This is a genomic window from Methylocaldum szegediense, assembly GCF_949769195.1.
GTDB classification, from domain to species: Bacteria; Pseudomonadota; Gammaproteobacteria; order Methylococcales; family Methylococcaceae; genus Methylocaldum; species Methylocaldum szegediense.
On record NZ_OX458333.1, the window covers coordinates 4,599,534 to 4,830,219 of the forward strand.

Genomic DNA, 230,686 nt, shown 5'->3' on the forward strand with positions numbered 1-230,686 from the left:
TGAGCCTTTCGGCAATTCATCCGCATTGCCGGCCTATTTCTGCGCGAAGCTGGCGCGCGACCACGGCGTAGAGCGTTTGTTGGGCGGCGATGGCGGCGACGAACTATTCGCCGGTAATGAACGATATGCCAAGCAACTCCTGTTCGAACGTTATTGGAAAGTCCCCGCTCCGTTTCGAAAGGCACTCGAATCTGGGCTGAACCGAGTGCCACCAGCCTTACAGCTAGGTTTCGTTCGAAAAGCGGGAAGGTATATCGAGCAAGCTGCCACGCCGTTGCCGGATCGACTGCAGGACTACAACTTTCTGCATCGCCACGACGTGCGTGACATCTTTCATCCGGATCTGTTAGCCGTAGTCGATACGAGCGCGCCTCTGGCGGTCCAACGAGCGTATTACCACAGGCCAAACGGGGCCTCTTCGCTCAACCGGATGCTTTATCTGGATTGGAAAATCACACTGCACGACAACGACTTGGTAAAGGTCAACCGGATGTGCGAATTGGCCGGGGTGGATGTCGCCTATCCCATGCTGGACGATGCCGTGATCGAGCTGTCTTGCCAGATTCCATCCAATGCCAAGCTGAAAGCCAATCAGCTGCGATGGTTCTACAAGAGGGCGATGCGGGGATTTCTGCCGGCCCGGATCATCGACAAATCGAAGCACGGCTTCGGTCTGCCTTTCGGCATCTGGCTGCAGAATCATGCCGCGCTCAAAGCGCTGGCCTACGGTAGCATCGAGCAGCTCAAAGGGCGCGGCTATTTCCGCACAGAATTTCTGGACCACGCGATCGCTATGCACCAGTCGGTTCACGCCGCTTACTACGGTGAATTGATCTGGATATTGATGATGCTGGAACTTTGGTTTCAGAGTCATGGCATCCGTTAATCCTTCGATCGAAAACGCGGCGCTTGCCCTCTTGAAGGCGGTAGGCGGTTTCATGTGCGGCTTCGGCCGACGGCGCAAGCTCGCCATCCTGATTTACCATCGCGTGTTGAGCGAGCCCGATTTCATGCGCCCTGACGAGATCGATGTTTTTACTTTCGCCTGGCAAATGGAACTCCTGGCGCGTTATTTCAACGTGATGCCATTGGCGGATGCCGTGGATCGCCTGCAGCGCGGTGATTTGCCGCCGCGAGCGGCATGCATAACCTTCGATGACGGTTACGCGGATAACGCAACCGTAGCGCTGCCGATTCTTAAGAGATGGAACCTTCCGGCGACTTTTTTTATCGCGGCGGGATTCCTCGACGGTGGGCGCATGTGGAACGATACCGTGCTGGAAACGGTTCGCAGGTTGGACGGTGAACGTCTGGATCTTTCGCAAATAGGGCAGGGTGTGCATGCAATCGGAACGCCCGAAGAGAAGTCCCGGACGGGGTATCGATTATTAAATCGCCTCAAGCACTTGCCGCCTCGCCAGCGGGCGGAGTACGTCGATTATATTGCTTCACGGGTTGACGGATTGCCGGACGATTTGATGATGTCGTCCGCGCAGGTCAAAGCCCTGCATGCGGACGGCATGGAGATAGGCGGACACACGATGAGCCATCCGATTTTGGCCAATTTGTCCGAAGATGAAGCCCGCAAAGAGATCGCCGAGGGCAAGGACAAGCTCGAAGCGATCATCAAAGAGCGGATTCGCTTTTTTGCCTATCCGAACGGCAAGCCAGTAAAGGATTACAAGCCGGAGCAGGTTGGAATGGTTAGAGACCTGGGGTTTCAGGCGGCGGTCTCTACCACTTGGGGCGTCGCATGTAACCGAAGCGATATTTTACAGTTGCCGAGATTTACGCCCTGGGATCGTTCGCCGACAAAGTTCATGGCCAGGCTGGTCGCCAATTTCTCTCGAGCCGCTTAAACGATGTCGGAAAGAGAGGCTGAACCATCTCGTCCAGGGGAAACTCTGTTGCGCGTTGGTCTAGTGGGACCGCTGCCGCCTCCATCCGGCGGTATGGCGAATCAGACTCGGCAACTCATGGAATTGCTCAGGTCACGCGGCATCGATGTCATCCTCGTGCAGACGAATGAGCCCTATCGTCCGGCATGGGTGGGGAAATTTAGAGGTATTCGAGCCATCCCGCGCCTGATCGCTTACATCGCCAAACTCCGACGTGTAGCGACGCAGGTCGACGTGCTGCACATCATGGCGAACTCGGGATGGTCATGGCATTTGTTCGCCGCTCCCGCCTTGTGGACGGCGTGGTTTTATAAAGTTCCGGCGGTACTCAATTATCGGGGAGGAGAGGCCGAGCGTTTCTTCAGCCGCTCATTTCGCTTGGTGAGACCGAGTCTCGAGAAGGCGAGCCTGATAGTCGTTCCGTCCGGATTTTTGAAAGCAGTATTCGGGCGTTTTGGTGTCGATACGACTATAGTGCCGAACATCGTCAATCTCAGGCGTTTCGGGCCGAGATCCGAACTGTCTGCAATCGATCCATCAAGGCCACACATCGTCGTTGCGAGGAATCTAGAACCGATCTACGGGCTTACGACTGCAATCCGTGCTTTTGCGTTGTTGCTTCAGGAAAAGCCGGAAGCGCGGCTTTCCATCGCGGGTTCGGGGCCACAGCGGCGGGTACTGGAAGACTTGGCATCGCAGTTGGGGATCAGTGAAAACGTGACCTTCACTGGGCGGTTGAGTCCGGAGGAGATGGCCGATCTATACCGAAAGTGCGATGTCATGCTGAATCCAAGCACGGTCGACAACATGCCTAATTCGGTTCTGGAAGCCTTGGCTGCCGGCTTGCCAGTAGTAAGCACCAATGTCGGCGGAGTGCCTTACATCGTCGAGAATAAAAAAACAGCCATGCTGGTCGACCCCGAAGATCCAACCGCGATGGCGGAAAGCTTGCTACGTGTGATATCGGATGCTTCTTTGTATCGCACGTTAGCTGAAAATGGCCTTGCGCATGTCGCCAAGTTCGACGTCGACGCAATCCTCCCCCTATGGATTGACATTTACCGAGTACTAGCGAAACCGAAAATCTGTTCCATACACACGTGATAACAGGAAAAATTATCAGGAAGCCCCACAACGGCCCTTTTACTCAAGGAAACAAGGGGTCAAGTTATTTTAAATAAGTCCTCTAAGAGAATGATCTTTTCGATGGGGAATTAATCAGATCTTCAATAATTGACGGTTAATAGTTAAATACCGTCGAACTTTAAAATCAATAATGAGGGCGGAATGGTGGATCCGAAAAAACTGATCATTTTAGTGGGCATGCCGCGGTCCGGGACAACGTGGATCGGAAAACTATTCGACAGCCATCCTGATGTTTTGTATTTGCACGAACCGGATTCAATCCGCCCTTTGAATAATATATTACCTTTACTGCCAGACAAGGATTATGATGCCAACGTAACTGGCGAACTGAACGAGTATTTGGACGGAATTCTTACCGCCTGTCCCATCCAATGTTGCGCAAAGTTGCCGATTTTTCCAAAGCACTATAGGAAACGAACCGAAAATCTTTTATTTAAGGGTAGAATATACCTAAACAAACTGGGCGAGTCGCTACTCGGGCGTATCCGACAGATAGACGTTAGTTCCGCCGTTAATTCCGATACGCGTATCGTTTGGAAATCTATTGAATCCTTGGGGAGAGTCGGCAGCTTTATTGAAGGATTAAAGGGTTGTAAGGCGATTGTCATACTGCGCCATCCTTGCGGATATGTCGCCTCAGTACTGCGCGGAGAAGCCAACCGTAATTTTTCCGATTCGTGCCCATCCGCCGAAGACTGGGATTTATTTGAGCTCTTGTTGAACTCAGCGCAAGCCCGGGCACTCGGGCTCACGATGGACGACCTGCGGCGGTTGCCGCCGGAAGCGCGGCTTACGTGGAAATGGATCGTTTTCAACGAAAAAGCACTTTCCTTTCTCGAAATTGAGGATCGGCTTACTGTCGTGAAATACGAAGATCTCTGTGAATCCCCCGATGTTACCTGCCGTTTACTCTTTGAGTGGGCAGGCTTGTCGTGGAATCCACAGACAGAAGCGTTTCTCTCCGGCACGATTTCAAAGCATGATGACGGTTTTTACAGCGTATATCGGAATCCATCACTGGCAGCCAGGAAATGGACAGAAGAGCTTTCTGACACTCAAGTGAAAAATGTATTTAGTATGCTCGAAAAGTCGAGGTTATCGGAATATTACCGGGCTTAAAGCGATCGTAACAGGTGATGGTATGCTGATCAATTTAGCGGAGAAAGCGTTATGATTAAAAACCGGCGCTCGCTTGCGTGCCTCGAAGATTAATGAGTGGAACTTTATTTAATGAATACCTGCGAATCGGCCGTCGACTATTGGGGATCGGCCGACCGGCACTACGATACGGCTTGTGGCTTGCATCATACGGGCATCGAGACCATTGCCCGCCTTGAAAACGCAGACGGAGTTGTCGAGACTCTGCGGCACTTCCTAGATCGAATGCGGAGTAGAACTCGATTAGTACTAATAGAAATCGTGGCAGCCTCTGATCGTCCCAACCTGACAGGACAACTGTCGGCACTGCTTAAACAGATCTCTTTCCCATGACTGTTATTCGCCGAGCACTCATCATCTCGTTCGTCGAACGCTATGGCTTGGTAGCATTAGCTCTGGTTTCCAATATTCTGGTCGCGCGTCTATTAACACCCGCCGAAATTGGCCTTTACTCGGTTTCGTTGGCCATCATCAGTATCGGCCAGGTAGTTCGTGATTTTGGTATCGGGAGTTACCTGATACAGGAAAAAAATCTCACTGAGGCGCATATTAGAACTGCTTTTGGGATATCTCTGACCATTGGTTTCGGGCTTTTTGGAATATTTCACATAGGGGCGCCACATATAAGCCGGTTTTACAATAATGAGGATATGAGCGAGCTTATTAAGCTCATTTCGTTGAACTTTCTGCTCCTACCGTTCTGCTCCATTTCTGTGTCATTGCTACGCAGGGAAATGCAGTTCGGTCGTCTAATGTTCGTTAATTTGACCGGTGGTGTTGTCGGCTTCATTGTAACAATATACTCTGCTTTGACCGGCCATGGTGCCGAAAGCCCTGCTTTTGGTGCCATCGCATCGAATGTTTCGATAGGCATAACTTCCTGGCTGGCGCGTAAGGCTCATAAAATGTTGCTGCCGGGTTTTTCAGAGTGGCGGAGCATCGCCAGGTTCGGCGGGCAAAGCAGCTTGGCCGCAATAGTCACCTCTATAGCGATGGATATTAACGATCTCGTTGTCGGAAAAGTGATGGATTTCACCTCGGTGGCTATAATGAGCCGAGCACAAGGACTGATGAACCTATTTCATCGCGACACAATGCTTGCCATCCGCAACGTAGCTTTTCCGGCTTTCGCCAAAGCTTATCGAGAAGGGGAGAATCTGGAAGAACGCTACATTAAGAGTGTCGCCGCGGTAACTGCGGTGGCTTGGCCGTTTTACGGATTCATTGCACTTTATCCACTTGAGATATTACGAGTGATGTTTGGCCCGCAATGGGATGCCGCAGCTGAGCTAGTGCCTATATTTTCTTTGGCCGGCGCTATTGCGTCTACATTTACTTTGATTCCCAGTGTGGTCTTAGCTACCGGACGGGTAGCGATTACCACAAGAATGGAATTAATACTTCAACCGGTTCGCGCGGGCCTAATTATCAGCGCAGCAATTTTTTATAAAACGGTTTGGGCTTGTGCAATCGGGTTTCTAATTGCTTTTTCTTTGGCTGTTCCGTTGTTTTATTATTTTAAAGCCAAATGTATTCGAAATAACTTTAAAAGCTTATTAAAAGAACTTTGGTTAAGCGCTAAAATAACTACCTTCTGTCTGGCATTGCCCGCTGGTTTAGATTATTACTTAACTAACAAGGGGTTTCAATTGGCCAATTTTTGGCATTTATTTAGCCTTGGGTGTTTAACTGGATTCATGTGGCTAATTGCATTATTCCTTTTCAAACACCCATTGACTGCAGCTCTTTCATTTCAGAAAACTGCAGCTAAAAATCCGTTTTCAGCCTGAAGATTTGCATGGAATCCTTATTCATATACCTAAATCTATCAATAATTGCCCTGCTTCTATTTATCTTTTCAATAGTGGCGCTATGTTTTTATAAGGTACGTAAGATACATCTTGCGTCTTACCAGATCGTAAGTGATCTTGCAAAGATCAGGCGCGAAACCGATTCTCTTTTCAACCAAATACAGGCTTTGTTAGCATTGGAGCGAAAATTAGGATTACCCGAAGCGCTTCCGCCAATGCGCGGATGGGCGGGGTCTCCGGATTTTTTGCTCAACGTTGCTAATGAAATTTTGGTTCGAAAGCCCAAAATTATTATGGAATGCAGTTCTGGAGTATCCACAATTGTTGCTGCTCGTTGCGCGCAAATAAACGGAATTGGCCATGTATATAGTCTTGAACATGATCCAGAATACTCGAATGCCACGCGAAAGCTTCTGGCGCAATACGGGCTCTCAGATTGGGCAACAGTATTAGATGCGCCACTTGTAACCAAGGTTACAGCAACTCCTTGGTATGATGAAGAAGTCATACCTCAATCTTTAAAGGCTATTGAAATACTAATTATCGATGGTCCTCCATCCTCAATCGCACCATTGGCCAGATATCCAGCCTTACCCAGGTTAAGAGAGCGGATGGCGGTCAACAGTTTGATAATTGCTGATGATACGTTTCGTCCTGATGAACAGGAAATGCTAAGGCGCTGGCAAGTGGAATTCCCTGAATTCCGACAGAGACAAGTATATTCCGAAAAAGGTTGCACATTGCTTGAAAGGGATAACACGCACAAAATAAGCCAGGAATAATCATATGGGTCAGATGCCAATTACATCAAAACCGGATGGGCTCTCGGTAAAATCCTAAAATAAAGAAGTATGAAAAATCTCCTGATTAGCGATGAAGGTCAGCACAGGCCTGCGTCGTCGACCACTAGAGTCCTTAGACTAGGGGCATCGATCACAAGAGAGGGGTTACATGCCTATAAACCGGGCGCAAATTCAAAAGGGTTTGCTGTGGGCCGGGTTTCTGACGCAATGCGACCGTGAAGCGCAGTGTGAAGTGGTGCTGGAGGCCCTGAGTTGGCCGGATGGTTTCCGCTGCCTGGGCTGTGGCGGCGCGCGGCACACGGTGTTCGAACGAGCCGGGTGAAGCTACTTGGCGATGTGGATACTGCCGAAATCAAACGACGCTAACCGGCGGAACGATCTTCCAAGCGGCCAACCTGGTGTTGACCACCTGGTTTCTGGCCCTGTATCTCTTGATCCAGGCCAACATCAATTTCTCAGCCCTAGAATTGATGTGCGATCTCGGGGTGTGTTATCGCACCGCCTGGCTGGCAAAGCATGATCCAGGGGACGGCGGAGCGGGAAGCGGATCGGCAACGGACCGTGCGGGTCGGGATCGATGATGCTTACTTAGGCGGTGAACGGTCGGGGAAACGGGAGCATGGCTCCGAAAACACGGTCGCCTTTGTAAGGGCAGTGCAAACCACAGACGACGGACGTCCGTTGTTTGTGCGCATCGATCCCCTATGGTTCACCCAGCGGGTGTTCGCGGACTGGGCCCAACGCGCCTTGGCCCCGTCGACCTACGCTCTCACCGATGGCCTGAACGGATTTCGGAGGCTGCACCAGGTCGTCGCTGGCCATCAACGCCTGATCCTGGGCTCTGGGCGGCAGTCGGCACAGTGCCCGGCGTTTCATTGGGGCGACACGCTGTTGAGCAACCTGAAGATCGCCCTTTCCGGCGCCTATCACGCGATCAAATCTGACAATTACGCTAAGCGGTATCCGGTCGAGTTCCAATACCGCTGCAATCGGCGTTTCAATCTCAAAACCTCGCTTGAACGGCTGGCGCGCTGCGGTGTTCCCTCAACATTGACCCAAGTGGCAAATTCGCTTGGCTGAAGTTCATCGCGAGTCAGGAAAAATCTTCCTTATGAATTATGTCGCCGAAAAGAATCGGAGAATGATTGGAAACACCAACATAATCTAGATCATAGTAAACAGAGATTCAACGTATTCGCCACCTTTTGGCTCGCCAGTTAGGTCTATCTGAATTCAAGTTTATGGAAAAGCGAGTAAAATTCTCTGATCTGACTAGACCTATTATCGAGACCGAAGCTTTATAAAACAGAACAGGTCGTAGCTGTCGAGAACTATTCTTAGAACCCACTCAAGATATTATTTAAAAAATCATGCTGCTAACAGTTTGCGTCTAGCTGAGCGGATAAAGTGTTGCGATGTAAGTGAGATAATAATGAATAGCGTTCAGTTTGATCTTGCATGCGATGGGGCAAGTCCTGCGTTATGATTTTGATCCAAGCCAGGATTACAAGACACTAAAGCGGAGTCGAGTTAGCCGGGGGCTATCGGCGCTGATATCGTTTGTGGAGACGGTTAGAATCCGGAAAATTTCATGGCGTAGTTCAAACAGTGGAAGAGATGGGGAGCCAGGAAAGTATTAGGTGAACTTTTTCTACTTTGATATTAGGGCCCATCAATACAGTTTTAGTCGTGACTAGTCCCCAAAGTTTGTTAGTTTTTTAGTATATCAATACTTTTACGACAAGAAGGATGCAAAATCAATCATGAATATTAGTGTCATAATTCCCAGCTTCCGTTCAGGAGGCTACTTATTGGAAGCCGTGCAGTCTGTACTTAATCAGCGTGGCGATTTTGAGTTGCAAGAGATAATTGTTGTTGATGATGACAGTGATGACTCTGAGACTCATGACGCATATAAAAAGCTAATCTCAGAACCGAGAGTTAAATTAATAAAGAACCAAGAAAAAAAAGGATCGGCAGGAGCTCGCAATACTGGTATTCTTCACTCGACAGGGGAGTGGATCGCGTTCCTAGATGCAGATGATATATTACTTGAGAACAGCATCAGTTATCGAGTAGATTTAATTAATAAATATAAAGATATAGAGTGGTGTGGAGGTGACTTTATACAATTTGACGAAAACATGAATTATAATGCCGCAGCCTATTTCGAGTCAAAATTAGATCATTATCCGTTCTTGCAATCCTCATATTACTCAGAACAAAAATATATAGTCTTTGACAAACCCATAGAGGTATTCCTACAACAGGCCCCGGCTACCACAGGAACGATAATGGCGCGGAAAGAGTCCATTATCAGAGCTGGGCTATTTGATACCGATCTTTTAATGCAACAAGACATACATTTATTCTTACGTCTCGCATTAAAATGTAAATATGGGTTTATCGGAAAACCATTACTCGCTAAGAGGGAACATAAAAACAATACTACGTCCGATCCTGCCATCACACTCGAATGGCGATTGAAGGCCTATCGAAAGCTTATCTCCGATCCAGAATTTGCTAAGTACAAAGAAAAATTGCGCAACCAAATATTCAACATATCTACCGATCTTTGCTATTTAAATAGAAAAGCACATTCCTTTAACAGGGCGTTGACGTGTTCCATACAATCAATTCGCTCTAAACCTACATCCACAAAAGGTTGGAAAAACATGGTAGCGAGCATATTACGCATTTCATAGTTCAAAGTAACGTTAATTGACGACAGATATTTTTAAAGGCGACAGATTAAGAACGATTGGTCGAGGTTACCTGATTTCTGAAGCAGGATGATCGGTTAGAAAATTATTCCTGCAATCGGATGACTTAAAAGAGTGAAAAGTCGATCCTCACCATTTTTCTAAGAGCGGGTATGGGCCGTGTAGGTTTCCCGTTTGCTTGTTTTATAACGAAGAAAATATTATTGTCTCTAGGGGTTGCTTGCTGATATCGTAATACGCTTCGTCGTCGAATGGAGGATTAAGATTCAGGTCTCGGCATAAAGCTAAAATTCCGTGGATATCGCGCGTTGATAGCTTCTCTTCGAGAACCTAATTAACACATTTGCTTAACGACCTAATTTAAAAATTTTTGATTCGAAGAAGGATTTTACGCTGTCGGGGATGGCTCAGAAAGTACTTTTTGCCCAATTATTTATGGCATTTTCGGGATATTAAATAAGGTGTGTGGTTCGCAATTTTGTTGATGGGAATCGCTCCGCGCCGTCCACTGAAGTGCGTATCAAGCTTGGGAAGGGATTAGGTATTCCGAATGATAAGGTGCCAACCGCTTTGATTGGACGTTAAACAGATGGATCTATTCGAAGTATTTAAGTTTCGGAGATAATATGGTCCTAGAGACCCATATGGCCGGGTATCTTTTTTTCCTAATGGTGACTTTCACCAAATAATCTTGCTAGTCCTGAATAAGAAGCAGGTAAGAATTAGATACGACTTGTAGGTTTTCGTACTGGCGGAGAGTCGGTATTTGCAGTCACGGATAGCAGTGTTGTACTGAGTGATTCCATTTCGCGGTCAGAATGATCACAATATGAGCTGTTTGTGTAGATGTGAACGGCTATGGGTAGACCGGTAAGTGGAAGGACGGAGATTGCGCAGACGAAAGCCGTTTTGGAGACGGCCTGGAACGGTCCTGAGTCGAAGATGGCGCAAGCGGTGGTCTTACCCTTAGAACTCGGCTTGACTCTACGGCAAACCGCTGCCGTAATCGGCGTTTCACGCGGTCGGGTGTGTCGATTGCGGCGGCGGTTTGAGCGCATGGTCCAGGGTGAACAAAGCCTAAAACACTAGAGACACGGACCGGCTCCATAACCCCGGACGCCGGAAAAAGCAAGAGCCTTGTCGTATCTGTGAAGAAGCGAGGGTGGGGTTCCACCCGTGCTTGAATGCGACAAGGCCTTTAGCTATGTTGGCCGAAAGGCCACACCGATGTGGCTGTGGATCGCCTTCTCTTCGCACGCTCGCCGAATCGTGGCCTACGCTTTGGGCGACCGCACGGAAACCACGGCCCGCCAAGGGGGGATCGAGTTCCGGCCTGCTATCGTGAGGCCGAGGTTTACACCGCTGGCGGGGAACCCTATAGTGCTACGACTCCTGTGAATCAACATCGGCCTGGCCGGAGATCGGCGGGTCGAACGTTAGAGCAAGGGCTTACGCCAACGCCTGGCGCGCTATACCTGAAAAACCTTGGTCTTTTCCAAATCGATCCAGATGCATGAAGCCTGAATAAGGCTCTTTCTCCACCACTACAATCTCGATCACGTCATTCTCTAATTAATCACTAGCATGAAATTTAGGAAAGAAGAATGGTGGATTTTTTTATAATAAGATTTTTTAGTTGTACAAATCTGATATCAAAATTGTAGAGAAATAGAAACGATGCGCGTAGCCGTCCTTTCTTATCCCATGCTATTTCAAACGCAAGGGGGGCTTCAAAATCAGATAATCGAAACGATTGCAGCTTTACAACGGCGTGGGATAAAGGCGGAGTTGATCAACCCGAACACGCAAAAGCTGACAGATTTTGATTTGGTTCACCTGTTTTCTGCAATTAATGGTAATCATCGCATCGCGGAATATGCGAAGGCCTTCGGTCTACCCGTTGTGACTTCACCGTTAATCCAACCACATTGGACTCGAGGCATGGGACGCTGGGCGCGCCTACTGGAGAGTTTGGTTGGTAAGACAACGAATTGGAACATCAAAACTGAGTATCGAATGATCGAATCTTGCTTAAGGAATTCGGATTGTGTAATTGCTCTTGGAGAAACGGAGCGTCAATGTATTATTGAGGCATTCGGCATATCGGGTGATCTGGTAAGAGTTATTCCGAATGGGATACCGGAGCGTTTTTTTAATGCGTCTCCGAATTTAGCAATCGAAATGTTAAAGGCGTCAGAACCTTTTATCCTAAACGTGGCGGCAATCAATCCATATAAGAATCAACTGACCTTGACTCGTGCGATAGCCAGCACGGGAATGAAATTGGTGTTGGTGGGAGATTGTCTGCCTTTTCAACAATCTTATTTAGAAAAAATTTTGGCTTATGAACACGTGACGTATATTGGAAAGCTCGATTATGATGCTCCACTATTGGCTTCACTTTATGCCGCAGCGAGTGTTTTTTGCCTGCCTAGCTTGTCGGAAGTTATGCCTTTGAGTGCTCTTGAAGCTTTAGCGGCAGGCACCCCAGTAGTTTTGACAGAGAATCACTGTATGAACTTGGAGGGGTTCGGAGCTATGGTGAAAGAAGTACCCCCAAACAATGAGCAGGCGATACGCGATGCGATCTCGGCGCTACTCCGTCAAGGCTCCGATGGTAAGGTTAGGAGTGCTCTAGCCAAAACATATACGTGGGAGGCTGTAGGGGAATCGATTTATAAGTGCTATAAAGACGTTCTTGCCCGTGTGTAGAAATCCATCTCGAGCAATCAATTGCAAGGAGGAAAAGTCCAATATTTTATCAGTGTACCAAATGCCTGATAAAGTATAAGTTGATCGAAATAATGAGGAAGCTAAAAGCGGATCGTCAACCGGCCGGGCGCGTCGAAATCGATGGTGCCTACCTGAGCGGTGAATCGTCTGGGAAGCCGGAGCGTTGCTCCGAAAAGAGATTCGCCGTTGTGATGGCGGTGCAAAGTTGAGCAACCTGAAGACGCCCTTTCCGGTACCTCTCACGTGTTCAAATTTGAGAAATAGGCTAAGCGGTATCGGGCGGAGTTCGAATACCGAGTTCAATTGGTGTTTCAATTTTTAATCCTTGCGTTGACGGCTGGTGTGAGCAGCAGTGTTCACTCAATATCAGCCGATGTGGGGAATTCGCTTGGTTGAAGTTTATCGCCAATCGGTTGGGCATTTCTGTATGAGCCGCGCAAAGAGGACATCTGCGAACAAGAGGTAGGTAACTTGCAGAGATATTCGCACCGGTTGCACCGATGGTGAGCCAAGCTATACTGGAGCTATTTCGGCGAACATGCACGTCATTGATAAGATAGGCAGGGGCCGGAAAAAATTTTTCGCATCGAGCACTTGGTCCGAAATACGATGTGCTTTTCGAGATCTGAGTTGTTTCACGGTATAGTGATTGACCCTTCAGTAATCGCTACTGCTTTCAACTAATAATTCTGCGGTCAATATTCTGTTCATGAGGGGGATTTCTAGGTGTCATGGTGTAATGAGGGCTGTGGCGGATTATTGATTGCCGACCGCACGGCCGGCAGATGCGGAGCAATATCTGCTAGAAATCCTTTTGGCCCATGCTCGGCTGGGTGCTGGAGGGCGTATATCTACACAGGAGGCGGTGGCGACTAGTAATATGAGAGATATTGTTATTCTGACCGTCGTTATTGTCGGACTTTTTTGGACATTGAAAAAGTCCTATATCGGAGTGCTGATATGGGCATGGATAAGTTATATGAATCCTCATCGTTTAGCTTGGGGGTTTGCTTACAATTTCCCATTTGCCCAGTTGACGGCACTTGTTACTATACCGGCAGCGTTGGCTGATAAGGAAAAGAGGTTTCCGCGATCTCCTATAATTGTATGGATCTTCGTGTTGTTGGTGTGGATGGCTATAACGACATTTTTCGCTTTTTTCCCTGATAGTGCTTTCGTGGAATATAAGCGAACGCTCAAGATTCAGGTTATGAACCTGATTACAGGTTTGGTTATAGTAGATCGTAAGAAAATAAATGCCCTTTTGGGAGTTATTGCCGCGTCGTTGGCATATTATGGGGTCAAGGGAGGTATATTTACTATCTTAACTGGAGGAAAGTTAAGGGTATGGGGCCCCGAAGGATCTTTTATAGAAGGAAATAATGAACTGGCTCTTGCTACCCTAATGGTGCTGCCGATCGTCGGATATTTTCTCAGTATAACGAAAGCGATCCATCTAAAGCTTGGACTTTTTGTCGTTATGGCGTTGATGGCTGTATCGGCGATGGGCTCACAGTCACGAGGAGCTCTAGTTGCGGCTCTGGCTATGCTAATAATGTATTGGTGGCGTAGTCGCTCAAAGGTTTTAACAGGTACCATAGGTGCTATCCTGGCAGTAGGAATATACTTTTTTATGCCAGAAAGTTGGCATGAGCGCATGGCTACCGTAAAAACCTATCAGCAGGATAGTTCGGCGATGGGAAGAATAAATGCGTGGACGCTCGCTTTTAACCTGGCTTGCGACCGAGTAACAGGTGGAGGATTCAACCACTGGTCGCCATTGACCTTCGCACTTTATGCCCCTAACCCAGAAGACGTCCATGATGCGCATAGCATCTATTTCGAGATGCTGGGAGAGCACGGTTTCATCGGGTTGGCGATCTTTCTGTTGATTGGATGGTTAAGTTTTAGAAATGCTGCATGGGTTATGAAGAAAACAAAGGGAATTCAAGAATTAGAGTGGGCTAATATGCTCGCTAGAATGCTTCAGGCGACATTGGTTGCATATGCAACGGGAGGAGCTTTCCTAGGGTTGGCATATTTCGATTTGTATTGGAATGTTGTGATGGTCCTCATAGTCTTGAGGAAAATTGTTGAGGATTCTTTGTCGATTACTGAAAAGGAAACAAGTAAAATTGCGACTTCCCAGGTTAAGCCGCGTAGTTTTGTAGTCAAGCCGATTAGATAACTATGGTGATTCGAATTTTACCTTGTCTAGGCGGCATGGATTAAGAAATTTTATTGACTAATCGCCTATGAACGTCGACCTGACGGTTCGAAGAGTAATGCAACTTGTTGTGCGATGGACAGGAATTTGCTTTTCGGTTCTTGGCGCTATCGGGTTTTTAATCTTTGGTCTTCTGTATTTTAAATATCATTCGGAGTCCGAGACGATAAAGCAAATTGCGAAGTATGTTACGGATGGGCTCGACGATGCTCCGGGAGAGCGGCTAATCCGTTTGACTCACTGGGTTTATAGTAATAAAGGTTTCGCTAAGAACAGAGAGTACTTTCTGTTTTCAAAGCTCGGGCCGACCCCAATTCAAGTTCTGGAGAAAGGGGGGGATTGCGCTGATAAGTCGCGCTTATTGGCGTCGATGTTGTATCAGCTAGATATTCCGAATACGTTGGTGATGCTATATGATGAGGAAAATGGAAAGCCGACACATACCGTAGTTGAGGTGCGATTACCGGACTTTAGGGCAGTTGCGGATCCGGTCTATGACATCGTTTATACTACATCACATGGACAGTTTTTGGGGTTGGATGAGCTTAGAAGAAATAATCAACTTTTCCTTGACAGACTGCAAGTCCTTGTTGAGGAAAGAGGTGAAAAGTCCAAGGTCGCCTTTTACAAGAAAGGGACGGAAAGTTATCAGTGGCCAAGAACGATAAACTGGGAAAGCAAATGGATAACATCGCAGATTGGGCGATTGCTCGCTGTATTTGTGGATGAACCTCAGTTGATTTCGAGACCGCGATTCCTGGAAGAGCCGGTACTGCTAATGTCGCTTATATCGTTGAGTATCTCGATTGTAATGGTAATGACCGGGGCTGGTTTATATTGGTCGAGTATTAAGATCTTTCGCCACAAAAATACAGGCACATAACTCCGATATAATTGAAAAACAGGCTCTACGAGTTTGGCAAGATAGCTAGTCCGTCCATTTTCCAAGATGTTTGAGCTTGGTTTTCAAGCCGGGAAGCGGATAGCCATTCTGGTAGGCGATTTTAGCATGGGATAATGCCTCGTCCGGGCGTTTGAGTTCAACAAGGAGTAACCCTATGTTGTAATTGAGCTCGGGATCCTGTGGCTTAATTTTTAAGGCCTTTTGGTATTGAGCCAAGGCGTGCTCTTTGAGTCCACGTTTATGGAGGTATATTCCGTAAAGTATGTATACATTGACATCGTTTGGAGCGAAGTTAATAGCGCGCTGAAAATAGCACTCAGGAGGGGGGATATCTGAATGACGTTGGTTGTAGATGTGCTTTTGCAACTGAAACGTCATCATGGCGTTGAGTGCTCTATGGTGATTTGGGAAGGCTCGCAGCGTATAGTCTAGATCGAGCGCAATGGAGCCGGAAGCGCCCTTGCGTAAGTGCTCGACATCGGATGTGAAGTGGTAGTGTTCGACTATCCCGAGATGTTTTCGGTCGGTTGGGCTCGTATAATCGAATGGGCCGTAACCTTGGCCTTTACCTTGGCATACGGTCTTATTTAGGGTTTCTCCAACCCAAGGTGCACTGGCAGAAAAAGAGGCCTCGGAAAAGGCAGAAAGTGCTAGGATGCAAACTAGGCGATGAGCGTTTTTTCGAAGCATAGCGCGTTGTGTTTGTGATCTGGAGAATTTCATTAGAAACATTGGCTTTTTGAGGATGTTTGTATTGTGGCACTAAATAGTCGTTTCCAAAAGAACCCTTGGGGATGTGAATGTCGGTAAGGAATCGCTGGTTTAAGTTAGAGGATGCAATTTCGGAAATTGGCGATGATTGGGAACGCGCTGTACGAGAGAAATCTGGTGATCCGACGGCATTTCCATGGTGGATCAAGAGCGTTGCTCAGGCTCGTAATCAGCTTGAGCAGCTGAAAATTTACGTTGAATGGGAGAAGAAGAAACTAAAGACGATCATTCCATTCCTTAGTTCGGTCGAGCATTGGTACGGCGTGCCGATACGCGTACTCGAGCCCGCCGGAAATTTGGTTTCGTATCATCAGAACTTGCTGATAGACGGAGACGAGGTGGAGACGCTAGGGAGAGTGTTGTCACAAGCGAGTTTATCGAAGTGGGATGTATTACGCATTAAGAACGTCGTTGACAACGGCCGGACGTATGAAATTTTGACGCATTTGGCCAAGGCTAAAGGGCGGATTTTACGTTTTCTTCGTGGAGATTCCTCGCCTTATTTGCCGATCTCGTCGGATTGGGAGAGTTTTCTGCTAAAACGGAGTGCCAGCTTTAGGTACCGCTTGGGTCGAAAGGCGCGCAACATCGGAAAAACCGGCGCGGAAATGCGGTGGTTTAAAGATGCGTCGGAAACCAGTGAGTTTCTTGCTCATATGCTGACAATTGAATCAGCCAGTCGAAAAGTTGCTGCCGGTATGGCGGTTTCGCATAGGCCTATGGAGCAACGCTACTACGAATTGTTGTTGCCGGAACTCGCTGATCGGGGCATGTTACGAGCTAACGTTCTGTTTTTGGGTGAACGGCCAATTGCCTACAGCTTATGTTACGAATTTGAAAAGCGCTGGGGACAATTGAAGACATCTTTTGATGATCAATATGCAGAGATATCGCCGGGTACTTATGTGGTTGACGCTGCAATTCAACAAGCTTTCACGGAGGGCGCTATCGAGTTTGACTTTTTAGGCGACGTGATGCCCCATAAGCTGGAATGGACAAAGCAAATGCGTGTTCACTGGACCATTGAGATGTATGGCCACACGGTAATCGGAAATTTGATGGGATATTTAAAAAAATATTGTATTGATACGCTTCGCCGGCACTTGCGGGTGGGATCGACTAACGCAAGCACGGTTGTTCAATCTCTACCTCAGAGAGGGTGAAGTATCCGCTAGGTCGATTGCATCACAAGCGTTGGCTAGACAGTTGAGCTGTATGCAATGCCGTTGAGTTTTAAGGTGTCTTGCAGGGATGTTTTAGGTTTAGACCTAGTGTAGATTTGGTCTTGGGGCGTCTTGATCGGGCTGTGTGAGTGTCAGGATCCTAGCATAGAGCTTACATGGGACTGCGGATAGGGCTGGGGAAGAATCGCTGGATGAGCCAGCAGGACAGCCACGAATTCAGGGAGTTCATGACAGGGGGCACTAGGGGTAACAGCGTTGGAGCTTGCCTTCGGCCAGGGGGCGGAGGCGGAACAGGCGACGGGGGGGAGGCAACTGGGTAAACGATAAGAATCCAGAAGGCGGGAAAGCCATGATACAAGGTGAGGATGTCATCGCTGGCTAGGTCCGGGAGCGATTGTGCAGGAGGACGCGCTCGGCATCTTCTTAATCGCCACTGCTTTAAACTAAATTGAGCCACCACCAAGAGGTCATCGAGCAAGGATTGGAAGCTTCTATTGATTAATCCTTTGTTTTCGGATAGTTACGCTACATGGTAAACCACAAGGTTCTTAACGGCATTTGAGCGGTATATGGGTGGCATTGAACTCAGGTGGCGTAATTTGTTGTTTAGTTGGCGGTAGTTCGGTTTCTTAATTTAGATAATTGTTTTTTGAAAGGCTATCGTCACTCGTTGGGAATTCAATACAGCAAGATAGTTTTTATGTCTACTGCACAACACATAATTGATCTGCTAACGCAGGTACTTCAACTTGGGGAAAGAGGGAGTCGGTTGACGTCGGATTCTCGTCTTCTCGGTGAATTGCCGGAGTTTGATTCGATGGCCGTGGTTTCGGTGCTAACCGCACTCGAAGAGTCTTACGGCTTTGTTGTCGACGATGACGAAGTCGAAGCATCTGTCTTTGAATCCGTGGCGAGCCTGGCGGAATTCGTCGAGCAAAAATTAAGATCTCGTACATGACTCGATCTGATCGCTGCGAGCCGCGTCCGTTTTTTCTCCCAATCGCGGCTGGAAAGCTGTTTTGTTTGTACTTTCCAGGCAATGAAGACGCATACAAAGGGCATGCAGTTGTGCATGTTCCGGCCTTTGCAGAGGAGATGAACAAGGCGCGCCGAATGGTCGCTTTGCAGGCGAGGGCTTTGGCCGAAAGGGGTATTAGTGTTCTAACGGTGGATTTATTCGGTACCGGAGATAGTGATGGAGATACTTTAGACGCTCGCTGGTCGCAGTGGTTGCAGGATATGGAAGCCGCAATCGCTTGGTTGCGGGGTAAGCAGGTGAAAGATATCAGTCTCTGGGCGCTACGGGCGGGAGCTCTTTTAGCACTCGATTTCCTGCATTATTCGGACAAGGAATTTAAGAGTTTGCTGCTTTGGCAACCAATATTGAAAGGTGAGATTTTTCTCACGCAATTTCTTCGCTTACGTGTGGCAGCTGGCATGATGACCGGAAAACGAGAGACGGTCAGAGGCTTGCGTGATCGATTTGCGGAAGGTGAATCCCTAGAGATCGCTGGATACGAACTGCATCCGGAGTGGGTGCGTGAAATCGAGAAATTGGATTTTGAGACGACGGTAACTGGCAGCCTGCAAAAATTGGGCGTATTCGAAATTAGTTCGACGCTTAAAGAACAGCCTACTCCAGCCAATCAGCAGTTTTTGTCGATTTGGGCCAGCGCCGGCATTAATACTCATTATGAGGCGATAGTGGGCGAACCTTTCTGGAGTACTCAGGAAATCACTAGTGTTCCTGAACTTATTCAGCTTAGCAGCACGTTTTTCGAATGCTAGAGCCTGGCTTTTTTGAAAAACCAATGGTCATTGAGTGTGCCGGCCAAGCACTCGTGGGGATTCTTCACTCCGCGCCCACGGTCAATCGCCGAGGCGTGGTGATTGTAGTAGGTGGGCCGCAGTACCGCGTTGGAAGCCATAGGCAATTCGTTTTGCTGGCACGTTATCTTGCACGTCACGGCTTTTCGGTGCTCCGTTTCGATTATAGAGGGATGGGAGATTCCGGAGGTGAACAGCGGACATTCGAAAACATCGGCGAGGATATTGCCAGTGCAATCGAGGCTTTTGTCCATGCTCAGCCAGAACTACGTGAAATCGTGATTTGGGGATTGTGCGACGCGGCGTCTGCAGCGTTATTTTACGCTCATCGAGATGAGCGAGTGAAAGGACTCGTTCTTTTGAATCCGTGGGTTCACACTGAGCAGAGTGAAGCGAAGGTCTATTTGAAGCGCTATTATCGACAGCGACTTTTAAGTGCCGATTTATGGCGCAAGGTTGCCAAGGGCGATTTCGATTTCCAGCAATCCCTTTCCTCGTTGACAGCGTTCGCATCCAAGGCGCTGTTGAGTTCGGCTAGGAAGCAAAATCCAATCGCTTCAAAAGCAGACGGGCATTTTATGGAAAAATTGCCTTTGCCCGAACGGATGCGGGTTGGTCTGGAAAGATTCTCCGGTCGGGTACTTTTGATTTTAAGTGGACGTGATTTGACGGCAGACCAATTTCGGGACCTTGTTTCGCGAGACGCGGACTGGCAACAACTGCTGAGCCATCCGCGGATTTCCCGTCGCGAGCTACCTGAAGCCGATCATACGTTTTCCACTCGTGAATGGCGTGATCAGGCTGCTTCCTGGACACTGGAGTGGCTAAACTCATGGTGAACAGATCGGTTTTGATGGTCGCCTACCACTATCCGCCCGTTCGTGTGAGCAGCGGAGTGCAACGGACGTTGAAATTTTCCCAGTACTTGCCCGAATTCAATTGGAAACCGATTGTACTTACCGTCAATCCTTCGGCTTATGAGCTATCTAGCCCGGATCAATTACACGAGATCAGGTCCGATATTGTGGTCGCCCGTGCTTTCGCTCTGGACACGGCAAAGCACCTGGCGATTCTACGGCGCTATCCGGAAGTGCTCGCACTGCCTGATCGTTGGGTAACCTGGGTGATCGGAGGGGTATTAACGGGTTTACGTTTAATCTGGCGCTACCGTCCGTCCGTTCTGTGGTCCACGTATCCTATTGCAACCGCACATTTAATCGGTCTGATTCTGCACCGCATTACGGGTATACCGTGGGTGGCTGATTTTCGTGACTCGATGACCGAACCCGACTATCCCAGAGAACCAAGACGGTGGAGGGTTTTTCGGTGGATCGAAGCTAAGACTTTGCGTCATAGTTCTCGTGCGATATTTACTACACCCGGAGCGGTTCGGATGTATGCCGAACGGTATCCCGAGTTTGCCGAGAAGCTGGCTATGATTCCGAACGGGTATGATGAAGAGAACTTCGTTCGTGCCGAGGCTCGCGCGAAATCGGTAGCGCAGCCGGGCGGGCAGCGGGCACTGAGATTAGTCCACAGTGGCGTCATATATCCGTCGGAGCGAGACCCACGTGACTTTTTTGCCGCCGTTGGAAAACTGAAAAAACAATCCGGTTTGACGGATAGCGATGTTCAGATTGTTCTACGAGCGACGGGGCATGACGATTATTTGCGGGGCTTGCTTCAACAATACGATATTGAAGATTTGGTTTTTCTAAAACCGCCTATTGGATACGAAGAAGCCTTGGTCGAGATGTTAGAGTCTGACGGTTTATTGTTATTTCAGGGAGCGAATTGTAATCATCAGATTCCCGCAAAAATTTACGAGTACCTAAGGGCGAATAAACCGATTTTGGCGCTGACGGATAAAGGGGGGGATACCGCGCGGGTGCTCCGCGAAGCGGAGGTGGAGTTTATTGCGCCATTGGATAATCAAGTCGAAATTGCCGAAACTCTGCCACGATTCCTTGACGCCGTTCGCAACGGCACAGTTCCGAGAATTCGTCCGGATATAATTCGCAAATTTGAAAGGCGTTCCGGTGCACAGCAATTAGCGGAACTGTTTGAAGTAACAGTCTAAGGTGCCAGGTCCCGTGCGATTATGCAGAGTCGGTATTTGGCGACGGCTTCCTGACCTGCGTCAAACCTTCCGCGGGCGACCGTGACGTCGCTCGCATCTGCGCCGGATATGTCATCGGTCGCCGCCTGGTTTCGCTCGTCGGGCCCCAACGGATAGCACGTTGTAATGGCTCAACGGCCGCTTCGAGGAGGTCGTGCAAACTTATCTCGATGGCACGGCGGATTTGGAACCCACCTTGCACCGCTATGCCTTCCAGACAACCACCTCCATTCCTCAACGGTACTTGTGTCATCTCACCCGAGTCTCCCTCTATCAGGATAGATGTCGCATCAGATAGATTGGTTTCTTACAGAGGTAAAAGGGCGTACCTCGACCTCTATAGCCGCAAGATCGTGGGCTTCGAAGTGTACGAACGGGAATCGGCCGAACTTTGTGAACCGCACTAATAGAACAGCCGCGATTTTTCAGTTTTCTGAATCCGTCTAAGCTGTCACCTTCCGTTTCTACGAGGATGTGTTTAACTAAACTAAGACCTCGGTAGCGACAGGCTGACTGAGAAATAGACTTGGGCTTGCCGTATAGCCGTAGGCGCCGGATTGATAGACCACCACCAAATCTCCGATATCGGCCCGCGCCAGATCCATCCGATCGCCGAGAATATCCAGAGGCGTGCATAGCGGACCGACAACGCTCGCTTCCTCTCTTTCCGTGCCTTGGACTTTATTGCCAATGACCACCGGGTAATTCTTTCGAATGACTTGACCGAAATTTCCGGAGGCGGCGAGATGGTGATGGAGTCCTCCGTCGGTTACGAGAAAGACCTGGCCGCGGGAAACCTTTCGGTCGATTACTCGGCAAACGTACAAGCCGGCTTCGCCGACTATATACCGGCCCAACTCGATCACCACGGTAGCATTCGGTAGGTAAGGCCGAATGTCTTCGAGACGCTCCGATAGTTGCTCCCCGATCGGTGCGATATCGAGACGCTGTTCGCCCGGGAAATAAGGAATGCCAAACCCGCCGCCGATGTTCAAAACACGGATTGGAGAAGGGCAGTGGTCAGCCAGACGCAGGGCGAGCTCGACGCTCTTTTTTTGGGCCTCGATGATGGCTTCCGATCGCAAATTCTGAGACCCACTGAAAATGTGGAAGCCGTGAAAATCCAGCTCATAATCGCGTATACGCCGCAACAGGGTCGGCACCTGCTCTTCGTCGACCCCGAACTGTTTGGGACCGCCACCCATTTTCATGCCCGAAGATTTGAGTTCGAACGCTGGATTGATGCGGATCGCGACTCGGGCGGGATAGCCGAGGCGTTCCGATTGCCGGGCGATCACATCCAACTCGTGAGCCGATTCCACGTTGATCAGAATTCCCGCTGCGATCGCGGAGGACAGCTCTTCGGCGCGTTTGCCGGGACCTGCCATGCTAATGTGCTCGGGCGGCATGGGCGTGTCGAGCGCGACTTTCATCTCGCCTGCGGAAGCCACATCAAAGCCGTCCACGAGACCCGCTAGATGTTGCACGACCGCTGGCATCGGGTTGGCCTTCATCGCGTAATGGAGGTGGATTTCCTTGGGAAGAAACTTGCGCAAATGTTCGACGCGTTCCGTAATGAGCCGGCGGTCGTAGACGTAAAACGGCGTTCGTCCGACGCGCTCGGCCAAACGCGTCAACCTCATGCCGCCCACGACCAGGCAGTCATCTTCAACTGGAAATTGGGTCAAGGGAGCGTGGCGGGGAAGTTCCTTATTCATGAACACCTTCTTGGTAGAGGTAGGCGAACTGCGAAGCGAGTCGTTTTCTATCGATTTTGCCGTTCGGGTTTCGCGGCAATTCAGGCAAAACCTGGATCGACACCGGCACCATGAAATTCGGGAGCCGCTGGCGGCAAGCGTTGATCAGGTCCTCGGTCTTGACCTCGGAGTAGCTGGCAGAAACGACGGCAACGATGGCTTGGCCTAGCATCGGATGAGGTACGCCGATCGCGGCCGCTTCCGAAACGAGTCCGGTCGAGTAGATGACTTCTTCGATTTCGGTCGGGCTGACCCGGTAACCCGAAGTCTTGATCATGTCGTCCTTGCGCCCGACGAAATAAAGATAACCTTCCTCGTCCATGGTTACGGTATCGCCGGACCAGACGGCGATTTCCGGTATGGGGAGTTCGTGTGGTCTTCCCGGTGCGGGCCGGAAACGTTCGGCGGTTTTCTCAGGATCATTCCAATAGCCCAAAGCGACCAACGACCCTCTATGCACCAATTCGCCGGGTTCGTGCGGTGCGCAGGGTGTACCGTCCTCGCGTACGACCATGATTTCGGCGTTGGGAATCGCCTTGCCCATCGAGTCCGGGCGGCGATCGATCTGGTCGGGCGGAAGGTAAGTGGAGCGGAACGCCTCGGTCAGACCGTACATCAGGAAAAACTTGGCGTTTGGCGCGTTGTTACGGATGCGCTCCAGGGTCGCTTTCGGCATTTTCCCACCAGAATTGGTCATGTAGCGCAAATGTTCATCGATGCTCGCCGGCCATTGCTGTTGTGCCAACTGGGCCCAAAGAGGTGGAACCGCCGCGAGTCCCGTGATGCGATAGCGCGTCAGAGCCGTGATGACGTCCTTGGGTACGAGGTAATCCATCAACACGCAGCAGGCGCCTTTGAGCAGCGCCGTGGTTAGTTGGTTTAGCCCGTAGTCGAAGCTGAAAGGCAAAACGGCAAGAAGGCGGTCGTCGGGGACGATATCCAAATACTGGGCGACACTCTTGGCGCCGGTGACGATGTTTCGGTGCGACAGCACAACACCCTTGGGTTTACCGGTGCTGCCGGAAGTATAGAGAATGGCGGCCATATCGGTGTCGATGACGGAGGGCGTCGGGGCGGATGTTTCCAATTGCGACAAATCCGCCCAGCTCATGACCTGAATTCCGGGAATCTCGGGGAAAGATTCCGTCATATCGGTCAAGACCACGGTATGCAAATCGGTACAGGTCGCGAGCGCGCTCATCAAACCCATGAAACGGCTTTGAGAGGTAATTAGAATCCTGACATTGCAGTCCCGCAGAATATGGGCAACCTGCTCGGCCTTGAGCACGGGATTGACGGGTACGAATACTGCACCAGCCTGAGAAATGGCCAAATAGCTCGTGACCGTTTCGATCTGTTTGGGAAGGTAGACCGCGACACGCTGCTGACGCGAAAGTCCAATGGCCGATAACGATCGAGCCAATTTCGACACCATGGCGTCCAGTTCGCCGAAGCAGAGGCTGGCGTCGTGGATCTGTATCGCGGTGCTGTAAGGTGTTTTTTCGGCTGTCCTCGTCAGTAACTCATGAACTAATACAGGCATGGCTTATTCTTGTGATTGATTAAGATTTGCCGGCGCATAAGTCGACGGGCGCCTGGAAAACTTGGATAACTATACTATAACTTCCGAGGTACAATTATCGTCCATCATGCCAGCATCACTAGCCTGGCCAGGCACCCACAAGGCGAGCGATCGTATCGGTACCGCAATCGATGCCAATACGGCAGTACATCGGACCGTATGCCCGCATTGCTTTAACCAGCGGTGAATTCGGTTCAGAACTTTGAGTTGACGACTTAGCCGTTACTTAAAACGGGCCGCGGCTCGGTGGCAGCGCGAATAAGCGCCATCTGCGAATGGATGATGGTGCTCCTCGTACAACAGCACGTCAACGCCAGGAACAGCTGTCGACTCCAGGGGAGTATCCTCTCCTTGCGTTAATTTAGTGCGCAGGCGAGCTTGACGATATCGGATGAACTCAGCGGCGCTTTGGCAGGTGCCCGAAAAGCTCTTGGTTTCCCGGATTAAGCAAAAGTTTCCGCGGAGTATCGGATTTCACTCATGAGTCATACTCCGCAAGAACCGCCGTACCGGACGTTCAGTATGTGGGTTACGCACCAGAACGCCTATACCGAACGCTCCGAGATAGAACAGCATAGACAGTCGCGCGGTATCCATCGTGCTGCCGAATAATCCGACAGTAAGAAACCCTATCAGTGAGCCGGCCAGCAACGCGGCTTCAAGATCTCCCTTCAACAAGACCGGCCACAGGTTTATTCCGGCGCCGACCAACAATAGGGCAAAGGCCGCCAATCCCAATACGCCTTGCGCGAAGTACATCTCCACCACTTGTTGGTCAATGTGCCAAGATTCCTTCTGATCACTTACGAGTAACCATCGTGCGATCCCTTCGTCGAATTCTCCGTTAGCCACTAGCTCGCGTCCGTCTTTCGTTTTGAGGCTGACGGCGTCCACGTCCAGCATGTGAGCTGACTTGTTGTGCAGGGACAGCTTTACCGAGCGGTGAGGCCAGTTACCGCCCGCGCCGAGTTTTCCCGAGTTCACCTCGACAGTGACCGTGTTCCATGATCCATCGGACGAGTGTGAGCGCAACTCCGCCCCGCCACATTCGAAGGAATAAAGTAGCGCCTTTTCACAAAGTGGAGTTCCGAGAGTGCCTTCACCTTCAGGCTGGCGAATTCGTGCAGACAGTAGGTAACGTTCGCCGGGTTCAACATCGACAATCTGGTCGAGGAAAACCGTCTCGCCGGCACCGAGACGCAGGAAAGAATTGTCGCCCTCGCGCATGACGGTGAAAGTACCTGGTACTTTGGCCGTTTCCGCTCCCAGCGCGTAGAGAATGGGATATTGCCCGAAGCCCATTCCAATTAGTGTTGTTATCGGTCCGTCATCCATTAAACCCAGAGCGCGCTCCCAATGCGCTTCCCGAGTAGAGAGATCCTCCGAGATGCGTGCCAGCCGAGATTGAGCGAATCCGCCGGAAAGTACGGGAACAGCGGCGGCGATCGACGCCGTCAAAAGTCCGGCGAGCGCCAGCCAGCGATGGATCGGAAATTCCTTCGGCCGTCGCAGGATGCTCCACAGGATCGGCACCAATCCTGCGATGAGGCCGGCGTAGCCGCCGCGCGAGAAAGTCACCAGCATGGCATAGCTGGCGCATGCGGCGTAGGCGAGGCCGAGTAGTTTCAGTAGCCAGTGGCGTGCCGTGAGTACGGAAACGACAAGCGCTGGAAAAGCGAAGGCAATGAAGGCTTCAATGTAGGCGCCACCCGTGTTCATGCTGGCGAAGGTCCCAGTTACGCGAAACACATTTTCGAAATCTCTGAGCCCGACGTATATGTGACGTTCCCATAAAACGGCCAGCGTAACCGCTGCCAAGCCGGTGACCAAACCGTTTCTCATCAGGCGGAGGGCTGCTCCACAATTCTCCTCGGGCACGCGTCGCATCAGAGGTACGAACAACAGCGCCCACAAGAGTCCTTTGCCGACCAACCAAGCGGTGAGTGGTGAATGAGAACTGTCCAAGATGGTGCCTTCATTGTCCAAAAGTGGCCACAAACCGCGCGCACTTGAAAGCAACCAGCTTAGCCACAAGAGCGCTGCGGCCCATGACACACTTCGGTTCGGCCAAGGCCGCGGCTTTATCCCATAAGTTCGCAGATAGATTACGGCGATGGTAACGAGCACGGTCAGGTCGAACTCGTCCAGCATCAAACGGCCGGTCCAAGGGCTTAAATCGAGCGCCGGTAAAAGAGCGGGAATTACGAACAGCCATCCGCCGGGGTGGCGCCACAACCACACCGCGTAACCGACCAATGCGGCGACCAGCCACGGCATGCCGGCTGAATAAAATAGAATGCCGACAACAGCAGCCAATGCTGCGGCCAAAGCGATGAACACGCCAAAAGGGTGTGGTGCACTATACGTAGGCATCGGTGTTTTTGAATGTTGTGCCGAGGGGTGCTCTTGGACTCGTTCGGGGCTCGGCCGCGTGGTCCGTTCTCGGCCACCGGTCAAGATTGCTCCGACCCAATGGGCCAGTGCGTAGGCCGCTGCCGCGCTCGCTGCGGCAATCAGCAGATTAGTGAAATCCGGATGCTTGGGCGGAACCAAAAGCTTGCCGAATTCGACGGGCAACGCCAGCGCGGCGGCGAACAACGACGCTTGCAGCACCCCTGGTTTTTCGGTTCCGCTCCCATGAGTGCGCCTTGCCCAGATAGCAAGCCCAATCGGGGCGTACATGCCCGCCTGGGCGAGTAGGCTCACCAACGCAGCCTGTTCGGTCGTGTAATAGTGATAATAAAAAGGAATGAACCGGACATCAGCCAGACGAGCGACAGCATCGCCGAGGGGCAGCCAGGCGGACGAGAACCAGCCGCTGACGGCAAGCAGTGCTAGTAGATATGGAACCGCAGCGAAGGGGATGATCGTTTTAATGATCCAAGCCAAGGCTACGGGGCCATACCGGCGGAGGAGTCGGCCGATCGCTGCGCCCACCACCAGTCCCACTCCGCGCCACAGCACCGATAGCCCTTGGCTCACACCTGATGCGAGCAGTAACTGAAACGGTTCCAGGATGAGGCCTAGTACCGCGCCTATCAGGAAGATACGGCGAAACCGCAAGACAGGAGCGGCGAGAGCGATGAAAGTCCCAAGCGGAGCGATGGCGAGAATCTCGCTGACCTGGCGCGCCGTGCAACGCAGCCAGCCGCTGCAGTTACCGGCGATTAGCCACCCCCAATTGTCCGAATTCAATTTCCATTCGAGTTCTCGGGCCGAGAGCACGAAATCGTAGGGAAACATGGACAGCAGGAGATACAGCACCGAGTAGGCGATGATCGCCGCATATAAGGACGAGCGTCCGCCTTCGGCGAAGGCGTCCAACAAGCGCACGATGCGCCATCGTCCCAGACTGAAAAGGGCAATGCCGCCGATCGAGCCCAGTGTCTCGGCCAAGAGATCGTTCAAGGAGACCGTGCGCGGCGCGAAGAATATCTGGATGAACTCCACCGCAATCGCGACCGCGATGCAGAACGCGAAGACCGCTAGCGTGGTTAGATGACGCAGTGCTGCGGTCGAGCGCATGCCGACGGCCGAGGCGCAGCCCAGGAATGCCAAAGGTACATAAAGCACGATGTTGGCTATCCAGTCGGCTCTTGATTCGATCCCGAGGTCCAGATATCTGATCGCGGCGAATTGTTCGAGCGCTTCATCGAACGAGTAGTCGCGGAACTCGAAAGGTACCAGGCTCCCATAGACAACGAATACGAGGTAGGCCAAGAACCCGAAGAAGGCATTACGGCGATCGGCTGTCAGCATATCTATCGGTCGGATATCAACTTCGTCGCGGAGGTGGAAGAGACTTTCTGGTGGTATTTTTTTAACGGCGACAGCCAAACCGTACGCCGCATTTCGGATTAATTCAATCGAAAAAGCAGAAGTTTTCGATTTCGCCCACTGTATTGGTGCAACTCCGCGACCGTAAGGAATTGTCACGCCGAAGTTTTGCAATGAGAATCAGCTGATGAAGCCTAAAGGAAGCTTTGGTCATGCCCTTCGGCAAACCTGTCGAACAGCATGAACGCAACCGACTTGTTCGGAGCTTCGTTAAGCAGCGCCTATTGGATCGTGATAGGGAACGACATGACGAACACTCATACTACCTGGACACCGCAACGCCTGGCTGAATGGGAACGAACCCGCGCCAGGGGAAAGCGCCACTTCATCTGGACCCATGGAGTCTTGAAATGGGGCGGCTTCATGTTCGTTTTTTCGACCGTGGTTTTTCAACATCAGGTTTTCGGCGATATCTTCAGTACTCAGGGTAATCTTCCGTTTCGCCTGCTGTTGGGGGCTTCGGTCTGGACCTTTGTGGGCTATCTCTACGGCCGGTCGAGATGGGCTCGTAACGAGCAGGAATACGCGAAACTAAAGGCATCCCGGAACAATGGCACGTTCGTTCCATAATGCCCGTGCACCGAGGCTTATAGATCGGGCAAGGCGCAGTCGGGTGTGAGCTGGCCATTGGTCGCTGAGTTCAAGGCGTGCGGTAGCCCAGCGGAACGGACTGCGACGATCGTGGATCGGGAATCGCTTGCTGATCGAACCTGAGAGGTATTCGTTCCGAGCGTCCTTAAGTCAAATGCCCGCCATGCCCGGCGGTTCCAGGATCCAGTAGGTAATGCGGTCCGACCGGCTTACAGCCGCCTTCGACCGGGTCGTCCGCGAGCAGCATTGGCGTGTCCAGGTCGACCCACTGAAACCCTCCGAGCCCTGCCGCGAAATGCGCGCTGAAACCCATCGCCAAGTGCGTTTCGACCATGCCGCCGATCATCAGAGCGACGCCGCCGGCGCGGGCGATAGCGGCGATGTCAAGCGCTTGAACCACGCCGCACTTGGCCAGTTTTATGTTGATGACCTGGGCGAGGCGATGCGTCACGATGCGGAGAGCGTCTTCCGGCGTGCGGCAAGATTCGCCGGCGGCTACCGGCATGCCCGCTTCTCGCGCCAGTTTTCCGAGACCGTCCCAGTCTTCTCGGGCCACGGGTTGTTCAAGCAGGTTCGGCTCGATGCCGGCCTGCCGAAGTTCCCGGAGCAGAATCAGAACCTCTTCGGCCGTGTAGCCGGCATTGGCGTCCAGGATTAAACGGCACCCGGGATGGCCGCGTTTTATGGCAAGGAGCCGCGCGATGTCGTCGGAGCGGTCCAGGCCGATTTTCACCTTGAGGATTTCGAAGCCTTCTTCACGGTATCGGCGGGCGAGGGCTTCCGCTTCGTCGGCAGCGCAAATCGGTATGGTGATGTCGGTCGCCAACCGATTCTGAAATCCGCCGAAAAAATGGAATAGAGGAATCCCGCAACTGTGGGCCAGCGCGTCCATCGAGGCCATTTCGATTCCGGCCCGGACCGAGGGGAGACCCGGGATCCGTTCCAGGAGTTCCGCCGCGATTCGCCGCCATTCGCCCGCTGCTTGTCCCACCAAGCTGGAGGCTTCCCGGGTCAGCGCGTCGAATGCCGTGGCTTGATCCTCGGCCGTCACCGGGGGCAGTGTCGGTGTTTCACCCCAACCCACCGCGCCATCGGAGAGCGTGATCTGCACCGCAAGATTGCGGACATGATCGAGTCTCGACGAGGCAATCGTAAACGGCGCGATCAGCGGCACGTCCAGCTTATGGATCTCGATTCGCCTGATCTCAAGATTTGCGGATTTCATCGACAAACCTAATCGCCATTTAACAGTGCTTGACACGCTTCGGGCATTGGGGGTTTCGGCGGTGCCGGCTTGGCCGGGCCAGGCGGGTGTTTCTGGAACCACCAGGACAAGCTGGAATCGCAGCCATCGCCCGGTGGAACCGGGTCCTGCCGGATGCATTCGGGGCTGTCCGACGGACATACTAGGCGTACATGGAAATGGTCGTCGTGGCCGAACCACGGGCGAATCTTTTGTAACCAGCTGCGATCGCCTTGAACGGTTCGACAAAGTTCGCGCTTGATATGTGCGTTCACGAAGATCCGGTCGACCTCGGGGATGGTTGCCGCCAGCTTCAACAATCGTTCGTGCTGTCTGCTCCAAAGCCGACGATTGAGGCCGTTTCCAGCGCGGTTCAAGAGACTCGGGGCGGGAATGTTGGCACGCCATCGGTCGGCGTTCCTAAAGAGTCCCGGGTCGAGGTTGAACCAGATATCGGCGTCCAGCCCTGTCTGATGGCTGCGATGGCCGAAGGGCATGGGGCCTCCTCGGGCTTGGGAGAGATCGCCGACCTGGATCACGCCGATGGCTTCGTGGGCTCGCGCGCCTAGGGTGCGGATCGTGCGGATCAACGAGGGGTGGCCGAAGTAGCGTTTGCGTTCCAGATGCATGACCAGATAGCCGTCGCCTTCGGTTGGGAGTTCGGCCGCCCCAGCTATGCAGCCGTTGGTGGTTTGGCCTATCACACGCGGCGGACCGGCGGTCGGGCCGGGGACGGCTGCCCAGGGATTGGCGAGTAGTGCGGTCGGAAAGCCGAGAAAAATCAGTGCTCGTCGAATCGAACGCATGGTGACCCTGTTGAGAGCGTGCACCGGACAGGTCTATTCGTTGCCGGGGTTTTTCACGACGCCGGGGTCCTGCGGATTCAGCGATTTCGGGTTTTCACCCAGAGGGAACCGGCGCTTAGCGTTGATGATCCAGCCTTTGGCCTTGGCGACTTTGACGTCGCGTATTTCATCCTCCAGGAGCAAACGCTGACGTTCCAAGACGAGGAGTTCGATTTCCCGCTTGAGGTGGTTTTCTATGTCGTCGAAAGCTTTGGCTCGGCGCGTTTTCTCGCTGAGCTCGGCTTCGAGCTCCATCTGTTTCAACTGGCTTTCATGGCGAATCCGCGCCTCGCGAAGGCGCAGCTCGGCGTCGTAACGCTCGGCCGTCCGGGTTTCTTCCGCAGTGATCTCGGCGCGATCGTGCTCGGCCTCTTGATTCCGCAGTGCCTCGCGCAATTCGGCTTCGCGTCGCATCAACTCGAGCATCCGCTCCTCGTGTTCCAGCCGAAGCTTGCGTTCGGTGGTTTCGCGGTCGTATTGCTCTCTCGCCAGGCTTTCGCTCAGTTGACGGCGGCGTCGGATCAGTTCGAGATAGATGCCGTTGTGTTTGGAGTCGATGGTGTCCGCATGCTTTTCGATATTTTCGAGATCGGCGAACTCAGTTCGTATCGTGCATCGCGCACGGCATTGAATGTTGTGCGTCACTAGTAGTTCGTTGACGGCGTTCTCGATACGGCGCTCCATGCGAGCAGGATCATCGTCGAGTTGGTTCCGCTCCAGCCGTCTCAGCTCCGTTTCAGCCGCGTCCTGCACCAGCGTCCGATAGTTAGCTTTGATATAGGCGCCGAGGTTTTCGATGTGCTCAAAGTTTTCACAGGCATACTTCACGGTCGGTTGAAACCGGATCGCCAGTTCCGCCTCGATGGTGCAAAGAGCACCGAGTTTTAACGGTTCTAAGGTGATTTGCCAATCCTCGATCTTCAGTTCATATACGCGGTGGTAGAAACGCCGGACGAAGCGTTTGGGACGGGGAAACACGCGGCGATAAGGGCCGAGAACCGACACGACGACGCGGCGCTCGCCTTCGAAACCCGCTTCCCAATACGAGTCGGGGTCGGGGGGACTGTTCTCAAACATAACCTTTCCTCGCTAGCAACTCGGTGAGCTCACTCTCGTTGGCCGGCGTCTTTGGAGATTCGGTAGCGTAATCGGACTTGAGGCGCTCGGCGATGATCGGGTAGAGATTCGGCGCGAATTCCACCGATTTATCGCCGACCTTCCGAAGATAACCGCGGTTCAATAGAAAGGCTACTGAAAACATCCGCGACCAGTCGGAATAGCGGCGCGCGCGTTCCAGTTCGGTTTTCTCGATGCTGAACTCCAATTCGTCATTCGCATTGATGGTAAATTCGCTGAACTGCCGTATGCCGTAGTAGGCCAGATCCTTCTCCTCCTCGGTGAGCGGGCCAGGGGCGGTGGTTTCCAGACGATAGGACAGGAACAGGATGAAGAAATCCACCATGCCCGCCAATGCCAGGGTAAACCAGGATATGTTCTTCCACATCGCGAAGGACGGCGTAAGGCCGAGGGAAAATTCGGCGTAGGAGCCGAACCGGGGCGCTTCGACAGGTGGGGCACCATAGGCCGATGCTAGGATTTCCGCTTCGCCCTGCAGATTCTGAACGCTCCGGACCAACCGTTCGTAAACTTCGGAATTGTTTACACGAAGCGAGAATTCCCGGAGGGCCTCCCGAACCTCGGACAAGCGTTTCTCGAGGCCCGAAGCGGCATTCTCCAGCTTTTGCAGTTTGTTTTGTTCGTCTTGCAGAATCTCGTTGTAATAGTTCCAGACCTTGCCCTTACCGATCTGGCCTTGCATCCCGGGATGGGTGCCGAGATAAGCCCGATTGGCATCCTCCGCGGCGTGCTCGACACGTTTTTGCTGTGCGGCCGTAAGCTGGCTTTTGAGTGCGACCACGCTCTCGATGTAGCGGTTCGCGTCACGGACCATGTTGGTCTGTCGTTCGAGCTGAATGACATCGCGCTGAGAAAATTCGTAGAACCTGAAATAGGCGAACGATATCGATACCGTCAAGGCTACGAGCAGGGACAGCACCACGCTGAGATAGCGCACGAGATTGGCGCGCCAGTGCATGCTGGCCAATTCAAGGGTGCAAATCACGATCATCGATTGCACGGCGATCGTCATGATCAGCGCGATCCATTGGGGAATGAAATAGCTAAGGCCGTGCCAAGTGTTGTAACCCTCGGCAACGCTCAGCGCGAGGACGATGGGGATCGACAACACCCGCAGCAGGCCGACGAAAGTGCTCTGAATGGCGTTCAGCAATTGACCGATGTGCCAGGTGGTTGTCGTCATGGGTTGTTATTATCGACGTTGCGGCTTTGCCGCTCCGATTTTATCGAGCGCCGACCGTTGAGCAATTGTCCCGGTTTTGGCGTCGAAGCGGTAAGGGTAGTCGGGGCACTCGAGTTTCCGGCTTATCCTAGTGTCTGATTCATGCGTTTGTGAAGATATTGTTATGGGCATGTTCTGGATTGGGATAGTGCTGGTGGTCGGCATTATTCTCGGTAATCTCATGATTTTGCTGCGGACCGCGAAAAAGCCCAAAATCCCCGATTCGGTGAAGTCAAAGCCTTATAAGGATGATGAGGATTGGTGACTACTCTCAGGATGGGCAAAGGCCGACAGGCCTGCCCATCTCTCCGGTCTCGGTGGACACAGGCCGTGCTCAGTTCGCACGATTCATAAGTCTCGCTCCCGCTCTTACGGGGTGCGTCACTCGCCGATGATTTTCACCAAAACCCGCTTTCTGCGGCGGCCGTCGAACTCGCCGTAAAAAATTTGTTCCCAGGGGCCGAAGTCGAGTTTTCCATCCGTGATCGCCACGACGACTTCGCGGCCCATGACCTGCCTTTTCAAATGAGCGTCGCCGTTGTCTTCGCCGGTACGGTTGTGGAGGTATCGGCTGATCGGTTCGTGGGGCGCGAGATTTTCGAGCCAGCTCTCGAAATCCCGGTGCAGCCCGGATTCATCGTCATTGATGAAGACCGAGGCGGTGATGTGCATGGCATTGACCAAAACAAGCCCCTCCCGTACCCCGCTTTCCCGGAGACACGCCTGTACCTGCGGCGTGATGTTGATAAAGGCGATCCGGCTCGGGGTCTCGAACCAAAGTTCCTTACGATAGCTCTTCATATCTCAGGTTCTCCTGTCGTCAGCGTAGTTTTAAAAGACAAATCGACGCGCGGCCGTAACGGCGAATAGTGCGATAGATCGGAGTGCTTCTCAAGCGGGGACTCTCCATTGCGAAGAAAAATGGTGGCAGACAGGCTGGTGTCAGAAAATTTTACATTTTGAAGGCAGGGTGATGTCGCCATCGCTTCTGCGCTAAACACATTAGGGATCAACAAGATACGGTAGGTCACTTAAGTCTTGAACCAGGGCTGGCCGCTCACGCTATCTCGGAAAATCGGGGTTTCTGGCGGTGCCGCCAAAAGCCTCCCGTTGCATCGCATTTACAGAAACGAACGCCGTGCAATTTCGAAAAAATTCGAAAAAACAATGACATGATGGTTTGGTACAAAAATTGTTGGATATATGGCGGCGTTTGGGAGAACGCTCCGGGTTAGAGCTGGAGTTCAACCCGGCAACCAATCTTGACCATAAGGAGACATGCGATGATGAACTTTGAAAAAACCTTGTTGGCGGCTGGTATCAGCCTGGCGTTAGGTTTCTCGACGGGGGCATGGGCTGAGGTCGTAATCGACCCCGATGACGACAGCTTCAATGTAGGGGTGGACGCGAGCAGCGAAGCAGAGGCGGAGGCCGATAGCTCTGCCGCTGCGAATAACGGGGGCATAGCCAATGCCGGCGAGGCCGAGGCTGAAGAGGAAGCCGCCGCAGCTGCAGCCAACAGGAGCCAGGCATATGCCGGCGAGGCGGAGGCTGAGGAGGAAAACTCCGCTGCCGCGACCACCTGGGGCACGGCCTATGCCGGCGAAGCCGAGGCTGAGGAAGAGGGTTCCGCTGCCGCGAACAACGGTGGCTACGCCTTTGCCGACAGCAGCGAGAATAGCAGTGCTTCGGCCCGGGGTGGGGATGCCTTCAGCGCCATTAACGGCGGCGAGATCGAGTACAGCTCTGCTTCCGCCTTTGGCGGCGATGCTCTGAATGCTCAGAACGGCAGCGAAATCGATCAGGCGGTGGAAAACGAAAATAGTGACGGAAGCGTGGCCGTTCGCGAGGGCAACGTCAATTACAGCAGCTTCGAGTCCGAGCTAGAGAACGAGCTCGCAGGTAATGTGGTAACTATTGCCCCTGTCAATACCAACACCGAAGAGTTTGGCGACGCGAATCTGACGCTGTCCAACAACGTCATCGGCTCAGCTAACGGAAGCGCCGGTATCATTCAACTGCAGCAGAACCTGGCCGGCATTTCCTCGGTGAACCAAAACGTCAATGTCTTGGGTACTGTGGTGGTTGCGAACGCTCCCACGGTTGCTCCTTGAAATTGACGAGTTGATGGAATAGGCAATTGGAGTACCGGTGGGTGTTTCGGCACCCACCGGTCCAGTCCGAGGTAAAGCTCAACAGGGAAATTGAGGTGGAAAGGATGAAAAAAGGATTGGTCGGAAGCCTATATTTTCTCGTCAGTTGTTTTTGGTCGGTTGGCCATGCAGTCGGTTTCGACGACGAAGTGGAATTTGGCGCAGGCGGGTATGCGGCGGTCGAAAGTGCCAGCTTGGCCGAGGAGCGTGCCCGTGAAGGCGTGGATGATTTGGCGTTCGCCCGCGGCGCTTTCAAGGCGACGATGCACGGCAACACGTCATATACCAGCGACATCACGACATACAACAGCATCGACGGCAGCTCGTTCACCGATGCCAGTGGAATCATATCGGTGATTCAGAACACCGGAAACAATGTCATCATCCAGAATCTCACGGACGTCAACGTCACCATCAATCCATGAACGGACGCAGCGGTCTTTTTCGGCTGACTTCTTTGTTCGCTGTGTGTCTTGCAGGCGCGGCGCCGTGCAGTCATGCTGGCGCCGTGCAGTTTTCCGACGGCGTGGTGGGGCCCGGATTTTTTGACATCAAGGTAACGAGTTTCGCCGAAAGACGGTTCAAGACGATCCTCAAGCAGCAGTACGATTTCAGTTGCGGTTCGGCCGCGCTGGCGAGCTTACTGTCGTTTCATTACGAGGATATGGTCGGCGAATTGGACGTTTTCGCCGATATGTGGGAGCACGGTGATCAGCAGAAAATAAAACAGCAAGGATTTTCGTTGTTGGACATGAAGCGATACCTCGAGCGCCGAGGGTACAAGGCTGACGGCTATAAGATCGGCCTGAAGGAGCTGATTCAAGCGAAGGTGCCGGCAATTACGATCATCAATAACAAGGGATACATGCATTTCGTCATCGTAAAAGGTGCGAATGACAATGAGGTGCTGGTCGGAGATCCGGCTTTGGGTTTGAAGAGGATGGATCGTCAGACATTCACCGAATTATGGGAAAACCGAATTCTTTTCATTATCCGAAATAAAAAGAATATTGCCGGAAAGTACTTCAATAACGCTGAAGAATGGAGTTTGAGTCCGAAAGCTCCGCTGGGCGTAGCGGTCGATAACGGTAGTCTAGCCTCCTTCAATTTGTTGCAACCAGGACGATATGACTTTTAAAAACAAGGAGTAATATTCATGATGTTGGCCAAGAATGTTCAAGGATCGAAGAGGTTCAGAAGCAATCCGATGGTTTTGACGGTCATCGTTCTTCTCTTGACCTCTCACGCAGCAAGCCTCTGCGCCGCGGCTGGCCAAGGAAGCATAGACTCGTTTTCCGGCTGGGCAGCAGCTGCCGATACCGAGTTGGATGAATTGCGCGGCGGATTTACGTTGGACAACGGAATGGTCGTTGATTTATCCTTCGCCACGTCGGTGTTCGTCAATGGACAAGAGCGGTTTTCCGACCGGTTCGTTTTGCCCAACGATTTTTCCATAGACCAGCTGCGCGGAGCGGTCGTCAGCAACGGGCCCAATAATTACGTGATGTCGGATGCCGCCATGAATAATATGACAGTTATTCAGAATACTCTGGATAACCAACTCATAACCATGATGAGATCCATTGATATAACGATTTCGAATATAAAGAATATGACCGGATTCGGGGAGCCGGGCTTCGGATTTGCTCCCTAAGGATATTTGAAAAACATGATTTGCTTGCGAGGAGACTTTAGCGCGTAGAAGTTTTTCGATAACTGGGACTATAGTCCTGTCTTGTACTCTCAAAGGGAAGGGAACGCAGATGGAACTAACAGCTGGGATTTCTAGGATAGAAAGGATTTTTCCGGCCAGTCAGGCCAGAGGAGATGTCAGGGATCTGATTCTGCTCCAGCCAGGGTGGGCCGATGCGCTCGGACTGGCGAAGGGACTTGCGGAAAAGGGCTGGAGAGCCCACATCTCGATGGATACTCAGGAAGCCATACGATGCCTCCGATCGAACCATTTCTATGTCGGCATTGCGTTGCTGGATGCAAACTTCAGCGAGGAAATGCAAAGCCAGCTTTCGGAGGTCATCAGTGAAAGCGGCTTCACGGAATGGATCGCGATCGTCGATCCTGGAAGCCTGACCTCCATAGAACATGCGGCTTTCTTGAGTACTTTCTTTTTCGACTTCCATACCACTCCCGTTGATATCCGTAGACTGACGTATTCGCTCGGGCACGCTTACGGCGCGGCCAAACTCAACGAGGCCAGTCGCGGCGAATTTCGTCTGTCGGTCAACCAGCGGTTCGGGTTGATCGGCTCGAGCAAGGCGATGTCTCAGGTCTATGACAGTATTCAGAAAATCAGCCGAAGCGACGAGCCAGTCATCATCACGGGCGAAACCGGAACGGGGAAGGAGCTGATTGCACGCGCGATCCATGGTTTGTCGTCCAGGGCGGAAAAACCGTTCATCCCTGTGAGCTGTGGAGCGATTCCCGAAACTCTGGTGCAGAGCGAGTTTTTTGGACACAACAAAGGGGCATTTACCGGCGCCGTCGAAGAGAGGATAGGGCATTTTGAAGCCGCGGAGGGCGGTACGGTATACCTGGACGAAATCGAAAATCTCTCCCCACTCGGACAGGTATCGCTGCTGAGATTTTTGCAGGAGAAAGAGCTGACGCCGCTGGGCTCAAAAAAACCGCGCACGGTAGACGTAAGAATCATCGCTTCCGCCGGTCCCAATCTCACCGAGGCGGTGGCAGCAGGCGTTATTCGCGAAGACTTGTTCTACCGGCTCAATGTCTTGCATATCGACGTTCCGCCGCTAAGAGAGCGCGACACCGACGCGGCCGAGATCGCGGAGTATTTCGTCGATCGCTTTAACCAGGGGAAGCGACGGAACGCGAAGCGCCTTTCAAAGAAAGCGATTTCGGCCATTCTCGAATATTCGTGGCCGGGTAACGTGCGCGAATTGATGGGCTGTGTGAATCGCGCCGCCGTTCTTTCGACCGGACGCCTGATTACGGAAGGCGATCTCGGACTATCGCGCCCGGTGAGATTCAGCGGGAGAACGCTGAGGGAGGTAAAGGCTCAGGCGGTCGAACAAGCGGTGATGTCCGCACTGGCGGAGTCCAAGAGCATCACCAGCGCGGCACGCCGCCTCGGCGTTTCCCGAGTGACCCTATATCGTTTGATGGAAAAGCATTCCATCACGGTTCCGGGAGCCGAGCATGCCGCCGGATAAGTCGTCTCCGGTGTCTGGGGCGTTACTGAGCGATTTTCGAAAGGTACTGGATGGGGCAGGCAAGCGAGATCCTCCAATCGCACATATGCCTGTCCCGAGTCCGGACGATGGGCCGCCCAAAGGGTGGCGGGTTGTACGCGGGCTATCTGTCAAGTCCCGCAAGATCGTAAACCTTCTTTCGAAAAAGATGAGGATGGGACAGTTGCCAGTTTTTGAGAGCCTGGATCGGGGTGAGATGGCGTAAGGCCTTTTGGGGAATGTGATGATTGTACAGCTCGACATAGCGGTGCAGGGTGGTGTCCAGATCGGCGGTTGAATCGAAGTGATGGGTTTGCAACACCTCCTCGATGCGGCCATTGAAGCGTTCCACCAGGCCATTCGTTTGGGGCCGGCCCGGCGGAATCAGGCGATGTTCGATGCCTTGTTCAGTACAGAGGCGGTCAAACTCATGCGTCCCCGAGGGCTGCCGAGTTCGGGTCAGGAAACGGTCGGTAAACTCCGAGCCGTTGTCGGTCAGGCATTTCTGGATGCGGAAAGGCGCGGCCTGAATCACCGCTTTGAGGAAGTCCTTTGCGCTTAAGGCGGAGCGGTTGGGCTTGAGGGCGACATAGACCCAGCGGGTGGCGCGGTCGATGGCGACGAACAGGTATCGGCGGGGTTCGCCGTCGATGGCGGGCAAGTACTTAACATCCAGGTGAAGGAAGCCGGGCTCATAGGCCTTGAAGGGTTTGACCTTCGCCTTCTCTGTAGGCGGAAGCAGGGTCTTGAGGGACGCCACCCCGTGGCGGCGCAGGCAGCGGTCTAGCCCGGAACGGGACACGGCGGGATTGAGAAATTCCCGGGTCACGGCCAGGAGATCATCCAAGGGGAGGAGCAGAGCTTGGCGGAGGTAGACCACGATGGCTTCCTGGGCGGGCGTGAGCGTGGTTCTGAGGGTGTGGGGCCGGTGTGAGGCATCTTCGACCGAGGAGCGGTGTTTCCACTTGCGGACGGTCGTTCGGCTAATGCCATGCTTTTGGGCCAAGGCGCGCTCGCTCAACGTGGACGCTTGAATGGCCTGCCGAACGGCCGGGGTGGTACGGGCGTTCTTATGAAGACGAATCGGCATGGAGAGAAACCTCACTTGGACGAACCGAATATCTCCTGGAGAAGGCTCCGGGCTTCGAACAGAGCATAACTCCTTCTCGGTAAATAATCACACGAGACGCGACAGCTATCGTTCGAAAACCGTAAAAAATGGTAAGGGGAGTATAGAAATCAAAGCTCCGGAACGGTATGGCAATGCCAATAAGCTAGGTTGGTTTGGAAGAATTAAATAATTCTGAATCGATAAAGTATCGCGAGTTAATTGAAATTATATTTCGGGTTGTTTTACCCGATAATCTTTATTTTGTGCCTCAAGGATAAATTTAAAATTTTAGCCCTTGGGGGATTTTTATTTATGCTATGCCTAAAACTTCCCATTGCTTGTTTTTAATTGGAAAAAAACAAGCATCGTAAGGCATCAATAGTTTTTAAATACCCTTTCTGAATTCGCTTGCAAAACTGATAAAAATAAAGTACGGTTTGTTACGTCACAAGAATAAGACATGGACCCAGGGAGGGTACGTCGTTGTGCTTGCGAGTCATTTGCCCTATTTTGGGTGTATTTCTAGGATCGGTTTGCTTCGCGGCCGAGATTACCGATCTAAAATACGGAGAGTCGGCGGACGCCTTTAGGCTCGAGATTTCGGCTTCGGACCATATCTCCGTGCAAGCCTCGGTCTTGGATGGACCAAACCGCTTGGTCATTAAATTTCCCGGCAGTCGAATCAGCGGAACGCTTCCCCAACCGCCCCGGGACCATCCGTTGTTTTCTCAGGTGAAGAGCGAATCGCAAGGCGACAACGGTTCGTTGATTGTCGACCTAAAACAACCCTCAACATTCACCCAGTCTTGGGAGCCGGTCTCTTATGGCAACTCGCCCACGCTCCGAGTCGATTTCCCCAAGTTTCCGCTAGCGGAGCGCGCCGGCCGAGCGCCGGGCGGCAAGAGCGCGGGCAAAGCGAGAGCCGTTCTTGTATCTTCGGGGAAATCGGTCGTGAACCAAAAGGCCGACGCCAGCGAGATCGAGCGGTTGCGTCGCGCCTTGGCCGAGCAGCAACGGACCTTGGACCTTCAGCGGAAGGCATTTGAGGAGCAGCAGCGTAAACTTCAGGCGCTACAAAAACAGCTCGACCGTCTAGCCGGTGGTACGCCCGTTGAAAAGACTGCTGTGGATCAGAATGCACCGAAGGAAAAGCCGGCTAAGGTGCGGACAGCAGATTCCGTCAAGGTCGCCGACAATCAACAGCGTTCTGCGCCCAAGGGGCCGGTCGGACAGGCTCCGGAACCGGTGGAGAAGCCGAAGCCGCCAGAATTGCCCAGGATTTCCGAGACCGTGGGTGGCGTGTTGACGCCGAAACGCCATCTGACTCTTGAGCCGTCCCTAGAATACGATTACGCGAGCAACAATCGGGTCTTTCTGGACGCGTTCACGTTCGTCCCAGCCATCGCGATCGGATTGATTGACCTTAGGCAAATCCACCGGCATACGTTCATCAGCGCGATCACCGGACGCTACGGCGTCACCGATCGCCTCGAAATCAGCGCCCGTGTTCCTTTCCTTTATAGAGAGGACACCCAACGCTCGAGAGCGGTCTCGATCGGCGCCGGAGTCGACGAGACTTTCAATGCCGATGGTTCCGGTTTGGGCGACATCGAGTTTACGGCGCGCTATCAGTTAAACAGCGGCGCTGGCGGTTGGCCGATTTTCGTGGCCAATCTCGCGACTACCCTTCCGACCGGAAAAAGTCCCTACGACGTCAAATATGTGTTGGCACAAGGCGTGCCGGGCGCGCGCTTCCCGACCGAACTTCCGACCGGCTCCGGTTACTTTAGCGTGCAACCGAGTATTACAGCTCTCTATCCGACCGATCCGGCCGTGTTTTACGCAAACCTGAATTACGGTTTTAACGCTGAGACTGACGAGAATGTCGGAACGGTCGACCCGGGTGATTCGATAGGGGCGAGTTTCGGGTTGGGATTCAGCATCAACGAGCGCTCGTCCTTCAGTATCGGGTATTCGCACAAGCATGTATTCGATACCGAAGTGGACGGACGAAACGTTCCCGGATCCAGCTTGGATATCGGCGAGTTTCTCTTGGGGTATTCCTTCAAACTCACGCGAGACACCAGCCTGAATCTCTCGGTGAGTCTCGGGGCTACCGAAGACGCACAGGACGTCAAGGTAATCCTGCGAGTGCCGATGTCCTTTACACCTTTCGACTGATGGACACTTCGAAACTCGCTTAGGCAGCTATAAACGATGGGGCACCCAAACCTCGTACTAAGCACCTCGCCTTTTTCGAACCACCCCGATTTTCAGCGGATCGTCGGCAGAAGATTGCCGATTGGCCGCTTGATCTTTATAGAATGGTTCAGCGGTTAGTATCCGTGTGCTCTGATGAAAAAGATCGAACCTTATGTCGGAATCCATAACGACCGTTACGGCGGTATGACGGACATAGGCCGCATCATTCGGGATGCCTGGGCGTTCGGTTTGATTCCGGAATCCGAAACCTGTGCCGGCTGGTACCTGGCGCGCATCGAGGAGCTATGGGAAAAAGTTCAGGAAATCTGGGACCACTATGGTTGTTCGGTGCAGAACTTTCCCGAGGAGCTTCGTCGGCGATATCTGCGCACCCAGGACGAGGCTATCGCTCGGGCGAAAGCTTTGGGCTGGGACCCGGATCGCGAACTGGAAGACGAATAGTGGGAAAGGAGCCAATCGGGTGAGGCCACTTTGAGTGCGCCAGGTCCGCGAGCCGGAGTTTGTCGCCTGGAACGGCTATACAGGCTGAAAAAATAGGGCGTCCGAAGACGCCCTTTTACAGACAGACAAGGAAGGCGGTCAATCAAAGATGGTAGGCGGTTTCGCCATGTTCGGTCGTATCGAGCCCCTGGCGTTCGACCTCTTCGGCAACCCGTAGCCCGATCAGCAGGTCGACGATCTTGTAGGCTATGAAGGAAACCACCCCGGACCAGATGATGACGGTTCCTACCCCCCAGGCCTGGCTGATGAGTTGAGCTGTCATATCGTATTCGGCGAGCGCATCGGCGACGTAATCGTACACCCCGGCTCCACCCAGCGCGGGAGAAGCAAATATGCCAGTACCCAGGGCACCGATGATGCCACCGATGCCGTGTACGCCGAACACGTCGAGCGAGTCGTCGTAGCCCAGGATGTTTTTCAGGCTGGTGACTGCCCAGAAGCAGACTGCTCCGGCCAGCAGGCCGAGAACGATGCTGCCCATGGGGCCGACGAACCCGCAGGCCGGGGTGATGGCCACGAGCCCGGCGATCGCCCCTGAAGCGGCTCCTAACATGCTGGGTTTGCCTTTGAACACCCACTCGGTCGCCATCCAGCCGAGGGTTGCCGCTGCGGTCGCGAGCAAGGTGTTGACGACCACCAAGGCGGTAACGCCGTTGGCTTCCAAGTTGGAACCGGCATTGAAACCGAACCAGCCCACCCAGAGCAGGGATGCACCAATCATGGTCATCGTGACGCTATGAGGTGCAATGAATTCCTTCTTGTAGCCGACGCGTTTGCCGATCATAAGGCAGCCGATCAGCCCGGCGATACCGGCGTTGATGTGCACCACGGTGCCGCCAGCAAAATCTAGCGCGCCTTTCTGGAAGAGAAAACCAGCCGTTGCATCGGCGGCTTCGGCTGCCGCGGCATCCGTATACGCGTCAGGGCCAGCCCAATACCAGACCATATGAGCCATAGGCAGGTAAGCGAAGGTAAACCACAGCACCATGAACAACAGCACCGCGGAGAACTTCACGCGCTCGGCGAAGGAGCCGACGATCAGGGCGGGGGTGATACCCGCGAACGTGGCCTGGAATGCGATATAGGCATATTCCGGAATGTAAACGCCTTTGGTGAACGTTCCGGCGAGCGATTCCGGCGTGACCCCTTTCAGGAACGCCTTACTGAATCCGCCGAAGAAGGCGTTTCCTTCGGTGAATGCGATGCTGTAGCCGTATATCGCCCATAGCAACGCCATCAGCGAAAAAATCACAAACACTTGCATGAGTACGGACAAGGTGTTCTTGGCGCGCACCATGCCACTATAGAACAACGCCAATCCGGGAATCGTCATCAAGATGACCAGGATGGTCGCGACCGTTATCCATGCGACGTCACCTTTGTCGGGGGTTGCGGCTTCCTCTGCCGACGCAAGCCCCGCGAAGCACAGCGACATGAATAGGAACAGGGCGATCAGGATTCGTTTCATGTTGTTTTTTCTCCGTGGATGTTATAGGGCTTCCGCTCCGGTTTCGCCGGTACGAATGCGAATGACTTGCTCGAGGTCGAGCACGAAAATCTTGCCGTCACCGATTTTTCCGGTATTAGCCGTCTTGGCGATGGCATCGAGCACGGCGTCCAGTTGCTCGTCCGTTACCGCGACTTCGAGCTTGACCTTGGGCAGGAAGTCGACGACGTATTCGGCGCCGCGGTACAACTCGGTGTGTCCTTTTTGACGGCCGAATCCTTTCACCTCGGTAACGGTGATGCCGGAGATGCCAACATCGGACAGAGCCTCGCGGACATCATCCAACTTGAATGGTTTTAGAATCGCGGTCACAAATTTCATGTGAGAGTTCTCCTATTGAATGTGCGGACGCCGCCTTCGGTTAGGGGACGAGTCGGCGAAGCGCAGCTCGGTTTTGAGGCGTTCGATGACCTGGAAGCAGTACCTGTGCCAAGCGCCGCATCACCCGGATCACAAGGCAGAAAGTGACGTTGTCAAGACAGCAGGCGAAAAAAATGCACCATCACAGAGCATTAGAATCGGCGTGCACTCCGACGGTGCATGGGGCAGGGCGGTCGTTGCGCTGGACGCTCGCCGCATCACTCGGCTATTCTTTTTTGCATGTTTGATAAAGCCACCCTAAACGATCTCGCCCGGCGCCTGGCCGAAGCGGTACCGACCAACCTCTTCATGTTGCAGGAAGATTTGGAAAAGAACTTCCGGGCGATACTTCAAGCCTCTTTCGCCAAGATGAATCTGGTCAGCCGGGAGGAATTCGAAGTGCAGACCGCCGTTCTCGCGCGAACGCGGGAGCGGTTGGAACGGTTGGAAGCTCAGGTCGCCGAGCTGGAAAAGCAGATCGCCAGCCGCTAATCGGGACGGACGAGGCGTTCATGTCCCTGGCCGTCGTTTTCACTCGGGGCAGGCAAGGCATCGAGGCGCCGCTGGTCACCGTCGAGGTACATATTTCCAACGGTCTGCCCAGCCTATCCATCGTCGGCCTTCCGGAAACCGCGGTAAAAGAAAGCAAGGATCGGGTGCGAGGCGCGCTGCTGAACTGCCAGTTCGAATTTCCGCTCCAGCGTATCACCGTGAACATGGCGCCTGCCGACATTCCCAAGGAAGGCGGCCGCTTCGATTTGGCCATTGGACTGGGCATCCTGGCGGCGTCGGGGCAGATCAGGAGCGAAGCGCTTCGGGACATCGAATGCGTCGGCGAGCTTTCCTTAAGCGGTGATCTCCGCCCCATCAGCGGCGTATTGCCGGTCGCAATTCAGGCCAAGCAGGCGGGACGCGCCCTAATCGTTCCCGCGGAGAACGCGGGCGAGGCGGTTTTGGCCGAAGGCGCGAAAATCCTCCCGGCGCGCCATCTGCTCGAAGTTTGCGCGCATTTGAACGGGCAACAGTCGATTCCGTTCGAACCTTCCGAGGCATCCGCTGCTGTTCCGGAGGATCTGCCCGATTTCGCCGACGTGCACGGCCATTTTCACGCCAAGCGGGCTTTGGAAGTCGCCGCCGCCGGTAGGCATAACATCATTATGCTGGGACCGCCCGGGACCGGTAAGTCGATGCTGGCAGCCCGGCTTCCGAGCATCCTCCCGCCCTTGACTGACGAAGAGGCCCTGGAAAGCGCAGCGATCGCATCGGTCAGCGATCTGCCTTTCGATCCGCGGCGCTGGCGTATCCCGCCGTTTCGCGCACCGCACCATACCGCCTCAGCCCCGGCTTTGGTCGGCGGCGGCGGCAACCCCAAGCCGGGCGAAATTTCCCTGGCGCACAATGGCGTGCTTTTTCTCGACGAACTGCCCGAATTCGATCGTAAGGTGTTAGAGGTCTTGAGAGAACCCTTGGAAACCGGGGCCATCACGATTTCCCGCGTCGCGCGCCAGGTCGATTTCCCAGCCCGGTTCCAGCTCGTCGCCGCCATGAACCCGTGCCCCTGCGGCTATCTGGGTGATGCCTCGGGACGCTGTCGTTGCACGGCGGAACAGGTGCAGCGTTATCGCTCCCGGATTTCCGGGCCCTTGCTCGACCGGATCGACATTCACGTCGAAGTGCCGCGGGTTTCCCAAGACGTGCTGCGCAATGGGACACCCGGCGGTGAACAGACGAGCGCCGACATCCGTCGCCGCGTGCTCGCAGCTCGGGAAATCGCCCGGCAGCGGACCGGTAAACCGAATGCCTTCATGACTCCACAAGAAATCAAGCGATATTGCCGGCTGAGCGACGAGGGGCACCGATTGCTCGAGCAGGCCACGGAAAAACTCGGACTGTCCCATCGTGCCTATCACCGTATCCTGAAGCTCGCGCGCACCATTGCCGATCTTGCCGGCGAGGAGGACATCGCCGTTTCGCATCTCAGCGAAGCGATCGGGTTCCGGCGTCTGGACCGCGTTCCGACGGGCCTCTGATGGCAGCTCAACTGAATCCGCAGCAGCTCGCTGCCGTGACCACTTTGGACTGTCCTTTGCTCGTGCTTGCCGGGGCGGGCAGCGGTAAGACGCGGGTGATCACCGAGAAGATCGCCTATCTGGTCAAACAGGGCACGCCGGCGCGCCACATCGCCGCCGTTACCTTCACCAATAAGGCGGCGCGCGAGATGAAAAGCCGTGTCGGCAAACTCCTTTCCGATAAGGAGTTGCGCGGACTTACGGTATCCACCTTTCATTCGTTGGGCCTCGAAATCGTGCGCGAGGAACACGGCGCACTGGGCTTCAAGAAGAACATTTCCATCTTCGACGAACACGATCGTTTGGCCCTGGTCAAGGAACTCATCAAACATGGTTCGGGCCACTGGGATATCGACAAGGTGGAAAGCTATGTCCAGCGTATCGGGCGCTGGAAGAATCTGTTCGTGACGCCCGAGCGGGCGATCGCGCAAGAGCAGGGCGATGGGTACCCGGTCGCCCTGCTTTATGCCGAATATGTCCGCCACATGAAGTCCTACAACGCCGTGGACTTCGACGACCTGATCCTGCTTCCGGTTCTGCTGTTCCACGAACATGCCGAGATCCTCGACAAATGGCGGAACCGGATACGCTATTTACTGGTAGACGAATACCAGGACACCAACTTAACCCAATACGAATTGGTCAAGCTGCTGACCGGCAAGCTGGGGCGTTTTACCGTGGTTGGCGACGACGACCAGTCGATTTACGCCTGGCGCGGTGCGCAGCCGGAAAACCTGGCTCAGCTGCAGCGCGACTTTCCGCGGCTCAAGGTCATCAAACTGGAGCAGAATTACCGCTCGACCGGCAGGATTCTGAAGGTCGCCAACAAGCTCATCGCCAACAACCCGCACGTGTTCGAGAAGAAGCTGTGGAGCGCGCTCGGATACGGCGATCCGCTACGCGTGCTCACCCACAAGGACGAGATCGCGGAAGCGCGCCAAATCGCCTCCGATCTCTTGCATCATAAATTTCGTCACGGCACGCGTTTTTCGGATTACGCCATCCTGTATCGTAGCAACCATCAATCGCGACCTTTCGAGCGTGCCTTGCGGGAGCACTCCATTCCCTATTTCATCAGCGGCGGAATGTCCTTCTTCAGCTATACCGAGATCAAGGACATCATGGCCTACCTACGCTTGCTGGTGAATTCGGACGACGATGCGGCCTTCCTGCGCATCGTCAACGTTCCGCGCCGGGAGATCGGCCCCACGACCCTGGAAAAACTCGGTGCCTACGCCAACCAGCGTCACATCAGCCTGTTTTCCGCCTGTTTCGAGATCGGACTTCAGCAGTTTCTGGGCGAACCGGCTATCAATCGCTTGAGGCACTTCGCCGAATTCATCACCGACGTCGCGGATCGCGCCCAGCGCGGCGACACCTTCGCCGTGATCGACGAGTTCATCGCCGCTATCGGCTACGAAAACTGGCTGAGAGAGACCAGCAACAGCGAAGAGGCAGCGCGGCGCAGGATGGGGCAGGTTCGCGAGTTGCTCGATTGGCTCCAGCGCATCGCCAAGGAAGACGAAAAGGAAAAGAGCCTTTCGGAAGTCGTTTCCCGCATTCTGCTACTCGATGTTCTGGAACGGAACCAAGAAGAAAACGCCGGGGACAGAGTCAACCTGATGACGCTGCATGCCGCCAAAGGCTTGGAATTTCCGTATGTCTACCTGGTCGGCATGGAAGAGAACCTGCTGCCGCACCAGACCAGCATCGAAGAAAACACGATCGAGGAAGAACGCCGGCTGGCTTACGTGGGCATCACGCGTGCCCAGAAGCTACTCACCCTGAGCTACTGCACGCACCGAAAACGCCACGGCGAGATCGTGGAGTGCGAGCCTAGCCGCTTCTTGAACGAACTGCCGGAAGAAGAACTCGAATGGCCCGAACGGCGAGCGCTCGATCCCGAACAGAAAAAGGAGCTCGCCAGAGGCAGCTTCGCCGCCGTCCGAAGTCTGTTAAACCGATCCTAAATCCTGTAGAATGCGCGGCATGCGCCCGTAGCTCAGTTGGATAGAGCGTTGGCCTCCGGAGCCAAAGGTCGGACGTTCGAGTCGTCTCGGGCGCGCCAAATTTCAGCCAAAACGCCTTGTGTCACAAGGGTTTACAAAAACAACCGCTGAATCTGCGGTCTCCCAGCAGCAAGGGTTTGTCACAGTCAGTGTGACAAAAGTGTGACAAAAAACCAGCCCTCCCTGGTGACATTCTTCCTTAGGCGTCGAAATGTAGCATAGCCGTGGCGTCTCGGTATCGCGTCACAATTTTGTCACACATTGGTAATTGTAGAGCATCTCATGGGTCTCGCCCTCGCCAGGGTTTCGCCGATCTTCGCCCGTGGTGTTCCTCATACATTTTTCCACGAGCAAACCCCGTGCCAACTTAAAATGCAGTAACCATGCGCCTTCGAGACTGGCACAAATCATGCGAATATAGTTCCACCGCAAAACCCGTGCCAACTTTTTAACCCCGGCCATACTTTTTTCTGTGCGAGCTCGCGCGCGGTATATAGCCTCGATCGGAAATTTTTTGGTCGTTCAAAACCGAGAGACAGCGCCAATGACGCTGTTCGACAAGCTGATTTTGTCACAGTGACGAAAATAGCCTGCCCACAAAAGGCGCGAAGGCGGGGTAGGCAGCCCTTACCGCCCCTCGTGGGGCGGCAGGACAGAGAGGCTGGCGCCGTCAGTACTGCGATTGCAGCTTTCGAATTTTGGCCTCGAGAATTTGATGTGCTAGCTTCCCTGGCCGAGAAGGAAGGCCAGGCTCATGCACCAGAGCCGAAAAAATTCTGTGTTCCCTTTCAGTCATGCGGTCCTGTAGAGTCTCCCGCACTGGCCGGAGCAGATGTTTAGTGTCGGGGCACCACACAGAATTTAGCCAGTGGTGAGCGCTTACCAAATCCCCGGATTGAATCGCTTGTCGGATCGCCTTGCAGCAGCTACGAAAGCCGCGGGGCATCCATCGAGATGTTTGGGCCTGTGTTTCCAAGGTAAAAGCTAAATCGAGCAGATCGGTCATTGTCGTCGTCCTCCATGACGAATGTTGAGATCAGTGAGAATCGGTCGGTGGTTCGGGCGGCTGATTGATAATGGTGCCGCCGTCGCTGTTCGCCTTCCGCACCAAACGGGAAGCCGTTTCCAAAACGATCCGGGCTGCCCGAAGCTGGCGATTGGGGTTTAGCCTGGCGGTCAACGCCGCCTCAAGAACGTCCAGCGCCTTGTCTACCAGGGCAGGCAACCGCTCGATCAAGCGTTGCTCGGCAACCGCCATTAACCTTTCGAGTTCGGCCTTGGCCTCTGGCTTTTGCAAAAATCGACAGACGGCTGTTGGATGGAAGTCGCTTTGACGTGCGGCTTCAGCTTGGCTCATCCCTTCTGCCAGTCTGTACAGCAAGAGACGTTGCTTTGGGGAAAAAGCGTCGTTAGATTTCATTGTGTTACGTCCATGTTGAATGTTTGGTGGGTCTGGGATATGTGGAGTAGTTTCTAAGTTATTGATTTGTAAGATGTTGGTGGGTCTGGTGGGTCTGGTGGGTCAATTTCCAACTCTCTACTAATTTTATTTTTTCAAAAATTTTTTGCTAGCCGAGTTAGAGACAGACCCACGAGACCCACGAGACCCACAAGACCTTTTAAAATCAAACACTTACGTGGTGGGTCTGAAAAAATCAGACCCACGAGACATTTACCCCGCAAGTTCAACCCTCCACAAAGCGACACCCTGATAAGTGCCAGCCGACATAAACCGCCTACCATCCACGATTTGCCCTTTGCGTCTCCGGATGTGCTCGCCCAAACGTCGCGAATCAATTGCACCATTTCGCCCCATTGCAACACATTCCATAGCCTCGATTAACGCACGCCGATCCTCCTCCGAACACACAACATCCGCCACACGCGCAGCCTTCGCCGCAGTGACGGGCCGGCCTTTGTAAACGCGATGCCACGCTTCCAACAGCCCACCCAGGTTGATGCTCTCGGGATCTTCACCGGCATTGACGCTGAGGCTGTCCACAGGGTCAGCGCAACCCAGCCAAATCAAGGCATCTCGTACCCCGCGGTTCCACGCCTCGAACGAACCCAAAACATTCGCACCCACATTCGGCCTACCGGCACACACATACGCCCGCAGGATCGTGAGTGCCGCCACAATCAGGCTCTCTCGACGCTCATCACAATACGCCAGGAAATCCCGATCGAACGATCTCGCAAATGGCCTTTCGCATTGTGGATCGATCCGGCAAGCGAGCACTCGCCGGGTCAGGTCACCCGTGATCAAGGTGTTATTGCCCGTGCTTACCAAAACACAATTCGTCGGCACATGCACATTCCGACTCACGCCGAGCACCCGATCAGAAAAAGATTGCTGCGTCAGCAGGATACAAATCACATCGGATTTCATTTGAGATGAAACGTTGTCGAGCAAAATAACCGGGTGTCCCTCTCTCAACAGCGCCGTGAACCGTTTCCGCATCTCGTTTTCGTCGTCGGTGTAGGCCGTTGTCGTAGGCTCCAAGCCGGTAACGATTCGTCCGATCGCCCGCGCCAACAAGGTTTTGCCGCTACCCGCTGTCGGCGCGTCGATGTGAAACAGTGGCGCTGTAGGCAGGCTTCGGCGGATCACCGCCGTAAGCAGAGCAGCAACCCACACCATTTCGTCGACATCCGTCGCAATCGGGAACGTCGAAACGGCTTCACGAAGCACGCCCAGCGCACCCAAGGCATCCTCTCGGCTTGGATGTTGCGGGACAGGCTCAAAGTTGCAACCTCGCAGGTCCAAAAACAGGCCGGTTTCAGGGTCGTAGCCTGGCGCTTCCACCACCCTTCCATCCGGCGCAAGAGTCGGATGAGACACTGTGCCCGCCAGGTTCGGCAGCCGACTCTCGCCGCCGTTCAGCAACATTTTCAGGACACGTTCCGGCAAGTCTCGCGTTACCAACTCGCCCTTCGCGTTCGGCTTCCGACATCGCACCAGCGGCGCCAGCATCAAATGCAGCGAATGCTCGTTCAGTGGCTGGATCTCGGCAATTCCGACAGGTCTTCGAATCGCCCCCGTGGTGCTATCCTCGCGATGAACGACACGCACCAACTCGCCGCCCCGCTGAAACACTTTCGGTTCCGACTCGCACAGAAGTGCGTCTTCGCAGGCTTGAACCGCCCGATGTGGTTCTCCTTCCCGAACTATGACATCGGTCCGCTCAACGCGATAGTTAACCCCTCCCCTGTCGAAGCTGTGCACAATGATCGCTCGGCCATTGGCGTTGACGTACAACTTCGCCCGCCAACGGTTTTCATGGTCCGGATCCCATGGGTCAAGCAGCTCAGCGCCATCGAATTTCTGCGGATCTCGCAAGACATCGGCGACACTCGCCCGCCCATGTTCCCGGAACATCAGCGGAATCGATCCGGTTAGAACGCGGTTTTCACTGTATGCACGTTCAACGTCTTGTTCTGCCTGCCGTTCTGGGACGCCTCGAGCGATTAGGTCTCGTTTTTGCCGTTCTCGAAACACTCGCCCAAGTGCTTCGGCTTCCGGACGCGCCTTTTCCTTCGCAGCCTCGACAAGCTCTCGGTACAGCGCTTCCTCAGCTTCGGTCAGGTCGGCAATCCGTGTGGTGTCCAAAGCGACACCCGGACAATGTTCAGGATCACGCCGATACTGTCGCAACCCGTCGCCAAGCACCGGCCTCGCGCAAAAGTCCAGCCGTTCAGGACTACTCACCGCGACATCGATAATGCTTCGTTCGATCATCGCGCCAGACTTCGAGACTTCAATCCGACCGTGCCCAGCCAGCCAGAGCCGTTTGAACAACGCTTTGGTCGCCCTCGGGATGTCAGCGCCAGACTTCACGCGAATGTAGATGTGCATGCCGCCGGCATCGATAGCAGGTCTTTGCACTAGCCTCACACATCGGTCACCCGCCCCATCGATAACCTCGAAATCAGCCTTGCCTGGGGCACTTCGATAAATTCCCGATGAAGTCGACGATGCGATGATCTTTTCGGCTTGCGCGAATCCCGGAATCACCGCCTCAAAGGCGGCCAAAACATCTTCACGACCTAACGGCACGCCGTTCTTTGGTGGGTCATAGTCGATGAGCCAGACAGCCTCGCCGTCGGGAAACCGAAAGTGTTGTTTTGTGCGGGAAATGGCGTACGGATACTTCGGCAAAAGTTTCCGCGAAGCGATTTGCACCCGCTCGAAGTCACAAACTCCCTGTCCGATCGCGACATTGTTCGGCGAATCAGGATCATTGGCGGCTAAAAGGAAGCGATAAAAACCTTCGAAATCAGTCTCTATCGTTCTGGCTTCGCCGAGCACCATGGAACATTGACTGGCGTCCTTGATGATGTTGCCGTTGGCCAGCTCGATAGTCTTGGTCAACAGGCCGTTGGATTTGGTGAATTGCGTGTAAGTAATTGAATTCATTGCGAGTCCCAATGGTTGAATGTTACGGGCCGCAATGGACAGAAGGCGGGAATTTGTTAAGATATCAACAGGTTACGTAGATATCCCGCCCCGCGTCCATGCGGGGTTTTTTTCTTTGTGGCTAGCTAGTCCGTTTAGACGCCAGCCACCGCTCAACATCGGCTCGAAGAAAGCCGATTGCACGCTTTCCTAAGCGAAATTCTTGGGGGAAGGTAGGATCGGTAGCACGCAGCCGGTCGAGCGTCGAAATCGATACTCCAAGGTGTTGCGCTAACGGCCTTTTGCGGAATATGATCGAATCGTCCCTATTCATTAACGGTTCCTTCTGGTGGGGGAAGAACTGTCACAAACATGCGACAGGCGTCGTCATTTTTAACGCACGGTTTGAACTTAGTCAAGAGACCGCAAATCACCGCTAATCCCCTCATTAATCCGCCGACATCGTACTTACCCCAACTTCTCCCGGATGTCCTCCGGTCTTAAGTGCGCGTAGCGTTTCAGCATGTCCAGACTCTGGTGCCCGGTAATCGCGGATACCTCCATGGTACTCAATCCTTTCTCAATCAGTCGGCTTGTCGCTTCGTGTCTAAGGTCGTGAAGGTGCAAGTCCTCAATACCCGCTCGACGGCACGCCTTAACAAACGCATGGGTAAGACCGTCAGGCGTCATGTTCCAGACTTTCCCGGTGAGATTTCGCGGTAATCTCTTTAAAATCGCGACAGCCTTGCTCGTCAGCGGAATTGTTCGCGGTACCATGGTCTTCGTCTGAGGAATGTGAAGCACCCCTCGGCGCATATCAACATCCTCCCAGCGCATTGCACACAGCTCACCCCGCCGCATCGCTGTTTCAAGTGCAAACTGAACCATTGTCTGTGCCGTCGGCGACACTGCCAACGCTTCAAGCAACCGCTCCAACTCACCGGCTTCTAAGCGCCGTTCCCGCCCTCGCGGCAGTCGCGGAGCCTTTACTGTCGGAACGCCTCCCGGCAAATGGATTCCCCATTCGCCGTGGGCCAACTTTAAGACGCGATTCAACAAACCCAATTCGTGCTTGACCGATTGCGGACTAAGAGCTTTCAAGCGTTCTTGTCGGAATTCCGCTAAACGGCAAGGTGTGAGTTCCACCAAGGTATGCTTGCCAAGTTCACGCCGTAGATGTTTGATCCGGGTTTTTTCGGCCTTCTGCCCGCGAAGCGAAGGTAGTATCTCCGCTTCGAATCGGTCCAAAAGCTCATTGAGTGTCGTGCGCTCGGCGAATGTAGGATTTACAAAGGTACCTTTGCCGATTTGTCCCTCGATTTCGGCCGCCCACGTCTGAGCGTCTGTCTTTCTCTCGAAGGTTTTGGAGAGCATCTGCCCCTTTTTTCTAACCTGAACCTGCCAACTTGACCCCCGTTTTCGGATAGTCGCCATAATCGCCTCTGTGACAGAAGTGTGACACAGGGCGTTGGCCTAATTTGGACATGCGCGGTAAGTTATTGATTGCGCGGCATGCGCCCGTAGCTCAGTTGGATAGAGCGTTGGCCTCCGGAGCCGACTCCTGTACATGTTTCAATCCACTCCCGGTTATTAAGCCGGGAGTTACGCAAGCCCGCCAAGTGTTGTCTGTCCAGCCCCGAGTTTCAATCCACTCCCGGTTATTAAGCCGGGAGTTACCCTTTAATCGCGTTGCAAATAATCGACAAAATTGGTTTCAATCCACTCCCGGTTATTAAGCCGGGAGTTACCCAGGTGGGACTGTTGGCGTTGACGTTGATGCTCGTGTTTCAATCCACTCCCGGTTATTAAGCCGGGAGTTACGAACAGGGCCGATGCCTGGCTACTGACGTTCGCCGTTTCAATCCACTCCCGGTTATTAAGCCGGGAGTTACACCCCCACCCCCGAGCAATTGTCCCTTGCACAAGCTGTTTCAATCCACTCCCGGTTATTAAGCCGGGAGTTACGACGTCACGGGGAAGCGTTTTACCAAGCAGCGTCATGTTTCAATCCACTCCCGGTTATTAAGCCGGGAGTTACCCGCGTCTTCTCCCGGCCGCCAGTCGCGGCACACAAGTTTCAATCCACTCCCGGTTATTAAGCCGGGAGTTACGCAAGGTATAAGGGTTTTTGGTTCATGTTATGTCTCCGTTTCAATCCACTCCCGGTTATTAAGCCGGGAGTTACATAAAGGCCGAGTTGATGGCATTACGGGAGGAACGTGTTTCAATCCACTCCCGGTTATTAAGCCGGGAGTTACCGCGCGAAACGACGTCCATCGCCGCGTACAGATCGGGTTTCAATCCACTCCCGGTTATTAAGCCGGGAGTTACACACCTTGAGATCGGTCAGCCGCTGCGCCTCGTTTGTTTCAATCCACTCCCGGTTATTAAGCCGGGAGTTACCTCTCTCCTGGAGAAGCGCGGCGATGTGGACATTCTTGTTTCAATCCACTCCCGGTTATTAAGCCGGGAGTTACCAGGGGAATAACTCCGCCGTTCCTTCTGCGGTTACGTTTCAATCCACTCCCGGTTATTAAGCCGGGAGTTACCTCGCCCCGCGCACCTTCCAGCGCCGCCTGAGCGGTTTCAATCCACTCCCGGTTATTAAGCCGGGAGTTACGCGACGCTTACGCGTCCAGGGTCACCGCCGGGATGTTTCAATCCACTCCCGGTTATTAAGCCGGGAGTTACGCACCATCGTCGCGGGCGACATTCTCACCAACGCCGTTTCAATCCACTCCCGGTTATTAAGCCGGGAGTTACGCTCCGAATTCGAGCGCACGGCGGAAGGCGCCCGGTTTCAATCCACTCCCGGTTATTAAGCCGGGAGTTACTCGAGGAGATGGAGCTCGCCAAGCAGGGCGTGGACGTTTCAATCCACTCCCGGTTATTAAGCCGGGAGTTACTGAGTTCGGCTAGGGTCATGCGGGTTTCCTCGCTTGTTTCAATCCACTCCCGGTTATTAAGCCGGGAGTTACCGTTCTGCCGCGGGTGATTTCGGCCACGCTGACCGTCGTTTCAATCCACTCCCGGTTATTAAGCCGGGAGTTACCCGGCTCGCCGCCGACGGTCACCCGGCGGTGCGGGTTTCAATCCACTCCCGGTTATTAAGCCGGGAGTTACCTGCTGGGGGCGAACTGCACCGTCCCGGCGTCGACGTTTCAATCCACTCCCGGTTATTAAGCCGGGAGTTACCTGCAAGTCGTAGACCGCGCGTGGCCGGACGACTGGGTTTCAATCCACTCCCGGTTATTAAGCCGGGAGTTACGCCCAGGACCGGGCGGAGCAGATCCGGATCATCGCCGTTTCAATCCACTCCCGGTTATTAAGCCGGGAGTTACTCCTCAGCGACGTCGAGGGCGAAACCACCGTACCGGTTTCAATCCACTCCCGGTTATTAAGCCGGGAGTTACATCTGCTCACGCAGTCGCCCGAAATCATCGCGACCGTTTCAATCCACTCCCGGTTATTAAGCCGGGAGTTACGGTCGGGATCATGCCCATGCGCGATCAGTTCACTGTTTCAATCCACTCCCGGTTATTAAGCCGGGAGTTACAGACATTAGGTTTGTCTTTTCTAATCCGAATAGCAGTTTCAATCCACTCCCGGTTATTAAGCCGGGAGTTACTTTGTGCGGACGGGGACCTATGCGCTGATTGACAACGGTTTCAATCCACTCCCGGTTATTAAGCCGGGAGTTACTGTTGAAGGTTTCGGCCAGCGGTCGGTTCAGCGTCGTTTCAATCCACTCCCGGTTATTAAGCCGGGAGTTACCACCGGCCTCCGCTATGCTGAGGAGGACACGATCAAGTTTCAATCCACTCCCGGTTATTAAGCCGGGAGTTACGCACAGGCGCGCTTAACTTACTTGGGTTTCTTACCTGGTTTCAATCCACTCCCGGTTATTAAGCCGGGAGTTACGCGCCCAAGACAGGCTCAGACCTCCGAGGATAGCCGTTTCAATCCACTCCCGGTTATTAAGCCGGGAGTTACACCTGATCGCGGCGCTGGTCATCAGCTGGTCCTTCGAGTTTCAATCCACTCCCGGTTATTAAGCCGGGAGTTACGGGTATGCGCGCGTCGGACTCACCGCCAATAGCACGTTTCAATCCACTCCCGGTTATTAAGCCGGGAGTTACTATCTGTCTTGTAGGTGGAGTATCTGAGAAAGACGTGTTTCAATCCACTCCCGGTTATTAAGCCGGGAGTTACTTGATTCAATCAACTAGGAGATAAGTCATGATCAGTTTCAATCCACTCCCGGTTATTAAGCCGGGAGTTACCCTGCCCGCGCTCGTCGCAGGCTTCTACGTGGTAGCGTTTCAATCCACTCCCGGTTATTAAGCCGGGAGTTACACACGTGGGGAAGGGCTACGGGGCGGAGTGGCGGGGTTTCAATCCACTCCCGGTTATTAAGCCGGGAGTTACTTGATCAGCTTCTTGGCCAGCGCGATAGCTGAGTCGTTTCAATCCACTCCCGGTTATTAAGCCGGGAGTTACTAATCAATCCTCCCGCGGCTCGATGAATTGCTCAACGTTTCAATCCACTCCCGGTTATTAAGCCGGGAGTTACTACCGGGCGACCACGAACCCCTACGGTCCCGGTCAGTTTCAATCCACTCCCGGTTATTAAGCCGGGAGTTACCGCGAGCGTGACGCCGGGATCGTCCCGGGCGACCCGTTTCAATCCACTCCCGGTTATTAAGCCGGGAGTTACACCATGAGTAATAACACTAACGGAGGCAATACTTCGTTTCAATCCACTCCCGGTTATTAAGCCGGGAGTTACCGGCCTTGTGGACATCGTGTTCCGCGTCTTCGGGGTGTTTCAATCCACTCCCGGTTATTAAGCCGGGAGTTACGGCATTGGCCGAGATCGAGGCGCGCCTCCGGCTGGTTTCAATCCACTCCCGGTTATTAAGCCGGGAGTTACAGCTACAGGGGAAACCTTTAAGCTTAAGTATGACGTTTCAATCCACTCCCGGTTATTAAGCCGGGAGTTACCGACAGCATGTCTTCCAGTGAATTTATTGAAGGAGTTTCAATCCACTCCCGGTTATTAAGCCGGGAGTTACGGGGCGACACATTGAGGGAGCCGAGGCCGATCTCGGTTTCAATCCACTCCCGGTTATTAAGCCGGGAGTTACATTGAGACAAGGGATCTGTTCCCCACGCACGTGGGTTTCAATCCACTCCCGGTTATTAAGCCGGGAGTTACGACCTGATCGAGGGCTGGATCGGCATCCGTCCGGGTTTCAATCCACTCCCGGTTATTAAGCCGGGAGTTACGTTGGATGTGCCTGGCCGTAGACTGCGGCCTGAATCTCGTTTCAATCCACTCCCGGTTATTAAGCCGGGAGTTACGAGCAAGCACCTTGGCTTGCCCAGCCACTTCGAACGTTTCAATCCACTCCCGGTTATTAAGCCGGGAGTTACGGGTGGATTTTGCGGGCTAAAAACCATGAAAATCGTTTCAATCCACTCCCGGTTATTAAGCCGGGAGTTACGTTTTCTCCAACGCTTATCCGTCAAGGGCGACAGAGTTTCAATCCACTCCCGGTTATTAAGCCGGGAGTTACGTCCATTGCTTAGCTATTAAGGATAGTGATAGCGGGGTTTCAATCCACTCCCGGTTATTAAGCCGGGAGTTACAGCAGCGAAGTAACTATGTGTTTGCCTTGGAGAGGTTTCAATCCACTCCCGGTTATTAAGCCGGGAGTTACTCATCAGTCAGTTCCTCGGGAACCTCAACCCCGCGGTTTCAATCCACTCCCGGTTATTAAGCCGGGAGTTACCGGCATCAAAGGCATCCATCCAACCACGTTCTTCGTTTCAATCCACTCCCGGTTATTAAGCCGGGAGTTACGTCTTTCCGGTGATGTGCAGAATCACTTGACCAGGTTTCAATCCACTCCCGGTTATTAAGCCGGGAGTTACTTGCGGGTTCAAACTGCATGACACGATGATCTACCAGTTTCAATCCACTCCCGGTTATTAAGCCGGGAGTTACGTCCTATCTCGCTTAATCTATTCAGACATCAAGGAGTTTCAATCCACTCCCGGTTATTAAGCCGGGAGTTACTTCTTTTAGATGGAGACATACATACTGCTAATCAGGTTTCAATCCACTCCCGGTTATTAAGCCGGGAGTTACGGCGCTTCATCGGCATCGAGCGCGTATCGGATTATATCGTTTCAATCCACTCCCGGTTATTAAGCCGGGAGTTACCCTAGTTGTACACTGTAGTGCAACCAAGCCTAGCATGTTTCAATCCACTCCCGGTTATTAAGCCGGGAGTTACGCCTTTTTCCACTCCGTACGATGTCGGTTCCCATGTTTCAATCCACTCCCGGTTATTAAGCCGGGAGTTACGATTTACCTCATGTGTACCTTTTAGTTCTATTTATGTTTCAATCCACTCCCGGTTATTAAGCCGGGAGTTACGCGCTTGATATGCGGCGGGTCGAATGCCACCAGCCTGTTTCAATCCACTCCCGGTTATTAAGCCGGGAGTTACCACCCGGCGTTGTAGTAGATCACAGCTTGGCTTTGTTTCAATCCACTCCCGGTTATTAAGCCGGGAGTTACACCGCACCGCACACCACAGCTGCCAGCGCTACGCAGTTTCAATCCACTCCCGGTTATTAAGCCGGGAGTTACACCAGGCCCGTAAGGGCATTTATTTAGGAGCTTTGTTTCAATCCACTCCCGGTTATTAAGCCGGGAGTTACGTCATCGCTTTCGCTTGCGCGTCCAGCATGGCCGGTTTCAATCCACTCCCGGTTATTAAGCCGGGAGTTACTTATTAAGTACGTTGTTCGTAATAAAGGAACTAAAGTTTCAATCCACTCCCGGTTATTAAGCCGGGAGTTACTAGACGCCTAATCCTGTAACAGCCGACAAATATTTGTTTCAATCCACTCCCGGTTATTAAGCCGGGAGTTACTGCATGATACGATGATCTTTGATCGCGATAGTTTTCAGTTTCAATCCACTCCCGGTTATTAAGCCGGGAGTTACAAATCTGCTCATTCGTTTCCTCTCATAGCCTTCATGTTTCAATCCACTCCCGGTTATTAAGCCGGGAGTTACGCTGGAAGAGGTGGAGAGATTATTCAGGCTATTTGGTTTCAATCCACTCCCGGTTATTAAGCCGGGAGTTACGGGTGTCCTGGAGTTGGACCTAAGAAGGCTCAAAGTTTCAATCCACTCCCGGTTATTAAGCCGGGAGTTACGTCCGGATCGGGCCGGGCGCCGGCTAGCCGCGTTTGTTTCAATCCACTCCCGGTTATTAAGCCGGGAGTTACCGACCACTATGTCATCGAATATTCGACCGACAACCAGTTTCAATCCACTCCCGGTTATTAAGCCGGGAGTTACCTAACCAAACCACCGCCCACGGACGGGCATAACCTGTTTCAATCCACTCCCGGTTATTAAGCCGGGAGTTACGATAAGCCTGTGGTGTCTCTCTAGGGGCTCAAAAAGTTTCAATCCACTCCCGGTTATTAAGCCGGGAGTTACTCGTGCCAGCCAGTCATCCAGGGTCCCCCACCGGGGGGTTTCAATCCACTCCCGGTTATTAAGCCGGGAGTTACGTCTTATAAAAGTTCATTCTTTTCCCCTCAGCTTCATGTTTCAATCCACTCCCGGTTATTAAGCCGGGAGTTACTAAGCCTGTGGTGTCTCCCTAGGGGCTCAAAAAAGTTTCAATCCACTCCCGGTTATTAAGCCGGGAGTTACTCATTTACGCCGATCGGCATAGCGAATCCAATCCGGTTTCAATCCACTCCCGGTTATTAAGCCGGGAGTTACTCCACCCCCTCCACGCGTTTTACCTCGCACCGGCTTGTTTCAATCCACTCCCGGTTATTAAGCCGGGAGTTACGTGCTCGAAGATGGCTTCGTGGCGTACATCGCTCCGTTTCAATCCACTCCCGGTTATTAAGCCGGGAGTTACGGCCGGGGGGGCGCCTCTTGGTAATATTGGCAATGTTTCAATCCACTCCCGGTTATTAAGCCGGGAGTTACCCGCTGCCGCCGGCCGGGGGGGCGAATCTTGGGTTGTTTCAATCCACTCCCGGTTATTAAGCCGGGAGTTACCCGCGAACTGACGATGCACCGCCAGCATGTTCAACGTTTCAATCCACTCCCGGTTATTAAGCCGGGAGTTACTCTTGCGTGCCCGGTCCGCGATGTCAAGGGCCACAAGTTTCAATCCACTCCCGGTTATTAAGCCGGGAGTTACATGCTTGCCGATTGGCCAAGCTTCCGATTCCGTCGGTTTCAATCCACTCCCGGTTATTAAGCCGGGAGTTACGATCCCCGGCGGGCTGTAGTTCGCGGAGGTTAAAGTTTCAATCCACTCCCGGTTATTAAGCCGGGAGTTACGTTTTGCTGTCCGGCGCAAATAGATGGTAGGACGGGTTTCAATCCACTCCCGGTTATTAAGCCGGGAGTTACGCACGAACGAATACCAGGCGACGATAACAAGCCTGTTTCAATCCACTCCCGGTTATTAAGCCGGGAGTTACCGGCAGCATTCGGCCTTATTGATGCTGCTCAAAAAGTTTCAATCCACTCCCGGTTATTAAGCCGGGAGTTACGGTTAACCGCTGCGGTTGCGTCGTAGCTCTTGATGAGTTTCAATCCACTCCCGGTTATTAAGCCGGGAGTTACCATAGGTTTTTCGATTCCCCCGAGCCGTCATCGCCGGTTTCAATCCACTCCCGGTTATTAAGCCGGGAGTTACCCGCGCTTCGCTTGGCCCAAGACAAATAAGCAACAAAGTTTCAATCCACTCCCGGTTATTAAGCCGGGAGTTACGCAGGCCCGTAGCCCCGCACCCCTGCCACGTGGCGTTTCAATCCACTCCCGGTTATTAAGCCGGGAGTTACGTATTGGTGACCGTGAAATTGTTGCGGTTGATGATGTTTCAATCCACTCCCGGTTATTAAGCCGGGAGTTACTGCGTCGTGGGTTTTCGGAATGCTTCCGGGTGCTAGGTTTCAATCCACTCCCGGTTATTAAGCCGGGAGTTACGCTTGGCCAATCGGCAAGCGTTGGCCCAGGCCTCATAGTTTCAATCCACTCCCGGTTATTAAGCCGGGAGTTACACGATCCATTGCCCGCAACTGCGCGTCCAGCATGGTTTCAATCCACTCCCGGTTATTAAGCCGGGAGTTACGTTAAGGATCTGTCGTGTAAGCACGTGCACGTGTATGTTTCAATCCACTCCCGGTTATTAAGCCGGGAGTTACGGAAGGCATGAAGGCCTCGGACGGGAGATCGAGGTTTCAATCCACTCCCGGTTATTAAGCCGGGAGTTACATAGAATTCTCTATGGCTAACAACCTTAATGCTTGTGTTTCAATCCACTCCCGGTTATTAAGCCGGGAGTTACTCCGCAAGTTGGACCCTGCTGCTGCTGAGTACTTAGTTTCAATCCACTCCCGGTTATTAAGCCGGGAGTTACTTCAGATTGCTGAAGCATTGGATAGGGAAGAAGACGTTTCAATCCACTCCCGGTTATTAAGCCGGGAGTTACGTAGAACTCAATGTGACCCCATCCGGATTGGCGCAGTTTCAATCCACTCCCGGTTATTAAGCCGGGAGTTACACGAGGTCGTCTATCTGCTCGTCGGTGATGGACGGTTTCAATCCACTCCCGGTTATTAAGCCGGGAGTTACGCTCGACCCGATGACCGTCAACGTGCAAATAGACGTTTCGTTTCAATCCACTCCCGGTTATTAAGCCGGGAGTTACGCGGCGCCCTGTTGAACGCCGTCATTCCGAGCCCGTTTCAATCCACTCCCGGTTATTAAGCCGGGAGTTACGTCTATCCGGCGCTGCGCTCCCGCTTCGGGCGTTATGTTTCAATCCACTCCCGGTTATTAAGCCGGGAGTTACCCGGTAAGCGGGAAATTGACCGCGTTCTGCTGGATGTTTCAATCCACTCCCGGTTATTAAGCCGGGAGTTACGGGGCGGTTGTCCTCCATGCTCGGCGGGTCATACCGGTTTCAATCCACTCCCGGTTATTAAGCCGGGAGTTACATGGCGTCCGAGCGGACCGCGGACAGCGTCATCGTTGTTTCAATCCACTCCCGGTTATTAAGCCGGGAGTTACACGGCGCGGAGTTGTCCATGCGCGTCGAGCCGGATGTTTCAATCCACTCCCGGTTATTAAGCCGGGAGTTACGGTTCCGGGTGTGAACGATGACCGCTTTCATGCTTTGTTTCAATCCACTCCCGGTTATTAAGCCGGGAGTTACCAATTGACCTATGCGTTTGTCCAGCAGGAGGTAATCAAGTTTCAATCCACTCCCGGTTATTAAGCCGGGAGTTACTATCGAATTAACAGCCAAGGGAAAAGAATTAGTCGTTTCAATCCACTCCCGGTTATTAAGCCGGGAGTTACCGAATTCATACTCTGCGACTTTACAAATTTCTGACGTTTCAATCCACTCCCGGTTATTAAGCCGGGAGTTACAGATATCAGCTAAGGGACAGATAAGTATTGATTGGTTTCAATCCACTCCCGGTTATTAAGCCGGGAGTTACGCTGGGTTCGCAAACCTACCATCATAAGTTGAATTTGTTTCAATCCACTCCCGGTTATTAAGCCGGGAGTTACCATGGCACGGCGCGACATCGGCAAAACCTTGTTGGTTTCAATCCACTCCCGGTTATTAAGCCGGGAGTTACGCAACTCGTCGTTGACGATCTTGCTACCGAAGCAGTTTCAATCCACTCCCGGTTATTAAGCCGGGAGTTACCTCTATGGCCTACACGCCCACGGATCACCTATTCGTTTCAATCCACTCCCGGTTATTAAGCCGGGAGTTACCTCTATGGCCTACACGCCCACGGATCACCTATTCGTTTCAATCCACTCCCGGTTATTAAGCCGGGAGTTACCAACATAGGTAAATTCAAGAGTCCAACGACCATCCGTTTCAATCCACTCCCGGTTATTAAGCCGGGAGTTACATCATGGTGAGCCCCTACTCGCTCCAGTGCTACAACGTTTCAATCCACTCCCGGTTATTAAGCCGGGAGTTACCCATATTCATGAGCTCCATTCGAGTGAGTTGAAAGGTTTCAATCCACTCCCGGTTATTAAGCCGGGAGTTACTGATTTCACCCCGGACACAGGGACCGACCGGGAGCGTTTCAATCCACTCCCGGTTATTAAGCCGGGAGTTACCGCACAGAACCGCATCGAGGACGCGCTGGGCCAGGAGTTTCAATCCACTCCCGGTTATTAAGCCGGGAGTTACGCGCCCGCGACGAAATCCTCGGGCTGTTCAACACGTTTCAATCCACTCCCGGTTATTAAGCCGGGAGTTACGGTCTATCGACCGTCGCGGCTGCAATGGGCGTTTCGGGTTTCAATCCACTCCCGGTTATTAAGCCGGGAGTTACATGTTGTGCCGCGCTTGAAATGATCGCAATGCGCGGTTTCAATCCACTCCCGGTTATTAAGCCGGGAGTTACGGTCCCCCGTGGACCCTATCACGGGCTATACCTGGTTTCAATCCACTCCCGGTTATTAAGCCGGGAGTTACAACTGGCGCAAGCGCAAGCGGAGTACGACACAGCCGTTTCAATCCACTCCCGGTTATTAAGCCGGGAGTTACGGATAGTTTCAAGCGACCTCCCGTTTATTCTCAGGTTTCAATCCACTCCCGGTTATTAAGCCGGGAGTTACATCCGATCCCGTACCAGGAAATGGCCCGGGCGGAGTTTCAATCCACTCCCGGTTATTAAGCCGGGAGTTACTCACGGTCGATTATTGCTACATCACCGGCATGATGTTTCAATCCACTCCCGGTTATTAAGCCGGGAGTTACCATGGTACTCTCCACCGACCAGCTCCTCGTTGGCAGGTTTCAATCCACTCCCGGTTATTAAGCCGGGAGTTACCGCTCACGGGCCACCGTATCGCGGTGGGCGATGTGTGGTTTCAATCCACTCCCGGTTATTAAGCCGGGAGTTACCGGTCGAGCCTTTCCCGTTGATGTTCACTCCGCGTGTTTCAATCCACTCCCGGTTATTAAGCCGGGAGTTACGTCTTTGTTGCTGTTGCCTCTAGGACCCCATTAACGTTTCAATCCACTCCCGGTTATTAAGCCGGGAGTTACCGCCCGCAGCGCCTCGATCTCGGCCTGTAGCGGGGCGTTTCAATCCACTCCCGGTTATTAAGCCGGGAGTTACCGCCCGCAGCGCCTCGATCTCGGCCTGTAGCGGGGCGTTTCAATCCACTCCCGGTTATTAAGCCGGGAGTTACCCCGCGATCTTAACGCAACGGTCGAAACCGGCCCGTTTCAATCCACTCCCGGTTATTAAGCCGGGAGTTACTTAACTGTCGCACCGTTAGCTATTTGTATAGGAAAAGTTTCAATCCACTCCCGGTTATTAAGCCGGGAGTTACCGGATGATGTGGGCCGGGTTCATGTCTACGTGGCCGTTTCAATCCACTCCCGGTTATTAAGCCGGGAGTTACGACCTACGCTTTGCAGCCATTAAAGTCGAGAGCAAGTTTCAATCCACTCCCGGTTATTAAGCCGGGAGTTACGCTCTTTCGTCGCCCAGGATGCGCCCATGGATTCGTTTCAATCCACTCCCGGTTATTAAGCCGGGAGTTACGTACCGTGAACCGTCAATATGACAGCTCTTTTGCGAAGTTTCAATCCACTCCCGGTTATTAAGCCGGGAGTTACTGTACAACGCCAGCCTAGGTGCGCCGTCGAACGAGTTTCAATCCACTCCCGGTTATTAAGCCGGGAGTTACGCAACGAGCACTGGCGCAGCATCGGGCGCATGGGCGTTTCAATCCACTCCCGGTTATTAAGCCGGGAGTTACACGCGCGTCGCGCAGGCGATCCGCATGCCAAGCGGTTTCAATCCACTCCCGGTTATTAAGCCGGGAGTTACCCTGGTTGCTGACGTTTGCCGATCTTGGGATACCTAGTTTCAATCCACTCCCGGTTATTAAGCCGGGAGTTACATTGGGATTGCCGGTCAAGGGCGTCAACGTGGCGGTTTCAATCCACTCCCGGTTATTAAGCCGGGAGTTACAATTGCAGGAAGACGACGACTCCGGCGTCAACCCGGTTTCAATCCACTCCCGGTTATTAAGCCGGGAGTTACGACGACATTCCGTTCTGATCTACAGGAAAAGCATGTTTCAATCCACTCCCGGTTATTAAGCCGGGAGTTACCGCTGGAATTCTACGAGTCCGGCAGTTCGACCCCGGTTTCAATCCACTCCCGGTTATTAAGCCGGGAGTTACGTGTTGGATTTGGCCGCATTGGAGCAGGTAACGCCGGTTTCAATCCACTCCCGGTTATTAAGCCGGGAGTTACACGTTCATCGGCAGTTCGGCGACGGCTTATAGCCAGTTTCAATCCACTCCCGGTTATTAAGCCGGGAGTTACGTCAGAAAACCAAGGCTGCATACCGCGATTGTCAGAGTTTCAATCCACTCCCGGTTATTAAGCCGGGAGTTACCGCCACACGGTCGGCACGGTCGGCACGGCAACCAAGGTTTCAATCCACTCCCGGTTATTAAGCCGGGAGTTACATGCCGACATCCGGATTCGCTCGAACATGGTTGAAGTTTCAATCCACTCCCGGTTATTAAGCCGGGAGTTACACTGCCGCACCTCGGATCCTGATCGCGGCACATACGTTTCAATCCACTCCCGGTTATTAAGCCGGGAGTTACACCGACCTTTTGTTCATCGATTCCGACATGGGATGTTTCAATCCACTCCCGGTTATTAAGCCGGGAGTTACGGAGTCAGGTTGATCATTATTTCTCTCCTTTCAGGTTTCAATCCACTCCCGGTTATTAAGCCGGGAGTTACCCACCTAGCGAGATACTTGACCGCGTTTCCGTCGAGTTTCAATCCACTCCCGGTTATTAAGCCGGGAGTTACCTACGCCTGGTGCGGTTCAGACCGAAGATGTTGCATTGTTTCAATCCACTCCCGGTTATTAAGCCGGGAGTTACGGTCGCTGTGGCCGCTGTACCCGCCTCACCCCGGAGGTTTCAATCCACTCCCGGTTATTAAGCCGGGAGTTACTCGTGGGCTACAACGACAACGGCCAGCCCATCGAGTTTCAATCCACTCCCGGTTATTAAGCCGGGAGTTACGTGGAAGACGCCGCGCTCAACTACTGATACTGATCAGTTTCAATCCACTCCCGGTTATTAAGCCGGGAGTTACGAGGAGCGGCTCCACCTGATCGTTCCGAAGGGCCAGTTTCAATCCACTCCCGGTTATTAAGCCGGGAGTTACGTTGAGGCCGGTTACTCCTGGGCCCCTGCGATGATCGTTTCAATCCACTCCCGGTTATTAAGCCGGGAGTTACTCTTTGCCGCCCTGAACGACGGGCCTTTCGCGGAGTTTCAATCCACTCCCGGTTATTAAGCCGGGAGTTACTTTCTCGCCGCGCTTGATCGCGACATAATCGTCCAGTTTCAATCCACTCCCGGTTATTAAGCCGGGAGTTACTTGTTAGCTGTAATTTTGGAGGCAACCATGGTTTACGTTTCAATCCACTCCCGGTTATTAAGCCGGGAGTTACCCGTCTGGATACTCCCCTTTTTAAGGGGGGAGAGGGTTTCAATCCACTCCCGGTTATTAAGCCGGGAGTTACCAGTGTTGACCCTATCGCAGCCGGTGACATTTCAGGTTTCAATCCACTCCCGGTTATTAAGCCGGGAGTTACTGGTGCACCTATGGGGTTGGGGTTATGGTCAAGGTGTTTCAATCCACTCCCGGTTATTAAGCCGGGAGTTACCTTACGCTGGCGGGTCTATCGGCCGGTTTTTGATTAGTTTCAATCCACTCCCGGTTATTAAGCCGGGAGTTACGCCCGCTTCAACTGGGTCGGCGTCAGGAGGAAGATGTTTCAATCCACTCCCGGTTATTAAGCCGGGAGTTACTTTGAGAAGTGTTGTTGAATAAAGCGATCTGTCCAGTTTCAATCCACTCCCGGTTATTAAGCCGGGAGTTACGAAAAAGACTCCGCTGATCGGCGACCTGCTGGCGCCGTTTCAATCCACTCCCGGTTATTAAGCCGGGAGTTACCAACAGGACCAAGACGCAAGCGACTAGGGCAGCGATGTTTCAATCCACTCCCGGTTATTAAGCCGGGAGTTACTTCGTTCTCCGGCAGCTCCGCTTTCATTCGGGCAATGTTTCAATCCACTCCCGGTTATTAAGCCGGGAGTTACCGAGACCATGGAGGAGTATCAACTCTATCTGGCGCACGAGTTTCAATCCACTCCCGGTTATTAAGCCGGGAGTTACCCGGGCGCCGCGGCGACCCATATCCCCCCAGCCGTGTTTCAATCCACTCCCGGTTATTAAGCCGGGAGTTACGTCGCGCGTTACAAGCGGTTGCTCAGGGTGGCCTTGTTTCAATCCACTCCCGGTTATTAAGCCGGGAGTTACTTGCCAGTAAAACGCTGGCTCCGAGTGCGCTAAATGTTTCAATCCACTCCCGGTTATTAAGCCGGGAGTTACCAGCAATACCCCATGCCTCACTCATCTCTTCGGTCAGTTTCAATCCACTCCCGGTTATTAAGCCGGGAGTTACCGTCGCCGGGACCTTGCACGGGTAGTAGCACGACATGTTTCAATCCACTCCCGGTTATTAAGCCGGGAGTTACAGCAGCTGTTAGCGACGAGCGGCTTCTTCTTGCGGGTTTCAATCCACTCCCGGTTATTAAGCCGGGAGTTACAGCCTTTCGGCAAAGCAAGAATAAATCAAGAAAAAATAGGAGAGAAGCGCGAGCCGGTGACGAAGGAGTGTCGGAGATGGGCGAGACAGGCGATCGTTGGTGACGAAGTCAAATAAAATCATACGCTTATGTACTGCGCGAATGTCCCGGCATTTTCCCGCCACTCTAGGTTCGCGCATCGGCAGGATGTTCATACGATCAAGGTGTCCTCGAAATCGACCGCCTTGAATTTGCCGAATTCTATGACGTTTTTCTCCAAGGGTTCCACGATCCGGTAAATCCGCAAGCTGTCTTCCTCCTCATTGATGATATCGAGTAAATCGTTCTTTAGGGTTTCGAGCTGCATCGGTTCGACTTTGCACTCGAACACCGATTTCTGCACGCGCTGCCCGTAATTAAGGCAGATTTTGGCGACGCGCCGAAGCCTTCGGCGGCCATCGGAAGTTTCCGTCGAGACGTCGTAACTGACCAGAACCAACATGTTGACCTCAGCGATTCAGGAAGGGTAGGTAATTTGGAATATCGCCGCGCAGGAAGCGGGCCAGAAGCCTTGCCTGCAATTGCGCCAGGAGGCCGACGGAGACTTCGGTGTCTAGCACCGGATGCTTCAAGGTTTCCTGTTTCCGGGTCTGATACGCGGCGATCACCGTTTTTCGGCCGCTGTCGTTGAGCAGTACCGCGCCACCCTCGCGTTCATCGAAATCTTTGGCCTGGATTTGGCCGCGGTTGATCAGGGTCAGGGCGAGCCGGTCGCAGATGGGCGCGCGGAATTCCTCCAGGAGATCAAGCGCCAAGGCCGGGCGGCCCGGCCGGACCGCGTGCAGGAATCCCAGCTGCGGATCGAGGCCGACGGTTTCCAGCGCCGACCGGCAATCGGCCAGCTTCAGCGCATAGAGAAACGAAATCAGCGCATTGAAGCGGTCGCGCGGAGGTCGGCGGTTTCGTGTGGAAAATGGGAAGACCGCGCGCAGCGACGGCTTCACGAGATAGGGCAGGGCGTCGAAATACACGCGGGCGGAATCGCCTTCGAGTCCTCGCAGCGTGTCCAGATTGTCGGCTTGCGGGATCTTGCGGATTTGGTTGGCGATGAGGCGCGCCGCTTGAACCAGCTTGTCCCGTTCCGTTGAGTCGTCGGTTTCTCGAGCACCGCGCATAAGCACCTGGCGGCTGTTGCGCAATTTGCCCGCAACGGTAGCGCGGGCGATCGAGAGTGTCTGGGAGGTATCGTCGGCCGCACGATACTGGGCCTGACGCAGCAGTACGTTGCCGCTTACCGGCCCTTCCAGCCGCGCTTTGAAGCGTCCGGCCCGATCCAACCAAACGATGGAGCGGCCGTCTTCGGCGCATCTTCCGAGTAGCGCCGGGCTCAACATGACATGGTCGAACAGCACGAAGGCGCCCAGATGATGCAGCGGAACCTGGAGCCGCTTCTCCTCTTCGATCATCACGCAGACGGTTTCGCCTTCGAGCCGCAAGTACGCATCCGGCGTAGTGACGTAAAGGGTGTTGAGCAGGACGGTCATGGCGTGGATTCCCCCGGTGTGTTTTCGTTTCTTGTACGGGCAAGACTTGGATTTACGTCGTGAGGTTTTTAGAGCCTATCCCAATAGGCTTAAGAAACCCTTCGGCGGAGCTCAGGACAGGCCCTTCGACTTTGCTGGCGCTACGCTCAGGGCGAACGGCCTATTGGGATAGGCTCTTCGTGGAAAGGAGGTGAGAAAGACCGGTTCCTCCAGCGGTACCGTGATGCCGATAAACGGGTAGGTCGGATTCTGGTTCGATTGGCTATCCGTATCATTCGGCGAGCTCCATATCGTCCGGTTCGAATAACGTTTCCGCGAGTTCTCGAATTCGAAGAGCGGAGTTGACCAGTTCCGGCTGGCAGGCTTCTTTCAGCGAGCAGCCGCGGCAAAGCGCCGGGTCGTCGGCGGGTGGGGGCATTACTCCGGACCGGAGGAGGTCGCGGACGGACTTCGTGATGTCTTCGACCTTCGCGCGCAGTTCGGGCGTGATGGAGACGATTCGTCGGCGCCGCGAGCTGTAGTGATAGATGACGCCTTCGGCAATCTGCTTGCCGGTCATTTCTTCCAGGCAGATAGCCTGTGCCGCGACCTGGATGTCGTCGTGTTCGCGACGGCGCCTTGGACCGTGTTTGTATTCCACCGGCCGCAAGGAACCGTCGGGCAGGATCTCCACCACGTCCGATTTGCCGATCAGTCGCAGGCGTTCGCTTACCAGGGGAACCGAGGTTTGGATTTCGCGATCGCCTTCGATCCGCGTCTCCGGTTCGTCTACCCGTTCGTGAACCAACCGTCCACGAACGGTGAAGACGTTCTCGGTGAATGTCTGTTCCTGGTAGATGAGCGCGCATTGGCGCGGGCAATAGCTGTAGTGCTGAAGAGCGGAAATGGCGATCAATTCATCGGATTCCGGCATGGCTGTCCTTTCTGTCGGTAAGGGGAATCGGCCGACGGGCTGTTACCGCTCGATCGTTTTCGCCCTCGCGGTCACGACGACACCTTGTGGGTTCGTCCCGATGTATCGCGAGAACGTCTTCTCGCCGCTCGATGGATAACATCGGGTGGCGCTTTACCGGTCCACGACGAGCGGTAACGGACAGGCCTTCAGCCCACCCGCCGGATGAGTTTCACGCCGTTCGGCAGACCCGTTTCGTCGACCGTCACCCGGTAATCCGCGAAGCTGCGCGGCACGGTAACGCCGTCCCCGAGCTGCGGACGGATGCGCTCGAACAGACTGTGCGCATGGGCGTTGCCTAGTTCGGACTCATGCTCGAACACATACAGGCCGCGCGTCGCCATCTCGCCGCGGGCCGCGGATCGGTCATGCTCGAACATGTTCTCCAGGGCTTGCCAGAGCAATTCCAGGTCATCCTCGGAGAAGCCGGTTTGCTGCGCGAGAAAGGCCGAGACGAAGCCGTGAGCAACATATAGGCCATAGGGCACGGTATGTTTGCGGCCCATGGTGCGGTTGTCGCCATCCTGCTTTTCTGCTTCCGCTTCGGTGGCGACCGCCATGCGGGTGATGGAATGTTCCTGGGCGATGATGGGATCGACCGAGCGGGCGAAAGTCAGCTGTACCGGTCCGCGCACCTGGCCGCAGTTTGGGGCGGATTTCAATGACATAACGGCGCCAAATGTGCGAATGTCAAAAAAACGCTGACACATCCATTCTCTACCTTTACTAACTTCTTCGGCTTTGGGTTTGCGCGCCTTAACGCCTTTGAGGCAGCTTTCGAGAAAAGACCTCAATTCCTTTGAAGGTTTGGCATCTTTAATTGCTGATTTGATAGCTTTTACGTCTGCGTCAGCCGCCACGATCAGATTTGGACGGTCTTCATCGTCATCTGCAATTTCTAATCCTTCCGGCAATGTGAAATCGTCAAAAGCTGCACGAAGATTTTCAGGAATCAAGACGCTTGATGCCTCGCCCAAGGAAATCCCCAAGTCGGTAAATGCTTCTTTATGCGCTCTACCTAAAACTGCTTTTTCTTTGACGTAAATGTCAAAGGGAGGTTTGTCTCCCTTCACTAGAGCAACATAATTCCGAATCTTTCTTTTGATCGCTACATCGGTGACCAGCCCTTGTCCAGTCTCGGCATCGAGGCGCGGCAGATTGCCGGCGTCCGGGTCGCCGTTGGGGTTACCGTCCTTGACGTCGAACAGTAGTACAAAGTCGTAGCGCTTATTCAGGCTCATGGGTCTTTCTCCTTATATTTCGGTGGGCTGATCGTCGTGTTTCGTGAAAAAGGACCGGCGCTGGTGGTAGTAGCCGAGGGCGAAGCGGCCTTGGTCGGGCAGGGCGAGAATGCGCGGGAAATCGGTGAGACCGTCCATGATTTCGCCGATCAGTTTTTCCATTTGCACCGCGCGGCCTCGTGGCAGCTTGCCCAAATGGTGGTTTTTCAAGCGCAGCAGTGTGGTGAACACCGCCACCGGCGTACTGGACGCGGCGCCGTAATAGCGGTCTCGAATCGTGGCATTGAGGCTGGGGCTAGCCTCTTCCTGAATTTTTTCCAGGGTGGCGAACAGACGGCCGAGGCGATAGGCAGGGCTCGGGTTGCCGGTATCGAGCATGACTTCAAACTCCTTCTCTGGTTCAGATGCGTTTCGGTTGGTTCTGCGAATTTCCCGGTTCAGCCAGGCTTTCAACGCCGCCGCACGGGGATAGGTCACTTTGTGTTCTGCCCGGCAGCGCTGCACGGCGGCGTTGAGCAGCGTGGCCGGGTAGGGCAAGTCTTCGAGAATCGCGCGCATGATGTCGCCGCCGAGATTGGGCGGGATGTTGTCGGCCTTGCCCTGGACGGCGATGGATGTCAGCAGGCGAAACAGCGACAGATGTTCGGGATCGTTAGGAGCCCGCACGATCTTGAGGTCATCGAAATGGCGCTTGAGCCGCCGGGCCAGCTCGTAGGCTGGAGCGGTTTCCCAAAAGCGGATGCTGATACGGGCGGTGTTGGGCGCGAGGCCCAAGACGTGAAAGCGGGTGTCGGCATCGCCCGTCGCGAATTGGCCGGATTCGACGGATCGGTAGAGCGCTCTCAGAGCGTCGGTGCCGCAGTCGGGTTCGTCCTTGGGCGGTTCGCCGAACAAGTCCGCCGTCAAGGTTTCCAGATCGTGAGGCTGTTCCGCCCAGAACACGGTGGACGCATCGCCGACCTGGACGCGCTGGCGCTCGGTCGAAAGCAGATGGTTTAGGGCTGTCGTATAAGCAAAAGATGCAGTAATGCTAATCGGGGCATTTTCGCCGTTGCGGTTGCGTTTTCCGTATGATTCGAAAGCGCGCGCATTGAAAGAAACAATGTTGCAGCCCGACGGCTGACCGCCCCAGACGCCTTTAATTACCGTCTCATTCGGAGCAAGCGGGGTATCTTCTTGGCCAGTGATCAGGCATGTTCCTCTAAGCGAAGCCTTTGAATGGTTTTCCAGTCTTTTTTGCTCATAAGCGTCCCGCACAGTTTTTCGGGCATGAATGGCTTCAAGATCGGAAATCAGTCGGAATACCAAGATTGGATCGCGCTTTTCGAATTCCTCTTTAAGTTGATACCGTTCAAGCAACCCAGCCAGTATTTCTGGTTCGCCTTGTACTTTCGAGCAGAAACGCTCGATGGCCGCCACGCCTTCATCTTGAATTTCGCCTAACCAGTTTCGCAATGTGGAAAGAAAGCTTGCTATTTTTAGTTCGCCCTTTTTCCCAGTGCCGAAGACGAAGCTGGCGTTATCCCAGAGCAGGTTGGCATCATTACCGCTATTGGTATGTTTCAATGCCTGTTTGCCGATGGCGGGAACAAGCATTTCTCTTGGAATGATTTTGCCTTTTTCGACTCTTCCGGCCAGTTCGATATTTAGGCAGTTTCCATCCGCGTCCAGCACCACTACGTAATCAACACCGCGTCTAATCCATCCTTCTTTGGGCATGGAGCCATCTTCGGCGTCCGACTTCCGATCGTAGTAATTCTTTAATGCCTCCAAAATCATCCCCGCACCTCCTCGCTTTCGCGGTCGGGGACGTTCACCGAGCCGTCTTTCAGTTGGGCACGGAAGAACAGGGGCTTGGGATCGTTCGGATCGGTGAAATCCAGGTCGTACAGCATGTAGCCCAAATCGCGCGGCCGGTCGAACCCCAACTCGGTTCGGCTGCGCTCGTCGAGGAGCGAGCGGTCGACGGGGTCCGCCTCGGGGTCGGGTATCCATCGGAAACGGGCGGCGAATTCCCGGCAGCCGAGATAGGGTTGATTCACGCATTGGCCTTTTCCGGCGCGGCGCTCGAACATTTCCCGGAACTTGATCGGCGGGTTTTGTGGGCCGGCGTCCGGTTTTATTTCCAGGTCGGCGTGAAGGCGGTAAGCCACGTCGCGTAGGAACAGCCCAGCCCGCTGCTGGCGCTCGTCCTCGATGAATTGCGCCAGGTTACCGTTGCCCGTTTTCATGGCGCTCTTTACGTTGGCGTATGAAATCACTCCGGCAACTTCATTTCGGCGCAGCGAAATCCAGCGGATCGGTCGCAGGACCTCGATGCGGCGAACATGCCAGCGGATGGCCGGTTTCCAGAGAATAGCCTCGAACACCGCGCGGGCGGCGGAAGGCGTCATTACGTCGTAACTCACCCGCTCGACTTTCATCTCCGGGCGCGTAAAGCAGGCGAAGTCGCCTGAGACTTCAAGGCAGTACGTCTTCATGTGGAGTCTCCCCTGAGAGCGTTGAGGCGCCGGGCAATGCTGCGCTGCCGTTCGCTGAACGCCGGCTTTTGTTTTTTGCCTTCGGTTTTTTCCGGGTTTTCGAGCAAACCTTTGTAGTGTTTGCGCGTTATCTCGACCAAGCGTGCGATGGCATCGCGCTGAGGGTCGTCTTCCAAACTCTTGAGCCAATCCTCGACATGTTGGTTGAAGGCGTTTTTGTCGGATTCCAGCTTGGCGTCCCGAATGCGGTGTTCCCAGTACTGTGCCGTCGGGCTCAAATTTGCGAGCCTAGCCCGTAAGGCGAGTTCTTCTTCACGGCGGCGGCGTTTTTCCTGCTCTTCCCGTATCAAGTCATCCACTCTCTGCTTTACATCGAGAGCGGGCTTCATCCGTCCATACCCCACAGCCGTTTTGGCACCTGCACCGAGCCACTCCAGAGCCATTTCCAAAGCGTCCAGCGCGGGTTGAACTTCACCCATGAATGCTTTGCGGCGCGGGGCGATGGCGAAGAGGAATTCGGCTTTCTTGACCACCAAGAATGGCACGGGCACCGGGTCGTGCCAGTCGGCGGGGACTTTTTCCGGCTCATTGGCGGGATCTTGGATTTCGCCTCCCTGCTCGTACCATTTGCCGTAATGCGGGGTTATCACGTCCAGGGCCAGTGTAGGGGGCTCGATGGGCAGGGCGTCGAAGAAGATCAGCTCTCCGGCCTGTTCCGGAACCTCACTCTTGGTAACCGAGCCGAACCAGGTCAGGCAGCGAATCCGCTTTTCCTCAGGCGAAAGGCTCGGGTCCCATTGTTCCACCCAGGCCCGCACCAGGCCCTTGACCGTCGCGCCCGGGAGATAGGGCACGCCCAGGGTCGGGTGCCAGAGGAAGCCGTTTTTCACCGGATGCGGGTTTCCGAGTCCTGTGGCGAAGTGCCAATCGGTTCGAAAGCCGCGGCATTCACCGCCGATCGCTTGCAGCCGTTGGGCGAGGCGCAGCGCGTGGCGCTCGAGCTCGTTGCCGTTGCCGCAGCAGCCTTCAGTGACTTTCTTAATCCAGGCGGTTTTGCCTTGCTCTTCTTCCCTTTTGCCTTTGGTGTCCTTCTTTTCCTCCAGGACTTTCCAAGACGAATCGTATTGATCGAAAAATCGCTCGAACCACAGGCCCCGATGGCCGTTGACTCCCAATTCGGGTGGTTCGGACCGAACCTTCTCGTACAGCGGTAGATTCATACGTTTTCTTCCCCCGCGAACGCCTTGGCGAATTTCTTCACCCAGTCCAGCAACAGTAGGGCTTCGGCTTGGGCAAGTCGGTAGGCGTGCATATTCTGTTGGGTGATGCCTTGGAGCAGGTTTTCACAGCTTGCGTAAGGTTGGCCCGGCTTGGTCAGCCATTCTCCCAGCAGTAGATACAGCCGCTCGTAAGCGTTCATTTCTCGCGCGTCCTTGTTTTTTTCCTTTTCCCGCTTGCTGAAATAAAACGCCGCCGCCTGGCCGAGGCCGTTCATGCGGATCATGGCCGGGAAACTTTCCGCCAGTTTCCTGAACTCTTCCCGGTTTTCGATGGCGATTTCCTTGACCTTTTTCAGCGCAAACGAGGCGCGCTCTTGTTGTACGGTTCTCATGGCTCAACCCTCCCCGTCGATGAAGCGTACCCGGCACCAGCCCATGCCGACGGTTTCGTTGCCGCCGAGTTGTAAATACGGGTGCTGGCCGAACAGGTCCTGCCCGATCCGCGCGAGTACGTCCGTTGCTTGGAGTTCGGCACCGCTTCCGCGGGCGGCCACCGCATTAAGCGCGACGTACAGCAAGGTTTCCGGCGGCAGGGTTTCCTCGTACCAGAGCGTATGCGGGGCTACGGTTTTCTTGTCGGTCAGCCGCACATGCGCGTTGACCGGGGTGGCGTATTCAGCGAGATGGCGAAAAGCGTCGTTGGACATGAGCGTCAGTTGAGCTTTCAAGTCGTCTTCCATGTTGTCGGGCAGCAGTTTGGCCAAGGCGGCGATAATGGCGCTCAAATCCGCGGTGCGCGTTTCGAAACGGTATTCCTCTAGGAACAAATGTCCCTCGTTCGCGGCTTCTGTGACCAGGGCGGTTGCCTGGTGCGTTTCGGTTTCGGCCGGTTCGGGGATGTCGAATGCGCCGAATGCCGAAGCCAGGCCGAGCCGCGCCAGATCCCGCCGAAACCGGTGCAAGGCGGCGGGACACGTGACCCAGCGGAAATGGGTGGTCAGCGAGCGTACCGGCAGCAGCAACAGCCGGGCGTCGCCGACCGAGAGCGCGCCGGCATGGTCGATGGATTTGCCGGCTTTGGGAGGGGGAGGGCCGAAAATCAGATCGATGTCCGGTAGCTCCGCGCTTTCGGCTCGCGCCCTCAGCGCTCCCTTGACAGCCGAGCCGTAGACGCACGGCCAATGTGTGTGCGCCTCGCGTTGAATCGGCAGGTCGATGACGCCTAGCGTCTGGCCGGCGCCGGCGTGAAGGCTGGTCTCGGTCAATAACCCCAAGATCGCGCTAGTCGAGTACATCTTGTTCTTCTCCATGTTTATGGTTGTTCTTGCTCCTGCCGAAAAAAAGTGGAAGAGGCAGGGCGATCAAAATCAGATTTCCGCGCCTTCCTTACGCTGCCACAGTCCCACGACGATCAGTCCGCGCCCGAGTTTTTCGCCGTCGCCGACCTGAATGCCGTGCAATTTGCCGATAGCCGCTTTCAAGTCCATATTCTCGACGGTGCAGTACCAGGCCGACCCGGCGGGTACAAGGCTTTCCACGCGGCGCGGTTTGCCCTCTGCCATATGCCAGCCGCCTTCCCGGAGCGGCTTGCCGATCACGGCGGAGTGGACAACCAGCTTCACACCATCGATTTCACAACGCCAAAGCTTGGCTTTGCCGCTGTCGCGTTCGGCGGGAGCCTCCGATTTGGAATTGGGTAGCCGCCAGGCGTTGTCCAGATCGGCCGGTGTCAGAAGGATCAGGATCAAGCCGTGGGTTTCGCCGTCGGGAGAGGGTTTCTCGGGTAAATTCAGCCCGTCCGGCACGGCTTCTATCAGAGCCAGTCGCCCCTCGCCGCCCAGCCGCACCGGACTGGGTTGGATATCGGGAGGAAGTCCCTCGATGCCGACGACCAGACTTACGTTGTCGTACGGGCGGATATGGCGGGTTTGGTAGAGAAGGGCATCGTCGGCCCGTACCGTTTTGGTTCGATTGTCGCGGCCGATGCCGAGGCGGGATTCGGCCGCGTAGAGCTGGTCCGGCATAAAGATGTCCTGGGAGTTTGGTACGTTACCGTCCAACACCTTTTTCAAACCGGTCGCCGTAAGCCAGGCGTTTTCCATCGGTTTGTAGCCTTTGTCCTCGTCACCGTTCTCGCTCTTCGGCAGTTCCGGGAGGCGCACGATGCCGAGGTGGGTTTCGACCGGCTTACCGATTCGCAAGCGGTGCAGTGACAGTTCGGGGTTCTTGTCGGTCGCCGGGGCACCGGCTTCTCCGGCTTCGGGCTTCTTTTTCTTCGCCAACAGGAACAGCGGCGCGGGAAAGAGCAACCGATCGTCGAGGCAAAGAAACGGGCCGCGCAAATGCAGATCGCCGAGCCGGCCGTAGCGTTCGTCGCGGGGTTCGTCTTGGGCTGTTTTGGGCTTGAACTCCCGCCAATCGATGCCTGCTTGCTCGCCGACCAAGGTCTTGATCGCTCCGGCTACGGTGGGCGCGGGCGGCGGGAAATGGCTGGACAGTTCCGGCGAGCCTATGGTGTCGAACGGCCGCGTCTCACGGAAAAACCAGGTGTCCAGCGCGTGTAGGCGCCAAGTGGTGTAATCGTTCGTGCTCATGTTCCGATCGTGTTCGGTGATGTTTTGCTGCTGTGGGCTACCATGAATCTCACCAGTAAGGCGGCGTCGGCTTCATAGCGTTCTGGTACGTCCGGTTCGAACTTCACGCTTTTTGGATCGTCGGCCTTGCGGCGCATGGGCTGGCATTGAGCCAGCAATGGCCGGATTAGAGTTTCCGCGTCCTTCGGTTTCAGAGTGTTGCCGTGGATGCCGGAATGGGCGTATTCATGGGCCAGCAGCTTGGCCATATCGTCTGTGCCGATCCGGTTTTCAGCTTGCTCATCTGGTGAGTTCAATAGTTCGAACAGATCGCGCATCCGGTAGAAGAAGCCGCCGGCAAATTGGATGTCCCGTGTTTTCAAGGCGTCCACGAGAGCGAGCATTCCGCCGTCCTGTAAGGCGATCTCCCACGGCTGCGCCCAGGTCAGGTGCAGGCCGCTTTGCTTCCACACCCGCGCCGCTACCGCATCGCGTCCGCGCCCGTCTTTTGCGACGTCGTCCAGAAGGTAGTGGGCGTCGGCCAGAATCTTGGTGAACGGCAGACGGTAGTGGGCATATTCGATGGCGGCGGAGATGGTGGCTGGGAAATGGAGGTCTTCCTCCTTGCCCTTGAACGCGTTTTTGAACGCAGCGTCATAGGCGTTTCGCAACTCTTTCGCACAGGGCAAGGCGGCCTCCACGGTCAGCAAAGCCAGCACATCGTCGCCGCCGGCATAGATCAATAAACCTTGATGCTCCGTTTCGACGATCTCTTGCACTCTCTCGGTAAAACGCTTCAACGCCTCACTGATAAGTTCGCGTTTGTTGCGGTCGCTCATGTGCTTGCCCAGAGAATCGCCGTCCATCAGCAGCAGAGCGTAGTAGGGCGCCGGCGGACCGAGGTCGTCGGCCTTTTGCAAGGCGGTTAGGGCATTGATGGCGCGCTCGGCCCGTTCCCGATCGGGAAAGAGTCTGGGATTGCGCAAATCCGCTTCGAAGAAAGCCAGCTCTTCTACGGATTTCCAGTCATAGGACTCGTTCGTGGTTTCGCTTTCGTCGCTCAGAACGCGGGCTGCGTTGTAGAAGGTCCGGAGTTTCTCTTCGAGCGCGGGCTTTTCTTTCGCGAGCTCTTGAACCTGATCCAGCCAGGGCCGCGCCGCCAAATACACGACGGAATCCACGTGACGCGGCAAGCGCCAGCCATGGGCTTTCCAGCCGGAAGGCATGTCGGCCTCGAAGTTCTGGAAGTAGTGGACGAAGCGCCGCTTGACGTAGGCGACTGCGCACAGACGTTCGTTTTCGCGGAGATCGGTGGCGATGCGCGGTTTTTTGGACCAACGCAACTGGTCCCAGAATTCCCTTCCCTGGCCCGGTTTTTCCGCTCCGGACAGTTCCTGCATCCCTTCCATCATCATGCATTTTGGGCCAGGTTCCGGCTGGGGATAGTGACTGCGCCAGTTCTTGCGGCGGTCGAGTATGCTGGTGTCGGTATCCTTATCGACGATCGCCCAGGAGATTTCCCAGAATCCATCGATTTGGCGGTTCCAGATTTTTCGGGTCTCGGTATCGCCAAAGCGCTCCCCGAAATCTTCTTTCCAAACCAGCTCCGCCAGTTGGCGCCAGGCGGTCTTGACGGCTTTTTCCACCAGGCTGGGTTTGAAATTGTCGGGAACCTTGGCGAGAAACCGGTTGGGAATGCCGCCGTGCCGAGGGGCCTTTCCCTGTCGCAGCGAGCCGTTGATCCAATGCAAATAGCTTGTTTCCGGCTTGGGAAAAACGATGGCGTCATTTCCGGCTTGCGCCCGCACTTCGCGCATCGCCACACCGGCGAGATAGGACAACAGGAACGACCCGGCCCAAAAATCGCGGGTACGCCGGGCCTGGGCGACGAAGCTTTGTACGGGACCGAGGGTGAAGTGAAAGTATCTCATAGCGCGATTCTTTCCCCGATATTCAAAAAATCTTCAACCACATACATATGAACTTTCTCCCAATTGGGGTGAAATATCGCCGGCATATACAGTGCGGTAGCTTGGAACATCTCGCCTATCGGGTGAATGTGCATGAGGAGAGGGCTGGCGCGACGTTCTTGGCTGACTCCAGCCAGAGGCAAACCAAAGCCTGCTTTAATCCGTCCGCGTAATTTGCTTGGTTGACCACGATATTGTTGGTAAGCGTTACCCAACTTTATATGGGCACCGCGGGCTGATCGGTCGGTATTGAACAGAACTAGACAGCTTTGTTTGCTGAACGCAGTAAAAGGTGGCAAATATTGGCTCAGCTCATAACCAGAGAGCAGATTCTTTACTTGTTGCGCATAGTCCTGTTTGGACTTACTGGCATAAGCAACGCCATTCAGGTGAGTTAGCGCCAACGAACCGAATCCGCGTCGGGCTCGGCTACCCAATCCGCCAAACAGATTTAATGCGATCAATGCGTCTTGTATCTGTCTTTTCCTCTCATCATTGGTTTCATCTCTGAAACGCAGGGTTATAGTGAAATCTTGCTCTTCCTTGAAACTTTCCCTTTGCTGATGTTCCCTCATTGGAAATAAACCCAATCCCAAATAACCACTAGGCGTTTGGTTCCGAGGCCATCCGGTTTCCCTCTCGTATATGCCATGAGTAACTTCAATGAAAAACGGGCTTTGTCCGCGTTTTTCATTTTTCTCATCCGCCGCTGCGCCAAACAAGTCCGCTTCGATCTCATGCAGATTTCTCAAAGCGGCAGCGTCATCGCTGGCCTTTGCCCGAAACCTCCCCCAATTCAACGCCCGCCACCAGAACCGCAACGCGCCCTTTACTGAAGGCGGGCGGATTTCCGTGGCTTTCTGGTCAGCGTCGCCCAGGAACATCGGGGTGACGATGCGGTAGGTCGCGGTGAGGGTGTTCACGGTGTTCTCCTTGTTTTTATTTGCCAAACAGTTGCTTGCGAATCTCTTTCAGGGCGCTGCGCAGGCTGATTTCATCCTGCACAGCCGCCAAGGTTTGCCTGTCCTCCGGCCTGATCCCGTGAGCCATCGCATTGCGCAGATAAGTCAGTCTCCGGAAGTGCTCATCGTCCTTGGCCCGATGACGGGCCGAATCCCGCGTGTCGAAATCGTTCATCTCGCCCTTTTGCTCCCGTACCTTGCGGGAAATAAACGCTTCCTGAAGGTAAATCGCCGTCCGCAGATAATCCCTTCTCTCCAAGTAGGCATCGGCCAGCGCCAATTCCCAGGCGTCCCGGTGCGGAGGCCGAAACCAGTCAATGCGCTTCGAGAGTTCGGGTTGGAACAGACTGCCGATAGCCGTGTTCAGGTTTTCGATGCCGGCAAACACGCCGGACAAGACCGGACGGGCTTTGGCAGGGTTGGTAGTCCGCTCGAAAAACGCGGCCCTGCGGAGCTGTTGCGCTCGATTTTCGGGAAAACCTTCTTGTTGCAAGAGGTCGGCGAAGACCCCGTAGTCGCCATCCTTGTCATAGGCGGCAAGAGCCTCGATCCAGTCCATTAGGCGAAGGAGCCCAGTTAGTTTGAGCACCGGCGTTTCTCCTTCGGGAGACGTCATCTCCAGTGCGCCGTAGTAAATGTCTTCGATTTTGTTACCTTTCACCCGCTCGAGATAATGACCCGCGACCAGGGACAGCATGGGCAGGTGGCGGAAACCATGGGTTACGTCCAGGATGACCTGTTCGCCGTTTTTGATTTCGGTAGCCAGAATTCGCAGGATTTCGACTTGCTCTTCCAGTGTCTTGGCGTATGGAATCAGGACCAGTTTGGTGGGGATACCGAGGCGTTGTTCGACCAATGGCGTTACTGCGTTCAATAACGCCGCGTCGACCGATTCCTTTTGCACGGCTTCCATGAGTTCGATCCGCTTGTCCTCCAAGCTGCCGTCTTCCGCATGGTGTTCGATGAGCACATCCCACATGCTTCCAGTGGTGCCGAGTACCATCATGCGATCCGGCTGGCAGATCCCCCGTAAGGCGAGACCGAGAAAAGGCGTTTCTTGTACCGAGTTGCTGTCGAACCGGTAGCGGGCCATCTTGTAGCCCGTTCTCGGATCGAGGCGAGCTCTGCCTAGTGTGCTAACCAATACTCTTTCTTCTTTTTCCATCGTGAGATTTCCTTGTGACGGGTTGAAAGGCGAATTCGTCTATCCGTGCTTCGCAGCACCGCATGTCCTCGGACGAAGGCCCGCTGCCGCGTGGTTTGGGAGAGGGGGCCGAAGACGGGGACGGGCAACGGTCGCCATGAGAGCGGACTTCAACAGCCGAATTCACCGACAGGGTGCCTGTGGCCATGCCACCAGGCTGAAAGTCGGTTACGTCCACGTGATCGATGACATGTGACTTCGATGCTTTTTTCTGCGCCAAAGCCACTGTGCCGGGAAGTCGAGCAATGAAACGAATCGTCAAGTTATGTCCCCAAGAGCCGAGACACGCCGCAAACGTCGACGCATACTGTGCCACATGCCCTGTGCGGCTTTGGCGATTGACAAGCTTGTCAGTCAGGGTCGAGGTTAAGTGTAGTTCGTCTACCTAAGAGTAGACGGGCAGCGAGCGTACCGTGTCGGTCAAGGGCAGCTGCGTTAGGCCGTGATGACCGTCAGGATGCGGTGCGCGCAGGGCACTCGTCGGCTTCGTTACACACACAGCACCGGTGGCTCGCCGTCATCTTCTTCCAGCAAAAGGCCGAGGTCGTTCGAGTACCCGACATCGCTGACCTGGACGAACAAACCGGGCTGCCATTCCTGCACATCGCCCAGCCGAAGCCAGCGTTCCACGTACCGCCGCGGCACCGAGACGGTGTAGCGCTGCAATTTACGCATCAGCCAGCGTTCCGGTCCGTCCTTGCGAAGCTTGCCTAGGAGTGCGTTTACGGTATTGTCGGACTGGTCGAGGCCGCGGTAGCGGACCACGATGGTCGCGCTGTCCTGGTCCTGGATCAGGCGGAATTTTTCGGCGGCGGTGCGGAAATTGACGGCGAGCGAATTGTCGCCGACCTTCAGCTGGTCGCGGATGCCGTGCTGGTCGAGCTGGCAGGCGTGATAGAACTGCACGAAATAGCGGTCGAACAGGGTACGCTCCAAGGGATCGGCGATCTTGCCGTAGAGCACGGTACGGCTGGCATCTTCGGCTTTGCGCAAAAGCCCAGGCGGAGACGCTTTGGGCGGAATGAAAACCACTACTTCGCCTTTTTCCAGCTTCCCTTCGCGATTGCAGCGGCCGGCCGCCTGGGCGATGGAATCGAGACCGGCGAGCGCTCGATAGACCACGGGAAAATCGAGGTCGACCCCGGCTTCGACCAGTTGAGTGCTGACGACCCGCACGATTTCTCCCGCCTCGAGCCGTTTCTTGATGAGCCGGATCACGTCCGAGCGGTGCGCGCCGCACATCAGGGCCGAGAGATGGAGCGTGCCTTTGGGCATGAGCTTGAAGAGCTCGCGGGCGTCTTTCCGGCGGTTGACGATGCACAGTACGCTACCCCGTTGTTGCAACTCGCCGGTCAGGGATTCCCAGGTCATCGGCGTGTTCCAATCCTCGGGAAGGCGGACTTCGACCCGCTTGAGTGCCCGATAGAGCTCGTCCGGATTGCGGACGAAGGGGCCGCCCTCCATCAGTTCGCGCACATTGTCCAAGCCGTCCAGGTTCTGACTGGGATCGAAGTACTCGCGGGTGGACAAGGCCGGTTGGGTAGCGCTGGACAGCACGATGCTCACGCCGTAGTGGTGGGCGAGCAGCTTGAGAACGTCGAGGATGGGTTGCAGAAATTCCGGCGGTAAGAGATGTGCCTCGTCCAGTACCACGACGCTGTTCACGATGTTGTGCAGCTTGCGGCAACGGGAGGTTTTAGCCGTGAATAGAGATTCGTAGAATTGGACGTTGGTGGTGACGATGATGGGCGCGTCCCAGTTCTCACAGGCCAGCCGGCTTTTCAGCGTTTCTTCGCTCGCGTCCGCGTCGGCGTTGCTGTGGTGCTCGACCACCGGATCGGGAGCTAGCCCTTCGAACACCCGGCGGAACACGTCCGAGGTTTGTTCGATGATGCTGGTATAGGGAATGGCGTAGATGATGCGGCGCTTGCCGTGGCGCTTGGCGTGTTCCAGGGCGAACGCCATGCTCGACAGGGTTTTGCCGCCGCCGGTGGGGACGGTGAGGGAGAACAAGCCCGGCGGTTCGCCGGCGCGTTCCCGGCACTGGCGCAGAGTGTCCGTCCGCAGCCGATTGACGGGCGTCAGCGGACCTTTCTCGGCCAACCGCTCGGCCATGTCTTTCATATAGCGATCGAAACAGGCAAGGAGTTCCGGAATCTCCGGATAGCCGCCGCGCCGTTTGGCCTTGTCCTCCTCCATGAACTCTTCTGTGTCGAGAAAATCGGCGTCCACCAGACAGGAAAACAACATCCGTATCCACAGGGCGAAGCCCTCCTTGAGACCTGGCACGCGGCGTAGGTCGGGCCGGAAGGTATCGCCGGCCGCGAGAATTTCGGCGGGCGGGCCGGCCGAGAGCGCTTCCTGAAGTTCTCGCCTGGCGTTTTCACCGTCCAGCCGCGAGTCGAGCCCGCCGTGCCAGTCGTGAAGTCCGGCGTGATGTCCCGCGATCAGATAGGCCAGCACGCGACCCGCTTTATCGAACCTGTCGCAAGCCAGCAAAGCGCCCGCTGTGGAATGAGGTGCCCTGCCGGGTTTGCCTTCGATATGGGCATCGCTGTCGTAGCCGCTGGATTTGCGGATGTAGCGCTGAAACCGCTCTCGGTATTTCCCGAGATCGTGCCAAAGACCGGCCAGGTAAGCCCAGTCGCCGCTACCGAACGTTTCGGCGAATTGGCGGGCCAGCGCGGCTGTGCCGAAGAGGTGGTCAGATAGATCGTGCGTGACGAATGCACCGGTTTCGGTCTGTCGGACATGGGCGATTGGATTTGTCATGGCTCGAAACCTTTTTTCAAATTAAGCATAGTCAATCCAATCCGCTGAGCTTGATGCCCCGCCGGATGTACGTCGGAATGTCGTAGTTGACGCGTGCGGAAGCGACCTGCGCTCGATCGAACGATGGTTGCGGTCTTGGTAGAGGATAGGTGGGGTGGGGCACGGAAGCGTTCGCGCGAGCGTCGCGGCGTTTCCGAAACGAAAGGAAAGCTTTGAACATCGATCGTATCTTCTTCGGATGTAGGGACGGAGATACTTTACGGGAGGTAGTCGCTCAGGACGTGAGCCACTGAATCGGTCGATGAAAATTTTTTTCAAGACTCACGCTGAAACGGGCTCGCGCTTCTTTCCGGGAAGGAGCGAAGCGTGAGGTTCCGTTTGCTTCTAGAGCATTTTCAGATTCATTGAAAGGCAATCGAGGGAAGGGAAAATGAGCGAGGGCAGGTCAGACCCTAGGTGTCGCGTCTCGTGTGATTATTTACCGAGAAGGAGTTATGCTCTGTTCGAAGCCCGGAGCCTTCTCCAGGAGATATTCGGTTCGTCCAAGTGAGGTTTCTCTCCATGCAGATTCGTCTTCATAAGAACGCCCGTACCACCCCGGCCGTTCGGCAGGCCATTCAAGCGTCCACGTTGAGCGAGCGCGCCTTGGCCCAAAAGCATGGCATTAGCCGAACGACCGTCCGCAAGTGGAAACACCGCTCCTCGGTCGAAGATGCCTCACACCGGCCCCACACCCTCAGAACCACGCTCACGCCCGCCCAGGAAGCCATCGTGGTCTACCTCCGCCAAGCTCTGCTCCTCCCCTTGGATGATCTCCTGGCCGTGACCCGGGAATTTCTCAATCCCGCCGTGTCCCGTTCCGGGCTAGACCGCTGCCTGCGCCGCCACGGGGTGGCGTCCCTCAAGACCCTGCTTCCGCCTACAGAGAAGGCGAAGGTCAAACCCTTCAAGGCCTATGAGCCCGGCTTCCTTCACCTGGATGTTAAGTACTTGCCCGCCATCGACGGCGAACCCCGCCGATACCTGTTCGTCGCCATCGACCGCGCCACCCGCTGGGTCTATGTCGCCCTCAAGCCCAACCGCACCGCCTTAAGCGCAAAGGACTTCCTCAAAGCGGTGATTCAGGCCGCGCCTTTCCGCATCCAGAAATGCCTGACCGACAACGGCTCGGAGTTTACCGACCGTTTCCTGACCCGAACTCGGCAGCCCTCGGGGACGCATGAGTTTGACCGCCTCTGTACTGAACAAGGCATCGAACATCGCCTGATTCCGCCGGGCCGGCCCCAAACGAATGGCCTGGTGGAACGCTTCAATGGCCGCATCGAGGAGGTGTTGCAAACCCATCACTTCGATTCAACCGCCGATCTGGACACCACCTTGCACCGCTATGTCGAGCTGTACAATCATCACATTCCCCAAAAGGCCTTAGGCCATCTCACCCCGATCCAGGCTCTCAAAAACTGGCAACTGTCCCATCCTCATCTTTTTCGAAAGAAGGTTTACGATCTTGCGGGACTTGACACCTAGGCCGTAATTCGTCCTACCCCGCCCTTGTCAACCCACAAAGCCGTCATTCCGGCAGGAATCGGAAGCCGAAGAGCGGTTCGCTTCGCTCACCGCACCCTACGGCCAATAGCAACTCCGTAGCCCGGATGGAGCGAACGCGGAATCCGGGACAACTCCATTCCCCGCATTCCGCTGCGCTCCATGCGGGCTACGAACTTACGTCCCCCAACGCCGTCATTCCGGTAGGGATTGCCGGAATCCAGAACCAGGGACGGTAAAGCACCTCGTCCCGGTCGTATAGGCCCCAGTTATCTCCCCACCTCGAACGGTGCCTGTCCCGAGCTCAGTCGAAGGGCCTGTCCTGAGCTTGTCGAAGGGCGGATCGCTTCGCTTATCACACCCTATTTCCACTACGGCTAAATGATTTCCGCAACGTAGGTCTACCGTAAAACAAAATGAAATCGCTCTAATCTCCCAATTCGAAAAGATTGACATACCCTTCGCGCCCATACGCGATGATTTTCTCGTCAGCAGTCATTAGACGGAGGCTTTTCACTCGTGCAATGGCGATAAGAAACCGGTCGGCGGGATCACCATGGATCGCCCCTGGAAGCCGGGTACTTTCCACGGTGCTTTCGACATCCAACGGCAGTAATCGGAGTCCCGGCAGAGACGTTGCACGCTCGACCCAAACATTGAATGCCGCCGAGAGCGAGAGTCTGCGTTTGCTCTGCAGCATCCCGATTTCCCAAACCGATACCGTGGAGACGAAGAGTCGAGATTGCCGGCGCTTGGCTTCGATACGTGCAATTGCATCTGCCGGCAAGCGCTGGGCTATGCCTTCCGCGTACCAAAGCCAGGCATGGGTATCCAGCAGCAGTCCGTTCATTTACTTGCCCTGTCTCCATTGTCGGGCTGCCCGCCTCGCGGGAGATCGCGATAGAGATCATCCTCATTTCCGGTTAGAGCACTCCAAGGTTCATCGATAGAGGAAACGACATCGCCCAGAATAGTGACCGTGCCTTTCATGTAACCGAACTGGGTCTCCGAAGGTTCTTCGATTGGCACCAGTTTGGCGATAGGTTTGCCACGTTTGGTGATCACAACTGGTTCACGGGTTTTATTGATCTCATCCATAAGTTTCAAGCATTTAGCCTTGAATTCCGCGGCAGTGATTTTCACGATTGACACCTCGATATGATATGACCACTTAATATGGTCATTATATCGAATTTGTGGCTTGGCACTTTTCGCGTCATTCCACGCTTGTTTATTCATTCAAGCCGCTTAGCTTTATCCCTCGCCGGATATACGTCGGGATGTCGTAGTTGACGCGTGCCGATATGGCCTGCATCTGACCGGATGATGACTGTGGCTGCTGGAAAGGACACGTGGGATGGACGATGGAAGAGCTTGCAAGAGCGCGAGCGTTACGGCGTTTCACGATTGAAAAGAAGCTGTTGAACATGATCGTATCTCCGATAGGTATAACGACGGAGATACTCTACGACAGCAAGTCGCTCAGGGCGTGAGCCACTAAATCGACCCGTGAAAATTTTTTATCCGTAACGGGCAGCCATCGCCTGAATCGTTTCTTTCAGGCGCTCGCGAAGCGAGTTCGGGGCAAGGACTTCAACTGCCGCGCCGTGTTTGAGGATGTCCATGAGCAGTTCGCGGTCGTCGGCATAGGGGATTTCGAGTACATAGCTGCCGTCGGCTTCGAACCGGCCCTTTTGCTCGGGATGCCAGACTTCGTAGCTGATCCAGCGGGCGCGTTCGGGGGTGAAGCGTAATTTGGCCCAGTGGACTTCGGCGCCAGCGAAGATGCCGTATCCGGACGCGAGTTCTTTGTCCAACTCCTCGTCCGAAATTTCGTCGGCGGGTTCGTTCAATGCCGATGCAGAGCGTAGCGCATCCATGGCAAAGCTACGGATGGCACCACGGAGATGACACCAGGCGTCCAGATACCAGTTCTCCCGGTAGTGAATCAGGCGTTGCGGCGACACCGTGCGTTCGGAGGTTTCGTCGGTATGGCGGTTGTAATGGACGATGTGCAGCCGGCGGCGTCTGAGCAGCGCAGTCGCAACGACCTCGAAATGCTGAAGATCGACCGTTCGCCGTGCGACGTGGAACACGCGGACGCGTTTTTCCACTTCCTCCCATTCGTGATCGCCGGTGCTGAGCAAGGCGTTGAGGCGGGCGAGCAGGGGCTGAATATGGGGTTCCAGCAGTCCCGGCTGCAGATCTTTGAGCAGTTGCCGCATGGTGAGAAGGGCATGGATTTCAGAGGCGTTGAACCAAAGCCCTGGCAGTTCGTAGGCTGCATCGCCGTTTGGTGTTCCGAAACGATAGCCGCGGGTTTTTCGGTCCCAGACGATCGGTGCGTTGAGTCGGTTACGCATATATTCGAGATCCCGCTTGAAAGTCGCGGCCGATATACCCAACTCTTCAAGGAATGTCTTTTGAGCGACGTTTTCCCGCTCGCGGATCAGGTGATCGATTTTGTAGAAGCGTTCGGTGCGGTCCATGTTGTTTTCCTCCTGTTAGGGCGCATTTAGTTTGAAAGAGGACGCGGGATTATCCGGGATCATGCGGGAAGGCGTGGGAACGCGGGTAGCGCGCGGCCTTCGGGGATTTAAAGACCGAAAAAACGGCATTTGAGAGGTTTGAAAAATTCGGCCGTTTTTCGCTTGTTGCCGCACATGAAATGAAAACTGGCAAGCGAGGCGCGGCGGTGGCGGAAAATGTTCAATCCAAGAGCGGCAAGCAACCCCAAAAAACCACGCCAGTCTCAAATTAAGCGACGCCCGAACAGGACCGTCATTCGGCCGCCACAAGAATAGCATCTTGGACAACCGCCTCATCCACCTTCTTGTTCTTAAAGAAGGTTCGATAGAGGAGAGCAATCACCCGAGCTTTCTTCGAGATCGGTAAGGTGATGTTAGAGGCTTTAAGGATGTTCTCGGTGGTTTCCATAACCTCTGAAAGTAGCTCAGGATCGATCCCTTCGTTGCGTGCTAAAGTTGATTGAGCGAGGAGCTCGTCTAAGCGCTGGCCAATGGCAGCGTCGTCTACAGCTTTTCCGGCGGTCCGTCGTTCCTCGTTTTTCCAAGCGTCAAATATCAACCTTTCCATGGCATCTGTATCGATGCCGATTTTCAAGGCAATCATTATTAGAAGATGGTGGTGCGCGGCCGCGTCGTCCATCAAAGCCTCTACTTCAAGGCGCTTACCTGTTAGTAAGTAATTGATGTCGACATTCTTTGCGGTTATTGCCGCAAGGTAGACAGCATCTGGTGCGCGCTCGCCTTTTTCATATTTCAACTGAGTCAATTTCTTAACGCCGCCTAAAGCCCCGAACGCTTCTTGGCTTAGGCCTAATCGCTCTCGTTCTTCACGTAGTCTTTTACCGAAGATATGTAATTGCATACATAAAAACACGATGGTATTCTTTTGGATACCATCATTTGATGGTATTCGTTGGTGAGGGTATCGAAATGAAAACTGTTGAACAAGTACGCGAGGAGCTACGCAACCGCGGCGAAACCATTGCTCAATGGGCTCGCAAGAATGGCTTCGAACCGGATCATGTCCGAAACGTTCTCTACGGCAGAGCCAAGGGCCATTGGGGTTCAGCCCATGCTATAGCTGTCAAGCTGGGACTCAAAAATGGAGAAATTGTCGAATGAACGATGCAACACCTTTTTCAGGCAAGGTGTTGCATCCAGTTTCCTACAGAAACAGAGCGCAACACCTTACGCAAACTACTGAGAATACAGACTTTAACTCATTTCCGGGTGATGGGGACGTTTGGTTATCCACTCAAGAAGCTGTTGCATTACTTGGAGTGGATAAGAGCACTGTAAAGCGACGAATTGATAGCGGAAAGCTCGATGCAAGGAGGGTAAAGGGGAATGGTGGTTGGCAATACCGCATTCCTTTATCCAGTCTTCCTCAGGAAGCCAAAGCAAAGTGGATTTTGGAGAAGGCACGGCAGGAGGTCGAGAAGCTCGGCGATTCGCGCGAATGGGCCGAGCGTGTCAACGCCGAACAGCGGGACATCGCACGGAAAGAAGCCGCGGCCGGAAAGATTCCGGAAAGGGTGAAGCTGGAACCCGTTCCGGTCAACGACGAGGAGGCGCAAGAGCTTTGGGATCGTTACGACCGAGCGCCGGCCGGCTGCAAGCGCGAAGCCCAAGAGCGCTTAAAGATCCTCAGAGCCTACGAAGACCTCGAATTCCAGGGCACGCCAAAGACCGAAATCGCCCAGCTCATTCGGGCCGAATTCGGCATCTCGGGACCTACGCTGTGGCGTCTTCGGGAGTTGGTCAAAGGCCAACCTCGGAACGTTTGGCTACCGTTGCTGATGCCCAAGTGGAAAGGCCGCACCGCACAGGCTGAGTTTACCGAAGCCGCTTGGGAATTCATCAAGGAAGACTGGGGGCGGTTGAGCAATCCCAACATCGCGGATTGTTACCGGCGCGCTCAAAAGCTCGCGCGGGAACGTGGGTGGGTGATTCCCAGCCTCGATACCGTGGAACGACGCATCAACGCCTTGCCCCATTGGTGGAGAGTCGCGCGGCGGCAAGGTCTCAAAGCCTTGGAGCGGATCTACCCAGCGCAACAGCGCGATTACCGCGGCCTCAAACTGCATGAAATCTGGTGTGCCGATGGCCGCAAGGCGGACGTCTTTTGCCGCTGGCCGGACGGTACCATCGGCCGGCCGATTATCGTCGCCTGGATCGATGTCCGAACCCGCGTCTGTCTCGGCTTCGAGATCGGCAAGACGGAAAGCGCCGATTTGATCCGCCTGGCCTTCAAGAAGGCGGCGGAGACCGCTAAAGCCATCCCCGAAGTTGTCTTGATGGACAACGGGCGCGGTTTTGCCTCGAAGCTGCTGACCGGGGGCGTCCCCAACCGCTACCGGTTCAAGGTCCGGGACGAAGACATTCCCGGCATTTTTCCGCTGATGGGAATCGAGGTGTCCTGGGCGACTCCGGACCATGGTCAATCTAAACCTATCGAACCCTGGTGGAGGATACCAGCGGCCACAGATCGGCGCCGCGAATGCCAGGGTGCTTACTGCGGCAATCATCCTGATGCCAAGCCCGAAGACTGCGACCCCAAGAACGCCATTCCGATCGAAACCTATAAAGTCCTCCTGGCCGAGGATATCGACGCCTACCACGAACGCGCCCATCGCGGCGACGGCATGGACGGCAAAAGCCCAAGGGACGTGTATACGGAACTGTTGGCTTACACACCCGTACGCCAGCCCACGGCGACACAGCTCCGGCTTTGCTTGTTGGCGGCCGAGGCCATGAAGCCGCACCGGGAAGACGGCAGCTTTACGGTGCTCGGCAATCGCTATTGGACGGAGAAGTGCGCCGATCTCCGGCGGGATCGCACCTATGTGCTCCGCTTCAATCCCGAAGACGCCTTGCAGCCGATCGCCGTGTACGACGGCGAGAAATTCATCTGCGATGCCCCCTTGATCGAAAAAACCGGTTTCCGCGATCAGCAAGCGGCGAAAGACCATATGCGCGCGAACCGACAGTTCGTCAAAAGCAAAAAGCAACAGGCCGCCGCGCAACAAGAGATGTTCCGGGCGGAAAACTGGCTCTCCAAAGACGAAGAATCCATTGACACCGAAACCGGGGAAATCCGGGGATCGGGCTCAGGGCTGCCAAGTCCGAAAGTGGTCGTGCCGTTACGGCCCGACGTGGATTACACCAAACCTCAACAAGAGGAGAACGACGATGAAATGAGTATCGAGGAATTTAATCGCCTGCTCGATGAAGGTATGGCGCAGCTAGCGGCCAACCAAGGCGATTGAAAGACGTCCGGTTCCAAGTGACCGCTTGAAACCGGACCAATAGAAACGGCGGCTCGACGGCCGCCAAAACCAAAAAAACGGAGACAATCCTATATGAAATCATTTGCTTTAGACAATAGTGCTATCGATTTATCGCCCCTTCGGGACAAGATCGCCCGATCCGGGGCCAAGCCCTCCCGAATCGCCGTCGAGGCCGGCGTTTCAAGAGCCCTGATCGATGCCTTGATGGAACAGGCGGACGAGCCGGGCCTTGAACTTCCGCACGAGCTGATAAACCGCCTGCGGGCCTGGGCTGATGAGATCGAAGCAGGCTCTTCCACCTTCGACACGGTTGACCCGGAATGGGTGGAAACGCCCACGGCGCAGGAGATCGCCGCCGCTTTGACGTTTGCCGCGCAAACGCCGACCCTCGCGGTCATTTACGGCGGCGCGGGTGTCGGCAAGACGACCACGTTATGCCAGTTCAGGAGATCAACGCCCAACGTCTGGCTGGTCACTGCGAGCCAGTTTTCCGTGACGCCCACGGCCATTTTGCAGAAGGTCTCGGAAGCGGTCGATTATTGGGGCGGTCCGTCCCGCACCGATACGCTAGCGAAGGAAGTCATGAACCGCATGAGGGACGCCATGGAATATAACAAGAGCAAGGGCCTGCTGATCATTGATGAAGCGCAGCACTTGAATGCTCGCGCGCTCGACGGGCTCCGCTCCCTGCATGACGAGACCGGCATCGGTCTGGCGTTCGTCGGGAACGAGACCGTGTTCGCGCGCATGAAAGGCGGCGGGATGAGGGCTGCGGCCTTCGCGCAAATTTATTCCCGCGTCGGGCGGCGCTTGCACATTACCCAACCGAAGGAGGAAGACGTTGACGTGATCCTGGAATCCTGGGGCATTTCCGGGCGCAAGGAACGCGATTAGGCGCAGCGCATAGCCTCGTTGCCGGGCGGGTTGCGCCAGTTGGTGCAGCTGATCCGGCAAGCCAAGGTCGCGGCGCAGCACAGCGGCTTGCCGGTTGACGTACGCCTCTTGAAAGCGTCCGGCAAATCGCTGGGCATCGGGGAATAGGGGAGGGCGGCGTCATGAACCATTACGCAACAGAACAGGCCCGCTTATTCCGGATTCTCCATTTCGCCGTCCAAATCAATCAAAGGGAAGGCATCGATATCGCCGGCTGGATCTTCCGCACCTATCCGGATTCGCGGTATTCAACCCTGACCGATGGCGAGCTGCGCGAAATTCTCACCCATTTAACCGGGGCGGGTTTTCTCGGGCATTTTGTCCGAGGGGCATCGGGTTGGGATCGCCCGACCGCGGAACAACAGGAGACGCTCGAAGCCGTCTTGCAGGAATTGGGCTGGAACGGTACGGGCGATCCTCGCTTGATAGCCCTGGCCCGGCAGGTCGCCGGCGTCGATCACGTTCGCTTTCTCACGCGCTGGGACCTGGATCGTGTCTTGCGCCGGCTTAGGTCGAAGTGCCGACAGCGAAACGCGGCAAAGGCCAAGAGGCTTCAGAGAAGACGCACCTTGGATGGACGGAAGCCGAATGACTATTCGGCAACGGGGGTGTCGGTATGAAAGTCCGCATCAGAACCCACGAGGGGCCATTTGAGGCTCAGCTGGATTATTCGCACGGACCGGAACCGGTCGTCGCGGCAAACGGCAAACTCTACGATCAGGTTAATTTCTGGGGCGGGAGTGTGATCGTTGAGGACGCGACCGCCGAAGAGTTGGAGGCTTTGAAAAAGGCCGGCTATTTTCCGAAGAAAAAGCCGGACCCACGAGACGAGCGAATCGATCAATATCGGAAGCTGATTGATCAATCGTACTGGAAGGTAAACAAGATCAAGGCTTTGGCATGGGCTTCCTGTCAACTGTTGGTCTCCAACTCCGATTTGTCCATCGATGATGAGGAGCTTCAAACCCGCGTTTCAGACATTCTCGAAGTTATTCACGACTTGTCTGAGGGAGTTATCGACAGCTTGGGTAGCGAGGTGTCAGCTTAAGCGCAAGGATTATGCCGCAAGCCGGTCGCAGGAACTGCGAAACCGGGGCCTAGCCCCGGTCGCCCAAGGGCGGCGCCTTGGGCCTGATGAGCAGCCGATATAGACCTGTTTTCGAGTAAGGGGCATTCCAATGTATGCAGTACGAATTACCCAGCGGGATTTTGTCGCCGGGACGGAGATTACCAAGATATGCAGAGCCAGATTCAAAACCGAAGCCGGCGCGAGAAAACGGGCGGCGGCATTGAGTTATTCCTGCGCTCCGGACGGTAAGACCAAGGTGAGCGAGGTGATTGCTGACGTCATTCGGCTTGAAAACTGAACTCTTTTTCGATGTTGAAGCGCTCCGCCATCAGCACCGCGATTCACTCGTTCGGCCTACCAACCGGCTTTTGGTCGGGTGGGTGCACCATGTTCAATCGAGCAACACGCGATCCCAAAGATCACTGGATGGACGCGGCATGTGTGGGCGAAACCGGTGCAGCGGTGCACATCTCCGAAGGTTTCCGGCCGATCCTGACAAAAGCCACGGGGCACGGCATTCAGCAAGTCGTGCGGACCAACCGATGCTGTTTCCACAATGCCCAGGAGCTTGGTTGGGCGTCTTCCGCCGGATCGCGGCAAACCGATTGAGGAGGTTGTCATGGCTCGCCCTCCGAACGTCAAGACGAAAACCCCACGCGAGGCTTCAGCGAATCACCCCAGGTCCGCAAAGCGGGCAATCGCCGCATTTTGTTACCGGTGCATGGGCGGCGAAGATACGAACCATCCGAATATCGTTAAGGCCATGGTGAGAGACTGCGAATCGACCGATTGCCCCCTATGGAAGTTCCGAGGATTTCAACGGGTGACAACAAAGGGCAAGGGGATTGCTCCGAGGGGCAAAAGTAAACCCATTTAAATGGATTTAAATTTTTCCAAAACACGCGGAATTGGAACGTTCCGGGCCACCTTAACGGGCGGCCTATTTTTTTTGCTCTACGCGCCTCTCGTTCAGCCGGCCCACAGTGCCCGGCGCAAATGATCCCCGATCATATCCAGAACGGCATACAGATCATCCTGCACCAATCGCCCGGCTCGGTGGCCAAGAGGCCGCAGCAAGGTGCTCCATGAAAGCCGCCTTTAAACTGGCTTCAATCGCTCGGTGCAAGGGAAGGTTGTTGATATCCTGGTCTTGCGGCAAGCTTCGCTTCCTAGATTTGAGTAATCGCCACTGAACCTGTTCACCCTTAACCTTTCTTGTCATTTCGCGTGAAATCCCACCAAATGACGGATTATCGCGCTAAAGTTCTTGTTGAATGGCGCCGGCAGCATCGCCGGGGGACGCCGTCACTCCTGGAAGTCGATCAAGAGCTCCGCGCCTATGTCGATCGGGAAATCGTCCAGCGAACTTTCGCGGACTTGGCCTTGATGATTCGCGAGACTTTCGGTCCCGAGCGATCAATATCAAAGTCGTCCCTGGGCCGCTATTGGCGCCGGCACAAAGATCGCCTACTTGCTATGGGCGGCGACAAAAGCGGTTTCTGATGCTCCGACTGGCGTTCTCTCAAAACCGATAAAACCCCGTTTAAATCTGGGGCTCCCGCGGCTTTAGGGTACTCAAAAACGGCTTTCACGCCCATTTTTGCCGATTCGCGAGCCTCTGAGAGCGTCGTAGACAAGCGTAGAGCGCCAGAAAGCATGTAGCCTCATCGAGTGTTTCCGGCACTCCCAGCCATTCCATTCGCAAACTGAGTTCTGGTAAAGGGCGAACATGACAAACGATAGGAATTTCGAACTCGGCATTCTTCAGGCCCGCTATGCGTTTGCGGCGCTCATCCGCGAGATCGGCGGCGATGTCGCATCGATCCGCGCGGCGGCCAACGAGCCCGGCGCACACGCCTTGCGCGCGATCCATGCTGGATCGATAGCGCTCTGTAATCGGCTGGATGAGGCGTTCACGCTCGCGGATGAGGTTGTGACGGCGCCGCAGCAGCAGAATAGCTTTGATGCTGGACTCGCTGCCGGCTATCTCTGTTTGGCGGAATTCATTGCGGACTTGCAGACCGAACTGCGGCAGATCCGCGCGTGCTTGTCGGCCGACGACGGCGGGCCGGTTCAGGATCCCGGGCAGATCCGCGCCAGCGCAGCCGCCGTTGTTGAGCGCTTCGATGTCGAAAAGCAGCGCATAAATGCGCTGATCAAAGAGGCGGAGGCGGCTGAATCCCTGGGCGCTCGCCTCAAACGCTGGCTAGGTGTGCGGTCCACTGGACATGCAGGGGGTTAACATGATCGAGGACTTGATGCTTGCGGCGTTTTTCGGCGGTTGGATCGGCTGGGCCATTGCGGCCCGCCGACAGGGGTGGTCGCTGATCATCCAGATCGGCGGGGGCTTGTTGGTTGGGGCCGCTTTCATGTTGATTCCGGGGGCATTTCGGCCGTGGCCCAACTCCGTTCCGGCGTCACTGGAGGCCGCCGGCCTGGTGGGCCGCCCCTGGAATGAAGCGGAGGCGCGGCTCGCGGCGCGCATAACCGCGCAGGCTCTGGAGCAGATGGAGGCCGAGCTAAAACACGCGGATCGTACCGGCGATCACGCGTTGGCGCTGGCATTGATGGACGATCTACGCACCAACCTGATTGAATGGAACGATCAGCCGGAAAATGGCGCCGCTGCGGCCTATCGGGCGTGTCATCTGGCTGCGGCTCACGCCGCCGGGTGCGTGGTGGATATTGCGCGCGGCGGGTACTGCACGAGCGTACCTCGGTTCGAGGCAACCCTGAGCGACTGCCGCCAGCTAACCGAGTGATTTGGAGATCCAGTCGATTTTTCGATAAGATCGCGTTCCCCACAGCCGGCTCCCCGCCGGCTTTTCTTTGCCCCTGAATCTGTTCAGTCTTAATCCACCCGTCTTTTGGGTGAACAATTTCCGCCTGAAAGAGTAACGGCGGAGAACGCGTTTGTTTTGTCCCACGTGCTTCCAGAAGGTCAACGTCGAGCTTCAGCGCGAACTCGTGCTCGACTTCGAACAACTGCCTGGTGTCCTGCAGGAAATAGCCTCCCTGATTGGTCCGGAAAACGCGATGAAAATCGCGCAAACCTACGGCGGAGTCCGGCTCTACGTGCCCAAGCGCATGAAGCCGGATCATCCGTTGGCCGAACTGGTGGGATTCGAGAACGCGTGTGCGTTGTCGACGGCACTCGGCGGCCTGGCGCACCTCTACATTCCGCAGTCACATGTACTGATCCTGGAAGCCCGCAAACGAGCCATTCTGAACGATCGATCTCAGGGAATGAGTATTCGAGAGCTGGCGCTGAAATATCGGCTCGCCGAAAGGCACATTCATACCATCCAAAAGGCCGCCCTCAAAGCGGACCTTGCCGCCGCCCGGCTCGCTCAAGAAACCTTAACAACCACCAACCTCTCAAAGGAAGACCGTCATGACCGATAAAACCCTCCTCGAACAAGCCGCCAAGCGGCGCGAATTCGACAGCCAAATCAACGCGCTGAGAAAACAGCTGGACACCGCTAAATCCAATCAGTTCAGAGCGCAGCAAGCGAAGCGCGAGGCGAACAATGTCGTCATCGGCTACAGCCCGGAGAATGTTGCCGAGAACGAGCGCCACCTGCTCACGCAGGCGCAAGAAAACTTGGCCGCAAAGGAGCGCCTTTTAAAGCAAGCCGAGCAGCAGGTGGCCGACCTCGAAAAACAACTTGCCAAGCTGGAAGCCGATCGGTCCCAACTCGACCGCTGGGATATCCGGATGCAGGCGGCGCTCGATGATTACCGGGAGGCGCGGGATGCATTCCAAGCCGCAGACCTCGAGGTTCAGCAGCTCCGAGAACAGGCCGCCAACCTTGCGCCGGATATCAACCGGTTACGGAGCGCCATCGCCACACAGAAAAGCCTGGTGGCGAAAGCCCTGAACAAAACCGATCTCGCTAACGCCAAGACCCTTCTCGCCCAACATCAGGCGGAACTGGCCGATTTCGAACAGCTGATGGCCAACCTCAACGCCCGGTTGCCGAAATCGACCGAAGTCCTGACCGACTGCCGAGACCGAATGGAGAATGCCGAGCGGGCGGTCTGGAGTGCGAAGTTGGATGGCCTCTATGAAGAGTTCAGGCAGCACCAGGAACTGGTGGACAGCATTTTCGCGGTGTTTGCCAAAGCCCAAACCCGGCTCGGCGCCGGGTCGGTGCGAGCCGCCTTCGCTCCGGTCATCGGCGACTCCTTCCCGCCGGCCGAACACCTCAAAGAACGGCAGCAGGCGATCGCGGCCGAAATCGGCCTGCTCGATTAAGCCCATAAACGACGAGAGAGCGCAATGACCGAGACTGAACTTACACAATTGAACGGTCGGCTGGAAGCCGCCGTCGCGGCGGAACTCTTGGCCGATGACCCCGCCGCGTTGGCCGAATGGCAAAGTTTGGTGGGACTATGAGCACCCGCCTCCTCACATTGATGCTGCGCCTGGCGGCGCGTGACGATGCCAGTCGGCCGGCGCGCGACGCCATGCGCCGAATCGCGCGCGCCCGCGAGCAGCTCGGCATGCGCAGCGAGCGCATGATCCAGCGCGAGATCGATCGAACCGGTGCGGCCTACCGGCGCTTAGCGAGATCGGGCCAGCTCAGCTTCAATGAGCAGATACGCGCCGCGCGCCAGGCCCGCCAGCGGATCGCCGAGCTGAACCGCGAACTGGGCCGAACCCCGATGCTCCAGCGCGCCGCCCAGACCGTCGCCGGCGTCGTTGCCGCGAAGGCGGTCGTGGCCCCAGTCGTCGGCCGCACCATGAACTACAGCCAGAGCTTGGCGCATGCCACCAATACGGCATTCCGCGAACGCGACGTGGCCGGACGCATTGCCGGCAAACGCGAGCTCGATGCCGCCGTGCAGGAAGCGGTCCGCCGCAGTGGTAGCACCCGCGAGCAGGCGCTGGAAGCGCTCAATTCAATCATCTCATCAGGCGCCGTCCAAACCGGAGACGCCATCACGATGTTGCCGGCGGTGATGCGCGCTTCGGTCGCCGCCAACGCCGATCCCACCGAAATGGCCACGATCGGCGTGCGCGCGATGCAGTCGTTCGGCGTTAGCGCCGACCGCCTGGCCAAGGTTTTCGATATGGCGTTGACCGCCGGTCAGCTGGGCGGGTTTGAGGTCCGGGATATGGCGCGCGACCTCCCCAGCCAGCTTGCACAGGCGGCGAACTTGGGCATGCGTGGCGAGCGCGACCTGGCGTTTTTGTTGGCAGCGAATCAGATGGCGGCCATCACGGCTGGCACCCCGGCACAGGCTGGTCTGAACATGCAAAATCTGCTGTCCAAGATCAATTCGCCCGATACCGCCGCCGACTTCAAAAAGCTGGGGATCGACCTGAGCGACAGTCTAGCCGCAAAACAGGCTAGGGGCTTGAACGCCATAGAAGCGTTCATGGAACTGGTCGATGAGGTCGTCTCGCGCGACCAGCGATTCGTCGCGCTGAAAAAGCAGGCCGCCTCGGCAACCGGGGGCGAGCGTCGGGAAATACTGGATCGGCAAACGACCCTGCTACAAGGCAGCGTGATTGGCCGGGTTTTGCAGGATCGTCAGGCGCTCCTCGGCTTTCTGGGCCTGATGAATGACCGGCAGCAACTACAGTCGATTATGGGCGGGACAATGACCTCGTCCGGCGCGACCGACAAAAACATGGCGGTCCTCGAGTCCGAACCGGGGTTCCGGGTTGGATCGGTGGTGGCGGAAGGGGAGATCGCGCTGCAGAAAGCTTTCGAGGGGATCAACAAATCCATCGGCGAAACCGCCCAGAAGCTCGCCGACTACGCGCAGAAATACCCGGATCTGACCGCCAATCTGGCGCTCGCCACGACGTCCCTGGCGACTCTCGCGGCCGCGGCCACCGCGGCCGGCGTGGTCGGCGGGATGATGGGCGGTCGCGGTGGCGGTCTCCTCGCGGGAACTGCCGCCCTGCTCGGCGGCGGCCGGGCCATGTTGGCAAGGGCCGGCGGCGCGATCCTGGGCGGCGGCCGGGCATTATTGGCCCGAGCCGGCGGAACGATCCTCGGATCGAGCGTCGGGGCGCTGACCGGGGCTGGGGCCATTGGAACGGGCATTACCGCCGGCCTGGGCGGGCTTTCGTTGCTGAGTGGCTACCAGATTGGGAAGGACTTCAACGCCCGAGCTCAGGGCACGCCGTTCATGGACTGGCTGGATAGCTCCGTCGCCAACCCCATCGCCGACGCGATCGATTCGATCATGGGCAAGGAGATCAATCTGGCGGTCACCGTGGACGTCAAAGGCGGCAACATCGTGGCCGAGGTCAACAAGGCTAACAGCCGCGAGGCCAAGCGCTACTGACGGGATTGAACGAAGCAAAACATCGAACATTTAGGAAAACGTTATGGCATTGAATGATCACTCCGCCTCCGCCGCCTTGTCCTTTCAGGTGGACGCCAATCAGAACAGAGTCCAACTACTGCCCGCCGGCACCTTTCGGGCGAGAGACGGACGGCCCGCAGGTGTTTATGCCTGGCGGATTGACCGAGAGATCGCGCAGCGCGTCATCGAGCGGTTCCAGGCGGCGAAGAATCCCCGCGTCATCGATTACGAGCATCAAACCCTCAACAGCGCTGAGAACGGCCAACCGGCGCCGGCGGCGGGCTGGTTCACCGGCATGGAGTGGGTAGACGGCGTGGGACTCTTCGCGGTGGGTGTCATGTGGACCGAACGGGCCAAGGCAATGATCCGCTCGAACGAATACCGCTACATCTCCCCGGTGTTCCGGTTCGACAAGCACACCGGCGAGGTTCTCGAAATCATCAATGCGGCGCTCACCAACGTTCCGGCCCTCGATGGCATGCTGGAAGTCGCCGCCGCCCGCTCCGAGTCGCCGCTTTTGGCATCTGGCCTGCTGACGGAAACCGAACTGCAAGTTTGCCGCAAGCTGGGAGTGTCGGAAGACGCCTATTACCGGACAAAGATGGAAGATGGCGCCGGGCGCCGAGACTCCTACGGTCAGCATCCCATGCTGTCTAACGCTCAACAGGCGATTTGCAATTCGATGATGTTGAACCCTGATCAGTACGTGCAGGCGCTTAGCGAAGCGAGAACGGCCGAGTGGCAAAATTCGCCGGAACTCCGGGCCGAATTCGAGAGAGTGGAAACGTATCTCGCCTACCGCCGTGCCGAGGATAAAGGCTTAGTGAAGAGCTACGGTCGGAAAACCCTGAGAAATCACGGCTCCTGAGAGAGGGGAACGGAAACCGGTGTGTAGTGCGTAGGCTCGCACCGGTTTAAGCTTGGGCCAGGCACGCACCGTCTGGCCTTCTTTTTGGCGTGACACAGTCTCAAACTAAGCGACGTTACTGAAAAAGGAGAGCCCCCAAGTAGAGGCGTTAAATCGCTCATTAAAGCAGCTTTGAAGATGCTGTATTCCATCTATTGGGAAAGAAACGGCATCAACTTGATCAGAACTTCCTAAAGTTGATTGCGTTACTTGATTTGCTACGAAAGCGCCCCTATCAAGTTTTCAATTCAAAATCGCGAATTTTTCAAAACAAGTTCGCCCCTACAACAACTTTACGGAAGACGAAAGGGCGCCAACCTTGACATGAAATGCTCGACAGCTATGATTAGCACTCATTTTGGTTGAGTGCTAACAAAATTTGGGTTTGGTTGACCGCTCGTTAGCCAAAACATCATCAGTAGGAATAGGAGAGTGTGATGAAGATTCGTCCTTTGAGTGACCGTGTGATCGTACGGCGTGTCGAAGAAGAGCGTACTTCGCCGGGAGGAATCGTGATTCCGGATACGGCTGCCGAGAAACCGATGCGCGGGGAAGTTCTCGCGGTGGGGAACGGTAAGACTCTGGACAACGGACAGGTGCGCGCGCTGCAAGTCAAAGTAGGTGACAAGGTGCTGTTCGGCAAATATGCCGGCACCGAAGTGAAGATCGATGGCGAGGAAATCGTCGTCATGCGCGAGGACGACATCATGGCGGTGCTCGAAGATTGAGCGCGCCCGGGATTCAACATCAACCAACGAAGGTAAATCGTAATGGCAGCGAAAGACGTAAGATTCGGCGATGATGCTCGGACCCGCATGGTTCGCGGGGTCAATATTTTGGCACAGGCGGTGAAAGTAACCTTAGGTCCGAAAGGCCGCAATGTAGTGCTCGAAAAGAGCTTCGGGGCGCCGACCGTCACCAAGGACGGCGTATCAGTGGCGAAAGACATCGAACTCTCCGATAAATTCGAGAACATGGGCGCTCAGATGGTGAAGGAAGTCGCATCGCAGACCTCCGATGTCGCGGGCGACGGTACCACCACCGCTACCGTGCTGGCACAGTCGATTTTGGTCGAGGGTTTGAAGGCTGTTGCGGCCGGGATGAATCCCATGGACTTGAAGCGCGGCATTGACAAGGCGGTTAACGCCGCCGTAGATGCCATCCGCGAGATGTCGGTTCCTTGCACCGACAGCAATGCCATCGCTCAGGTCGGCACCATTTCCGCCAATTCGGATGAGAGTATCGGCAAGATTATCGCGGAAGCCATGGACAAAGTGGGCAAAGAAGGCGTGATCACGGTCGAAGAAGGCTCAGGCCTCGAGAACAGCCTAGAGGTTGTTGAAGGCATGCAGTTCGACCGCGGCTATCTGTCGCCGTACTTCATCAACAATCAGCAAAGCATGAGCGCGGAACTGGAAAACCCGCTGATTCTTATCTGCGAGAAAAAAATTTCCAATATCCGCGACATGTTGCCGGTGCTCGAAGGTGTCGCTAAGGCCGGCCGGCCGCTGCTGGTTATCGCTGAGGACGTCGAGGGCGAAGCGCTCGCGACCCTGGTTGTTAACAACATGCGCGGCATCATCAAGGTCTGCGCGGTCAAAGCGCCTGGTTTCGGTGATCGCCGTAAAGCCATGCTGGAAGACATCGCCATCTTGACCGGTGGTACCGTGATTTCCGAAGAAGTCGGCCTGAGCCTCGAAAAGGCAACCCTGAACGATTTGGGCAACGCCAAGAAGGTGCAGGTCAGCAAGGAGGAAACCACGATCATCGATGGCGCTGGCGCTAAGGAAAAGATCCAGGGACGTATCGCCCAGATCCGGAAACAGATCGAAGAGACAACGTCGGATTACGATCGCGAAAAGCTGCAGGAACGCCTGGCCAAACTAGCCGGCGGTGTTGCGGTGATCAAAGTCGGTGCGGCTACCGAAGTCGAGATGAAGGAAAAGAAAGCTCGCGTTGAGGACGCCCTGCATGCGACCCGAGCCGCGGTCGAGGAAGGCATCGTGCCGGGAGGTGGCGTGGCTCTGATCCGCGCGCTTCAGAAAATCAAGGATCTGAAAGGGGCGAACCACGATCAGGATGTCGGAATTAGCATCGCTCGCCGCGCTATGGAAGAACCGTTGCGCCAGATTGTGGCCAATGCCGGCGAGGAATCGTCCGTAATTCTGAACAAGGTAGCCGAGGGTTCTGGCAATTTCGGTTACAACGCAGCTACCGGCGAATTCGGTGACATGGTCGCCATGGGTATTTTGGACCCGGCAAAGGTGACTCGTACCGCATTGCAGAACGCTGCTTCCGTGGCAGGACTCATGATCACCACCGAGGCGATGATCGCCGAGGAGCCGAAGGAAGAGGCGCCGATGCCGGGCGGCATGGGTGGAATGGGCGGCATGGGCGACATGATGTAACGCCGACGCCGACCGATCGTTTAAGCCTCTAAGTGCGAGAAAGCCCCATCTTTGGATGGGGCTTTTTTATGGATTGTCTGTCTGACTGAGTTCGAGCTATTTCAGCTGGTTCGCTTTGAGCTTGTCGAAGGTTCAGCAGGCTCTGCCGGCTTCCAACCTACCGTCTATTCAATCAGTCTCGACGCGCAAATGGAAAGCCGTGGGAACGGGCTTGATTCCTTTGCCCGTTTTTGCCACAGCTCATTTTTGGGCATTCCTATCCGCCTAGTCACTTGAGAAGCTATGCGGTGCCAACTTAGACAGTAGGTACGTAGCTGACGGACAGCCGATTTGCGATGGTATAGCCGTGCAGTAAATCGGCAAAATCCTCAAGTGCTTGGATGCCCGTGTCTTTTGCTCGCTGGCACCACTCCCTGAGCGATTGTATGCGTGCTTCATAGCTGATCGAGGAGTTAGCCCAAAGCTGTTTCAAGTCCTCCTTGAAACGATAGACGGTATGAAGCGCCTGGCTCAAACCCAGCGCTCGATCGAGGGTATGTGTAGCGGCCTCATCGAGCTGTATATCTTCTCGAATCAGGAGCGGTTTCGCATCGCGGAGCAAACGCCGGTATGCCGGGAGGGCTGTCCGCAATTCTTGTCGCAGTACCGGAAGCACGACGTTACGGCCATACAATGCCAGTACGTGGAATCGATTGCGCATGACGGCCTGTATCGTTGCCAGGTCGATCAGGTTCTTGTCAGGAAGAATGCAGATTTTTGGCGCAATCCGGCGAACCTTTGCCAACTTCAGCAATTCCATCAGGCGAATGTAGACCCAGCCGATGTCCAGTTCCCACCAGCGGGAGGACAGCCGTGCCGAAGACGGATAGGCATGATGATTATTGTGAAGTTCCTCGCCGCCGATAAGTAAGCCCAGCGGGAACAGGTTGGTGGAGGCGTCTCGGGTTTCGAAATTGCGATAACCGAAATAATGTCCAAGCCCATTGATTACGCCTGCCGCCCAGAAGGGGATCCAAAGCATTTGCACGGCCCAAACGGTGATGCCGAAAAAGCCGAACAGCGCGACGTCGATGAGAAACATAAGCACGACGCCCAGACTTGGATAAGGTGTGTAAAGCTTGCGCTCGAGCCAGTCATCTGGGGTGCCGTAGCCGTATTGTTCCAAGGTTTCTGGATTGGCGGCTTCAGCCTGATAGAGTTCTGCACCCTCCCACAATACTTTTTTTATGCCAAACACCCGTGGGCTATGTGGGTCCTCGGGTGTCTCGCATTTGGCGTGATGCTTACGATGAATGGCGACCCAAGCTTTGGTGGTCATCCCGGTCGTCAGCCAGAGCCAGAAGCGAAAGAAGTGGCTCACCGCCGGATGAAGGTCCAAAGCGCGATGCGCTTGGTGGCGATGAAGGAAGATCGTGACGCTGGCGATGGTGATGTGAGTCACCGCGAGCGTGAAAGCAATGAGTCCCCACCAGGGGAAATCGAGTAATCCGTCAATCATTGTGTTGTCGAAAATTCAGGAAAAGTGTTAACAAGATCGCTAAGTGGTTGCGAGATTTTCCCTAAAACTCGCGCAAAGCGCGTTAGAGCGGGCATATCGGCAAGACGCTCAAATTCAATTTTCTGTTGGAAAAATCGGATTTTCAATCTGCGTGTTTTCCGATCGGTCCTCTGATGCCCGATTATTGTGTGGGTGAAAAACTGTTGTTACCTCTCAAAAGCCGAAACCTACACCCAAGCCGATGCCGAAGCGAGGCCCAGTTTCGTAGTCGGGTAGTAATTTCACCTCCAGCGGGGTCAATAGCGGAAATGTACGGCCGGTTTCATCGGCTTCCATGCTACGCTCCCCGGCAATCCGCCCGGCGGCTACGATGCGTCGGCCTTCTTGATAGATGAGCGTATCCAAATAGCCCGGATGCAGCAGTAAAAACCGGCCCAGGGCGGGCTCGTCCAATTTGGGTTCGCCGCGTCTGTTGGTGGGATAGGTCAAAACTTCGATTAACGTGCCTTCCCGTAAATTCTTGGCGCTGAGAATGGTTCCGCCTACGAGAATGGTTTGGCCTATAAACGGTTTCGGGTTATTCAGAACAGCTTGCGGTGAAATGTAGGGATCGACTTGATCCATGGTCGTTCGGGACAAGACTGTTCCGCAGCCGCCGATTTGTAGCATGGTTACGCATAATACGGCGGCAAAGCCGAGAGTGCGAGCCGAGAATATCGTAGAACCGGATCGGAAGTCCTTTTTTGAGATCCGAAATGCTTTCACTGTAATGCTTCAGGCTCTTGGGGTGAATGAGTTTCACCAGTAAGGGTACCAATACGGATAATAGCCAGGCCAGCCGCGCCACCATGGATCGTACCAATACGGCATAGGATAGTAGACATAGGTTGGCCGGGTGGCCCATAGATGAATTTCCTTGCAGCCGATTACCGGATAAGTGTAGTTGATTTGATCGAGAGGCTTGGTTTCCTTGCCTTGAACTTCTCCGGCAACAGTCACCTCGCGTCCTTTTGCATAAACCGCCGAGTCCAGGAATCGGTTGCAGCGAATTAGGAAGCGTCCGGCAGACGTGTCCACGTCTTCCGGTCGGTCCGAGCGGTCCAACGGTTTCTGTACGACCTCGATCTCGGTGAACTGCGGTCGGTTGGTGGTCTGGACGATTACGCCGCCCAGCATAACCGTCCTGCCTTTGTAGGCTTCGGGGCGAGCAATAATTTCATAAAAGGACGGCTGCTTTTTGGTTACCGTTCGAACGGATTTCGAAAAGGGACTGGTCGAACACCCGGCTACGCTCAACAGCGTTATCCATATCACGAGCCATCGGCACCAGTTTAATTGATTAGACAAGGGGGCGGCGCTCAAAGTTTCGATCGGTGACATAGCCATAATTTATCACCCCGACGGAAACACTCTCCATATATATATATTTGGACAGAGCTGTTCCCGACGAATTCACGATGGACACCATCATAACGCATTCGCCAGCAGCGACCGCCAAAATTCTTGGCTGCGGCTCGTGAGAATGAAAGGCTTTGATCAAAGACAAAAACGCTCTATAATTACGGCTCTTGATTTAGGCGCGTAGCTCAGTTGGTTAGAGCACCACCTTGACATGGTGGGGGTCGTTGGTTCAAGTCCAATCGCGCCTACCAATTCCGAAAAGCATCGCTGGTCGATGCTTTTTTTGTTGAAGAGGTCTCTCCGATGCCCGTGATACGTCTCCCAGATGGTTCCGCTCGTGCATTCGATCACCCCGTAACGCTAATGGAGGTGGCGCAATCTATTGGTCCGGGGCTGGCGAAAGCGGCGTTGGCCGGACGGGTCGACGGCAAACTGGTCGATTTGTCGTATGTTGTCGAAGGCGATGCTTCGGTGGAGATCGTAACCGGCAAGGATGAGGCTGGGTTGGAGGTCATTCGTCATTCGACTGCGCATCTGCTCGCTCAGGCCGTCAAGGCTTTGTATCCGAGCGCGCAGGTGACGATCGGTCCGGTAGTGGAAAACGGGTTTTATTATGATTTCGCCTTCGAACGCCCTTTCACGCCGGAAGATCTGAAGGCGATCGAGAAAAAGATGGCAGAATTAGCGGCAAAGGCCATTCCAATCAAGCGGCAGGTGGTGCCTCGAGAGGATGCGATCAAATTTTTCCGCGACCAGGGCGAGCACTATAAGGCGGAAATCATCGAGGAAATACCACCGGACGAGCAAATCTCCCTTTATTCACAGGGTGATTTTACCGATCTTTGTCGCGGCCCTCACGTACCCGATACCGGAAAGCTCAGGGTGTTCAAGCTCATGAAAGTTGCGGGCGCGTATTGGCGGGGGGATGCGCGCAATGCCATGCTCCAGCGAATCTACGGAACCGCCTGGGCCGATCAAAAGGATTTGGACGCCTATTTGCACCGTGTGGAAGAGGCGGAAAAGCGCGACCATCGCAAAATCGGCAAGCTTCTGGACCTGTTCCACACTCAGGAAGAGGCTCCAGGCATGGTGTTCTGGCACCCCAACGGCTGGGCGCTCTATCAGCAGGTCGAGCAATATATGCGCCGGGTGTTTCGCGAGAACGGGTATCAGGAAATCCGCTGTCCTCAGATTCTGGACGTCAGCCTTTGGAAGGCATCGGGCCATTGGGATAATTTTCACGACAATATGTTCTTCACCTCCTCTGAGAATAGAGAGTACGCGGTGAAGCCGATGAACTGCCCGGGCCACATCCAGGTCTTCAAGCAGCATCTACATAGTTATCGCGAATTGCCGATTCGGTACGGAGAGTTCGGTTCCTGTCACCGCAATGAACCTTCCGGCACCTTGCACGGGCTTATGCGTGTGCGCGGTTTCAGTCAGGACGATGGTCACATCTTTTGTACCGAGGATCAAATCGAAGGCGAAGTCGTTGCGTTCATAGACACCTTGCGGAGGGTGTATGCCGATTTCGGGTTTGACGATATTCAGTACAAGCTGTCTACGCGTCCGCCCAAACGGCTCGGCGACGACAGTATTTGGGACAAGGCTGAAGGGGCGTTGGCGGCGGCTCTGGCGGCGCAAGGCATCGACTACGAATTGCAACCGGGGGAGGGGGCTTTTTACGGTCCCAAGATCGAATTCGCGCTGAAAGATGCAATCGGTCGGGTGTGGCAGTGCGGTACCATTCAGGTGGACTTCATGATGCCGGGACGTTTGGGTGCCGAATACGTGGGCGAGGACAATGCCCGTCATACGCCGGTTATGTTGCACAGGGCGATCGTGGGTTCGATGGAGCGCTTCATCGGTATTCTCATCGAGCATTATGCAGGGTATTTCCCGCTTTGGCTGGCGCCGGTGCAGGCGGTGGTGCTCAATATTACGGGAAATCAGGCCGAGTATGCGGCTGAACTGGCCGCGGAGCTTGTAAAACAAGGCTTCCGGGTAAAGACCGACTTGAGAAACGAGAAGATAGGCTTTAAAATTCGCGAACATAGCTTGCAGCGCGTGCCCTATTTGTTGATCGTCGGCGACAAAGAGCTGAATTCCCGCACCGTTTCTGTCCGCACACAAAAAGGCCAGGATCTGGGTGGGTTTAGCTTGCCGGATTTGATTCGAAAGTTTGCTGACGAAGTGGCTAGTCGTGCTGCTTTTCACTAATCGCGTTTGGAGGAATAGGGTATCACTGCTGAAAGAAAAGAGCCCCGCCTGAATGAAGAGATCACGGCGCCTATTGTCAGGTTGATCGGACCTGACGGTAATCAGATAGGGGTCGTATCGAGTAGAGAGGCCAAGCAAATCGCGTATGAGGCAGATTTAGATCTGGTCGAAATTTCGCCGGCAGCCGATCCGCCGGTCTGTCGGGTAATGGACTATGGTAAATTCCGTTTCGAACAGAACAAAAAGCTGCAGGCGGCCAAGAAAAAGCAAAAGCAGATTCATGTCAAGGAAATCAAGTTCCGTCCGGGTACGGACGAGGGCGATTACAAGGTCAAGCTGCGCAGTCTCATCCGCTTTCTGTCGGACGGCGATAAGGCAAAAGTCACCGTTCGGTTTCGCGGTAGGGAATTGGCGCACCGCGAACTGGGGATGGACCTCCTGAAACGAATCGAAACGGATCTCGTTGAATACGCGGTGGTGGAGCAGTTTCCGAAGATGGAAGGCAGACAGCTGAGCATGACGCTTGCGCCGAAAAAGAAAAAATCTTGAATTGATTAGGAGATTTAAATGCCTAAATTGAAAACCAACCGCGGCGCGGCGAAACGCTTCAAGCGTACGGCGTCTGGCGGTTTCAAGTGCAGTCATTCGCACCGACGTCACATTCTGACCAAGAAGAGTACCAAGAGAAAGCGGCAATTGCGCAATCCCGCCGCCTTGCATGCCTCGGATGTGCGGAGTGCGGCTCGCTTGCTGCCCTATAGCTGATTTTTTCTTGCCCATCGAGAGAGAAGCTCATGCCTAGAGTAAAACGGGGCGTCACTGCAAGAGCCCGGCACAAAAAGGTTCTCAAGCAAGCGAAAGGTTATTACGGCGCCCGTAGCCGAGTTTATCGCGTGGCCAAGCAGGCCGTGATCAAAGCCGGCCAATATGCTTATCGGGATCGTAGACAGAGGAAGCGCCAGTTCCGGGCCCTTTGGATCGTAAGAATCAATGCGGCCGCGCGCGAGTTTGGACTGTCCTACAGCCGTTTTATGGATGGTCTGAAAAAGGCCTCCGTCGAAATCGACCGTAAAGTTCTGGCGGATTTGGCAGTTCGCGACAAAGAAGCGTTCGCCGAATTGGCTAAGATCGCCCGAGGTTAGGCGACACTGATCTTCACGGGAAAGACTCGTTCAGGGTTTTTCCCGTTCTTTATTTCAAAACCGTTGTCCAGACGAGCAAGGCTGTGAGCACACCCCTTGAAGAGCTACTCGTGCAGGCCAGAAAAGAAGTGGCGGAGGCCGATACGCTCGGAAAACTCGACCAAGTGCGGGTGCATTTTCTCGGGAAGAAGGGTGTATTTACCGAGCGCATGAAATCGCTCGGTACACTTCCGGCGGAACAGCGGCGGGAAATTGGAGCCTGGATCAATCGGGCCAAGGACCAGCTTCTAGCTGATCTGGAGGCGCGGAAGAGCGCTTTGGAAGCGATAGAGCTGGAAGAGCGTCTCCAGCGGGAAACCATCGATGTTACTCTGCCGGGACGCGGGCAGCGCACCGGCGGACTCCATCCGGTCACCTTGACCTTGCGGCGTATCAGCCAGCTCTTCAAGAATGTCGGGTTCGACATCGTCGAGGGCCCAGAAGTGGAAGACGACTATCACAACTTCGAGGCCCTGAACATACCCGCCCACCATCCAGCACGGGCGATGCACGACACCTTTTATTTCGACGAGCACACCCTCTTGCGTACCCACACTTCGCCGGTGCAGGTGCGGATCATGGAAACGCAGAATCCACCGCTGCGGGTTATCGCGCCGGGCCGCGTCTATCGCTGCGATTCCGATCTGACCCATACCCCGATGTTCCATCAGGTGGAAGGATTTGTCGTCGATCGAGACGTCAGTTTTGCCGATCTTAAGGGCATACTCTACGAGTTTCTGACCTTGTTCTTTGAAAAGGACATCCAGGTACGGTTCCGCCCGTCCTATTTCCCGTTTACTGAACCGTCCGCGGAAGTCGATATCGAGTGTGTAATCTGCGGAGGCGAAGGCTGTCGCGTCTGCAAACAGAGCGGCTGGCTAGAGGTGATGGGCTGCGGAATGATTCATCCGCGAGTCTTCGAGTTCGTCAAGATCGATCCGGAACGCTATACCGGATTCGCTTTCGGTCTGGGCGTGGAGCGGCTCGCGATGCTGCGTTACGGGATTAACGATCTTAGGCTGTTCTTCGAAAACGATCTCAGATTCCTCGCACAATTCGCAGCATTTTAAGAACAACCTACGGTCTTTCCGATGCGCTTCAGCGAAGCTTGGCTACGAGAATACGTCAATCCGCCGATAGACACTAAAACTCTGGTTCACCAGTTGACAATGGCGGGTCTTGAGGTCGACAGTGTTGAACCCGCTGCTGCGGCGTTTAGCGGTGTTGTCGTGGCCGAAGTGCTCGAAGTTTCGCCGCATCCGCAAGCCGACCGGCTGCGGGTTTGTCTCGTGAACAGCGGTTCCGGGGAGCCGCTGCAAATCGTCTGCGGAGCACCCAATGTGCGGGCCGGGATGCGAGTGCCATTGGCCGTCGAGGGCGCCCGTTTGCCCGGCGATGTGACTATACGGAAATCAGAGCTCCGCGGTGTGGCGTCGTTCGGCATGCTGTGTTCCGCCAAGGAACTCGGTATCGACGACCCTCAAACCGGACTGATGGAATTACCTCCCGATGCTCCGGTGGGAGCCGATGTTCGGGATTATTTGCAGCTGGACGATTGTATCATCGAGGTCGATCTGACGCCGAACCGAGCAGACTGTCTGAGCGTAGAGGGTATCGCACGCGAAGTGGCGTCGCTCAACGCGCTGGACTGGAAGGCACGGGGAGTTTCGCCCGTTCCCGTAACAAGCCCGGAAACGTTCCCGGTCAGCGTATCAGCGCCCGAAGCTTGCCCGCGCTATCTTGGGCGGTTGATCAAAGGTGTGTCGCGTACGGCTCAGACTCCGCTCTGGATGCGCGAACGTTTGCGTCGTGCCGGTATCCGCTCTCTGGATGCGGTAGTGGACGTTACCAACTACGTTCTGTTGGAAATGGGGCAGCCCTTGCACGCTTTCGACGCTGCCAAGCTGGAAGGGGGTATCCATGTCCGCTACGCGGAGGCAGGCGAGAAGCTGGCACTCCTGAACGGCGAGGAGATTGCGCTCGATTCTGATGTCTTGGTCATTGCCGATCAGCGCAAAGCGCTGGCACTGGCAGGCATCATGGGCGGCAGCGACTCCGCAGTGAGTGACGGGACTACCGACATTTTTCTCGAATGCGCGTTTTTCACGCCGAACGTGATCATGGGCAAGGCTCGGCGTTACGGATTGAATACCGAATCGTCCCATCGCTTCGAGAGAGGGGTCGATCCCGAGTTGCAGACACGCGCCATCGAGCGAGCCAGTGAACTCATTCTAGCCATCGCTGGAGGAGAAGCCGGAACCATCGTCGAAGCGACGAGCCCCTCGCATCTGCCGCAGCGCGCGCCTATTCTGCTGCGTTACGAGCGGATTAGCCGGCTGCTCGGTGTGAATATCGAACGGCTCAAAGTGGTCGAGATTCTCGAACGGCTCGGACTGAATCTGACGGATCACCCGGAAGGCTGGATCGTGACGCCTCCCGGGTTTCGTTTCGATATTGCCATAGAGGCCGATCTTATCGAGGAACTCGGTAGGGTTTACGGTTACGAATCGTTGCCGCGTCGACACCCGGTCATGGCGACAGCCATGCGGCCGGTTTCGGAAAAATTCCTCGATCTCGACCGTGTGAAGAACCTTCTGGTCGATCGCGGTTATCAGGAAGCAATTACCTATAGCTTTGTCGACGAAGCTCGGCAAGCGCTGATCGAGCCCGAGATTCCCTTTCTGGTCCTGCAGAATCCGATTTCATCGGATATGGCGGTGATGCGTACCAGCCTTTGGTGCGGGTTACTGGATGCTGCTCTGAAGAACACGTTCCGCCAACAGAGTCGAATACGCTTGTTCGAAGCCGGTCTGCGCTTTGCGCGACGCAGCACCGAGATCGAGCAGCGGAAATCCTTGGCGGGGCTCGCGATGGGGGCCGTCCACGAGGAGCAATGGGGAGAAGCGCTCCGCGCGGTAGACTTTTACGATGTCAAGGCCGACGTGGAAGGCATGGTCAAGCTGACCGGTCGGGAAGCGGATTTGGCATTTGTCCCTGCCGCTCATCCGGCGCTTCATCCCGGTCAATCGGCGGAAATCCGACTCGGTGACGAACGGCTCGGTTGGATCGGAATGTTGCATCCACGCTTGGAAAAGCAATTGGGCTTCGAGCAGAACGTATTTCTTTTCGAACTGGACCAAGACGTATTGCTCGGGAGACGGATTCCGATCTTCCGCGGTATATCGAAGTTCCCGCAGGTGCGCCGGGATATTGCGGTCATCATCGACGAGACCGTCATGGTCGATCGTTTGGTCGCATGTGTGAAGGCTGTCGATAGTCCTATTCTGCGACAAGTGGTGGTGTTCGACGTCTACCAAGGACCAGGGGTCGAACCCGGCAAGAAGAGCGTCGCCCTCGGTTTGGTGTTGCAGGACGAGGCCGATACGCTGACCGATGCCAGAGTCGAGGAAACGGTAGGAAGCGTTTTGGCGCGTCTGAGCGAAGAGTTCAATGCTAGGTTGAGAGACTGAGACGATGGCACTGACCAAAGCAGATATGGTTGAGAGGCTTTTCGAAAACCACGGCATTAACAAACGGGACGCGAAGAATCTGGTCGACCAGTTTTTCGAAGAGATCAAAGCCGCGCTGGCACAGGGGAATTCCGTGAAGCTGTCCGGGTTCGGCAATTTCGATCTTCGCGACAAGAACGAGCGGCCGGGCAGAAATCCGAAGACCGGCGAGGAAATTCCGATTACGGCACGCCGCGTGGTGACGTTCAAGCCGGGACAGAAATTGAAGGTCAGTGTCGAAGCTTATTCGAAACAAGTTGCCGCCAATGTCCGGCCCGACCAAGCAGCACCCGGTGTCAAGAAGTCAGGTGGCTCGTGAGTCGTTGTGACGTTTTTGAGCGACGGCTAGCCCATTTCGAGCGAGAGAGCGAAACATGATCCGAGTCGGCATCGTCGGCGGCACCGGTTATACGGGCGTCGAATTGCTGCGGATTCTCGCGCTTCATTCCGAGGCCGCGATCGTCGCCGTGACCTCGCGCTCGGATGTCGGAAAGCGGGTGGACGAGCTCTATCCGAACCTGCGGGGTTTTGTCGATGCGGTTTTCGTCGAGCCCTCCGTCGATGCCTTGATCGGTTGCGACCTGGTGTTTTTCGCGACGCCCAACGGCACCGCGATGCGCATGGCCGGGGATTTGTTGGCTCGGGACATCAAGGTCATCGACCTGTCTGCCGATTTTCGTCTCAAGGACCCCGCTGTGTGGGCGCGTTGGTATGGCGAGCCGCATGTCTCTCCGCACCTTCTGGAAGAAGCCGTTTATGGACTCCCGGAAGTGAATCGGGCGCTCATTCGATCGGCGCGCTTGATTGCTTGTCCGGGGTGTTATCCCACCTCGGTTCAATTGGCTTTGCTGCCTCTGGTGGAGTCGGGTGTGATACGGCTAGACCGCATCATCGCCGACGTGAAGTCCGGTGTCAGTGGTGCCGGGCGCAAAGCGGAAATCCCCATGTTGATGAGCGAAACGGGGGAAAGCCTCAAGGCTTACAGCGTAAAGGGCCATCGTCATTGGCCAGAAATCAAGCAAGGGCTGGAACAGGTTGCCGGGCGGACGGTCGAGCTGACCTTCGTGCCTCATTTGATTCCCATGATTCGGGGTATTCATGCCACGGTTTACGCGGAGCTGAACGCCGGGTATGGTGATTTGCAGACGCTGTTCGAGGAGCGTTATCGGGGCGAACCGTTCGTCGACATTCTGCCGCCGGGTTCACATCCCGATACACGCAACGTGCGCGGCGTGAACCGCTGTCAAATTGCTGTTCATAGGCCTTTGGACGGCAATACGGTGGTGATTCTGTCGGTTATCGACAATTTGGTGAAAGGCGCAGCCGGTCAGGCGGTGCAAAACATGAACCTGATGTTCGGCCTGGACGAAACAGCTGGACTCAGAAGCATCGGCCTTTATCCTTGACGGTGCGTTGGCGGCAAATCCCATATCGTCCACGAGCCGCAATAAGGACGCGTTAGGTTCTCGTCGGGTCCAGTGTCAGAGCGTCTAGAGGCACACCCTCGTAGATTTCACGCATATCCAGCTTTAAATCCACCGAGGCGAATTCCACGGTTTCGAGCCCGGAATATTCGATGTATTCCCAGCAGGATTCAGATGCGCGACGGTGGATTTCGACCCGCGCCTCGTTCTGGCTGACGAGCACGTATTCTTTGAGAGAAGTCAAGGTGCGGTAAGCCAGAAGTTTCTCCCGTCTATCTGTGGCTTCTGTATAGTTGGATAGGACCTCGACAACCAATATCGGGTCCTCGACAGCGTACGTTTGTAAGTCGATTTTCTGCACGCTGGGGCCGCAGCTCACCAGAACGTCCGGGTAATAGTGTGCATTGGCTTTTTCCACCCGCACTCTGACATCGGCCATGAATACACGGCAGGGCGTTGCCCGTAAATGTGCACGTAGAGCCGTCGCGATGTTGAGTGCGATGATGTTGTGGCGAAGCGTGGCTCCGGTCATGGCGAACACCTCGCCGGCCACGTATTCGTGACGTACAGGGCTATCCAATTCCATCTGCAGATAGTCTTCTTCGCTCAACAGTTGGTGCTTTCGTGTCAGCATGGCGGTTCTCCGACTCAAGACATGGTCATTATACGCTTCGGCTACATCGTGCGACTTGGGGATTGGGCGTACCCGATGGAACGGTGGGAGGCCATCTGTCGGCGTCGTTTCTTTTTGCAGGGGAGTTCCCACAGCATCGTCGCGTTCTTTTGGCTGATCTGCCCGCTGTACATTGCCGGCACGTCCAACGGCTGTTTCCACGTTGAAGATACGCGTCCACCATTCAGGCCGGATTTTCTTTCGCTATGCCTCGGATAAGCGCTGTTTTCGATTACAATAGCCGGCCTATCGGAATCTTCGCCATGTCGACATCATCCCAGCCGTCCGTAACCTTAACCACTATCCGCGACTACATTCGTTGGGCCGCCAGCCGTTTCACTCAAGCGGGATTATTTTTTGGCCACGGCACAAGCAATGCGCTGGACGAAGCCGCCGCTTTAGTGCTGCACACCTTGCACTTACCTTACGATCTTCCCAGCGGCTATTTCGCGGCAACCTTGACCATGGACGAGCGGGAGCGCGTGCTCGCGCTGATCGAGCGCCGGATTGCCGAGCGCAAGCCTCTGGCGTATCTGATCCAGGAGGCGTCATTTGCCGGTTTGACCTTCTACGTGGACGAAAGGGTTTTGGTACCGCGTTCGCCCATCGCCGAATTGATCGAGAACCGATTCGCTCCGTGGATCGAACCGGACCGAGTCCAGGATGTGCTCGATCTCTGCACTGGCAGTGCCTGTATTGCCATCGCTTGTGCTTACGCTTTTCCGGAGGCCCGGGTCGATGCCACCGATATCTCTTTGGACGCTTTGGAAGTCGCGCGCATCAATATCAAGAAGCATCATCTGGAAGACCGAGTGATCGCTATAGAGTCGGACGTTTATTCCGGGCTGGATGACAGGCGTTACGATTTGATCGTCAGCAATCCCCCTTACGTTAACCTGAACGAGTGGCGTGGCTTGGCGCCGGAATATCACGCTGAACCGAGGCTGGGGCTGGAAGCGGGCAACGACGGGTTGGATTGCGTGCGCCGCATTCTCCGCGACGCCCATCGTCATCTCAAGCCGGACGGCGTTCTCGTGGTCGAAGTCGGCAGCAGCGCGGGAGCCTTGGAATCGGCTTACCCCGACGTCCCGTTTTACTGGCTTGAGTTCGAGCGGGGCGGCGATGGCGTATTCCTATTGACCGCCGAGCAGATCGACCAGCATAAGGAGATTTTTCAGACGAGTTGAAGGGCGTTCCGGTAGACCACCGGTGCCCGGCACGGTATTGCATTCCCTCATGAAACCTCTGCGAACCGTCAATCTCAGACGCAACTATTCTTTTGACGTGCGGTGAATACGCGAATCGCATCCGTCACTCACAACGCGCGTCTTTTTCGCCGCCACCCCGGATGGGTCGTCCCGATGATTCATTGCGGTCGGTCCGTTACCAATGAACGATATAAGCAGAGGGAAGCGATGAGTGTTCAGTTCAAAATTGCCGGTATGTTTTTTCTGCTCTTAGGGCTGGCGGCCTGCGGCTCCGGCGCCAAGCTGCCGAAGCTTCCGGCAGAGGCGAAGGTGCTGGCCTTTGGCGACAGCCTGACGTTTGGAACCGGCGCCGATTCGGCGCAGAGTTACCCGTCGGTACTGCAAGGCATAATCGGACGGGAAGTCATCAATGCGGGTGTGCCTGGCGAAACCAGCGCGGAAGGTCTCGCACGTCTGCCGGCGGTATTGGACGAACATCAACCTGCATTGCTGATTTTGTGCCATGGGGCCAACGATTTTCTGCGCGGCCTGAGCGAGCAACAGGCGGCGAACAATATTCGGGCCATGGTCAAACTGGCCAAGGATCGTGGGATCGGTGTGGTTCTGATCGCTGTACCTAAGTTCGGGCTGATGTTCTCGCCACCCGAGTTTTATGCAAAGATCGCCGAGGAATTCTCGATTCCGTTTGATACCGGGACTCTGAGCAGAATTATTCGCGACAACTCGCTCAAGTCTGACGCCGTTCACCCTAACGGTTCCGGATACCGAATGCTGGCCGAGGCGGTGGCGGAGCGACTTAAGGTGGCTGGGGCGATTTGAACCGTTTGGCTTCTTCGTTTAAGAACGTTTGAAATTTTTACCATGTCCGGAAACACCCTAGGCAAACTCTTTACCGTCACCTCCTTCGGCGAAAGCCACGGTCCCGCCATCGGCTGTATCGTGGATGGCTGCCCGCCGGGACTGGAGTTGTCCGAGGCCGACATTCAGGCGGAGCTGGAGCGACGGCGTCCTGGCAAATCGCGGCATACCACGCAGCGCCGCGAGCCGGACGAGGTGAAGATTTTGTCCGGGGTGTTCGACGGGCGTACCACGGGCACACCGATCGGTCTTCTGATCGAGAATGTGGATCAGCGTTCCAAGGATTATTCCGCGATTGCCGATCGCTTCCGGCCAGGACATGCGGATTACACGTATCACATGAAATATGGTTTTCGCGATTATCGCGGCGGCGGGCGTTCGTCCGCCCGCGAAACCGCTATGCGGGTGGCGGCCGGGGCGATTGCCAAGAAATATCTGAAAGAACGAGTCGGGGTCACGATTCGCGGTTATCTCGCCCAGCTCGGCCCGATCAAGATCGACCGGGTGGTTTGGGAGGAGGTGGACAACAATCCATTCTTCTGCCCGGATCCCGACAAGGTCGCGGAACTGGAAGCCTATATGGACGCCCTGCGCAAAGAAGGCGAGTCCATCGGGGCGCGCATCAACGTTGTTGCGACCGGCGTGCCGCCGGGCTGGGGCGAGCCGATTTTCGATCGCCTCGACGCCGAGTTGGCGTATGCCTTGATGAGCATCAACGCCGTCAAAGGGGTGGAGATCGGCGACGGTTTTGCCTGCATCGAGGCGAAAGGCACCGAGTTTCGCGACGAGATGACCCCGCAAGGCTTCTTGAGCAATCATGCGGGTGGCATATTGGGCGGTATTTCTTCGGGGCAGGATATCGTGGCCAGTATCGCACTAAAGCCGACATCCAGCTTGCGCCTTCCGGGACGCTCGGTGAACGTCAGAGGCGAACCGGTGGAAGTGATCACGACAGGGCGCCACGACCCTTGCGTCGGCATTCGGGCGACGCCCATCGCAGAAGCGATGACAGCCCTGGTACTGATGGATCATTACCTGCGTCATCGCGCGCAGAATTCGGACGTGAAGACGGAATTGGCGCCCATTCCATCCAGGGCTCCGTAACCCGAGCGTTCTCCCGCCAGCCATGCTCGCGGCGCGTAAAGTGCCTTACGGCCGGTTGTCCGGCTTTTATTTTTTCTATTTCGCGGCGCTGGGCGCCTTTTTGCCGTACTGGGCGCTTTATCTCCAGGATGCGGGATTCTCCGCGGCGGAGATCGGCCAGCTGATCGCCATTACCGCTGCGACGAGAGTCGTCGCTCCGAACCTTTGGGGATGGCTGGCGGATCGAACAGGGCGGACCCTGTCGGTTGTCCGGCTCGCCGGATTCTTCACCCTAGTCGCTTTCAGCCTGGTTTTCGCGCTGCACGGATTCGGAGGATTCGCCCTGGTCATGCTGGTATTCAGTTTTTTCTGGAATGCCATGCTGCCGCTTTTCGAAACCATCACGCTCAGTCATCTGCATCACGACACTTATCGTTACAGCTGGGTGCGGCTGTGGGGGTCGATCGGTTTCATCGCTGCCGTCGTGGCTATCGGCAAAGCCTTGGAAGGCGTGCTTTCCATCGATTGTCTGCCGCAGTTGATCATGTTGCTGTTCGGCGGGTTGTGGCTGACCAGCCTGACCGTACCCAAGGGCCCTGAGGAAACTCACGGCGTGGAATCGAGTGCCTTGTCGAACATCCTGAAGCGGGGCGATGTCATTGCGTTCTTCCTGGCCTGCATGCTGCAACAACTCGCACATGGGCCCTATTACGTCTTCTTCTCGGTTTATCTCCGAGACCATGGCTTCAGCAGCGGCGAGACCGGCCAGCTCTGGGCGCTCGGTGTCTTGGCGGAAATCGTGCTGTTCGCATTTCTGCACCGGCTATTGGCGCGCTACAGTCTTAGGCGGATCTTTCTGGCCAGCCTCGCCCTCAGCGTGGTGCGCTGGCTGCTGATTGCCTGGGGCGTCGACAGTGTTGCGGCGATATTCTCCGCGCAGCTGCTCCACGCGGCGAGTTTCGGCTCGGCCCATGTGGCTGCCATTCATTTGGTGCATCGACATTTCCGAGGTCCTCACCACGGCAAAGGACAGGCCTTTTACAGCGCCCTCAGTTTCGGCCTGGGCGGAGCGCTGGGCAGTCTCTACAGCGGATACTTCTGGATGGCGTGGGGGCCTCACTGGGTTTATACGGCGGCGGCGGGCGCGAGTTTATTGGCTTTGCTGATCGCCTGGCCTTCCGTAGGAAAACGGGACACGGATTGACCGTCCCGGCGGAAGGGGTGTATTGAACGATGGGGTATCCGAATCTGAGACGCAACCGGAGTCATGGCTATGAGTAACTCCCTGAGAGATCAGCTTCTGAAAGCGGGTCTGGTCAACGAAAAACAGGTCAAACAAGCCAGCAAGGAAGCGCGGAAACAGTAAAAGCAGAACCGTCACGGCAACGCTGCAGCGAAGGACCAGGACAAGCGCGCGGCTCTGGAGGCCAAAGCCGCAAAAATCGAGCGCGACCGCCTGCTCAATCAGGAAAGAGCCAAGGAAGCGGAGCGAAAAGCGTTGGCAGCGCAAATCAAACAGCTGATCGAGGAGAATCGCGTCCCGCCGGGAGAAGACGACATTGCTCACCGGTTCGCGCATGACAATAAGGTTAAGACTCTTTATGTCTCCAAGGAGGTCCATCAAGACCTGGTGGACGGCAAGCTCGCGATAGTCACCCTGGAATCGCGCTACGAAATCGTGCCGTCTGCGGTGGCCGAAAAAATCAGGCTGCGGGACGAAAGCCGGGTCGTCCTGCTCAACCCGCCAGAGCAAGCGGAGGACGTCGACGATGAATACGCGGAATATAAAATCCCGGACGATTTGATGTGGTAGCCGCGGTAGGCAGTGGCTCAGGTGCCGACTCGGTAGGTTCAGCTCGCTGAAGGTGAAAACGGTCCAAAGCGGCAGCCGTTCCCGGCGCGATGCCTAGAGCATCCCCAATTGAAGCTTCGCCGCTTCGGACATCATATCCCGCGACCAGGGCGGATCGAAGACCACCTCGATGTTGACCTTGTTCACGCCCGGGAGGTTCTTCACTGCAGCCTCGGCGTCGTACTGGAGGATGGGGCCCATGCCGCAGCCGGGGGCGGTCAGGGTCATGATGATGTGGACGTCGTTCTTACCCTCTTCGACGGGCGTCACCTTGCAGTGGTACACCAGTCCCAGGTCGACGATGTTGACCGGGATTTCCGGGTCGTAAATAGTTCTCAGCACTTCCCAGACGTTTTTTTCCACGGATTCGGGATCGGTGCCGCTTACGAGATTGGCCACGATGGGCGGCTCCTTGCCAAGGGCATCCGCGTCGTTTCCGGCGATGCGCACCATTTGCCCGAATTCGGTGACCACGGTGAAATTGCCGCCGAGAGACTGGTATAAGGTCACCACATGGCCTTTCGGCAATGAGCTGGGGGTTCCGTCGGGAATCTGTACCACATCGACGTCCCGTTGAAGAACGATGCTTTCGCGACCGTAACCGTACATAAGCCTTTATACGTTGCTATTCAAATGAGCGTGTGAACATGTTTCGTTTGGACTGAGCATGCGCGCGATTTGCTCCGCGTGGATATCGGGCGAGGGCAGGCTTTCCGGATTTTCCCCCGGGTACGCCCGCCGGCGCAGCGGGGATTGCATGGGGCCGGGCGAATACACGTGGACGCCGACTTTGTAGTTTTCGAGCTCGTCGGCGAGTATCTTCCCGAACCCTTCCAAGCCGATCTTGGCGACGCCATAGGCGCCCCAATAGGCTTTTCCGCTTCGAGCGACCGAGTCGGTGACGAAAACGATGGCCGAACCGGCGGACTTTTGGATCAGCGGCAGGAGTTCCCGCGTCAGCAGGAACGGTGCGCTCAGGTTGACATGTAGCAGACGCTGCCACAATCCGCCGCTGATATCGTTCACGGGGCCGAGGGCGCCGAGTTCCGCAGCGCAGTGCACGAGTCCGTGCAGTGCACCGAACTCGCGCTCGATGGTGGCGGCCAAGTCGCGGTAGTCATCCTCTGTCGCGCCGGCCAAATCGAGCGGATAGATGGCCGGTTGCGGCCCTCCGGCCGCTACGATGGCGTCGTAGGCCTTCTCGAGCTTGGGTATGGTCTTCCCGAGCAATATGACCGTCGCGCCCTCGGTGGCGCAGGCTTTCGAAACGGCCGAGCCGAGCCCGCCCCCGGCTCCGGTGACGAGAACGACGCGGTCTTTCAGCATCGCACCGCTCATGGCAGAGCTCCGTCCAGCCAAAGTAGCAAATCTCCGGGCGCGGTGAGCAGGCCATCGGCGCCCCAGTTGCACGGCTCTTGGTCTGCTGCGATATAGCCGTAGAGTGCGGTCAGGGTTGTCATGCCGGCCCGGCGGCCCGCTTCCACGTCTCCGGGTGCATCGCCGACGTAGACGCATTCTTTCGGCGCTCGCTGCAAGCGCCGACTGGCTTCGAGAAGCGGCAGCGGGTGAGGCTTTTTTTCGGCGGTGGTGTCGCCACTGATGATGCAGTCGGTGCGATCGGCCAAATTCAGTTTTGCCAGCAGAGGATCGGTGAATCGGCTCATTTTGTTGGTCACGATGCCCCAGGGGATGCCGCGCCGTTCGAGTTCGTCGAGGACCAGCTCGACGCCATCGAAGAAACGGGTACGGTCGGCGACATGGACTTGGTAAAGCTCCAAAGTCCGCTGCAGAACGCGCTGGAACAGTGCCGATTTGTCATCTTCGTTCAGGGCGCAGCGCAGCATGACCGCAATGCCACCCGAGATGCAGGGTTTGAGTTCGTCCACGGATCGGGGGGGAATGTCCGCCTCGGCGAGCGCGGCATTGGCGGCAAAAACCAAATCGGGCGCGGTGTCCAGCAGAGTTCCGTCCAGATCGAACAGCACGGCGGAAACCGTTGGGTTCAGGGCCATGCGTTCAATCCTCGGGACTCGAGAACGCGGCCAGGTAATTGACGTCCAAATCGCGGCTCAAGCTGAACTGTCGAGTAATCGGATTGTAGGCGATGCCCTCCATTCCGACGAGTTCGAGTCCCGATTCGCGCGCCCAGCGGCTGAGTTCGGAGGGCTTGATGAAAGTCGCGTAATCGTGAGTTCCCTTAGGGATCATGTTCAACAGGTATTCGGCGCCCACGATCGCCAAAAGATACGCCTTGAGCTTCCGATTCAGCGTCGAGAAAAAGACCCGCCCGCCCGGCTTGACCAGCTTGGCGCAAGCTCGAACGACCGATGCGGGTTCGGGTACGTGCTCCAGCATTTCCATGCAGGTCACGACATCGAAGCCGCCGGGTTCTTCCTCGGCCAGTGCTTCGGCGCTAATCTGCCGGTAATCGAGCTCGATCCCGTTTTGAGTCGCGTGGGTTTTCGCGACCTCCAAAAGCTCTTCGGCGAGGTCGATCCCTATCACGTGGGCACCAGCCCGCGCCAGCCCTTCGCTCAGTATCCCGCCGCCACAGCCGACGTCGACAACGCGCTTGCCGGGAAGTTCGGCGAACGACCGGATGAACTGTATGCGCAAAGGATTGACCGCGTGCAGGGTTTTGAACTCTCCATCGGGGTCCCACCAACGGTCGGCCAATGCGCCGAATTTCCGGATTTCGTGTTCGTGAACGTTTTCGGTGCTCGTCATGAAGGTTGCTGCTCGCTAGCCAGAGTCTTTTCCCGCCAGGCGGCGGCTTTCTGAAGAATTTCGTCGATGTCCAGGGTGATCAGCTCTCGGTTTTTCAGGAGCCGGCGTCCTCCCACCCAAACATCGGTTACCTGATGGCGCCCAGCGGCGTAAACGACGTTCGAGATCGGATCATACAGCGGTTGGGTTTCCAACTCGTCGAGACGGATCGCCGTGATATCGGCGTACTTCCCCACTTCCAGAGAGCCGATATCCGATTCGAGTCCCAAGGCCCTGGCACCGTTTAGCGTCGCCATGCGCAATGCGGTATGGGCCGGGACGGCAGCTGCGTCGTTCGCGACCGCCTTGGAGAGGAGAGCGGCGCTGCGCATTTCGCCCATGAGATCGAGGTCGTTGTTACTGGCCGCACCGTCCGTTCCGATGGCGACGTTGATACCCGCTTTAATGAGTTTGGCAACCGGGCAGAATCCGCTCGCCAGCTTCAGGTTCGATTCGGGGCAGTGCACGACGCTTCCGCCGGATTCAGCGAAGCGCGCGATTTCGTCATCCTCGAGCTGAGTCATGTGCACAGCCACGAAGGAAGGACCCAAAAAATCCAGTTGTTGAAGCCATTTCATCGGGCGCATCCCGTAACGCTGCCGGCTTTGATCGATTTCGTCCCGGGTTTCGTGCAAGTGCATGTGGATTGGACGGTCCAGCTCCGCCGCGAGGGTACGGACTTTCAGCAAGGGTTCGTCCGAGACGGAATAGGGCGCATGGGGCGCGAAAGCCACACTAACCAGCGGATTGTGCCGAAGCTCGTCGTGCAGCGCGAGGCCTTTGGACAAGTACTCTTCGGGGCCGCTGGCCCAAGCGCTGGGGAAATCGATCAGGATCATCCCGACCACGGCGCGCATGCCGCAGCGCGCAACTTGGCGCGCAGTGACCTCGGGAAAGAAATACATATCGTTGAAACAGGTAACGCCGCCGCGAATCATCTCCGCCATCGCCAGATCGGTGCCATCGCGCACGAAGGCTTCGCCAACCCATTTCTGCTCCAGCGGCCAGATATGGTCCACCAGCCACTCCATCAGCGGTCGGTCGTCGGCCACGCCGCGCAGCAGCGACATCGCCGCATGGGTGTGGGCGTTGACGAAACCGGGAATCAGGGCATGGCGATCGAACGATTCCTGCGACGCGGCTTGGTATTTAGCCTCGGCCTCGGCGATCGGGAGGATGTCGACAATACGTCCGCCGTGGATGGCGAGTGCGTGATCGTTCAGAACGATGCGCTCGGGTTCCACCGGGATGATCCAGCGCGCCTTGAGCAGAGTGTCGATATGCATTCGATTGTCCGGTATTTCACTAAAGGGAGCTCTGAAAAAATGCTGTCGCTCTGAGAAAGGTTGGGTGAGAGCCTGTTCGATCAATCAGTTGAACAGGCCGCTACTCCGAATCGGAGGCTTAAATCAGAGCTTCCTTAACTTTATCATGGGGCATGCAGCTGGTTCATCCCGCGCGGAACGAAGGGCATTTTAACCGATGCGGGGAAGCGGCTAACAATTCCCCTTTTTGACCGTGTGGACATGACAAAGCATCGACCAAACCTCAGCTGGCGCATGAGCGCCGTGCAGGACCCCATCATCCCAGTTATCGCCGGGTTGATCCGAAGCCATCCGGGAACGATTTCGCTGGGACAAGGGGTGGTGTTCTACGGTCCACCGGCCGCCGCGCGCGAAGCGATACGGGATTTTTTCGAAAAGCCTGAAAATCAGAAATACGGTCCGGCTCAAGGCATGCCGCAGCTGCTCGAATTGACCGAGCGAAAACTCGCGGCGGAGAACGGTATCCACGTCGGTACAGCGCGGCGCGTCGTAGTGACGGCCGGCGCGAACATGGCCTTTCTCAATGCACTGTTCGCTATCGCCGATCCTGGCGACGAAATCATTCTGCCGCTTCCGTATTATTTCAACCAGGAAATGGCGGTCCGCATGCTGAGTTGCACGCCGGTTTTCGTGCCGACGGATGGGAACAATCAACTTCGGACCGATCTTATTCGGGCCGCTGTTACCGAGAAAACGCGGGCAGTCGTGACCATCTCGCCGAACAATCCGAGCGGAGCGGTTTTTTCGGAAGACGCCTTGAGGGAGGTCAACGCCCTATGCCGAGCGCACGGCATTTACCATATCACGGACGAGGCTTATGAATATTTCACCTATGGCGGCGCCCGGCATTTTTCGCCAGCTTCCATACAAGGTTCCGAACCGCACACCATTTCTCTCTTTTCTTTCTCCAAAGCCTACGGTTTCGCGAGCTGGCGCCTCGGTTACATGGTGATTCCGGAGCATTTATACGAAGCGGTGCTGAAAGCCCAGGATACCAATCTGATCTGCGCGCCTTCGATCTCTCAGCACGCCGCGATCGGTGCGCTGACCGTGGGGTCCGACTATTGCCGAGAGAAACTGAAGATCATCGGCCGGGTTCGTGAGATCGTTCTCGATGAGTTGCAGAGTCTTGCCGATATCTGCCGGGTTCCCGAGGCACAGGGTGCTTTCTACCTTTTGCTGAGGGTAGATACCGAGCTTGATTCCATGAAAGTCGCGCAGCGATTGATCCAGGAACACAAGGTCGCGGTCATTCCCGGTACGGCGTTCGGTTTGGACGAAGGCTGTTATCTGCGGGTTGCCTACGGCGCTCTGGAGCCGGAGACCGCTGCCGAAGGGACGCGGAGACTGGTGAGTGGATTGCGGGCGATAACCGGGGCTTGATCCGGGCGGTGTCTGTCCCATCGTGCCTCTTCGTAAGACGGCAGCCTTGATTTGGCGTCGTGTGAAGCCTTCGACCAATTAATGCGATGTACGGTCGGAAAAGTTTTTCCCGTATGGCGCGCCCGAGCGTCGTCGGCTGGAGCCGGAATCGCCCGAAGGGGTACGCGAGGGATCGCGTGCGGCGACAGAGGTACACGGACGTGCCTTCTGTCGCCGCCCGGCGTAAGCCGGCGACGCGCAGGATCAGCGCGCCATCCGGGTGCCCTTTCTTTTGGTTACTTTTCTTTGGGCACGCAAAGAAAAGTAACTCGCCGGTTTTTAAGCGTGCATCAGAGATGAAAACGCTTTAATCGATGGGCGGGACTCGGAAATGAGCGAAGGATTGTTGGTGGGTGGACACATCCGAGATTCACAGTTGGGGGGAATTTAGCCTTATCCTATGGCGTATTTGAGTAACACCGGCTCGGCTATTTCGAATTAGAACGCAAGAATGAAAGTAAAGGGTTCGAGGATTGCGAGGTTCGTGATTTGGTTCGCGGTGGCCGTACTTGGGGCGGCGGCGTTGGGCGGCATCGCGTTGAACAGAGGCGAAAGCGTGAACAGCCTGTGGTTCGTAACCGCAGCAGTCTGCGTCTATGCCTTGGGCTATCGCTTTTACAGCGCTTTTGTCGCGGCCAAGGTTTTGAGTCTGGACGGCACGCGGGCGACGCCTGCGGAGCGTTTTAACGACGGGCGCGATTTTGTTCCGACCAACCGCTGGGTGGTGTTCGGCCATCATTTTGCCGCCATCGCGGGACCCGGTCCTTTGATCGGTCCGACTCTGGCGGCTCAGTTCGGTTACCTGCCCGGTACTTTGTGGATCTTGATCGGAGCCGTCATCGGCGGCTGCGTGCAGGATTTCGTGATCCTGTTCTGTTCCATCCGCCGCGACGGCCGTTCCTTGGGCCAGATGGCCCGCGACGAACTCGGTCCCATAGGCGGTAACGCGGCCCTCTTGGGTGTCATGTGCATCATGATCATCCTCATCGCGGTGCTGGGCCTGGTGGTGGTGAACGCCATGAAACACAGCCCCTGGGCGACGTCCACGGTGGCCGCGACTATTCCCATCGCGATGGTGGTGGGCATTTATATGCGGCATCTCAGGCCCGGACGCGTGATCGAGGCGACGGCACTCGGCGTGGCTCTGCTGCTGCTCGCGGTCTGGGGCGGGGGCGCCATCGACGGGATCGAGGGCGTTAGGACCTGGTTCGATTACGACGGACCGGAACTGGCGTTGATGATCATCGCCTACGGTTTCGCCGCGGCCGTGTTGCCCGTATGGCTGCTTTTGGCACCACGCGATTATTTGTCCACCTTCATGAAACTCGGGACCATAGCCGCTTTGGCGGTGGCTATCGTCATTCTTCGTCCCGAAGTCAAGATGCCGGCGCTGACTCAGTTCGTCGACGGGACCGGACCCGTTTTCGGCGGAACGCTGTTTCCCTTCGTCTTCATCACCATTGCCTGCGGCGCCATTTCCGGCTTTCATTCGCTGATTTCGTCCGGGACCACGCCGAAGTTGCTCGCCAACGAGGCCGACGCCCGTTTCATCGGCTATGGCGCGATGATGATGGAGTCGTTCGTAGCCATCATGGCCATGGTGGCGGCGACGGTGCTCGATCCCGGCGTCTATTTCGCGATCAACAGCCCGGCGGGCGTGGTCGGCAAAGAAGCGGCGGAAGCCGTGGCGACGATTTCGGCGTGGGGATTCCCGGTAACTGTCGAGCAGATGTCCGCCCTGGCCGAGCAAATGGGTGAGTCCACCCTGTTCGCCCGTACCGGCGGCGCGCCCTCCCTGGCGGTGGGCATGGCGTCGCTTTTCGCTAGCGCCTTCGGGCAGGGGTTGCTGTCGCTCTGGTATCACTTCGCCATTATGTTCGAGGCGCTGTTTATCCTGACGACGCTGGATGCTGGCACACGCGTCGCCCGATTCATGCTGCAAGACATTTTCGGCAACTGGGTGCCGGCTCTGGGGCGAACCGGCTGGTATCCCAGCGTGCTGCTGACCAGCGGACTGGTTGTGGCCGGATGGGGTTATCTGCTTTACATCGGCACCATTGATCCATTGGGCGGCATCAACAGCCTATGGCCTCTTTTCGGTATCGCCAATCAGATGCTCGCCGGAATCGCGCTGTGCGTAGCCACGACCATACTGGTTAAGGCTGGAAAGCTCCGCTACGCCTGGGTGACTGGCGCGCCCTTGGCGTGGCTTCTGATCATCACGACCTCGGCCGCCTGGGAAAAACTGTTCAGCCCGGAGCTTCGAATCGGTTTTCTGGCTCACGCACGGGATCTAACCGGCAAGCTGGAGGCGGGGCTGCTGTCTCCGGATCAAGCGGCCAAGGCTCCGCAGCTGATCTTTAACGACTATCTCGATGCCGGGTTGACCGCGCTCTTCCTTGCCGTTTCCTGGATTCTGGCCGCAGACATGTTGCGGGTGTGCGGGTTGATCCTGGCCAGAAAGCCCCACCCGCCGCTCAGCGAATCACCACATATCCCGAGCCGGTTAGTCGAGGACTGGGCGAGGGATTGATACTCGCTCTGTCGGGAGGTCGCGGAGCCGAGAACCGAACTCAGGCGAAACTTTTTATTTCCAAATGATTCAAGGAAATGAATTTATATTCTTTATCGTAATTGATGTATTTTGATATATTTTTTGCTACACGTATAAGCCAGATCGATGGGTGGCCAAAAGCCAGTGCGTCCATGCGGGCCACTGGCTTTTTCTTGCGGTTGAACGGAGCGTGTCCCCGTTCTTGCACGGCATCCGTTCGATGGCCGCGGCTTGGGGGGGCGGCCCATTGCCCGTAGTGGCAGTGGCGTAGGCGGTGATCTGAATCGGTCTAATCGCCGAATTGACAACAAACCGTTCCAAGAGATAGAGCCAGTGAGCACATTCAGCGGTCCCTTAAGCCCACAGCAATGGGAGATCTTAAAGCGCTTGGCGGAGGATCTTTCGCCCGAGCAGAGACTTTGGGTCAGCGGCTATCTGGCGGGATTCGGAGGAGCCGAGCAGAAGCTTGCTCCTTCGTCGCCGCCTCAAACGGCCGAGCCGCCTTCGGGCATCACCGTACTTTTCGGTTCTCAAACCGGAAACGCCCAAAGGATCGCCAAAGCGCTCCATGCCCGACTGCAGCAAAGCGGTATCTCCGCACGACTGGAGGACATGGCCACTTACAAGAGTGCCCAACTGAGACGAGATCGCTGCCTTTTCGTCATCGTTAGCACCCATGGCGAGGGCGAGCCGCCGGACAGTGCCCGTCCGTTTTACGAGTTCCTGTTCAGCAAGAAAGCGCCCAAGTTGGACGGCTTGCAGTTTTCCGTCCTGGCTTTGGGTGATACGAGCTATGAACATTTTTGCAAGACCGGGCGTGAGTTCGACAGCCGGTTGGAGGACTTGGGGGCTTCCCGCTGTCATCCCCGCATCGACTGCGACGTCGATTACGAGGAAGCGGCGGAAGCTTGGATGAAGGGGGTCTTGGAGGTTTTGACCCAGTCTCAAGGCCCAAGGGTCGAGATTTCGACACCTGCCGCGGCGGTTCCGGTATCCGTTTACTCGAAGAAGCAGCCGTTTCCTGCGGTCTTGCTGGACAATCTACGATTGACGGGACGAGGCTCCACCAAGGATGTACGACACATCGAGCTTTCCATCGAAGGTTCCGGATTACGCTTCGAGCCGGGCGATGCGCTGGGCGTGCTTCCCACGAACCGGCCAGAAACGGTGGCGGATCTCATGGAAAGTCTCGGGCTTGATCCCGGGGCCATCATATCCGCCGCCGATGGAGCCGAAACGACGCTCGAGGATGCGCTTCTGCATCACTACGAAATCACCACGCTCACCCGTCCTTTCTTGGAGAACTATGCAGCGCTTTCCGGCTCGACCGAATTGAGGGAGTTGCTCAAGGACGAGAACCGAGACCGGCTAAGGGATTTTGTCTACGGCCGGGAAATCATCGATGTCGTAAGGCGGTATCCGGTTTCGGGCATCATGGCCGACCATTTTGTCGCCACGCTGCGTAAGCTTCCGCCCCGCCTTTATTCCATCGCATCGAGCCAAAACGCCGATCCCGACGAAGTGCATCTGACCGTCGCTGTCGTGCGTTACGAAAGTCATGGGGTGGAGCGTCACGGGGTCGCATCTACCTTTCTAGCCGATCGCGTGCCGGAGGGAGAGAAGGTGCCGGTCTATGTCGACAGCAACCCCAATTTCCGTTTACCCGAAGATCCGGACGCACCGATCATCATGGTCGGACCCGGGACGGGGGTAGCGCCTTTCCGCGCCTTTTTGGCGGAACGCGAGGTCATGGGGGCCAGAGGTAAGAACTGGCTATTCTTCGGCGATCGCAATTTCCGCACGGATTTTCTGTATCAGCGGGAGTGGCTGGCGCATCGAAAGAACGGCCTTTTGACCCGGATCGACGTCGCGTTTTCCCGCGACGATGACGCCAAAGTCTATGTGCAGCATAGAATGCTCGAGCAAAGCCGACAGCTTTATGCTTGGCTGGAAGAGGGCGCGTATTTCTATGTCTGCGGTGATGCCAAGAGGATGGCTCCGGACGTTCACGAGGCATTGATTAGCGTGGTACAGAAGGAAGCGGGTGTCGACCGTGAACGGGCGGAGGACTATGTCCGGAATTTGCAGACCGCAAAACGCTACCGGCGGGACGTGTACTGAGGAGGCAACGATGAAAGAGCGTATGCGACCCAGCGAAGAAGAAGAGCTCAAGGCGCGCAGCCGCTATCTGCGGGGCACGATCGAAGAAAGCTTGGCCGACATCGCGACCGGTGCTGTGTCTCCGGACGATGCCAAGCTCCTCAAGTTCCATGGCACCTATCAGCAGGATGACCGTGATCTCCGCAACGAGCGCCTGCGCCAGAAGCTGGAACCGGCCTACGGTTTCATGGTCCGGGTGCGGATGCCGGGCGGTGTCTGTAGCCCAAAGCAATGGCTGCAGCTGGACGAATTGGCTTGTCGCTATGGTCACGGTTCGCTCCGCATCACGACCCGCCAGACGTTTCAGTTTCATGGGGTGCTAAAGCGCCATCTCAAGGCGACCATCGCTGGCATCAATCACGCCTTGCTGAACACTATCGCCGCCTGCGGGGATGTCAATCGCAACGTGGTGTGCCACAACAATCCCTATCTTTCCCCGTTGCACGAAGAAATCTACGCGTGGGCCAAGCACCTCTCCGAGCACCTGTTGCCGAAGACGCGGGCCTACCATGAAATCTGGCTGGACGGGGAACGCGTGGCCGGCACGCCGGCCGAAGAAGAACCCTTGTACGGTAAATGTTATCTGCCGCGAAAGTTCAAGATCGGCATCGCGTTACCCCCCTACAACGACATTGATGTTTTTGCTCAGGACCTGGGATTCATCGCCATCGCCGAAGATAACGCATTGATCGGTTTTAACGTCGCCGTGGGCGGCGGGATGGGTATGAGCCACGGCGAACCCGCAACCTATCCGCGCCTTGCGGAGGTTATCGGTTTTTGCTCGCCCGATCGGCTGCTCGAAGTCGCGGAAAATGTCGTCAGGGTGCAGCGCGATTTCGGCGACCGGAGCAACCGCAAGCATGCTCGCCTTAAATACACGATCGATGATCGAGGCACGCCGTGGTTCAAGGCCGAGCTGGAATCGCGGCTCGGCTGGTCGCTCGAACCGGCCCGGCCGTTCCGTTTCGAAAGCACGGGCGACCGCTTCGGCTGGGTGCAAGACGAGCGCGGCGAATGGCATTTGACTCTGGGTATCCTCAGCGGTCGCCTGAGAGACACGCCCGAGGTGGCGTGGTTGACGGCACTGCGCGAAATCGCGAGGGTTCACGAAGGCGATTTTCGTTTGACGACCAATCAAAATCTGATCATCGCCAGAATTAGAGAAGCGACCAAACCCAAGATCGAAGCCTTGCTCGACCGGTATCGGATTCCGGATGCTCAACACTGGAGCGGTTTGCGGCAGCATGCGCTGTCCTGCGTGGCACTTCCCACCTGCGGATTGGCCATGGCGGAGAGCGAGCGCTGGTTACCGACGCTGCTCGCGCGGCTCGAGCCTCTATTTAAAAAGGCCGGGTTGGAGAAAGACGCCATTACCTTGCGGGTTAGCGGTTGTCCCAACGGCTGTGCGCGTCCTTATCTGGGTGAAATCGGGCTGGTAGGCAAGAGTCTTGGGAAGTACAGCCTCTATCTGGGTGCGGCTTTCGACGGCAGCCGCTTGAATACGCTGTATCGCGACGGTCTTTCGGAAGACGAAGTCGTGGATACACTCGCGCCTATCATTGCGCATTTCGGGCGCGATCGCCGTCCGGCGGAATCATTCGGTGATTTCGTTGTGCGAGCGGGTTATGTCTCGGAATGCAATGCCGGACGCGAATTTCAGCGGTCGGCTTGATCGGGCCGGTCCGCCCAAGTCCATATCGTTTATCCCTCGGCGTATGTCGTTGTCCTAGCTGGAAGCCCGGTGTCGATGTGCGGGGCAGAGCGCCCAGCGGCGCCGCTTTTTGCTGCTCAAAATATCCTCAGACCGCCGAGCGACATTCAGCACGTCCGTTCGCAGTTTCAGAGTGCGTCTCCGTTGCGGTGACGGAGAGAAATAACCGCGCCGTTCGTTCACGATTTTCCGCGATGCCTCCGGAATTCCGGGAAACGATTCGCCGGCGCATCGATCGGCGAAGCGCGAACGATCACTCATATGATGTTGACCTTTCTTCAAAAATTTGATTCTCTAGCTGATCACTTTTTGTTGGCGGGCGAAAGGCTTCCGGCGGGTGGCGAGAGACCATCGGTCTTTTGGACCTAATCTTTACTTTCTTCTTTATGGGTTTTTCCTCATGGACGAAGCAGGCGACACAACCGAGTCCATCTTCCATAGGATTACGGAGAATACGCCGTATGCATTGGTCCTGGCCGACCAGGATGGCAGGATTGCCTTGGTCAACACCTATTTCGAACAATTGTTCGGCTATTCGAGGGACGAATTGCTCGGGCGGTCCATCGACGTACTTATTCCCGAGCGGTTCAGGATCGAGCACGAAGCGTACCGCCGACGCTTCAACGAATGTCCCGTACAAAAACCCATGAGCATGGGACGGGACCTGTATGCGTTGCGCAAGAACGGCGAGGAAATTCCCGTTGAAATCGCCCTTAGCCCGATACCCAACGGTGAAAAGCGTTATGTCTTGGCGGCGATTGCCGATATCACGCTGAGGAAGCACGGCGAGGAAGTTCTGCGGCAAAGCGAGGCGCGTCTGAACCTGGCCTTGAGTGCTGCAAACGCAGGAACCTGGGACTGGGATATTCTCAGGGATGCCGTCATGTGGTCGGAGGGCTCTTATCGCCTGCTCGGACTCAAGCCGGGGGAGTGCGAGGCATCCGCCAAGAATTGGCTGGCAAGGGTACATCCCGATGACCGAGCTGTCGTAAAAGAAGCTGTGGACGCGGTGATCAAGCGGGTCATGACGCAACGCCGGCAGGATGCGTTCGACCTGGAATATCGTGTATGCCATACCGACGGCAGCGTCCGGTGGGTCTATGATCGCGGTCAGATTCTCTACGGCCGCGACGGTCGTCCCGTCCGCATGATCGGCATCATGCTCGACGTGACCGAGCGCAAGTTGGCGGAAGAGCGGCTTGCGGAGCAGGCACGGGAGTTGGCGCGTTCCAATTCGGAACTGCAAGAATTCGCGTATGTCGCATCCCATGACCTGCAGGAGCCTTTGCGGGCGGTGGCGGGCTGTGTGGAAATCATTCGTCGACGATATCAGGGGAAGCTGGACGCGCGGGCCGATGAGGTGATTACGCATGCGGTGGAAGGCGCAACACGCATGCAGAACCTGATCAACGATCTTCTGGCGTATTCTCGTATCGGCTCACGGGATCACCGGTTGGAGCCGACAGACTGCCAAGCGATCTTGGACGCCGTTCTCGCCAATCTCGAGGTCCCTATCAGTGAGAGCGGAGCGGTCGTTACCCGCGATGAATTGCCTACAATTTATGCGGATCCGGGTCAACTGATCCAGCTGTTTCAGAATTTGATCAGCAACGCGATTAAATTCCGCAGCGACCGAAAACCCGAGATTCATGTGAGTGCGAAAAAGCAAAACCGCGAATGGATTTTCGCCGTCAGCGATAACGGGATTGGCATAGCGCCCGATTACTTCGAGCGGATATTCAGGATTTTTCAGCGCCTGCATGCACGGAACGAATATCCCGGCACCGGGATCGGTCTCGCCATTTGCAAACGAGTCGTGGAGCGGCACGGCGGGCGCATTTGGGTGGAATCCGAGCCGGGACATGGCACGATTTTTTATTTTACGTTTCCTACTGAAGCGGGAATGATCCGATGAACCCCGTCAATATTCTATTGGTCGAAGATAGTCCGACCGATGTGCTTCTCACTCGGGAAGCGCTCGAGTCCGCGAAACTGCTCACCCAGCTCTTTGTTGTGGAGGACGGTGTAGAAGCCATCTCGTTTTTGCGGCGGGAGGGCATTTATGCCGACGCGCCACGCCCCGACCTCGTCCTTCTCGATCTCAATCTGCCGAGGAAGGATGGCCGGGAGGTTCTCGCCGAGATCAAGAGCGACGCGGATCTAAAGATGATTCCTGTGGTGGTGATGACGGTTTCCAGCGCGGAGGAGGATATTCTTCGAGCATATGGTTTGCATGCTAACTGCTATATTACCAAGCCGGTCCATTTTGACAGTTTCGTCAAAGTGGTTCAGGCCATCGAGAGCTTTTGGTTTACGGTGGTAAGCCTTCCGTCACGGTAGTTCTAGCCCATGCAATCGCACTACCACGTCCTCCTGGTGGAGGACAGTCCGAGCGACGCTTTCCTGGTCGAGGAAACCTTGAGCCAGGTTGGCATGGTGCGCTTCGAGCTCGAACGGGTGGCGCGGTTCAGCGAGGTTGAGAAAATTTTGAGCCGACAGCGGTTCGACGTCATCCTATTGGATCTCAATTTGCCCGATACCGAGGGTGTCGATACCCTGGTGAAAGTCCGCGACCTGGCGGGTCCCATTCCCATCGTCGTCTTCACCGGTCTGGACAACGAGGCCGTCGGTTTCCGACTGATTCAAGAAGGCGCTCAGGATTATGTCATCAAGGGCCAGTTTCAGGGCAACCTGCTCATTCGGTCTATCCGCTATGCCATAGAACGGAAGCGAATCGAGGAGGCTTTGAAAGAAGCGGACCGCCGCAAGGATGAATTTATCGCCATGCTGTCCCACGAGCTGCGTAACCCGCTCGCGCCTATCCGCAATGCGGTCGAGGTCTTGAAACAGCCGAACATAACGCCGTTTCACGTGGACTGGGCAAGGGGCATCATTGATCGCCAGTTGAGTCAGCTCACGCGCTTGGTCGACGATCTCCTGGACATAACGCGGCTCACGTGTGGCAAGGTGACCCTCAAGCGCCAATGCCTGGACCTCACGACACCTGTTCTCCAAGCGATCGAAGCGAGCCGGCCGGTCATCGAGGCCAGTCAGCACGAGCTGTGCGTGCAATTGCCGTCCAAACCACTATTGGTCGAAGCCGACTTCGCCCGGTTGACGCAGGTGTTTTCCAATCTTCTGGATAACGCGGCGAAATATACGAGCGCAGGAGGCGTTATTCGGTTGCGGGTCGAAGAGGAAGGCGAACGCGGTGTAGTACGGGTGCAGGACAACGGAATGGGCATTTCGCCTTCGAGTCTTCCGCACATCTTTGACTTGTTCACTCAGGAGCCGCGCTCGCTCGATCGGGCACAAGGCGGTTTGGGCATCGGCTTGAGTCTAGTCAAACGTTTGGTGGAGATGCACGGCGGAGAGGTGGAAGCCTATAGCGCCGGCACCGGTGCCGGCAGCGAATTCGTAGTTCGGTTGCCCCTGATGGATTTGGATTCGTCTGAACACGTCCCGCAATTGCGGATATGCGAGGAACCAGAGGCGGTCCAAGCGGTACGTCAGGCCAAGTCTGAGCATCCGTTTTGCGGACTCGACCATAAGGCGCTCAAAGCGTTTTTTCATCGCTCCGAGCGCAGTTGCCTCCAGGACATTCTCTCTCTCGGTCACTCGTAGGTCACGAAGCAGCCGCGTTGAGGAAGCGCCGAACAGGTTGATGCCGTTCATGCCTTTCGTTCTGGCTTGGGCGCAGGTCAGTCGAAGGGCTTGAACAGAGATTCCTTCGGCTCTTTCGCCCGATGTACACGGCGAGAATGGGAATATCATCTGCCGAGCTCCGGTAGATAGGGAGACGCGAGAAAACGTCCTGCCGCCGGTTTTTCTCTCATGAAAGACCGGCGGACGTCGAATTTCATGCGGTGCGCCGGAGATCTTTCGGCAGCGAAAACACCACTTTTTCTTCGATTCCGCGGGTTTCCGTCACAACCTGTCCCCCCCACTCCTTGAGTTTGGCGACGACTTTGGTTACGAGAATTTCGGGAGCCGAGGCGCCGGCCGTCACGCCGATTTTTTGCGCACCCTCTATCCATTCCCGCTGTAGCTGATTGGCGTCATCGATCAAGTAGGCCGAACGTCCCAGTTTCTCGGCGATTTCTCTGAGCCGGTTGGAATTGGAGCTGTTGGGCGAGCCGACCACCAGGATGACGTCGCAATGAGCGGCGAGCTTTTTTACCGCATCCTGGCGATTCTGCGTCGCATAGCAGATATCGTCTTTTCTCGGGCCGATGATATTGGGGAAACGCTTTTTCAAGGCATCCACGACGGCTTGGGTATCGTCGATGGAGAGCGTGGTTTGGGTAACGTAAGCCAGGTTGTCGGGATTTTTGACCTCGAGCGTTTCCACGTCCTCCGGGGACTCCACCAGATAAATCCCGCCGTCCGGGTTGTCATACTGTCCCATGGTGCCTTCGACTTCCGGATGGCCGGCATGACCGATGAAAACGATCTCCCTTCCAGCGTTCGCGTGTTGATGAACTTCGATATGAACCTTGGTGACCAAGGGACAGGTCGCGTCGAAGACCTGGAGACCGCGTTCTTGGGCTTCCGCCTGGATAGCCTTGGATACCCCGTGCGCGCTGAAAATGACCGTGGCGTTTTCCGGTACTTCCGACAGGCTCTCGACGAAGACGGCTCCCCGAGCCCGCAAACCGTCGACCACGTAGCGGTTGTGGACCACTTCGTGCCGTACGTAAATCGGGGCTCCGAAGACCTCGATGGCGCGTTCGACGATCTCGATGGCGCGGTCGACGCCGGCGCAAAAACCGCGGGGATTGGCGAGAATGATTTCCATGGGCGTACGGATGATTTCTGACTTAGAAGGTGGGAGATTCTTACATTTTAGGCATGCCGAATCAATGCGGCGGTAGCGAAGGCGGGGGACGTTTCGGTTGCCACGTGATTTCCTGTCCACCGTCTTGCCGAGCCAGGATGCGGGCGGCCACGAATAAGAAGTCCGACAGACGATTGAGATAAGCGAGAGCGAGGTGATCCACGGGTTCCGTTTTTCCCAGGGACACCAAGACCCGCTCCGCCCGGCGACAGACGGTACGAGCGACATGACAGTGCGCTGCGGCCGGGTTTCCGCCGGGCAGTATGAAATCATCCAGCCAGGGGAGTTGCGTGTTGAAATGATCTAGCCATTGTTCCAGCCAGTCGATGTGACGCTGATCGATGGAGCGGCGTCCAAGGATGCACAGATCCCCACCGAGATCGAACAGGATGTGTTGAATTTCGGTCAGGCAATCGCGCAGCGGCGACGACGGAACGTGAGCCAATACCAAACCGATATGGCTATTGAGCTCGTCCAGGGCGCCGTAAGCCGCGACGCGTGGAGCGTTCTTGTCGACCCTGGTGCCGTCGCCAAGTGCGGTTGTGCCCTCGTCGCCGGTACGCGTGTAGATTCGGGTGAGTCGGTGTCCCATGCTCAGACCAGTTCGTTCTCGGACACGACAATGCCGTCTTCGTCGGCGTAGACGTAGTACCCGGTTCTGAAGTTGATGCCGGCGAAAGTGACGAGGATATCCCGGTCGCCACCGCCTTTCTTGTGGCTTTTCAATGGATGGGTGTGCAGCGCCCGTATACCGATGGGAAGCCGATTGATTTCCACCGAGTCGCGGATACAGCCGTAGACAATGATGCCCTGCCAGCCGTTATCGCAGGCGAGCTTGGCCAGATTGCCGCCGAGCAGGGCGCAACGGTGCGAACCGCCGCCGTCGACGACCAGAACCCGGTTCTCGACTTTTTCCTCGAGTACCGTTCGAAGCAGGACATTGTCCTCGAAAACCTTGAGGGTCGTGACCCGTCCGCTGAAAGCGCTTTTGCCGCCGAAAGGGCGAAAAATCGGTTCGGCGATCTGAAGATGATGAGTGTCGGAGTATCGGTCGCAAAGGTCGGGAGTAGTGAACGTCATGGTCGGTCTCCGCACGGTCGATGTGGAACACTTATGATAACCGACCGGTCCCGGCAGGTGGCCGTCTGGACCGGTTCAAGGGCTTTCGCGCTTACAGATACCGAGCGATCAATCCGTGTCGGCAATCGTCGACCGGCACGGGTATTCTGACGTTATAGCCGCCGCCCGGCGCTTCCTGCATGGGACGGCCGTGCTCATCCTCCATGTGCTGCAGCACCATATCGCGATTGCCTTGCGGCAGAATCAGTTCGAGCCGATCGCCCACAGCGAACTTGTTCTTCACCAATACGGCCGCAAGTCCCGAAGACTTGTCGAAATCGGCAATCTCTCCCACAAACTGTTGGCGGTGGCTTTCCGAGTGGCCGCGGATGTAGTTTTGATAGTCCTGCGAGTGATGGCGTACGTAGAAGCCATCGGTGTATCCGCGCTGAGCAAGGTTTTCCAGCACGCCCAACAGGGATGGGTCGAACGGCCGCCCGGCCAGGGCATCGTCGATCGCTTTCCGGTAGACTTGGGCGGTGCGCGCCACGTAGTAATAGGATTTGGTGCGCCCTTCGATCTTGAGGCTGTCGACGCCCAGTTCGACCAGGCGTTGTACATGCTCCACGGCGCGCAAGTCTTTGGAGTTGAGGATATAGGTGCCGTGCTCGTCTTCCATGACCGGCATGAGTTCGCCCGGACGCGTTTCTTCCTCGAGAAAATAGACCTGGTCAGCCAGGGGGTGGCGGGGCTGATCGCCACAAGCCGAAACATTCCGGTTAAGGTCTGAGAGGGATAGTGTGAGCTGTCCGGGGACATAATCGCCCTCGGCGTTTTCTTCTGCGGGGGCCAGATCGTACTTCCAGCGGCAGGCGTTGGTGCAGGTACCCTGGTTCGGGTCGCGGTGATTGAAATAGCCGGACAGCAGGCAGCGACCCGAGTAGGCGATGCACAAGGCGCCGTGCACGAACACTTCCAATTCCATGTCCGGACATTGCTGCCGGATTTCCGCAATTTCGTCCAGGGAGAGTTCGCGCGACAGAATGATCCGTTGGATCCCGACCGATTGCCAGAAACGCACCGCGGCATAATTCAAGGTATTGGCTTGAACCGAGAGATGGATTGGCATGTCCGGCCATGTTTCGCGGGCCAGCAAAATCAGTCCGGGATCGGCCATGATGAGAGCGTCCGGCCCCATCGCGACGATGGGCGTCAAATCCTTGATGAAGGTTTTGACCTTAGCGTTGTGCGGGAGCACGTTGGTCGCGAGATAGAAGGACTTGCCGCGTTCATGGGCTTCGCGGATGCCCGCCGCTAAATTTTTCTCCAGGAAGTCGTTGTTCCTGACCCGAAGGCTGTAGCGGGGCAGGCCGGCGTAGACCGCATCGGCGCCGTAAGCGAAGGCGTAGCGCATGTTCTTGAGGGTGCCTGCCGGGGACAGCAATTCGACTTTCTTCATGGCACGAAACGTGAAATGGTAAAATCCGAGTATCTCGTATTATCCCATAGCCGAGCGTTCCGCTCAGGATTTTCAACCCCTAGAGAACGGCCATGATTTTTCCCACCATCGAATCCTTTGTCGGAAATACGCCATTGGTCAGGTTGCAACGTCTTCCTGGTGAGACGAGCAATATCGTTCTGGCCAAGCTGGAGGGCGACAATCCCGCGGGGTCGGTGAAGGACCGGCCGGCGCTCAGCATGATCAAGCGCGCCGAGGAGCGTGGCGAGATCAAGCCGGGCGACCGTCTGATCGAAGCCACTAGCGGCAACACCGGCATCGCTCTAGCCATGGCCGCAGCCATCAAGGGTTACAGGATGACGCTGATCATGCCGGAAAACATGAGCGTGGAACGGCGCGCTATCATGAAGGCATTCGGTGCCGAAATCATTCTGACACCCGCCGAAGGCAGCATGGAAGCAGCTATCGACCTGGCGCGGGCGATGGAGAAGCGCGGCGAAGGTCGAATCCTCGATCAGTTCTCCAATCCTGACAATCCGCGCGCCCATTACGAAGGCACCGGCCCGGAGATCTGGCGCGATACCGAAGGTACGGTGACCCACTTCGTCAGCTCCATGGGAACCACCGGCACGATCATGGGGACGTCCAAGTTCTTGAAGGAGAAAAATCCAGCCATACAGATCGTCGGCGTGCAGCCCAAGGACGACGCCAAGATTCCCGGCATACGCCGATGGCCGAAGGAATACGTGCCGAAAATCTGCGACTTCAGTCGCATCGACCGTATCCTCGATGTGACGCAGGAGGAAGCGGAGGAGACGACCCGCCTGCTCGCGGCTAAGGAGGGTATTTTCGCCGGTATCTCGTCGGGCGGGGCGGTGTCGGCGGCCTTGCGCCTGTCCAAGGAAGTCGAGAATGCAGTGATTGTCGTCATCATCTGCGATCGCGGCGACCGCTATTTGTCCACCGGCGTTTTTCCAGATTGACCATGGCGGCAAGAGCACGCAAGAAATCGCTTCCCCAGGAGGCATTCCCCGCGCATATCGAATCGTTCGCTCATGATGGGCGAGGCGTCGCTCGCGTTGACGGCAAGGCCGTATTCATCGAGGGCGCGTTGCCGGGTGAAGACGTGACCTTCGTCTATACATCGATTCACCGTGACTATGCTGAGGGCAAGATCGAGCAGGTCGTGACGCCAGCGCCCGGAAGGGTTCAGCCTCGCTGCCCGAGTTTCGGCGTTTGCGGCGGATGTAGCTTTCAGCATCTGACCGATGCGGCGCAGATCGAGGAAAAGCAAAAGCTGTTGCTGGATCAGTTCAGGCGTATCGGCAAGATCGAGGAGGTGGCGTTATGGCCGCCGTTGACCGGTCCTCATTGGGGGTATCGTCATAAAGCTCGTCTCGGCGTGAAATGGGTTCCGAAGAAAGGACGGGTCTTGGTCGGTTTTCGCGAGCGCTCAAGTCCCTTCACTACGGACTTGGCGTTTTGCCCCGTGCTGCACCCGAAAGTGGGCGAGCGGCTTCAGGATTTATCCGAACTGATAGGCTCGCTGAGCGTCAAGGACCGGCTGCCGCAGATCGAGGTTGCGGTGGGTGACGAACGCGCTGCCCTGGTGTTCCGCATCCTTGAGAATGCATCGCCGGACGATCTGGAAAAATTGGCGGCATTCGGTGTGAGTTTCGGCTTTGACATCTATCTGCAGCGGCAGGGCCCCGACTCGGTCATGCCGCTTCATCCCGAGAACCCGCCGATGCTGAGCTATGCATTGGTGAACCAGGGTATCGAATTTCGCTTCAAGCCCACCGACTTCACGCAGGTCAACGTGGACATCAACCGTAAAATGGTAGACCGAGTGATGGATGTGCTCGATCCGGTGGCGGGCGATACGGTGCTCGACCTCTTTTGTGGGATCGGCAATTTCACGCTACCGATCGCGAAACGTGCGCAGCACGTCGTCGGTGTCGAAGGTAATCCGGAATCGGTGGAGCGGGCCCGCCAGAACGCGGCAGACAACGGTTTGGATAACGTCGAGTTCCATGTCGCCGATTTGACTCAGGACTTGAAGGATGCGGCTTGGGCGCATCGGCGATATGACAAGATCTTGCTCGATCCGTCTCGAGCCGGTGCCGAAGAGGTATTGTCCTATGTGCCGCGTTGGGCGCCGAACCGCATCGTCTACGTTTCCTGCAATCCGTCCACGTTGGCTCGGGATGCGGGCATTCTGGTTCATCGGCACGGCTATCGTCTGATTCTCGCAGGCGTCATGGACATGTTTCCGCAGACGGCCCATGTCGAATCCATCGCGCTGTTCGGAAAGGCGTGAGGCGTGCCGTGGAGTGCGATTGCTCTGCACCACTGCGCTATCTTCGGGTCAGCATTCCCCGCCAGGAACTCGATCTTATCGAGGCCGGCCGGGTGGTTCAAACCTGGCCCGTGTCCACGGCCAGGAACGGTCCCGGCGAGCGCATGGGCAGCGGCTGCACGCCGCGCGGATGGCACCGCATTCGGGCTAAGATCGGCGCAGGGCTCCCTCTCGGCACGGTATTCAAAGGGCGGCGTCCGACCGGCGAAATCTACGATGCCGCACTCGAAGCTCAATTCCCAGGCCGGGATTGGATACTCACCCGAATTCTCTGGCTGGGTGGCTTAGAGCCCGGTTTCAACCGGTACGGGGAGGTGGATACAACGTGGCGCTATATCTACATACACGGAAGTCCCGATTCCGGAGTCAATGGAACCCCGTCGTCCCACGGTTGTATCCGCATGAAGAATGTAGACGTAGCCGATTTATTCGAGCGGGTGGACGTGGGAACGCGGGTGTTGATTGAATCGTAAAACGGTAGAAGGATAGCTTGGGTGCGAATGGTGCATACCTGCGTACTGCCGGGTTGGATGGGCACGCAGACCTGGAACAATGGAACGAGGTGTTGTTCGTCAGGCTATCACGCGCGTCAAGCTTACTGAGTCGCGGCGCGAAGGGCATGGCCGCCGCGCTCACCCGACGGCGCAACCAAGCGGGCTTTACTCGGTTGCGGTTGGTGGTACGTTCAGAATGAAGGTCACCGGTCCGTCGTTGACCAGTTCGATCTGCATGTTAGCGCCGAACCGTCCGGTTTCCACAGGCGAGTGCCGGGCCCGCACCTTTTCAACAAAATAGTCGAACAGACGCTTTCCGGTCTCGGGATCAGCAGCGGGCGTGAAGCTCGGACGCATCCCCTTTCGGGTATCGGCTGCCAGCGTGAACTGGGAGACCAGCAAGACTCCGCCACCGACATCCATCACATTGAGATTCATCTTGTCCTCGGCATCGGCGAAGATTCGATAACCCAAAATACGCTCAGCTAGCCGGTCCGCTTGCGCTTCGGTATCGCCTCGTTCGACCGCGACCAGCGCAAGTATCCCGTGGCCGATCTTTCCGACGCTCTCGCCGGCTACGGTCACCTCGGCCCGCGTGACTCTCTGAATGACGGCAATCATGATCAGTACCGTGACATTTCAAGGGCGACATCCCGCGCCCAGGCGTCTATGCCTCCCCGAAGATTGACGATATCGGCGAAACCTTGGCGTTCTAGGTAATCGCCCACCATTCGGCTGCGGATGCCGTGATGGCAAATGACGACGATTTCCCGCTCCGGATCGAGTTCGGCAAGCCGGGAAGAAATATCGTTCATCGGAATGTGCAGGCTGCCTTCAATGTGGCAGTAGGCGTATTCCTGCGGTTCGCGTACGTCGAGCAGCAAGGGTTTGGTGTCTGCGGTCTCGAGATAGCGTTTAAGCCCGAGGGAGAGATATCGCGCATGTCATTACCCTTAACAAAGCCGGCTGCGCGGATTTTCCTCATCGCACGCAGACGTGTAGGCCGGCAATCCCTTGCGGACCCGCCGTGTCGGAGAAGGATTCACAACCTACGCCAGACTACGATTCGATTATTTGACGGCGATGCCGTGTTCCTTCATCGCCCGCAATACGGTTTGACCGATGTGAGCCGGGTTCCGGGAGACGTAGAGCCCTAGCGCCTCCATGGCGTCCATCTTGGCGCTGGCCGTGTCGTCCTCGTTGGAAATGATCGCGCCGGCATGACCCATGCGTCGGCCCGTGGGGGCGGAAACACCGGCGACAAAACCAACGACGGGTTTTTTCATGTTTTCCTTCGCCCAGCGAGCCGCCGCCACTTCCTGAGGACCTCCGATTTCACCGATCATGACCACAATGTCGGTTTCAGGATCGGCCTCGAAAGCACGTAACACGGTCAGGAAATCGGTGCCGTTGATTGGATCGCCGCCGATACCAACCGAGGTGCTGATGCCAAGTCCCAGAGCAGCCATTTGCTCGGTTGCCTCGTAATTGAGCGTTCCCGAACGGGAAACGATGCCAACGTTGCCTTTCTTGTAAATGTGCGAAGGCATGATGCCGACCTTGCATTCGCCTGGCGTGATGATGCCGGGCGTATTCGGTCCGACGATGATCGTATCCTTGCCGGTGCGGAAGCGCTGCAGGCGGATCATGTCATGTATGGGAACGCCGTCGGCGATGGTCACGGCGACTTTGATTCCGGCATCGATGGCTTCCATCAGTGCGTCGGCGCTGAACGGCGGAGGCACGAATACGGCGGATACATCCGCACCGGTGGCGGCCACGGCCTCGGCCACGGTGTCGAATACCGGCAGCCCCAAATGCGTGGTGCCGCCTTTGCCGGGCGTGACGCCGCCGACGACATTGGTTCCGATTTTCATCGCGTCCTCGGCGTGGAAGGTGGCGTGCTCGCCGGTGAAGCCCTGAAAGATGACCCTGGAGTTTTTGTTAACGAATACGCTCATGGATACTTACCCTCTCACCGTTGCGACCGCTTTAGTGGCGGCGTCGTCCAGATTTTCCGCGGTAATGAAGGAGAGGCCGGATTCCGCCAGGATCTTGCGGCCTTCTTCGACATTGGTGCCGGCCAGACGCACGATCAGCGGAACCTTGATTTGGAGGCTGTTGCAAGCCTGGATCAAACCTTTGGCGATCCAGTCGCAGCGGTTGATGCCCGCGAAAATGTTAACCAGGATGCACTTGACGTTCGGATCTTCCAGCACGATACGGCAGGCGTTGGTGACTTTCTCGGGAGAGGCGCCGCCGCCGACATCGAGAAAGTTGGCGGGGCGTCCGCCGTGCAGTGTGATGGCATCCAGAGACGCCATGGCGAGACCGGCGCCGTTGACGATGCAGCCGATGTTGCCGTCGAGTGCGATGTAGTTGAGGCCATGCCCGGACGCTTCGACTTCTTTCGGGTCTTCCTCGGCCAGGTCGCGCATCTCGGTGATGGCTTTCTGGCGATAGAGAGCGTTGTCGTCGAAGTTGAATTTGGCGTCTAACACCATCAGTTTGTTGGCGCCGTTGCCGACGATGGCGAGGGGGTTGATTTCGGCTTGCAAGGCATCCTTGTCGCGCATGCAGCGGTAAATTGCTTTCATCAGCTTGACGGCCTGAGGCATCAGCTCGCCCTTAAGTCCAATGGCGGTGGCGACTTTGCGGCACTGAAAATCCAATAGGCCGATCGCCGGGTCGATGACTTCCTTGACGATTTTCTCGGGAGTCCGTTTTGCTACCTCCTCGATATCCATCCCGCCCTCTTCGGAGGCGACGATCGTGATGCGCTGCGAGCCTCGGTCGATTACGAATCCCAAATAAAATTCCTTTTTGATGTCGCTAGCCTGTTCGATCCAGACGCGCTGGACGATGGAACCTTCGGGACCAGTCTGATGGGTGACCAGGCGGGTGCCGATCATCGAATCGGCGATTTTCTGTACTTCCTCGATGGAATCGGCAATTTTCACGCCGCCCGCTTTGCCGCGACCACCGGCATGAATCTGTGCTTTGACGACCCACTTATTGCCGCCGATTTCTTCGGCCACTTGAGCTGCCTGCTGGTCGGAATAGGCGACGCCGCCAACGGGAACCGGCACACCATATGATTTCAGCAGTTCCTTCGCTTGATATTCATGGATGTTCACTGCTTGCTTTCCTCTCTAGTCAATGTAGGTCGGACTGAAATTATGATGCCCGACAAGCATCGTTACATTGCGAGGTTGTCGGGATTTTCGATCGCACACGGTCGCTTTGGCCACGGACTTTCTTTTAGTTCGGCCATCTTAAGGAAGCTCTGATCAAGTCGCCATCCCGAAGCAGCGACCCGTGCAACGGAATGATTCGGCAGGTTTTTATTTAACCCGATCACGTCGCGCACTCCCAATGCAGAACCGCAAGCGGCACCCGTTCGCCGGAACCGAACGAGAATGTGCGAAGCACGGCCCGAAGGTTGAGCCGCAGGGATAGGGCGAGTAAATCGGCCGCGCCGCGCCAATTTATCGCGGAGCGAGAGAGCCTATTCAGAATCTTCTTGGCCAAAGATAACCCAGTCTTAAGACAAGACGTTAGGACCTCCGGGCTTCGATCTGTTCGATTTGTCGTACGACGTTTTCCGCCATACGGATCGAGGCCGCGTCAATCAGTCGGCCATCTAGGGAAACGGCGCCTTTGCCTTCTTTTGCCGCCTTCTCCATTTCCGCCAGGATTCGACGCGCGCGATTCACTTCTTTTTCGGTAGGTGTAAAGATTTCATTTGCCAGAGCAATCTGAGATGGGTGAATCGCCCATTTTCCCTCGCACCCCAGGGCGGCGGCACGGCGTGCGGCAGCCTTGTAACCTTCGGGATCGTTGAAATCGCCGAAGGGGCCGTCGATGGGCCGCAGCCCGTAGGCTCGGCAGGCGGCTACCATACGGGAAATACCGAAATGCCATTGATCGCCCCAATGGAAATGACGCTGGCCGTTTTCGTCGGGATCAGTCAGCATGCCGTAATCGGGATTGGCGCCGCCGATTTGTGTGGTGCGGGCGCGAACCGAGGCGGCATAGTCGGCGACGCCGAACACCATGGCCTCCATGCGCTCGGGGCAGCATCTCGCGATTTCTTCCACGTTCGCCATGCCCAAGGCGGTTTCTATGAGGACATGGATGTTGATGGGTTTGAAGCCTTTATAGGCTTCGATTTGAGACAACATGGTCGCAACGAAATAGATGTCGGCGGGGCTGCCCACTTTGGGGATCAGAATGGTGTCAAGTTTATCGCCACAGGCTTCAACCACTTCTACGAGATCGCGGTAGGCGTAAGGGGTGTCGAGTCCGTTGATTCGGATGGAGACGGCGCATTTCGACCAGTCGTAGGTTTTCAACGCTTCGATGATGTTGGCCCGCGCCTGCTCCTTGTCGTCCGGGGCGACGGCGTCTTCCAAATCGAGAAAGACCACGTCGGCGCCGGAGTTGGGGGCTTTTTCCAGCATGCGCTTATTGCTGCCGGGAACAGCCAACTCGCTACGATGTAATCGATTTTTTACAGCCATGTCGTATCTCTGAATATATGTTCTGGACCCTTGAATGTTGCATTCGAGCGAAACTTCACCGCGTCCCAATAACAGGCAGTATCTTGAATTCCTTTTAGATTGATTCCCCGCAAGCAAAAAGCACGAGGGGACGGGCGTCCGCTTGGCGTTACGGAAGCTCTGATTCAGTCCTTCGACAGACCTGAGCCGAGTCGAAGGGCTCAGGATGAACTATATAAAATACTGATTCCGCTCGTGGTGAGTCCTTCGGCGGGCTCAGGACAAACTTGTCGAACGTTCTTCTGAGCCTGTCGAAGGGCAAGAACGGAATCCACTTGTTCAGAGTTTCCTAAATGGTCATCCCGGCATTTGCCGAGTGCACAGCGACGGCCTTAGTCTTGCCCCACAAACTGTCCGTTGCAGACGAACTGACCATTATAACCGCAAGTTTATCTGTTGCTGCTAGCCTCGGAAAAAGCAACTATGTCAACAGCGGTGATTAGCGAAAAATGATGAAATAGACTAATTGTTGTATGGGGATTTTTTTGTTACGATCGCGCCGACATGCAACTTTTTGTTGCTGGCATACAACGGATTTAAGTTCAACTCGCACGAGGGGGAATAAGAATGATCAAGAAATCGACTGGAATGGCCGCTATGGTCAGCGCCGTTGTCGCGGCTGCCGGCATCGCTCCGCCGCAGGCAATGGCCGAGAGCCACTACAAGGGTACGTCCGCTCAAGCCGATATCGAGCGGCGTTTGCAGATGATGGAAGACGAGATGCGCGCACTGCGTTCGGAATTGGCGAGAGCTCGCTCCGAAGCCAGAGCCAACGCTGAAAGGATGGAAGCTCAGCAACAGAAGGTTGAGCAAGAGTTGGCGAAAGCCGAGACGCAGGAAAAGAAGGATTTGATCTACTTCCGCGGTGGTTACGCCAAGATGGAGCATGGCCGTGGTTATAAGACTCAAGCTCCGGAGACGCTGCTTAAGAATAAGAACTGGGGCGATAACGATGGTTGGTATGTCGGTGCCGGTTTCGACCATCGGCTGACTGACGATTTCTGGGGATTGACCGACATTGCCTCGCTTGATGCCGAGGTTATGTTTGAATACAAGAACTTCGGCACCGGAGAAAATTTCCTCGTAGACTTCGCTACCGGGGGGGGGGAGGTAATCGAGAACAAGATTACCCAGTTCACCCTTACCGCTGCTCCGAAAATCAAGTTCAACAATCTGGGCAACTTCCGGCCGTGGATCATTCCGTTCGGTTTGGGCATTCACGTCATCAGCCCGCCGTCCAGCGGCGTTACCGTGCTGAATCCCGGGCTGATGCTGGGCGCCGGCGCCGAATACAAGATCTGGGGCGATCTGTGGGCGGGTCTCGATTTCCGTTATCATTTCACGGGCGACGACCTGGATATCAAGAGCAAAAGCGGTTTGCTCAAAGGCGTAGATACCGACGGCCTTACTACCGGCGCTTACATCGGTTTCGGCTTCTAAAGACACTTTTCAAGCCGAAGAAAAGGGGGATGCGAATCCCCCTTTTTTCTTGCGGAAGTAGCAGCCTGTTAGTCCGGCGGCGGTGTAGAATCATTCGGCACGATCTGCATCGGAGTACGGTGTGGATATATCGCTCTGAGATGCTAGACAAGTCTTATTTCGGTTTTCTCTCCGTTCCAGACAGACCGGTAATTTCGCCGTCGTTCTGTTCATCCGTTACGCCAGGTCCAAGATCCTGTCCGGCCTGAGCCCATCATGAGAATTCTTTATCCCGAAATCGAGCCCTACGCGGTTCATCGATTCAAGCGGAACAAGCACCGGGTCTATGTGGAAGAATGCGGGAATTCCTCCGGAGTGCCCGTTTTGTTCCTGCACGGTGGGCCGGGCTCCGGTTGCAAGGCGTATCACCGTTCCTTTTTCAATCCCGAAACGTACCGGATCATTCTCGTCGATCAGCGAGGCGCGGGGCGTTCGGTTCCCCATGGAGAGATCGTCGGCAATACTACGGCCGATTTGATTCGTGACTTGGACTATATCCGTCGCGAACTTCGCATCGATCGCTGGCTGCTCTTCGGTGGGTCCTGGGGTGCGACCTTGGCGCTCCTGTACGCTCAGCGCCATCCGACCAAGGTCGCCGGGCTGGTGCTGAGAGCGGCGTTTCTGGCCCGACAGCGTGATCTCGACTGGTTCGTCGGTTCGGGCGTGGACCGAATTTATCCGGAACAATGGGAGCAATTCATGGACAATATTCCGGAGCCCGATCGTGATCATCCTCTGCCTTATTTGTATTCATGCCTGACCGGCGACGATGAAGTGGCCCAGCGGCGTGCCGCCCGCACATGGGCGCTGTGGAGCGGTCAGGTGATTCTAGGCAGCGAATTCGCCCCGTCCGAGCTGAACGGGCACGTCTCGTCCGAAGCGCTCAATAAGGCCCGAATCGAACTCCATTACGCCGTGAACCGATATTTCATTCCCGAAAATGCCGTATTGGACCAGTGCGAAAGAATACGTCATCTGCCGGCGATACTGATCCACGGCCGTCGCGATCTGGTTTGTCCCGTGGAATCTTCCTTCAGTCTTCGCAAGCGCCTGCCGAAGTCGGAATTGCGTGTTCTGCCGAACGCCGGCCATATCGCCGCGGGAGAGGATATGATCGATGCGCTGGTTGGCGCGGCGGATGAAATGGCGGAGTGGTTCGACTCATGAGCGGCAAAAGACGCTTGATCATTGCAATGACCGGTGCGACCGGTGCCGTGTACGGTTTGCGCCTGCTTCAGGTACTGCGCGAGATCGGAGAGTGGGAGACGCATTTGGTCGTTTCTTCCGCGGGCGTCCTCAATATTCGCCACGAGTTGGGGATGAAGCGTAGCGACGTTGGTGCGTTTGCCGACGTCGTTCACGATGTCGGCGATGTCGGGGCCAGTATCGCGAGCGGTGCGTTCAAGACCCACGGCATGATCATCGCGCCGTGCTCGATGAAAACCTTGGCGGCGGTGGCGCATGGGTTTTCGGACAATCTGATTTCCCGCGCGGCCGACGTCACGCTCAAAGAGCGTCGCCGCTTGGTCGTAGTGCCGCGCGAAACGCCTTTGAATCTGGCGCACATTCGTAATATGGCGGCCGTTACGGAAATGGGGGGGATCGTTTTTCCTCCGCTGCCGGCGTTCTACGGCAAGGCCAAGACCTTGGCGGAGCTGATCGACGAGACCGTGGCACGGATTCTCGAGCTGTTCGAGATTGAGACAAAATCGCTGTACCAGCCGTGGGAAGGTTTGGGGAAACCCTAGGTGCGATGTAAAAGGAACTATTATCAACGATGAAACGAGAATCTAGTTGATCCCTTCATCACTGAGAACTGATGGAGGTATTCGAGGGGGCACGCAATCAATGGTAAAAAAATTAGAATCTAAAAATGGGACTGCTATCTTGTTCGGTTCGCTAAGGTTTGTATTTTATTTCCTTACGATCTTCGTTACTTACGATTATCTCGCGAGGCTGCTCAGGGTCGATGCCGCAAATGTTTTCAGAGAAGGCTATTTCGTCGAGTGGCTGCAATATAGCCTGATCATGGCAACCGTGGTGCTCTATTTTTTCGGTGCTTGGCGCTGGGAAAACCGTCGGCCTTTGTTTCTGGTGCTAGGGATGTTCGCTATGATCGCTTCAATCCGTGAGTGGGACTATTGGTGGGACAGGCAGTTGCCATTTTGGGGTTGGCAGCTCCCGGCAAGTATTTGCCTTTTCGTGTTGATCATGATTGGCTGGCGTTATCGAAAAGTATTGCCGGAACAAATTTGTGATTTGATCCGTTCGGCACCGTTCGGTTTTTTGTGGTCCGGATTCCTGGCGGTAGTCGTGCTCGCTCAGTTGGTTGGTCACGCTGAGCTTCTGAAACTGGTCATGGGAAGCGATTTCAAGAAAGGATATAAGCAAATCATTGAAGAAAGCCTGGAATTATTCGGCTATTACCTTATTTGGTTCGGTACTCTCGAAGCTCTTCTGGCGGCCCGATTGTCCTCGGTGGAGGAGTCGGCCAGACTCGATCACCGGCATCCGAAATCGAGCGCGACGCTGAAAATCGCGGATATGAATCGTCTTTACGACGCATCCTGACGAACCAATAATCTGGAATAGGTGGTTTGAGCCCTTGCTTATGTTCTTGAACGATTGGGGGCTCGAAGAGAGGCATACCACGTGGCCAAGACACCTTGACGTTTTTCAAAGTGTTGCTGATTTTCTAGCAAGAAAACGACGCTCCATAAGTCCTTTAACGGCCCTGTTTTGAGCGCTTTGATCTCGTTTAATTCCATTCGGCATTCGAGTGAACATTAATTGTAGGGTAGGTTAGCCCCTCGGCTCTGCTCGGGACAGGCTCCGCGTAATCCACCGATTCGAGGTCGCGCGGTGGGTTACGGCCTCACGGCCTAACCCACCCTACAAAAAATTAATGCCCTATTGAAAGCGATTTGGAATAAGACAAGGCAGCCAAGGACACGAACGGAATCTTCACGTTTAAAGCTTCTCGATCTACGGAAACCCCGCTCTATCGGGAGAGCCAGAAGTCATAGAGCGCGCAGGCTTGCGACGTCCTTGTAGTTTGAATTTCAACATCCCTATCGCTAACGGTTGTACAAGTTGAGATTCAGCTTGCGGAAATAGCGGTATTGGTTCCGAGTAGGCTGACCACAGATTTCTCGACGTAAACGCGCAAGCTCTTATTCTTGCCAGTCTACCTCGTGTTGTTTCGATTCAAGAGCCGGACTACAGCCGACCGGGATTCAGCCGCTAAGACCTAGCGAGTTCTTGACGTTACGAAACACCAGCGGCCTTTCTGCGCCCGATTGAAACGCCGAGCGTGCGCTCGCGACAGCCTCGCTTACCGTGTGTCGGTGCGGCGACTTGCTGCATACCGGGTCTGCAGCGGTCATGTCGCCGGTAAGAAGGTAGGCCTGGCAGCGGCAGCCTCCAAAGTCTTTAGTCTTCTCCGGGCAGGATCGACAAGGCTCCTTCATCCAATCGTATCCGCGAAACTTGTTGAAGGCTTCGGAGTGCAGCCAGATATCGCGTATGCACATGTCGCGCACATTGGGGCAGTTGAGCCCCGGCAGCGATCGGGCCTCATGGCAAGGGAGAGCGAGGCCGTCCGGCGCGATGGTTAGAAAAGTCGTCCCCCAACCGTTCATGCACGCTTTAGGCCGATCCTCGTAGTAGTCCGGCACCACGTAGTAGATCTTCATTTTGCCCTTAAGCTTTTCCTTGTAGCTCTGGGCGATGGCTTCGGCTTCCTGGAACTGCTCGCGCGTCGGCAGTAGTTGATCGCGGTTGAGATGGGCCCAACCGTAATACTGAGTATTGGCCAGTTCCAGATAATCGGCTTCCAGTTCGACGGCCATGTCAATAATTTCGCGCATCAAATGGATGTTCTGGCGGTGGATTACGACACACAGCACCATGGGGTAGCCGTGTTTTTTGACGAGGCGCGCGACCTCTTTCTTGTTTTCGAAGGAGTCGGTACCGGCCAAATAGTTGTTCAGCGTACGTTCGGGCGCTTGAATACTGACCTGAATATGGTCCAGTCCGGCGTCCTTCAGTTCGGCGATCTTGTCTTCGTCGAGCTTGTAACCGGAGGTAATCAGATTGACGTAATAACCCAGCTTACGGGCATGGCCAACCAGTATTGGCAAGTCCTGTCGCACCAGAGGTTCGCCGCCCGACAGGCCGAGTTGCACGGCCCCCATTTCGCGGGCTTCCGAAAACACTCTCAACCAGTCCTCGGTATCGAGTTCGTCCTTATGTCTCGCGAAGTCGACAGGATTGGAGCAATAAGGGCACTGCAGCGGGCAGGCATAAGTGAGCTCGGCCAGCAGCCAACGTGGACTACTGACGGGGAATTTGTCTGATCCAGCCATTATCTAAGGCAGATTGCAGGAGTTCGGAAATATCGTCCCTTAGACCGCTCGTTTCGAATTTGGCTTCTAGCTCGGAGACGATGGTGTCCAAATCTCGCGTGCCGTCGCATAACTTGAGGATTTCAGCAGCAGACAGGTTCAATTCAACCAGTCCTTCAGGATAAAGAATCACGTACCGCTGTTGGGCTTCCTCCCATTGCAGTCGATGTAAGGGCGAGAAGGCAAAAAAACTTTTCGAGTCTAGGGCCATGATTTCAAGGCTTGATGTTGAAATAGGGCGGCTTGTTTTCGATGTAGGCCAAATACATCGCGTCGAGCATAGTCCATAGGATGTCCAGCTTGAACTGCAGGATTTCCAGGGCGCGTTCCTGTTGCTCACGCGTCTTGAAGTAGTCCAGCGTTATGGCTAGGCCGTGTTCCACGTCACGGCTGGCTTGGTTCACCCGTTTCCTGAAATAGGCGAGGCCCTCCTGGTCGATCCACGGATACAAGTCCGGCCAGCCGGATAGGCGCTGCTTGTGAATCGTCGGCGCGAATAACTCGGTCAGCGATGAGCACGCCGCTTCCTGCCAGGTCGCCTGCCGCGCGAAATTGACGTAAGCGTCCACGGCGAAGCGCACTCCGGGCAGCACACGCTTTAACGACCACAGTTCCTCACGGGGAATCCCGACGGCGATGCCGAGTCGTGTCCAGGCTTCGATACCGCCGGCGTCCTCGCCCCAGCCGTCATGGTCGTGTATGCGCTGTATCCATTGGCGGCGCGTTTCGCGATCAGGGCAATTCGCCAGAATGGCCGCGTCTTTGACCGGAATCTTGATTTGATAGTAGAAGCGGTTGGCAACCCATCCCTGAATTTGCTCCTTGTTGAGCTTACCCTCGGCCATGAGCACATGGTACGGGTGATGGATGTGGTAATACGCTTCTTTCGCACGCAATTTGGCTTCGAATTCTTCTCGGGTCCAGGGTGTCGAATCGCTCATGGTGTCTCTCACAGGTCGATTTCCATGCCATCGTAGGCGACTTCGATGCCCACGTCGGTAAGGGTTTTTCGCTCGGGCGAATCTTCGTCCAGGATCGGGTTGGTGTTATTGATATGAATCAAAATCTTGCGTGCTTTGGGCACATTTTTGAGCACTTCGATCATGCCATCCGAACCCGACTGGGGTAAGTGTCCCATGTCGCGGGCGCGTTTGTCGCAGATACCGGCGCGACTCATTTCGTCTTCTTGCCAGAACGTTCCGTCGACCAGCACGCAGTCAGCCTGCTGCATGGCAGCGAGAACGTGAGGCTCTATCTCTCCGAGTCCAGGCGCATAATAAAGTTTCCTGCCCGAAGAAATTTGTTCGACGACGACACCGATATTGTCCCCTGCGTGCGGATCGTGGCGATGAGGCGAATAAGGCGGCGCTTTGCTTTTTAGCGAATGGGTGTAGAACCTCAGATCGTCAATCCCGGAGATCGTGAAACCGCTGCCGTCCAAAGGTGTGCTGTGGTGGTTGACCCCGCAATAGTGTTCCAGCATCTTGAACAACGGGAATCCCGTTGACAGATCCTGTTTTACCATCTCGCTACAGTAAATCTCCAAGGGCCGGGTGGACTCGCGCAGTGTCAGCAGCCCGGTGGTGTGATCGATCTGGCTGTCGATCAAAAGAATGGCTTTGATGCCGCTGTCACGGATACCGTGCTTGGGATGGGCGGCCGTGAAGGCTTCGAGTTGGGTGCGGATGTCCGGCGAAGCATTGAACAGCACCCAGTTCTCGTTATCGCTACTGACTGCGATCGACGACTGAGTGCGCGATCGAGCGTTGATTTGACCGCGTCTCAGCCCGGAACAATTGCGACAGTTACAGTTCCACTGCGGGAAACCGCCGCCAGCGCCGGAACCCAACACTCGGACTTTCATTTCGATCCTTGTGAGGTAAGAGGCTGCTTGGAATGAGCCTTTCAAATGAAAAACGGGGCTCTACATTGCTGCGGAGCCCCGTTCAGGGATAAACAACCGGCGGATTAGCGGTTGTAAATGTACATCGTAACCTCGAAGCCGAAGCGAAGGTCTTTGTAGCTCGGTTTTTCCCATCTCATTTCGGATAACCTCCAAAATCTGATTTTGTGTATCGTTAAAAGATCGCTATCTAAAGCTCGCGCAAAGTATACGTATCCAATTTTGGGAAAGCAACGGGAGATATTCCTGTTCGACAAAGGGAAATCGGTACTTCCTGTCAGGAACGTTTAGGCTGGTTCTCCGCAGGTCGGGCATTTCGGATTTCTTTTCAGGATCATTTGATGCCATTCCATGCGTAGTGCGTCGAACAACAACAATCTTCCGCGCAGCGTCTCGCCGACGCCGGTGAGAACTTTTATCGCCTCTAGTGCCTGAAGGCTGCCGATGATACCAGGAAGCGGGGCGAGAATGCCGCTTTGTGCGCAGCTTTCCGCGAGTTCGCCGTGATTGGCGTAAAGGCAGTTGTAACAGGGACTGTTCTCAATGCCCGGCGTAAACACCGCGAGCTGGCCTTCAAAGCGGATCACCGCTCCTGATATCAGCGGGGTTCGGTTTTTTACGCAGGCAGTGTTGACGGCGAAACGCGTCACGAAATTATCGGAACAGTCCAGCACGACATCGGCCTGTGCCACTGCTTCCTCTAATTGCGAGCCATCCAGACGGTCGGTGATTTCGGTGACTCGCACGTCAGGATTGAGCCGTTCGAGGGTTTTGCGCGCCGATGCCGTTTTCGCTTCGCCGACGTTTTCTGTGCTGTGCGCGATTTGTCGCTGAAGATTGGAGAGGTCCACGACGTCGTAATCGTTCAGCACGAGGTTGCCGACACCAGCCGCGGCCAGATACATGGCGGCGGGTGAGCCGAGACCGCCGAGCCCGATGATGAGGGCGCGAGAGTTCAGGAGTTTTTCTTGACCCTCGACATCGAACTGAGGCAATAGAATCTGTCGGCTGTAACGTAAAAGCTGATGATCGTCCATCACTCGTCGCTGGAAACTCTAAGAGAAAAAGGGTAGGCCAGTTTATCGATAAAACGTGCTCGCTGCATGCAACCAGAAAAGGTATTGGCTCCCTAGTTGAGTCTCGGCTTGGGCGCTATTGTCGAGTGAATTAACTTCGCTGCATCCACCCCGACAAAAAGGTTTCGATGAGCGTAGTCAAAAGAGGTTCGGCGTCGGAAAGACCGGCGATGCCGAGTTTGTCGGTAAGCGCCAGGGTACAGATGCCGTGTACGCCTCCCCAGAGTGCTCGGGCGGCCAAGGCAACCTCGCCCGGTTTTCGGCTAGGGGCGAGCTGTACAAGCAGCCGCTCAACCCGATCGAACAAGACGGGGATGCGGTTTCGATACCACTCGGGTGAGGCGTTTGCGGCGGGTGAGCCGCGTCCGAAAATGAGCTCCCAACGCCCGAGATTCGATGTGGCAAACCGGAAATATGCAAGGCCCAATTCCACCAAGGCAGCCTTAGGGGTGTTGCTTCGGGCGGCGGCCCGGTCGAGTTCGGCGGCCAGTTCGGATAAGGTTCGAGCATTTACCTGGAAGATCAGATCGTCGAGGTTCGCGAAAACCAGATAGAGGCTGCCGACGGTATAGCCGATTTCGTTCGCGATCTTACGGGTGCTGAGGGCCGCCGCGCCTTCCCGTTCGACAATGGTTTTCGTGGCGTTCAAAGCCATCTCGCGAATCTCATCGCGGCTATGGTCACTTCGTCTGGCCATGCGCAAGATCGTTGGTCATTCCAGGGAATTTCACCGGGCTGCGCCGGTCTTTAAATAAGAACCTTCGAATCAAACCCATTTTAAGGCGAGGTAAAAAAGTTGATACTCGTCATCGCGGGCGTTCGAGGTGTCGGCTAATCTTAGCATCATTCAATGTCCCGTCCGGCGTTCAGAATACCGAGTGCCCTGGGCCTAAAGGTCGGCCACGTTTAATCAACCGAAGCGGGTTTCTCGAGCCGATATGTACTATCATTGGCGAACCTTGAGCCCGTCGTTTTCAGCAGGATTCATCATGTTCCGGATCATTGCCCTCTGTCTTTTGCTTAGCACGGTATCCGTCCAGGCGCAGGAAGAACTTGCGCCGGTTCCGGAACCGCCGGATATCCCGCCGCAGGTCGAGAGCGGCGAACCTATGGAACCGGATGTCACAATTATTCGGCGGGGCGAGGACATTATCGAAGAATACCGGATCAACAATCGGCTCTACATGGTCAAGATTAAGCCACGCATCGGGCCGGCGTATTATCTGGTCGACACCGACGGGGACGGCAATCTGGACGTGCGTCGCAGCGATCTGGAGGATGACATGCAGATTCCCCAGTGGGTACTTTTTAGCTGGTGAGTCGCCGCCCGATTCGACTCCTGGGTTTGCGCTACAGGCCAAACGGTCGTCTTTGATAGAATGAAAATAAATCGGGGTGTTTCGTAATACGTCGAATCTGGGTCGTCATTCGGTAAATTCACGAGTTCCCGCCTTCCAAGAACAACACCAAGGATTATTCGCGCTTGAGCCAAAGCATAGACTCCCGGCTTAATCGGCTTATTCATACCGGCCAACAGCATTTACTGAGAAACGGCCTCAAAGGGTTGGAGAAGGAGAGCCTTCGACTTACGCCCAATGGGACTATCTCGCATACCCGACATCCAATAGGCATTGGATCGGCGCTGACGCATCCCTATATCACCACGGATTATTCCGAGGCGCTGATCGAGCTCATTACACCGCCTTATGCGGATCCTGCGGAAACCTTGCGGTTTCTAAAGGATTTGCACAGTTTCGTATACCGCCATCTGAATGACGAGATTCTGCTCGGCACCTCCATGCCCTGCGGTGTGACCAGCGACGAAAGCATCCCCATTGCCGAATACGGCACGTCCAACATCGGGCGGATGAAGCATATTTATCGGCGTGGGCTCGCCTATCGCTACGGGCGTATGATGCAGGCCATCGCCGGCGTGCATTTCAATTATTCGGTCAACGAAGGTTTGTGGCCGGTCTTGCGGGAGCTGGAAGACGGAGCGGAATCCCTGGCCAGTTTTATCGCCGACAGCTACTTCGGTATCGTGCGCAATGTCCATCGCCACGGGTGGCTAACCATTTATTTGTTCGGCGCCTCCCCAGCTTTTTCCAAGTCTTTTTTCGCGGGGCGGGAGCATCTTGCATCACGCTTTTCGGAATTCGACGCCCGCACGCTTTTCCGTCCTTATGCGACCTCGCTGCGCATGAGCGACATCGGCTACAAGAACGATAGCCAGTCCGGGCTCGACATCTCTTTCAACAATCTCGAGGAATACGTGGCGAGCCTTGGCAGGGCGATAGAGACGCCTTATCCGCTTTACGAGAGGATTGGCGTCAAGGTGGACGGAGAATACCGACAACTGAACAGCAATATTCTGCAGATCGAGAACGAGTACTACAGCGTTGTTCGTCCCAAGCAGGTCGCCGAGTCCGGCGAGAAGCCGACACTCGCCCTGAAGCGGCGCGGAGTGCGCTATCTGGAGCTGCGGTCGTTGGACTTGAACTGTTTCAGTTCCGCCGGAGCCAGTTTGGATCAGCTTCGCTTCTTGGAGACCTTTTTGCTTTTCTGCCTCTTGAAACAGAGTCCGCCTTTGGATTCCGCGGAGAAAGCAGAAATTAGTCAGAACGGCATGGCGGTCGCCTGCTGCGGCCGCACGCCCGGGTTCAAGTTACGGCGTCAAGGCCGAGAGGTATTTCTGAAGGATTGGGCCAGGGAAATACTCGATGGCATGCGCGGCATCGCCGAGATTCTCGATGCAGGGGACGCTTTCATGCCCTACACCCGAAGTCTGGAGATTCAGGCCGCCGCGGTTTCCGATCCGGATCTGACGCCATCCGCCCGCATGCTGGCCGATATGAGAGCGAACGGTGAGTCCTACGAGGATTACGCACTGCGGATATCGAAAGAGCATGCACAGACCTTCCGCGATCGCTTCCTTTCCGCCGAGCGAGCGGAGTTCTTTCGTCGCCTGACCGAGGAATCACTCGAGGAGCAGCGTCAGATCGAGGCTTCCGATCGATTGTCTTTCGACGAATTTTTGCAACGCTATTTTGCCCAAAAGGAATAATGGGCTGAAAATCATTGCGTGGTCGGTTTAGCCGCCAGGCCCACCTCGATTTCGGTCTCGCCCGTAATCTCGTATCTGCTTTCTCGTGGAGGTCGCCATGGATTACCAGCACATTCGGCTTCCCGCCGGCGGCGAAAAAATCAGCATTCAGAACGGCCGGCTTCACGTGCCCGACCAGCCTGTAGTCGGTTATATCGAAGGCGACGGTATCGGTCCGGATATCATGCGGGCCGCTCTCAAGGTTTGGGATGCTGCCGTTCTTAAGGCGTACGGAGGATCGCGCAAAATCCATTGGTGCGAGATTTTTCTCGGAGAAAAGGCCGCTGCCCTCTACGGAGATCCGTTTCCCCAGGAGGCGGTACAGGCGCTTGAAGATCTCGTCGTTTCCATCAAAGGTCCGTTGACCACGCCGGTAGGCGGAGGAATGCGGTCCATCAACGTCTCTCTTCGACAAGCGCTCGATCTTTACGCCTGTGTACGCCCTGTACGCCATTTTCCGGGCGTGCCCTCGCCTCTGCGTTGTCCGGAAGCCGTGGATGTGGTGATCTTTCGCGAAAATACCGAGGATGTGTACGCAGGTGTCGAATATCCGGCCGGGTCGGCAGAAGCCGCGAAACTCGAGCGTTTTTTGAAGGAGGAACTTGGGGCTGATTTTCATCAGGGCAGCGCCCTGGGCGTGAAGCCGGTGAGCGAGTTTGGAAGCAAGCGCTTAATTCGTAAGGCGATCCGCTACGCGCTCGATCATGGACGGAAAAGCGTCACCTTGGTGCACAAGGGCAATATCATGAAATATACCGAGGGTGCCTTCCGCAATTGGGGTTATGAACTTGCCCGCACGGAATTCGCGGACCAGACCATTACCGAAGAGGCGTTGGGCGGGGTACATCCCGGCCAGCTGCCGGACGGCAAGATCGTCATCAAGGACCGTATCGCCGACATCATGTTCCAGCAGATGCTGCTTCGGCCCGAGGAATTCGACGTTATCGCCACGCTCAACTTGAACGGCGACTATCTTTCCGATGCAGTAGCAGCGGAAGTGGGAGGCGTAGGCATCGCACCGGGGGGTAACATCGGTGACTTCATCGCTGTATTCGAGGCAACTCACGGTTCGGCACCCAAGTATGCGGGCCTGGATAAGGCTAACCCCGGGTCACTGCTCTTCAGCGGGGTGATGTTGCTGGACTACCTGGGATGGCAGGAGGCGGCAAGAGCGGTGGAGGCCGCTTATACTTCTGTTGTCGGCCGGAAGATTGTCACGTACGACTTCGCTCGGCAGATGGAAGGTGCACGCGAGGTGAAGACTAGCGAGTTCGCTGAGGCGATGGTTGCGGCAATGGGGTGAAAATCGGCTACAAAAAAAGCAGGGTGATTTGTCACCCTGCTTTTCCTGCTTGCGAGCGTCGTAATTAGAGACCGGTGAAGACCTTTTCCATAGCGGCAGCGGCCTCGCCCAAGATCGGCGCGGCGTCCTGCGGACTGCCGTTTGAACAAATGTCCCTGGCTTCGTTCACCTTTTTCATGGCGTCCTGCATCGGTTTGCCGGCGGCGTCGCCAGTGATTTCCTTGTAGTATTGCTTGGTCTGCTTGATGGCGGACAGGCAGCCTTCCTTGTTGCCCTCGGCGGCGGCGGCTTGGGCTTCTTTGGTGGTCTGGATAGTCTTGCTAAAGAACTCCTTCACACCAGCGGCGGTTTCGGCGGCAATGGCGCTACCCGACGTAGCCAATACACCGGTCAACAACGAAGCGCCCAGGACAAAGGTTTTGCTGATTTTCATTCTCTTGCGTTCTCCTCTGGCCATTCCTCTGGAACAACCAATCAAATGTCACACTTGCTTATTGGGTGCTGACGCATACGCCGCCATGGCTACGCCGCGTTTTTCGGGTAACACCCGGTCGCGCGCTTCTACGATGGCGTCGCTCTAGGACGCGCTCGAGAGCCGTCCATGCAGTCAACGGGCGTCAATAGTAAAAGACTTTCCGGATATTGTCATGCTTTCGTCACGGCAAATTTTTCAGCTGGGTCGTCGCTCGCCGGTTTTGGCTAGCAGATAATCCAGCCACATCGCCGATAGCTTCTCCTGTACGGAGTTTTGACGCAGGCGTGCGTACAAATTGGGGAAATCCACCCGGTCGAGGTCCTGATCCTGGTTGTAGCAGGAGTACACGAAATACGGCTTGCCGCTGTCCGGTTCCACGTGCTTGCACAGGCATTGTGCACAAACGCCCTTCATCATGCATTGCATCGGCGAATTGATGGAGCCTATGGCGGAGTGATGAGGTTTCAGATACGGCTTGAGAACGCCGTAACGGGCCTCCTTGACCGCCGCCATCATCCGGTCGGACCCGATCACGATCATGTGATCGACGTCGTCCATGTGGATAGGCGTCGGACCCAGTTCGCCTTTGGCATAAGCCACCATCGCTTCGACGATATTGCCGACGAAGGTCTTGTCCTGAGGACGTAGCGGCGGAATGGGTTCTGCCCCCGGAAGATTGTCGACCGACCAGACCACCACGTCCGAAGCCGCCTCGATTTCTCGGACCTTGAACACGTCTTCGCGTTTTCGATAACCGGCGAAATAAATGACCTGGCTACCCGCGGCGCGCAGCGCTTTACCGATGGAGAACAGTACCGCATTGCCGAGTCCCCCGCCGGCGAGCAGCACCGTCTGCCCGGCGTGAAGCTCGGTGGGGGCGCCGGTGACACCCATCACCACGATGGGATCGCCCGGTTTCCACTGCGCGCAGAGCTTGGAGGACGACCCCATCTCCAATGCGATCAGAGAAATGAGTCCTTGTTCCTTGTCGACCCAGGCGCCGGTCAGAGCCAGTCCTTCTGCGGCCAACACGGTGTCGTCCAGCACGGGCGCGAACGTTTCGAAATTCTGAACGCGGTAGAACTGTCCGGGACAGAAGTGTTTCGCGGCCAGTGGAGCCCTGACGATGACTTCGACGATAGTCGGCGTGAGCCGATTGATTTCCACGATATGCGCCCGCAGCACGTCGTCCAGCTTGCGTTGGAATTCCTTAAGCTGGGCCTGGCGCTGAGGCTGTAGGGTGGGATCGAGTGCGGCAAGATCCTTTTGAAAGAGCTTGACAATGTAAGGATATCCGTTCTTGGCACTGGCCATGGCTTTGACGACGTTGCCGGCGTAAACCGGATGGTTGTCGCCGTAGAACGTGATGAATTTGCCGTGACGTCGGTACGAAGTGAACGGGGCTGGTTTGCCGATTTTCGGGATAGCGGTGTCATTGACCGGTTCGAGCTTCGGAATCTCGCTCAGCCAATTAGGTTCGTAGCGTTGGTAGAACTTCTGATCCATCTCAAACGTATCCGGATGTTCGGATTCGTAGATGGTGTTGGGCGAGGTGCCGGCGGCTATGAACAGACTGCGTAGCGGTACTTCGAGCGTGCCGACTTTCTGCCAGCGGCCATCCTGTTCCTCGAGTTTCTCGAAGCGCACCGCACGAAGATGCCCGTATTCGTCTTCCAGCGCCTCGAGCGGGTTCATGCCCTCGGCTAGCAGAATGCCTTCGTCCATGGCTTCTTTGATTTCCTCGTGATTCTGCCGGTACGCAGGGGAGTCCTTCATGCCCTTGCGATAGTACAGCGTGACGCCTCCCCAGGCGTTCAGCAAAGGCAGGAAATCGGGTTTTTCCCCGGCGGCTTGCGCGCGCTGTCGTTCTGCCTGGATGGCCTTGGCGTGCTCCAGGAACTCGTCGAGAATCGCCAATTCTTCCTCGTCGTAGCGGGAACGTACGGCGTCCTCGCCCCATTGGGCGCAGAGCTTCTCGTAGCGGTGCATGATCTTCTCGACCTGCACCGGGTAATAGGCCAGGAGCTCGGTGGCGGTGTCGATGGCGGTCAGTCCGCCGCCGATCACGCCGGCCGGAAGGCGCACTTGCAGATTGGCCAGCGACGATTCCTTGGCGGCGCCGGTCAATTGCAGCGCCATCAAGAAGTCCGACGCTTTGCGAATGCCCCGGATCAGGTTGTTCTTGATGTCGATGATGGTGGGTTTGCCAGCCCCGGCGGCGATGGCGATATGATCGAAGCCCAGGTCCCAAGCCTCATTGATCGTGAGTGTGCCGCCGAAGCGCACGCCGCCGTAGCAGCGGAAGCTGTGCCGCCGCAACAGGGTGAGATAAATGACTTTCAGGAAATTCTTGTCCCAGCGCACCGTGATGCCGTATTCGGCTACGCCGCCGAAACCCAGCATGATGCGTTTGTCCAGGTCTTCGTACAGCTCTCGGAAGTCTTGGATAGGACGGGGTGGATGGGTCTCGTCGCCGACGATGTCCTTGGGCAAGGGTTCGATCTTGAGGCCGTCGATGCCGACCACGCCGAAACCCTCGTTGATCAAATAATGCGCCAGCGTGTAACCGGCGGGTCCCATTCCGACCACCAGCACGTTCTTGCCGTTATACGGAAGCGGGTACGGCCGCTTGACATTGAGCGGGTTCCAGCGGGTCAAAACGCTGTAGATTTCGAAGCCCCAAGGCATGAACAGCACGTCGGTGAGAACATTAGTCTCGATCTGCGGGATATTGACCGGCTCGGTTTTCTGATAAATGCAGCCCTTCATGCAATCGTTGCAGATGCGATGGCCGGTGCCGGGGCAGAGCGGATTGTCAATAGTGATCAGCGCCAGCGCGCCGATGTTATCGCCTTGCCGCTTGAGGACATGCATCTCGGAAATCTTTTCTTCCAGCGGGCAGCCGGTGATGGTCACCCCAAGCGGGTTTGTTTTGTAAGTGCCGTCCTTTCTGTTCCGCATGCCCTTCGAGCACGAGTCAGTGTCCCGGTCGTGACAGTAGATGCAGTGGTCGACCTCGTACAGAACGCGCCGTCCGGGAAAACGCGGATCGGTGAGGCCGAACCCGTCGCGTCGCCGGTGGTGCTCCTCGGGCGCCGCCCATACGGTGTAACCTTCCGCCGGGCGCGTTTCGTGATGGACCAGATGATTGAAGTCGGTCTTGGCCGGGAATTTGAAGCTGACCCAGCCCTGGATCTGCGCTTTGAGTTCCGGGATTTTCTGGGCGGCATAAGTCCAGCGTTGGACGAGATCCAGCAGTCCCGTGACCAAACCTTCGTCGCTTTCGCCCAGCAGGTGCGCGAAGCGCGCTTCGGCATGGTGGTCGGCGGCAATGGCGCGGCGCAAGTCGGCGATTTCGGTGGTACCCGCCGCTCCGCCTTGATGCCAGCGGTACAGACGCGCACCCAAGGCAGCAACCGCTTTTTCACGGTCGACTTCGCTCAGCGCCGGTTCGGCGACCTTGAGCAAGGTCTCGAAATCCGCCCGGATGCCGGCGATGTCCCAGCTTTCTGGCGCTTGATTCTTGAACAGGCCCGCCACCTTGGCGACGATCTCATTACGGTATACGAAGATGTTGTCGAACTCGTCGCGGATCGTTCGTATTTGGGCGTCCCGTTCGGACGACACGCCGAAGAGCCGGGCTACGAACGTGCCGACATACGGCGCCATCTTGACCAGAATGTCGGAAATCTGCTCCGCCGGCATGCCTTCGCCTTGGCACGCGCGATAACGTTCGAATTCGGCGAATAGCGCGGGATCGTGATCTCGGACCGTTGCGTCGAAGACATCCGACAAGTCCTTGAGACGTTCCGGTTCGTACAAATCGGCATAGCTGAAGCCGGGTATCCCTAGGGTCAAAGTAGAGCTGGCGGTCGGGCGCGTATCGGAGCGAACGGAGTGATAGGTCATGAGTGTCGAAGTTGCGTAGGTTGAAGAGAATTTCTTTATGTCGGAGTTTCCGAATAACGAAGCGATTTTTTTCGAAAAATACTTCAAATTTTACGCCGAATCGACGATCGAGTCGACCGCGGGCACTGCCGGACGTGTTACGCGGTCTTTGTAGATGTGGGCGCCGCTTCCCGTTTCCTTCCCGGTTGAAGCGGACGCCGGTAAAGTGTAGGTTAGCGCCGAATTCATCATACCCAGGTCCTCGCTCCATGAATGCCCTATACAAGACACTTCTTCAATCCGATGCCAAGGAGCCGCCGGCCGTCCGTTTCGCCACCCCTGGCGCGACCGGCGAGGGCGTCATCGACGTTTCGACGTTTCAGGCTATCGAAGTCGATAGGCTGTTCGATGCCATCAACCATGCCGCTACGCTCACCGGTCAGGCGACTCTTTATCGCTCGCTGGTGCAGCCTTTGGCGTCGGCGAACCTCGTTCGGGCCAAGCAAGATGCGGTTCGCGAGATCGAATCCAATAAAGCGCTTCGAGAATCGCTGGAGACCCTGACCAAGCAGGCCAAGTCGCTGGAAGATGACTTTTACGGATTGTTGTTCGGCACGTTCTTGGGCCTTCTGAGCTCTCCTGCGCACAAGCTGGAGATCGAAGGCTACGGTTATGAGACCTATAAGAAAGGTACTCGGTTCATGCTCAATTTGGTGGACGCGGCCAACCGCGTGCCGAAGCCGAACAGCGAATATTTGCGCGCATTGATCGACGACTTGCGAAATTTCGCCAACTCGCGCGCCTATGCGCTGATGAAGGGGCCGGTATACCGAACCGAAAAAGACGTTCGACCTAAGGCGGAGAAGCCGTGGTATATGCCGGCGATCCGCTTTCGACCTTCGCTGTTCAAACCGGTCGGCTTGACCATCGCGGCTGTGCTCCTGCTTCTTGCCCTCCAGTTCGTGCCATTGCTGCTCGATATGGCGATGTCGATTGCGCCGGTATTCTGGTTGTTCCTGCTGCCCATCAGTTTCGTTTATATCCCCTTGGTCGGCGGATTCGACCGCGACGGCTGCATCTACCCGTTGCGCGACATCTTCAAGCGCTCCGAAGACGTGCAAAACACGTTGGACTCCTTGGGCAAGCTGGACGAGCTTCTGAGCTTCGTCCGCTTCAAGGAAGCTTTCGGCCATCCCGTTGTCCTGCCTAAGATCATCGAAGCCGAGCGCCATTCCATGACGTTCAAGAACGTGCGCAATCCGGTGCTCGGCAAGGATAATCCGGGCTATGTGCCCAACGATATCGGCCTCAAAAACACGCGGCTCACCTTCATTACGGGCCCGAACAGCGGCGGCAAGACGGCGTTCTGCAAGACCTTGGCGCAGAGCCAGTTGCTCGCGCAAATCGGCTGCTACGTGCCCGCTCAGGAAGCGGAATTGACCGTCGCGGACCGCATTTTTTACCAGGTCCCCGAAATCAGCCATCTCGCCGATGGAGAAGGGCGCTTCGGCACCGAACTCAAGCGCACCAAGAATATTTTTCTCGCGACCACATCGAAAAGTCTGGTGATCATGGACGAACTCTCGGAAGGCACGACCCACGAGGAAAAGATCGAGATTTCCATGAATATCCTGGACGGGTTCTATCAGAAAGGCGGCAACACGGTCTTGATCACCCACAACCACGAACTGGTCGACGCTTTTCAGAAAAAAGGCATCGGCCTCGCAAAGCAGGTCGAATTCAAGAACGAGCAGCCGACCTACCGAGTGGTGGAAGGCATTTCCAGAGTCAGTCATGCGGACCGGGTGGCTCGGAAAATCGGCTTTTCAAAAGAAGATATTGCCCGGTATTTGTCCGGTGGCAAATGAGAGAGCACCATGTTGGAAGTCCTCCAAATTCCCGCACTCAAAGACAATTACATTTATCTGATCCACGACGATCAATCCGGAGAGACGGCGGCGGTTGACCCGGCAGAAGCCGGTCCGGTTCTGCAGGCGCTGGCAGCCAACGGATGGGAGCTGACTTATGTCCTGAACACCCATCATCATGGCGATCACGTGGGCGGCAACCTGGAACTTAAGCGGCGGACGGGTTGCCGGATCGTAGGTTCGGAACGAGACCGCGAGCGCATTCCGGGTATCGACATCGCCGTGGGCGAGGCAGCAACGCTGAAACTTGGAAGCTTTGAGGGTCGTGTATTCGATGTTCCGGGCCATACACGGGCGCATATCGCCTTCTGGTTTGCCGCGGCCGATGCGTTGTTCTGCGGCGATACGCTGTTTGCCCTAGGGTGCGGCCGGCCCTTCGAGGGGACGCCGGAAGAGCTGTGGCAATCGCTCGAGAAACTGCGCGCCCTGCCTCCCGAGGCCAAGGTTTACTGCGCTCATGAATACACCGAGTCGAATGGCCGCTTTGCTTTGACGGTCGAGCCCGAAAATACGGCGTTGAAGGCAAGAATGGCCGAAGTTCTGGCGCTGCGCCAGCAAAATCGGCCGACGGTGCCTTCGATGCTTAAGGACGAATTGGCGACTAATCCGTTCCTGCGACCCGAAAGCGAGGAAATTCGGCGCAATCTGGGAATGACGAATGCCGATCCGGTAGATGTGTTTGCGGAGCTTCGGCGGCGGAAGAATGCGTTTTAGAAGCCCCTTGGACAAGCGGATTCCGTTTCAGGACCCGCCTGTCAAAAGATTGGGGCAGAGCTTCCTTGGTCTTGGTCGGCAAGGGATTGCCTCCTAGTGAGGACGGAGTTGCCCGTTAGGTCGGGAATCCGTTCCCGACATTTCGGGCCGTAACTGACCACGGATTATTGTCCGTTATTTGTTTCGTCCTTTTTGGCGGTAGTTTGCAGAAAGCACGATTCCTGAGCATTCTTCGTCACTTCCTTGTACTTTTCGCGCAATTTTTCGGATTGGGGCGGGTCGCGGAATTCCGCGCCGCGTTCGCCGACTACGTTGAAGCCAAGAGTGAAGGTCTGTGCCTGGACGAATTCGTCGTGGCTCATCCGGCTCGCGATCTTGTCGATGGCACAGGTGCAGTGATAGAGGTTGTTATAGTTTTGCCCCCCTTGCTCCTCCATGCACTGGAGGACGTATTCCACCCTGGCCAGGGTGGGAAAATCATTCGTTTCCTTTGCTTCCGCTTGAGGCTCGGGAGGTGTAGGTTGGCAGCCGGCCGCCAGAACCACAACAGCGATCGTTGCGGCCCAACGGGGTTTCAAAGAGAAATTGGATATTTTCATGCTGATTCGTTCTCGTAAACCTGTCGCAAAATTGCTAGATGATAGTGTAGCGAGAGCGGAAGGTCCATTTCATGACGTTCAGTCTTCGACCGCGAAGTCTACGATTTGTTTGAGTTTTTCGTTCATTTTCCGGGCAAACTCGTTCATTCTCGGATTGGGCGAACGGGTCGGCAGCAGATGCGTGGTCACGATGACTTTGCCGTTTTGAGAACGGACCGCCACATTGCAGGGCATGTGGATGACCGATTCCGGCGAAATTTCCAGCATCTCGCGCGCTAACGTCAGATTGCAGAACTGGATCGTGTCGTAATCGGGGAAGCTGATGTTCTCGCGGTCCCGGATCACGCTGCCGATCTTGTTATGGCCGGTGATGCGGAAATTCTGTTCGGTGATGGCGAGCTCCAGCTCTGCGAGAACGTCCTCGTATGGTTTAGTCGTCTCGGCTTGATAATAAAGTGACTCGGGTTCTTTCTGCGCAGCGCACCCCGATAGGATAAACAGAAGCACCGCGAAGATCGAACCTAAATATTGATGCATACGCTTATAAGCGACAAGGTGTCGAAACTCGATTTCCGCACGCTCCGGATAGGTCTTTTACCTTCGGGAAAATAGGTAGGGTGCGGCGCGACCTGGTAAGCGGCCAGGCCCAGCATCGGGCGCGCCGGAGTTGTAAGCCAAGCGGAACGCCATGGCGCGGCGTAGCCGACCGGCACGCGCGGGGAATGTTCGGTGCGGTCGGGATGGGTGGGAGCTTGCCGTATCAGTGGCTCGCACAGGCTGCTTTTCCGAGTTCGAGGTTTGATCGGAATTTTCTTTAGATTATCACTATGATTTTAGAGCGCGCAAAAATAACCGGCGTGCTCCTGGCCGGTGGTCGCGGACGACGGATGGGCGGCAACGACAAAGGGCTGATCCTTTTCAAAGGCAGACCGCTTTCGAGCTATGCCCTGGAGGCTCTGGACTCGGTCGCGGGGCATATTTTGATCAATGCCAACCGGAACCTGGAAGCGTATGCGCGTTTCGGCTATCCCGTCATATCCGATCGAACCGATAGCTTCGACGGACCTCTGGCTGGCCTGCTCAGCGCCATGCGTGCGGCGGAGACGCCTTATGTACTCACTGTACCCTGCGATTCGCCGTTGGTAACCGGGCAGCTTCTGGAGAGGCTGTGCCGCACGTTCCAGGAGACCGGAGCCGAGCTTTGCGCCGCCCACGACGGCGAGCGTTTGCACCCAGTTTTTCTCCTGGTCGAAAGGCGCTTGGCGGACAGCCTGGAGCGATACCTCGCCAGCGGCCAGCGGAAATGCGAACACTGGCTCGAGCAGCACAGACTGGCCTTGGCCGATTTCAGCGATCATCCAGAATTGTTCGCCAATATCAATACGCCGGAGGAGCTGGTGGCACTGGAGAGCGCAGTGTCGATGGGTGCGGCAGTTCCGATTCGGTACAGTTCGGCTGGGAAACCGAAGCCGTCGCCGTGACCCCCCGGCCGGCCGGGTATGCTTGCCTCAAAAGGCGCAGCTGCCGTACGGGTCACACCGGCTGCGGCAAGGCGCGGTTTCCGGCCGACTGGTGGACCCGCGGAGAACTGTGTACTCGAGGTGACGGTTCGCCGATCGGCGATCCACCGCGTTTTCGATACACTTCGTGAATGCAACGAGTCGGTGCAGGGCTGTGCGCTTTATCAGCAGGGCGGACTACGAAGTCGTCCCCAATCGGCCCCCAACCCTTCGACAGATGCTAAGCTCCGGTGTGAAAATGCGCTTATTTGACGATGAGTAACCCATGCCAGCCGAAATCAGTGAAATCCCGGATGTACATGTTTTGCGAAGCCGGGGCGAGATCATCGAAAAACTCAAGCTGATGCAGACCAAAAAGTGTCTGTTGAGCGCGCAGCCGGACGGAAGAAACCTGGGTTACATGACGACGGTCGTGCAGGTGATGCCGGAAAAGGGTTTGGTGGTCATGGATTTGAGCGAGAATCCAGGCATCAATCAGACCGTGCTGGCGGCGCAGAAGGTCGCATTCCGCGGCCAAGTCGACGGTATCCCGAGCCGGTTTGTCTTGACCGGGCTTGTCGAAGCGACTCTGAACGGACAGACCGTATTGGTAGCTGCTATTCCTGACTCTTTGTACTGGCGGCAACGTCGGAAGTTTTACCGTGTGGCGATTCCGATCGCCATTCCAGCCAAATGCGTGCTTAGTGTGGACGGCAAGCGCGAGGAATTCGCCGTTGCCGATATCAGCCTTTCGGGGCTGGCTCTAATCGACAAAGCGCATCGGCTCGGCGACCCTTTCGCCGCGGGACATCTTCTTGAGAATTGCAGACTGGTCCTGCCCCAACATGGCGAGCTGCCGCTCAGTCTCGAGATACGCAACAAGGCGCCACTGACCAGCGCCAATTCGCCGGCCGGCCAGCGGGTGGGGTGTGCTTTCCGCTGCACCGGCCGAAACTTCGAAGTCATTCTCCAGAAATTCATCTACGAGGTCGAACTGCATAAAAAGCGCCAAGACGACCTATCGCGTAGAGACCGCTAAGGATTTGACCGAATCTTACCGGATGCAAGTCGGGACCTTTTCCCGACTTTTATTGCGGCAATAATCCAGCAAGTGGATTTGTCGGCAAAGAATCGCCGACCTACCGCTCCCGAGATCGCAAGCTACATCTTTGCCATCGAATCCTAAGATGCCGAGCCGAGATAAGCCCGCAGTTGCGGCGGGATGGTTCGTTGTGTCAGCCGGTTCTTGAATTCCCACTCTCGGTGTTTCTCCACCGAAACCAGGAACTGCGTTTCCTTACCGATGTACAGGGCGGTCGGGATGCCGCCCCGGAATAGCACGCGGTTGCCGGGGAGGGCGGGGATTTTGGCGCCGGGTGTGACGATGCCGACGAGGTTTAGCGGGTCGACGGCGCTGAGCGTGACTAGGGTTTCCCTATCCTGCTCTTTGCGCACCGCGCGCAGGATCTCCACCGCTTCGGGCAAGGCGAACTGTTCGCCGAAATGTCCGGCCACGAAGCGTCCGCCGCGTATCTCGCCGCGGGCTTCTAGACGCCGATAGATACGAAGGAGGTCATGCCAGGCCGGCACAATGGTCTCGCGCGCCAACAACGCCCGAAACACAACGCCATAACGCTTGAGCAGAGTCCCGGCGACATGCTCGGCGGCTTCTTGATTGACCGCCTCGGACGGGCTTTCGTCAATCCGCGGCGGCGGCTGAACCAGTGTCCAGCGTCCGGCTTCCGCCATTCCGAAGGAAAGTCCCCGATAGCGTTGCTTTTTTTGCTCCGGCATCAGTAGAGCACGTAATCCCATGAAACTGTCCGAGGCGACTCGCCCGCGCGCCACCAGTTCCGCCAGCGCATTTTCCAGCTGAGTCGGCAGGAGTCCTGCCCACTGGGCCAGTTCTTCGAAGAACAATGCGCCGCGGGTGCTCAAGATATCGGCTACACGCTGTGCGGAGGGTGACAAGTCGGTCGAGTCGCACGCGGCTGCGAACTGTTGCCAGTAGGCGAGATGACGCCGACTGACGAGCGCCATGGGTGAGGATTTGACCGGTCCTTGCCCGCTTTTGCTGGCGGACAACCGGGTCCAGACGATCTTGCCCGAAAGGCATAAGGCGTCGAGCCAGGCCGGATCGTAGTCAGCGATTCGTGCCGGCAGCAGATCGCCTTCCCAGGCGACCGCGGCTGCCTCGAAGCCTTCCAGTTGGGCCACGATTGCCGCGAGCGCCTGTGCGCCCTGCATGCGATTTTCGGGATGCACGTGCTGCCAGCGGAACAGAAAACGCATGAAATCCGCACCGGAAACCGGTTCGATTTCCTGGCGCAAACGGTTGATGGTGTAGCGATGGATGCGCGCCAGCAAGCGTCTTTCGCACCATTCTTCGGTGTTGCTTCCGGGGGTGTACGATCCGCGCAGGACGAAGCCTTCGGTTTGCAGTGCCGAGAGAGCGGCCTCGATGCGCGTGACCGGAAGGCCCAAGGCTTCCGCCAGTTCCGCCGCCCTGACCGGCCCGGTACAATCGATGCGTGCGCGAACGATTTCTTTCAGCGCGTCTTCCGGTGTCCAGTTTTGTGCCCGGTACTCCGGCGGCAGTTGTGCGGCATAAACGATGCGAGCGGACGAAGAGCCGTCTGCTTGGGCATATACTGCGCGGAATTGCGGCAAGCGCTCGGCTGCGATCCAGAGCTGGTTGCCGGTCGGGCCGACTAATTCCGTTACTCGGCCTTGCAGTTTCAATTCGCGAAAGAATCCTTCCCAACCGATTTCTGCCTCGGATTGCCGAAGAAAGCCCAGCATCTGCAAGGCATCGTGCAATTCGTCGGCGTTGGCGGCTTCGGGCCAGGCTTCCTGCCGTACCCGGTCGATGGCTGCCTGATCGAGACGGCCGAGGTCTGAAGCTTCCGAAGGATCGAGCCAGCGGCGGCTCGCTACCGCGCGGGTCCGGCGCTCTTCCAGAGGCGCGTCGTCGAGGAAGCTGTAAATCTTGGAGTTGACGATTTCGGCGGCGAGCGGCGAAGGTTCGGTGAGATCACGACAGACCACGCGGATCGTGCCGTTTTCGATTCCGCCGATTACCTCAATCAGCCGGTCAATGTCCATCGCTTCGGTCAGGCAATCATGCACGGTCTGGTTGACCAGCGGGTGATCGGGCACCTCCCGATCTCCGACGATGTTCTCGAAGCATGCGAGCTGGTCGGGGAACACCGCGGTGACGAGGTCTTCCGCCTGCATGCGGAGGAGATAAGGGGGCGTCTTGCGGCCTCCCTGGAAGCGCTTGAGCGCCAGCGAACAGACCGCGTTCCAGCGCCAGCGCACGGTGAACATAGGGGCTGCGAGCAGCGCTTGCACCAGGGTGTCGCGCACGGTACGGGTATTCAAGAAACGAGTGACGTCTTCCAGCGCGAAGCTTTGCGAAGTGCCTAAGGAGAGAATGATGGCGTTCTCGGTGGCGGCGGCTTGAAGTTCGAAATTGAAGGTGCGGCAGAAGCGCTTGCGTAAAGCGAGGCCCCAGGCGCGATTGACCCGGCTGCCATAGGGCGCGTGAATGATGAACTGCATCCCGCCCGATTCGTCGAAGAAGCGCTCGAACACCAAGGTGTCCAGGGTTGGGAGCGTACCCAAGGCGAGTTTGGCCGCGGCGAGATAATTGACGGCCTGCGATGCGGCCAGCGGCGAAATGCTGACCTCGTTTTCGAGAAAGGCTCTGGCGGCGGAAAGGTTGAGGTTTCGATCACAAGCGTTGTCCTCTAAACGATCCTCGATTTCCCGCCGTAGCCGCGCCACCGCATAGGACAGCTCGTGCGTCCGCCCCGGGGCTTCGCCGAACCAGAACGGGATGCTGGGCGGCTGATTACGGGCGTCCTCGACGCGCAGGGTGCCGGCTTCTAAGCGCAAGACTCGCCAGCTCGCGTTGCCGAGTTGGAAAATGTCACCGGCCAGACTTTCGATAGCGAAATCTTCGTCGACGGTGCCTATGAATTCCCCCGAAGGTTCCAGGATCACGCGGTATTCGGAATTGTCCGGGATCGCCCCGCCGCAGGTCACGGCGGTGAGTCTCGCGCCGCGACGGGCGCGCAGGCGCTTGTGGATACCGTCCCGGTGCACGTAGGCACCGCGCGTGCCGCGCCGGCTGCTGAAGCCTTCCGCCAGCATCTTCACAACGTCGTCGAATTCCTTCCGGCTCAGATCCCGGTAGGGATATGCCCGGCAGACGGTGCGATAGAGCTCGTCCTCGGACCAATCCTCCGCGGCCACCATCGCCACGATCTGTTGGGCCAGGACGTCCATCGGTTTCTGTGGCATGACCAAACGGTCCAGTTCGCCCCGCCGCACCGCGTCTAGCAGGGCGATGCACTCGATGAGATCGTCCCGGCTGGCCGGGAACAGCCGGCCCTTGGGCAAACCGCCGGCGAAATGACCGGAACGGCCCACCCGCTGCAGAAAGGTGGAGATCGAGCCGGTGGTACCCAGTTGGCAAACCAGGTCCACGTCGCCCACGTCGATGCCGAGTTCCAAAGAGGCAGTGGCGACCAATGCTTTCAGCTTGCCGGTTTTCAAGCGGTGTTCGGCGGACAGGCGCTGTTCCCGCGACAGGCTGCCGTGGTGCGAGGTGACGTGCTCTTCGCCCAGCCGTTCGCTCAGGGCGCGGGCCACCCGTTCCGCCAGGCGGCGCGTGTTGACGAAGATCAGCGTGGTCTTGTGCGCCTCGATCAGCGCCGTCATGCGGTCGTAGATTTCCTTGGCCGCCTGCTGGGACAACACCGCTTCGAGCGGCGAATCGGGCAATTCGATGGCAAGGTCGAGCCGGCGCCGGTGTCCGGTGTCGATGATGCGGCAATCGGCCCCGCCGGTCAGAAAGCGGGCGACCGACTCGATAGGATTCTGGGTCGCGGAGAGGCCGATGCGGGTAAGGCGGTGCTCGACCAGGCGTTCTAGACGTTCGAGCGACAAGGCCAGGTGCGACCCGCGCTTGCTACCCACCACCGCGTGGATTTCGTCGACGATCACCGTGCGCACGGTTTTCAGCATGCGCCGGCCGCCCTCGCTGGTGAGCAGGATATAAACCGACTCGGGCGTGGTCACCAGGATATGGGGCGGATGCTTGCTCATGGCCGCCCGCGCCAGCGCCGGGGTGTCGCCGGTTCGGACCTGCGAGCGGATTGCCACGTCGGTCGAGCCGAGCTCGAACAGTTTTGCGTTGATGCCGTCCAGCGGCGCTTCGAGGTTCTTGTGGATGTCGTTGCTCAGCGCTTTGAGCGGCGAGATGTAGAGTACGCGGGTTTCTTCCGGCAAGCCGAAGACTTCGCCTTCCCGAACCAGGTCGTCAATGGCGGCCAAGAACGCCGCGAGGGTTTTGCCGGAGCCGGTGGGCGCGGCAATCAGCGTATGCCGGCCGGATTTGATGGCGTCCCAGGCTTCGGTCTGGCATTCGGTGGGCGCGGGAAAGGCGTCGCGGAACCAGGCCGAGACGGCGGGATGAAAGCGGTCGAGGATCATTGGACTACGTTACCCCAAAGCGAACGGCAATCTCAATCCGGCTAATCGTCGCGGAAGATTAGCTATCGCTCGGAGCCGAAATCCCTTTGAGTCGAGGTCCCGGCGGCAACGCCGTTCAGGCCGATGTATCAGTTTTGTCATGGCGATTTTGTTCGAGGTGTCGTATTTTCCGCAACAGATATTGGCGCTTCGGTATTATCCGGACAGATTCTGATCGATAAAGGCGGTTTCCTTGCACAGACTTCCCATCAAACGAGTTTTGACGAACGGTTATGTCGTAGCGGTAATCGCGACTGCAATCGTAGCGATTATCCAGTATCTTCTGCTGCCGCTTTTTACCGGATCGCCGCCTTTGCTTCTTTTCCTGCTCGGTGTGGCGCTCGCGGCCTGGCAGGGCGGCTTCGGCGCGGGGTTCCTCGCCACGGTTTTGAGTACCCTGTCAGCCATTTTCTATTTGATCGAACCTTACCAGTCCTGGCAGATCTTCGAAGAGAAGGAGTGGCTCAGAGCCATGCTGCTACTGATCGTGGGTGGCGTGCTGGGCCTCATGATTTCGCTTCTGCGCAGCGGAGAGCGAAAGGCGCTCCTCGAGGTGCTGCGGCAGAAGGAGCGGCTCGAGCGGGAAATCGTCGAGCGCCAAAAGGCCGAACAGGCGCTAAATGCGGCGCATGCCGAGGTTGTGAATGAGCGGAACCGGCTCGAAGCCATCATGGAAACCCTGCCCGTGGGCGTCGCCATCCTGGACGCCCAAGGCGGCATCATCGGCGCCAATCGGGCCGTCGATCAGGTCTGGGACGCACCTTGTCCGCCTGTGCGATCGGTAGACGACTATACCGTCTTTAAAGCGTGGTGGGCGGATACCGGCAAGCCGGTCCAGCCGGATGAATGGGCACCGGCCCAGGTGTTGAAAAAAGGAGAGCCGGTCGTCGGGCAGCTGGTGGAAATTCTGAGGTTCGACGGGGTTAGGGCAAGCATTCACAACAGCGCCGCACCTATCCGTGACGCGTCCGGTCGCATTGCGGGCGCCGCGGTGGTGGTCATGGACATCAGCGAAAGCGTCAAGCGGGAGCAGGCATTGAGAGAAAGCGAAGAGCGGTACCGATTGGCGATCGATGCCGCCCAGATGGGGACCTGGGATTGGGACCTCGAGAGCCACAAAGTCGTGGGGAATGCTCGTCACGCCGCGCTTTTTGGCTATCCACCCAAGGAAACCGTGATGGACGAACACATGATTTCCGATCGAATACATCCGGAGGATTTGCCGCTTGTCTCGGCCGCCGTAGACGAAGCGAGGGACCATCAATTCCGCTACGACTGCGATTTCCGCATCGTCTGGCCGGACGGTTCGGTTCGCTGGGTTTCGTCGATCGGAGAGTTCCACTATAACGCGCAGGGTACGCCCGTGCGCATGATCGGGGTGTTACGGGACATCACCGACCGCAAGCGGGCCGAGGAAGCGCTACGCGAGGCCGATCGGCAAAAGAACGAATTCATTGCCATGCTCGGTCACGAGCTCCGAAATCCGCTGGCGCCTATCCGAAATGCGGTTCAGGTCATGCGCAAGCTGGATACCCACGATCCCAAGCTGCAATGGGCGCGCGATGTCGTGGACCGGCAGCTCGATCACCTGGTGCGATTGGTCAACGATCTATTGGATGTCTCGCGTATCGTACAGGGCAAGCTCACGCTTCAAACGACCCTGGTCGATCTCGCAAAGGTCGTCACGCAAGCTGTTGAAACCAGCCAGCCGCTGATCGATTCGAGACACCACACGCTGTCGGTCACGATGCCGGAAGAGCCGATTTATCTCGAAGGAGACGAAGTGCGCTTGGTTCAGGTCATCTCGAATCTCCTCGACAACGCCGCCAAATACACGATGGAAGGCGGCCACATCTGGCTTACCGCAGTCGCCGAAAACGGGAAAGCGATCATTTCCATTCGCGATACCGGGGAAGGTATCTCGAGCGCTTTGATGCCTCATTTATTTGATGCATTCACCCAAGCCACTCGTACGCTGGATCGCAGACAAGGCGGCCTCGGACTAGGTTTGATGATCGTTCAGAAGATCGTTGAGATGCATGGCGGTCAGGTCGAAGTCAAGAGTGAAGGACTTGGCAAAGGCAGCGAATTCGTGATTCGATTGCCGCTCTGTGAGCAGGTGTGTGTGGTTCCTAAGGCCTAGGGCGGCGACAACCAAGGACAGCGCTCTCGAGTGGGCTCTTTCCCATGCCAACCTTTCCGTTTGGCCTGAGCCACCGATTTCCTTCGTCATGTCGTGAATAACCAACGATTTTGGGCGTTGGGCCCGGTGTCGACGTAAAGTTACTTGGGGATTCTAAAAAGGAAAAAAACTTATGGGCCGAGCGCTGCGCCTTTGGTGGTCCATCTTTCGTTTTTTCATTTTGACTGGGTTAATTTCATCGATTCTTTCCGGGTGCGACCAGGGGCGGGAATCCGTGAGCCCGACGGTCTACCTTCTCAATCATCGGCACTGGACTTCGATGCTGGTGCTCAACTTCCCCCACGAAGTCGCGCCCTTGGATGCGGTGGGCCAAACACCTGATCCTTCGCCCCAGCTGGAACCGCACTTGGATGGCGTCTGGCGATGGGAGGATCCGTCCCGCCTGGTTTTCCTGCCAGCCAATAGGACCTTCGAGCCCGATACCTCGCTGACGATCACGCTGCAGGGCGTGAGCCTGCGGCAAGGCTATCGTCTCGACACGCTCCGCTTGACCTACCGTACGCCCCCGCTGAAGGCGACGCTCGAGACCTGCGTCTGGAACGACATTCGCGAAGCTCCCTTTAGGCGGGAGTTAGTGGCGTTACTGCATTTCAACTACCCGGTAGACAACCCCGTGTTCGTCGCGACCCTGGGCGAAAACCATCCGGTGCCTTTGAAATCTGGGCATGGTGCTCGGATCGTGGTCCGTTCCGATGCCTTGGTGCGGCCGGCGCAAGACGGCAAGCTCCGGTTTGAACTCAAACCCGGCGTCGTCCGTTTGCGCGATCGGGACGGCGCCGGCGCCTCGGCTAACATGGAGAAAGGCGTTGAGTGCGAGCTTCCGGTGCTGCGCGCGGACTGGGATAAGTGTCAAGTCCCGCAAGATCGTAAACCTTCTTTCGAAAAAGATGAGGATGGGACAGTTGCCAGTTTTTGAGAGCCTGGATCGGGGTGAGATGGCCTAAGGCCTTTTGGGGAATGTGATGATTGTACAGCTCGACATAGCGGTGCAGGGTGGTGTCCAGATCGGCGGTTGAATCGAAGTGATGGGTTTGCAACACCTCCTCGATGCGGCCATTGAAGCGTTCCACCAGGCCATTCGTTTGGGGCCGTCCCGGCGGAATCAGGCGATGTTCGATGCCTTGTTCAGTACAGAGGCGGTCAAACTCATGCGTCCCCGAGGGCTGCCGAGTTCGGGTCAGGAAACGGTCGGTAAACTCCGAGCCGTTGTCGGTCAGGCATTTCTGGATGCGGAAAGGCGCGGCCTGAATCACCGCTTTGAGGAAGTCCTTTGCGCTTAAGGCGGAGCGGTTGGGCTTGAGGGCGACATAGACCCAGCGGGTGGCGCGGTCGATGGCGACGAACAGGTATCGGCGGGGTTCGCCGTCGATGGCGGGCAAGTACTTAACATCCAGGTGAAGGAAGCCGGGCTCATAGGCCTTGAAGGGTTTGACCTTCGCCTTCTCTGTAGGCGGAAGCAGGGTCTTGAGGGACGCCACCCCGTGGCGGCGCAGGCAGCGGTCTAGCCCGGAACGGGACACGGCGGGATTGAGAAATTCCCGGGTCACGGCCAGGAGATCATCCAAGGGGAGGAGCAGAGCTTGGCGGAGGTAGACCACGATGGCTTCCTGGGCGGGCGTGAGCGTGGTTCTGAGGGTGTGGGGCCGGTGTGAGGCATCTTCGACCGAGGAGCGGTGTTTCCACTTGCGGACGGTCGTTCGGCTAATGCCATGCTTTTGGGCCAAGGCGCGCTCGCTCAACGTGGACGCTTGAATGGCCTGCCGAACGGCCGGGGTGGTACGGGCGTTCTTATGAAGACGAATCTGCATGGAGAGAAACCTCACTTGGACGAACCGAATATCTCCTGGAGAAGGCTCCGGGCTTCGAACAGAGCATAACTCCTTCTCGGTAAATAATCACACGAGACGCGACACAGGTCAGAACCCACCAGATCCTGGACATGATTCTGCCGGACTATGCCTTAGTGCAGAAGATTTCCGCACCCGGGGGCGACGGCGATGCGGAAACCTTCGGCAAGTACAAGAATCCCTTCGCCCGCAAGCGCAAGCCGCCGCTGGCGGTCTGGTCGGGCATCATCGATGCCGCGCCGGGAGAGCATGTCTGGTCGGTGCCGGTTCCCGAGTATTTCAACGGCAGTGTTCGGGTGCTGGCCGTCGCGGTGAACGCCGGCAAGATCGGAGCGTCTGCCGTACGCACCGTCGCCCACAACCCATACGTGATCCAGCCTCAGCAGCCTTACGTGGTAGCGCCCGGCGATGAATTCGACTTGGGCGTGCTGGTGGCCGACACCACGGGCAAGCCGGGAGACAAGTCTCTGGAAGTGTCTGTCAGCGCCGGCGACGCCCTGGAGCTGCTGTCGCCCAACCCGCAGACCTTAAAACTGTCGCCCGGGCGGGACGGCACCGTGCGCTTCCGCGCCAAAGCCAAGGAAAAGCTGGGACCGATCGAAGTCCGCTATCGCGTCGCGGGCGGCGGTGAGGAGGCCGGCTACAGCGAGGAGATGAGCATCAGACCCTCGCAACCCCTGCTCACCACCCTGCAAATGGGCGTGCTGCGCATGGACGAGCAAAAGGCCGGCAAAACCCGTTCGCTGGATCTGACACGCGAGCTTTACGATGCGGAGCGCCACGCCGAACTGGCAGTCTCGGTCACGCCAGGCGCCTATCTGCGCGGCATCGTCGAATTTTTGAAACATTACCCGTACGGCTGCACTGAGCAAGTGGTCAGTCAGGCCTTTCCTGCCGTCGTGCTGGGCGCTAATCCGGAGCTGGGTCTGTCGCCCGACGATCCGGAAAGACTGCTGGAGCGCAGCTTGCGTATCCTGCAAACTCGGCAGAAATACGACGGCAGTTTCGGCTTTTGGTCGGCTGCCGATGGCGGTGACCCGTTCTACTCCTTGTACGCTGCCCATCTGATGCTGGAAGCGCGGGATCGGGGTTACGAGGTCGCGGACTCGATGTTCGAGCGGGCGATGTCCTTTGCCGATCAATACGCCCAGACACCGCGTTACCGCCCGGAGGAGCACGAGGCGCAGAGCTACGCTCTGTATCTGCTGGCGCGCTCCGGACGGAACGTGGCCGAGCGCCTGCGTTCCTTCGATGCCGATATGCAGAGGCAGTGGGAGCAGGGCGGGGAACCCGTCAACCGGGTTCGGTTCTTCCTCGGCGCCGCCTACAAGCTGCATCATCTGGACTCCGAGGCCGACCGCTATTTCGGCGAGGTACGGCGAGCCTGGAAAAAGACCGGGTCGCTGCCCTGGGGAATCCAGAAGGATCCGGACGCGCTCAGCCTTTATCTTTATCTGGTCAACAAGCACGCGCCGGAGTCGCTCGACTCGCAAGACCCGCAGTTCGGGCGCTATCTGGTGGATCTCTCCCAGGATCTGGTCAAGCAGCGTGTCAGTTCGTTCCGAGGCTCATGGGCGCTGTTGGGCCTCGGCAGTCTTTGGTCCCGTTTTGCTCAGGCCGATGGCAAGGCGTTGCAGGTGTCGGCAGGACGACCGCCGGCTCCGCTGGCCCTGCAAGGCAGCACCGTCAAGCGTGCCGTACTGGAACCCACCACCCGCCCCCTCGAAATCAAAGGCGACGCGAGCTGGAACCTCTACTATCAGCTCACTGAACGGGGCTACGACAAAACCCCGCCGGCGAAGCCTATCTCTCAAGGCGTCACCATTAACCGCCAGTTGCTCGACGCCAAGGGCGAAAAGATCCGGGAACTCAGCTTGCAGGACAAGCTCCACATTCGTCTTGCACTACATCCGGACCGGCCTATGAAGAATCTGGCGGTGGTCATGCTGATTCCGGGGGGCTTCGAAATTGACCTCAGCGAGGACGGTTTGGCTTCGCGCAAATCCCTGCCGATCGAAAAAAAGCCGCTGTGGGAACCCGATTATATCGACGTGCAGGAAGACCGGGTGGTGTTTTTCGGCGCCCTGGATGGCGGCGAGAAATACTTCGAGTTTCGCCTGAAACCCCTCAACATCGGCACCTACGCCGTGCCGCCGGTGTTCGCCGAGGGGATGTACGACACCGAGATTCAGTACCGGGGACTGGCGGGCACGATAAGGGTCACGGAATGAGCGTGCGCGGAAAGGGCGAATGACGCGGGTGGGCCGATTCATCCGCGATGGCCGTGCCGAAGGCGTTCTTCATTGGGTTCTGCCGCCGTAAAGTCCTGGAGGGCTTCATCCTCTCGGTCGTGGTCTCGGGTGTTTCCGTTTGGGTGGTCCTGGGCTTGGTCCCGCCGCCCTTGCTGGTTAACCAGGCCGACAGTTCGTACGCCGTTACCGACCGGGAAGGTCGGTTACTGCGGTTGAGCCTGAGTTCGGACGAGAAATATCGTTTATGGACGCCCTTGGCGGAACTGCCCGAGGCGCTCCGGCAGGCCACGCTGCAATACGAGGACCGCTGGTTTTTTTTCCACCCTGGCGTCAACCCAGTTGCCCTGGCTCGCGCGACCTGGCACAGCTTCATCGTCCGCGACCGCTGGCTGGGGGCTTCGACCCTAAGCATGCAACTCGCTCGCCAACGCTGGCGGCTGAAGACCAACACCCTGGAAGGAAAGCTCCGGCAGATCGCCTACGCGCTCTGGCTGGAACGGCATTTTTCCAAGGCGGTGCTGCTCGAGGCATACCTGAATCTGGCGCCATACGGCGCCAATATCGAGGGTGCGGGCGCCGCGGCCTGGGTTTATTTCCGCAAACCTGCAAGCCGGCTGAGTGAGGACGAGGCGCGGGCTTTGGCGCTGATTCCCCAGAACCCCGCGCAGCGGGCGCCCCTGGGCAAGAGAGGCCGATCGGCGCTGGAGCAGGCCTGGCGGACAGTCTACGGCGACGACCCTGGTTTCGGGCGGCTATGGTTTCGGCGGCGGGAGGACCTGCCTCTGCGTGCGCCGCATTTCTCCGAACGCCTGCACGAGCTGTTCGGTAACGGCACGTTTCATTCCACGCTAGATTCCAAGGTTCAAGGGCTGGCGGAAGAGTTGTTGACCAGCTTCATCCGCCAGCATCGCGCGCAGGGTATCGTTAACGCCAGCGCCATGGTGGTTCACGCCCCTACCATGGAGGTGTTGGCTTATGTCGGGTCGGCCGATTATCTCGACCGCCGTATCCAGGGCTTTGTCAACGGCTTGAAAGCCCGCCGTTCGCCCGGATCCACACTCAAGCCTTTCATTTATGCCTTGGGCTTGGACCAGGGGCTGATCACGCCGGACACGCTGCTCAAGGACACGCCGCTACGGGTAGGGGAATACCAGCCGGAAAACTTCGAGCGGGATTTTTACGGCCCCTTGTCCGCCACCGAGGCTTTGGTGCGCAGCCGTAACGTTCCGGCTGTTGCCTTGCTCGAGCGCTTGAGCAAGCCGACCTTGTTTCAGTTCCTGCGACAGGCCGGATTGCGTTTTTCCAGGGAGGAAGCGTACTACGGGCTGGCACTGGCCATGGGCGGAGCGGAGTTGTCCATGGAAGACTTGTTGAGACTGTACGCCTTGCTCGCCAACGGAGGCGAGTGGCGGGAATTGCGCTGGTTGAGCGGCGGGCGGCCCGGGAACCCCGTTCCTGCGACACGCCGTTTGCTCTCTCCGGAAGCCGCCTTTCTCGTGCGGCAAATGCTCGAGGCTAATCCGCGCCCGCAACGAAGTTTCGGCGCTCGGGCCTATTCCAGCGCCCTTCCGGTCGCCTGGAAGACCGGCACCTCCTCCGGTTTCAGGGATGCTTGGGCGGTGGGCTTGGCGGGCGATCTGCTGGCCGGAGTGTGGCTGGGCAATTTCGACGGTACGCCTAATCGTTGGTTGGTGGGCCGCGAGCTGGCCGGTCCGCTCCTCTTCGCCATACTCGAGGCCGTTGCTCTGGAACGTCCGGAGGCGGGCACCCGACCCGTTCCGCCTCCTGGGCTCAAGAGCGTCGAGATTTGCCCGGTCTCCGGCGCCCTACGCTCGCCCTGGTGTCCGCATGGGAAAAAGGGATGGATCATTCGCGGCGTTTCGCCTATTCGCCAATGCACGGTTCACCGGCTGATTTATGTGGATCCCGCCAGCGGTCTGCGCCTGTGCCGGGGCGACGAAGCCCGCGGCCGGCCGCAGGTGGCGGAATTTTGGGATAGCGATGAACTGGATTTGTTCCGCCTCGCGGGCGTGCGCCGCGACGTTCCGCCACCTTTCGAAAAACCCTGCGAGGATCTCGCCGGCGGCGATGCCGGGTCAGGGGCGCCCCGCATCCTCTCGCCTCAGCCGGACGCGAATTACCCGATCCGCGCTGGCGAGGCGAACCCCATCGAGTTCTCGGCGGTCGCCTCAGGCGGCCGGCACCGTCTGTTCTGGTTCGTGGACGATGCCTATGTGGGGGAGGGAGCCACCATCAGCTGGTCCGGAAAGCCGGGTCGGCACACCGTCCGTGTCGTGGACGATCAGGGGCTTTCGGCCACGACCACTCTGATCGGGACGCCATCGGAATGATGCGAGCGCTCGGCTCTTGGCTCGGTTCGAAGACGCTCAGTGCAGCTTGATCTTCGGCTGCAATCTCCGCCGGAAGAAGCCGGCGACCATCAGCATGCCGACACGGAAAGGTCCGAACAGCGCAAGTTGGTGCATCTTGTAGAGGGAAAGGTAAACCAGCCTGGCGATCAGGCCCTCGATCATCACGGTGCCCAGAAGATTGCCCATGAGGTTGCCGACAGTGCTGTATTTGCCGAGCGACACCAGAGAGCCATAGTCCTTGTAGCGAAAGTTGAGCAGAGGCTTACCCTCCAGTTTTCGCTGGATGTTCTTCAACACGAGGCTGGCTTGCTGATGCGCGGACTGGGCGCGCGGCGGAACTGTGGCGTTCTTTTCCGGCCATGGGCAGGCGGCACAGTCGCCGATGGCGAAGATATCGTCGTCGACCGTCGTTTGGAGCGTTTGGCGCACAACGATTTGGTTGAGCTGGTTGGTTTCGAGATCCTTAATGGACTTCAGAAAATCGGGCGCTTTGACGCCGGCCGCCCACACCTTCAGCGCCGCGGGGATGAAATGGCCGCTCTGGGTCTTCATGCCCTCCTGGGTAACTTCCACGATGCGTTCACCCAGATGGACCTGAATGCCGAGGCTTTCCAGTTGCTTGAGAGAGGATTTTGACAGGCGCTCCGGCAGCCCGGGGAGCAATCGGTCGGCAGCCTCGATGATGTGAATTTGGATATCTGACGGTTTCACGTTGTCGAGGCCATAGGCGCTCAGGAGCCGCGTCGCCTGGTGCAGCTGGGCGGATAACTCGATGCCGGTGGCGCCACCGCCGACGATGGCGATGTCCAACTGGCCGATCTCCTTGACGCCGCCGGTGGCGTGGGCGTGGAAATAGGCTTCCAGCAACCGGTTTTGGAACTGTTCCGCCTGCTCGGTGGTGTCCAGGAACAAGCAGTGTTCGGTTACGCCGGGGATACCGAAATCGTTGCAGATGCTGCCTACCGCGATGACCAGGATATCGTAAGGGTGTGTACGCGGCGGCATGATCTCTTCGCCTTTTTCGTTCACCATCGCCGCCAGATGGACTTGTTTGTTGGCGCGGTCGAGGCCGTCCATGCGTCCCAGCACGTATCGGAAACCGTTGCTGCTCGCATGGGCGAGATACTCCAGCTCGTCGTCATGGGAATCCAGGGTGCCTGCGGCCACTTCGTGCAGCAAAGGTTTCCAGAGATGGGTACGGCTGCAATCAATCAGCGTAATCTCGGCCTTCTTGCCCAGGCGTTTGCCGAGCCGTGTGACCAGCTCTAGACCCCCGGCGCCGCCGCCGACGACCACGATTCTGTGCCGGCCCGGGCCGGCTTTGGTTTCGCTCATCTCTCCCCCTCTTATTATTAAGTGTTGATGAATATGGCTAAACCGCGACGTACATCGCGTTTTTTGACGATAGCGAACAAATGCCGGCAACGGAATGATTATCGCGATCTATATTGTTTTTCAGCGGCGTGCTCGGTGCAAACGTAAGACAGACCCGACATGAATGGGAAGGCGGTGAGGATCCGCCGAACGGAAGCCAAGCTCTCCGCGCTCGAGTGAGGGGAGCGAGCAGAGACGCCGAAAACGGCCGATTGGGACCGTCGGCCGCTCGAAATCTGGGTAAGAGCGGCTCGGGGTGCCCGGTATTTGCTGCCTTGAGCTTGCCGATTCGCCGACGACACGGAACAAATCGCGTCGCCGAATGACTTATCTAGCGACGAGTCGGCTGCCGACGATTCGCCACAGCAGACGGTCCAATGTTTTAGAGTCCGGAACGAGTTCGGGCCCGCGGTGGATGTTCATCTTAGCCCTTGCTAATATCCGAGTAACGGAATGGCTAGTGCTTAGCGGAACGACTAGCGACTGGTCGGCTTGCTTACCGGACAATTTTAGATACACGCCCCACAGGATTTCGTGTTGAATCCCGAGTTTCCGAACCCCATACCTGATTGGAACGACCAGATTCCGGTTCCCGTTCTCACGGTTCGATGTGCCGACCAAAAGCTGTTGTTTCTCAATCGTGCGGCTCGCGAACTGTTCGGCGATGCCGCCAAACCTGGACTCGACGGGGCGGCGCTGTTCCCCGACCAGAAGGTTCTGCAGCGTCTACTCGATTCGATGCAGCAGGGTAATGAAACGGCCCATGCGGAGGTAGTCCTTAAGAATGCCTCGAAAACATGCCGCTATTCGATCACCGCCAATGCGGCCGAGGACACGAGTGGCACGCGCATCGCCGTGCTGGCTTTGAGCGAAATGGTTGCGGAAGTTTCCAAGCCGGAAAAAGCCAAGTTTCGTTCCGATATCACGATGTGTTGGGGGATATTCGACCAGGCGGCCGTCGGAATTGCCTTATTCGACAGGAATTTGGACTTTCTGGACGTGAATCGGTGCTGGCTGGACATGTTCGGGTACACGGCCGAGGAAATGAGCGCCTTGTGTCCGAACGACCTCACCCTCCCGGAAGAGGATTTCCTAACGTATGAACGAGCCGAAATGCTGTTGGAGGGTAAACTCGATCAGTACCGGGGGGAAAAGCGTTTGGTCCGCAAGGACGGCAGTCTATTTTGCGGCGATTTGTCCGCCAGTCTATTGCGGGATGGAAAAGGTACCCAGTCCGTGATTCTGTGTTTTCTGATCGATATCACTGATCGCAAGCTGGTGGAGGACAAATTACAGGCCAGCAACGAGCAGCTTGAAGCCCAATTGGCCCAAAACCGGCTATTGCAGGAAAGACTGAGAGACCTGGCGGTACGCGATCCGTTGACGTCGTTGTTCAACCGGCGCTACATGGAGGAGACGCTGCGTCGCGAGCTGCTACGTGCGGCTCGGGAGGACCGGCCCCTCAGCTTGGTGATGATCGACATCGATCGTTTCAAGCCACTCAACGACACCTACGGCCATCCGGCGGGCGATTTGGTATTGAAGGAGTTGGCGGCATTATTGCTGCGCCATCTGCGCAGTGAGGATATTGTTTGCCGCTTCGGCGGCGATGAATTCGTGGCAATTCTGCCTGGTGCGCCGCTGATGACTGCGGCTCAGCGCGCCGAGTCCTGTCGCTTGGCGTTCCAGGATTTGCGGATCGTTTACGAGGACCAAGTATTGACCAGCGCGCTCTCGATAGGAGTATCGGAGTACCCCCGCCACGGTGCGACTGGCGAAGACCTTCTGTTCCAGGCCGACAGCGCGATGTACATGGCTAAGCGCGCGGGAGGCAATCGCGTCATGGTCTGGGGTTGAGTGTCGTTCGGCGCTGGTGCGCCGTTTGCATATGTTTTTGCTCGACCCGTGCAATCATTTCCGAATTTCATGAAACATTCGCTTTACCGCTTGGATAGCCCTTTCCACTCCATCGATGACTTCGAATTTCGGCTGACGGAGGGTGTCAATGGAGCCGAGCGTGATGGGATCATCGCGGCTTTGCGTCTCGCCCTAAAAGCGAAGGAGCAGGACACGATCGTTAGGCCGCGCGGTATCGACGTCGCGGAAATTCTCTTGGGGCTAAGGGCCGACGCGCTTACGCTGCAAGTCGCGCTGCTGAGCGATCCCTATCTCCGCGATACGCTCGAGGAGGCCGAAATCAAGGCCCGATTCGGGGAGACCGTCGCCGACTTGGTGCAGAAGGTCAATTGGCTCAACACCTTCGACGAATACCGCCCGACCGAAGTCAAGGAACCGCAGCAGGCGGAGCTGTTGCGTCGCATGCTCCTGGCGGTGGTCAACGACGTGCGCGCGGTTCTGGTCAAGCTGGCTTATCGCTTGCAGCGCCTGCGGTTACTCAAGAGCCAGGAAGGCGAGTTGCGCGAACGAATCGCCATGGAAACCCTGGATATTTTTGCGCCGTTGGCGAACCGGCTGGGTTTAGGGCAACTTAAATGGGAGCTGGAGGATCTCGCCTTCCGCTATCTCAATCCCGACAAATACCGTGAAATCGCCAACCGATTGGCGATCAACCGCGCCTCGCGGGAAGCTTTCGTCGATCGGTTCATCGAGATGCTGCGGCAAGAGTTGGAGGCGCATCACATCCATGCCAAGGTTTACGGCCGGCCCAAGCACATTTACAGCATCTATAAAAAAATGCAGCGCAAGCAGCTGGACCTGGAGGAACTGTACGACCTGCACGCCGTGAGGGTCATCGTCGACGATGTTGCGACCTGCTATGCGGTGCTCGGCTTAGTGCACGGACGCTGGCTGCATATTCCCAAGGAATTCGACGACTACATCGCCAACCCTAAAGAGAACGGCTATCAGTCATTGCATACCGTCGTGATCGGACCCGAGGGGCGGCCGGTTGAAGTCCAGATTCGCACCCAGGCCATGCACGATTTCGCCGAATACGGTGTCGCGGCCCACTGGCGTTACAAGGAAGGCGGCAAGCAAGACGCGGTTCTCGATCGCAGCATAAACGCCCTGCGTCGGCTGCTGGAGGACAAGGGTGACGACCAGGCGATGCTGGAAGATTTTCGCGCCGAGCTGTTCGAGGATCAAATCTTCGTGCTGACGCCGAAAGGACAGGTGGTCCGGCTGAGCAAAGGAGCGACGCCGCTGGATTTCGCCTATCACATCCACACCGAAGTCGGGCATCGCTGCCGTGGGGCGAAGGTCAACGGACGCATCGTGCCCTTGACCTATTCTCTCAAGTCCGGTGAAAAGGTGGAAATTCTGACCGCCAAACACGGTGGCCCCAGCCTCGGTTGGCTTGATCCGCATCTGGGCTATGTGAAGACGGGCCACGCCCGAAGCAAGATTCGGCAATGGTTCAAGCAGCAGGACCATGAAAAGCATCTTCGCGCCGGCAAAGCTATCCTGGATCGCGAACGGCAGAAGCTAGGCATCAAAGAGGTGGATCTCGAGGAATTGGCGCGGCACTTCCACCTGCCGCGCGGCGACGATTTGCTGCTGGCCGTCGGCCGCGCCGATATCGCGCCCGGGCAGTTGGTCAATGCGTTAAAGCTCCCGGAATGGCAGCCTAAGACCGCGGCGGTTCCGCCGCCGAAAAAGCCTTTGCCGCCCGCCACGGGAAGAGCGTCAGAGGACGTGACCATTCAGGGTGTCCGTAATCTTCTCACTTATTTTGCCCATTGCTGCGATCCCAAGCCCGGCGATCCGATCATCGGCTATGTAACGGTGGGCAAGGGCGTCGCCATCCATCGTGAGGATTGCGACAACATCGTCCAGCTGCCGCCCCATAGACAAGGTCGCCTGATCGACGTGGCCTGGGGTGCCGAGCCGGAAGTCTTTCCGGTGGAACTTGAAGTCAAGGCGCTGGACCGAAAGGGGCTGCTGAAAGACATCACCCAGATCCTGGCGCAGGAGCATATCAATATCGTGCGTACCCACAGCGAGACCAATGGGGACGATCAGACCGTGGTCATGCGGATCACGGCCGAGGTATCGGATTGGGGACAGCTCAGCTCGGTGCTGGACAAGATCAGCCAGGTGCATAACGTGTTCAGCGCCAGGCGCGTGCAGCATGGGTGAAGAAGGCGCGAATGATACCCGCTGTGAGCTTGTCGAAAGGCGGTTGCCGCATCCTTTATAGCTTTCCGTTTAGAAGAACCATTGGACTTTGTAGGATGTGGTGAACGCAGTGAACCGCCCTTCGCTATGCTCAGGACAGGCCCTTCGACTTCGCTCAGGACAGGCATCGTTCGCGAGAATGGGTTTAAACGGCGAATCTAATGCCCCCATCGGTCGATCATTGCTCCGAGCCTGCCTCTGGAGTAAGCCAACCCGTGATAGATTGCCAACGCCAGACGCGCCCAGCGGATATAAAGCCCCGGCCTGCGTATCAAACGGGCGAACAGGAATACGCGATGGCTCCATGCCGTGATTAGGGCGCGCGAGCGGTAGATCAACTTGCGCCGGATGGGTAATCCTTGGGAATTCGGCAGTACACGTTTTCGCGGCTTTAAGCCGGGGCGCGGCCAGCATAGCCGATAAGCGAGCCCTTCTCGACGCTGACGGAAGCCGGCGGCCTGGGTCCGTTCGACGAATCGGGCGTCTACCGGCTTCAGGCGCAACCGGCCTTGTTCGATTCCGGTCTTCATGAGCCGTTCCATTTCCGGCGAGCGGACAATGACAACGTTCGTGCCGCGGCCATCGGACGAATAAGGTTCCACCCAGGCGTCGCCGAATGCGATATCGGCGGTTTCCGCGACGACATCGTCGCAGAAATTGCAGGCCGGGTTCTGAAAGAAGCCGGCGCCCCAGTCACCGTCCGCCAGATGCCACCAATCCTTCCGTACCGTTTGCCCGCTTCGGAGCGTCAATTGAGCCGTGTACCAGTTCGCCGGACGATCGGGGGCCTTGAGGCGAAATTCCACGCTTTGAATCTCGCTTTCCGTGACACCCATCTGCCAGGCGAGACTTTCCACGAAGCGCGCGCTTTTCATATGGCCGCAGAAAAGTCCCAAGGTGTAGCAAATGCGCTCGCGCAGTACTGGGTCCTCCGTGCGGAGCAGTTGCACCGCCTTGATGAAACAAGGGACTCCGACTACGGCATAGCGGCCCGGCTTCGAGCGGATGTTCATGAGTGCTTCCGACAGCTCCACCGGGTAATAGCGCGACTTCGCGCCGGCCCGGATTTCGTTTTCGGTGCGCGAGATCCGGTAACGAAAGAACCGTCTTTCCCGCTGCGGGTCAGTGGCGGCGGCAACATGGACCGCGGCGTCGATCCGGCCGGTGCGTAGGAGTTCGCTCAAGACCCAGCTGACCATGCCCCCTGAACTTCCCCGTTCGCGGAAATCTTTTTCCGCGACATGGCCGACGTAAGCGGAGCGAAAGCTTCCCACGGCAGCATCGCGTTCGCCGGCCCCGGGAAAAAGCCACTCGGCGAGTTCGTCTTCATTTCTCGCGTAAGGTGAAAACGGGCAGATCCGCGCGAATTCCGGAGAGCCGCGGCGCAGCCATTCAGGCGAACCCGTCGGCTGATATTGCCCGTATCGATCCAGCTCCATCCGCGAGGCGACGGAATTCGCCCGTGACACGCACGCGCCGCAACCGATGCACAGCCCGGAGCGGACGATGTCCCGCGGAGCTAAGGCTGGTAGACCAACCGCAGACGGCATGGCGTCAACCCAGCGCACGAGCGAGATAATGGTCCGACTTTCGACGGAAATGCTCGATCCGTTCGAGCATCGAGGACGCCAAAGGCTCGCTCAAGGCTGCGCCGAAATCGTTCGCCGTCGCGTGTTCCGATAACAAGTGTTTCTCGCCGCCGATCATCGTCATCAGGTTTTCGATTTTGGTGGACCGGTACGGTGAGCGTTCGCAGGCGAAAGGTTTTGCATGGCGCAGCGCGAAAACGCAGCCGTGGAAGAAATTGGTCGCCACCGCTTCGGCACGGGCCATGGCGTGGGCGAAATCCTGCGGCCCGGCCGTGATCCGTTGCCGATCGGCCCAGTCGTTTCGATAGCCCAGGCTGACCAGAGGATAGCCGCGCGACTGGGCCCAGCGGCGGGTTTCACGAGCGAACGCTTCCGAGAAGTTATGCCCGTAAACCGCCACGAAAGGCCGGTTCGGCTCGTGCCAGGCGGCCTCGGCTTCCGGCATGAATTGAAGACAGGGATCGAGCACCAGTTCCGGTTCGAAGCCGAGAGCGCTTTCGACAATCGCCCGGGAGTTCTCGTCACGAACCGAGATCGCGTCAAACCGGCGCAACCGGTCCGCCCAAACCAGCTCGAGTCCTTTCGACCCGTCGTAATTTCCGAAGCTCGCGGCATACGAGACCAGCCGTCGCGTGCGGATACCCTCTCCAAAGAAGAAGGAACACCCGCCGTACCACGGATGGGTCAAATTCCAGACCTCGTCGCTGCCGACGATCACGTAGTCGAAGTACTCGTCGGTATTTCCGCTTTCGGGATCGAAGGGCGGCGAACGCGGCAACGCGGATATGGCCCGCACGAATTTGAACAGCTTTAGACCGTAGAGCGGATAGTCCGAGACCGGAACCGGGGTCGGCAGGACCGGCCGGAGCGCGCACGCCCATTCGGCGCGTTTGATCCGCCAGGCATCGTGATCCAGGATGACGGCCTCATGCCCGCGCGAGCGCAGAGCCTCCACCAGGCAGCGCGCCTGCCAATAGCTGCCGTAATTGATGCAGCGATGGAAGGTCAAGATGCCCGTCCTTGGTCTTCGGTTCTCCATGCCGTTTCCGAATTCCCTGTCTTAAGCATTAGATGACGCGCGAAAAGCGATGTGCCTCAGGGGTCCAAGAAATATGATCGTCTACGGTGATCCGTGTTACGAGATTCAGGCCGCTGCCTTGCTGGACCGAGTTCGGCAATGGGCCGGGCGCGCGAGCGGCCATGTGCAGGATGGGACGGATTCGTCAGCAAGGGATGGACAAGCGGATGCAGCTCCGCAGTGTGGCTCGGCCGACGAATGGGACGTCCGACGCAGGCTGCTGATCGAAGCCGGACAACTGGAGCAGGCCCTAGCCGACAGGCTGGGAAACGACCCGCTCGTGCAGCGCGTCATGACGGTCACCGATCTCGCCGCCGATGCGTTTCTCGGTTACGCCGATCCCGGGCCAACTCAAAAAGCGCTGGCCGAGATTGAACTACCGCCGGATCTGACGGTGCGCGTTAAAGTGCCGGAAGGGTTCGCGTTCTATGCGCTCTATCCCGAGCAATACGCCGAAGCCGCGAGGCGATGGAGTCGCGAGCATGCGGATTCGGACTCAAAGCGCGCGGCAGTGGTCGGCATCCGCAGCATAGGCACGAGTCTCTCGGCCGTGGTGGCGCGGGTGCTGGTCAAGGCCGGATGGAGCGTGCGGCGGCTTACGATTCGGCCCACGGGGCATCCGTATGCCCGGCGCACGGAAATTTCGAGCGAGGCCGTTCGGGGAGCGGGTTTCGGACTCGTGGTGGACGAAGGCCCGGGACTGTCCGGTTCGTCGATGGCGGCTGCGGCACAAGCGTTGGTCGAGGCCGGTATCGACCGATCCAAAATCTTCTTTTTTCCGGGACACCGCAGCGGACCCGGACACGCCGGAAACGAGGACGTGCGGCGATGGTGGGCCGACGCACCGTGTTACGTCGTCGGTTTGAACGAAATGACTCGGAATGGCCGATCGCTAATGGAAGAGCTGGCGTATCGCAGCGGCCCGTTCGTTCGGGTGGACGATTTGAGCGGTGGGATGTGGCGGCGTGCGGTCTATGCGAGCGAAGACGAGTGGCCAGCGGCATTCGCGGCGTTCGAACGGAACAAATACCGGGTGGTACGGTGTGACGGTTCCTCCGTGCTGTGGAAATTCGAGGGCCTGACCGGCGGAGCCGAGGCCGCCCGCGATCGCATGGCATGGCTCGCAAAACGCGGCTGGATGGCCGTTCCTCTCGATGTTGCCTACGGTTTCGTCGCGCGGCCGTGGATTGAAGGAAAACCCCTTAGCCGGGAATCGTGCGACTCTGCCATCCTTGCGGGTATAGGCTGCTATATCGCAGAAGCGGCTATGCCCCCTGTCGCAAAGTCCGAACACGAGGGAGCGATAAAACGGCTCAGGGAGATGGTCTATTGGAATATTCGGGAAAGTCTGGGCGAGACGGCGGCCGAAAGTATGCGCGAGTGGATGGGCGAAGTCGTAGTGCCGTCGGGCCCGAGTTACGGCGACGGCAGGCTGGCACCGGAAGAATGGCTGCGCGGTCCCGGCGAGCGCCTGATCAAAGTGGATTGCAGTGGGCATCAGGCCGACCATACCCTGGTGGGAGTGCAACCGGTAGCCTGGGATTTGGCCGGAGCGATCGTGGAATGGGGACTCGAGGGCGAAGCGGCGCGGTGTCTGCTAAGCGCGTTCTCCGCCGCAGGAGGGAAGCCGCCGCCGGTTCCGGCGTTGAGGTTTTATTGCTTGGCTTACGCGGCGTTCAGGCTCGGACAGTGTGCGATCTGCTCGACACGGGCCGATCCAGAAGAAAGGCGAAGGCTAGAGCGTGCAGCCCGCTTCTATCGTGTGCGGTTGCTGCGGGAATCGACACGGCTCGACCTTGGCTATTCCGATTGAATGGTAACGTGAACGGATGATTTGGCAGCTGATGATCATTCGGTGTCGAATTCGTCAGTAGCCCCACCAATCCTGAGTCGCTTCAGATTTGGCCGTTTCCGGTGTCAGCCAGTCCGCAAGCGACGGTGTTGCTCCCGAATTCGACAGACTTCTTCGAGACTTCGATGGTGCTGGGGAGGGCTTGACTGAATTGGACAGCAGTTCTTTTTCATTGCGCTGCACAATCCCGTACTGAATCAAGCGGGCGCGAACCACGTGGCGGCTGAGGCCGAGCAATCGAGCGGTCGCCAACTGGTTGCCGTTGCAATGCCGGTAAGCCGCTCTAAAGAGCGCATGTTCGATCCGAGCATAGAGATCCGGGCCGCCTTTTTCGCACAGTGATTCCAGCACACGGTCCAAGTCTTCCGGGGCGGTACCCGCAGGCGTTTGACGCTCGCGCAACGGCAGGGTCGAAAGGTTCAGCTCGGTCGGAGTGATCGTCCGATTGCGAGCGATCAACAGCGCATGATGAATGACATTCTCCAACTCCCGGATGTTGCCCGGCCAGGAATGTTGCAGCAGTGCCTGTTCGGCATCCGGGGAAAGGGCAGTTTCCGGGCAGCCCAGGCGCTGTCCGTAAAATCTCAGAAAATGGCGCGCCAAGGGCATGATGTCGCCGGGCCTCTGACGCAACGGCAACAAATTCAGCGCCGCGACATTGAGGCGATAGTAGAGGTCTTCGCGGAAGCGCCCGGCTAAAACGGCCTCTTCCAACTTGACATTGGTCGCGGCAATCAGCCGCACGTCGATCGGAATAGGTGTGTGAGAGCCCACTCGAACGACCTCGCGTTCTTGTAGAACCCGCAGCAATTTCACCTGCATGGCTTGCGGCAAGTCGCCGATTTCGTCGAGGAAGAGGGTGCCGCCGGAAGCGGCCTCGAACCATCCCCGCTTGGTGGTGATGGCCCCGGTGAACGCGCCTTTTTCGTGGCCGAACAGCTCACTTTCGATCAGCGTTTCAGACAACGCGCCGCAGTTGACGGCCAGAAAAGGGCCGTGTCTTCTGGCGCTCAAGGCATGGATATGGCGTGCGACGAGTTCTTTTCCGGTTCCGGTCTCGCCGATAATCAGTACATTCACATCGCTCGGAGCGAGCAGCCGGATTCTGGTTAGTAGTTTCTTGGAATTGGGATCTTCGAAGACCAACGCCGACGCTCTGATCGAGAGCGCCATGGCGGACGGGTCGGGGAATGAGAGTAAAGACATGTTAGGACACGAGCTTAGCTGACGAAAGCCGCGTCATACTAACATGCACACAAATTCGAAACAGTAATAAAAAATGATTTTGTTATGCAAAATATAAATAAGAGGCAGGCTAGAAACCCGCTGGTCCGATCGCCCCCCGATATTCGCCCCGTAAGGCCGGACAGCGGGATGAGGAAACGGAGCCCACCAGAAAGGCGCTGGCTATGTTGGCCACGTGAGGAGGATGTCCTACGGACTCTGCATTTTCGCGCGTGACGCTGAACCGCTCATTCCGCCGACAAGGGGACGTTCGCGCCGTTGTGTGCGTTCAGGGGCCAGCCGTCCAAGTTCAGCCAATGTCCCAGCTTTTCCGACTTGGTCCGAAGGTAGACCAGGTTCTCCCGATTGGGTGCTGCCTCCAAAGGCACCCGTCCCACGATCTTGAGGCCATAGTCTTCAAGCTGGGCAAATTTGACCGGGTTATTGCTCATCAGGCGCAAGGTATTTACCCCCAGATCGGCGAGAATCTGGGCGCCCACATCATAACGGCGGGAATCGACCGGCAACCCGAGGTCCAGATTGGCTTCCACTGTATCTCGTCCCTGATCCTGCAGGCCATAGGCCCGAAGTTTGTGGGCCAGACCGATCCCCCGGCCTTCGTGTCCGCGCAGGTAGACCAGCACGCCGCTCCCGGCCCGCTCGATCTGGGTCAGAGCCATTTTCAGCTGGTTGCCGCAGTCGCAGCGCAGCGAGCCGAATACATCCCCAGTCAGGCATTCGGAATGGATTCGCACGAGAACATTGTCCTCACCCCGTACTTGTCCTTTAACGAGAGCCAAATGTTCCGATCCGTCGAGGAGCGAGCGGTAGACATGCGCCGTGAACGAGCCGGCAGATGTCGGCAGGCGCGCTTCGGCGATATGTTCTATGGATCGTTCGGTGCGTCGGCGATAGGCGAGGAGGTCGGCGACGCTCACGATGGGCAACCAGTGTTCTTGCGCGAAGGCTAGGAGCGCCGAACCGCACACCGGGCTACCGTCGTCGGCGGCGATCGTGCTCAGTGCCGCGGCGGGATAAAGGCCGGCGAGCCGAGCCAGATCCACAGCGGCCTCGGCCTGACCGGGATGTTCCAGCACGCCGTGCCGCCTCGCTCGTACCGGAAACACATGGCCCGGGCGGGTAAAACGTTCAGGCCCTATTGTGGGGTCGGCCAAGGCGCGCACGGTGGCACTGCGGTCGGCTGCGGAGAGGCCGAGGTCGACGGCCGTGTTGAAATCGACCGATACGGCGCTCGCGGCGTGCCGCGCCTCACCGTGGATTCCGCTCGTCTTCGGGAGCTGCAGAGCGTCTAAGCGTTCGTCGGTCAAAGCAGTGTAGATGATCCCGCGGGTGTGGCGAAGCAGAAAGGCCATGGTCTTGGTCGTGATCTTTTCGGCACCGATCACGAGAAAGCCTGTATTCTCGCGGGAAGCGTCGTCCATGACGACGACGAAGGCTCCGCTACGGATCGCTTCCAGGGCGGTTTCGATGGAATCGTAGGGCATCTCGAACTCCTCACGAATAAAAGCTCGGTACGGGCGGACGTTCGTTCAGAACCCATTCCCCGAGATCGAGTAGTTTGTAATCGACCGGATCGTGGAGAGAATGTGTGCGGAGGTTCCTCCAAAACCGGTCGAAACCCGCCGCCGAGGTGGTAGCCCGTGCGCCGGTCACCTCGAACAGGCGCTGGGTCACGTCCAGTCCCGCACGAGTGGCGAGCACTTTGGCGGTAGCCGTGGCCAAGGCGGTTTCGGCGCGCTCCTCGGCGGTCAGCTCGTCTTCCTTCTGCCAGGCGGCATCCAGCAAGTGGGCGGCATGGTCGGTCGCGAGCGACGCGGCATTCAGTTCCACCCAGAATTCGCCATATTTCTGCAGCACGTAAGGGTCTTTGGTAGGGCTCTCTACGCCGGAAAGAAACCAGGCACGGGACTGGCTGCGAGTGTAAGCCCTGGCTTCCGTCAGTGCGCCTTCGGCGATGCCGAGATAAATATTGGTCAGGACCAGTTGCGCGATTAGCGAACGCAAACTCGCATACAGGCTGCCTAAAGGCCCTGGATTCCTGAGGATCTCGTGGTCGTAGATGCGAACCTCGTGGAATTCCACGGTGCCGCTGTCGGTTTGGCGCTGTCCCATGTTGTCCCAGTCGGAATTGATCCGGATTCCTTCCCGGTCGGACGGGATGACCGCAACTATCAGCTTACCGTCCTGATCGGAGATTCCCGACACGACCAGCTGATCCGAATCCATGGCGCCCGAGCAGAAGCTCTTGATGCCGTGCAGCAGCCAGTGGCGGCCGTCGGCGACAATGCGGGCGCGGGTGTCCAGAGGATTCAGGGCATTGCCCCAGAACCAGCGGCCCCGGACCGTCTCCCGGTAATAATGCGGCCACTGGTCGCCGAATAGCCGCACCGTAGCCAGCAACAGGTGCTGAAAACCGAACAGATGGCCCAGCGAGCTGTCGGCCGCCGAGATGATGCGGACGATGCGCAAGGTGTCGTACCAATCGAGACCATAGCCCCCGTATTCGGTCGGGATGATCAGGTTCAACAGGCCGCTCTCGCGTAGCCGGTCGCGCTCGGCTTTGGCGGTTCCTCCGGCTTTGTCCCGTTCGACCGCGGTTTCGGCGAAAGCCGCCGCCAGTCGCTCGGCCTTGCCGAACAATTCTTGAATCGGTACGGGCTCGTGCATGGTGCTACCAGCGGCCGGCATCAGGCGACAGCTCTGTCTAGTGTTCCGGCTTCCAGTTGCCGTACCAAGGGTATTACCCGTTTGCCGAAATACTCGACTTCTTCCTGGAAGTGGAGGAAACCCGTCAAGACCAGATCGACCCCGACCGACTTCAAAGCCACGATCCGTTCGGCGATCTGCTCCGGCGTTCCGATGAGACCGGTCTTGAAACCGTCGTTGTACTGGACGAGATCCTCGAAGGTGGAATGAGCCCAATTGCCTTCGCCTTCCGGTGAAGCCTTGCCGGCCTGCTGGACTTCGTGGCCGAAAGCCTTGACCGCTTCCGGATCGGCCTTGGCGATGATCTCATCCAGCACCTCGCGGGCCTCCGCTTCGGTGTCGCGGGCGATGACGAACGCGTTGACGCCAATCTTGACGGTGCGGCCGTGCTGAGCCGCTTTGTCGCGGATGTCGTCCACCTGGGCCTTGATGCCTTCGACCGTGTTTCCGTTGGTGAAATACCAGTCCGACACCCTTGCCGCCATATCACGCGCCGCCCGGGAACTGCCGCCCTGAAAGATTTCCGGATGCGGCGATTGCAAGGGTTTGGGCTTCAGCGAATAGTCGTGAAAGCGGTAGAAATCTCCGAGGAAGGTGAAATTGTCCTGGGTCCAGATACCGCGGATCGCGCGGATGAACTCCTCGGAACGGCGATAGCGCTCGTCGTGTTCCAACCAGGGTTCGCCGATCGCGTGAAATTCGCTTTTGAACCAGCCGCTGACGATATTGACGGCGATACGACCTTCCGTCAGCTGGTCGATGGTGGCGATCTGTTTGGCGAGCACGGCAGGATGCCAGGGTCCCGGCAGAACCGCGGCGATCACCCGCAGGCGTTCGGTAGCGGCCAGCAGGGCGTGGGAGAAGGCCACCGACTCGTGTTGATACTCGGCGCCGTAGCCCGCGGTGAAGCGGATCTGGCTCAGCGCGTACTCGAAGCCGTTCTGTTCGGCTATTTGCGCCAGCTTACGGTTGTAGTCGATGTCCCAGCGGGTGCGCTGTTCGATCTTGCTGATGACCAGGCCGCCGCTGACGTTGGGGACCCAGTAGGCGAATTTGACGGGAGTATCGGATGTGGCGACGGTAAATGCTTGGCTCATGATCTTGTTCTCCTAAACGGCATGATTGACCGGCGTATTCAGTAATGTGCCGTTGACGGTGACGGTACCGGCGACTTCGACGGGACGGATCAAGGTGTCCAATACCGGGCAGTGCGCTTCCACGCGTGCGACCAGATCCCGTATCGTCGCCAAATCCGCGGGGCTCTTGATAACCGTTTCGAAACTGACTTTTCGATAGCCGGCCGGCACGGACTCGTCGAGGCCGAACAGCCCACGGACGTCGAGTTCCCCTTTGACGTTGACTTCCACGGCTTCCAGGGGAATGCCCAACACCGCGGCGTAAGCGGCGTACATGATTTCCTGGCAGGTCGCGAGGGCGACCAAGACGAGTTCCACGGGATTGGGGCCGGCGTTGCTTCCGCCGAGCTCAGCGGGTTCGTCGACGACGATGGGTGGAAAGTCCCGTACTTCGGCGGAGCAACGTACCCCGTCGAGCAGCCGGCTCCTTGTCCGAAACAGCAAGCGGGCCTTCGCCGGATCGTTGCTCACGACGCCGATCGTTCTTTCCAACGCCTGTTTCAATGCATTCTGTGACATGTCGATCTCCGGAATGTCTTGGATCGGGGGGCAAAAAAGCGGCTGCCCGGTCATGGTGAACCGGGCCGCCGTGCCAGGCTCACTCGCCGCCTTGCTCGAACAACTCGAGAGGCAGTCCGACTAGGGATTTGCCGATCCATTCACGGGCGATGTTGTTGGAAGGCCCCATGCCGATGCCGGCACGGGCATCCCGGAATATGCGTTCCAGAGGACCTTTCTTGTAGCCGTAGCCACCGCTGACATCGAGCGCGTTACGGGCCGAGATGTTGGCGACTTCCGACGCATGCACCTTGAATTCGGTCAAGGGAAGTAGGATCTTGCCTTGCGGTTCTCCGGCCGCCTGGAGCTGGTCCAGCTGCCTCGCCAACTCGAACTGCCAGGGTCTTAGGCTTTCCACCAAGACCTTGGCTTCCGCGAGCTGCTGACGCAGCACCTGGTAGTCCGACAATTTGCGATTGAAGTCCCGGTGGATCGTGTTGGTCAGGTGTTCCGTCGCCTTTTCCAGGGCGGCGCGGGCGACGCCATGCCAGACCGCGCCTAGACCGATCAGATAGACCGGCGAGACGCCGTGGTAAACGATGTCTTTACCCTGGCCTTCTTCGCCCAGGCGGTCGCGCTTGTGGACGCGTACGTTGTCGTAACGCAGCGGTCCGCTGTGATTGCCTCGTACCCCGAGGGCTTCCCAGCGCCCGGCCTGAATGCCTTCGAGCTTGGAGTCGACAATGAAGAAGGTGATGTCGGTAGCGCTTTTGGCTCCGGGCGAGCGGGTCTGGAACACGTAGTAATCGGCCTGGCCCGCGCTGGTGGTAAAGGATTTCTCGGCATTGAGCCGGTAATACTCGTCACCGTCGCGCGCGGCCTCGCTCAGATTGAACCACCAATGGCCGCCTGTGGCTTTTTCGCTGGTGGAATAGGTCCCGATCAGACCTTCGCGCGCCGGTTTCAGCCAGCGTAGTTTCTGATCGTGATTACCGAAGAGATTGATGGTCTGAGCGGCGCCCGTGTGCATCACGTAGACCAGCCCGGTCGAGGCGCAGGCCCGGCCGATTTCCTCGGCAACGATGGAGAACGCCACATGGTCCAAGCCGAGGCCGCCATACTCTTCCGGAATCAGAACGCCGTTCCAGCCGGCTCTGGCGAGCGCATTGAGGTTCTCTCTCGGAAACAAACCCTGCTCGTCGACCTTTTCCGCGTTGGAGCGGATGACTTCGTCGACCAGCTTGCGGATATCGGCTCGGATCTTTTCGTAATCGGGTGTGGACATCGGTTTTCCTCCCTTCACGCAGCCCTGGCTTGCCGTTGCCTTGCGGCGAGAGCCTGCGCGGCATGCACGGCTTGACGCGCGGCCGTTTCGATGCGTTCCAGCACGATAGGATCTGAGAAGCGGGTACCATCGAAATCCCGCTCCGTGGCGTAAATGCCCGAGGGAACGGTATACGCCCCGAAGAAGCCGAACAGAGGCCGCAACTGATGCTCGATGATGAGCGCATGTTTTTCGCCGCCGCCGGTCGCAGCGAGGATCACCGGGGTCTCGTTGAGCGCTTTGGGATCGAGGAAGTCGAACAAATGCTTGAACAGCCCGGTGTAAGACCCTTTGTAGACAGGGGTGGCCGCGACCAGGATGTTGGCCGTTTCGATGGCGCGTAGTGCGGTTTTTCCGGCCTCGCCCAATTCACCGGGGTGCCGGGCCGGACCGATCGCCGGCGCCAGTTCCGCCAGTTGGTGGATGTTGGTTTCTATCGGCGTCAGCCGGCCGATGGCGTCTACGATCTGTTCGGCCAGGGCGAGGGTTTTTGATGGGGATCCCAGATTGCCCGAGACCACGACGAGGTTTAGTTTGCCCATGTATTTGTCACCTTGTTTTGTTTAAGAAGAAAAGGACCTTAGAACTTGAAATTGGCGCCCAGTCCTAACGCCCATTCGGCGGCCTCGGCCCGGTAATGTCCCAATGCAAGCGTGTCGCGGCTTGCGGATTCTTCGAAGGCGTAGGCGGCGAAAGCGTCCACTCTGAACTTTGGCGTGAAGGCGTAACCTACGCCCGCGGTCAGAGTGTGTTGCCAGATCACGGGGCCGAGGGTGGTCTGTACGACCTTGATGACATCGTTTCTGTCGAGCACGCCGGGCACGGCGGTATCCAACGGCACCGTGCCGACGCCTTTGAATCCGCCTACCGTACCGTGCGGCTCGTCGCGAAGTATCGGGGTGGCGTAGCTGTACCCGGCCCGGAATTGCCAGTCGCCCACGGTGTATTGCCCGCCGAAAAGAGCCAGAAACTGGTCCTGCCAGACATCTTGGTACAGCGACGAATTCGACCAGTTTTTCCAGAGCGCGTCCGCTTCCACCAGGAGCTGAGGCGTGATGTTGGCTGCTATGCCCCAGGCCACTTCCAGGGGCTGTTCGACCCTGACGGATTGGTAGTCCTGGCTTCCGCCCACCGTGGTCGCCAGTACATTGTGATAGTTGTACCGAAGTGGGCTTTTGAACGAGGCGCCGATCGTCACGTTAGGCGTAAGCCGGTAGGTGGCGCCGACGGAGCCGCGCAGCGAAATGTTGTGCACGCTGGACGTGGTCCCCCCGAAATCGCCGGTCAAGCTGGCGAGACCGGAAGTGGTTCCGCTGGTGCCGAACTGGGCGAAACCGACGCCTACGGTTAACGCCGCACCAACCGACAGATCCGGTGTTACTTCGTAGGCGGCTCCCACGTTGGCGCTGAACGAGATCAATTCCACGAGCAGCGGGAGTGTCGCAGCTCCGCCGGCGCCGTTTCCGCCGAGTCCGAGACCGGCACCTGCGTTGATCGGGTGAGTGCGATAATCCGCCCCGAGCCCGGAATCGACCGCAATTCCCGCTCCGAGCACGAATCCCGGAAGAACTTCTCCACCCAAGGCGGCGTCCGGCACCACATAGTTCCGGGCGAGGCTGTACGAGTGGTTGGTGAAACCGTTCTTGCTCTGAAAGTTGTCGACCTCGGGTTCCAAGAGCGCGGCGCCCAGTCCGACGTTGAACCCCTTGAATTGAGTCAGAGTGGCGGGATTGCCGAAAAGCGCCGCCGACACTTCTTGCGGTCGGACGTAGGCAGCGCCCGCCATACCCCCGGCGATCGGCTTCAGGCTCAAATTCAGGTCGGTACCGGTATTGAGCGCAAAAGCTGTGGGAGAAAGGGCGCAGCCGAGCGCGATTAACCAGGTTCTCGGATCCGGTCGGTTCGTCTGGGAGGAGGAAACTGGACTGGTGTACATACCGCCTTCTCGTGGTCTTACGTTAGGTTCTTATGATCGATGCTCGAATCGCTAAGAGGCTTGCTCACCCTTTAGCGAGCGTCGTGCCATTTGATAAGTTTTTGAAGTAAAAAGGCTTTATTTGATAATGCCCGGAACGGTTGCCGCTGTGACGGCAGTGAACTAGCAGAGCTGCCGCTCTGGCGGCAGACGGAAGGAAATGGTTTGACCTATGGCAGGAATAAAGCCTGATCAGGTTCTCGGATTCGGGAATAAGGCGTGTGGTTGGCGATCCGATAAGAGATAGAGGAGGGGATTCCGGACGATGGCAGTCGGATGGCTCAGAGGTTTTCTGGGATAAACAAATCGTCTCCCTGATTGTTTATGCCAAGTACCCAGGGACCCTGCTCGTCGATGGAGACGATGCTGACCGAAGCAAGGCCAATTTCGATGCGGGTGAAGAGGTCCAAGGGGACGCCTAAGAAATAGGCGACGGCGGCCTTGATGACGTCGCCGTGGCTGACCAGAGCGATGCAGCCTTTGCCATGTTGCTCGCGAAGCCGCAGCATGTCGGCCACGATCCTCGTTTGGGTTTCGATCATGACCTCGCCCCCCGGAATTCGCGTGCCGCTGCGAAAACAATTCCAGAACCGGAAACGTGCGTTCCTGCGAAGCTCTTCCAAGGGCTGTCCGGTCCAGTCCCCGAAATCGATTTCATAGAGACTTTCGAGCACCTGGACCGGAAGCTCGATGCGGTCGGAAAGGTACTGGGCCGTTTCCAGGGTGCGCTCTGCCGGACTGGAGTAGATCGCATGTACGGGCAGCTTCGCTACGCGTTCCGCCATGTGCCGTGCTTGTTCGTGACCTAGAGGGCTGAGCCGGACACCCGGCGCCCTGCCGGCGATGATGTCTCCCCCGAGGCAATGCGCGCCGTGGCGGATCAAGAGAAAGGTGGTCATCTTGCGTAACGCCGGGTCATCTCCACGCAGAACTCTGCGAACTCCTCCACGCGCTGCGGCGGGCTGGTGTGGTGGGGATTGATGCCGCGGTGCTCGGGGGTGAAGCAATAGGTTACGGTGACTCGGAAGGGTTCGAGCGCCCGCATCTGCCGGTCGAACCAGTCGAGTGCGTTCGGCCGGAATCGGTCGGCCCAGCTCAGGCCGGTACGTAGATAGGTGACGCCCAGATCTTTCATGATCCGAACCGCGTCGTCGAGCCGGTGATCCTCGAAATGAAACCACTGGCACAATCCCATATCTGGTGTGTACTCGTAGAAATGCCGGAAAGCCGGTTTGGGCGTGCCGTCTTCCCGCAGCAGGCCCATGTAAAAGTGGCGGTAATAGGCCGAACCTTCGGCCTCGCGGTGGCGGGTGGTGGCGGGCCAGGCCCTGGGTAGATCGTAGAGGCTGTACCAGTGAATCCGGGGCGTCTGTCCGAGCAGGAGTTCCGCGCTTCGCTTGAGGCCGAATTCCTGCACTTCCTCGGCGCCGAAGCTGGAGACGCCGACTTCGGAAATCCAGATCGGCTTGTCGTCGACGACGCCGCGAATCTCGTTCAGCTTGTCGGGCCACTCGTGAATCTGCCAGTGGTTCCAGTCCAGCGGAAACCCATGGACGGCGACCGCGTCCATGCGACGGATGACGTCGTAAGCCTTCATCCGTTCCATGAACAAAGGGTCGATGGGGGAAATGCCGCCGAGGACGATGACAAGATTCGGATGCTCGGCGTGCAAGGCGTCGGCCGCGAGATTCACCATTTCGGCGAAAAGACGCCAGTCCCGGTCGATCTCGAAATCCCAGTGGGATTTGTTGTTGGGTTCGTTCCAAAGCATCACTGCTTCGATCATGTTTCCTCCGCAAAGACCGTTAAGGAGGCTGCCTTTGGCAGCCAGTGAATTGGAAGCGGGTCTCGCCCCGCGGGCGAGTTACTTTTCTTTGCTTGCCCAAAGAAAAGTAACCAAAAGAAAGGGCCCCCGGATGGCGCGCTGATCCTGCGCATCGCCGGCTGGAACCGGGGGCGACAGAAGGCCCGTCCATGTGCCTCTGTCGCCGCACGCGATCCCTCGCGTGCCCCTTCGGGCAATTCCGGCTCCAGCCGGCGATGCTCGGGCGCGCCATACGGGACGATTCAGAACCGCCGCACAGCAGATTAGAAAACGCTTCAGGGATTCCCGCCACGACTGGGATAAACCGCCCGATGATCCCAATCTTCCAAGTTCAGCTCGATCCTGCGGCAGACATAAACCTCCTCCTCGGGACGGGCGAGAATCTCGAATCCGGCGCTGCGCAGCATCGCCTCTGTGCAGGCTCGGTTGGGAATCCACCAGTTGGTGGGGTCGCCGGCATAGCGATGCTCGATGAAATGCATCCTGGGAAAACCGGGCCGGTCGAAGATTTCCCATTCCTCGAAGCGGTAGTCGCGTCCCACCGCCTCGATTTCCGGGCTGCCGCGCTGCATGGACTGGAACAGCAAAAGGTCTCGGGCGGCGTGTCGATGGATCAGGTCCAGCGCCAGCAAAGGATGGCGCAGGTGATAGAACACGCCCATGAAGATCACCAGGTCGAAGGTTTCGCCGAGAGCGGCGACGTCGTACACGGACAGACGGCGAAATTCGATGTCCAGCCCTTTGACCTCGGCCGCGAAGCGGGCCTGGGCCAGATAAGCCTCGTCGGAGTCGATGCCGACGACCCGGTAGGCACCGCGCTTTTTCATCTCGATGGCGTAGAAACCGGCGTTGCAGCCGATGTCGAGCACCGACCGCCCGCTCAGATCGGCGGGAAGGGCGTCCGCGAACTGCCGCCATTTGACGGCGGGATAATCGCCGAGGAAATGGTCCGGAGCAGTGTGTACGCCGCCGAGGTCGAGGTTGTGGAACCATTCGCCCAACTCGCGGACCCGTCGCTCGATCAGTTCGCGTGTCCAGATGGTACCGGATGGGTGACTCGAGTTAGTGGATGGTTTCTTGGTCATCGAATCGGTAAGGTCACGTTAGCTGCAGTGAGCTTGTTTAGCGCCTCAATCGCGTGCGATGTCTGTCCTGAGCTTGCGTAGTGCGGTTCCGTCGTGACCGCATCTTACGGTTTGTCCCGTCAATGAGGCATCTCACCGCGTATGAAAGCCTCCGTGCGGACACGGGCTTCGGCATCGGTGAACTGCTCCGGCGGCGATTTCATGAACCAGGCGGACGGTCCGATCAGTGCGCCACCGATCCCCCGATCGAGCGCCAGCTTGACGCAGCGCACCGCGTCGATCACGACGCCGGCGGAATTGGGCGAATCCCAGACTTCCAGCTTGAGTTCGCCGTGCAGCGGCACATTGCCGAAGGTCGTGCCTTCCAGCCGGATGTAGCAGAACTTGCGGTCGGTGAGCCAGGGCACGTAGTCGCTGGGGCCGACGTGCGCTTCGGCGTCGGACAGGGCATGGTCGAGCTGGCTGGTCACGGCGCGGGTCTTGGAGAGCTTCTTCGATTCCAGCCGTTCCCGTTCGAGCATGTTGAGAAAATCGGAATTGCCGCCGAAATTGAGCTGATAGGTGCGGTCCAGCCGGACGCCGCGCTCGCGGAAAAGATTCGCCAGCACCCGGTGGACGATGGTTGCCCCTACCTGCGATTTGACGTCGTCGCCGATGAGGGGGAGGTTTTTTTCCTCGAAGCGCTTGCGCCAGCGGGGGGCGGAGGCGATGAAGACGGGAATGCAGTTGACCATGCCGCAGCCCGCTTCGAGAGCCTGCTCGGCATAGAATTCGGTAGCCTTTCGAGCCCCGACGGGCAGATAGGAGACGAGCACGTCGGTTTCGGTGTCGCGGAGGACCTGGGCGATATCCGCGGGCGGCTCGGGCGATTCCTCGATGATTTCCCTGAGATACTTGCCCAGACCGTCGAGCGTGACGCCGCGGCGGACTTCGACGCCGATTTCGGGAACTTCGCAGAACCGGTAGGTGTTGTTCGGCTCCGCGAAAATGGCTTCGGACAGGTCCTTGCCGACCTTGCTCACATTGATGTCGAAGGCGGCGGAAAACTCGATATCGGAAATGTGATAGCCGCCGAGGTTGACGTGCATTAGACCGGGGACGGCATCGCCATCCTTAACCTTGCGGTAGAACTCGACACCCTGGACCAGCGAGGATGCGCAATTGCCTACGCCGACGACGGCGGTTCGTACCTTCTTGCGATGCATACTCTCTCCTTGAGCATGTCTGGCGGACCGCGAACGGCCAAGGAATCGCCCGGTCACGGCCGCGGTTTCCTCTCCAAAATAGGCGCAATGCCCATTGCCTACTGGGAGCGCCGGAGGAAAGTAGATCTCGGTTGGAATATCTTTTTCGAGATTATTTTTGGCAAGAAGTTCGCGGCAGACGGCGGGTTACGCTACGCTCGTTCGCCCGACCACGGTTTTGTCGGCAAAGGACTGCCGTAGAAGGAATCCACGCGCGAATAGCCGCAACGTCGGTATGAAAATGCTCTAGCCCGTCTCCGTTACCGAAGCTGCCGATGCCGCCGGCAATGGCGCATCAAGGCAGGCTGGACCCACCTGTAGCCGTCGGGCCAAGGGGTTCGGCGGCAAAGGATTGCCGACCTACGACCATACCGCCCCGTAGATACTGTTATCCGGGTCAAGTGCCATGGAGTGCTGGATCGAAGGGTTTTCCGGACTTGAGGACGCCGAAAGCGACCTGGAGGAGCTTGCGCATCATGGCACCGATGATGAGCTTGGCGGGCTTGCCCGAGAGCGCGAGCCGGTTCTTGAAGGGCTGGCCCCAAGCGGTCTTATACAGGATCACCATAGCCGGCATGTAGAGGGCTTTGCGCAAGAAGGCATGGCCGACTTTGGACAGCCGCGGCTTGGTTTTCACGCTCGTTCCGGACTCCTGCCGGCGCGGGTCGAGCCCGGCGAAGGCGACGGCTTGTCGGCTATTGGCGAAGCGGCTGGGCTCGGCATAGAAGGCGAGCAGAATGGCGATGGTGCGTTCCCCGATACCGGGGATGCTCTCGAGTAATTCGCGCTTTCCCTTCAGATCGGGGTTAGAGTCGATGTGCTCATTGATGGTTTTGATCAGGCTCTTGATCTGCTGATCGAGCCAATTCAGGTGTTCTTGAATGTTGGTGCGCACCGCGTCCCGGGCGACCTCCAGGCGGTTACTTTCCTGGGTCCGCAGGGCTTGCAACGCATCCAGACGCAACACGAGCGCGCGCAAGGCGATTTCGGCTTCGCTTCTCGCCTGCCAGGGAGGCGGATGGCGTTCGGCGCAAAATTCGGCGATGAGGCGCGCATCGACGGCATCGGTTTTGGTCCGGGTTAAGCGGGAAGCGGCATAGGCTTTGATTTGGGCGGGGTTGATGACGCTGACAGTGAACCCTTGGGTAGCCAAGCACTGGGCGACGTCTTCCCAATACACCCCAGTGGCTTCCATACACACGTGAACATTCCGTGCCTCTGGGCCGGTGAGCCAAGTGACGAGGGTGGCGAACCCGTCTTGGGAGTTGGCGATGACTTTGGTTCGGAACTTCCCGTTGGGGAGGCGTAACGCGCAGTCCAGTTTGGCTTTGGCGACATCAATTCCGAGATAAAACGTGGGCATCATGAACCTCAAATGATCTACCTTGTGAATGCGGGCTGCCGGCAAGCCGGGCCGAAGATACTGTTCGATCGCTCGATGAGGGTGAGCGACTGCTGCATCGATCTACGCAACGGGCTTGGTGTCCCAAGGGCGGGAACGGCATCCAGTCGCTCAAACCTGGAGCGCCCTCCAGGCCTGGGGTGACCGGTCGGGAGTCTTCTCCAACCCCTTCCGAACCACACGGAATTCATAATACAAGGTCGGGAATTCGTTCCCGACGAAGCTTGTAGGGCAGGTTAGCCTCTCGGCTCCGCTCGGGACAGGCTCTTCGACAGGACTGTCCTGAGCATTGTCGAAGGGCTCAGGGCAGGCTCCGCGTAACCCGCCTTTTCGCGGCATGCGGCGGGTTACGGCCTGCCTGCCTAACCCGCCCTATCTAGCCAACCGGTCACGCGATCACGATCGACCTGGCTCGGCAATTTTCGGACTCGGGTATTCGGGGAGGAATGGCAGTTCCGGGCGCTTGTAGCCTTGCCGCGTCTTTTTCTATCACCATTGAAAGTGGGGGAAATGTGTCTATTCTTTCCAAAATTCGCATCAAGAAGAAAAGCAAGGACACATGGCTGAAACATGGACCCAACCCCATTTTTCGATTGTCGAGAGGCCCGTAATGGCGGCAGACCACGCCCGCGAGGTCTACCAGAACCCGGATTCGGCCAATCTGGCCTGGTTCTTCCAACTCAACGGGATCGCGGAGGACACTGTCCTCATACCGGGAACCATGCTGGTTGTACCGACCGACCAGGTCTGCACGGCCGCCGAGGTCCAGCTTGCCGCCAACCTGCGCGAACCTCGGTTCTGGCCACGCGGCATCCGCGGACCGATCGAACACCCGGAGATCACCAACCGGCTTTACGAACTGCTGGAGTATACGCAGACGCTGCAGACGCCCGGCGGGCTCGGAGCTTATGCTTACACCTGGCAGCGTCACATCGAAGATATCACCGAGATTCTCAACGAACTTCAGAAACTCTACCAGGACACCTATTCGTCCTCGAGCAAGTTGAGCGGAGCAGTCTTCCAGCGCCGCCGCCGGGAACTGCTGAACCGGCTCGACGGTTCGCTGCGCGGCTGGCTGCGCCGCGGCCTGGTCGGTCCCGACGAACCGCTCATCCGCCGCAGGCTGGGTCTCTCCAGCAAGCGCATCGTTCACCGCTGGCGGCAAGCGGGCTCCGCTGCCGGCGGGATACCGGAGCTGCGTCAACGGGTCGCCGGACTGAACCGGGCAGCCGGACAGGCCAAGGCGCTCGGCCATATCGGCATCGCCCTGGATACCGCCTGGTCGGCGGCCGAGATCAAGCGCCACATCGAGGAAAACCGCCCGGACCGAAACCGGCGCATAGTCAGCGAAACCGGGCGACTGGGTGGCAGTCTCTTGGGCGGCCTAGCAGGCGGTGCCACCGGATACGGAGCTTGCAGTCTTGCCCTGGTTGTACCTACGGGTGGGTCCAGCCTGCTCTGGTGCGCCATTGTCGGCGGCATAGGCAGCTTCGGTGGAGGATATGCGGGCAGCATGGGTGGTCCTATACTTGGTGAGTTAATCTACGACGTAACGGAAAGGGTGGCCGGCTGGTGAGCACCGGGGAAGTGATTCTTGCAATAGTAGCCATGATTTGGGGCGTAAGTTGCCTGGTCGGAATTGTTGGTGTCTTCTTTATCGAGTGGGTTCTCATGCCTTGGCATCGCCGCCGGACCGGGCGCGAGCTGATCAAGCCGACCCCGCCCTTGCCCGGGGTGGCGGCCTTGACCCTCGGCCATTGCTTGGTATCACCTTGGTTCCAAAAAAGAACCGGTCATGTGGTTACGATCGACCTGGCGCCGCGCTGGTGGCGCTGGATTGTCCTTGCGACCACCTGGGCCGAATTTAGCTTCGTTGTGAGCTTTGTTGTAGCCGTGCTCCTGAAGCCGGATATCCTCTTCTGAAAGAGCCTGTTTGTGGACGGTTTCGCCGGCAACCGGATCTGTAGCCCCGTCCTCGGGCTCCCCCTCGGATAGAACCTGCCTGCCTTGGCGCGCCATTGTCGGGGGCATCGGCAGACGCTCGGTCGGAGCGTGAACGTCGGGAAGGGATTCCCGACCTTGTATTATGAATTCCGTGTGGTTCGGAAGGGGTTGGAGAAGACTCCCGACCGGTCACCCCAGGCCTGGAGGGCGCTCCAGGTTTGAGCGACTGGATGCCGTTCCCGCCCTTGGGACACCAAGCCCGTTGCGTAGATCGATGCAGCAGTCGCTCACCCTCATCGAGCGATCGAACAGTATCTTCGGCCCGGCTTGCCGGCAGCCCGCATTCACAAGGTAGATCATTTGAGGTTCATGATGCCCACGTTTTATCTCGGAATTGATGTCGCCAAAGCCAAACTGGACTGCGCGTTACGCCTCCCCAACGGGAAGTTCCGAACCAAAGTCATCGCCAACTCCCAAGACGGGTTCGCCACCCTCGTCACTTGGCTCACCGGCCCAGAGGCACGGAATGTTCACGTGTGTATGGAAGCCACTGGGGTGTATTGGGAAGACGTCGCCCAGTGCTTGGCTACCCAAGGGTTCACTGTCAGCGTCATCAACCCCGCCCAAATCAAAGCCTATGCCGCTTCCCGCTTAACCCGGACCAAAACCGATGCCGTCGATGCGCGCCTCATCGCCGAATTTTGCGCCGAACGCCATCCGCCTCCCTGGCAGGCGAGAAGCGAAGCCGAAATCGCCTTGCGCGCGCTCGTGTTGCGTCTGGATGCGTTGCAAGCCCTGCGGACCCAGGAAAGTAACCGCCTGGAGGTCGCCCGGGACGCGGTGCGCACCAACATTCAAGAACACCTGAATTGGCTCGATCAGCAGATCAAGAGCCTGATCAAAACCATCAATGAGCACATCGACTCTAACCCCGATCTGAAGGGAAAGCGCGAATTACTCGAGAGCATCCCCGGTATCGGGGAACGCACCATCGCCATTCTGCTCGCCTTCTATGCCGAGCCCAGCCGCTTCGCCAATAGCCGACAAGCCGTCGCCTTCGCCGGGCTCGACCCGCGCCGGCAGGAGTCCGGAACGAGCGTGAAAACCAAGCCGCGGCTGTCCAAAGTCGGCCATGCCTTCTTGCGCAAAGCCCTCTACATGCCGGCTATGGTGATCCTGTATAAGACCGCTTGGGGCCAGCCCTTCAAGAACCGGCTCGCGCTCTCGGGCAAGCCCGCCAAGCTCATCATCGGTGCCATGATGCGCAAGCTCCTCCAGGTCGCTTTCGGCGTCCTCAAGTCCGGAAAACCCTTCGATCCAGCACTCCATGGCACTTGACCCGGATAACAGTATCTATTCAAGGTTCGGAACGAAACCGTGCCTCAGCGTGTTCTCACTCACGACACGCGTCCATAGGAACTGCTTGAGATAGTCGGGGCCGCCGGCCTGTATGCCGGTGCCGGAAAGCCGAGTACCGCCGAAGGGCTGCACGCCGACCCGGGCGCCGGTGGTACGTCGGTTGAGATACAGATTGCCGACGCGGTAGCGGTCTCGCGCGAGATCGAGATGGTCGGGCAGGCGCGAGAAGACCCCCCCGGTGAGCGCGTAATCCGACTCCAGCGCCAACGTAAGCGCGGCTTCGAACGTAGGGGCGCGCATCACCGCCAACACGGGCCCGAAGATTTCCTCCCGCGCCAAACGGTGACGGGGCTCGATGCCGGTGAACAGGGCGGGCGGACAATAGAAGCCATCCGCGGGCACACGCCCGAGGTAATGCAGCCGGCCTTCGCTCCGGCCCAGCTCGATGTAGCTTTGGGCTTTCCGCTGCGCGTCGCGGGTAATCATCGGCCCGAACAGAAATGCCGGATCTTCCGGCGGGCCGTAGTCGTAGCTGTCGAGGGCCTCCGCCAGCCGCTTGACCAGTCGGTCGTGAACCCGGCCCACGGCGATGAGCCGCGAACAGGCCGAGCATTTCTGGCCCTGATAGCCGAACGCGGAATACAGGGTTTGCGCGACCGCTTCGTCCAGGTCCGCGTCCTCGTCGACGATGATCGCGTTCTTGCCGCCCATCTCGCAGACCACCTGCTTGATATGCCGCTGCTCGGGGGCGAGCGTGTGGGCCTCCTGAAGGATCTCGAGACCTACCGCCTTGGAGCCGGTAAACGCGATGACATGAACGTCCCGATGCTTGACCAGGTATCGCCCGACGGTGGCGCCGTTTCCGGGTAGGAGTTGGCACACGCCGGGCGGAAAGCCGGCCTCGTCGAGGACGGACTTGAAGCCATGGGCGACGAGGTTGGCCGGCGTCGCCGGCTTGACGATGGCGGTATTGCCGGCGACCAGCGCCGCCGCTGTCATGCCGGTCAGAATCGCCAGAGGAAAATTCCAGGGCGGAATCACCACGGCGACGCCGCGCGGTTCGTAGCGAAGATGGTTCGGCTCGCCGGGAAAGCAGCGGGTGGGCTGCCAGCCGGCCAGTTGCTCCATCCGGTAGGGGTAATAGCGCAAGTAGTCGACGGCCTCCGCCACGTCCGCGTCGGCTTCGCGCCAATTCTTTCCCGTTTCCAGAACCTGCCAGGCGGCCAGTTCGCCGCGGCGAGCGTCCATGATGTCCGCCGCCCGGCGGCACAGCGCGACGCGAGCCGATACCGGCATGTCGCGCCAGCCGGGGAATGCGCGATTGGCGTTGCGCACCGCGCGCTCGGCGTGATCGACGTCGGCGACCGCCACCTGGCCCAGAATCTCGGATGGCCGGGCCGGATTTCGCGACGCTTCCAGCGCCGCACCCTGCGGCGGAACGCCGGCGATGTCAAGGAGGTAAGTCGCACCCAGCCTGCTGCGCACCGCCGCCAGCGACCGGCGAAACTCTTCGCGAACCCGCTCGTGGCTGAAATCCTTCAATGGCGCGTTGACGAAAGCGGGAGGAGGCGTCTCGGTTCGGGGTTCGGACCCTTCCGGCTTGGCCAAGAGATCGTCCAAATCGGCGCCTTCGACGTAGGTCTGCCGCAGTATGGAGGTATTGGCGGTGTTTTCCATCAGGCGGCGGATCAGATAGGCGATGCCCGGTATCAGCTCTCCCGTGGGGAGATAAATCCGAAGCGCGACATCCGATGCGGTCACGGCGTGGCGCAAGGGCTCGGCCATGCCGTAGAGCATCTGGATCTCCCAGTCGGTCTTGGAAAGGCCGTATCGGGACGCCGACGCGATGGCGTAGGCGAGACTCCGAAAATTGTGGCTGCCCACGGCGGGATAGACCGCATCTTTATGCCGGAACAAGAGATCGACCAGGGATTCGAACTGGGCGTCGGTGGCCGGCTTGTCGAGAAACACGGCGATAGGCCAATTGCGCTGTTCGGCCAGGGCAACCTCGGTGTCCCAGTAGGCCCCCTTGACGAGTCGCACGGAGACGCGGCGTTGTGCGCGCTTCGCCCAGTCGATGAGCTCGCGAAGATCGTCGGCCGTTTCCGGGAGATAGGCTTGCAGGGCGATTCCGGGATACCAGCCGTCATGTCCCTCGCTTTCCACTAGGTCACGGAACAGGCGCAGGGTCAGGGACTTGAGTTCGTAATGCTCCATGTCCACGGTCATGCCGGCCCGAAGTTCGCGGAGCCTGGCCAGCAAAGGCTGCAGCCGATCGAACACGCGGCGGCGCACGCCGGCGTAGTCCAGCGGATCGAAATGGGCAGTCAGGGCCGAAAGCTTGACCGAGATGTGGATGGGCGGGTTTCCGTTCAACGAGCCGTTCGCTGCCAGTAGATCGAGTAGCGAGAGGTACCGGCCTAAATAAACATCGCATTCCCGCTCGCTCAAGGCCGCTTCGCCGACGGCGTCGACCGTGACCGCCGCCGGTATGCGGGAGATGGCGTCCAGCGCCCGGTTCAGGCGATCGCTCTGCTCTTCCACGACGAATTGGCGCGCGAGACGCGATACTGCGCGGCGCAACGCGAAACCGCTGAAGGAGTGACCGCCCAGTTTGAACAAGCGCCCCAAGAGTCCCCGGAGCCGGTCGGCATGAGGCGCCAGATAGTTCCGAAAATGGCGGGCGAGCTCTTGATCGGTCTCCAGCACCGGCAATACGTCGACGAATTGGAACAGCGCGGTGCGCAGGGCTTCGTCATGCATGGCCCGCATCAACACGCGCCCTCGTAGGCCCCGAGGGTCGAACAGGGAGGGCGGCGATTCTCCGGCGAGACGGTACAGGTTCTCCCCGATATCGCGCACTCTTCGCTCGAAAGCCGTGTCGTTCATGACCCCACCTCGGATGTGTTCAAACAATTCGGTCGGTGCTTGGATTATAGTGCCATGGCCCGGGTTTCAGTCAGGAACGGCGTGCGGGGAATTCGTTCTAAAGGCAGCGGGCCTATTAACCCGGCCTATAAATATCGGCCGGGTAAATCCGGGGCAGGGATGTCCCGGCGCGGCAACAAGCCGCGTGAGCCCAGGCCGGGCGTGTACCGGCCTGGGCGGTGGCCCGTAGATACCAGGAGGGTATTTACGGGCCTGAATAAATGAGCGTGATGCGGTGATAGACTGAACCTACTCTATGGGTTTCCGGAGCATCTCTCATGGCTGAACGTATTCTGAAATCGATACGCCTCATCGGAGTTGCCTTTGACCGGGACGCCGAGACCGGCCCGGAACGCCTGCGCGACTTGGGACTGGATCGGAGATTGACGAACCGGGGCGTTTCGGCCGCCTGGCAAGCGATCCTGCATCCGCAGCGGATACCGGAAAACCTGCCCAAGGTGGCGGAACTCTGTAAGCGGACGGCAGAGGAAACCGAGCGTGCCGTGCGAGCCGGCGAATTCTTCGCTGTCCTGGGGGACGACCATTCCTGCGCGGTGGGCACCTGGACCGGCGCGGCGGCGGCCTTGGCGGAGCGAGGTCCTTTGGGGCTGATTTGGATCGACGCCCACATGGACAGCCACATACCGGAGACCAGCCCCAGCGGCGCGCTGCACGGCATGCCGCTCGCATGCCTGTTCGGTTTCGGCGAACCGTCCTTGGTGAACCTGGACGGCTTTAGCCCAAAGCTGTCTCCCAAGCATGTCTGCCTGGTCGGCGTGCACAGTTTCGAGCCGCCTGAGCGCGCCCTGCTGGAATGGCTGGGCGTCCGCGTCTTTTATCTCGACGAAGTCTTGCGGCGCGGCCTGAACGAGGTCATGGCCGAAGCGCTGACGATCGTCCGATCCGGCACCGCCGGCTTCGGGGTCTCGCTCGATCTCGATGCTATCGATCCCAAGGAAGCACCGGGGGTGACGACGCCGGTGGCGGGCGGCATTTCCGGAGAGGAGATGAAGGGTGCCTTGGCCATGCTCCAGGGAAACCCGGATTTTCTCGGCATCGAGATCGTCGAATTCGATCCTCCGCGCGATAGGAACAACGCTACGCTTTATCTCGCCGGCGATCTCGTGCTGGCCGCTGCGGTTCCCGAACGACCCATCGGGGCGGCAGAGGTTCTAGGCCTTACCGAACGTTATGGCGCGCACAACTACGATACTTTGCCGGTGGTCTTAACCCAGGGCGAGGGCGCTTATCTGTGGGATGTCGAAGGGAAACGCTATGTCGACATGATGGGCGCTTATTCCGCCGCGAGCCACGGTCATGCCCATCCGCGCCTGGTCGGGGTCTTGACCGAGCAGGCCAAGCGGCTCTCCATCACCTCGCGGGCTTTTCACAGCGATCGGCTCGGGCCATTCCTCGAGCGGGCCTGCGAGTTGACTAGGCAGGACATGGCGCTGCCGATGAACACCGGCGCCGAAGGCGTGGAGACCGCGCTGAAAGCCGCCCGCAAATGGGCGTATCAAGTCAAGGGCGTGGCCCCGGACCGTGCCGAAATCATCGCCTGCAACGGCAATTTCCACGGGCGCACCATCGCGATCGTCGGTCTCTCGTCCGAGCCCAGCTACCGCGAAGGTTTCGGACCATTTCCGCCGGGTTTGAAACTGATTCCGTACGGCGATGCGGCAGCCCTGGCCGACGCGATCACCGAGAATACGGCGGCGTTTCTGGTCGAGCCGATCCAGGGCGAGGGCGGCATCGTCGTCCCGCCGCCGGGGTATCTCGCCGAATGCGCCCGGATTTGCCGGGAGCGGAATGTCTTGCTGTTGTGCGACGAGGTTCAGACCGGGCTGGGACGGACCGGAAAATTCCTGGCCTCTGAGCACGAGGGCGTGAAACCCGACGGCCTGATCCTCGGCAAGGCGCTGGGCGGCGGGCTGCTGCCGGTTTCGATGTTCCTGGCGAGCTGCGAGGTGATGGGCGTATTCGGCCCGGGCCATCACGGCAGCACCTTCGGCGGCAATCCGCTGGCCGCGGCGGTCGGACTGGAGGCGCTCGACGTGATCGTCGAGGAGGGGCTGGCCGAGCGCTCGGCCGAGCTAGGTGCCTATTTTCTGGAAGCGCTACGAAGTCTGAAGAGCCCTCTCATTCGAGAGGTACGCGGCAAAGGCTTGTTCATCGGTTTGGAACTGATTCCGGAGCTATCCGGCCGCGATTTCTGCATGAGGCTGATGGCCAACGGCATTCTCACCCGCGAGACCCATCAAACCGTCATCCGTTTCGCGCCGCCGCTCGTTATCGACCGTAAGGACATCGAGCGGGCGGTGGAACGGATTGCGGACGTGCTGCGAGGATTCGAGCGGACGCGCGGTAATGATTAGAGCAGTTCTCGGCTTGGTGGAGCGGTTGCTGTCGTTGGTTCCGGCGCTAACCGGAGAGCGCCAGTGCCGACAAGCTCGAAAACGCCTGCAAGCGTTCTCCTGATTAGGCAGAAATTTCGGCCACAATCGTCATGCCAGCAGGCAGGTAGGTTGCGGCGAGGCACAAACCGCATCGTTCAAGGTAAACGCCTTTTCCCGATACTGGTTGGCCAAACGCACGTTTGGCTGCTTGGGCTTTATGTGTTGGTCTAAGCAAAGTGTATGGACGGCGATTTGTGGCGCCACGCTCGAGCTGATGTGTCGCCGACTTGATTCCGGACAGTCTTCACACACACCGTGTCGGCCTACGGGTCATTTTTGCTAAGCAGAAAATCGATGCGCCGCAAGAACGAGTCTGCGGTATGGTGCCAATCATGCGGATCCACATCGTTTTCGTACATCTGCTTGAAAGCGGATTCGACATCGGCTTGTTGAAGAAACCGAGCAATATCGACACGTAAGGCGCAGATATCATCAGGTGAACTGCTACGCGCGAAGTCAGCGACTAAATCCTCCATGTTGTCCGCAATGAGATCGAAATCTTGACCGAAATAGATATGAATAAAAGGCGTCGAGATGTGGAAAGCTCGACATCATTAATCCTCTTTATTACGGGATAGGAAATGCAGTCGTAGGGCGGGTTAGGCCGCTAGGCCGTAACCCGCCGTATGCCGCGAAATGGCGGGACATACGGAATGATCGACCCTACCACAGCCTTTGTGGGGGCGCACCGAAAGGTTCGACCCTCGACATTCGGACGCCGCATGATCGCTCGGGCCTTCCCGATTATTCTGAAGCTATCCATTACGAGTAAATGATTTTCGCAACGCCGGTCGTGTCCGGAAAGCAAAGTGAAAACGCTCTAACGTGCCCTAAGATCCATCGGGTGCCACACCGTCATTCCTTCACGCTTCCGAGTGTCAGACCTTCGATGTAGTACTTCTGCAAGACGAGAAACAGAACGACGACCGGCAGCACGGTAAGCACCGACCCGGCCATCATCAGTTCGGTGTCCTGTACGTGTTCGCCGAGCAGGTTGGCGAGCGCGACCGGAAGCGTATAGAGATCGTTGTCGGCGAGAATGATAAGCGGCCATAGAAAATCGTTCCAGGCGCCCAAGAAGGTGAAAATGGCGAGGGTGACCAGGATCGGCTTGCAGAGGGGCAGAACCAGCGTTCGATAGATGCGGAATTCGCCGGCGCCGTCGATGCGGGCGGCGTCCAGTAGGCTGTCGGGAATCGAGAGTGCATACTGCCGTATCAGAAAGATGCCGAAAATGCTCGCCATGCCGGGCACGATCACCCCACCGTAGGTGTTCACCAGTCCCATTTCTTTTAGCATCAGAAACAAAGGCAACATGGCGACTTGCGCCGGAATCACCATGGACGCTAAGAGTAGACGGAACAAGCGGTCGCGCCCTGTGAACCTAAGCTTCGCGAAAGCATAGCCGGCCAAGGAATTGATCAGCAGGGACGATGCCGTGACGACTGTAGCGATCAGCGTGCTATTCAGAAGATACCTGGCGAGATTCAGGCGGGAGAACAGGATTCGATAATGTTCGAACGTGGGTGATTCCGGCACGAGTGGGGGAGGGAATCGGTTCGCTTCGGTTGAAGGCATCAGGGACACGGATACCATCCAGAGCAGCGGGAATAGGGTTATGAGCACTGCCAAGATCAGCGCCAGGTGAATTAGCAGTGCTTTGATGCGATTTCCCGAAAAGACCGCCACGCTCAGACTTCCTTTCGTCTCAGCTTCAACTGCAACAAAGTTCCTGCCAGAACGATCAGAAACAGCGTAAACGCTATGGCGGCGGCGTAGCCGAGATTCCACCAGCGAAAACCTTCCTGGAACATCAGAAGCGCGACGCTCAGGGTACTGTTCGCCGGGCCCCCCCGGGTCATCACGTAAGGTTCGGCGAAAAGCTGGAAATATCCGATCATCGTGATGACGGTAACGAAAACGAAAGTTGGCCCCAGCATGGGCAAGGTGATGTGGCGGAATTGATGCCAGGTGTTCGCGCCGTCGATGACAGCGGCTTCGTACAGGCGGGCGGGAATGCTTTGCAGCCCGGCGATGAAGATGATCATGTTGAAGCCGAAGTTTTTCCAGGTCGCCATCAGGATGATCGCCGGCATGGCCCAGTCGGGATCGCCCAGCCAATCGATAGGCCCGACTCCGAGCAGTCCCAGGACATAATTCGGGAAGCCGTAGCGGGGATGGTAGAGGTAGCGCCAGACCACGGCTATCGCCACCAGGGTGGTGACCACCGGCAGGAACAGCAGTGAGCGGAACAACCCTTTGAACCGGACCAGGCGGTGATTGACCAGAAGCGCCGCGCCGAGTGATACCGCCACCGACAACGGGCCGCCGACGAGCACGAAATAGAGAGTGTTCTTGAGCGCGTTCCAGAACAAGGGATCGCGGAGCAAACGGAGATAGTTGTCGAGTGCCACGAAGCGCAGCCGTTCGCGATCGCCAAGAGCGTAAATGTCGAAATCGGTGAAGCTGAGAAGCAGCGAGGCCGCGACAGGCAGAAAAAAGAAGACAGCAATCAGCGTCAAAGCTGGCGAGAGAAACCAGAAAGCGGGATTCACCTGCGAGAGAGCGATTTTCATGGTGCTCGTTTCCGCAACAGCCAGCGGCGTTTTTCGAGAATCCGGTTAACGTCTTCGTCCAGGGCCGCCAGAGCTCGTTCTTCGGTCAATTCACCTCGCACCGCTTTCTCTGCGTAATGGGCGATCTTGCTCGCGATGCGTTCCCATTCCGGTATTTTCGGCGTAGACACCACCCGTTCCAACTGAGTTTTGAACGCTTGTGTGCGAACGGCCGTCGCGAGATCGGGATGCCGCCAAGCAGAGCGGCGGGGAGGGAGATCGCCGGTCAGACGGTAGAACGCGAGCTGTTGTTCGGGCTGGGACAGAAATTCGATTAACTTCCAGGCTTGATCTTTGTGGTCGGAGCTTCGCGCGATGGCGAGACTGGCACCGCCCGCTAGAGACGGTCCAGGATAATTTTCGTCGGGAGCCGGCATCGGGGCCGTGGCCCACTTATCTTGCAGCGCTTTCGGAAGCCGTCGCTCGAACTCGCCGATGTTCCAGGGGCCGGTGACGTACATCACGAAATAGCCAGTCGCGAATTCCTGGTAGAGATTCGCGACCTGAGCTTCGGACACGGCGGGCGCATACCCTTGACGGAAGATGTCGAGATAAAACCGGAAGGCGCGGCGGAAAGCGTCGCTCTGAAAATTGCCGAACCGGGCTTCGTCTTGAAGCAGTTCCGCCCCGAACTGGAGGCCCAGGATTACCGGCACCTGCCATTCGTTCATGGGCAAGAGCACAGCATAGCGCTCTCCGCCGGACAGCGCTTTTACCCTCGCCATCATGACGAGCCATTCGTTCCAGGTCTTAGGGGGAGCGGTAAAGCCGGCTTCGGCCAGGATATCGGTTCGGTAAAAGAGGAGGCGCGTATCGACATACCACGGCAGGCCGTACAGCTTCCCGTCGATTTCGTTGGTTTCGAGAATGCCCTGGAAATAGTCCTCGCGCTGTTCAGCCGTCAGCCGATCGTCCAGACTGTCCACAGCGTTTAGAACCACGAATTCCGGTATCCAGGTATTGCCCAATTGGAAAACATCGGGCATCGCATCGCCCGCATAAGCGGTGAGCAGTTTCTCGTGAGCGGCGCTCCAGGGAATTTGCTGTACCTTGACCCGAATCGCAGGATGGCGCCGCTCGAATTCCGACATCAAAGACTGAACCGCCTCGCCTTCCCGCCCCATAGCCCAGAATTCGAGGACGGTTTTCTCCCCGTTTCGATTGCAGGCGCCAATCAGGACGAGGAGCAGCGATAAAAGGATCAGACGCACGTCGTGTTTTCCGGCGGTGGATGGTGCACGGCGATCGTCGATTCTATCCTTGGAATGCTACAGAACGATGCGCTTCGTTCCTCAGCGCATCCTAGTTGTCAAGTCCCGCAAGATCGTAAACCTTCTTTCGAAAAAGATGAGGATGGGACAGTTGCCAGTTTTTGAGAGCCTGGATCGGGGTGAGATGGCGTAAGTGTCAAGTCCCGCAAGATCGTAAACCTTCTTTCGAAAAAGATGAGGATGGGACAGTTGCCAGTTTTTGAGAGCCTGGATCGGGGTGAGATGGCGTAAGGCCTTTTGGGGAATGTGATGATTGTACAGCTCGACATAGCGGTGCAGGGTGGTGTCCAGATCGGCGGTTGAATCGAAGTGATGGGTTTGCAACACCTCCTCGATGCGGCCATTGAAGCGTTCCACCAGGCCATTCGTTTGGGGCCGGCCCGGCGGAATCAGGCGATGTTCGATGCCTTGTTCAGTACAGAGGCGGTCAAACTCATGCGTCCCCGAGGGCTGCCGAGTTCGGGTCAGGAAACGGTCGGTAAACTCCGAGCCGTTGTCGGTCAGGCATTTCTGGATGCGGAAAGGCGCGGCCTGAATCACCGCTTTGAGGAAGTCCTTTGCGCTTAAGGCGGTGCGGTTGGGCTTGAGGGCGACATAGACCCAGCGGGTGGCGCGGTCGATGGCGACGAACAGGTATCGGCGGGGTTCGCCGTCGATGGCGGGCAAGTACTTAACATCCAGGTGAAGGAAGCCGGGCTCATAGGCCTTGAAGGGTTTGACCTTCGCCTTCTCTGTAGGCGGAAGCAGGGTCTTGAGGGACGCCACCCCGTGGCGGCGCAGGCAGCGGTCTAGCCCGGAACGGGACACGGCGGGATTGAGAAATTCCCGGGTCACGGCCAGGAGATCATCCAAGGGGAGGAGCAGAGCTTGGCGGAGGTAGACCACGATGGCTTCCTGGGCGGGCGTGAGCGTGGTTCTGAGGGTGTGGGGCCGGTGTGAGGCATCTTCGACCGAGGAGCGGTGTTTCCACTTGCGGACGGTCGTTCGGCTAATGCCATGCTTTTGGGCCAAGGCGCGCTCGCTCAACGTGGACGCTTGAATGGCCTGCCGAACGGCCGGGGTGGTACGGGCGTTCTTATGAAGACGAATCTGCATGGAGAGAAACCTCACTTGGACGAACCGAATATCTCCTGGAGAAGGCTCCGGGCTTCGAACAGAGCATAACTCCTTCTCGGTAAATAATCACACGAGACGCGACAAGGCGAACGGAGCCTCGCTGTTGGGCCGGTAGTGGACACCGAAGCACAGGCCCGCTTCAAGTCGGAAAAAGCGGATTTTGATGTCATCAAAAGCTGACAAAAGAGTGGAACCCGTCTCAGCTCAGCGACATTGAAATCGGGTACCAAAGGGCGGCGAGAAAGCGCTCGGGCGACATTGGCGGACGATGAGGTGCACGCTGGCTCGGTCCGGAGTCAATTGTCCTGGAAAATTGAGCGTCAGAACTTCCGCTGGTGTCGATTCACGAGTCCGTTCTACTTCGACACAGACACAGGTAACGGCATGATTCCAATGACCGCGAATTGAGATGCCCGCCGCCATCTTCTATCCTTAGCCGCTTCGATGGCTTTAGGCCGGTCCGCGCCGCTTCGGGAGGGCGGGCCAGCGTGTTGACAGTGAACCCTATAACACAACTGTTATTGACAGTCAGCTTGGGTATGATGGCTTTTTCGGTCCAGGGAAGTGACCTGGCCTCAAGCGACGATCCGATAGCGAAAGAGCTTTCTCTGGCGGATTTCGACGGCAAGGCGGAGGAACCCGCCTCCCTGAGCGGTTGGTCGGTTCTTGCCGAGCGCCAGCCGGGGGCGGTGGTGCTTCGCCTTGACCCAAGCAGGACGAACGTGCGGCCCGGCGGATCTCTCCATGTGCGCTATGCCTTACCGCCGTCGGGCGATTCGGTGGATCTCCCGGAAACCAGCGGTGAGTTCAGTGCCTCGTTGGACTTGAAAGGTCTGAATGCTGCGGATTTCGATCATCTGAGCTTTTGGGTCAAGGGTGATCCGGCCGAGGGCTTCAATCCCGAGTTCGAGGTGCAGTTTCGCCGTCCGGAGGCGACCGGAAGCGGGATGCCGGAAGTCGGCAGTTTTATGGTCAGCGGCATAACCGATCAGTGGAGACAGGTCGTCGTACCCTTGAATTACATGATCGGCATCAAGGATTGGCAGGAATTGTCGGCTTTCGTAATCAGTTTCCCGCCGCACGAGATGCGCGTCCGCAAGGGAGCTTATTGGGTCGACGATATCGCCCTGATCAAGACCGGCAAGCCTGGGCCTAGCACCGGCGATTTGGTCATTGCCGAAAAGAAGAAGACCTGGGAGGACGCTTTGGGTGGCGAAGCGGCGGCACGCCCTAAGTTGCGGGAGCGACTCGCCGGTTGGCCTGTTACGCTCCTGGTCGATGGCAAGACTCTACCTTCCGACGAGCGCGAGTTCCTTTATCGAATCGCTCGCGACACTTGGCGCGGCCTCGATGCCCTGACCGACAGGCTGCATGGTCTGCCGCTGGATCGCGTTCAGTTTGGCAACGGCTCGGTCAATCTCTCCGATTCAAAAATCGGCGATTACGCCAGTGTTACCGATATCGGTTTTTACTTTATTGCAGTGACGGCCGCTCATGAACTCGGTTTCATCACACGGCATGAAGCGCTGGAACGGCTCGCGGCGACGCTCACTTCCTTGGAGGCGCTGGAAAGCTACCGAGGCTTCTATTTCAATTACTACAACACGACGACGCTGGAACGGACCAGCAATTTTGTCTCTTTCGTCAATTCGTCCTGGCTGACGGCAGGGCTGATGGTCGTGCGGCAGACCTTTCCGGAGTTCGCCACCCGTTGCACGCGGCTGATCGAGAACGGCAACTACCGCTTTTTCTATGATGCCGACCATAAGCTCATGTCCCATGGATACTACGTGAACATGGCGCTGCGTTCGACTTTCCATTACGGGGTGTTGTATGCCGAATCTCGTATCGGAAGTCTGATCGCCATCGGCAAGGGCGATGTTCCGGAAGAGCACTGGTTCCGCATGGCGCGCACTCTGCCGGCGGAATTCGAATGGCAATCGCTTCCGCCTCTGGACCGCACGGAGAAAAGCGCGAACGGCTTTCGCTGGATCGGGGGTTTTTACCAGTGGCAGGGTTACCGCTATGTGCCCTCCTGGGGTGGCAGTATGTTCGAGGCGCTGATGCCGACCCTGGTGCTGGACGAAGCTCAGTATGCGCCGGACAGCCTTGGCTACAACGGAAAAATCCATACGGACATACATAGGATATATGTCCTGGAGTCGCTCGGTTATCCGGTGTGGGGCATGTCGCCGAGCTCGACGCCGGGCGCGGACCGCTATTCGGAATACGGCGTGAAAGTTCTGGGTGCGACGGGCTACCCCGAGGGGGTGGTAACACCTCATGCTGCGGCCCTAGCCCTGCTTACAGAACCTTCGGAAGCAGTGGCCAATCTACGGAAGCTGGTGGAGCTTTATCCCATTTACGGCGATTTCGGGTTCTACGACGCCGTGAGTCCCGCAACGGGTGAAGTGGCGTATAACTATTTGTGTTTGAATCAGGCGATGATTCTCGTGGCGCTGGCGAACCATCTCGCCGATCATGCGGTGCAGAAACGTTTTGCGGCCGATCCGATCATACAGCGGGTTTTGCCTCTGATCGGTTTCGAGAAGTTCGTCGATCGGGAGCCATAGAGCCGTGAAGCCCGTGACGTTGCCTAACCCGCACTTTCGATGGCAGGACCGGGAGCATTGCACGTAACACTTGTCCCCCACATTAAGCGGACCGAGGATGGCCAGCGTCGAGTTCGAGCACGTCGATAAGATTTATCCTAACGGCCATCGGGCCATTTCCGACCTGAGTCTTCGCATCGAAGACGGCGAACTGATGGTTTTCGTCGGCCCCTCGGGCTGTGGCAAATCCACCTTGCTGAGACTCCTTGCGGGGCTCGAGGAGGTTACGGCCGGGATCATCCGGATCGGAGACCGCGTTGCGAACGAGTTAAGCCCCCAGCAGCGGAATATCGCCATGGTGTTCCAGGACTATGCCTTGTATCCGACCATGACGGTGCGGGGCAATCTCGAATTTCCCTTGAAGATGCGGAAACTCCCCAAAGACGAAATCCGCCGTAGGGTAAGTTGGGCCGCAGATATGCTCGGATTGGGAGAAGTCATGGATCGCTTGCCGAAACAGCTTTCGGGCGGGCAGCGTCAGCGCGTCGCCATGGGTCGGGCGCTGGTGCGGGAGCCGACGGTATTTCTGCTCGACGAGCCGCTGTCCAACCTGGATGCGAAGCTGCGTACTCAGGTACGGGCAGAAATCGCCGATCTGCAGCGGCGCACGGGTGCGACCATGATCTACGTCACTCACGATCAGGTGGAGGCCATGACCTTGGGGCAGCGTATCGCCGTGTTGGACCGGGGGCGCGTTCAGCAGGTGGCCGATCCTAAGGAGCTTTACGAACACCCGGCGAATGCTTTCGTCGCGGGATTTATCGGCAGTCCACCGATGAATTTGTTTACCGCGGAGTTGCAGAAAGACCTCGACGGTCGCTTGCAACTCATCGTCAATGGACAGGCTCTTCTGGTATTACCTGACAAATGCACGGCAGGGCTTCGCGAAGGTAGCCTGGCGGTTACCGCAGGTTTTCGCCCGGAAGCCGTGCGCCTGGCGGAGGAAGGGAGAGAGGGTTTTCCGGCCGTCGTGGTCGGCACGGAATACTTGGGGCACGAGACTCTGCTTCACTTTCGGACCGGACGCGCCGGTGACCGTTTGTCGGAAGCTCCGGTCTGGACAGCAAGATTGCCCGGATTGCATCTGTTCTCCAAAGACCAAGCCGTTCGTCTGACAGTCGCTTCGGATCGGATTTACCTCTTCGACTAGCTGAACAAAGTGTGGCCCTGTCTGTTGGTGTGTTATTCGCCATCGGCTTTGTTCATAAAGCTATCAAGCTTCAGCCGGGGAGCCGTGATCGACGGGAGCAATCGGCATTTTTCCTCGAATTGCCGGTTATTCTGACCAGTTCACTGGTTAGCGTCGTCGTTTTTCGCCGTTTCCGCATGTCAGACATTCACGTCGCTTACCGGGGCTCAACTGGGCTTCACGAAAATCCGCGCCTTAGGCAATGCACTGCCGATTATCTTCGAGAGATTGTAATGCCCTGCAAAGATAGAGGATCCGTTAACGATTATTGGCAATGCCGTGCGGCACATGACCCGTAGCCACGTGGAGGCTGGCGGATTCGCAATGGCCTTTCTGGTCATCGAAAAAAATATCCGCGCCGAATGCCCGTAGAAATGGCCCCTTATCCATGCCGCCTAGAAACAGCGCTTCGTCGATACGAATGTTCCACGCACGCAGGGTGCGCACTACACGTTCATGGGCGGGAGCCGCACGGGCCGTAACGAGAGCGGTCCGGATAGGTGACTGGTCCGGACCGAAAAGGGTTTGAATTTGATGGAGCGCGGCCAGAAACCCTTTGAACGGTCCGCCGGAGAGGGGGGTGCGTGCTGCAGTGATTTCGTTTTCGGTGAATGCTTGCAAGCCGTCGGACTGATAGATGCGCTCTGATTCGTCGGAAAACAGCACGGCATCGCCGTCGAAGGCGATTCTCAGTTGTTCGGACTCGTTAGCCGACTTGCTGGCCGGCATGATCGTCGCAGCAGCGTAGCCGGCATCCAAGGCCTTCGCCACATCCTCCGCGTTCGCGGAGAGAAACAGGTGTGCGCCAAAGGCCGCGATGTAATTGAACGGTGATTGGCCGCTGGTGAATGCCGCGCGGCAGATATCAAGCTGGTGGTGGCGGATCGAGTTGAAAACCCTAAGGCCTGTATCGGCGCTGTTGCGCGAAAGCAGGATGACCTCCACCATTGGGGCGGGCAACACTCGATTTAGCGCGAGTAGCTTTTTGACCAGCGGAAATGCGACGCCCGGCGACAATATGCTGTCTTCATGCTCGACCTGGTACCGGCAGAAAGCTTCTTTGCCTTGCTGCTCAAAAATGGCATGGGATTCGTCGAGGTCGAACAGTGCTCTCGACGAGATCGCTACGACCAGTTTCTTGTCTTGTTTGGTGGGCTTCGCTGTCAAATCCGGAAGGTTGGTCACTCTGTCAAATATCCATCGAGAAACAATTCCTGACCGTCTCGGGCACTAATGGCCATCTGACGGGTCTTAGCAGCAGTTTTGCGGTCGACTGTTTCGCCGGGCTGCTGGAAACCTGAATTACAGTTCGCTTAAGCGATCAATATATACATTTCTTTTCCGCTGCCGCAAAATCTGTCCTCCTTTGGAACGTGCCAAGGTGGTCTAATCGCCAACTCACCTCAGACTATAAATAAAGCATAAGCCATGAAAGACTTATTATTGCGCAGCAAATATTCCATTCTTTTCCTGATTCTCTTCATCATCCTGCTGTACGTCATTCTGGAAAAAGCCGTAGTCCCCTTTGTGATGGACGTGGCTGATTCGGGGTTGTTCTATGAAAATGAAGCGGAAGAAGAGCAGTTGGGAAGTATCAGGAACGAACGTACCGATTTCGCGTTGATGCACTGCAAAAACTCGATAAAAGAGGAAGGCATGCTGCCCGATAATGCCGATTTCCTTGACAGTAAATACGACGCCTGGGCCTTAGGTAATCGAACCTATATCGTCCGCTCGGGCGTCAGGGTCTTGGATGCCGAGAAAGGGCAAGTGGATAGGAAGTTTGCCTGCAAAATCCGTCTAGTCGAGAATGATCCGAGCGATTTCAAGAATTGGTCGATTCTCGGCATCGATTTCCACCCGGAAGGCGAGGACGAATAGATATCCGCAGGTGTATCCGGTACAGTCGTCGGCGCGGATTTATCACCCGGCCAATAATAACTAAAGACCGGGTCAATTCAGTGTGGAGGCGCGCCGCCCAAACCAAGGTCGAGCCGTGGAGCGGCCTTGGTACAGGCTCGAAAAGCAAGGCGGGTATCTGGCCCTGATCGATGAAGAACCCGCGGACGCATGCGAAGTCTTTGATCCGGATTCGGGCAGTCCGCGGGCGCAGCCATCAGCCCGGCGGCCAACTCATCGGTCGTCCGCCAAGGACATGGAGGTGGAGGTGATAAACCTCCTGGCCGGAATTGCCCCGGCAATTGATCACCGTACGATAGCCCGTTTCCGCGATGCCTTCGGAGCGGGCCACCTTTCTAACCGCTTGCAATAACTCGGAGCTCAACGCCGATTCTTCCTCAGGTAGATCGTCCAGCGTTGGGATATGCCGCTTCGGTATGACCAGCACATGAACCGGCGCCTGCGGCCGAATATCCCGGAATGCGAGTACGTGATCGTTTTCGTACACCACCGCGGGCTTAATTTCGCCGGCGACCATCTTGCAAAAGAGGCAATCCGTCATCGTTTTTCCTCCGTTGGATTTAACTTGGAGACGCCAATACTAAGGCCGCACGTTCCGAATCCATAGGTTTTTTGCGCGTTACACTCGCGCTGTCGACCGCCGCGTTGCCCGGTTCAGAACTCTTTGCGGCCGTTGAATGCGTGCGCCAGCGTGGCGCCGTCGACATATTCCAGTTCACCGCCGAAAGGAACGCCATAGGCTATGCGGGTCGTGCGGACGCCATTTTGTTTCGCCATCTCCCCGATGTAATGGGCCGTGGCTTCGCCTTCCACCGTGGTATTGGTGGCCAGGATAATTTCCTTGATGTCGCCCGATTCCAGCCGTTGCTCCAAGAGATCGAGGCGCAATTCGTTCGGACCAATGCCGTCCAGCGGAGAAAGCCTTCCGTTGAGCACGAAGAAGAGACCCTTGAAGCCGGTTGCCTGGCTGATCGCATAAACCTCGGCGGGCGTTTCCACGATGCACAGCTGCGTTTTGTCGCGATCGGGGTTAGTGCAAATGTTACAAAGCTCGCCTTCGGTCAAGGTGCGGCATAGCGCACAATGGCCGACCTTTTCGAGGGCGGCGAGCAAGGATTCGGCGAGATTTCGCGCGCCTTGCCGGTCGCGTTGGAGCAGATGGAAGGTCATCCGCTGGGCCGACTTGGGGCCGACCCCTGGAAGGCAGCGTAGGGCTTGCATCAGTTGGGACAAAGCCCCGGTCTTAGGCATGGGCTACGATAGGGTTCGGTCTTGCAGCGAGCGTGTTTCAAAACGGCAATTTGAATCCGGCGGGTAGTTCGATACCGCCGGTCAAGGCCGCCATTTTTTCCTGCTTCAGGCGGTTGACTCGGTTTATGGCGTCATTTACGGCGGCGGCGACCAGGTCTTCTAGCATATCCCGATCTTCTTTTACTAGGCTTTCGTCAATGCTGACTTTTTTTACTTCTTTTTTGCCGTTCATGATGATCCGAACGAGTCCGCCGCCGGATTCGCCCTGAACTTCCAAAGCGGCCAATTCCTCCTGTGCTTTTTGTAGGTTCTCCTGCATCTTCTGTGCTTGCTGCATGAGATTGGCGAGCGGGTTTTTCATGGGATTCTCCATTAGTCTATGGGTTTGGTGGAACCAGGGACGATACGTGCGTCGAAACGCTCTTTCAGTGCTCTGACGTTCTCGTCTTGCTCTATTTCGATTTCCGCGTTCCGTTGGCGTTCCTCTTTTTCGCGCTGAATGAGCTTAGCGGGTGTTTCCTGTCCGGGCGCCTCGATCTTGATCGTCAATTTCAGAGGGCTTCGGAAATAATCCCTCAGTGCCTTTTCCAAGTTGGCTTCCACCCGGCTGACGCGGAGATGAGCATGTTGCGGG

Annotated in this window: 185 protein-coding genes, 2 tRNA genes, 1 other RNA gene, 4 pseudogenes and 1 CRISPR repeat array (2 of these 193 only partly in view); of the genes and pseudogenes, 99 read left to right on the top strand and 93 right to left on the bottom strand. The window is 56.8% G+C overall.

What is annotated here, in order from left to right:
* From QEN43_RS20275 to QEN43_RS20325, 13 genes and pseudogenes are all read left to right on the top strand, one after another.
* On the top strand, positions 1-886 hold the 3' end of the coding sequence (locus QEN43_RS20275; protein WP_235726563.1) for an asparagine synthetase B family protein. Its footprint begins 953 nt before the window's first position; the window shows 886 of its 1,839 coding nt (coding positions 954-1,839); the start codon falls outside the window, past its left edge; its stop codon occupies positions 884-886.
* The gene (locus QEN43_RS20280) at positions 873-1,859 is read left to right on the top strand and encodes a polysaccharide deacetylase family protein (RefSeq protein WP_026610051.1); all 987 of its coding nucleotides are present in this window, start codon (positions 873-875) and stop codon (positions 1,857-1,859) included. Before QEN43_RS20275 ends, QEN43_RS20280 begins: the two co-directional genes overlap by 14 nt.
* 48 nt (positions 1,860-1,907) lie before the next feature.
* The gene (locus QEN43_RS20285) at positions 1,908-3,002 is read left to right on the top strand and encodes a glycosyltransferase family 4 protein (protein ID WP_235726564.1); all 1,095 of its coding nucleotides are present in this window, start codon (positions 1,908-1,910) and stop codon (positions 3,000-3,002) included.
* A 183-nt stretch (positions 3,003-3,185) separates the two neighbouring features.
* The gene (locus tag QEN43_RS20290; RefSeq protein ID WP_026610053.1) at positions 3,186-4,163 is read left to right on the top strand and encodes a sulfotransferase; all 978 of its coding nucleotides are present in this window, start codon (positions 3,186-3,188) and stop codon (positions 4,161-4,163) included.
* Positions 4,164-4,531: 368 nt separating this feature from the next.
* Complete coding sequence (locus QEN43_RS20295) at positions 4,532-5,992, top strand: lipopolysaccharide biosynthesis protein (RefSeq protein WP_026610054.1); 1,461 nt, start codon at positions 4,532-4,534, stop codon at positions 5,990-5,992.
* A gap of 8 nt (positions 5,993-6,000) precedes the next feature.
* Positions 6,001-6,795, top strand: a complete 795-nt coding sequence (locus QEN43_RS20300) for a class I SAM-dependent methyltransferase (protein ID WP_051331576.1) — start codon at positions 6,001-6,003, stop codon at positions 6,793-6,795.
* A gap of 169 nt (positions 6,796-6,964) precedes the next feature.
* Positions 6,965-7,906, top strand: a pseudogene (locus QEN43_RS20305) (IS1595 family transposase); the annotation flags it as partial.
* A gap of 673 nt (positions 7,907-8,579) precedes the next feature.
* Positions 8,580-9,521, top strand: coding sequence for a glycosyltransferase family 2 protein (locus QEN43_RS20310; protein WP_317963550.1), 942 nt, complete (start codon positions 8,580-8,582; stop codon positions 9,519-9,521).
* A gap of 960 nt (positions 9,522-10,481) precedes the next feature.
* A complete protein-coding gene (locus tag QEN43_RS21870) occupies positions 10,482-10,628 on the top strand; it encodes a helix-turn-helix domain-containing protein (protein WP_396662824.1) in 147 nt (48 codons plus the stop codon).
* A gap of 87 nt (positions 10,629-10,715) precedes the next feature.
* Entirely contained in the window at positions 10,716-10,937 is a 222-nt protein-coding gene (locus QEN43_RS21875) for an IS1 family transposase (RefSeq protein ID WP_084161831.1), read from the top strand.
* 279 nt (positions 10,938-11,216) lie between these two features.
* Positions 11,217-12,251 carry a glycosyltransferase family 4 protein gene (locus tag QEN43_RS20315; protein WP_026610056.1) on the top strand — a complete coding sequence of 345 codons (1,035 nt, stop codon included), beginning with the start codon at positions 11,217-11,219 and terminating at the stop codon, positions 12,249-12,251.
* A gap of 784 nt (positions 12,252-13,035) precedes the next feature.
* Positions 13,036-14,460 carry a putative O-glycosylation ligase, exosortase A system-associated gene (locus QEN43_RS20320; RefSeq protein ID WP_051331580.1) on the top strand — a complete coding sequence of 475 codons (1,425 nt, stop codon included), beginning with the start codon at positions 13,036-13,038 and terminating at the stop codon, positions 14,458-14,460.
* A 67-nt stretch (positions 14,461-14,527) separates the two neighbouring features.
* Positions 14,528-15,382: a transglutaminase-like domain-containing protein gene (locus tag QEN43_RS20325; RefSeq protein ID WP_036268146.1), complete on the top strand. Its 855-nt coding sequence runs from the start codon at positions 14,528-14,530 to the stop codon at positions 15,380-15,382.
* A gap of 45 nt (positions 15,383-15,427) precedes the next feature.
* On the opposite strand, the gene QEN43_RS20330 is transcribed toward QEN43_RS20325, so the two are convergent.
* The gene (locus QEN43_RS20330) at positions 15,428-16,126 is read right to left on the bottom strand and encodes a tetratricopeptide repeat protein (protein WP_162144283.1); all 699 of its coding nucleotides are present in this window, start codon (positions 16,124-16,126) and stop codon (positions 15,428-15,430) included.
* A 77-nt stretch (positions 16,127-16,203) separates the two neighbouring features.
* On the opposite strand from QEN43_RS20330, the gene QEN43_RS20335 reads away from it, so the two are divergent.
* The 5 genes from QEN43_RS20335 to QEN43_RS20355 all read left to right on the top strand — a co-directional run bounded on the left by QEN43_RS20335 (position 16,204) and on the right by QEN43_RS20355 (position 21,265).
* The gene (locus tag QEN43_RS20335) at positions 16,204-17,337 is read left to right on the top strand and encodes a GNAT family N-acetyltransferase (RefSeq protein ID WP_026610058.1); all 1,134 of its coding nucleotides are present in this window, start codon (positions 16,204-16,206) and stop codon (positions 17,335-17,337) included.
* Positions 17,338-18,058: 721 nt separating this feature from the next.
* Complete coding sequence (locus QEN43_RS20340; RefSeq protein ID WP_026610059.1) at positions 18,059-18,316, top strand: acyl carrier protein; 258 nt, start codon at positions 18,059-18,061, stop codon at positions 18,314-18,316.
* Positions 18,313-19,146, top strand: a complete 834-nt coding sequence (locus tag QEN43_RS20345) for a hydrolase 2, exosortase A system-associated (protein ID WP_036268147.1) — start codon at positions 18,313-18,315, stop codon at positions 19,144-19,146. Before QEN43_RS20340 ends, QEN43_RS20345 begins: the two co-directional genes overlap by 4 nt.
* Entirely contained in the window at positions 19,140-20,024 is an 885-nt protein-coding gene (locus QEN43_RS20350) for a hydrolase 1, exosortase A system-associated (RefSeq protein WP_026610061.1), read from the top strand. Before QEN43_RS20345 ends, QEN43_RS20350 begins: the two co-directional genes overlap by 7 nt.
* Positions 20,006-21,265, top strand: coding sequence for a glycosyltransferase (locus QEN43_RS20355; protein ID WP_156912699.1), 1,260 nt, complete (start codon positions 20,006-20,008; stop codon positions 21,263-21,265). The genes QEN43_RS20350 and QEN43_RS20355 overlap by 19 nt, the downstream gene beginning before the upstream one ends.
* Before the next feature lie 521 nt (positions 21,266-21,786).
* Here QEN43_RS20355 and QEN43_RS20360 read toward each other — a convergent pair.
* The 3 genes from QEN43_RS20360 to QEN43_RS20370 form a co-directional block, all read right to left on the bottom strand.
* Positions 21,787-23,022, bottom strand: a complete 1,236-nt coding sequence (locus tag QEN43_RS20360) for a pyridoxal-dependent decarboxylase, exosortase A system-associated (RefSeq protein ID WP_026610063.1) — start codon at positions 23,020-23,022, stop codon at positions 21,787-21,789.
* The gene (locus QEN43_RS20365) at positions 23,015-24,604 is read right to left on the bottom strand and encodes an acyl-CoA ligase (AMP-forming), exosortase A system-associated (protein ID WP_026610064.1); all 1,590 of its coding nucleotides are present in this window, start codon (positions 24,602-24,604) and stop codon (positions 23,015-23,017) included. Before QEN43_RS20365 ends, QEN43_RS20360 begins: the two co-directional genes overlap by 8 nt.
* A 513-nt stretch (positions 24,605-25,117) precedes the next feature.
* Positions 25,118-28,402, bottom strand: coding sequence for a VanZ family protein (locus QEN43_RS20370; protein WP_026610065.1), 3,285 nt, complete (start codon positions 28,400-28,402; stop codon positions 25,118-25,120).
* A 324-nt stretch (positions 28,403-28,726) separates the two neighbouring features.
* On the opposite strand from QEN43_RS20370, the gene QEN43_RS20375 reads away from it, so the two are divergent.
* Positions 28,727-29,050, top strand: coding sequence for a hypothetical protein (locus tag QEN43_RS20375; RefSeq protein WP_156912700.1), 324 nt, complete (start codon positions 28,727-28,729; stop codon positions 29,048-29,050).
* A 166-nt stretch (positions 29,051-29,216) separates the two neighbouring features.
* Here QEN43_RS20375 and QEN43_RS20380 read toward each other — a convergent pair whose 3' ends face one another.
* The 4 genes from QEN43_RS20380 to QEN43_RS20395 are packed head-to-tail and all read right to left on the bottom strand — an operon-like array spanning position 29,217 to position 33,479.
* The gene (locus QEN43_RS20380; RefSeq protein ID WP_317963551.1) at positions 29,217-30,296 is read right to left on the bottom strand and encodes a dipeptide epimerase; all 1,080 of its coding nucleotides are present in this window, start codon (positions 30,294-30,296) and stop codon (positions 29,217-29,219) included.
* 8 nt (positions 30,297-30,304) lie between these two features.
* The gene (gene mepA / locus QEN43_RS20385; protein ID WP_026610068.1) at positions 30,305-31,120 is read right to left on the bottom strand and encodes a penicillin-insensitive murein endopeptidase; all 816 of its coding nucleotides are present in this window, start codon (positions 31,118-31,120) and stop codon (positions 30,305-30,307) included.
* Between the two features lie 33 nt (positions 31,121-31,153).
* Positions 31,154-32,236, bottom strand: a complete 1,083-nt coding sequence (locus tag QEN43_RS20390) for a hypothetical protein (protein WP_026610069.1) — start codon at positions 32,234-32,236, stop codon at positions 31,154-31,156.
* Positions 32,229-33,479, bottom strand: coding sequence for a hypothetical protein (locus tag QEN43_RS20395; RefSeq protein ID WP_051331582.1), 1,251 nt, complete (start codon positions 33,477-33,479; stop codon positions 32,229-32,231). Before QEN43_RS20395 ends, QEN43_RS20390 begins: the two co-directional genes overlap by 8 nt.
* A 163-nt stretch (positions 33,480-33,642) precedes the next feature.
* On the opposite strand from QEN43_RS20395, the gene QEN43_RS20400 reads away from it, so the two are divergent.
* Entirely contained in the window at positions 33,643-33,783 is a 141-nt protein-coding gene (locus QEN43_RS20400; protein WP_235726566.1) for a DUF2897 family protein, read from the top strand.
* Between the two features lie 116 nt (positions 33,784-33,899).
* On the opposite strand, the gene QEN43_RS20405 is transcribed toward QEN43_RS20400, so the two are convergent.
* Positions 33,900-34,319 carry a secondary thiamine-phosphate synthase enzyme YjbQ gene (locus tag QEN43_RS20405; RefSeq protein ID WP_026610070.1) on the bottom strand — a complete coding sequence of 140 codons (420 nt, stop codon included), beginning with the start codon at positions 34,317-34,319 and terminating at the stop codon, positions 33,900-33,902.
* Positions 34,320-34,801: 482 nt separating this feature from the next.
* On the opposite strand from QEN43_RS20405, the gene QEN43_RS20410 reads away from it, so the two are divergent.
* From QEN43_RS20410 to QEN43_RS20430, 5 genes are all read left to right on the top strand, one after another.
* A complete protein-coding gene (locus QEN43_RS20410) occupies positions 34,802-35,632 on the top strand; it encodes a hypothetical protein (RefSeq protein ID WP_026610071.1) in 831 nt (276 codons plus the stop codon).
* Positions 35,633-35,736: 104 nt separating this feature from the next.
* Positions 35,737-36,096: a hypothetical protein gene (locus tag QEN43_RS20415; protein ID WP_317963552.1), complete on the top strand. Its 360-nt coding sequence runs from the start codon at positions 35,737-35,739 to the stop codon at positions 36,094-36,096.
* Positions 36,093-36,809 (top strand): C39 family peptidase, encoded by a 717-nt coding sequence (locus tag QEN43_RS20420; protein WP_084161836.1) that lies wholly within the window; start codon positions 36,093-36,095, stop codon positions 36,807-36,809. Before QEN43_RS20415 ends, QEN43_RS20420 begins: the two co-directional genes overlap by 4 nt.
* Before the next feature lie 18 nt (positions 36,810-36,827).
* Positions 36,828-37,325 (top strand): hypothetical protein, encoded by a 498-nt coding sequence (locus QEN43_RS20425; RefSeq protein WP_026610074.1) that lies wholly within the window; start codon positions 36,828-36,830, stop codon positions 37,323-37,325.
* A 109-nt stretch (positions 37,326-37,434) separates the two neighbouring features.
* Positions 37,435-38,859 carry a sigma-54-dependent transcriptional regulator gene (locus QEN43_RS20430; RefSeq protein ID WP_051331584.1) on the top strand — a complete coding sequence of 475 codons (1,425 nt, stop codon included), beginning with the start codon at positions 37,435-37,437 and terminating at the stop codon, positions 38,857-38,859.
* A 142-nt stretch (positions 38,860-39,001) separates the two neighbouring features.
* On the opposite strand, the gene QEN43_RS20435 is transcribed toward QEN43_RS20430, so the two are convergent.
* Positions 39,002-39,967: an IS481 family transposase gene (locus QEN43_RS20435; protein WP_317963553.1), complete on the bottom strand. Its 966-nt coding sequence runs from the start codon at positions 39,965-39,967 to the stop codon at positions 39,002-39,004.
* 531 nt (positions 39,968-40,498) lie between these two features.
* Between QEN43_RS20435 and QEN43_RS21880 the strand changes: the two are divergent.
* From QEN43_RS21880 to QEN43_RS20445, 3 genes and pseudogenes are all read left to right on the top strand, one after another.
* A pseudogene (locus tag QEN43_RS21880) lies at positions 40,499-40,795 on the top strand (AMIN domain-containing protein); the annotation flags it as partial.
* Between the two features lie 144 nt (positions 40,796-40,939).
* Positions 40,940-42,169: a transporter gene (locus tag QEN43_RS20440; RefSeq protein ID WP_036268677.1), complete on the top strand. Its 1,230-nt coding sequence runs from the start codon at positions 40,940-40,942 to the stop codon at positions 42,167-42,169.
* Between the two features lie 174 nt (positions 42,170-42,343).
* Positions 42,344-42,652, top strand: coding sequence for a hypothetical protein (locus tag QEN43_RS20445; protein ID WP_084161838.1), 309 nt, complete (start codon positions 42,344-42,346; stop codon positions 42,650-42,652).
* A 142-nt stretch (positions 42,653-42,794) separates the two neighbouring features.
* Here the strand turns inward: QEN43_RS20445 and amt are convergent, their stop codons facing one another.
* Entirely contained in the window at positions 42,795-44,180 is a 1,386-nt protein-coding gene (gene amt / locus QEN43_RS20450) for an ammonium transporter (RefSeq protein ID WP_396662040.1), read from the bottom strand.
* 21 nt (positions 44,181-44,201) lie between these two features.
* Entirely contained in the window at positions 44,202-44,540 is a 339-nt protein-coding gene (gene glnK, locus QEN43_RS20455) for a P-II family nitrogen regulator (RefSeq protein ID WP_026610078.1), read from the bottom strand.
* Between the two features lie 279 nt (positions 44,541-44,819).
* Between glnK and QEN43_RS20460 the strand changes: the two genes are divergently transcribed.
* The 4 genes from QEN43_RS20460 (at position 44,820) to QEN43_RS20475 (ending at position 48,716) form a co-directional block, all read left to right on the top strand.
* Positions 44,820-45,071: an accessory factor UbiK family protein gene (locus QEN43_RS20460; RefSeq protein WP_026610079.1), complete on the top strand. Its 252-nt coding sequence runs from the start codon at positions 44,820-44,822 to the stop codon at positions 45,069-45,071.
* Between the two features lie 20 nt (positions 45,072-45,091).
* The gene (locus QEN43_RS20465) at positions 45,092-46,609 is read left to right on the top strand and encodes a YifB family Mg chelatase-like AAA ATPase (protein ID WP_026610080.1); all 1,518 of its coding nucleotides are present in this window, start codon (positions 45,092-45,094) and stop codon (positions 46,607-46,609) included.
* The gene (gene rep / locus QEN43_RS20470) at positions 46,609-48,618 is read left to right on the top strand and encodes a DNA helicase Rep (protein WP_026610081.1); all 2,010 of its coding nucleotides are present in this window, start codon (positions 46,609-46,611) and stop codon (positions 48,616-48,618) included. The genes QEN43_RS20465 and rep overlap by 1 nt, the downstream gene beginning before the upstream one ends.
* A 21-nt stretch (positions 48,619-48,639) precedes the next feature.
* Positions 48,640-48,716, top strand: a tRNA-Arg gene (locus QEN43_RS20475).
* Positions 48,717-49,693: 977 nt separating this feature from the next.
* On the opposite strand, the gene QEN43_RS20480 is transcribed toward QEN43_RS20475, so the two are convergent.
* The 19 genes from QEN43_RS20480 to QEN43_RS20560 form a co-directional block, all read right to left on the bottom strand.
* The gene (locus tag QEN43_RS20480) at positions 49,694-50,077 is read right to left on the bottom strand and encodes a hypothetical protein (RefSeq protein WP_036268155.1); all 384 of its coding nucleotides are present in this window, start codon (positions 50,075-50,077) and stop codon (positions 49,694-49,696) included.
* A 252-nt stretch (positions 50,078-50,329) separates the two neighbouring features.
* Positions 50,330-53,074, bottom strand: a complete 2,745-nt coding sequence (locus tag QEN43_RS20485; protein ID WP_026610083.1) for a hypothetical protein — start codon at positions 53,072-53,074, stop codon at positions 50,330-50,332.
* Positions 53,075-53,195: 121 nt separating this feature from the next.
* Positions 53,196-53,387, bottom strand: a complete 192-nt coding sequence (locus QEN43_RS21885; RefSeq protein WP_084161843.1) for a helix-turn-helix transcriptional regulator — start codon at positions 53,385-53,387, stop codon at positions 53,196-53,198.
* Between the two features lie 134 nt (positions 53,388-53,521).
* Positions 53,522-54,427, bottom strand: a complete 906-nt coding sequence (locus QEN43_RS20490; RefSeq protein WP_202901096.1) for a tyrosine-type recombinase/integrase — start codon at positions 54,425-54,427, stop codon at positions 53,522-53,524.
* Between the two features lie 195 nt (positions 54,428-54,622).
* Positions 54,623-68,814: direct repeats of the CRISPR family, unit length 37 nt; unit sequence GTTTCAATCCACTCCCGGTTATTAAGCCGGGAGTTAC.
* Between the two features lie 190 nt (positions 68,815-69,004).
* The gene (cas2, locus tag QEN43_RS20495; protein ID WP_317963554.1) at positions 69,005-69,295 is read right to left on the bottom strand and encodes a CRISPR-associated endonuclease Cas2; all 291 of its coding nucleotides are present in this window, start codon (positions 69,293-69,295) and stop codon (positions 69,005-69,007) included.
* 7 nt (positions 69,296-69,302) lie between these two features.
* Entirely contained in the window at positions 69,303-70,337 is a 1,035-nt protein-coding gene (gene cas1c, locus QEN43_RS20500; protein WP_026610088.1) for a type I-C CRISPR-associated endonuclease Cas1c, read from the bottom strand.
* Positions 70,338-70,608: 271 nt separating this feature from the next.
* Positions 70,609-71,250 (bottom strand): CRISPR-associated protein Cas4, encoded by a 642-nt coding sequence (gene cas4 / locus QEN43_RS20505; RefSeq protein ID WP_317963555.1) that lies wholly within the window; start codon positions 71,248-71,250, stop codon positions 70,609-70,611.
* A 188-nt stretch (positions 71,251-71,438) separates the two neighbouring features.
* Entirely contained in the window at positions 71,439-72,530 is a 1,092-nt protein-coding gene (gene cas7c / locus QEN43_RS20510; protein ID WP_026610090.1) for a type I-C CRISPR-associated protein Cas7/Csd2, read from the bottom strand.
* Between the two features lie 12 nt (positions 72,531-72,542).
* Positions 72,543-74,309: a type I-C CRISPR-associated protein Cas8c/Csd1 gene (cas8c, locus tag QEN43_RS20515; RefSeq protein ID WP_317963556.1), complete on the bottom strand. Its 1,767-nt coding sequence runs from the start codon at positions 74,307-74,309 to the stop codon at positions 72,543-72,545.
* Complete coding sequence (gene cas5c / locus QEN43_RS20520) at positions 74,306-75,010, bottom strand: type I-C CRISPR-associated protein Cas5c (RefSeq protein WP_317963557.1); 705 nt, start codon at positions 75,008-75,010, stop codon at positions 74,306-74,308. Before cas5c ends, cas8c begins: the two co-directional genes overlap by 4 nt.
* Entirely contained in the window at positions 75,007-76,230 is a 1,224-nt protein-coding gene (cmr6, locus tag QEN43_RS20525; protein WP_051331585.1) for a type III-B CRISPR module RAMP protein Cmr6, read from the bottom strand. The genes cas5c and cmr6 overlap by 4 nt, the downstream gene beginning before the upstream one ends.
* Positions 76,227-76,622, bottom strand: coding sequence for a type III-B CRISPR module-associated protein Cmr5 (gene cmr5 / locus QEN43_RS20530; protein WP_317963558.1), 396 nt, complete (start codon positions 76,620-76,622; stop codon positions 76,227-76,229). Before cmr5 ends, cmr6 begins: the two co-directional genes overlap by 4 nt.
* Before the next feature lie 3 nt (positions 76,623-76,625).
* Positions 76,626-77,525 carry a type III-B CRISPR module RAMP protein Cmr4 gene (gene cmr4, locus QEN43_RS20535; RefSeq protein ID WP_317963559.1) on the bottom strand — a complete coding sequence of 300 codons (900 nt, stop codon included), beginning with the start codon at positions 77,523-77,525 and terminating at the stop codon, positions 76,626-76,628.
* A 72-nt stretch (positions 77,526-77,597) separates the two neighbouring features.
* Positions 77,598-78,824, bottom strand: coding sequence for a type III-B CRISPR module-associated Cmr3 family protein (locus QEN43_RS20540; protein WP_317963560.1), 1,227 nt, complete (start codon positions 78,822-78,824; stop codon positions 77,598-77,600).
* The gene (gene cas10, locus QEN43_RS20545) at positions 78,821-80,734 is read right to left on the bottom strand and encodes a type III-B CRISPR-associated protein Cas10/Cmr2 (RefSeq protein WP_051331586.1); all 1,914 of its coding nucleotides are present in this window, start codon (positions 80,732-80,734) and stop codon (positions 78,821-78,823) included. The genes QEN43_RS20540 and cas10 overlap by 4 nt, the downstream gene beginning before the upstream one ends.
* The gene (gene cmr1, locus QEN43_RS20550) at positions 80,731-81,696 is read right to left on the bottom strand and encodes a type III-B CRISPR module RAMP protein Cmr1 (RefSeq protein ID WP_026610096.1); all 966 of its coding nucleotides are present in this window, start codon (positions 81,694-81,696) and stop codon (positions 80,731-80,733) included. Before cmr1 ends, cas10 begins: the two co-directional genes overlap by 4 nt.
* 16 nt (positions 81,697-81,712) lie before the next feature.
* Positions 81,713-82,900: a TIGR02221 family CRISPR-associated protein gene (gene csx2, locus QEN43_RS20555; RefSeq protein WP_026610097.1), complete on the bottom strand. Its 1,188-nt coding sequence runs from the start codon at positions 82,898-82,900 to the stop codon at positions 81,713-81,715.
* Complete coding sequence (locus tag QEN43_RS21890) at positions 82,872-83,255, bottom strand: CRISPR-associated protein Csx16 (protein ID WP_396662049.1); 384 nt, start codon at positions 83,253-83,255, stop codon at positions 82,872-82,874. Before QEN43_RS21890 ends, csx2 begins: the two co-directional genes overlap by 29 nt.
* A 173-nt stretch (positions 83,256-83,428) precedes the next feature.
* Complete coding sequence (locus tag QEN43_RS20560) at positions 83,429-85,711, bottom strand: CRISPR-associated helicase/endonuclease Cas3 (RefSeq protein ID WP_026610098.1); 2,283 nt, start codon at positions 85,709-85,711, stop codon at positions 83,429-83,431.
* Positions 85,712-86,272: 561 nt separating this feature from the next.
* Between QEN43_RS20560 and QEN43_RS20565 the strand changes: the two genes are divergently transcribed.
* The gene (locus QEN43_RS20565) at positions 86,273-87,238 is read left to right on the top strand and encodes an IS481 family transposase (protein ID WP_026610806.1); all 966 of its coding nucleotides are present in this window, start codon (positions 86,273-86,275) and stop codon (positions 87,236-87,238) included.
* 445 nt (positions 87,239-87,683) lie between these two features.
* Here the strand turns inward: QEN43_RS20565 and QEN43_RS20570 are convergent, their stop codons facing one another.
* The 4 genes from QEN43_RS20570 to QEN43_RS20585 all read right to left on the bottom strand — a co-directional run bounded on the left by QEN43_RS20570 (position 87,684) and on the right by QEN43_RS20585 (position 90,646).
* On the bottom strand, positions 87,684-88,106 hold the full coding sequence (locus QEN43_RS20570; protein WP_026610101.1) for a type II toxin-antitoxin system VapC family toxin: 423 nt from the start codon (positions 88,104-88,106) through the stop codon (positions 87,684-87,686).
* Complete coding sequence (locus tag QEN43_RS20575) at positions 88,103-88,495, bottom strand: type II toxin-antitoxin system Phd/YefM family antitoxin (RefSeq protein ID WP_156912702.1); 393 nt, start codon at positions 88,493-88,495, stop codon at positions 88,103-88,105. The genes QEN43_RS20570 and QEN43_RS20575 overlap by 4 nt, the downstream gene beginning before the upstream one ends.
* A 281-nt stretch (positions 88,496-88,776) precedes the next feature.
* On the bottom strand, positions 88,777-89,745 hold the full coding sequence (locus QEN43_RS20580) for a helix-turn-helix transcriptional regulator (protein WP_026610102.1): 969 nt from the start codon (positions 89,743-89,745) through the stop codon (positions 88,777-88,779).
* A gap of 292 nt (positions 89,746-90,037) precedes the next feature.
* Positions 90,038-90,646 carry a helix-turn-helix domain-containing protein gene (locus tag QEN43_RS20585; protein ID WP_051331587.1) on the bottom strand — a complete coding sequence of 203 codons (609 nt, stop codon included), beginning with the start codon at positions 90,644-90,646 and terminating at the stop codon, positions 90,038-90,040.
* Between the two features lie 68 nt (positions 90,647-90,714).
* Between QEN43_RS20585 and QEN43_RS20590 the strand changes: the two genes are divergently transcribed.
* The 18 genes from QEN43_RS20590 (at position 90,715) to groL (ending at position 104,718) form a co-directional block, all read left to right on the top strand.
* The gene (locus tag QEN43_RS20590) at positions 90,715-90,906 is read left to right on the top strand and encodes a DNA-binding protein (protein WP_026610103.1); all 192 of its coding nucleotides are present in this window, start codon (positions 90,715-90,717) and stop codon (positions 90,904-90,906) included.
* On the top strand, positions 90,903-93,053 hold the full coding sequence (locus tag QEN43_RS20595) for a transposase domain-containing protein (RefSeq protein WP_084161849.1): 2,151 nt from the start codon (positions 90,903-90,905) through the stop codon (positions 93,051-93,053). The genes QEN43_RS20590 and QEN43_RS20595 overlap by 4 nt, the downstream gene beginning before the upstream one ends.
* 93 nt (positions 93,054-93,146) lie before the next feature.
* On the top strand, positions 93,147-93,968 hold the full coding sequence (locus QEN43_RS20600) for an AAA family ATPase (protein ID WP_026610105.1): 822 nt from the start codon (positions 93,147-93,149) through the stop codon (positions 93,966-93,968).
* An 18-nt stretch (positions 93,969-93,986) separates the two neighbouring features.
* Positions 93,987-94,115: a hypothetical protein gene (locus tag QEN43_RS20605; RefSeq protein ID WP_268870468.1), complete on the top strand. Its 129-nt coding sequence runs from the start codon at positions 93,987-93,989 to the stop codon at positions 94,113-94,115.
* A gap of 14 nt (positions 94,116-94,129) precedes the next feature.
* On the top strand, positions 94,130-94,627 hold the full coding sequence (locus QEN43_RS20610) for a phage protein GemA/Gp16 family protein (RefSeq protein ID WP_026610106.1): 498 nt from the start codon (positions 94,130-94,132) through the stop codon (positions 94,625-94,627).
* On the top strand, positions 94,624-95,055 hold the full coding sequence (locus tag QEN43_RS20615) for a hypothetical protein (protein WP_026610107.1): 432 nt from the start codon (positions 94,624-94,626) through the stop codon (positions 95,053-95,055). Before QEN43_RS20610 ends, QEN43_RS20615 begins: the two co-directional genes overlap by 4 nt.
* A gap of 34 nt (positions 95,056-95,089) precedes the next feature.
* Positions 95,090-95,155, top strand: an RNA gene (locus QEN43_RS20620) — hammerhead ribozyme type II.
* 30 nt (positions 95,156-95,185) lie between these two features.
* Entirely contained in the window at positions 95,186-95,374 is a 189-nt protein-coding gene (locus QEN43_RS20625) for a hypothetical protein (protein WP_026610108.1), read from the top strand.
* An 89-nt stretch (positions 95,375-95,463) separates the two neighbouring features.
* A complete protein-coding gene (locus QEN43_RS20630) occupies positions 95,464-95,685 on the top strand; it encodes a hypothetical protein (RefSeq protein WP_156912703.1) in 222 nt (73 codons plus the stop codon).
* Positions 95,686-96,318: 633 nt separating this feature from the next.
* Positions 96,319-96,579, top strand: a complete 261-nt coding sequence (locus QEN43_RS20635; protein WP_026610110.1) for a hypothetical protein — start codon at positions 96,319-96,321, stop codon at positions 96,577-96,579.
* A 226-nt stretch (positions 96,580-96,805) separates the two neighbouring features.
* The gene (locus QEN43_RS20640; protein WP_026610111.1) at positions 96,806-97,318 is read left to right on the top strand and encodes a hypothetical protein; all 513 of its coding nucleotides are present in this window, start codon (positions 96,806-96,808) and stop codon (positions 97,316-97,318) included.
* Positions 97,305-97,838, top strand: a complete 534-nt coding sequence (locus QEN43_RS20645; protein ID WP_156912602.1) for a hypothetical protein — start codon at positions 97,305-97,307, stop codon at positions 97,836-97,838. The genes QEN43_RS20640 and QEN43_RS20645 overlap by 14 nt, the downstream gene beginning before the upstream one ends.
* 151 nt (positions 97,839-97,989) lie before the next feature.
* Positions 97,990-98,481: a Mor transcription activator family protein gene (locus QEN43_RS20650; protein WP_026608715.1), complete on the top strand. Its 492-nt coding sequence runs from the start codon at positions 97,990-97,992 to the stop codon at positions 98,479-98,481.
* Positions 98,471-99,334 carry a coiled-coil domain-containing protein gene (locus tag QEN43_RS20655; protein WP_026608716.1) on the top strand — a complete coding sequence of 288 codons (864 nt, stop codon included), beginning with the start codon at positions 98,471-98,473 and terminating at the stop codon, positions 99,332-99,334. Before QEN43_RS20650 ends, QEN43_RS20655 begins: the two co-directional genes overlap by 11 nt.
* A gap of 137 nt (positions 99,335-99,471) precedes the next feature.
* Complete coding sequence (locus QEN43_RS20660) at positions 99,472-101,382, top strand: phage tail tape measure protein (RefSeq protein ID WP_026608717.1); 1,911 nt, start codon at positions 99,472-99,474, stop codon at positions 101,380-101,382.
* 43 nt (positions 101,383-101,425) lie between these two features.
* Positions 101,426-102,271: a phage protease gene (locus QEN43_RS20665; RefSeq protein WP_051331358.1), complete on the top strand. Its 846-nt coding sequence runs from the start codon at positions 101,426-101,428 to the stop codon at positions 102,269-102,271.
* A gap of 476 nt (positions 102,272-102,747) precedes the next feature.
* Positions 102,748-103,038: a co-chaperone GroES gene (gene groES, locus QEN43_RS20670; RefSeq protein WP_026608727.1), complete on the top strand. Its 291-nt coding sequence runs from the start codon at positions 102,748-102,750 to the stop codon at positions 103,036-103,038.
* Positions 103,039-103,080: 42 nt separating this feature from the next.
* Positions 103,081-104,718 carry a chaperonin GroEL gene (gene groL, locus QEN43_RS20675; RefSeq protein ID WP_026608728.1) on the top strand — a complete coding sequence of 546 codons (1,638 nt, stop codon included), beginning with the start codon at positions 103,081-103,083 and terminating at the stop codon, positions 104,716-104,718.
* A gap of 295 nt (positions 104,719-105,013) precedes the next feature.
* Here the strand turns inward: groL and QEN43_RS20680 are convergent, their stop codons facing one another.
* The 3 genes from QEN43_RS20680 to QEN43_RS20690 form a co-directional block, all read right to left on the bottom strand.
* Positions 105,014-106,216: a DesA family fatty acid desaturase gene (locus QEN43_RS20680; protein WP_036267612.1), complete on the bottom strand. Its 1,203-nt coding sequence runs from the start codon at positions 106,214-106,216 to the stop codon at positions 105,014-105,016.
* Positions 106,217-106,429: 213 nt separating this feature from the next.
* Positions 106,430-106,885 carry a Slp family lipoprotein gene (locus QEN43_RS20685; protein ID WP_051331360.1) on the bottom strand — a complete coding sequence of 152 codons (456 nt, stop codon included), beginning with the start codon at positions 106,883-106,885 and terminating at the stop codon, positions 106,430-106,432.
* 129 nt (positions 106,886-107,014) lie between these two features.
* Positions 107,015-107,602, bottom strand: coding sequence for a Slp family lipoprotein (locus tag QEN43_RS20690; RefSeq protein WP_156912605.1), 588 nt, complete (start codon positions 107,600-107,602; stop codon positions 107,015-107,017).
* 189 nt (positions 107,603-107,791) lie between these two features.
* On the opposite strand from QEN43_RS20690, the gene QEN43_RS20695 reads away from it, so the two are divergent.
* From QEN43_RS20695 to argC, 9 genes are all read left to right on the top strand, one after another.
* Positions 107,792-107,868: transfer RNA gene (locus QEN43_RS20695), tRNA-Val, on the top strand.
* Between the two features lie 52 nt (positions 107,869-107,920).
* Positions 107,921-109,837 carry a threonine--tRNA ligase gene (thrS, locus tag QEN43_RS20700; protein ID WP_026608731.1) on the top strand — a complete coding sequence of 639 codons (1,917 nt, stop codon included), beginning with the start codon at positions 107,921-107,923 and terminating at the stop codon, positions 109,835-109,837.
* Positions 109,838-109,858: 21 nt separating this feature from the next.
* Positions 109,859-110,386: a translation initiation factor IF-3 gene (infC, locus tag QEN43_RS20705; protein ID WP_036267614.1), complete on the top strand. Its 528-nt coding sequence runs from the start codon at positions 109,859-109,861 to the stop codon at positions 110,384-110,386.
* Between the two features lie 18 nt (positions 110,387-110,404).
* Entirely contained in the window at positions 110,405-110,602 is a 198-nt protein-coding gene (rpmI, locus tag QEN43_RS20710; RefSeq protein ID WP_026608733.1) for a 50S ribosomal protein L35, read from the top strand.
* A 29-nt stretch (positions 110,603-110,631) separates the two neighbouring features.
* On the top strand, positions 110,632-110,979 hold the full coding sequence (gene rplT / locus QEN43_RS20715; protein ID WP_026608734.1) for a 50S ribosomal protein L20: 348 nt from the start codon (positions 110,632-110,634) through the stop codon (positions 110,977-110,979).
* A gap of 83 nt (positions 110,980-111,062) precedes the next feature.
* Positions 111,063-112,088: a phenylalanine--tRNA ligase subunit alpha gene (pheS, locus tag QEN43_RS20720; RefSeq protein WP_026608735.1), complete on the top strand. Its 1,026-nt coding sequence runs from the start codon at positions 111,063-111,065 to the stop codon at positions 112,086-112,088.
* Positions 112,089-112,109: 21 nt separating this feature from the next.
* On the top strand, positions 112,110-114,488 hold the full coding sequence (pheT, locus tag QEN43_RS20725; RefSeq protein ID WP_026608736.1) for a phenylalanine--tRNA ligase subunit beta: 2,379 nt from the start codon (positions 112,110-112,112) through the stop codon (positions 114,486-114,488).
* Between the two features lie 4 nt (positions 114,489-114,492).
* Positions 114,493-114,846: an integration host factor subunit alpha gene (locus tag QEN43_RS20730; RefSeq protein WP_051331362.1), complete on the top strand. Its 354-nt coding sequence runs from the start codon at positions 114,493-114,495 to the stop codon at positions 114,844-114,846.
* Between the two features lie 55 nt (positions 114,847-114,901).
* Positions 114,902-115,933 carry an N-acetyl-gamma-glutamyl-phosphate reductase gene (argC, locus tag QEN43_RS20735; protein ID WP_317963561.1) on the top strand — a complete coding sequence of 344 codons (1,032 nt, stop codon included), beginning with the start codon at positions 114,902-114,904 and terminating at the stop codon, positions 115,931-115,933.
* 52 nt (positions 115,934-115,985) lie between these two features.
* Here the strand turns inward: argC and QEN43_RS20740 are convergent, their stop codons facing one another.
* Positions 115,986-116,585 (bottom strand): Uma2 family endonuclease, encoded by a 600-nt coding sequence (locus QEN43_RS20740; RefSeq protein WP_026608738.1) that lies wholly within the window; start codon positions 116,583-116,585, stop codon positions 115,986-115,988.
* A 302-nt stretch (positions 116,586-116,887) separates the two neighbouring features.
* On the opposite strand from QEN43_RS20740, the gene prmB reads away from it, so the two are divergent.
* The 5 genes and pseudogenes from prmB to QEN43_RS20765 all read left to right on the top strand — a co-directional run bounded on the left by prmB (position 116,888) and on the right by QEN43_RS20765 (position 121,586).
* Positions 116,888-117,811 (top strand): 50S ribosomal protein L3 N(5)-glutamine methyltransferase, encoded by a 924-nt coding sequence (prmB, locus tag QEN43_RS20745; protein WP_026608740.1) that lies wholly within the window; start codon positions 116,888-116,890, stop codon positions 117,809-117,811.
* A 228-nt stretch (positions 117,812-118,039) separates the two neighbouring features.
* Positions 118,040-118,651 (top strand): arylesterase, encoded by a 612-nt coding sequence (locus QEN43_RS20750; protein ID WP_026608741.1) that lies wholly within the window; start codon positions 118,040-118,042, stop codon positions 118,649-118,651.
* A gap of 42 nt (positions 118,652-118,693) precedes the next feature.
* Positions 118,694-119,794 carry a chorismate synthase gene (aroC, locus tag QEN43_RS20755; protein ID WP_026608742.1) on the top strand — a complete coding sequence of 367 codons (1,101 nt, stop codon included), beginning with the start codon at positions 118,694-118,696 and terminating at the stop codon, positions 119,792-119,794.
* A 22-nt stretch (positions 119,795-119,816) separates the two neighbouring features.
* Positions 119,817-120,977, top strand: a complete 1,161-nt coding sequence (locus QEN43_RS20760; RefSeq protein WP_202901059.1) for an MFS transporter — start codon at positions 119,817-119,819, stop codon at positions 120,975-120,977.
* A 69-nt stretch (positions 120,978-121,046) separates the two neighbouring features.
* Positions 121,047-121,586 (top strand): annotated as a pseudogene (locus tag QEN43_RS20765) (DUF2058 domain-containing protein).
* Positions 121,587-121,679: 93 nt separating this feature from the next.
* On the opposite strand, the gene sufT reads toward QEN43_RS20765, so the two are convergent.
* From sufT to QEN43_RS20790, 5 genes are read right to left on the bottom strand one after another with little or no spacing between them, the layout of a single operon-like run.
* Positions 121,680-122,234, bottom strand: coding sequence for a putative Fe-S cluster assembly protein SufT (gene sufT / locus QEN43_RS20770; RefSeq protein WP_026608745.1), 555 nt, complete (start codon positions 122,232-122,234; stop codon positions 121,680-121,682).
* Between the two features lie 6 nt (positions 122,235-122,240).
* Positions 122,241-122,963 carry an SDR family NAD(P)-dependent oxidoreductase gene (locus QEN43_RS20775; RefSeq protein WP_026608746.1) on the bottom strand — a complete coding sequence of 241 codons (723 nt, stop codon included), beginning with the start codon at positions 122,961-122,963 and terminating at the stop codon, positions 122,241-122,243.
* A complete protein-coding gene (locus QEN43_RS20780) occupies positions 122,960-123,637 on the bottom strand; it encodes an HAD family hydrolase (RefSeq protein ID WP_317963562.1) in 678 nt (225 codons plus the stop codon). Before QEN43_RS20780 ends, QEN43_RS20775 begins: the two co-directional genes overlap by 4 nt.
* Positions 123,638-123,641: 4 nt before the next feature.
* Complete coding sequence (ubiG, locus tag QEN43_RS20785; RefSeq protein WP_026608748.1) at positions 123,642-124,352, bottom strand: bifunctional 2-polyprenyl-6-hydroxyphenol methylase/3-demethylubiquinol 3-O-methyltransferase UbiG; 711 nt, start codon at positions 124,350-124,352, stop codon at positions 123,642-123,644.
* Positions 124,349-125,677 (bottom strand): TRZ/ATZ family hydrolase, encoded by a 1,329-nt coding sequence (locus tag QEN43_RS20790; protein WP_317963563.1) that lies wholly within the window; start codon positions 125,675-125,677, stop codon positions 124,349-124,351. The genes ubiG and QEN43_RS20790 overlap by 4 nt, the downstream gene beginning before the upstream one ends.
* A gap of 240 nt (positions 125,678-125,917) precedes the next feature.
* Here QEN43_RS20790 and QEN43_RS20795 point away from each other — a divergent pair, with 240 nt between their 5' ends.
* The 7 genes from QEN43_RS20795 to QEN43_RS20825 all read left to right on the top strand — a co-directional run bounded on the left by QEN43_RS20795 (position 125,918) and on the right by QEN43_RS20825 (position 137,187).
* Entirely contained in the window at positions 125,918-127,099 is a 1,182-nt protein-coding gene (locus QEN43_RS20795) for a pyridoxal phosphate-dependent aminotransferase (protein WP_036267620.1), read from the top strand.
* A 490-nt stretch (positions 127,100-127,589) separates the two neighbouring features.
* Complete coding sequence (locus QEN43_RS20800; RefSeq protein ID WP_026608751.1) at positions 127,590-129,671, top strand: carbon starvation CstA family protein; 2,082 nt, start codon at positions 127,590-127,592, stop codon at positions 129,669-129,671.
* A gap of 354 nt (positions 129,672-130,025) precedes the next feature.
* A complete protein-coding gene (locus tag QEN43_RS20805; protein WP_235726495.1) occupies positions 130,026-131,813 on the top strand; it encodes an assimilatory sulfite reductase (NADPH) flavoprotein subunit in 1,788 nt (595 codons plus the stop codon).
* 10 nt (positions 131,814-131,823) lie between these two features.
* Complete coding sequence (gene cysI / locus QEN43_RS20810) at positions 131,824-133,524, top strand: assimilatory sulfite reductase (NADPH) hemoprotein subunit (protein WP_026608754.1); 1,701 nt, start codon at positions 131,824-131,826, stop codon at positions 133,522-133,524.
* A 439-nt stretch (positions 133,525-133,963) separates the two neighbouring features.
* The gene (locus tag QEN43_RS20815; protein ID WP_317963564.1) at positions 133,964-135,478 is read left to right on the top strand and encodes a sensor histidine kinase; all 1,515 of its coding nucleotides are present in this window, start codon (positions 133,964-133,966) and stop codon (positions 135,476-135,478) included.
* The gene (locus tag QEN43_RS20820) at positions 135,475-135,903 is read left to right on the top strand and encodes a response regulator (protein ID WP_026608757.1); all 429 of its coding nucleotides are present in this window, start codon (positions 135,475-135,477) and stop codon (positions 135,901-135,903) included. Before QEN43_RS20815 ends, QEN43_RS20820 begins: the two co-directional genes overlap by 4 nt.
* A gap of 9 nt (positions 135,904-135,912) precedes the next feature.
* The gene (locus tag QEN43_RS20825) at positions 135,913-137,187 is read left to right on the top strand and encodes a sensor histidine kinase (RefSeq protein ID WP_051331363.1); all 1,275 of its coding nucleotides are present in this window, start codon (positions 135,913-135,915) and stop codon (positions 137,185-137,187) included.
* A 235-nt stretch (positions 137,188-137,422) separates the two neighbouring features.
* Here QEN43_RS20825 and ispH read toward each other — a convergent pair whose 3' ends face one another.
* From ispH to trhP, 4 genes are all read right to left on the bottom strand, one after another.
* Positions 137,423-138,361, bottom strand: coding sequence for a 4-hydroxy-3-methylbut-2-enyl diphosphate reductase (gene ispH / locus QEN43_RS20830; RefSeq protein ID WP_026608758.1), 939 nt, complete (start codon positions 138,359-138,361; stop codon positions 137,423-137,425).
* A 61-nt stretch (positions 138,362-138,422) separates the two neighbouring features.
* Positions 138,423-138,992, bottom strand: coding sequence for a cob(I)yrinic acid a,c-diamide adenosyltransferase (locus tag QEN43_RS20835; protein WP_026608759.1), 570 nt, complete (start codon positions 138,990-138,992; stop codon positions 138,423-138,425).
* 2 nt (positions 138,993-138,994) lie between these two features.
* Complete coding sequence (gene rraA / locus QEN43_RS20840) at positions 138,995-139,480, bottom strand: ribonuclease E activity regulator RraA (protein ID WP_026608760.1); 486 nt, start codon at positions 139,478-139,480, stop codon at positions 138,995-138,997.
* Between the two features lie 91 nt (positions 139,481-139,571).
* Positions 139,572-140,918, bottom strand: coding sequence for a prephenate-dependent tRNA uridine(34) hydroxylase TrhP (trhP, locus tag QEN43_RS20845; RefSeq protein ID WP_026608761.1), 1,347 nt, complete (start codon positions 140,916-140,918; stop codon positions 139,572-139,574).
* 92 nt (positions 140,919-141,010) lie between these two features.
* On the opposite strand from trhP, the gene cysM reads away from it, so the two are divergent.
* Genes cysM through QEN43_RS20860 form a run of 3 tightly spaced genes read left to right on the top strand, consistent with a single transcriptional unit; the run spans position 141,011 to position 143,750 of the window.
* A complete protein-coding gene (gene cysM / locus QEN43_RS20850) occupies positions 141,011-141,901 on the top strand; it encodes a cysteine synthase CysM (RefSeq protein ID WP_026608762.1) in 891 nt (296 codons plus the stop codon).
* A 2-nt stretch (positions 141,902-141,903) separates the two neighbouring features.
* Complete coding sequence (gene rlmD, locus QEN43_RS20855) at positions 141,904-143,238, top strand: 23S rRNA (uracil(1939)-C(5))-methyltransferase RlmD (RefSeq protein WP_317963565.1); 1,335 nt, start codon at positions 141,904-141,906, stop codon at positions 143,236-143,238.
* A complete protein-coding gene (locus tag QEN43_RS20860) occupies positions 143,235-143,750 on the top strand; it encodes a L,D-transpeptidase (protein WP_235726496.1) in 516 nt (171 codons plus the stop codon). The genes rlmD and QEN43_RS20860 overlap by 4 nt, the downstream gene beginning before the upstream one ends.
* Before the next feature lie 186 nt (positions 143,751-143,936).
* On the opposite strand, the gene dtd is transcribed toward QEN43_RS20860, so the two are convergent.
* From dtd to QEN43_RS20885, 5 genes are all read right to left on the bottom strand, one after another.
* Complete coding sequence (dtd, locus tag QEN43_RS20865; RefSeq protein WP_026608765.1) at positions 143,937-144,392, bottom strand: D-aminoacyl-tRNA deacylase; 456 nt, start codon at positions 144,390-144,392, stop codon at positions 143,937-143,939.
* Between the two features lie 2 nt (positions 144,393-144,394).
* Entirely contained in the window at positions 144,395-144,655 is a 261-nt protein-coding gene (locus tag QEN43_RS20870) for a rhodanese-like domain-containing protein (protein WP_051331364.1), read from the bottom strand.
* A gap of 186 nt (positions 144,656-144,841) precedes the next feature.
* Positions 144,842-145,732, bottom strand: coding sequence for a succinate--CoA ligase subunit alpha (gene sucD, locus QEN43_RS20875; RefSeq protein ID WP_026608766.1), 891 nt, complete (start codon positions 145,730-145,732; stop codon positions 144,842-144,844).
* Between the two features lie 6 nt (positions 145,733-145,738).
* Complete coding sequence (gene sucC, locus QEN43_RS20880; RefSeq protein ID WP_026608767.1) at positions 145,739-146,908, bottom strand: ADP-forming succinate--CoA ligase subunit beta; 1,170 nt, start codon at positions 146,906-146,908, stop codon at positions 145,739-145,741.
* Positions 146,909-147,328: 420 nt separating this feature from the next.
* Positions 147,329-148,294, bottom strand: coding sequence for an HpcH/HpaI aldolase/citrate lyase family protein (locus QEN43_RS20885; protein ID WP_317963566.1), 966 nt, complete (start codon positions 148,292-148,294; stop codon positions 147,329-147,331).
* Positions 148,295-148,900: 606 nt separating this feature from the next.
* Here QEN43_RS20885 and QEN43_RS20890 point away from each other — a divergent pair.
* From QEN43_RS20890 to QEN43_RS20905, 4 genes are all read left to right on the top strand, one after another.
* Positions 148,901-149,773, top strand: a complete 873-nt coding sequence (locus QEN43_RS20890) for a hypothetical protein (RefSeq protein WP_317963567.1) — start codon at positions 148,901-148,903, stop codon at positions 149,771-149,773.
* Between the two features lie 255 nt (positions 149,774-150,028).
* Entirely contained in the window at positions 150,029-150,979 is a 951-nt protein-coding gene (pip, locus tag QEN43_RS20895; RefSeq protein ID WP_317963568.1) for a prolyl aminopeptidase, read from the top strand.
* Positions 150,976-151,560: a UbiX family flavin prenyltransferase gene (locus QEN43_RS20900; RefSeq protein ID WP_202901060.1), complete on the top strand. Its 585-nt coding sequence runs from the start codon at positions 150,976-150,978 to the stop codon at positions 151,558-151,560. The genes pip and QEN43_RS20900 overlap by 4 nt, the downstream gene beginning before the upstream one ends.
* Positions 151,561-151,606: 46 nt before the next feature.
* Complete coding sequence (locus QEN43_RS20905) at positions 151,607-152,383, top strand: hypothetical protein (RefSeq protein ID WP_317963569.1); 777 nt, start codon at positions 151,607-151,609, stop codon at positions 152,381-152,383.
* A gap of 665 nt (positions 152,384-153,048) precedes the next feature.
* On the opposite strand, the gene pqqE is transcribed toward QEN43_RS20905, so the two are convergent.
* From pqqE to QEN43_RS20940, 7 genes are all read right to left on the bottom strand, one after another.
* Positions 153,049-154,179, bottom strand: a complete 1,131-nt coding sequence (gene pqqE / locus QEN43_RS20910; protein WP_026608773.1) for a pyrroloquinoline quinone biosynthesis protein PqqE — start codon at positions 154,177-154,179, stop codon at positions 153,049-153,051.
* The gene (gene pqqD / locus QEN43_RS20915) at positions 154,148-154,429 is read right to left on the bottom strand and encodes a pyrroloquinoline quinone biosynthesis peptide chaperone PqqD (protein ID WP_026608774.1); all 282 of its coding nucleotides are present in this window, start codon (positions 154,427-154,429) and stop codon (positions 154,148-154,150) included. The genes pqqE and pqqD overlap by 32 nt, the downstream gene beginning before the upstream one ends.
* A gap of 4 nt (positions 154,430-154,433) precedes the next feature.
* A complete protein-coding gene (pqqC, locus tag QEN43_RS20920; RefSeq protein ID WP_026608775.1) occupies positions 154,434-155,159 on the bottom strand; it encodes a pyrroloquinoline-quinone synthase PqqC in 726 nt (241 codons plus the stop codon).
* Positions 155,160-155,167: 8 nt separating this feature from the next.
* On the bottom strand, positions 155,168-156,082 hold the full coding sequence (pqqB, locus tag QEN43_RS20925; RefSeq protein WP_026608776.1) for a pyrroloquinoline quinone biosynthesis protein PqqB: 915 nt from the start codon (positions 156,080-156,082) through the stop codon (positions 155,168-155,170).
* A 104-nt stretch (positions 156,083-156,186) separates the two neighbouring features.
* Positions 156,187-156,261: a pyrroloquinoline quinone precursor peptide PqqA gene (gene pqqA, locus QEN43_RS20930; RefSeq protein WP_077731218.1), complete on the bottom strand. Its 75-nt coding sequence runs from the start codon at positions 156,259-156,261 to the stop codon at positions 156,187-156,189.
* Positions 156,262-156,408: 147 nt separating this feature from the next.
* Entirely contained in the window at positions 156,409-157,158 is a 750-nt protein-coding gene (locus QEN43_RS20935) for a HesA/MoeB/ThiF family protein (RefSeq protein WP_026608777.1), read from the bottom strand.
* A gap of 130 nt (positions 157,159-157,288) precedes the next feature.
* Positions 157,289-157,894: a TetR/AcrR family transcriptional regulator gene (locus QEN43_RS20940; protein WP_026608778.1), complete on the bottom strand. Its 606-nt coding sequence runs from the start codon at positions 157,892-157,894 to the stop codon at positions 157,289-157,291.
* Between the two features lie 292 nt (positions 157,895-158,186).
* Between QEN43_RS20940 and QEN43_RS20945 the strand changes: the two genes are divergently transcribed.
* The 3 genes from QEN43_RS20945 to icd all read left to right on the top strand — a co-directional run bounded on the left by QEN43_RS20945 (position 158,187) and on the right by icd (position 161,603).
* Entirely contained in the window at positions 158,187-158,516 is a 330-nt protein-coding gene (locus QEN43_RS20945) for a DUF2782 domain-containing protein (RefSeq protein ID WP_026608779.1), read from the top strand.
* Between the two features lie 164 nt (positions 158,517-158,680).
* Positions 158,681-160,261: a glutamate--cysteine ligase gene (gene gshA, locus QEN43_RS20950; RefSeq protein WP_026608780.1), complete on the top strand. Its 1,581-nt coding sequence runs from the start codon at positions 158,681-158,683 to the stop codon at positions 160,259-160,261.
* A 97-nt stretch (positions 160,262-160,358) separates the two neighbouring features.
* Positions 160,359-161,603 carry an isocitrate dehydrogenase (NADP(+)) gene (icd, locus tag QEN43_RS20955; RefSeq protein WP_036268330.1) on the top strand — a complete coding sequence of 415 codons (1,245 nt, stop codon included), beginning with the start codon at positions 160,359-160,361 and terminating at the stop codon, positions 161,601-161,603.
* A 64-nt stretch (positions 161,604-161,667) separates the two neighbouring features.
* On the opposite strand, the gene QEN43_RS20960 is transcribed toward icd, so the two are convergent.
* Together QEN43_RS20960 and QEN43_RS20965 are read right to left on the bottom strand one after the other, a co-directional pair.
* Complete coding sequence (locus QEN43_RS20960; RefSeq protein ID WP_026608782.1) at positions 161,668-162,036, bottom strand: hypothetical protein; 369 nt, start codon at positions 162,034-162,036, stop codon at positions 161,668-161,670.
* A 237-nt stretch (positions 162,037-162,273) separates the two neighbouring features.
* Positions 162,274-165,987 (bottom strand): FAD-dependent oxidoreductase, encoded by a 3,714-nt coding sequence (locus tag QEN43_RS20965; RefSeq protein WP_051331365.1) that lies wholly within the window; start codon positions 165,985-165,987, stop codon positions 162,274-162,276.
* Between the two features lie 248 nt (positions 165,988-166,235).
* Between QEN43_RS20965 and QEN43_RS20970 the strand changes: the two genes are divergently transcribed.
* Positions 166,236-167,834: a MutS-related protein gene (locus tag QEN43_RS20970; protein ID WP_317963570.1), complete on the top strand. Its 1,599-nt coding sequence runs from the start codon at positions 166,236-166,238 to the stop codon at positions 167,832-167,834.
* A gap of 9 nt (positions 167,835-167,843) precedes the next feature.
* Complete coding sequence (gene gloB / locus QEN43_RS20975) at positions 167,844-168,608, top strand: hydroxyacylglutathione hydrolase (RefSeq protein WP_026608785.1); 765 nt, start codon at positions 167,844-167,846, stop codon at positions 168,606-168,608.
* A gap of 164 nt (positions 168,609-168,772) precedes the next feature.
* Here gloB and QEN43_RS20980 read toward each other — a convergent pair whose 3' ends face one another.
* Both QEN43_RS20980 and QEN43_RS20985 read right to left on the bottom strand, forming a co-directional pair.
* On the bottom strand, positions 168,773-169,207 hold the full coding sequence (locus QEN43_RS20980) for a hypothetical protein (RefSeq protein ID WP_317963571.1): 435 nt from the start codon (positions 169,205-169,207) through the stop codon (positions 168,773-168,775).
* Between the two features lie 78 nt (positions 169,208-169,285).
* Entirely contained in the window at positions 169,286-169,744 is a 459-nt protein-coding gene (locus tag QEN43_RS20985) for a DUF302 domain-containing protein (RefSeq protein WP_026608786.1), read from the bottom strand.
* A gap of 290 nt (positions 169,745-170,034) precedes the next feature.
* Here QEN43_RS20985 and mobA point away from each other — a divergent pair, with 290 nt between their 5' ends.
* Both mobA and QEN43_RS20995 read left to right on the top strand, forming a co-directional pair.
* The gene (gene mobA, locus QEN43_RS20990; RefSeq protein WP_084161539.1) at positions 170,035-170,688 is read left to right on the top strand and encodes a molybdenum cofactor guanylyltransferase MobA; all 654 of its coding nucleotides are present in this window, start codon (positions 170,035-170,037) and stop codon (positions 170,686-170,688) included.
* A gap of 304 nt (positions 170,689-170,992) precedes the next feature.
* Positions 170,993-171,745: a flagellar brake protein gene (locus QEN43_RS20995; RefSeq protein ID WP_026608787.1), complete on the top strand. Its 753-nt coding sequence runs from the start codon at positions 170,993-170,995 to the stop codon at positions 171,743-171,745.
* A gap of 143 nt (positions 171,746-171,888) precedes the next feature.
* Here the strand turns inward: QEN43_RS20995 and QEN43_RS21000 are convergent, their stop codons facing one another.
* On the bottom strand, positions 171,889-176,208 hold the full coding sequence (locus tag QEN43_RS21000) for a DEAD/DEAH box helicase (protein ID WP_317963572.1): 4,320 nt from the start codon (positions 176,206-176,208) through the stop codon (positions 171,889-171,891).
* 232 nt (positions 176,209-176,440) lie between these two features.
* Here QEN43_RS21000 and QEN43_RS21005 point away from each other — a divergent pair, with 232 nt between their 5' ends.
* Entirely contained in the window at positions 176,441-178,390 is a 1,950-nt protein-coding gene (locus tag QEN43_RS21005) for a sensor histidine kinase (RefSeq protein WP_317963573.1), read from the top strand.
* 848 nt (positions 178,391-179,238) lie between these two features.
* Here QEN43_RS21005 and QEN43_RS21010 read toward each other — a convergent pair.
* Entirely contained in the window at positions 179,239-180,258 is a 1,020-nt protein-coding gene (locus tag QEN43_RS21010) for an IS481 family transposase (protein WP_317963574.1), read from the bottom strand.
* 131 nt (positions 180,259-180,389) lie between these two features.
* Here QEN43_RS21010 and QEN43_RS21015 point away from each other — a divergent pair, with 131 nt between their 5' ends.
* Both QEN43_RS21015 and pbpC read left to right on the top strand, forming a co-directional pair.
* Positions 180,390-182,528: an alpha-2-macroglobulin family protein gene (locus QEN43_RS21015; protein ID WP_317963575.1), complete on the top strand. Its 2,139-nt coding sequence runs from the start codon at positions 180,390-180,392 to the stop codon at positions 182,526-182,528.
* A gap of 47 nt (positions 182,529-182,575) precedes the next feature.
* Complete coding sequence (gene pbpC / locus QEN43_RS21020) at positions 182,576-184,900, top strand: penicillin-binding protein 1C (RefSeq protein WP_317963576.1); 2,325 nt, start codon at positions 182,576-182,578, stop codon at positions 184,898-184,900.
* Between the two features lie 36 nt (positions 184,901-184,936).
* On the opposite strand, the gene QEN43_RS21025 is transcribed toward pbpC, so the two are convergent.
* Positions 184,937-186,256, bottom strand: a complete 1,320-nt coding sequence (locus QEN43_RS21025) for an NAD(P)/FAD-dependent oxidoreductase (protein ID WP_026608793.1) — start codon at positions 186,254-186,256, stop codon at positions 184,937-184,939.
* Positions 186,257-186,832: 576 nt separating this feature from the next.
* Here QEN43_RS21025 and QEN43_RS21030 point away from each other — a divergent pair.
* Both QEN43_RS21030 and QEN43_RS21035 read left to right on the top strand, forming a co-directional pair.
* The gene (locus tag QEN43_RS21030) at positions 186,833-188,152 is read left to right on the top strand and encodes a sensor domain-containing diguanylate cyclase (RefSeq protein ID WP_156912607.1); all 1,320 of its coding nucleotides are present in this window, start codon (positions 186,833-186,835) and stop codon (positions 188,150-188,152) included.
* Positions 188,153-188,221: 69 nt separating this feature from the next.
* On the top strand, positions 188,222-190,393 hold the full coding sequence (locus QEN43_RS21035) for a RelA/SpoT family protein (RefSeq protein ID WP_026608794.1): 2,172 nt from the start codon (positions 188,222-188,224) through the stop codon (positions 190,391-190,393).
* A 197-nt stretch (positions 190,394-190,590) separates the two neighbouring features.
* Here the strand turns inward: QEN43_RS21035 and QEN43_RS21040 are convergent, their stop codons facing one another.
* Both QEN43_RS21040 and QEN43_RS21045 read right to left on the bottom strand, forming a co-directional pair.
* On the bottom strand, positions 190,591-191,982 hold the full coding sequence (locus tag QEN43_RS21040) for a Coenzyme F420 hydrogenase/dehydrogenase, beta subunit C-terminal domain (protein WP_026608795.1): 1,392 nt from the start codon (positions 191,980-191,982) through the stop codon (positions 190,591-190,593).
* A gap of 4 nt (positions 191,983-191,986) precedes the next feature.
* Positions 191,987-193,060, bottom strand: a complete 1,074-nt coding sequence (locus QEN43_RS21045) for a polysaccharide pyruvyl transferase family protein (protein ID WP_026608796.1) — start codon at positions 193,058-193,060, stop codon at positions 191,987-191,989.
* Between the two features lie 73 nt (positions 193,061-193,133).
* Here QEN43_RS21045 and QEN43_RS21050 point away from each other — a divergent pair, with 73 nt between their 5' ends.
* Positions 193,134-194,912, top strand: a complete 1,779-nt coding sequence (locus QEN43_RS21050; RefSeq protein WP_026608797.1) for a hypothetical protein — start codon at positions 193,134-193,136, stop codon at positions 194,910-194,912.
* 54 nt (positions 194,913-194,966) lie between these two features.
* On the opposite strand, the gene QEN43_RS21055 is transcribed toward QEN43_RS21050, so the two are convergent.
* The 13 genes from QEN43_RS21055 to QEN43_RS21115 form a co-directional block, all read right to left on the bottom strand.
* Positions 194,967-196,157 (bottom strand): sigma-54 interaction domain-containing protein, encoded by a 1,191-nt coding sequence (locus QEN43_RS21055; protein WP_317963577.1) that lies wholly within the window; start codon positions 196,155-196,157, stop codon positions 194,967-194,969.
* A 266-nt stretch (positions 196,158-196,423) separates the two neighbouring features.
* A complete protein-coding gene (gene ribA, locus QEN43_RS21060; RefSeq protein ID WP_051331370.1) occupies positions 196,424-197,680 on the bottom strand; it encodes a GTP cyclohydrolase II in 1,257 nt (418 codons plus the stop codon).
* 10 nt (positions 197,681-197,690) lie between these two features.
* Positions 197,691-198,863, bottom strand: a complete 1,173-nt coding sequence (locus tag QEN43_RS21065) for an acyl-CoA dehydrogenase family protein (RefSeq protein ID WP_051331643.1) — start codon at positions 198,861-198,863, stop codon at positions 197,691-197,693.
* Between the two features lie 20 nt (positions 198,864-198,883).
* Positions 198,884-199,999, bottom strand: coding sequence for a dimethylsulfone monooxygenase SfnG (sfnG, locus tag QEN43_RS21070; protein ID WP_026608799.1), 1,116 nt, complete (start codon positions 199,997-199,999; stop codon positions 198,884-198,886).
* 12 nt (positions 200,000-200,011) lie between these two features.
* A complete protein-coding gene (locus tag QEN43_RS21075; RefSeq protein WP_026608800.1) occupies positions 200,012-200,557 on the bottom strand; it encodes an OsmC family protein in 546 nt (181 codons plus the stop codon).
* Positions 200,558-200,636: 79 nt separating this feature from the next.
* Complete coding sequence (locus tag QEN43_RS21080) at positions 200,637-201,821, bottom strand: acyl-CoA dehydrogenase family protein (protein ID WP_026608801.1); 1,185 nt, start codon at positions 201,819-201,821, stop codon at positions 200,637-200,639.
* 14 nt (positions 201,822-201,835) lie between these two features.
* Positions 201,836-202,402 (bottom strand): FMN reductase, encoded by a 567-nt coding sequence (gene msuE / locus QEN43_RS21085; protein WP_026608802.1) that lies wholly within the window; start codon positions 202,400-202,402, stop codon positions 201,836-201,838.
* A 38-nt stretch (positions 202,403-202,440) separates the two neighbouring features.
* Positions 202,441-203,796: an OmpP1/FadL family transporter gene (locus QEN43_RS21090; protein ID WP_026608803.1), complete on the bottom strand. Its 1,356-nt coding sequence runs from the start codon at positions 203,794-203,796 to the stop codon at positions 202,441-202,443.
* A 320-nt stretch (positions 203,797-204,116) separates the two neighbouring features.
* Entirely contained in the window at positions 204,117-204,734 is a 618-nt protein-coding gene (locus QEN43_RS21095) for a histidine phosphatase family protein (RefSeq protein ID WP_317963578.1), read from the bottom strand.
* Positions 204,731-205,621, bottom strand: a complete 891-nt coding sequence (locus QEN43_RS21100) for a glycoside hydrolase 5 family protein (RefSeq protein ID WP_317963579.1) — start codon at positions 205,619-205,621, stop codon at positions 204,731-204,733. Before QEN43_RS21100 ends, QEN43_RS21095 begins: the two co-directional genes overlap by 4 nt.
* A gap of 314 nt (positions 205,622-205,935) precedes the next feature.
* Positions 205,936-206,745 (bottom strand): TIGR04290 family methyltransferase, encoded by an 810-nt coding sequence (locus QEN43_RS21105; RefSeq protein ID WP_317963580.1) that lies wholly within the window; start codon positions 206,743-206,745, stop codon positions 205,936-205,938.
* 119 nt (positions 206,746-206,864) lie between these two features.
* A complete protein-coding gene (locus QEN43_RS21110) occupies positions 206,865-207,950 on the bottom strand; it encodes an inositol-3-phosphate synthase (RefSeq protein WP_317963581.1) in 1,086 nt (361 codons plus the stop codon).
* A 436-nt stretch (positions 207,951-208,386) separates the two neighbouring features.
* Entirely contained in the window at positions 208,387-209,352 is a 966-nt protein-coding gene (locus QEN43_RS21115) for an IS110 family RNA-guided transposase (protein ID WP_084161956.1), read from the bottom strand.
* Positions 209,353-210,001: 649 nt separating this feature from the next.
* Here QEN43_RS21115 and QEN43_RS21120 point away from each other — a divergent pair.
* From QEN43_RS21120 to QEN43_RS21130, 3 genes are all read left to right on the top strand, one after another.
* Positions 210,002-210,967: a hypothetical protein gene (locus QEN43_RS21120; protein ID WP_317963582.1), complete on the top strand. Its 966-nt coding sequence runs from the start codon at positions 210,002-210,004 to the stop codon at positions 210,965-210,967.
* Between the two features lie 95 nt (positions 210,968-211,062).
* Positions 211,063-211,314, top strand: coding sequence for a hypothetical protein (locus QEN43_RS21125; protein ID WP_156912608.1), 252 nt, complete (start codon positions 211,063-211,065; stop codon positions 211,312-211,314).
* Between the two features lie 393 nt (positions 211,315-211,707).
* Positions 211,708-212,673 (top strand): IS110 family RNA-guided transposase, encoded by a 966-nt coding sequence (locus QEN43_RS21130; protein ID WP_084161956.1) that lies wholly within the window; start codon positions 211,708-211,710, stop codon positions 212,671-212,673.
* Between the two features lie 15 nt (positions 212,674-212,688).
* On the opposite strand, the gene QEN43_RS21135 is transcribed toward QEN43_RS21130, so the two are convergent.
* On the bottom strand, positions 212,689-215,583 hold the full coding sequence (locus QEN43_RS21135) for a proline dehydrogenase family protein (RefSeq protein ID WP_317963583.1): 2,895 nt from the start codon (positions 215,581-215,583) through the stop codon (positions 212,689-212,691).
* Positions 215,584-215,900: 317 nt separating this feature from the next.
* Here QEN43_RS21135 and rocD point away from each other — a divergent pair, with 317 nt between their 5' ends.
* Positions 215,901-217,997: an ornithine--oxo-acid transaminase gene (gene rocD / locus QEN43_RS21140; protein WP_026608813.1), complete on the top strand. Its 2,097-nt coding sequence runs from the start codon at positions 215,901-215,903 to the stop codon at positions 217,995-217,997.
* 344 nt (positions 217,998-218,341) lie between these two features.
* On the opposite strand, the gene QEN43_RS21145 is transcribed toward rocD, so the two are convergent.
* The 5 genes and pseudogenes from QEN43_RS21145 to QEN43_RS21165 form a co-directional block, all read right to left on the bottom strand.
* The gene (locus QEN43_RS21145; protein ID WP_162144294.1) at positions 218,342-218,614 is read right to left on the bottom strand and encodes a contact-dependent growth inhibition system immunity protein; all 273 of its coding nucleotides are present in this window, start codon (positions 218,612-218,614) and stop codon (positions 218,342-218,344) included.
* 319 nt (positions 218,615-218,933) lie between these two features.
* A complete protein-coding gene (locus QEN43_RS21150) occupies positions 218,934-219,767 on the bottom strand; it encodes a carbohydrate ABC transporter permease (RefSeq protein WP_026608815.1) in 834 nt (277 codons plus the stop codon).
* Between the two features lie 2 nt (positions 219,768-219,769).
* Positions 219,770-220,654 carry a carbohydrate ABC transporter permease gene (locus tag QEN43_RS21155; RefSeq protein ID WP_036267639.1) on the bottom strand — a complete coding sequence of 295 codons (885 nt, stop codon included), beginning with the start codon at positions 220,652-220,654 and terminating at the stop codon, positions 219,770-219,772.
* The gene (locus QEN43_RS21160; RefSeq protein ID WP_026608817.1) at positions 220,651-221,904 is read right to left on the bottom strand and encodes a sugar ABC transporter substrate-binding protein; all 1,254 of its coding nucleotides are present in this window, start codon (positions 221,902-221,904) and stop codon (positions 220,651-220,653) included. Before QEN43_RS21160 ends, QEN43_RS21155 begins: the two co-directional genes overlap by 4 nt.
* Positions 221,905-222,099: 195 nt before the next feature.
* Positions 222,100-223,059 (bottom strand): annotated as a pseudogene (locus QEN43_RS21165) (IS481 family transposase); the annotation flags it as partial.
* A 509-nt stretch (positions 223,060-223,568) separates the two neighbouring features.
* On the opposite strand from QEN43_RS21165, the gene QEN43_RS21170 reads away from it, so the two are divergent.
* Both QEN43_RS21170 and QEN43_RS21175 read left to right on the top strand, forming a co-directional pair.
* The gene (locus QEN43_RS21170) at positions 223,569-225,653 is read left to right on the top strand and encodes a glucoamylase family protein (protein WP_156912609.1); all 2,085 of its coding nucleotides are present in this window, start codon (positions 223,569-223,571) and stop codon (positions 225,651-225,653) included.
* A 97-nt stretch (positions 225,654-225,750) separates the two neighbouring features.
* Positions 225,751-226,842: an ABC transporter ATP-binding protein gene (locus tag QEN43_RS21175; protein WP_026608819.1), complete on the top strand. Its 1,092-nt coding sequence runs from the start codon at positions 225,751-225,753 to the stop codon at positions 226,840-226,842.
* Positions 226,843-227,139: 297 nt separating this feature from the next.
* Here QEN43_RS21175 and QEN43_RS21180 read toward each other — a convergent pair whose 3' ends face one another.
* Positions 227,140-228,066: a 5'-nucleotidase gene (locus tag QEN43_RS21180; RefSeq protein ID WP_051331373.1), complete on the bottom strand. Its 927-nt coding sequence runs from the start codon at positions 228,064-228,066 to the stop codon at positions 227,140-227,142.
* Between the two features lie 243 nt (positions 228,067-228,309).
* Between QEN43_RS21180 and QEN43_RS21185 the strand changes: the two genes are divergently transcribed.
* The gene (locus QEN43_RS21185) at positions 228,310-228,762 is read left to right on the top strand and encodes a hypothetical protein (protein WP_051331374.1); all 453 of its coding nucleotides are present in this window, start codon (positions 228,310-228,312) and stop codon (positions 228,760-228,762) included.
* 235 nt (positions 228,763-228,997) lie between these two features.
* Here the strand turns inward: QEN43_RS21185 and QEN43_RS21190 are convergent, their stop codons facing one another.
* From QEN43_RS21190 to dnaX, 4 genes are all read right to left on the bottom strand, one after another.
* Positions 228,998-229,342 carry a histidine triad nucleotide-binding protein gene (locus QEN43_RS21190; protein ID WP_026608822.1) on the bottom strand — a complete coding sequence of 115 codons (345 nt, stop codon included), beginning with the start codon at positions 229,340-229,342 and terminating at the stop codon, positions 228,998-229,000.
* 113 nt (positions 229,343-229,455) lie between these two features.
* Positions 229,456-230,052: a recombination mediator RecR gene (gene recR / locus QEN43_RS21195; protein WP_026608823.1), complete on the bottom strand. Its 597-nt coding sequence runs from the start codon at positions 230,050-230,052 to the stop codon at positions 229,456-229,458.
* 37 nt (positions 230,053-230,089) lie between these two features.
* Entirely contained in the window at positions 230,090-230,413 is a 324-nt protein-coding gene (locus tag QEN43_RS21200) for a YbaB/EbfC family nucleoid-associated protein (protein WP_026608824.1), read from the bottom strand.
* A gap of 11 nt (positions 230,414-230,424) precedes the next feature.
* Positions 230,425-230,686 carry the 3' portion of a DNA polymerase III subunit gamma/tau gene (gene dnaX, locus QEN43_RS21205; RefSeq protein ID WP_026608825.1) on the bottom strand. It continues 1,373 nt past the right edge of the window, so 262 of the gene's 1,635 nt are visible here — the last part of the coding sequence; the start codon falls outside the window, past its right edge; the stop codon is at positions 230,425-230,427.

What these genes read in the sequence shown, in the direction of transcription:
- QEN43_RS20280 (WP_026610051.1), top strand. Translation starts at nt 873, where the DNA reads ATGGCATCCGTTAATCCTTCGATCGAAAACGCGGCGCTTGCCCTCTTG.
- QEN43_RS20290 (WP_026610053.1), top strand. Translation starts at nt 3,186, where the DNA reads ATGGTGGATCCGAAAAAACTGATCATTTTAGTGGGCATGCCGCGGTCC.
- QEN43_RS20295 (WP_026610054.1), top strand. Translation starts at nt 4,532, where the DNA reads ATGACTGTTATTCGCCGAGCACTCATCATCTCGTTCGTCGAACGCTAT.
- QEN43_RS20300 (WP_051331576.1), top strand. Translation starts at nt 6,001, where the DNA reads ATGGAATCCTTATTCATATACCTAAATCTATCAATAATTGCCCTGCTT.
- QEN43_RS20310 (WP_317963550.1), top strand. Translation starts at nt 8,580, where the DNA reads ATGAATATTAGTGTCATAATTCCCAGCTTCCGTTCAGGAGGCTACTTA.
- QEN43_RS21870 (WP_396662824.1), top strand. Translation starts at nt 10,482, where the DNA reads ATGGCGCAAGCGGTGGTCTTACCCTTAGAACTCGGCTTGACTCTACGG.
- QEN43_RS20315 (WP_026610056.1), top strand. Translation starts at nt 11,217, where the DNA reads ATGCGCGTAGCCGTCCTTTCTTATCCCATGCTATTTCAAACGCAAGGG.
- QEN43_RS20325 (WP_036268146.1), top strand. Translation starts at nt 14,528, where the DNA reads ATGAACGTCGACCTGACGGTTCGAAGAGTAATGCAACTTGTTGTGCGA.
- QEN43_RS20330 (WP_162144283.1), bottom strand. Translation starts at nt 16,126, where the DNA reads ATGAAATTCTCCAGATCACAAACACAACGCGCTATGCTTCGAAAAAAC.
- QEN43_RS20335 (WP_026610058.1), top strand. Translation starts at nt 16,204, where the DNA reads ATGTCGGTAAGGAATCGCTGGTTTAAGTTAGAGGATGCAATTTCGGAA.
- QEN43_RS20340 (WP_026610059.1), top strand. Translation starts at nt 18,059, where the DNA reads ATGTCTACTGCACAACACATAATTGATCTGCTAACGCAGGTACTTCAA.
- QEN43_RS20345 (WP_036268147.1), top strand. Translation starts at nt 18,313, where the DNA reads ATGACTCGATCTGATCGCTGCGAGCCGCGTCCGTTTTTTCTCCCAATC.
- QEN43_RS20350 (WP_026610061.1), top strand. Translation starts at nt 19,140, where the DNA reads ATGCTAGAGCCTGGCTTTTTTGAAAAACCAATGGTCATTGAGTGTGCC.
- QEN43_RS20360 (WP_026610063.1), bottom strand. Translation starts at nt 23,022, where the DNA reads ATGAATAAGGAACTTCCCCGCCACGCTCCCTTGACCCAATTTCCAGTT.
- QEN43_RS20365 (WP_026610064.1), bottom strand. Translation starts at nt 24,604, where the DNA reads ATGCCTGTATTAGTTCATGAGTTACTGACGAGGACAGCCGAAAAAACA.
- QEN43_RS20370 (WP_026610065.1), bottom strand. Translation starts at nt 28,402, where the DNA reads ATGCTGACAGCCGATCGCCGTAATGCCTTCTTCGGGTTCTTGGCCTAC.
- QEN43_RS20375 (WP_156912700.1), top strand. Translation starts at nt 28,727, where the DNA reads ATGACGAACACTCATACTACCTGGACACCGCAACGCCTGGCTGAATGG.
- QEN43_RS20380 (WP_317963551.1), bottom strand. Translation starts at nt 30,296, where the DNA reads ATGAAATCCGCAAATCTTGAGATCAGGCGAATCGAGATCCATAAGCTG.
- mepA (WP_026610068.1), bottom strand. Translation starts at nt 31,120, where the DNA reads ATGCGTTCGATTCGACGAGCACTGATTTTTCTCGGCTTTCCGACCGCA.
- QEN43_RS20390 (WP_026610069.1), bottom strand. Translation starts at nt 32,236, where the DNA reads ATGTTTGAGAACAGTCCCCCCGACCCCGACTCGTATTGGGAAGCGGGT.
- QEN43_RS20395 (WP_051331582.1), bottom strand. Translation starts at nt 33,479, where the DNA reads ATGACGACAACCACCTGGCACATCGGTCAATTGCTGAACGCCATTCAG.
- QEN43_RS20400 (WP_235726566.1), top strand. Translation starts at nt 33,643, where the DNA reads ATGGGCATGTTCTGGATTGGGATAGTGCTGGTGGTCGGCATTATTCTC.
- QEN43_RS20405 (WP_026610070.1), bottom strand. Translation starts at nt 34,319, where the DNA reads ATGAAGAGCTATCGTAAGGAACTTTGGTTCGAGACCCCGAGCCGGATC.
- QEN43_RS20410 (WP_026610071.1), top strand. Translation starts at nt 34,802, where the DNA reads ATGATGAACTTTGAAAAAACCTTGTTGGCGGCTGGTATCAGCCTGGCG.
- QEN43_RS20415 (WP_317963552.1), top strand. Translation starts at nt 35,737, where the DNA reads ATGAAAAAAGGATTGGTCGGAAGCCTATATTTTCTCGTCAGTTGTTTT.
- QEN43_RS20420 (WP_084161836.1), top strand. Translation starts at nt 36,093, where the DNA reads ATGAACGGACGCAGCGGTCTTTTTCGGCTGACTTCTTTGTTCGCTGTG.
- QEN43_RS20425 (WP_026610074.1), top strand. Translation starts at nt 36,828, where the DNA reads ATGATGTTGGCCAAGAATGTTCAAGGATCGAAGAGGTTCAGAAGCAAT.
- QEN43_RS20430 (WP_051331584.1), top strand. Translation starts at nt 37,435, where the DNA reads ATGGAACTAACAGCTGGGATTTCTAGGATAGAAAGGATTTTTCCGGCC.
- QEN43_RS20435 (WP_317963553.1), bottom strand. Translation starts at nt 39,967, where the DNA reads ATGCCGATTCGTCTTCATAAGAACGCCCGTACCACCCCGGCCGTTCGG.
- QEN43_RS20445 (WP_084161838.1), top strand. Translation starts at nt 42,344, where the DNA reads ATGAAAAAGATCGAACCTTATGTCGGAATCCATAACGACCGTTACGGC.
- amt (WP_396662040.1), bottom strand. Translation starts at nt 44,180, where the DNA reads ATGAAACGAATCCTGATCGCCCTGTTCCTATTCATGTCGCTGTGCTTC.
- glnK (WP_026610078.1), bottom strand. Translation starts at nt 44,540, where the DNA reads ATGAAATTTGTGACCGCGATTCTAAAACCATTCAAGTTGGATGATGTC.
- QEN43_RS20460 (WP_026610079.1), top strand. Translation starts at nt 44,820, where the DNA reads ATGTTTGATAAAGCCACCCTAAACGATCTCGCCCGGCGCCTGGCCGAA.
- QEN43_RS20465 (WP_026610080.1), top strand. Translation starts at nt 45,092, where the DNA reads ATGTCCCTGGCCGTCGTTTTCACTCGGGGCAGGCAAGGCATCGAGGCG.
- rep (WP_026610081.1), top strand. Translation starts at nt 46,609, where the DNA reads ATGGCAGCTCAACTGAATCCGCAGCAGCTCGCTGCCGTGACCACTTTG.
- QEN43_RS20480 (WP_036268155.1), bottom strand. Translation starts at nt 50,077, where the DNA reads ATGAAATCTAACGACGCTTTTTCCCCAAAGCAACGTCTCTTGCTGTAC.
- QEN43_RS20485 (WP_026610083.1), bottom strand. Translation starts at nt 53,074, where the DNA reads ATGAATTCAATTACTTACACGCAATTCACCAAATCCAACGGCCTGTTG.
- QEN43_RS21885 (WP_084161843.1), bottom strand. Translation starts at nt 53,387, where the DNA reads ATGAATAGGGACGATTCGATCATATTCCGCAAAAGGCCGTTAGCGCAA.
- QEN43_RS20490 (WP_202901096.1), bottom strand. Translation starts at nt 54,427, where the DNA reads ATGCTCTCCAAAACCTTCGAGAGAAAGACAGACGCTCAGACGTGGGCG.
- cas2 (WP_317963554.1), bottom strand. Translation starts at nt 69,295, where the DNA reads ATGTTGGTTCTGGTCAGTTACGACGTCTCGACGGAAACTTCCGATGGC.
- cas1c (WP_026610088.1), bottom strand. Translation starts at nt 70,337, where the DNA reads ATGACCGTCCTGCTCAACACCCTTTACGTCACTACGCCGGATGCGTAC.
- cas4 (WP_317963555.1), bottom strand. Translation starts at nt 71,250, where the DNA reads ATGCCGGAATCCGATGAATTGATCGCCATTTCCGCTCTTCAGCACTAC.
- cas7c (WP_026610090.1), bottom strand. Translation starts at nt 72,530, where the DNA reads ATGAGCCTGAATAAGCGCTACGACTTTGTACTACTGTTCGACGTCAAG.
- cas8c (WP_317963556.1), bottom strand. Translation starts at nt 74,309, where the DNA reads ATGATTTTGGAGGCATTAAAGAATTACTACGATCGGAAGTCGGACGCC.
- cas5c (WP_317963557.1), bottom strand. Translation starts at nt 75,010, where the DNA reads ATGAAGACGTACTGCCTTGAAGTCTCAGGCGACTTCGCCTGCTTTACG.
- cmr6 (WP_051331585.1), bottom strand. Translation starts at nt 76,230, where the DNA reads ATGAATCTACCGCTGTACGAGAAGGTTCGGTCCGAACCACCCGAATTG.
- cmr5 (WP_317963558.1), bottom strand. Translation starts at nt 76,622, where the DNA reads ATGAGAACCGTACAACAAGAGCGCGCCTCGTTTGCGCTGAAAAAGGTC.
- cmr4 (WP_317963559.1), bottom strand. Translation starts at nt 77,525, where the DNA reads ATGTACTCGACTAGCGCGATCTTGGGGTTATTGACCGAGACCAGCCTT.
- QEN43_RS20540 (WP_317963560.1), bottom strand. Translation starts at nt 78,824, where the DNA reads ATGAGCACGAACGATTACACCACTTGGCGCCTACACGCGCTGGACACC.
- cas10 (WP_051331586.1), bottom strand. Translation starts at nt 80,734, where the DNA reads ATGAGATACTTTCACTTCACCCTCGGTCCCGTACAAAGCTTCGTCGCC.
- csx2 (WP_026610097.1), bottom strand. Translation starts at nt 82,900, where the DNA reads ATGGAAAAAGAAGAAAGAGTATTGGTTAGCACACTAGGCAGAGCTCGC.
- QEN43_RS20560 (WP_026610098.1), bottom strand. Translation starts at nt 85,711, where the DNA reads ATGACAAATCCAATCGCCCATGTCCGACAGACCGAAACCGGTGCATTC.
- QEN43_RS20565 (WP_026610806.1), top strand. Translation starts at nt 86,273, where the DNA reads ATGCAGATTCGTCTTCATAAGAACGCCCGTACCACCCCGGCCGTTCGG.
- QEN43_RS20570 (WP_026610101.1), bottom strand. Translation starts at nt 88,106, where the DNA reads ATGAACGGACTGCTGCTGGATACCCATGCCTGGCTTTGGTACGCGGAA.
- QEN43_RS20575 (WP_156912702.1), bottom strand. Translation starts at nt 88,495, where the DNA reads ATGAATAAACAAGCGTGGAATGACGCGAAAAGTGCCAAGCCACAAATT.
- QEN43_RS20580 (WP_026610102.1), bottom strand. Translation starts at nt 89,745, where the DNA reads ATGGACCGCACCGAACGCTTCTACAAAATCGATCACCTGATCCGCGAG.
- QEN43_RS20585 (WP_051331587.1), bottom strand. Translation starts at nt 90,646, where the DNA reads ATGCAATTACATATCTTCGGTAAAAGACTACGTGAAGAACGAGAGCGA.
- QEN43_RS20590 (WP_026610103.1), top strand. Translation starts at nt 90,715, where the DNA reads ATGAAAACTGTTGAACAAGTACGCGAGGAGCTACGCAACCGCGGCGAA.
- QEN43_RS20595 (WP_084161849.1), top strand. Translation starts at nt 90,903, where the DNA reads ATGAACGATGCAACACCTTTTTCAGGCAAGGTGTTGCATCCAGTTTCC.
- QEN43_RS20600 (WP_026610105.1), top strand. Translation starts at nt 93,147, where the DNA reads ATGAAATCATTTGCTTTAGACAATAGTGCTATCGATTTATCGCCCCTT.
- QEN43_RS20610 (WP_026610106.1), top strand. Translation starts at nt 94,130, where the DNA reads ATGAACCATTACGCAACAGAACAGGCCCGCTTATTCCGGATTCTCCAT.
- QEN43_RS20615 (WP_026610107.1), top strand. Translation starts at nt 94,624, where the DNA reads ATGAAAGTCCGCATCAGAACCCACGAGGGGCCATTTGAGGCTCAGCTG.
- QEN43_RS20625 (WP_026610108.1), top strand. Translation starts at nt 95,186, where the DNA reads ATGTATGCAGTACGAATTACCCAGCGGGATTTTGTCGCCGGGACGGAG.
- QEN43_RS20630 (WP_156912703.1), top strand. Translation starts at nt 95,464, where the DNA reads ATGTTCAATCGAGCAACACGCGATCCCAAAGATCACTGGATGGACGCG.
- QEN43_RS20635 (WP_026610110.1), top strand. Translation starts at nt 96,319, where the DNA reads ATGACGGATTATCGCGCTAAAGTTCTTGTTGAATGGCGCCGGCAGCAT.
- QEN43_RS20640 (WP_026610111.1), top strand. Translation starts at nt 96,806, where the DNA reads ATGACAAACGATAGGAATTTCGAACTCGGCATTCTTCAGGCCCGCTAT.
- QEN43_RS20645 (WP_156912602.1), top strand. Translation starts at nt 97,305, where the DNA reads ATGCAGGGGGTTAACATGATCGAGGACTTGATGCTTGCGGCGTTTTTC.
- QEN43_RS20655 (WP_026608716.1), top strand. Translation starts at nt 98,471, where the DNA reads ATGACCGATAAAACCCTCCTCGAACAAGCCGCCAAGCGGCGCGAATTC.
- QEN43_RS20660 (WP_026608717.1), top strand. Translation starts at nt 99,472, where the DNA reads ATGAGCACCCGCCTCCTCACATTGATGCTGCGCCTGGCGGCGCGTGAC.
- QEN43_RS20665 (WP_051331358.1), top strand. Translation starts at nt 101,426, where the DNA reads ATGGCATTGAATGATCACTCCGCCTCCGCCGCCTTGTCCTTTCAGGTG.
- groES (WP_026608727.1), top strand. Translation starts at nt 102,748, where the DNA reads ATGAAGATTCGTCCTTTGAGTGACCGTGTGATCGTACGGCGTGTCGAA.
- groL (WP_026608728.1), top strand. Translation starts at nt 103,081, where the DNA reads ATGGCAGCGAAAGACGTAAGATTCGGCGATGATGCTCGGACCCGCATG.
- QEN43_RS20680 (WP_036267612.1), bottom strand. Translation starts at nt 106,216, where the DNA reads ATGATTGACGGATTACTCGATTTCCCCTGGTGGGGACTCATTGCTTTC.
- QEN43_RS20685 (WP_051331360.1), bottom strand. Translation starts at nt 106,885, where the DNA reads ATGCTACAAATCGGCGGCTGCGGAACAGTCTTGTCCCGAACGACCATG.
- QEN43_RS20690 (WP_156912605.1), bottom strand. Translation starts at nt 107,602, where the DNA reads ATGGCTATGTCACCGATCGAAACTTTGAGCGCCGCCCCCTTGTCTAAT.
- thrS (WP_026608731.1), top strand. Translation starts at nt 107,921, where the DNA reads ATGCCCGTGATACGTCTCCCAGATGGTTCCGCTCGTGCATTCGATCAC.
- rpmI (WP_026608733.1), top strand. Translation starts at nt 110,405, where the DNA reads ATGCCTAAATTGAAAACCAACCGCGGCGCGGCGAAACGCTTCAAGCGT.
- rplT (WP_026608734.1), top strand. Translation starts at nt 110,632, where the DNA reads ATGCCTAGAGTAAAACGGGGCGTCACTGCAAGAGCCCGGCACAAAAAG.
- pheT (WP_026608736.1), top strand. Translation starts at nt 112,110, where the DNA reads ATGCGCTTCAGCGAAGCTTGGCTACGAGAATACGTCAATCCGCCGATA.
- QEN43_RS20730 (WP_051331362.1), top strand. Translation starts at nt 114,493, where the DNA reads ATGGCACTGACCAAAGCAGATATGGTTGAGAGGCTTTTCGAAAACCAC.
- argC (WP_317963561.1), top strand. Translation starts at nt 114,902, where the DNA reads ATGATCCGAGTCGGCATCGTCGGCGGCACCGGTTATACGGGCGTCGAA.
- QEN43_RS20740 (WP_026608738.1), bottom strand. Translation starts at nt 116,585, where the DNA reads ATGCTGACACGAAAGCACCAACTGTTGAGCGAAGAAGACTATCTGCAG.
- prmB (WP_026608740.1), top strand. Translation starts at nt 116,888, where the DNA reads ATGTCGACATCATCCCAGCCGTCCGTAACCTTAACCACTATCCGCGAC.
- QEN43_RS20750 (WP_026608741.1), top strand. Translation starts at nt 118,040, where the DNA reads ATGAGTGTTCAGTTCAAAATTGCCGGTATGTTTTTTCTGCTCTTAGGG.
- aroC (WP_026608742.1), top strand. Translation starts at nt 118,694, where the DNA reads ATGTCCGGAAACACCCTAGGCAAACTCTTTACCGTCACCTCCTTCGGC.
- QEN43_RS20760 (WP_202901059.1), top strand. Translation starts at nt 119,817, where the DNA reads ATGCTCGCGGCGCGTAAAGTGCCTTACGGCCGGTTGTCCGGCTTTTAT.
- sufT (WP_026608745.1), bottom strand. Translation starts at nt 122,234, where the DNA reads ATGTACGGTTACGGTCGCGAAAGCATCGTTCTTCAACGGGACGTCGAT.
- QEN43_RS20775 (WP_026608746.1), bottom strand. Translation starts at nt 122,963, where the DNA reads ATGAGCGGTGCGATGCTGAAAGACCGCGTCGTTCTCGTCACCGGAGCC.
- QEN43_RS20780 (WP_317963562.1), bottom strand. Translation starts at nt 123,637, where the DNA reads ATGGCCCTGAACCCAACGGTTTCCGCCGTGCTGTTCGATCTGGACGGA.
- ubiG (WP_026608748.1), bottom strand. Translation starts at nt 124,352, where the DNA reads ATGACGAGCACCGAAAACGTTCACGAACACGAAATCCGGAAATTCGGC.
- QEN43_RS20790 (WP_317963563.1), bottom strand. Translation starts at nt 125,677, where the DNA reads ATGCATATCGACACTCTGCTCAAGGCGCGCTGGATCATCCCGGTGGAA.
- QEN43_RS20795 (WP_036267620.1), top strand. Translation starts at nt 125,918, where the DNA reads ATGACAAAGCATCGACCAAACCTCAGCTGGCGCATGAGCGCCGTGCAG.
- QEN43_RS20800 (WP_026608751.1), top strand. Translation starts at nt 127,590, where the DNA reads ATGAAAGTAAAGGGTTCGAGGATTGCGAGGTTCGTGATTTGGTTCGCG.
- cysI (WP_026608754.1), top strand. Translation starts at nt 131,824, where the DNA reads ATGAAAGAGCGTATGCGACCCAGCGAAGAAGAAGAGCTCAAGGCGCGC.
- QEN43_RS20815 (WP_317963564.1), top strand. Translation starts at nt 133,964, where the DNA reads ATGGACGAAGCAGGCGACACAACCGAGTCCATCTTCCATAGGATTACG.
- QEN43_RS20820 (WP_026608757.1), top strand. Translation starts at nt 135,475, where the DNA reads ATGAACCCCGTCAATATTCTATTGGTCGAAGATAGTCCGACCGATGTG.
- QEN43_RS20825 (WP_051331363.1), top strand. Translation starts at nt 135,913, where the DNA reads ATGCAATCGCACTACCACGTCCTCCTGGTGGAGGACAGTCCGAGCGAC.
- ispH (WP_026608758.1), bottom strand. Translation starts at nt 138,361, where the DNA reads ATGGAAATCATTCTCGCCAATCCCCGCGGTTTTTGCGCCGGCGTCGAC.
- QEN43_RS20835 (WP_026608759.1), bottom strand. Translation starts at nt 138,992, where the DNA reads ATGGGACACCGACTCACCCGAATCTACACGCGTACCGGCGACGAGGGC.
- rraA (WP_026608760.1), bottom strand. Translation starts at nt 139,480, where the DNA reads ATGACGTTCACTACTCCCGACCTTTGCGACCGATACTCCGACACTCAT.
- trhP (WP_026608761.1), bottom strand. Translation starts at nt 140,918, where the DNA reads ATGAAGAAAGTCGAATTGCTGTCCCCGGCAGGCACCCTCAAGAACATG.
- cysM (WP_026608762.1), top strand. Translation starts at nt 141,011, where the DNA reads ATGATTTTTCCCACCATCGAATCCTTTGTCGGAAATACGCCATTGGTC.
- rlmD (WP_317963565.1), top strand. Translation starts at nt 141,904, where the DNA reads ATGGCGGCAAGAGCACGCAAGAAATCGCTTCCCCAGGAGGCATTCCCC.
- dtd (WP_026608765.1), bottom strand. Translation starts at nt 144,392, where the DNA reads ATGATTGCCGTCATTCAGAGAGTCACGCGGGCCGAGGTGACCGTAGCC.
- sucD (WP_026608766.1), bottom strand. Translation starts at nt 145,732, where the DNA reads ATGAGCGTATTCGTTAACAAAAACTCCAGGGTCATCTTTCAGGGCTTC.
- QEN43_RS20885 (WP_317963566.1), bottom strand. Translation starts at nt 148,294, where the DNA reads ATGGCTGTAAAAAATCGATTACATCGTAGCGAGTTGGCTGTTCCCGGC.
- QEN43_RS20890 (WP_317963567.1), top strand. Translation starts at nt 148,901, where the DNA reads ATGATCAAGAAATCGACTGGAATGGCCGCTATGGTCAGCGCCGTTGTC.
- pip (WP_317963568.1), top strand. Translation starts at nt 150,029, where the DNA reads ATGAGAATTCTTTATCCCGAAATCGAGCCCTACGCGGTTCATCGATTC.
- QEN43_RS20900 (WP_202901060.1), top strand. Translation starts at nt 150,976, where the DNA reads ATGAGCGGCAAAAGACGCTTGATCATTGCAATGACCGGTGCGACCGGT.
- pqqE (WP_026608773.1), bottom strand. Translation starts at nt 154,179, where the DNA reads ATGGCTGGATCAGACAAATTCCCCGTCAGTAGTCCACGTTGGCTGCTG.
- pqqD (WP_026608774.1), bottom strand. Translation starts at nt 154,429, where the DNA reads ATGGCCCTAGACTCGAAAAGTTTTTTTGCCTTCTCGCCCTTACATCGA.
- pqqC (WP_026608775.1), bottom strand. Translation starts at nt 155,159, where the DNA reads ATGAGCGATTCGACACCCTGGACCCGAGAAGAATTCGAAGCCAAATTG.
- pqqB (WP_026608776.1), bottom strand. Translation starts at nt 156,082, where the DNA reads ATGAAAGTCCGAGTGTTGGGTTCCGGCGCTGGCGGCGGTTTCCCGCAG.
- QEN43_RS20935 (WP_026608777.1), bottom strand. Translation starts at nt 157,158, where the DNA reads ATGGACGATCATCAGCTTTTACGTTACAGCCGACAGATTCTATTGCCT.
- QEN43_RS20940 (WP_026608778.1), bottom strand. Translation starts at nt 157,894, where the DNA reads ATGGCCAGACGAAGTGACCATAGCCGCGATGAGATTCGCGAGATGGCT.
- QEN43_RS20945 (WP_026608779.1), top strand. Translation starts at nt 158,187, where the DNA reads ATGTTCCGGATCATTGCCCTCTGTCTTTTGCTTAGCACGGTATCCGTC.
- icd (WP_036268330.1), top strand. Translation starts at nt 160,359, where the DNA reads ATGGATTACCAGCACATTCGGCTTCCCGCCGGCGGCGAAAAAATCAGC.
- QEN43_RS20960 (WP_026608782.1), bottom strand. Translation starts at nt 162,036, where the DNA reads ATGAAAATCAGCAAAACCTTTGTCCTGGGCGCTTCGTTGTTGACCGGT.
- QEN43_RS20965 (WP_051331365.1), bottom strand. Translation starts at nt 165,987, where the DNA reads ATGACCTATCACTCCGTTCGCTCCGATACGCGCCCGACCGCCAGCTCT.
- QEN43_RS20970 (WP_317963570.1), top strand. Translation starts at nt 166,236, where the DNA reads ATGAATGCCCTATACAAGACACTTCTTCAATCCGATGCCAAGGAGCCG.
- gloB (WP_026608785.1), top strand. Translation starts at nt 167,844, where the DNA reads ATGTTGGAAGTCCTCCAAATTCCCGCACTCAAAGACAATTACATTTAT.
- QEN43_RS20980 (WP_317963571.1), bottom strand. Translation starts at nt 169,207, where the DNA reads ATGAAAATATCCAATTTCTCTTTGAAACCCCGTTGGGCCGCAACGATC.
- QEN43_RS20985 (WP_026608786.1), bottom strand. Translation starts at nt 169,744, where the DNA reads ATGCATCAATATTTAGGTTCGATCTTCGCGGTGCTTCTGTTTATCCTA.
- mobA (WP_084161539.1), top strand. Translation starts at nt 170,035, where the DNA reads ATGATTTTAGAGCGCGCAAAAATAACCGGCGTGCTCCTGGCCGGTGGT.
- QEN43_RS20995 (WP_026608787.1), top strand. Translation starts at nt 170,993, where the DNA reads ATGCCAGCCGAAATCAGTGAAATCCCGGATGTACATGTTTTGCGAAGC.
- QEN43_RS21000 (WP_317963572.1), bottom strand. Translation starts at nt 176,208, where the DNA reads ATGATCCTCGACCGCTTTCATCCCGCCGTCTCGGCCTGGTTCCGCGAC.
- QEN43_RS21010 (WP_317963574.1), bottom strand. Translation starts at nt 180,258, where the DNA reads ATGCAGATTCGTCTTCATAAGAACGCCCGTACCACCCCGGCCGTTCGG.
- QEN43_RS21015 (WP_317963575.1), top strand. Translation starts at nt 180,390, where the DNA reads ATGATTCTGCCGGACTATGCCTTAGTGCAGAAGATTTCCGCACCCGGG.
- pbpC (WP_317963576.1), top strand. Translation starts at nt 182,576, where the DNA reads ATGGCCGTGCCGAAGGCGTTCTTCATTGGGTTCTGCCGCCGTAAAGTC.
- QEN43_RS21025 (WP_026608793.1), bottom strand. Translation starts at nt 186,256, where the DNA reads ATGAGCGAAACCAAAGCCGGCCCGGGCCGGCACAGAATCGTGGTCGTC.
- QEN43_RS21035 (WP_026608794.1), top strand. Translation starts at nt 188,222, where the DNA reads ATGAAACATTCGCTTTACCGCTTGGATAGCCCTTTCCACTCCATCGAT.
- QEN43_RS21040 (WP_026608795.1), bottom strand. Translation starts at nt 191,982, where the DNA reads ATGCCGTCTGCGGTTGGTCTACCAGCCTTAGCTCCGCGGGACATCGTC.
- QEN43_RS21045 (WP_026608796.1), bottom strand. Translation starts at nt 193,060, where the DNA reads ATGGAGAACCGAAGACCAAGGACGGGCATCTTGACCTTCCATCGCTGC.
- QEN43_RS21050 (WP_026608797.1), top strand. Translation starts at nt 193,134, where the DNA reads ATGATCGTCTACGGTGATCCGTGTTACGAGATTCAGGCCGCTGCCTTG.
- QEN43_RS21055 (WP_317963577.1), bottom strand. Translation starts at nt 196,157, where the DNA reads ATGTCTTTACTCTCATTCCCCGACCCGTCCGCCATGGCGCTCTCGATC.
- ribA (WP_051331370.1), bottom strand. Translation starts at nt 197,680, where the DNA reads ATGCCCTACGATTCCATCGAAACCGCCCTGGAAGCGATCCGTAGCGGA.
- QEN43_RS21065 (WP_051331643.1), bottom strand. Translation starts at nt 198,863, where the DNA reads ATGCACGAGCCCGTACCGATTCAAGAATTGTTCGGCAAGGCCGAGCGA.
- sfnG (WP_026608799.1), bottom strand. Translation starts at nt 199,999, where the DNA reads ATGAGCCAAGCATTTACCGTCGCCACATCCGATACTCCCGTCAAATTC.
- QEN43_RS21075 (WP_026608800.1), bottom strand. Translation starts at nt 200,557, where the DNA reads ATGTCACAGAATGCATTGAAACAGGCGTTGGAAAGAACGATCGGCGTC.
- QEN43_RS21080 (WP_026608801.1), bottom strand. Translation starts at nt 201,821, where the DNA reads ATGTCCACACCCGATTACGAAAAGATCCGAGCCGATATCCGCAAGCTG.
- msuE (WP_026608802.1), bottom strand. Translation starts at nt 202,402, where the DNA reads ATGGGCAAACTAAACCTCGTCGTGGTCTCGGGCAATCTGGGATCCCCA.
- QEN43_RS21090 (WP_026608803.1), bottom strand. Translation starts at nt 203,796, where the DNA reads ATGTACACCAGTCCAGTTTCCTCCTCCCAGACGAACCGACCGGATCCG.
- QEN43_RS21095 (WP_317963578.1), bottom strand. Translation starts at nt 204,734, where the DNA reads ATGACCACCTTTCTCTTGATCCGCCACGGCGCGCATTGCCTCGGGGGA.
- QEN43_RS21100 (WP_317963579.1), bottom strand. Translation starts at nt 205,621, where the DNA reads ATGATCGAAGCAGTGATGCTTTGGAACGAACCCAACAACAAATCCCAC.
- QEN43_RS21105 (WP_317963580.1), bottom strand. Translation starts at nt 206,745, where the DNA reads ATGACCAAGAAACCATCCACTAACTCGAGTCACCCATCCGGTACCATC.
- QEN43_RS21110 (WP_317963581.1), bottom strand. Translation starts at nt 207,950, where the DNA reads ATGCATCGCAAGAAGGTACGAACCGCCGTCGTCGGCGTAGGCAATTGC.
- QEN43_RS21115 (WP_084161956.1), bottom strand. Translation starts at nt 209,352, where the DNA reads ATGCCCACGTTTTATCTCGGAATTGATGTCGCCAAAGCCAAACTGGAC.
- QEN43_RS21120 (WP_317963582.1), top strand. Translation starts at nt 210,002, where the DNA reads ATGGCGGCAGACCACGCCCGCGAGGTCTACCAGAACCCGGATTCGGCC.
- QEN43_RS21125 (WP_156912608.1), top strand. Translation starts at nt 211,063, where the DNA reads ATGCCTTGGCATCGCCGCCGGACCGGGCGCGAGCTGATCAAGCCGACC.
- QEN43_RS21130 (WP_084161956.1), top strand. Translation starts at nt 211,708, where the DNA reads ATGCCCACGTTTTATCTCGGAATTGATGTCGCCAAAGCCAAACTGGAC.
- QEN43_RS21135 (WP_317963583.1), bottom strand. Translation starts at nt 215,583, where the DNA reads ATGAACGACACGGCTTTCGAGCGAAGAGTGCGCGATATCGGGGAGAAC.
- rocD (WP_026608813.1), top strand. Translation starts at nt 215,901, where the DNA reads ATGGCTGAACGTATTCTGAAATCGATACGCCTCATCGGAGTTGCCTTT.
- QEN43_RS21155 (WP_036267639.1), bottom strand. Translation starts at nt 220,654, where the DNA reads ATGAAAATCGCTCTCTCGCAGGTGAATCCCGCTTTCTGGTTTCTCTCG.
- QEN43_RS21175 (WP_026608819.1), top strand. Translation starts at nt 225,751, where the DNA reads ATGGCCAGCGTCGAGTTCGAGCACGTCGATAAGATTTATCCTAACGGC.
- QEN43_RS21185 (WP_051331374.1), top strand. Translation starts at nt 228,310, where the DNA reads ATGAAAGACTTATTATTGCGCAGCAAATATTCCATTCTTTTCCTGATT.
- QEN43_RS21190 (WP_026608822.1), bottom strand. Translation starts at nt 229,342, where the DNA reads ATGACGGATTGCCTCTTTTGCAAGATGGTCGCCGGCGAAATTAAGCCC.
- recR (WP_026608823.1), bottom strand. Translation starts at nt 230,052, where the DNA reads ATGCCTAAGACCGGGGCTTTGTCCCAACTGATGCAAGCCCTACGCTGC.
- QEN43_RS21200 (WP_026608824.1), bottom strand. Translation starts at nt 230,413, where the DNA reads ATGAAAAACCCGCTCGCCAATCTCATGCAGCAAGCACAGAAGATGCAG.